This is a genomic window from Cohnella fermenti (genome assembly GCF_004801405.1).
GTDB lineage: Bacteria > Bacillota > Bacilli > Paenibacillales > Paenibacillaceae > Cohnella > Cohnella fermenti.
On record NZ_SSOB01000001.1, the window covers coordinates 115343 to 346028 of the forward strand.

Annotated in this window: 182 protein-coding genes and 2 pseudogenes (1 of these 184 only partly in view); 146 read left to right on the forward strand and 38 right to left on the reverse strand. The window is 58.3% G+C overall.

What is annotated here, in order from left to right; translation table 11 throughout:
• Positions 1–48: 48 nt before the first annotated feature.
• The 6 genes from E6C55_RS00395 to E6C55_RS00420 all read left to right on the forward strand — a co-directional run bounded on the left by E6C55_RS00395 (position 49) and on the right by E6C55_RS00420 (position 11929).
• Positions 49–354: a hypothetical protein gene (locus E6C55_RS00395; protein ID WP_136367794.1), complete on the forward strand. Its 306-nt coding sequence runs from the start codon at positions 49–51 to the stop codon at positions 352–354.
• Positions 355–374: 20 nt separating this feature from the next.
• Positions 375–608: an S-layer homology domain-containing protein gene (locus tag E6C55_RS00400; protein WP_230986465.1), complete on the forward strand. Its 234-nt coding sequence runs from the start codon at positions 375–377 to the stop codon at positions 606–608.
• Between the two features lie 210 nt (positions 609–818).
• A complete protein-coding gene (locus E6C55_RS00405; RefSeq protein WP_136367796.1) occupies positions 819–1586 on the forward strand; it encodes a DeoR/GlpR family DNA-binding transcription regulator in 768 nt (255 codons plus the stop codon).
• Positions 1587–1775: 189 nt separating this feature from the next.
• Positions 1776–2609 (forward strand): EamA family transporter, encoded by an 834-nt coding sequence (locus E6C55_RS00410; protein WP_456318715.1) that lies wholly within the window; start codon positions 1776–1778, stop codon positions 2607–2609.
• A gap of 41 nt (positions 2610–2650) precedes the next feature.
• Positions 2651–3712, forward strand: coding sequence for a metallophosphoesterase family protein (locus tag E6C55_RS00415; protein ID WP_136367798.1), 1062 nt, complete (start codon positions 2651–2653; stop codon positions 3710–3712).
• A gap of 312 nt (positions 3713–4024) precedes the next feature.
• A complete protein-coding gene (locus tag E6C55_RS00420) occupies positions 4025–11929 on the forward strand; it encodes a right-handed parallel beta-helix repeat-containing protein (RefSeq protein WP_136367799.1) in 7905 nt (2634 codons plus the stop codon).
• A gap of 106 nt (positions 11930–12035) precedes the next feature.
• Here the strand turns inward: E6C55_RS00420 and E6C55_RS00425 are convergent, their stop codons facing one another.
• The 5 genes from E6C55_RS00425 to E6C55_RS00445 all read right to left on the reverse strand — a co-directional run bounded on the left by E6C55_RS00425 (position 12036) and on the right by E6C55_RS00445 (position 18959).
• The gene (locus tag E6C55_RS00425) at positions 12036–13373 is read right to left on the reverse strand and encodes a DegT/DnrJ/EryC1/StrS family aminotransferase (protein ID WP_136367800.1); all 1338 of its coding nucleotides are present in this window, start codon (positions 13371–13373) and stop codon (positions 12036–12038) included.
• Positions 13374–13420: 47 nt separating this feature from the next.
• Entirely contained in the window at positions 13421–14341 is a 921-nt protein-coding gene (locus E6C55_RS00430; RefSeq protein WP_136367801.1) for a Gfo/Idh/MocA family protein, read from the reverse strand.
• A 2-nt stretch (positions 14342–14343) separates the two neighbouring features.
• Positions 14344–15588 (reverse strand): DegT/DnrJ/EryC1/StrS family aminotransferase, encoded by a 1245-nt coding sequence (locus E6C55_RS00435; RefSeq protein WP_136367802.1) that lies wholly within the window; start codon positions 15586–15588, stop codon positions 14344–14346.
• The gene (locus E6C55_RS00440) at positions 15585–17390 is read right to left on the reverse strand and encodes an NHL repeat-containing protein (protein WP_136367803.1); all 1806 of its coding nucleotides are present in this window, start codon (positions 17388–17390) and stop codon (positions 15585–15587) included. The genes E6C55_RS00435 and E6C55_RS00440 overlap by 4 nt, the downstream gene beginning before the upstream one ends.
• Positions 17391–17504: 114 nt before the next feature.
• On the reverse strand, positions 17505–18959 hold the full coding sequence (locus E6C55_RS00445) for an extracellular solute-binding protein (RefSeq protein WP_168735372.1): 1455 nt from the start codon (positions 18957–18959) through the stop codon (positions 17505–17507).
• Here E6C55_RS00445 and E6C55_RS33540 point away from each other — a divergent pair.
• Positions 18946–19158 carry a hypothetical protein gene (locus tag E6C55_RS33540; protein WP_168735373.1) on the forward strand — a complete coding sequence of 71 codons (213 nt, stop codon included), beginning with the start codon at positions 18946–18948 and terminating at the stop codon, positions 19156–19158. The genes E6C55_RS00445 and E6C55_RS33540 overlap by 14 nt on opposite strands.
• 53 nt (positions 19159–19211) lie before the next feature.
• Here the strand turns inward: E6C55_RS33540 and E6C55_RS00450 are convergent, their stop codons facing one another.
• The 4 genes from E6C55_RS00450 to E6C55_RS00465 form a co-directional block, all read right to left on the reverse strand.
• Entirely contained in the window at positions 19212–20081 is an 870-nt protein-coding gene (locus E6C55_RS00450; protein WP_136367805.1) for a carbohydrate ABC transporter permease, read from the reverse strand.
• 35 nt (positions 20082–20116) lie between these two features.
• On the reverse strand, positions 20117–21070 hold the full coding sequence (locus E6C55_RS00455; RefSeq protein WP_230986447.1) for an ABC transporter permease: 954 nt from the start codon (positions 21068–21070) through the stop codon (positions 20117–20119).
• Positions 21067–22827 carry a polysaccharide deacetylase family protein gene (locus E6C55_RS00460; protein WP_136367806.1) on the reverse strand — a complete coding sequence of 587 codons (1761 nt, stop codon included), beginning with the start codon at positions 22825–22827 and terminating at the stop codon, positions 21067–21069. The genes E6C55_RS00455 and E6C55_RS00460 overlap by 4 nt, the downstream gene beginning before the upstream one ends.
• Positions 22828–22988: 161 nt before the next feature.
• Positions 22989–24401 (reverse strand): extracellular solute-binding protein, encoded by a 1413-nt coding sequence (locus E6C55_RS00465; protein ID WP_136367807.1) that lies wholly within the window; start codon positions 24399–24401, stop codon positions 22989–22991.
• 186 nt (positions 24402–24587) lie between these two features.
• Here E6C55_RS00465 and E6C55_RS00470 point away from each other — a divergent pair, with 186 nt between their 5' ends.
• Together E6C55_RS00470 and E6C55_RS00475 are read left to right on the forward strand one after the other, a co-directional pair.
• A complete protein-coding gene (locus E6C55_RS00470) occupies positions 24588–25442 on the forward strand; it encodes a dihydrodipicolinate synthase family protein (protein ID WP_168735374.1) in 855 nt (284 codons plus the stop codon).
• A complete protein-coding gene (locus E6C55_RS00475; RefSeq protein ID WP_136367809.1) occupies positions 25439–26095 on the forward strand; it encodes a cyclase family protein in 657 nt (218 codons plus the stop codon). Before E6C55_RS00470 ends, E6C55_RS00475 begins: the two co-directional genes overlap by 4 nt.
• An 8-nt stretch (positions 26096–26103) precedes the next feature.
• Here E6C55_RS00475 and E6C55_RS00480 read toward each other — a convergent pair whose 3' ends face one another.
• On the reverse strand, positions 26104–26874 hold the full coding sequence (locus E6C55_RS00480) for an IclR family transcriptional regulator (protein WP_136367810.1): 771 nt from the start codon (positions 26872–26874) through the stop codon (positions 26104–26106).
• An 89-nt stretch (positions 26875–26963) separates the two neighbouring features.
• Between E6C55_RS00480 and E6C55_RS00485 the strand changes: the two genes are divergently transcribed.
• The 14 genes from E6C55_RS00485 (at position 26964) to E6C55_RS00550 (ending at position 44575) form a co-directional block, all read left to right on the forward strand.
• Positions 26964–28844, forward strand: a complete 1881-nt coding sequence (locus E6C55_RS00485; RefSeq protein ID WP_136367811.1) for a beta-N-acetylhexosaminidase — start codon at positions 26964–26966, stop codon at positions 28842–28844.
• A gap of 29 nt (positions 28845–28873) precedes the next feature.
• The gene (locus E6C55_RS00490; RefSeq protein ID WP_136367812.1) at positions 28874–30187 is read left to right on the forward strand and encodes a M20 family metallopeptidase; all 1314 of its coding nucleotides are present in this window, start codon (positions 28874–28876) and stop codon (positions 30185–30187) included.
• A 19-nt stretch (positions 30188–30206) separates the two neighbouring features.
• Complete coding sequence (locus E6C55_RS00495; RefSeq protein WP_136367813.1) at positions 30207–30581, forward strand: Rid family detoxifying hydrolase; 375 nt, start codon at positions 30207–30209, stop codon at positions 30579–30581.
• Positions 30582–30600: 19 nt separating this feature from the next.
• On the forward strand, positions 30601–31353 hold the full coding sequence (locus tag E6C55_RS00500; protein ID WP_168735375.1) for an SDR family NAD(P)-dependent oxidoreductase: 753 nt from the start codon (positions 30601–30603) through the stop codon (positions 31351–31353).
• Between the two features lie 14 nt (positions 31354–31367).
• The gene (locus tag E6C55_RS00505) at positions 31368–32468 is read left to right on the forward strand and encodes an alanine racemase (protein WP_168735376.1); all 1101 of its coding nucleotides are present in this window, start codon (positions 31368–31370) and stop codon (positions 32466–32468) included.
• 3 nt (positions 32469–32471) lie between these two features.
• Positions 32472–33374 carry an SMP-30/gluconolactonase/LRE family protein gene (locus E6C55_RS00510; RefSeq protein ID WP_136367816.1) on the forward strand — a complete coding sequence of 301 codons (903 nt, stop codon included), beginning with the start codon at positions 32472–32474 and terminating at the stop codon, positions 33372–33374.
• Positions 33375–33394: 20 nt separating this feature from the next.
• Complete coding sequence (locus tag E6C55_RS00515; protein WP_136367817.1) at positions 33395–34288, forward strand: fumarylacetoacetate hydrolase family protein; 894 nt, start codon at positions 33395–33397, stop codon at positions 34286–34288.
• 12 nt (positions 34289–34300) lie between these two features.
• Positions 34301–35332 (forward strand): zinc-dependent alcohol dehydrogenase, encoded by a 1032-nt coding sequence (locus E6C55_RS00520; protein WP_136367818.1) that lies wholly within the window; start codon positions 34301–34303, stop codon positions 35330–35332.
• Positions 35333–35360: 28 nt separating this feature from the next.
• Complete coding sequence (locus E6C55_RS00525) at positions 35361–36494, forward strand: mandelate racemase/muconate lactonizing enzyme family protein (protein ID WP_230986448.1); 1134 nt, start codon at positions 35361–35363, stop codon at positions 36492–36494.
• Positions 36495–36549: 55 nt separating this feature from the next.
• The gene (locus tag E6C55_RS00530) at positions 36550–38340 is read left to right on the forward strand and encodes a glycoside hydrolase family 35 protein (protein WP_136367819.1); all 1791 of its coding nucleotides are present in this window, start codon (positions 36550–36552) and stop codon (positions 38338–38340) included.
• Positions 38341–38508: 168 nt separating this feature from the next.
• Positions 38509–41649, forward strand: coding sequence for an ATP-binding response regulator (locus E6C55_RS00535; RefSeq protein WP_136368026.1), 3141 nt, complete (start codon positions 38509–38511; stop codon positions 41647–41649).
• A 76-nt stretch (positions 41650–41725) separates the two neighbouring features.
• On the forward strand, positions 41726–42727 hold the full coding sequence (locus tag E6C55_RS00540; protein WP_136367820.1) for a macro domain-containing protein: 1002 nt from the start codon (positions 41726–41728) through the stop codon (positions 42725–42727).
• Between the two features lie 115 nt (positions 42728–42842).
• On the forward strand, positions 42843–43502 hold the full coding sequence (locus tag E6C55_RS00545; RefSeq protein WP_136367821.1) for a vWA domain-containing protein: 660 nt from the start codon (positions 42843–42845) through the stop codon (positions 43500–43502).
• A gap of 815 nt (positions 43503–44317) precedes the next feature.
• On the forward strand, positions 44318–44575 hold the full coding sequence (locus tag E6C55_RS00550) for a hypothetical protein (RefSeq protein WP_136367822.1): 258 nt from the start codon (positions 44318–44320) through the stop codon (positions 44573–44575).
• 164 nt (positions 44576–44739) lie between these two features.
• On the opposite strand, the gene E6C55_RS00555 is transcribed toward E6C55_RS00550, so the two are convergent.
• The gene (locus E6C55_RS00555; protein ID WP_136367823.1) at positions 44740–45564 is read right to left on the reverse strand and encodes a copper amine oxidase N-terminal domain-containing protein; all 825 of its coding nucleotides are present in this window, start codon (positions 45562–45564) and stop codon (positions 44740–44742) included.
• Positions 45565–45969: 405 nt separating this feature from the next.
• Here E6C55_RS00555 and serC point away from each other — a divergent pair, with 405 nt between their 5' ends.
• Both serC and E6C55_RS00565 read left to right on the forward strand, forming a co-directional pair.
• Positions 45970–47055 (forward strand): 3-phosphoserine/phosphohydroxythreonine transaminase, encoded by a 1086-nt coding sequence (gene serC / locus E6C55_RS00560; protein ID WP_136367824.1) that lies wholly within the window; start codon positions 45970–45972, stop codon positions 47053–47055.
• 152 nt (positions 47056–47207) lie between these two features.
• Positions 47208–48875, forward strand: a complete 1668-nt coding sequence (locus tag E6C55_RS00565) for a glycoside hydrolase family 3 protein (RefSeq protein ID WP_136367825.1) — start codon at positions 47208–47210, stop codon at positions 48873–48875.
• A 322-nt stretch (positions 48876–49197) separates the two neighbouring features.
• Here the strand turns inward: E6C55_RS00565 and E6C55_RS00570 are convergent, their stop codons facing one another.
• A complete protein-coding gene (locus E6C55_RS00570; protein WP_136367826.1) occupies positions 49198–52134 on the reverse strand; it encodes a family 78 glycoside hydrolase catalytic domain in 2937 nt (978 codons plus the stop codon).
• A 124-nt stretch (positions 52135–52258) separates the two neighbouring features.
• Here E6C55_RS00570 and E6C55_RS00575 point away from each other — a divergent pair, with 124 nt between their 5' ends.
• The 12 genes from E6C55_RS00575 to E6C55_RS00630 all read left to right on the forward strand — a co-directional run bounded on the left by E6C55_RS00575 (position 52259) and on the right by E6C55_RS00630 (position 67111).
• Positions 52259–53137, forward strand: a complete 879-nt coding sequence (locus E6C55_RS00575; protein WP_136367827.1) for a helix-turn-helix domain-containing protein — start codon at positions 52259–52261, stop codon at positions 53135–53137.
• Positions 53138–53166: 29 nt separating this feature from the next.
• Positions 53167–54186 (forward strand): helix-turn-helix domain-containing protein, encoded by a 1020-nt coding sequence (locus E6C55_RS00580; RefSeq protein WP_136367828.1) that lies wholly within the window; start codon positions 53167–53169, stop codon positions 54184–54186.
• A complete protein-coding gene (locus E6C55_RS00585; protein ID WP_136367829.1) occupies positions 54183–56003 on the forward strand; it encodes a cache domain-containing sensor histidine kinase in 1821 nt (606 codons plus the stop codon). Before E6C55_RS00580 ends, E6C55_RS00585 begins: the two co-directional genes overlap by 4 nt.
• A gap of 87 nt (positions 56004–56090) precedes the next feature.
• Complete coding sequence (locus E6C55_RS00590) at positions 56091–57644, forward strand: extracellular solute-binding protein (protein WP_230986449.1); 1554 nt, start codon at positions 56091–56093, stop codon at positions 57642–57644.
• Between the two features lie 55 nt (positions 57645–57699).
• Positions 57700–58611: an ABC transporter permease gene (locus E6C55_RS00595; RefSeq protein ID WP_136367831.1), complete on the forward strand. Its 912-nt coding sequence runs from the start codon at positions 57700–57702 to the stop codon at positions 58609–58611.
• Positions 58608–59474, forward strand: coding sequence for a carbohydrate ABC transporter permease (locus E6C55_RS00600; protein WP_230986450.1), 867 nt, complete (start codon positions 58608–58610; stop codon positions 59472–59474). Before E6C55_RS00595 ends, E6C55_RS00600 begins: the two co-directional genes overlap by 4 nt.
• A gap of 7 nt (positions 59475–59481) precedes the next feature.
• The gene (locus E6C55_RS00605) at positions 59482–60927 is read left to right on the forward strand and encodes a sulfatase-like hydrolase/transferase (protein WP_136367832.1); all 1446 of its coding nucleotides are present in this window, start codon (positions 59482–59484) and stop codon (positions 60925–60927) included.
• The gene (locus E6C55_RS00610; RefSeq protein ID WP_136367833.1) at positions 60914–62194 is read left to right on the forward strand and encodes a glycoside hydrolase family 125 protein; all 1281 of its coding nucleotides are present in this window, start codon (positions 60914–60916) and stop codon (positions 62192–62194) included. The genes E6C55_RS00605 and E6C55_RS00610 overlap by 14 nt, the downstream gene beginning before the upstream one ends.
• A gap of 60 nt (positions 62195–62254) precedes the next feature.
• Positions 62255–63799, forward strand: a complete 1545-nt coding sequence (locus E6C55_RS00615) for a sulfatase-like hydrolase/transferase (RefSeq protein ID WP_230986451.1) — start codon at positions 62255–62257, stop codon at positions 63797–63799.
• Between the two features lie 168 nt (positions 63800–63967).
• Positions 63968–64783, forward strand: coding sequence for a ribose-phosphate diphosphokinase (locus tag E6C55_RS00620; protein WP_136367834.1), 816 nt, complete (start codon positions 63968–63970; stop codon positions 64781–64783).
• 2 nt (positions 64784–64785) lie between these two features.
• Positions 64786–66276, forward strand: coding sequence for a nicotinate phosphoribosyltransferase (locus E6C55_RS00625; protein ID WP_136367835.1), 1491 nt, complete (start codon positions 64786–64788; stop codon positions 66274–66276).
• A gap of 67 nt (positions 66277–66343) precedes the next feature.
• Positions 66344–67111 carry an NUDIX hydrolase gene (locus tag E6C55_RS00630; protein WP_136367836.1) on the forward strand — a complete coding sequence of 256 codons (768 nt, stop codon included), beginning with the start codon at positions 66344–66346 and terminating at the stop codon, positions 67109–67111.
• Positions 67112–67340: 229 nt separating this feature from the next.
• Here E6C55_RS00630 and E6C55_RS00635 read toward each other — a convergent pair whose 3' ends face one another.
• The gene (locus tag E6C55_RS00635; RefSeq protein ID WP_136367837.1) at positions 67341–67991 is read right to left on the reverse strand and encodes a DsbA family oxidoreductase; all 651 of its coding nucleotides are present in this window, start codon (positions 67989–67991) and stop codon (positions 67341–67343) included.
• A gap of 152 nt (positions 67992–68143) precedes the next feature.
• On the opposite strand from E6C55_RS00635, the gene E6C55_RS00640 reads away from it, so the two are divergent.
• The 17 genes from E6C55_RS00640 (at position 68144) to E6C55_RS00720 (ending at position 85456) form a co-directional block, all read left to right on the forward strand.
• The gene (locus tag E6C55_RS00640; protein WP_136367838.1) at positions 68144–69883 is read left to right on the forward strand and encodes a hypothetical protein; all 1740 of its coding nucleotides are present in this window, start codon (positions 68144–68146) and stop codon (positions 69881–69883) included.
• 161 nt (positions 69884–70044) lie between these two features.
• The gene (locus E6C55_RS00645) at positions 70045–71778 is read left to right on the forward strand and encodes a methyl-accepting chemotaxis protein (RefSeq protein ID WP_136367839.1); all 1734 of its coding nucleotides are present in this window, start codon (positions 70045–70047) and stop codon (positions 71776–71778) included.
• A gap of 35 nt (positions 71779–71813) precedes the next feature.
• Positions 71814–72422 (forward strand): class I SAM-dependent methyltransferase, encoded by a 609-nt coding sequence (locus E6C55_RS00650; protein WP_211093498.1) that lies wholly within the window; start codon positions 71814–71816, stop codon positions 72420–72422.
• 462 nt (positions 72423–72884) lie between these two features.
• Complete coding sequence (locus tag E6C55_RS00655) at positions 72885–73340, forward strand: tellurite resistance TerB family protein (protein WP_136367841.1); 456 nt, start codon at positions 72885–72887, stop codon at positions 73338–73340.
• A gap of 35 nt (positions 73341–73375) precedes the next feature.
• Positions 73376–73975 (forward strand): TerD family protein, encoded by a 600-nt coding sequence (locus tag E6C55_RS00660; protein ID WP_136367842.1) that lies wholly within the window; start codon positions 73376–73378, stop codon positions 73973–73975.
• A 21-nt stretch (positions 73976–73996) separates the two neighbouring features.
• Complete coding sequence (locus tag E6C55_RS00665) at positions 73997–74578, forward strand: TerD family protein (protein ID WP_136367843.1); 582 nt, start codon at positions 73997–73999, stop codon at positions 74576–74578.
• 14 nt (positions 74579–74592) lie between these two features.
• The gene (locus E6C55_RS00670; RefSeq protein WP_136367844.1) at positions 74593–75171 is read left to right on the forward strand and encodes a TerD family protein; all 579 of its coding nucleotides are present in this window, start codon (positions 74593–74595) and stop codon (positions 75169–75171) included.
• A gap of 32 nt (positions 75172–75203) precedes the next feature.
• Positions 75204–75779 carry a TerD family protein gene (locus tag E6C55_RS00675; protein ID WP_136367845.1) on the forward strand — a complete coding sequence of 192 codons (576 nt, stop codon included), beginning with the start codon at positions 75204–75206 and terminating at the stop codon, positions 75777–75779.
• A 69-nt stretch (positions 75780–75848) separates the two neighbouring features.
• On the forward strand, positions 75849–77135 hold the full coding sequence (locus E6C55_RS00680; protein WP_136367846.1) for a TerD family protein: 1287 nt from the start codon (positions 75849–75851) through the stop codon (positions 77133–77135).
• Positions 77136–77153: 18 nt separating this feature from the next.
• Positions 77154–77975: a TerC family protein gene (locus E6C55_RS00685; RefSeq protein ID WP_136367847.1), complete on the forward strand. Its 822-nt coding sequence runs from the start codon at positions 77154–77156 to the stop codon at positions 77973–77975.
• A gap of 78 nt (positions 77976–78053) precedes the next feature.
• Complete coding sequence (locus E6C55_RS00690) at positions 78054–79256, forward strand: HpcH/HpaI aldolase/citrate lyase family protein (protein ID WP_136367848.1); 1203 nt, start codon at positions 78054–78056, stop codon at positions 79254–79256.
• The gene (locus E6C55_RS00695; protein WP_168735377.1) at positions 79198–80574 is read left to right on the forward strand and encodes a phosphoribosyltransferase family protein; all 1377 of its coding nucleotides are present in this window, start codon (positions 79198–79200) and stop codon (positions 80572–80574) included. Before E6C55_RS00690 ends, E6C55_RS00695 begins: the two co-directional genes overlap by 59 nt.
• Positions 80571–81710 (forward strand): cysteine protease StiP family protein, encoded by a 1140-nt coding sequence (locus E6C55_RS00700; protein ID WP_136367850.1) that lies wholly within the window; start codon positions 80571–80573, stop codon positions 81708–81710. Before E6C55_RS00695 ends, E6C55_RS00700 begins: the two co-directional genes overlap by 4 nt.
• On the forward strand, positions 81707–82531 hold the full coding sequence (locus tag E6C55_RS00705) for an HAD family hydrolase (protein WP_136367851.1): 825 nt from the start codon (positions 81707–81709) through the stop codon (positions 82529–82531). Before E6C55_RS00700 ends, E6C55_RS00705 begins: the two co-directional genes overlap by 4 nt.
• 26 nt (positions 82532–82557) lie before the next feature.
• The gene (locus E6C55_RS00710; RefSeq protein WP_136367852.1) at positions 82558–83571 is read left to right on the forward strand and encodes an ATP-grasp domain-containing protein; all 1014 of its coding nucleotides are present in this window, start codon (positions 82558–82560) and stop codon (positions 83569–83571) included.
• Positions 83572–83608: 37 nt separating this feature from the next.
• Positions 83609–84319 (forward strand): hypothetical protein, encoded by a 711-nt coding sequence (locus tag E6C55_RS00715; RefSeq protein ID WP_136367853.1) that lies wholly within the window; start codon positions 83609–83611, stop codon positions 84317–84319.
• 18 nt (positions 84320–84337) lie between these two features.
• The gene (locus tag E6C55_RS00720; protein WP_136367854.1) at positions 84338–85456 is read left to right on the forward strand and encodes a toxic anion resistance protein; all 1119 of its coding nucleotides are present in this window, start codon (positions 84338–84340) and stop codon (positions 85454–85456) included.
• 584 nt (positions 85457–86040) lie between these two features.
• On the opposite strand, the gene E6C55_RS00725 is transcribed toward E6C55_RS00720, so the two are convergent.
• Positions 86041–86250 (reverse strand): hypothetical protein, encoded by a 210-nt coding sequence (locus tag E6C55_RS00725; RefSeq protein ID WP_136367855.1) that lies wholly within the window; start codon positions 86248–86250, stop codon positions 86041–86043.
• Between the two features lie 778 nt (positions 86251–87028).
• Positions 87029–87988 (reverse strand): ABC transporter substrate-binding protein, encoded by a 960-nt coding sequence (locus E6C55_RS00730; protein ID WP_136367856.1) that lies wholly within the window; start codon positions 87986–87988, stop codon positions 87029–87031.
• 501 nt (positions 87989–88489) lie between these two features.
• Here E6C55_RS00730 and E6C55_RS00735 point away from each other — a divergent pair.
• From E6C55_RS00735 to E6C55_RS00775, 9 genes are all read left to right on the forward strand, one after another.
• Complete coding sequence (locus tag E6C55_RS00735) at positions 88490–90157, forward strand: AraC family transcriptional regulator (RefSeq protein ID WP_136367857.1); 1668 nt, start codon at positions 88490–88492, stop codon at positions 90155–90157.
• A 99-nt stretch (positions 90158–90256) separates the two neighbouring features.
• Entirely contained in the window at positions 90257–91294 is a 1038-nt protein-coding gene (locus E6C55_RS00740) for an ABC transporter substrate-binding protein (protein ID WP_136367858.1), read from the forward strand.
• A 50-nt stretch (positions 91295–91344) separates the two neighbouring features.
• Positions 91345–92355 carry a FecCD family ABC transporter permease gene (locus E6C55_RS00745; protein ID WP_136367859.1) on the forward strand — a complete coding sequence of 337 codons (1011 nt, stop codon included), beginning with the start codon at positions 91345–91347 and terminating at the stop codon, positions 92353–92355.
• Positions 92348–93370 (forward strand): FecCD family ABC transporter permease, encoded by a 1023-nt coding sequence (locus E6C55_RS00750; protein ID WP_136367860.1) that lies wholly within the window; start codon positions 92348–92350, stop codon positions 93368–93370. The genes E6C55_RS00745 and E6C55_RS00750 overlap by 8 nt, the downstream gene beginning before the upstream one ends.
• A gap of 36 nt (positions 93371–93406) precedes the next feature.
• Complete coding sequence (locus E6C55_RS00755; RefSeq protein ID WP_136367861.1) at positions 93407–94987, forward strand: alpha/beta hydrolase; 1581 nt, start codon at positions 93407–93409, stop codon at positions 94985–94987.
• Between the two features lie 492 nt (positions 94988–95479).
• A complete protein-coding gene (locus E6C55_RS00760) occupies positions 95480–96400 on the forward strand; it encodes an ABC transporter ATP-binding protein (protein WP_136367862.1) in 921 nt (306 codons plus the stop codon).
• Positions 96384–97349: an ABC transporter permease gene (locus E6C55_RS00765; protein WP_230986452.1), complete on the forward strand. Its 966-nt coding sequence runs from the start codon at positions 96384–96386 to the stop codon at positions 97347–97349. The genes E6C55_RS00760 and E6C55_RS00765 overlap by 17 nt, the downstream gene beginning before the upstream one ends.
• A 176-nt stretch (positions 97350–97525) precedes the next feature.
• Positions 97526–98446 carry a cell wall hydrolase gene (locus E6C55_RS00770; RefSeq protein ID WP_168735378.1) on the forward strand — a complete coding sequence of 307 codons (921 nt, stop codon included), beginning with the start codon at positions 97526–97528 and terminating at the stop codon, positions 98444–98446.
• Between the two features lie 161 nt (positions 98447–98607).
• The gene (locus tag E6C55_RS00775) at positions 98608–100026 is read left to right on the forward strand and encodes an MATE family efflux transporter (protein WP_407923680.1); all 1419 of its coding nucleotides are present in this window, start codon (positions 98608–98610) and stop codon (positions 100024–100026) included.
• Between the two features lie 219 nt (positions 100027–100245).
• Here the strand turns inward: E6C55_RS00775 and E6C55_RS00780 are convergent, their stop codons facing one another.
• Positions 100246–100902 carry a pentapeptide repeat-containing protein gene (locus tag E6C55_RS00780; protein ID WP_168735379.1) on the reverse strand — a complete coding sequence of 219 codons (657 nt, stop codon included), beginning with the start codon at positions 100900–100902 and terminating at the stop codon, positions 100246–100248.
• Between the two features lie 236 nt (positions 100903–101138).
• On the opposite strand from E6C55_RS00780, the gene E6C55_RS00785 reads away from it, so the two are divergent.
• Complete coding sequence (locus E6C55_RS00785; protein ID WP_136367867.1) at positions 101139–101558, forward strand: hypothetical protein; 420 nt, start codon at positions 101139–101141, stop codon at positions 101556–101558.
• 263 nt (positions 101559–101821) lie between these two features.
• Here the strand turns inward: E6C55_RS00785 and E6C55_RS35305 are convergent, their stop codons facing one another.
• The 3 genes from E6C55_RS35305 to E6C55_RS00805 all read right to left on the reverse strand — a co-directional run bounded on the left by E6C55_RS35305 (position 101822) and on the right by E6C55_RS00805 (position 105792).
• Positions 101822–102523 (reverse strand): helix-turn-helix domain-containing protein, encoded by a 702-nt coding sequence (locus E6C55_RS35305; protein ID WP_407923681.1) that lies wholly within the window; start codon positions 102521–102523, stop codon positions 101822–101824.
• A gap of 444 nt (positions 102524–102967) precedes the next feature.
• Positions 102968–105124, reverse strand: a complete 2157-nt coding sequence (locus E6C55_RS00800) for an ATP-binding protein (protein ID WP_136367869.1) — start codon at positions 105122–105124, stop codon at positions 102968–102970.
• A complete protein-coding gene (locus tag E6C55_RS00805; protein WP_136367870.1) occupies positions 105109–105792 on the reverse strand; it encodes a response regulator transcription factor in 684 nt (227 codons plus the stop codon). Before E6C55_RS00805 ends, E6C55_RS00800 begins: the two co-directional genes overlap by 16 nt.
• Positions 105793–105982: 190 nt before the next feature.
• On the opposite strand from E6C55_RS00805, the gene E6C55_RS00810 reads away from it, so the two are divergent.
• The gene (locus E6C55_RS00810) at positions 105983–106720 is read left to right on the forward strand and encodes a YceI family protein (protein WP_136367871.1); all 738 of its coding nucleotides are present in this window, start codon (positions 105983–105985) and stop codon (positions 106718–106720) included.
• Between the two features lie 103 nt (positions 106721–106823).
• On the opposite strand, the gene E6C55_RS00815 is transcribed toward E6C55_RS00810, so the two are convergent.
• The gene (locus E6C55_RS00815; RefSeq protein WP_136367872.1) at positions 106824–107483 is read right to left on the reverse strand and encodes a Crp/Fnr family transcriptional regulator; all 660 of its coding nucleotides are present in this window, start codon (positions 107481–107483) and stop codon (positions 106824–106826) included.
• Between the two features lie 298 nt (positions 107484–107781).
• On the opposite strand from E6C55_RS00815, the gene E6C55_RS00820 reads away from it, so the two are divergent.
• From E6C55_RS00820 to E6C55_RS00980, 33 genes are all read left to right on the forward strand, one after another.
• Entirely contained in the window at positions 107782–109506 is a 1725-nt protein-coding gene (locus tag E6C55_RS00820) for a peptide-binding protein (RefSeq protein ID WP_136367873.1), read from the forward strand.
• A gap of 97 nt (positions 109507–109603) precedes the next feature.
• Positions 109604–110944: a M20/M25/M40 family metallo-hydrolase gene (locus E6C55_RS00825; protein ID WP_136367874.1), complete on the forward strand. Its 1341-nt coding sequence runs from the start codon at positions 109604–109606 to the stop codon at positions 110942–110944.
• Complete coding sequence (locus E6C55_RS00830; RefSeq protein WP_136367875.1) at positions 110937–112127, forward strand: M24 family metallopeptidase; 1191 nt, start codon at positions 110937–110939, stop codon at positions 112125–112127. Before E6C55_RS00825 ends, E6C55_RS00830 begins: the two co-directional genes overlap by 8 nt.
• Before the next feature lie 18 nt (positions 112128–112145).
• Positions 112146–113447 (forward strand): M20/M25/M40 family metallo-hydrolase, encoded by a 1302-nt coding sequence (locus E6C55_RS00835; protein ID WP_136367876.1) that lies wholly within the window; start codon positions 112146–112148, stop codon positions 113445–113447.
• A gap of 12 nt (positions 113448–113459) precedes the next feature.
• Positions 113460–114632 carry a M24 family metallopeptidase gene (locus E6C55_RS00840; protein ID WP_136367877.1) on the forward strand — a complete coding sequence of 391 codons (1173 nt, stop codon included), beginning with the start codon at positions 113460–113462 and terminating at the stop codon, positions 114630–114632.
• 32 nt (positions 114633–114664) lie between these two features.
• Positions 114665–115630, forward strand: a complete 966-nt coding sequence (locus E6C55_RS00845; protein WP_136367878.1) for an ABC transporter permease — start codon at positions 114665–114667, stop codon at positions 115628–115630.
• A 29-nt stretch (positions 115631–115659) separates the two neighbouring features.
• The gene (opp4C, locus tag E6C55_RS00850; RefSeq protein ID WP_230986453.1) at positions 115660–116586 is read left to right on the forward strand and encodes an oligopeptide ABC transporter permease; all 927 of its coding nucleotides are present in this window, start codon (positions 115660–115662) and stop codon (positions 116584–116586) included.
• 30 nt (positions 116587–116616) lie between these two features.
• Positions 116617–117681, forward strand: coding sequence for a M24 family metallopeptidase (locus tag E6C55_RS00855; protein ID WP_136367879.1), 1065 nt, complete (start codon positions 116617–116619; stop codon positions 117679–117681).
• 33 nt (positions 117682–117714) lie between these two features.
• Positions 117715–118701 carry an ABC transporter ATP-binding protein gene (locus E6C55_RS00860; protein ID WP_136367880.1) on the forward strand — a complete coding sequence of 329 codons (987 nt, stop codon included), beginning with the start codon at positions 117715–117717 and terminating at the stop codon, positions 118699–118701.
• A complete protein-coding gene (locus tag E6C55_RS00865; RefSeq protein WP_136367881.1) occupies positions 118698–119666 on the forward strand; it encodes an ABC transporter ATP-binding protein in 969 nt (322 codons plus the stop codon). Before E6C55_RS00860 ends, E6C55_RS00865 begins: the two co-directional genes overlap by 4 nt.
• A gap of 33 nt (positions 119667–119699) precedes the next feature.
• Positions 119700–120884, forward strand: a complete 1185-nt coding sequence (locus E6C55_RS00870; RefSeq protein WP_136367882.1) for a pyridoxal phosphate-dependent aminotransferase — start codon at positions 119700–119702, stop codon at positions 120882–120884.
• A 125-nt stretch (positions 120885–121009) separates the two neighbouring features.
• Positions 121010–121972, forward strand: coding sequence for an alpha/beta hydrolase (locus tag E6C55_RS00875; protein WP_136367883.1), 963 nt, complete (start codon positions 121010–121012; stop codon positions 121970–121972).
• A 72-nt stretch (positions 121973–122044) separates the two neighbouring features.
• Positions 122045–122617, forward strand: a complete 573-nt coding sequence (locus tag E6C55_RS00880; protein ID WP_136367884.1) for a hypothetical protein — start codon at positions 122045–122047, stop codon at positions 122615–122617.
• Positions 122618–122893: 276 nt separating this feature from the next.
• Positions 122894–123505, forward strand: coding sequence for a flavin reductase family protein (locus E6C55_RS00885; RefSeq protein WP_136367885.1), 612 nt, complete (start codon positions 122894–122896; stop codon positions 123503–123505).
• Between the two features lie 36 nt (positions 123506–123541).
• Positions 123542–124396 carry a hypothetical protein gene (locus tag E6C55_RS00890; RefSeq protein WP_136367886.1) on the forward strand — a complete coding sequence of 285 codons (855 nt, stop codon included), beginning with the start codon at positions 123542–123544 and terminating at the stop codon, positions 124394–124396.
• Positions 124397–125034: 638 nt separating this feature from the next.
• A complete protein-coding gene (locus E6C55_RS00895) occupies positions 125035–126831 on the forward strand; it encodes a cache domain-containing sensor histidine kinase (protein WP_230986467.1) in 1797 nt (598 codons plus the stop codon).
• Positions 126828–127559: a response regulator transcription factor gene (locus E6C55_RS00900; protein WP_168735380.1), complete on the forward strand. Its 732-nt coding sequence runs from the start codon at positions 126828–126830 to the stop codon at positions 127557–127559. The genes E6C55_RS00895 and E6C55_RS00900 overlap by 4 nt, the downstream gene beginning before the upstream one ends.
• 248 nt (positions 127560–127807) lie before the next feature.
• Entirely contained in the window at positions 127808–132343 is a 4536-nt protein-coding gene (locus tag E6C55_RS00905; protein ID WP_230986468.1) for a fibronectin type III domain-containing protein, read from the forward strand.
• A gap of 140 nt (positions 132344–132483) precedes the next feature.
• Positions 132484–133545 carry a glycoside hydrolase family 88/105 protein gene (locus E6C55_RS00910; protein ID WP_168735382.1) on the forward strand — a complete coding sequence of 354 codons (1062 nt, stop codon included), beginning with the start codon at positions 132484–132486 and terminating at the stop codon, positions 133543–133545.
• Positions 133546–133569: 24 nt separating this feature from the next.
• Entirely contained in the window at positions 133570–135894 is a 2325-nt protein-coding gene (locus E6C55_RS00915; RefSeq protein ID WP_136367891.1) for a helix-turn-helix domain-containing protein, read from the forward strand.
• 153 nt (positions 135895–136047) lie between these two features.
• Positions 136048–137004, forward strand: coding sequence for an ABC transporter permease (locus E6C55_RS00920; protein ID WP_230986454.1), 957 nt, complete (start codon positions 136048–136050; stop codon positions 137002–137004).
• A 16-nt stretch (positions 137005–137020) separates the two neighbouring features.
• Complete coding sequence (locus E6C55_RS00925; RefSeq protein ID WP_136367892.1) at positions 137021–137896, forward strand: carbohydrate ABC transporter permease; 876 nt, start codon at positions 137021–137023, stop codon at positions 137894–137896.
• Between the two features lie 64 nt (positions 137897–137960).
• Positions 137961–139526 (forward strand): extracellular solute-binding protein, encoded by a 1566-nt coding sequence (locus E6C55_RS00930; protein ID WP_136367893.1) that lies wholly within the window; start codon positions 137961–137963, stop codon positions 139524–139526.
• A 115-nt stretch (positions 139527–139641) separates the two neighbouring features.
• Positions 139642–143466 (forward strand): fibronectin type III domain-containing protein, encoded by a 3825-nt coding sequence (locus E6C55_RS00935; RefSeq protein ID WP_136367894.1) that lies wholly within the window; start codon positions 139642–139644, stop codon positions 143464–143466.
• Between the two features lie 93 nt (positions 143467–143559).
• Positions 143560–144318: a sulfite exporter TauE/SafE family protein gene (locus E6C55_RS00940; RefSeq protein ID WP_211093499.1), complete on the forward strand. Its 759-nt coding sequence runs from the start codon at positions 143560–143562 to the stop codon at positions 144316–144318.
• Positions 144319–144385: 67 nt separating this feature from the next.
• Positions 144386–145084 carry an SGNH/GDSL hydrolase family protein gene (locus tag E6C55_RS00945; protein ID WP_230986469.1) on the forward strand — a complete coding sequence of 233 codons (699 nt, stop codon included), beginning with the start codon at positions 144386–144388 and terminating at the stop codon, positions 145082–145084.
• A gap of 56 nt (positions 145085–145140) precedes the next feature.
• Positions 145141–146007 carry an alpha/beta hydrolase gene (locus E6C55_RS00950; protein WP_136367897.1) on the forward strand — a complete coding sequence of 289 codons (867 nt, stop codon included), beginning with the start codon at positions 145141–145143 and terminating at the stop codon, positions 146005–146007.
• Between the two features lie 252 nt (positions 146008–146259).
• Entirely contained in the window at positions 146260–147573 is a 1314-nt protein-coding gene (locus E6C55_RS00955; RefSeq protein WP_136367898.1) for an ABC transporter substrate-binding protein, read from the forward strand.
• A 49-nt stretch (positions 147574–147622) separates the two neighbouring features.
• Positions 147623–148525 carry a carbohydrate ABC transporter permease gene (locus E6C55_RS00960; RefSeq protein WP_136367899.1) on the forward strand — a complete coding sequence of 301 codons (903 nt, stop codon included), beginning with the start codon at positions 147623–147625 and terminating at the stop codon, positions 148523–148525.
• Positions 148515–149357, forward strand: a complete 843-nt coding sequence (locus E6C55_RS00965; protein ID WP_136367900.1) for a carbohydrate ABC transporter permease — start codon at positions 148515–148517, stop codon at positions 149355–149357. The genes E6C55_RS00960 and E6C55_RS00965 overlap by 11 nt, the downstream gene beginning before the upstream one ends.
• A gap of 15 nt (positions 149358–149372) precedes the next feature.
• Positions 149373–150734 (forward strand): FAD-dependent oxidoreductase, encoded by a 1362-nt coding sequence (locus tag E6C55_RS00970; RefSeq protein ID WP_136367901.1) that lies wholly within the window; start codon positions 149373–149375, stop codon positions 150732–150734.
• 97 nt (positions 150735–150831) lie between these two features.
• Positions 150832–154080: a golvesin C-terminal-like domain-containing protein gene (locus tag E6C55_RS00975; protein ID WP_136367902.1), complete on the forward strand. Its 3249-nt coding sequence runs from the start codon at positions 150832–150834 to the stop codon at positions 154078–154080.
• A gap of 529 nt (positions 154081–154609) precedes the next feature.
• Positions 154610–154993 (forward strand): (deoxy)nucleoside triphosphate pyrophosphohydrolase, encoded by a 384-nt coding sequence (locus E6C55_RS00980; RefSeq protein WP_136367903.1) that lies wholly within the window; start codon positions 154610–154612, stop codon positions 154991–154993.
• Here the strand turns inward: E6C55_RS00980 and E6C55_RS00985 are convergent.
• The gene (locus E6C55_RS00985; protein WP_168735384.1) at positions 154990–156081 is read right to left on the reverse strand and encodes a lipocalin family protein; all 1092 of its coding nucleotides are present in this window, start codon (positions 156079–156081) and stop codon (positions 154990–154992) included. The genes E6C55_RS00980 and E6C55_RS00985 overlap by 4 nt on opposite strands.
• Before the next feature lie 272 nt (positions 156082–156353).
• On the opposite strand from E6C55_RS00985, the gene E6C55_RS00990 reads away from it, so the two are divergent.
• The 5 genes from E6C55_RS00990 (at position 156354) to E6C55_RS01010 (ending at position 160117) form a co-directional block, all read left to right on the forward strand.
• The gene (locus tag E6C55_RS00990; protein WP_136367905.1) at positions 156354–157454 is read left to right on the forward strand and encodes a glycosyltransferase; all 1101 of its coding nucleotides are present in this window, start codon (positions 156354–156356) and stop codon (positions 157452–157454) included.
• The gene (locus tag E6C55_RS00995; RefSeq protein ID WP_136367906.1) at positions 157451–158044 is read left to right on the forward strand and encodes a glycerol-3-phosphate acyltransferase; all 594 of its coding nucleotides are present in this window, start codon (positions 157451–157453) and stop codon (positions 158042–158044) included. Before E6C55_RS00990 ends, E6C55_RS00995 begins: the two co-directional genes overlap by 4 nt.
• A gap of 151 nt (positions 158045–158195) precedes the next feature.
• Entirely contained in the window at positions 158196–158570 is a 375-nt protein-coding gene (locus E6C55_RS01000) for a hypothetical protein (protein ID WP_136367907.1), read from the forward strand.
• A gap of 223 nt (positions 158571–158793) precedes the next feature.
• Positions 158794–159339, forward strand: a complete 546-nt coding sequence (locus tag E6C55_RS01005) for an RNA polymerase sigma factor (RefSeq protein WP_168735385.1) — start codon at positions 158794–158796, stop codon at positions 159337–159339.
• On the forward strand, positions 159320–160117 hold the full coding sequence (locus E6C55_RS01010) for a DUF4367 domain-containing protein (protein ID WP_136367909.1): 798 nt from the start codon (positions 159320–159322) through the stop codon (positions 160115–160117). The genes E6C55_RS01005 and E6C55_RS01010 overlap by 20 nt, the downstream gene beginning before the upstream one ends.
• Before the next feature lie 906 nt (positions 160118–161023).
• Here E6C55_RS01010 and E6C55_RS01015 read toward each other — a convergent pair.
• The 4 genes from E6C55_RS01015 to E6C55_RS01030 form a co-directional block, all read right to left on the reverse strand.
• A complete protein-coding gene (locus E6C55_RS01015) occupies positions 161024–161512 on the reverse strand; it encodes a hypothetical protein (RefSeq protein WP_136367910.1) in 489 nt (162 codons plus the stop codon).
• 209 nt (positions 161513–161721) lie between these two features.
• Entirely contained in the window at positions 161722–162729 is a 1008-nt protein-coding gene (locus tag E6C55_RS01020; protein ID WP_136367911.1) for an iron-hydroxamate ABC transporter substrate-binding protein, read from the reverse strand.
• A 209-nt stretch (positions 162730–162938) separates the two neighbouring features.
• The gene (locus E6C55_RS01025; protein WP_230986455.1) at positions 162939–163340 is read right to left on the reverse strand and encodes a collagen-like protein; all 402 of its coding nucleotides are present in this window, start codon (positions 163338–163340) and stop codon (positions 162939–162941) included.
• 77 nt (positions 163341–163417) lie between these two features.
• Positions 163418–163744, reverse strand: a complete 327-nt coding sequence (locus E6C55_RS01030; protein ID WP_136367912.1) for a hypothetical protein — start codon at positions 163742–163744, stop codon at positions 163418–163420.
• Between the two features lie 142 nt (positions 163745–163886).
• On the opposite strand from E6C55_RS01030, the gene E6C55_RS01035 reads away from it, so the two are divergent.
• Positions 163887–165254, forward strand: a complete 1368-nt coding sequence (locus E6C55_RS01035; RefSeq protein ID WP_136367913.1) for a dipeptidase — start codon at positions 163887–163889, stop codon at positions 165252–165254.
• Between the two features lie 868 nt (positions 165255–166122).
• Here the strand turns inward: E6C55_RS01035 and E6C55_RS01040 are convergent.
• Positions 166123–169170: a DEAD/DEAH box helicase gene (locus E6C55_RS01040; RefSeq protein ID WP_136367914.1), complete on the reverse strand. Its 3048-nt coding sequence runs from the start codon at positions 169168–169170 to the stop codon at positions 166123–166125.
• On the reverse strand, positions 169167–170798 hold the full coding sequence (locus E6C55_RS01045; protein WP_136367915.1) for an SWIM zinc finger family protein: 1632 nt from the start codon (positions 170796–170798) through the stop codon (positions 169167–169169). The genes E6C55_RS01040 and E6C55_RS01045 overlap by 4 nt, the downstream gene beginning before the upstream one ends.
• A gap of 187 nt (positions 170799–170985) precedes the next feature.
• On the opposite strand from E6C55_RS01045, the gene E6C55_RS01050 reads away from it, so the two are divergent.
• The 3 genes from E6C55_RS01050 to E6C55_RS01060 all read left to right on the forward strand — a co-directional run bounded on the left by E6C55_RS01050 (position 170986) and on the right by E6C55_RS01060 (position 172642).
• A complete protein-coding gene (locus tag E6C55_RS01050; protein ID WP_136367916.1) occupies positions 170986–171444 on the forward strand; it encodes a MerR family DNA-binding transcriptional regulator in 459 nt (152 codons plus the stop codon).
• Positions 171422–172024 carry a thioredoxin family protein gene (locus E6C55_RS35155; protein WP_330999581.1) on the forward strand — a complete coding sequence of 201 codons (603 nt, stop codon included), beginning with the start codon at positions 171422–171424 and terminating at the stop codon, positions 172022–172024. The genes E6C55_RS01050 and E6C55_RS35155 overlap by 23 nt, the downstream gene beginning before the upstream one ends.
• A gap of 324 nt (positions 172025–172348) precedes the next feature.
• Positions 172349–172642: a hypothetical protein gene (locus tag E6C55_RS01060; protein ID WP_136367917.1), complete on the forward strand. Its 294-nt coding sequence runs from the start codon at positions 172349–172351 to the stop codon at positions 172640–172642.
• Positions 172643–173352: 710 nt separating this feature from the next.
• Here E6C55_RS01060 and E6C55_RS35035 read toward each other — a convergent pair.
• Entirely contained in the window at positions 173353–174765 is a 1413-nt protein-coding gene (locus E6C55_RS35035) for a ParB/RepB/Spo0J family partition protein (protein ID WP_136367918.1), read from the reverse strand.
• A gap of 247 nt (positions 174766–175012) precedes the next feature.
• Here E6C55_RS35035 and E6C55_RS01070 point away from each other — a divergent pair, with 247 nt between their 5' ends.
• The 3 genes from E6C55_RS01070 to E6C55_RS01080 all read left to right on the forward strand — a co-directional run bounded on the left by E6C55_RS01070 (position 175013) and on the right by E6C55_RS01080 (position 179171).
• Positions 175013–176800, forward strand: a complete 1788-nt coding sequence (locus tag E6C55_RS01070) for a cache domain-containing sensor histidine kinase (RefSeq protein WP_136367919.1) — start codon at positions 175013–175015, stop codon at positions 176798–176800.
• A gap of 34 nt (positions 176801–176834) precedes the next feature.
• Positions 176835–177620 (forward strand): response regulator, encoded by a 786-nt coding sequence (locus E6C55_RS01075; protein WP_136367920.1) that lies wholly within the window; start codon positions 176835–176837, stop codon positions 177618–177620.
• A gap of 180 nt (positions 177621–177800) precedes the next feature.
• Positions 177801–179171 carry an ABC transporter substrate-binding protein gene (locus E6C55_RS01080; protein WP_230986456.1) on the forward strand — a complete coding sequence of 457 codons (1371 nt, stop codon included), beginning with the start codon at positions 177801–177803 and terminating at the stop codon, positions 179169–179171.
• 74 nt (positions 179172–179245) lie between these two features.
• On the opposite strand, the pseudogene E6C55_RS01085 reads toward E6C55_RS01080, so the two are convergent.
• The 5 genes and pseudogenes from E6C55_RS01085 to E6C55_RS01105 all read right to left on the reverse strand — a co-directional run.
• Positions 179246–179794, reverse strand: a pseudogene (locus E6C55_RS01085) (transposase); the annotation flags it as partial.
• Between the two features lie 106 nt (positions 179795–179900).
• Positions 179901–180680 (reverse strand): hypothetical protein, encoded by a 780-nt coding sequence (locus tag E6C55_RS01090; protein WP_136367921.1) that lies wholly within the window; start codon positions 180678–180680, stop codon positions 179901–179903.
• A complete protein-coding gene (locus E6C55_RS01095) occupies positions 180673–181284 on the reverse strand; it encodes a transglycosylase domain-containing protein (RefSeq protein ID WP_136367922.1) in 612 nt (203 codons plus the stop codon). Before E6C55_RS01095 ends, E6C55_RS01090 begins: the two co-directional genes overlap by 8 nt.
• Positions 181285–181357: 73 nt before the next feature.
• The gene (locus E6C55_RS01100; RefSeq protein ID WP_136367923.1) at positions 181358–181663 is read right to left on the reverse strand and encodes a hypothetical protein; all 306 of its coding nucleotides are present in this window, start codon (positions 181661–181663) and stop codon (positions 181358–181360) included.
• Between the two features lie 220 nt (positions 181664–181883).
• Positions 181884–183384, reverse strand: a pseudogene (locus E6C55_RS01105) (IS5 family transposase).
• A 371-nt stretch (positions 183385–183755) separates the two neighbouring features.
• Here E6C55_RS01105 and E6C55_RS01110 point away from each other — a divergent pair.
• From E6C55_RS01110 to E6C55_RS01130, 5 genes are all read left to right on the forward strand, one after another.
• Positions 183756–184637 (forward strand): carbohydrate ABC transporter permease, encoded by an 882-nt coding sequence (locus E6C55_RS01110; RefSeq protein ID WP_136367924.1) that lies wholly within the window; start codon positions 183756–183758, stop codon positions 184635–184637.
• A gap of 66 nt (positions 184638–184703) precedes the next feature.
• On the forward strand, positions 184704–185513 hold the full coding sequence (locus E6C55_RS01115; protein ID WP_407923683.1) for a carbohydrate ABC transporter permease: 810 nt from the start codon (positions 184704–184706) through the stop codon (positions 185511–185513).
• Between the two features lie 267 nt (positions 185514–185780).
• The gene (locus tag E6C55_RS01120) at positions 185781–186524 is read left to right on the forward strand and encodes a hypothetical protein (protein WP_211093500.1); all 744 of its coding nucleotides are present in this window, start codon (positions 185781–185783) and stop codon (positions 186522–186524) included.
• 225 nt (positions 186525–186749) lie between these two features.
• Complete coding sequence (locus tag E6C55_RS01125) at positions 186750–188063, forward strand: AAA family ATPase (RefSeq protein ID WP_136367925.1); 1314 nt, start codon at positions 186750–186752, stop codon at positions 188061–188063.
• Positions 188064–188065: 2 nt separating this feature from the next.
• Positions 188066–188722, forward strand: coding sequence for an RloB domain-containing protein (locus tag E6C55_RS01130; protein WP_211093501.1), 657 nt, complete (start codon positions 188066–188068; stop codon positions 188720–188722).
• Between the two features lie 126 nt (positions 188723–188848).
• Here the strand turns inward: E6C55_RS01130 and E6C55_RS01135 are convergent, their stop codons facing one another.
• Together E6C55_RS01135 and E6C55_RS01140 are read right to left on the reverse strand one after the other, a co-directional pair.
• Positions 188849–189877, reverse strand: coding sequence for an ABC transporter substrate-binding protein (locus E6C55_RS01135; protein WP_136367927.1), 1029 nt, complete (start codon positions 189875–189877; stop codon positions 188849–188851).
• A gap of 101 nt (positions 189878–189978) precedes the next feature.
• Entirely contained in the window at positions 189979–191871 is a 1893-nt protein-coding gene (locus E6C55_RS01140) for an AraC family transcriptional regulator (RefSeq protein WP_136367928.1), read from the reverse strand.
• 167 nt (positions 191872–192038) lie between these two features.
• Here E6C55_RS01140 and E6C55_RS01145 point away from each other — a divergent pair, with 167 nt between their 5' ends.
• The 13 genes from E6C55_RS01145 to ppdK all read left to right on the forward strand — a co-directional run bounded on the left by E6C55_RS01145 (position 192039) and on the right by ppdK (position 209551).
• Positions 192039–193133, forward strand: coding sequence for a stalk domain-containing protein (locus tag E6C55_RS01145; protein ID WP_168735386.1), 1095 nt, complete (start codon positions 192039–192041; stop codon positions 193131–193133).
• A 93-nt stretch (positions 193134–193226) separates the two neighbouring features.
• Positions 193227–193721, forward strand: coding sequence for a hypothetical protein (locus E6C55_RS01150; RefSeq protein WP_136367930.1), 495 nt, complete (start codon positions 193227–193229; stop codon positions 193719–193721).
• Positions 193722–193743: 22 nt separating this feature from the next.
• A complete protein-coding gene (locus E6C55_RS01155) occupies positions 193744–193980 on the forward strand; it encodes a DUF6953 family protein (protein ID WP_136367931.1) in 237 nt (78 codons plus the stop codon).
• Positions 193981–194598: 618 nt separating this feature from the next.
• Positions 194599–195819, forward strand: a complete 1221-nt coding sequence (locus tag E6C55_RS01165; RefSeq protein WP_136367932.1) for a TolB-like translocation protein — start codon at positions 194599–194601, stop codon at positions 195817–195819.
• Complete coding sequence (locus E6C55_RS01170) at positions 195820–196866, forward strand: M23 family metallopeptidase (protein ID WP_136367933.1); 1047 nt, start codon at positions 195820–195822, stop codon at positions 196864–196866.
• A 226-nt stretch (positions 196867–197092) separates the two neighbouring features.
• A complete protein-coding gene (locus tag E6C55_RS01175) occupies positions 197093–198457 on the forward strand; it encodes an LLM class flavin-dependent oxidoreductase (protein ID WP_136367934.1) in 1365 nt (454 codons plus the stop codon).
• Positions 198454–200178 (forward strand): ABC transporter substrate-binding protein, encoded by a 1725-nt coding sequence (locus E6C55_RS01180; RefSeq protein ID WP_136367935.1) that lies wholly within the window; start codon positions 198454–198456, stop codon positions 200176–200178. Before E6C55_RS01175 ends, E6C55_RS01180 begins: the two co-directional genes overlap by 4 nt.
• Before the next feature lie 22 nt (positions 200179–200200).
• A complete protein-coding gene (locus E6C55_RS01185; RefSeq protein WP_136367936.1) occupies positions 200201–201127 on the forward strand; it encodes an ABC transporter permease in 927 nt (308 codons plus the stop codon).
• Between the two features lie 29 nt (positions 201128–201156).
• Positions 201157–202053, forward strand: a complete 897-nt coding sequence (locus E6C55_RS01190) for an ABC transporter permease (RefSeq protein ID WP_136367937.1) — start codon at positions 201157–201159, stop codon at positions 202051–202053.
• Positions 202054–202087: 34 nt separating this feature from the next.
• Positions 202088–204121 (forward strand): ABC transporter ATP-binding protein, encoded by a 2034-nt coding sequence (locus E6C55_RS01195; RefSeq protein ID WP_136367938.1) that lies wholly within the window; start codon positions 202088–202090, stop codon positions 204119–204121.
• A 44-nt stretch (positions 204122–204165) separates the two neighbouring features.
• A complete protein-coding gene (locus E6C55_RS01200) occupies positions 204166–205359 on the forward strand; it encodes a M20 metallopeptidase family protein (RefSeq protein WP_136367939.1) in 1194 nt (397 codons plus the stop codon).
• Between the two features lie 1184 nt (positions 205360–206543).
• Positions 206544–206735 (forward strand): GapA-binding peptide SR1P, encoded by a 192-nt coding sequence (locus tag E6C55_RS01205; protein WP_136367940.1) that lies wholly within the window; start codon positions 206544–206546, stop codon positions 206733–206735.
• Positions 206732–209551, forward strand: coding sequence for a pyruvate, phosphate dikinase (gene ppdK, locus E6C55_RS01210; RefSeq protein ID WP_407923682.1), 2820 nt, complete (start codon positions 206732–206734; stop codon positions 209549–209551). The genes E6C55_RS01205 and ppdK overlap by 4 nt, the downstream gene beginning before the upstream one ends.
• Positions 209552–209918: 367 nt before the next feature.
• Here ppdK and E6C55_RS01215 read toward each other — a convergent pair whose 3' ends face one another.
• Complete coding sequence (locus tag E6C55_RS01215) at positions 209919–211154, reverse strand: IS4 family transposase (protein ID WP_168735387.1); 1236 nt, start codon at positions 211152–211154, stop codon at positions 209919–209921.
• A 548-nt stretch (positions 211155–211702) separates the two neighbouring features.
• Here E6C55_RS01215 and E6C55_RS01220 point away from each other — a divergent pair.
• Positions 211703–212389: a helix-turn-helix transcriptional regulator gene (locus tag E6C55_RS01220; RefSeq protein ID WP_168735399.1), complete on the forward strand. Its 687-nt coding sequence runs from the start codon at positions 211703–211705 to the stop codon at positions 212387–212389.
• Between the two features lie 44 nt (positions 212390–212433).
• A complete protein-coding gene (locus tag E6C55_RS01225) occupies positions 212434–213246 on the forward strand; it encodes a pyruvate, water dikinase regulatory protein (RefSeq protein ID WP_136367943.1) in 813 nt (270 codons plus the stop codon).
• Between the two features lie 234 nt (positions 213247–213480).
• Here E6C55_RS01225 and E6C55_RS01230 read toward each other — a convergent pair whose 3' ends face one another.
• Positions 213481–214260 carry an SDR family NAD(P)-dependent oxidoreductase gene (locus tag E6C55_RS01230; protein WP_136367944.1) on the reverse strand — a complete coding sequence of 260 codons (780 nt, stop codon included), beginning with the start codon at positions 214258–214260 and terminating at the stop codon, positions 213481–213483.
• A gap of 111 nt (positions 214261–214371) precedes the next feature.
• Here E6C55_RS01230 and E6C55_RS01235 point away from each other — a divergent pair, with 111 nt between their 5' ends.
• Both E6C55_RS01235 and E6C55_RS01240 read left to right on the forward strand, forming a co-directional pair.
• Positions 214372–215382: a C-terminal binding protein gene (locus E6C55_RS01235; protein WP_136367945.1), complete on the forward strand. Its 1011-nt coding sequence runs from the start codon at positions 214372–214374 to the stop codon at positions 215380–215382.
• Positions 215375–216439 carry an aldose 1-epimerase family protein gene (locus tag E6C55_RS01240; RefSeq protein ID WP_136367946.1) on the forward strand — a complete coding sequence of 355 codons (1065 nt, stop codon included), beginning with the start codon at positions 215375–215377 and terminating at the stop codon, positions 216437–216439. The genes E6C55_RS01235 and E6C55_RS01240 overlap by 8 nt, the downstream gene beginning before the upstream one ends.
• Positions 216440–216559: 120 nt before the next feature.
• On the opposite strand, the gene E6C55_RS01245 is transcribed toward E6C55_RS01240, so the two are convergent.
• On the reverse strand, positions 216560–217237 hold the full coding sequence (locus E6C55_RS01245; protein WP_136367947.1) for a GntR family transcriptional regulator: 678 nt from the start codon (positions 217235–217237) through the stop codon (positions 216560–216562).
• A 213-nt stretch (positions 217238–217450) separates the two neighbouring features.
• Here E6C55_RS01245 and E6C55_RS01250 point away from each other — a divergent pair, with 213 nt between their 5' ends.
• The 14 genes from E6C55_RS01250 to E6C55_RS01315 all read left to right on the forward strand — a co-directional run.
• Positions 217451–218272 (forward strand): SDR family NAD(P)-dependent oxidoreductase, encoded by an 822-nt coding sequence (locus tag E6C55_RS01250; RefSeq protein ID WP_136367948.1) that lies wholly within the window; start codon positions 217451–217453, stop codon positions 218270–218272.
• A gap of 27 nt (positions 218273–218299) precedes the next feature.
• On the forward strand, positions 218300–218725 hold the full coding sequence (locus tag E6C55_RS01255) for a cupin domain-containing protein (RefSeq protein WP_136367949.1): 426 nt from the start codon (positions 218300–218302) through the stop codon (positions 218723–218725).
• Positions 218726–218742: 17 nt separating this feature from the next.
• Positions 218743–219525, forward strand: coding sequence for an MBL fold metallo-hydrolase (locus E6C55_RS01260; protein WP_168735388.1), 783 nt, complete (start codon positions 218743–218745; stop codon positions 219523–219525).
• 10 nt (positions 219526–219535) lie between these two features.
• Complete coding sequence (locus E6C55_RS01265; RefSeq protein ID WP_136367951.1) at positions 219536–220297, forward strand: SDR family NAD(P)-dependent oxidoreductase; 762 nt, start codon at positions 219536–219538, stop codon at positions 220295–220297.
• A gap of 80 nt (positions 220298–220377) precedes the next feature.
• Positions 220378–221391, forward strand: coding sequence for a DUF6786 family protein (locus E6C55_RS01270; RefSeq protein WP_136367952.1), 1014 nt, complete (start codon positions 220378–220380; stop codon positions 221389–221391).
• Positions 221392–221396: 5 nt separating this feature from the next.
• Positions 221397–222404, forward strand: coding sequence for a 5-dehydro-2-deoxygluconokinase (gene iolC, locus E6C55_RS01275; protein WP_136367953.1), 1008 nt, complete (start codon positions 221397–221399; stop codon positions 222402–222404).
• On the forward strand, positions 222394–223239 hold the full coding sequence (locus E6C55_RS01280; protein WP_136367954.1) for a class II fructose-bisphosphate aldolase: 846 nt from the start codon (positions 222394–222396) through the stop codon (positions 223237–223239). The genes iolC and E6C55_RS01280 overlap by 11 nt, the downstream gene beginning before the upstream one ends.
• Complete coding sequence (locus tag E6C55_RS01285; protein WP_136367955.1) at positions 223236–224699, forward strand: CoA-acylating methylmalonate-semialdehyde dehydrogenase; 1464 nt, start codon at positions 223236–223238, stop codon at positions 224697–224699. Before E6C55_RS01280 ends, E6C55_RS01285 begins: the two co-directional genes overlap by 4 nt.
• Before the next feature lie 26 nt (positions 224700–224725).
• Positions 224726–225490, forward strand: a complete 765-nt coding sequence (locus E6C55_RS01290) for an SDR family oxidoreductase (RefSeq protein WP_330999582.1) — start codon at positions 224726–224728, stop codon at positions 225488–225490.
• A 129-nt stretch (positions 225491–225619) separates the two neighbouring features.
• Complete coding sequence (locus E6C55_RS01295; protein WP_230986458.1) at positions 225620–226591, forward strand: ABC transporter permease; 972 nt, start codon at positions 225620–225622, stop codon at positions 226589–226591.
• A 12-nt stretch (positions 226592–226603) separates the two neighbouring features.
• On the forward strand, positions 226604–227497 hold the full coding sequence (locus E6C55_RS01300) for a carbohydrate ABC transporter permease (protein WP_136367956.1): 894 nt from the start codon (positions 226604–226606) through the stop codon (positions 227495–227497).
• Between the two features lie 134 nt (positions 227498–227631).
• A complete protein-coding gene (locus tag E6C55_RS01305; protein ID WP_168735389.1) occupies positions 227632–229296 on the forward strand; it encodes an extracellular solute-binding protein in 1665 nt (554 codons plus the stop codon).
• A 61-nt stretch (positions 229297–229357) separates the two neighbouring features.
• Positions 229358–230230 carry an SMP-30/gluconolactonase/LRE family protein gene (locus E6C55_RS01310; RefSeq protein WP_168735390.1) on the forward strand — a complete coding sequence of 291 codons (873 nt, stop codon included), beginning with the start codon at positions 229358–229360 and terminating at the stop codon, positions 230228–230230.
• Between the two features lie 37 nt (positions 230231–230267).
• Positions 230268–230686 carry the beginning of an aldo/keto reductase gene (locus E6C55_RS01315; protein ID WP_168735391.1) on the forward strand. It continues 553 nt past the right edge of the window, so the window shows 419 of its 972 coding nt (coding positions 1–419); its start codon is at positions 230268–230270; its stop codon lies beyond the right edge, outside the window.

A 230686-nucleotide genomic window follows, 5' to 3' on the forward strand; every position in this document is an offset into this window, starting at 1 on the left:
AAGCGAAGCGACTCGGAAGCGGGACCGTTCGTCGCGATCGGCAACGCGGTGAAGGCGGCAGATCAGCCGATCGGCTGCACGGATCGGGGTGCGGAGGACGGTCATAGCTATGATTACAAGGTTACGACGTTGGTGTCCGACGGAGTCAAGTGGGGTTACGGAGACGAGAGCTCGGCTTCCTCCAATGTGATCGCCTACCCGGAGGAGACGGCGGAAGCTCCGGCTCCGGCGGCTTCGCTGACGGGGCCTTCCCAGACAACGGCGGGGCATCGCCGTCGCTCCCGATACCGGTGGCAATCCGATTATCCTCGCTCATACGTTGACGGGCAAGCGGGCGGCGCGGATAAGCGGTGACCCGAGAGGAATTGGCGTTGATGGCAAGCAGGGCGCTCGATCTGCTTCAGGCGGAGAGAACGCAAGAGTCGACCGGCCGGACATTCCCGGACTTCGAGCGCGTCAGCGCGTGGGCGAAGGAAGGGGTGCAGACTTCGGTCCAATTCGGCATTCTGCAGGGCAATCCTCGCGGGGAGCTTCACCCCGGAGCTTCGACTACCCGTGCCGAGGCGGCCGCTATGGTAAGAAGATTGCTCAACCTGGCGGCTGGTTGACGGGGGGCGTTCGAAACTGAGTTTAAGATCTTTACGAGAGCCATCCATAAAGGATGGCTCAGAGGGGGACCTCGAGCTTGCCGTAACAGACAGAGCGGGAATCGTATCATAGCAATATTGGCGGTATCGGCCCGGGCGTAAACTTCCTTCCGGCAAAGCGGATATGATAAACTGACATCATGGATACGAGAATATACGAGGAGGCTCGACATGCTGGCTCGCGAGAGGCATAACAAAATTATTCAAATGCTGCATCGTCAGCAATTCATCAAAGCAAACGATTTGATGAAGGCATTCGGCGTTTCCTTTGAGACGATAAGAAGAGACCTGGATCACTTGGAGAAAGAAAATTATCTAAGAAGGGTGCATGGCGGGGCAACTCTGCCGGAGAACGATTATCGAATCGAACTGCCGTTCACGATTCGCGAACATAAGCTGAAGGAGGAGAAGAGAGAATTGGCGCTGACGGCATCCCGTTTCGTTACGGAAGGCCAGTCCCTGATTCTCGATGTCAGCACGACCAACACAGAGTTCGCCAAGGTGCTGTGCGAGAAGTTCGAGCGGTTGACCGTCATGACCAACTCATTCGTCATTGCGAACCTGTTGATGAATAAACCGTTGTTTACAATTATCTTCGTAGGCGGAGTCGTACGAAATTCGGAGCAAAGCATCGTAGGGGATTTTGCGGAAGCCTTTGTTGCACAGTTCCATGCGGATACATTCTTCATGAGTACCAGCGGAATATCCTTGGAGGAAGGATTAACCGATTATGGCATAGGAGAAATCCAACTCAAGGTTAAAATGCTGCACCGTTCCAAAAGGGTCATCGCGCTTGCGGACAGCAGCAAATTCGAGGTCGTCTCTCTTCATCCGGTCTGCTCTCTTCGTGAAATAGACAAAATCGTCACGGATTCCAAGGTCTCGCCGGAAATCGTTCGATTGTACAAAGCAAGAGGCACCGAGATCGTCTGCTCCTGATTCCCGTTGGGGGAAGCCGCTGCGTTTATGCGTAGCGGTTTTTTTGTGCACGCAATAGTCGTTTGATGGAATAGTCGTTATTGACGCCGGCGTCAGCAGGTGATAATATTCAGAACGAAATGTGTGGATTATTGTGTTTATGAGTGAAAATGTGTGTTTGGTGGAGGTGATGTTCTGTCTATATTATTGGTGTTGGCCTCCGGGATCGCGCATGCGATCTGGAACATGCTCACCAAGCGCAGCGGCAATAAGCAAGCCTTCCTGCTGTTGATTCTTCTTCCGAGCATTATGCTATTACTGCCGGTCTTGATTGGCGAACTGATTCGCAATGGGATCTCCGGCCAAGGGGGCTTATTGCTGGCGCTTTCCCTGATGGTTCAGGCGGGGTATGGTTGTTTCCTGTCCAAATCGCTGGAGCAAGGAGACATGTCCCAGGTGTATCCGATGATGCGGGGGCTCAGCGCGTTTCTGCTTCCGTTCATCGGAATCGTTTTTTTACATGAGACCTTGACGGCGTGGGGATGGATCGGTCTGCTGTGTATTGCGGCCGGTTTTTTTATGACAAGCGGTATCGCTTCCCGGATGAATCGGCAAGCCGTTCCCTTTCGGGTCGTTCTGTACACGGCTGGAGTGGGCTTGTGTACGATGTCGTACGTATTGATCGACAAGCTCAACCTGCAATACTATACTCCGTTAATGCTGCTTGAAGTGTCCAATATCGGATTTGCGTTGGGGCTCATTCCGTTTGTCCGTATGGGTGAGCTTCGCAAGCTTTTTCGCGGCAAGGACGTCCTTGGCATAATGGCATTGGGCTCGGTGCTATCCCCGGGGTCCTACTTGTTGTTTCTGTTGGCCATGAATTTATCGTCGCTGGCTTATATAGCGCCTCTTCGGGAGTTCGGAACCGTGTTCGGAGCGTTCGCGGGCATCTATCTGCTGAACGAGCGGAAGGAAGCCGTACGTCTCGTTTCGGCCGGCGTCATTTTTGCAGGGATATTGCTGATTGGAATTTGGGGGCGTTAGTGTTTATAAATTCAATCGGACCATCAGGAAGGGGTTAGGTTATGGTTCCTATCGATGAGCAATACAAGAATGCGGTGGAAGAGACCATCCAAGCTTTGTCGGGCAAGCAACAAAGTTCGACACTGAATTTGATCTTCGTTACGGATTTGCACCACTCCTGCGGGGGGAATCAATTGAGGGCCGCTCGTGCTATACGAGAATTGACTTCGCGCCTGCCCTTGGATTTAGTTCTGAATGGAGGGGACAGTGCTGTCAATGCTCCCAAGGATTACGTATTGTCCGCGCAACGGGAGATTTACCAGGCGCTTCAAACTCCTGGAGTTCCGTTATTGAATGTCAAGGGCAACCATGACGACAATTCTATATACGGACACAATCAGCAAGGGCTCCGCGGGCTGAATGTCATTTATCCTTCCGAGACCAGACTTCTGATTCAAGAAGGGGTTCTCCATGCGGCTAGTTGGGATGATGCGCGTCCTGACAGCTTGTATTATTTTGTGGATGTGGAAGCCAAGAAGACAAGAGTAATCGTATTGGATACGACCGACATTCCGTATGCCGACTCAAAGGACGGCAACATAAAGTACTTTGGGCAGTGGGAGTACGCCTTCTCTTCCGGGCAATTGAACTGGCTCGCCCATAAAGCGCTGAACTTGACCGGTAAATCGGGGTGGCGGATATTGATCGTTTCTCATGTGGCGATTGTGCAGGAAGGAGTGCACGGAACGGATTACCCGGTCAAGAATGGGGAAGCGTTGTGGGAATTGGTCAAGGCTTTTCGAGAAGGCGGCTCATACTCCTCGGAAGGCGGGGCCGGAGAATTCGCTTATCGGGTGTCGGTGGACTTCAAACATCAAGGGAACGGGACCGTCGTCGGTTGCCTATTCGGGCATGTTCATTTCGATCAGACGGTTTATCGGAATGGGATCCCGATGATATCCAGTCTTAATGCTTGTACGAATCAGGATTTCCCTGAATCTCCAGAACGAACGCCTGAGACGATAAGCGAGACGGCCTTCGACATCATGACGGTGGACTTCGAACGCTCGTGCATTGACGCCTACCGATTCGGGGCCGGAGAGCTTCGAACGATTTCGTTCTGAATAATTTCGGTGAGATACGAATTTTTGTGATAATCCGTGAACCGTATCGTTATGTGAAGGAAGAGAACGATTGAAAAGGAAATAAAGGTCAGCTCGCATTGTAAGGTGTCGCTAAACGGTTATGAGAAATGGACCGCAGGATGATCAAATTACAGCCTATTATTTTCTGAATGTTAAGACAGCGTAATTGACAAGGTTGGTGTTTATCTTGTATAAATTACTAGAATAGGTTCCAAACCTGTACTATATAAAAGGGGGCTCCAAGGGCGAGCAGGGATTTTTGACGGAAAAACAAATTTAGGAGGATTAAAGATGAAGCAAACGTTCGACAAAGCCATTGCGGTTCTGTTAATGGCCATGATTGTATTTTCCCTTCTGCCGCAAGGCGTCGCGCTCGCGGATGGAACAGGAGGGAGAGCAACCTATTATGTGTCCAACGATGGCGACGACGCGAATTCGGGAGGCGCGGGCTCGCCGTTCCAATCGTTATCCAGAGGCGTCGCGCAGTTGCAGCCCGGCGACACGCTGGTTATTCAAGCCGGGGAGTACTCGGAAGCACTCGTTGTCGATGGCTTGTCCGGTACGGCGCAAGCTCCGATTACGATTCGCGGGGAGGATGGGGCGAACATCACGGCAAGCGCTTATGTGAACGCGCCATTCTGGAAGAACTTTACGCTAAGCGTGACGAACAGCGAATACGTGAATATCGTCAATCTGAACCTGACCTTCGGAGGGACGCCGACTACAGGCGATAGCTACACGGTAGGGATCAGCAACGCGAAGCATGTAAGTCTTCAGAACAATTATTTAAATGCCGGGAGCCCGGCTTATGCGGTATTCTACCTGAATACCAATAATGAGAATCTTGTTCTCGACGGCAACTATATTGAAGGTTCGGACAACGCCTTCTATGGCTACGGAATCAACAATACGACCGTTACGAACAATATTTTCACAGAATGGTGGGCGTTCCACTTTGAATCAAGCACCTCGACGAACAATGTGATTAGCAATAACGTATTCGCGGGTACGGGAGAACACTTCTACGGCGGAGCTTATGCGAACAGCACGATCACGAACAATATTTTCCTGGGGAATCCTACCCTGACGCAAGACTCCGGCAATACGATCAGCCATAACAGCGTCATAAGCGAGAGCTATAAAACCTCCGCTGAGGATGTGGTGGCTTCGGCAACGGAGTTGTTCGTCTCGGCCTCCGATTATCATCTGAAGGATGGAAGTCCGGCGATCGATGCGGGAACCTCAACGGGCATGCCGCAATATGACCGGGAGGGAAGCGTTCGTTACGGAACACCGGATATCGGCGCTTATACGTATGGCAAGGTGTATTATCTGGATGGCAGTGCCGCTCCCGGAGGGGACGGGCTGAGCGAGTCTACCGCATTCAGTCTGTTGACGGAAGCGAATACGGCGCTTGAGCCGGGGGCCACCCTCCTTATCAGGCCGGGAACCTATTCCGGCAATCTCTCGATCTCGGGTACAGGCACCTCGGATACGAAGCCGATTGCGATTCGCAAGATGGGCCAAGGTACGGTTCAAATCAATGGAGGCTCCAGCCCTGCGCTCTCTCTGGTCGACATCGCGAATGTCACCGTCGACGGCTTGTATCTAATGAGCTCCGGCAATTCCGCGTTATTGGCGGACGGACTGATCAACGGCGACATTACGAATTCGACGTTTACGACGGCGGTTCACGGTATCGAAATTACGGGCGGCACAAGCGGCTCCAAGATTCATAGCAACACCTTCAAGCAGGTCGATCAGAAGGGGATTCTGCTGAAGGACTCGGCAGGCAATCAGATCTATAACAACATCTTCGACAACTACAAGAATATCCTCAACGAAGGCGGCAGCTTCACGAATACGTTAATTATGAACAACGTCTTTATCTCCCATTACGGCGACGGCTCCAATATCATTCTGAAGGGAACCGATACCGGCAATACAATCGCGAATAATATTTTCCAAGCGGAAGGCGCTCTAGCCATCCAAGCTCCGGTTGCCTTCTACGAAGCGACAGCCGACAATATGGTTGACTACAACCTGTATGACAGCACCAGCTATGGTTTGTCGGGAGGAACGCCCGCGAACGAGATTAACAGCGTATACGGAAATCCGCTGTTCGCAAGCGCGGCCGATTATCACCTGCAGTCGGGCAGCGCCGCCATTAACAGAGGGACGAACGCAAACGCACCGGCGTTCGATAGAGACGGCAACGTCCGCTTCGGGACAACGGATATCGGCGCTTATGAGTATGCGGGCGACTCCTCGGCTTTCTATGTTGTCTCCCAGTCTCCGCAGGGAAGCGGGAACAGCGTTCAATCCAAGATTGACATTGTGCTATCCGAGCCGGCAACGAACGATAATGGGAATATTGCGAATAATCTGACCATAACGACGACAGTGGACGGCAATCAGGTATTGGTGCCCGGCGGCATTAGCGCGACGGCCGAAGGCGCAGGAATCAAGATCACGTTCACGCCCGCGAGCGCATTGAATTATGATGCGACGTACACTGTTCAGGTGAAGAAGGACTTGATGAGCACGAACGGCAATTATCTTCCGGCCGACGTCGTATGGAGCTTCAGCACGGAAGCTTTCATTATGAGTGAGTACTATATTTCTCCGAACGGCAGCGACGCCAACTTGGGGACAATCGACAGTCCGAAGAGGACCGTATCGTCCGGGCTGATCGCCAAGCTGAAGGCCGGAGATACGGTGTACTTCCGGGAGGGTACTTATAACGGAGTCATTGTGCTCCAGTCGTACTCCGGTACGGCGGACAAGCCGATCACATTCAGAAGCTATCCAAATGAGAAGGCCGTCTTGACGTCGGACCATTCGGACTATATCATCTATCTCGGTCACAGCCAGAATATCCGGATCGAAGGCTTGACGTTCGCTCCGAATGCCTCTCAGAACGGCTCCCGGGGGCCCGCGATTCGAATCGACAATCATACAGCAGGTGGGCAGCAGAGTGCAGGCCTCGTCGTTACCGGCAATCGCTTCGTTAATTGCGGAACGGCCATCGCGACGAGAGATCTGGTGAATGTCGGTTATGGAGACTTTGAATTCTCGAACAATGTCATTCTATCGAACGACAGTTGGGGGTTGTATTTCCAAGAGGTTAGAGTCAAGGAAGGCAGCTATGGGAAAATATTCGACAATGTGATCTACGGTGCTTCCCGCAGTCTTAATCTATGGGGGAAGAGCTCCAACCTGCTGTTCTACAACAATACGTTCGCCGATACGTACGATGCGGTAGGCGGGAGCGGCCGGTTCGATGTGTATCCGGTACAGGGGACATACGACGCCGCCGCAAATCCTATCAATATCTCGACGAATCTGGTGTTCAAGAACAACATCTTCACCAAGCCGATCCGCACGCAGCTTGAAGGCGGCAAATCCATTATTGACGCTTCACAGAACGTTGTGTTCGACAATAACGTTTACTCGATTAATGGCACTCAGCGCGTCACCTACAATTACGGCGGCGAAGGCCCGACTCTAACGCTGTCGGAATTGCAAAGCGGCACAAGCTGGGCCAATCAAGGGCGGCCATTGGAGACGAACGGCATATCCGGTGAAGTCACCTTCGTCGATACGGCGAGCGACGCCCGGATTATCTTCGGCACGAATCCTGCAATCGGTGCGGCTGATTCGACAATCATTCCCGGCGTTACCGCACCGGCAACGGATATTAACGGAAATTTGCGTACCCGGAACGAAGCGGGGGCCTTTGCTTTCGATCAGACCTTCGCGTTTGTAGGCGCTAATGACGGAGTGGCGGACGGCTCACCGCTGAGGCCATATCCTTCGATTGGCGCCGCGATAGATGCGGGAGCCAAGAGCATTCAAGTTATGGCGGGAAGCTACGAGGACGACGAGACCATTAATATGGCGACTTCGACCGGCGAAGGCGATGTCAAGATCGAGTCTTACAACGGTGAAGTCATTCTTAGAGGGGCTGTGCAAATCAATGGAACGGCGGGCAAGTCCGTTACTCTGCAAGGCTTGACTTTGATCGGCGATTTGACGTTAGCCGGCTCGAATATCAGACTGGACAGCAATCATATCCAGGGCTCCGTCACCTTGAATCAAGCCAATGGCGCAGAGGTTGTCAACAATATCTTCGCGCCTGCAGCCTCGGTTGCCATCGGGATCTCCAATACGGACGACAGTTCCATCGCCAATAACGTCATTACGGGGAGAACGACGGCTATTCAACTGTCGTCCGGCTCGCAGGACAACAAGATTTACAACAATACTCTGTACGGCAACACCAAGGACGTTGCGGTGAGCGGCAATTCCGCGAACAACGCGTTTAGGAACAACATTTTCTCCACGAAGATTGACAGCTATTCCGATAACGAGTTCGATTACAACCTGTACAATGCGGATACGATCGGGCAAGCCGATTTGAACGCTGTATCAGAGGCCCATGCCGTCAAGGCATCCGCCCAATTCATCAATGCCAAGGCGAACGATTTCCGGATTTACAAGCAAAGTCCTGCCATGGGCTCCGGCATCATGGATTCGAACACGCCTTCTAAGGACATCAACGGGAATGTGAGAAACACTCCTGTCGATATCGGGGCTTATGCGGTCGCTGCGATACAAGTGACGTATTATGTCGATGGCTTGATGGGCGACGATGCGAATTCAGGTACGCAAGATGCGCCGTTCGCAACGATTGCTGCTGCGCTGAACGCATTGCGGAATGGCGAGACGGTCATCGTCAATGCGGGTACCTACAATGAAGACATTACACTAATCAACCGCTCGGGACAGAATGCCGGCGAGTATGTTATCCAAGCGAACGGCAAGGTTGTGCTGAATGGCGTTATCGCGCTGAACAATGCGACCGGAGTGACGATTGAAGGCTTCACCGTTAATGCGGGAAGCGATGCTGATGCCGTTACGTTAAGCGCTTCTCCGAGAACGTCGTTGAATCAGCTTACAATCACTGGTGCCAAGAGCGGGATTCATTCGGTGAACAGCTCGGAGCTCTTCATCAACAAGGCAAGCATTCAGCAAGTAGATAAGGGGATAATTCTCGAAGGCACGGGCGCTTCGACGGCTTCGATAACGCAATCGGCTGTCGATCGGGCGAGCGTAAGAGCAATCGAAGCGGGCACTTCCGTCTCCCTGACAATGAATACGAGTGTAATCACCCGCTCGGCAGAGGGCGTGTCGGGGACGAATGCAGACGGGCTGTTTCTGTTCAACAACACGTTCTATGACAACACCGGGTACAGTATCTCTGCTGATGCGGCAACCGAACTCCGGCTTGCGAATAATATTTACTCCAGAAGCGGGAGCTGGCAAGGTTCGTACCTTCTCATCGGACAAGCCGGGCAGCTTGCTTCCGATTACAACTTATACGACGCTGGGGAGAACGAGAAGATCGTCAAGCTGAACGGCAACGATCTGACGCTTGCGGAATTCGCGGCCAACAGCGTAGAACAGCATGGTCAAATTGGAGATCCGGATTTCCAAGACGCGGTTAACGGAAATTATAAGCTGGCCAAGGGAAGCGCAGCGGCAAGAAACGGAGCGAAGGTGGTTGGCGGCCAAACGGCCCCCGATGTCGATTTGGAGGGGACGGCGTATAGCGAGCTTGGGCAGGACATCGGCGCGTACTATTCGCCCTACAGCATGAAGACCCTGCACTTGGCAGGCGACAACGTCGGTTCGCTGACCGGCGACGGTTCGGCGGAGCATCCGTTCCGAACGTTCGCCCAAGCGATCGACGCAGCGGATTCCGGAGACACGATTATCGTCCATAAAGGAATTTATTCCGGACGCTATGATATTGTCGACAAGCACGGGGTCGCCGACGCTCCGATCGTCATCAAGGCCAGCGCGGATCCGAACGATCCGCTGGATATGGCGAACGCATCGCTGCCGGGACCGATCTTCACAAGCAAGACGAACTATCAGGATCGTGACGAAGAAGCGTCGGCCGAAGTGATGACACAGATTGCGAACAGCTCTTACCTGACGATCGAAGGACTCGATATTACCGGATTCCGCGGCGCAGGGATTTGGACGATGAACAGCGATCATCTGACGTTGAGAAACCTGAATATCTGGGATATCGATACGCCGCAGGACATTACGTCCGGGGTGCAGGGCTTGCTGGTCAACTATACGACGAACTCATTATTCCAGGATATCCGAATCTGGGATATCGGTCAGACTCGCAAGAGCCAAGCAGACCATGGCGCGTATATTGGCCACAGTTCGGATCTCGTCTTCGACCGAATGAAGGTGTCGGATTCGCCTGGGGGAGGCATGCAGTTCTATTCTGGAGATAACTACGAGATTCAAGCTACAGATGTCGTTATCAAGAACAGCGTATTCTCCGAATCCAAGTATGGCTTGATTCTAGTCGGGATTCAGGGGTTCACGATTACGAACAACACGTTCTACAATAGCTGGTCCAACGATTTGTATTTAGATTGGAACGTACGCGACAATCTGTTCCAGAACAATATCTTCTATAACGACCGTACGGAGGAGTACGATTCGGTCGATGGCCAGGTGAAGCCGGTTATCGTCGGATACCAGTACAATGTCGTTCGAACGAATCCCGACCAATCGACAACCGACATGGTTGTGAACAATACGTTCCGAAATAACATGTACGACTATAAGACGTTCTCCGCGAGCGCGCAATTCCGCTTCGACGTCAAGCCGATTGCCGAATTTATGTTAGCCGAGAATGCGGCGGCAACGAACAACCGTTATAGCAAGATGTTCGCAGGAGAGGCAAGCTTCAAAGGCTCGCTCGTCGGTTCGGCGGATGACTATGAGGAGGCCGAGCGAATCTTCGATGGCATTCTGGACCTGAACGACGGCAGCGAAGCGATTGATCAAGGCGTGCTCGAATTCGCGCCGATCTCGGATATTCTCGGACGCAACAGGGTGGGCATGCCGGATCTGGGCGCGTATGAGAATCCGAATGGCGGCAGCGACAACGGTAGCAATAATGGCAATAACGGCAATAACAACAACGGCAATGGCGGATCGGCAGTTCCGTCGGCCGGGACGATTGCTGCTCCGTCGCTGAATGCCGATACGGGCGTTGCCAGCGCCAACATGAGCAGTCAAGAGATGGCAGAGGCGCTGAAGTCGGCTTCGGCTGGCGAGAATGGCGAGAAGTCGGTTCTTATCACGCTGCCATTCTTGCAAGGGGCGACCGCTTATTCGGTCGAGCTCCCGAATCCCGTCGAATTCACGGCGGATGCGGTAGAGGTTGTCGTGAGCACTGCGAAAGGCACGGTTGCCATTCCAAGCTCCATCTTGGGCAAGGCCGGTCAAGGCAGGTTGACGCTTAGCATCGGTTCTCCGGAATCCTCGGTGGATGGTTCGCCGGATGGGGTAACGGTCATTCTGATGCAAGGCGGCAGTCCCGTATCATTATCTGCAGGGAATTCCGTCAGCGATAAGGTCAAGGTCTGGGTGCCGTATACGCTGACGGCTGAACAGCTTAATCATCCGGAGAGCATCGCGGTATGGCGTTCCGACAGTAATGGCAACAAGCTCTACGTGCCGAGCGCCCATTACGATGCGGCAGCGGGAGCGGTAGTGTTTGAAGCAGAGGCTGCGGGCAGCTACTGGATCTCCGATGGATACAAGACCTTCAATGATATTGTGGGTATCAATTGGGCTAAGGGAGCTGTAGAAGCACTTGCTTCCAAGGGGATCATCAGCGGAGTGTCGGCGGACTCGTTCGCGCCTGCGGAGCCTATCCGCAGAGGGGATTTCGTAGCGCTTCTGGTTCGCGCGTTGGGCTTGCATTCCCAGGCGAACGACAACTTCATCGATGTGAAGCCGGGGGACTATTATTATGAGGAGATCGCGATCGCCAGGAGCCTCGGCATCGCGACGGGAGCCGGCAACTCCAGCTTTAACCCGAAAGACAGCATCAGCAGGCAGGACATGATGGTGCTTGCTTACAGGGCGATGCAGGCCGCGGGCATACAGATGGTCGACGAAGCAGACAACGTACTTGACCAGTTCGCGGACAAGTCCAAGGTATCGACCTACGCGATTGCCGGACTCTCCACTCTGGTCAACGAGGGACTTGTATCCGGAGCGAACGGCAAGCTGAACCCGCTCGGCAGATCCACCCGAGCAGAAGCGGCGGTGCTTCTGTACAATATTTACGGCAAGAGATATGAGAATTAACTGTGCAAGGTATTGATCCGAACAACTCTCAAACAACTCCCAAACAACACGAGAACGGCGGCGCAAGGAATTTCCTCGCGCCGCCGTTTGGCGTACAGCTTCTTCGTTACCTGCGTTTAAACATATTCCAGCCGCCCATCGTGGTTGGATTCCCGGTATCTCCCGCCAGGAGCTCCTTGTAGCTTAATGCTGCTTTGCGGAAGGCCAGCGCGTATTGCTCTATTGACTCGGGCCGGTAATGCTTGAACCACGGAATCGCGTATACGCGCGAGGAGATTCCGTTGCTCACGGGAAGGCTGTCATCCAACAGCCGAACGTCCCGGTTCGCGTTGGCGATTCGAGTCGGACGGCCATGGCCGTATACATCCGCTTGTTGGAACAATGGATGGGTATGGAGCGGCAGATTGCAGCCCGGAACACAATCGGCCACTCCTTCGGCTCTGACGGCTTCGCAGAATCGGGACACGGAGAGACCGCCGAGCTCCTCGGGGCGATAATGACCGTGAGCGGCGTACCAGCCGCCCATCAAACTGTCGGAGCCGGGAGGGGTACGGTGTGCTCGAAGGCCAGGGACGTCTTCGAGCAGATCCCAGAAGTAATTCATGGCGCGTCGAATCTCCGCCTGTCTGGCTTCATAATGCCGAAGTTGTACGCGTCCGACCGCGGAGCTGAGCTGATGCATGCGATGCTTGACGCCGCCAAGCGGCAGTCCGGCGAACGGTTTAAGCGCTTCGGATTTAACCTCTTCATTGAAGCGTTCATAATGGCCGAACGCAAGCGCGCGTTCGTAAATCTCTCGATCGTTTGTAACCAGCATGCCGGCTTCGCCGACGGCCAACGACTTGCCGGCCATCAGCGACATCGCACCGACATGACCGATGGTGCCCAGCTTCCGTCCCTTGTACAGGCCGCCTTGGGCATGGGAGACATCTTCGATAACCTTGATCTTGTGCTTCTTGGCGATGGCCATTATTGTGTCCATGTCGGCGGGATGCCCGAAGTAATGAACAACGACAATAGCTTTGGTCTTCTCTCCGATCCGGTGTTCGAGATCGAGCGGATCCAGACAGAGGCTATCCGGATCAATGTCCGCGAACACGACCGTCGCTCCCAGCGAATAAGCCGGGCCTCCCGTTGCCCAGTACGTGATACTGGGGCAGATGATCTCGTCGCCAACGCCAATGCCGCAGCCGTACATGGCCGCTTGAAGCGAAGCCGTCCCGTTGTTGAACCCAAGCGCGTAGTCGACCTCCAGCCATTGCCTGAAGTCTGCTTCGAATTGCTTGGTCACTTCCGTGCCGGACATGGCTCCCCGGCGAAGAACCTCCAGGGCCGCATCCTCGTCTTCCTTGGTGACGATCGGCCAGGTGAACAGGTCTCCAGGCGCCGCTGTTACCGCCTTCGAGCCTCCGAGCAAGGCTAATCGGCTCTTCGTATTAGACATAATGAATGACCTCCGATTGCGGAATCGTCTTATGATTATTTAACGAGCTAAAGTTCAGGTCGCAGCTCTACGCTGCGGCCCGTCTTGCGGCTCTCATTCGCGCACTCCATGAAACGAACGATCTCCAGCGTCTCGCGGATGTCGATATCGGCTTCTCCGGTATGGAGAAGGTGAATGACCTTCTCCAGCATCGAGGCGTAATACGGCTTCGGGTGGGAAGCGGCGTTCGCATAATAAGTAGCAGACTCGCCATGAATAAGAGCTCCGAACGACGAGTTCCCTTTACGATTGCCGCGAATGGTGCCGATCCGTCCGTCCGCCCAGGTGCCTACAATGAGATCGTAGTCGTTATTCGTCTCCGCCAGCACGCGAATGCAGCCCGTACCTAACACACGATATAGCATCTCGACCATGTGGATTCCGTACCAGAACAGTCCCGGCTGCGTGGGTTGAATAGCCATAGGCCCGTAGCAGTCCGCGCCGGCGATCGGTTCGTCGCCCATTCGGCGAAGCTGCTCGGAGAGCGCTTCCGAGTAGCGCAGCGACGAGCAGCTCATAAGAGGAACTTGATAGCGCTCCGCGAGCGCTATCATCTCCCGGGCATCCTGCGCGGTAAGCGCGAAAGGCTTGTCGATAAAGACGGGCTTGCCGTAAGGGACGATCTTGCGGAATTGCTCCGGATGAACTCGTCCGTCGACCGATTCGAGCAGAATGGCATCGCAGCATTCCGCAACGGCTTCCTCGGAGTCCAACAGATTGACGTCGAACTTGTTTGTCAATTCTTCCGTAAAGGGCTGCAGTCGGGCGCAGCTAAGCTCGAAGTCGGGCGAAGCGGTTCCTGGATACGCGGCCTGAATGCTCCCTCCCGGTATATGATAGGGATGGTTCGGATCGTTGAGCAACTCGGCGAACGCGACGACGTGAGAGGTGTCCAGGCCGATGACGCCCAGCTTTAACGGGCTGCCCATGCTTAGTTCCCCTCTTCCTTCTGATAGAAGGCGGCTACCTTGCGGATTGCGTCGATCATATCGCGGATATCGCCTTCCGTATAGAATTCGCTAATTCCGATTCGTACCGAGGTCTGCAGAATCTCTTCCGCGTTCGGGCATATGCCTTGCTCGTAAGAGACATCAGACAGGCTGAACGGATAGTTCGTACCCGGATAGGCTTCCTTCTTCTGGAACATGGGCTGCAAGTAAACCGGCTGCGGAATGTATCCGCGAATGCAGGGGATGCCTTCCGCATTGAGCGCGGAGACGAATTCATCCACGTTAGCGTTTAATAGATGCGTGTTCAACCGGAACAAGTAGAACCAATAAGTGCTTGTTGCCCCTTCCGTCACGGCAGGAGGGAAGAGGCAACGGAAGCCGGCAAGGCCTTCGGTCAGCATGGCGCCGTATTCCTTGCGCTTATTGCAGATGCCAGCCAGCTTGTCCAGCTGAGCGATGCCGACCGCTCCTTGAAGCTCGGTCATGCGGTAGTTGGGGGCCAGATGATGAATGTCGCGCGCGACCTTCGTGCCGATCCGCTGATAGTTTTTGTCGGCGAAGGCGTGCGCGATTACGTAGTCTTCCTCGTCTGCCGAATTGATCGTGACCATGCCGCCGTCTCCCGTCGAGATATGCTTGAAGTCATTCGTGCTGAAGCAGCCGTAATCGCCGATCGTCCCGACCAGCTTGCCTTTGTATTCGCTGAGATAACTTTGAGCGCAATCCTCGATGACCTTCAGGCTATGCTTGTGCGCGATCCCCATAATGGCGTCCATATCGCACGGATTGCCCGCCAGATGAACGACTACAATGGCCTTGGTCCTCTTCGTGATTCTTGCCTCGACAGAGACGGGATCAAGATTGTACGTATCGGGAAGAACATCGGCGAACACGGGAATGGCGTTCTGATAGAGAATGCCGATAACTGTCCCTTGATCGGTAATCGGGCTGGTAATGACTTCGTCTCCTGCGGTAATGCCGGCCGCTCCGAGCGCGACATGGATCGCAGCCGTCCCTGAACTGACCGCGACACTGTGGCGGACACCGTACATCCCGTTAAACTTCTTCAGGAAGCGCTTAACCTTCTCTCCGTAATGGTAGAAAAGGGTGTCTTGTTCCAGCGCCTCCCGCAACTGTTGGAGTTCCTCCTCTCCGAAGCGTTTGCCTGTTCCGAATGGAGTTTCCTTGGTCTTGGGGCCGCCGTGAATGGCTAACTTCTCTGTCATTGCAATCCCTCCGAGAAAGTTCGATTAAATACGTACAAATGAGTATCGACCGCGAAATACAGCTTCCCGTCTTGCATGACGGAGGCTCTCACTTCTCCGGGAACCTCGGTTATAAAATGGCCCGTTCCGGAAGAAACGTCAATCTCCCAGTATTGATTGTTACCGAAAGCGCCGGCTGTTCGTTCTCCCGTCTCGACCAGCCAATGGCATGAATGCCCGATCGGCACCTCATGCACGAATGAGAGGCGGATGGGATCGAAGATCATAATGTCATTGCCGACGCTGACCAGCACACGATCTCCGAGCGCAAGAATGCCGTTTCCTGCTTCCCGTCCCATCTCGAACGTCCTCTGATGGACGATTCCTCTTCCCGGCTTCCATACGTTGAAGCTGCAGGCTATTTCGCGATGCGCAAGTCCGCTGGCCCCGCCATTCGTCGTGAAGTATACGTACTTCCCATCGGCAGCCATGCCCGCAACCTGTTGACCGGGCACGGGGTCGATCCAGCTCTCGATAACCAATGTATCTGGGGAGATTCGCGACAAGCCCCCTCCATAATGGCCATATTCGGCTGACCATCCCGTCCAGATGCCGCCGTCGGGACCGATCACCGAACGACCTTCCGGTCGAATGAGCTCGGGGGCAACGGACTGCAGAGTGCGAGGATTGATATTGTTAATTTGATCCCAAGGGACTTCGGGGTCGTAGACGAGATGATCTCCCCCTACGTATGAGGTCAGGAACAGTCGGTCGCCGGAGAACTGCATGCCGTAGACTTCGCCCCCCGCATTGCATACCGAGGAAGAATTCCAACTGTCACCGGATGCAGGGTCGTAACGGAATATCGTTTGTCCGAACCCGCTGGATCCCCATAGCAGCCCCTTACGGTCTGTTTGCAGCGAGAAAATCGCCGTTGGAGGAGCAGAGACCGGAATTCGAAGAAGATCGACTTCGATCGGCTCTTCCGAATCGACGTCTCCGATCGGTTCCGGAAGGACGAAGTAGTCTTGTCCCCTTACGCCCGCCAGCTTGTTCCCTTGTAACCGAAGCACGGGAATTCGTTGGCCGTTGGTCAAAAGGACCGAAGTGCGGGGAAGCAGTTCCTTCCCGGGAGTGTCATCGAACGGAAGCAACGTCGCCGCGTCATAGTAACAGAGTGTCCCGTTCTTCTCCGTGCAGACGAATCGAGCCGTTACCCAACGGATTTGCTCGTCCGCTTCGCCGAATGGAAGGAATGCCCCGGCTTCCAGGTCATAGGCAATCATACCGATCGAATTATATCCGTAATTGCAGAGGATGTAGCCGGCCGCCTCCCCCCACACGGGTCTGCTGTAAAGATTGGCCGAATCGTTCGATATTTTGCCCAGACAGGTTAGCGAATGGTTATCCGGATTGTAGCGGATCAGAGAGCAACCGGGATAAGTGCCGCCATAGACGTTGCCATCCGATCCAAGCGTTAATTGCCAAAAGTAAGTTTCTCCTTCGGCAACGAGCGGGGGAGCCCAGAGCCTCGTTCGCAGATCCAGAACATGAAGGTAGGCCTGACCGACGCAGGTACCGACGACCAGTTTCTCGTTGTTCAAGTTTACAAGCCCCCAGGCCCCCGCCCCGGCAGGCAACTCCAAGGACGAGCCTTCGCCTGTCAGCGGATCGATCAGAATGAGGCTTCCCGTCGCCCCCATTGCATAGTTTGAGAGAACCAGCTTCTCCCGATCATCCAGAGGATCGGTTACGATGGCGCTCGCCAATATATTGAAGTTGCGGCAGGGCTGACCTAAGCGGGAGAACGGCATATGCGGCATTCGTTGATTTTCTCCCCTTTGCGTAATGCTGGTTTGGCGTTGCCGTCCTCCTCAGTGCTTGCAGAAGGACGGGATAAAAAAAGCCCAAGCAGCACTTGGGCCAGAATAGGAGCGTTATTGTCCCATTTTTTTGAAGCCTGTCAATGTTCTGCCCTGCAAGCTCTCATTCATTTCTTTAATAATGTCGGAGCCTCCGCTCTTCATGTAGTCGGATACGACATCATCCCATGAGGTCAAGGGCAACTCGCCCATGATCATCTTGACTTGCGCATCCGCTACTTTATTGATGGCTTCCGTTCCCTTGCTGCTATTATTGGTAGGGGAATATCCGATATAGCTCGGGTCGACATATTCGGGGAAGTCGACATATTCCTGTTCCAGTTGCGCAACGTAAGGCTTGAGCAGCGGATTGTTGGTCGTCTCGGAGTATTTGTTGTCCAGAACGGATGGCGCCCACATATTGGAATCCGGGAGATAGCTGAACGGAGTCAATCCTTGATCAGGCTGCGCGAATGTCGCTGCTCCGTTGTCGAAGGTGTATCCCGTCCCTTCCTGGCCCGAGCGGAAGTCGAACGTTTCATTATCCGGCGTGCGTTCATCAACCGGAACAAAGGTGCGGCCATAGTCGATCAGGGACAGGATGCGATCGATCTTGCCTTCGTCCCCGGCGAGCTTGGCGTTCAGAACAGTGATTCGGTAATACCCTCGTTGAGCAGTCAAGCCCTGGGAGCCGTCCGGCGCAACGAACGGCGGAATGGAGCTGAGCTTGGCGTCGGGAGCAACCGAGAGCAAGGAATTGGCCAGATTCTCATCCATGCCGCGAATGCCGCCCATGTAAATCCCGGCCTTATTGTTGTAGAAGTCCGACTGTCCGACCTCGAAGCTGGCATTGGCGCCGAAGCCCTTGGTAATCGCTCCCTGCTTGTACAAGTCGGCATAGAGAGCAACCTGTTCCTTTCTTGCGTCGCTGATATAGCCCGGAATCAGATTGCCGTCCGCGTCTTTGTGATACCAGGCATCGCGATCCCAATAGGCTCCCATGGCGTAGGACGGAGCGCCGCCCGGTCCCATGACAAGGCCATACGTATCGTTCTTGCCGTTCTGGTCCGGATCGTCGTTCGTGAAGGCGAGGGCGACCTGAGCCAGTTCTTCATAGGTCGTCGGCATCTGCAACCCGAGGTTGTCCAGCCAGTCCTGGCGGATGACCCAGTTCTGGGTTGGATTGTTGGGATAATAACGCGGAATGCCCCAGATTTGACCGTCTTTATTCGTAACCGCTGCCCAGATCTCGTCGGGCACCTCGGCCAGTGTCGGGTATTTGTCGATATAGTCGTTCAGTGGAAGGAACGCCCCCATATCAGCCCAGGTATGCAGAGCGCCACCGGCCAGATACTCCTCGATGCCCAGCACATCCGGCATGTCTCCGCCGGCGATCGTTGTTGACATCTTTTCCTGATAGCCGTCGTAAGGAACAATGGTCGGCTTGTAATCGATATTGAATTTCTCGTTGATTTGGCTGATGGCCGCCCCGTCCGTAGGAGGGATTTTGCCATACGTGAAGTCGAGCATCGAGATCGAATATTTCTTGCTCGCATCGGAGCTGGCGGATGCAGAAGCAGAAGAGCCTGATGGGGAAGCGGAGTTGCCGTTCGAGTTGCTGTCATTCGAAGAACAAGCCGCCAAAGAGAACATTAGAGAGAGCGAAAGTGCAGGTATTGCAGCATTTCTCATTTTGAACGTGGCCATAGTACATCCCCTTTTCCAATAATAGATGGTTTTAAGAGCTCCATGCGACATACCTCTGACGGGATTAACAAGCGATTATCCTTTTACCGATCCAAGCATCACCCCTTTGGCAAAGTGCTTTTGCAGGAACGGGTAAATAATGAGTATGGGCAGCGTGGCGACAAGAACGGCTGCCATTTGAACAGTTTGCGGCGGAGGCGGGTCCCGCAGCAGACTGGACAACAAGTTGTTGTCGGGCGGAGAAACGATGACCATCTGACGGAGAACCACTTGAATCGTCCATTTCGTCGTATCGTTAATGTAGAGAATAACGTTGAAGTAGGCATTCCAGGCATCGACCGCGTAAAATAACGCGAAGGCAGCCAAGGCCGGTTTCGACAAAGCAACTGCTATTTTGGTGAAAATCTGGAGCTCGTTGGCTCCGTCAATGCGGGCGGCTTCGAACACTTCCTTAGGGAGTCCCTGGAAAAATTGGCGGATGACAATGAGGTTGAACGTGCTGATCGCGCCGGGCAAAATAAGAGCCGCATAGCTGTCGATGAGATGCAAATTTTTGACCATAAGATAGCTGGGGATCAGCCCGGGAGAGAACAGCAGCGTAAATACGATCATTCTGATGACCAGCTTGTGACCGGCAAAGGGATGGATGGTGGCGAAGGCCATCGTACTGGTCATGAGAAGATTGAAGACCGTAATAACGACAGTGAGACAGGCACTGACAATCAAAGCCCGGCTGAAGGTTTCTGTACCGAATATATACTCGTAGGCTCCCAGATCCCACTTGGAAGGCCAGAGAACGATTGTCTTCTGAACGAAGTCGGAGGTAGTGGAGAAGGATACGGAGAAGATATAAAGCAAGGGGAAGATCATGCACAAGCTTATTACGGTCAATAACAAATAGTTGATTCCGTCAAACCATCTGTCCATTCTGGTTTTGAAATGCATAGCGGGCTCTCCTTTCTTCCGTAGATGTCGAATGCTTAGAACAATCCGTCATGTCCGAACCGTTTAACAATACGATTGGTCGTATACACGAGAATAAGTCCCACAACGCCTTTGAACAGGCCGACCGCCGCGCTGAAGCTGAAGTCGCTTTGCTTAAGTCCTTTCTCATAAACGAAGGTATCGAGAACTTCCCCGATGTCTCGGTTAAACGGGTTAAGCATAAGGAAGATTTGTTCGAAGCCTGTATCCAGCACGGTGCCGATACGAAGAATCAACAGAATGACAATGGTGGAGCCGATTGAGGGCAGGATAATGTAGAAGATTCGTTTCCATCGGTTGGCCCCGTCGACAATGGACGCCTCCAACAACTCGTGGTTCAAGGATGCAAGCGCGGCGAGGAAAATAATTGTGGACCATCCCGTTTCCTTCCAGATCAGCTCCGCAATAACCGTTGGCACAAACAGGCTTTCCTTGGTCATAAACGGTACCCAGTCGTAGCCCATGCCCATGAGCACCTGATTGATAATTCCTTCCGGCTTGAGGAAGATCGTCGCGATACTGATAATGACGACCCAGGAAAAGAAGTGAGGCAGATACACGACGGATTGAATGAACCGCTTGACTTTGTCGTTCGCGACTTCATTCAACATGATGGCCAAAATAATCGGAGCGGGAAAAACAAAGAGAATTTGCATCAAGGAAATAAATAGCGTATTGCGAATAACGCGGAGAACTTGTGTGTCTTCAAAGATCCTTGCGAAGTTGTCAAATCCGATGAATTCGCTCGCAAGGATCCCTTTGAACGGATTGTAGTTCTGAAACGCAATGATATTCCCGAGTATCGGAACAATCTTGAACGTCAGAAAGTAGATCAGCCCCGGCAACAACAACAGATAAATGAAGCGGTCTTTCCAAATTCGATGATATAGCTGCTTAAGGAAGGGAGTGCGAGCTTGAACCGACTTTGAACTTGTTTCTTTAGCCATCATGGATCGAGCCTCCTGCTGATGGTATGTTTTTTGCACGCGAATCCGAATCTGGTCTCAAGTTCATCGTCCAATAAGGCCGGGGATTCCGATACGGGAACATAAACGACAGCGTCTTGAGGAAGCGTTGCGGCATCAAGAACGGGATGACCGATATCGTCGATTCCAATAATGTTTATTTTCCGGCGTGCCCGCTCCCATTTATTCACTTCGTCGACCGTCCATATTGCGAAATTTCGTTGCCTGGCTTCCGCGACTACCTTACGAATCGCGTCTCTGACGGATTCGAACCGATGAATATGGGCCTGATGGAAAAGGAAGTGGGCTACGCCCCGAGCTTGTCCGATTGCTTCCAGGAAAGGTTCGACGGTGCTGTCATCGTAGAGCTCGGGATGATTGAGATCCTGGCTAAGGAACCCGATCTCCAGCACGTCGTAGAAGCGATTGCCTTCCGTAAAGTCGCTTATCGGATAATAAGGATGGCACGTTCCGAATAGAAGGCCGATATTTCCTCTTTTGCTGGGACCGCGCGTCTGATCGGATTCAATCCCGTTCTCTTCGCACCAGCGGAATAGTTCGCCCCAGCCTTCAAAGCGGGTATAATGATTTTTATTGGAAGAGATCCGTTCCAGGCCGGCAGACTGCTTCAGCCAATCGCTTTGATCCCGGAATGCCTCCCTGCCCCAGGAGCCGCCGTCCATGTCCAACGCATTATAATGAAGACATAGGTCATGGCCTGCCGCTTTGACTTCCTCGTATATGTCAATCGTGTAACCGGGTTCGATCATGCACCAGGTCGAACGAATGTTGACTTCGCGAAGCAATTGAAGTGTCGTTAATGCATGCTCGTCCTCATTGAGATCGCTGTCGTGGGAGATAACGGCCACAGAGGGAACACCCTCCGGCCAATAATCAAGGAAGGGAACGGTTTTGCCCTTCTTCAAGGCAAGGGAGATCAATTGTCGAATCACGGCCGTCTGCCACCAATCCGAGTACGGATAAGCGTAATAGTTCATGCCGGTGTCGGTCGTCAGACGATCATATTCCCAATCCATTCCGCAGCGGTCGTCCGCTTTCAGGATGTCGTCCTGCACCGGAATAGAACCGTCTGGCGCCGAGGGTCCGTCGTCATGCACGGGGCCAATTCCTTGTTGCATGGCGACTATCGAACCCATGATATCGACCGACCAGCGTTCGAACGTTCCGCTGCCCCAAGGGATAGAGAGCAGGGCCGGACCGTCTTCTCTCCCCGCTGGACTCCCGCTTCGCAAGCTTCCGTACGGAACAGCGTTCGAGGGGCGGCTGCCGTTAGGGATCCAACTTGTCGCCGAGAGGAATCGAATCGGCGAGGGCGAATCCGGAACAATCGCGTAGCCTGTTCCCATCGTTCGATCCTCGTAGTATCCTAGCTTGTCCGCCATTCCGCGAAGTCCGGCGTATGAGACAACCGTGCCTCCATTCTCGACGTAGGTTTGCAAGAGCTGTCTGTTAAGGGGGCTCTCCTCATACAGCGAAGGAATCAAGATGTCTGGCTGCCATTTGAGCGCTGCTTCCAAGGACATAAACACCCGGAATGGAATACGAACATGATGAAGGGTTTCTTCGACATAGCATTCGAAGGAGTTCACGCCATAGAGCGCTCGCCGTTGCTGGAGGGGACGCTCTTTGATAATCGCTATTCTTGCCAATTCCATATGGTGACACTCCCTTGTGAAAAAAACAGATGCATTACGCGTGAGGAAAACTGACAAACTAAACAATTTTCATTTCTTAAAATGGTATAGGTTTAGAACCGATTCCATTATATCACGATTACTTTCCGGTTCGTCAATATGGAGCGTCATAATTTTTTACACAAATAAAAAAGAAACCGCTTCATAAATGAGCGGTTTCTTTGCAAGCGCAATCAACTGACATGGACTTACGGTGAGATCTCAGACATGGCAACGTCCTGAGCGAGAGCGTTGTGCAGAATGGAGGTCATGCGATCGATAAACTCCCCGGAAGATTCGATCCCGGCCCAGAACTTGTTCATCTCCTGTTCAAGAATTTGTTCGAGAAGCGGGTTGGGCAGCATCTCGTTCATGAAGTAGAACGGCTCCGAGCTCGTCTCCGTCATTCCCAGCACGTTCCGTTCGCGTTCCGTCCACACTTCTTCGTTTACCTGGGAGTAAATCGACAGGAACTTGGCTTCACTTGCCATACGCCGCTGATAGTCGATTCGCAGCGTAAACTGGGCGAACTGCTTCGCGAGCTTCGCATTCGAGCTTGTCTTCGGAATCATCATGCCGTTTGAGATCGCCAGGTTTCCTTGATATGCTTGGGGACCGGTAGGCAAAGGGATGACGGTAACGGGGAACGATGCATTGGTCATGCTGGTGGTCAGCGTCGTAGTCAGAAACATCCCGAGACGACCTTCATCGAACAATTGCGCGAGAAGCTCCCAATCGTTCACCGCCAATATTGGACTGACCCCTTCCCGGTAAATGAGCGATTGGAGGATATCCAGCAATTCTTGCAGTCCTTCGGTATTGAGCATGCCGGACGGCTCCTGCCGCATCTGGTAGCTATGCTTGCGGGCGAGCACCGGCCAGCGATAGATGGAGGAGGAGAGACCGAAGCCGTAAATATCGTTTAAACCGTCGCCGTTCGAGTCCCTTGTCATCGCCTTGGCCGCTTCGACGAATTGCTCCCAGCTCCAGTTGGACTGCGGCAGCTCCAGTGAGTTCGAAGCAAACAAGAGCGGATTGCAGGCAAGGAACACAGGAGAATACGTAAGCGGAATGGCGTAAGGCACGGACGAATGACTAAATACCTGCAGGAGCTTATCTGTCACGATAGTCTGCTCGGGAACGATATCCTCCAGCGTCAAGAACTTGTCGAGCGGCAAGCGCTGCATGTCATGGTTGCTCATAATTACGATGTCGGCGTTCACGCCGAAGTTGGCCAGATCCTGCAAGAACTCCTCGTAGCTTGCCGCTGTTGCGAATTGACGGAATTCAACATTCGGATAATGCTCCTTGAACATATCGATGAGAATTGGCAGCGCTTTGAGCACGTAAGAGGAGTGCTGGGGACAGACGATGTTAATGACCGTGTTTCCATGCCTGCTGATGTCAAGCTCCTTGTTGACCATAGTGCCTCGTCCGACCATCTTGACAAGCAGGCCCTCGTTCGTCAGCAGTTCAAGCGCCTGGCGCAACGAGTTGCGGCTGATATCGTAAACCTGGCAGAGCTCCTTCTCGGGCAACAGGAACTGTCCCGGCTTTAAATATCCGGATAAAATATCCGTGCGAAGCTTCCCTGCCAACTCGATATATCGAAATTCTCTCATGTCTCCCAATTCCCTCCATAAAGTATAAACAGTGGTTCTGTCCTTATTATAATATTTCTAAGTTGTTTGGTATAGGTTTGGTACAAATGTCGTTGACACCGTTTTGAATCGGGTGCTATATTTAACTCGTTCAATCACCTAAATGATCTTTTTGTATGCAGAAAATGATTCCGGGAGGTACCGATCTTGAAGGGAAACATACCTGTAATTCCGACGCCGTTCGTTGATGGCAAGATTGATTATGAGAGCTTTGAGAGCTTAATCCGCCATACTTCCGATTATGTAGAAGGTTATGTCATCGGCGGAAGCACGGGAGAATCGCCAGCGTTGTCCGCGGAGGAACGCATTGAAATCGCCCAGTTCTTCTCGAAGAGCGTACCGAATTTGCACATCGTGATCGGTCTTGGCCACACAAATCTGGCGGAAGCGGTTCGCATCGGCAAGGCTGCGGCGGAAGCCGGCGTGCGCACCGCCCTCGTTCCAAGTCCTTATTATTTCCCGAATTCTCTGCAATCGGTTAAAGCTTATATGGCAAGTCTGGCCGAACAGACGGGACTGGAGATCGTCTTCTACGACAACCCGGTCACGACAAATACGAAGTACACGGCCCAGCAACTGATCGAATTGGCGGAAGCCGTACCGGCGATCAAGGCGATCAAGATGACGGATCATAACATGGATAAAATTCGGACGCTGAAGAGACTCACTTCTCTGGCTGTATTCGGAGGGGATGACATTATCTGCTTCCGGGCGTTCGAAGCGGGAGTTGACGGGAACATGATCATTGCGCCGATTATCTTCCCGAAGGAGTTCAAAGAGTGTTGGGAACTGTATCAGTCGGGTAAGCGTCAAGAAAGTTTCTCCGTCTTCAGCCGCCACATTCTTCCTTTTATCCACATGTTCGGTCCGGGCGACGAGATCCCGACGACCAAGATGCTCTACCACAAGATCGGTCTGTTCAAGAGCGCGGAGACGAGACTGCCGTTGCTGCCATCCGACGAAGATCGGACTCGTGAAACGCTGCTAGGCTATCCGCTATGAGCGCTTTGATCGATTTAACCGGGAAGCTGGAGAACGGCAGTTGGAATTATGGAGATCCGTTCCCGGATATCGTCATCGAGAAAGTCGCTACTGCCGAGAAATTCGGCTATGAAGGACATGCCTTTCGACTGCACTCCTTGGCAGGCACGTATCTGGAAACGGCCAACCATCTGTTTCCTGACCGAGAGACCCTCGGCAACGTCGCTCTTGAGCGTCTGAAGACGAGGGCTTGGGTAGCTCAATTGCCGGACAAGAAGCCGCTGGAGATCATCGAAGCCGTCGAACTGGAACAGGCAATAGGTTCCGTGATCGAGCCCGGCGATGCCCTGTTGATCGCGACCGGCTGGGACGCTTATTGGGGGAAGCCGGGCTTTACGGACAGCAGTCCTTATCTCTCGCCGAAGGCTATGGAGTGGATTATTGCCCGTGATGTCAGCTTGCTTGGGATGGACATTACCTCCATCGAGGATCCTCGCAAGCCCGGCGACGAGATGACGCTGCTTGCGCAATATTATGCCAAAGATCGGTTAATGGTCGCGCCTCTGGTCAATTTGCGGAAGGCGGGGAAGGGTCCGTGGACGCTTCTGACGCTCCCCCTTAACATATCCGATACATGCGCCGCGCCTTGTCGAGCCATCTTGCTAGAATCATGACCCGCCTCTCAAGGCTCGTGGCCGTACCCCAACTTGGCGGACACGGTCAGAGCCTTGGCGCGAACCTGATTGCCGCAGTCGTCAATATCATGGACAGGAAGCTCGCTGCGGAGGGCGGTAATTCCGAGCGCTCCCGCCACCTTCCCGGAATGGTCGAAGATTGGAGCGGCCAAGCATCGAATTCCGGCCTCACCTTCTTCATCTTCAACGGCGAAGCCTCTCTCCCTCACGCTGGTCAGGAAGGACTTGAATTCCTCGATCGTCGTCATCGTCTGCTTTGTCGACTTGGGCATGCCGTGTTTGGCGATCGCCTGTTCCAGTTGATTGTCTGTCATGTAAGCCGCCAGAGCTTTGCCGACGCCAGAATTGTGCAGCAACTGCGTCTGACCGATTTGAGTGGAGAATTGCACGAAGCCAGGTCCGTTCACTTTATCGATGTACAGCGCTTTGTCATTCTCCAGCTTGGCCAGATGGACAGTAAATCTCAGGTTCTCCGCCAACCACTCCAACTCGGGTCTGGCAGCCTTGCGGATATCCAGCCTGATCAGCCGTTCTAATCCGATACTGTAGAGTCTCAGAGTCAGTTCGTATTTACCTTCCTCCGTTCTGGCGACATAGCCAAGATGCTCCAATTCGCTCAGGATCGTAAAGATAGTCGACTTGGGCAAGCCGGTCCGATCGTACATTTCCGTAATGCCGAGCGCATCCTTTGAAGCGGCAAGCATCTCCATGATCAACATTCCTTTAACCAGAGCGGGAACGCTGTATTGTCTCTTCATCTTAACCTCTTTTTCAATATGCTGAAAATATTTCTGAAGTCATTAAAGCACATTCTCATGAATCTCGCAATCGTAAAGGAGCGATAGGCTTGAAGCTGCGTTTTGTTGGAGACGTAAAAGAAGTTGAAGCGGGGCTGGCTGAGATAGCGTTGGAAGCCGGGATCGAGCTTTCTGCCGATGGACGCGAAGTCAGAGTCGTACGACATGACGAGAACCGAATCATCGTGGAGGCGTCGACTGACGGCTTGTTCCTCTCCTATCACCACAATATTCACTTTTTCCGAGCTGTAAGCCTGCTGTCAGAGTCTCTCCGCGAAGGAGGTCGATTCCGGCTGGAGGAAGAACCGCAGTTCGACATGAACGGTCCGATGTTTGACGTCTCCCAAGGCGGCGCCGTCATCCGGGTTGAAGCCGTCAAGGCGATTCTGCGCAAGATGGCATTGATGGGACTCGATATGATCATGCTGTATGCCGAAGACAGCTTTGAGCTCAAGCAGCAGCCGTACTTCGGCTATATGAGAGGCCGATATTCCCAGGCAGAGATCAAGGAGATGGACGACTACGCGCATATGCTGGGCATTGAGATGATTCCTTGCATCCAGACGCTGAGTCATCTGGCCGACGTGCTCAAGTGGAGCGACTTCTATGATCTGCGCGACGATCATGAGACGTTGTTGGTCGGCTACGATCGGACCTACGAATTTGTGGAGCAGATGATCGTGGCGGCCTCCGAGCCTGTCCGTTCGAAGCGTATCCATATCGGAATGGACGAAGCCTGGAAGCTGGGGCTTGGCGAATATTTGGTTCGCAACGGCTTGCGTTCCAAATTCGATATTATGAACGACCACCTTCAGAGAGTCATGGAGATCGTGGAACGACATGGTCTTAGGCCGATGATGTGGAGCGACATGTACTTCCGCGCGGGCTCGCCTAAGGGCGATTACTACGATCCCGATTGCTCCATCTCCGATGAAGTCATCGCAGACATGCCGAAGAACATTCAATATGTCTACTGGGATTATTATCACTACGATGAGAATTTCTACAGCGAATGGATTCGACAGCACAAACGGTTCGGCTCCACCCCTATCTTCGCGGGGGGCATCTGGAATTGGAAGGGGTTCGTTCTGAATTACGGCGCCACCTTCGAATCAACTAATGTGGCGCTTAATGTCTGCAAGCGGGAAGGTGTCAGAGAAGTGATCGCTACACTATGGGGCGATGACGGCACCGAGTGCGACTGGTTCGCGGCTCTGCTGGGGCTGCAGTTGTTCGCAGAGCACGGTTACGCCGGGAAGCTTGACGAGGAGAAGCTGGCCCGGCGCTTCCATTCTTGTACGGGAGCTCGAATGGACGATTTCATGGCGATCAAGAACATTGATGAGCCGCCGGGCATCCGGCCGGGCAATCTGGAGACGTACAATCCTTCCCGTTACATGCTGTGGCAGAACGTTATGCAAGGACTGTTCGATGCCAACATCGCGGATCTGGACGTCGCTGGTCATTATGCCGGCCTCAAGAAAGAGATGGCCTTGTACAAAACGCGCAACGGGGAGTACGGCTTCGTGTTCGAGATTCTTGAGCGGCTGTGCGCGGTGCTGGAACTGAAGGCGGATGCCGGCATCCGGTTGACGAACGCCTATCTCGCCGGGGATAAGACAGCATTGTCCGTTATGGTCCGCGAGACGCTGCCGGAAGTCCGATCACGAGCCGAGAAGCTTCGGGCTTATCATCTCGAGCGGTGGTATGTTGTCAATAAGCCGTTCGGCTGGGACATTATCGACTTGCGCTATGGCGGACTGCTGGCCAGCTTGTCCACGGCGATTGAACGTATCGGGGCTTACGTTGAGGGGCGTATCGAGAGACTGGAGGAGCTGGAAGAGAAACGGCTGCTGTTCCAAGGCCAAGAAGGGCTTGTCGATTGCTATCTGTATAAGCATATGCCGACGCCGAGCAGAATCTCGCAATAATTCAGGGATCAGAGAGGAAGGCGACATCCATGAACGAGATCCAATCGCTGCAGCGTTCGGTGCGGCAATGGGTTGCATCCAACCGGGAACGAATGACGGAACTGCTATTCGATCTCATTCGCTTCGATACGGTCAATCGGATCGTCGACGGAACCGAGCGGAAGTGCCAAGAGGCGCTGTGTGCGAAGCTGCTTAAGCTTGGCATGGAAGCGAAGTTGTACAATCTCGAGGATGTTCCCGGATTCCGGGAGCATCCTGCCTACTACCCCGGCAAGGATTACCGGGACAGGCCGAACGTTATCGCTTCGTGGAGGGGAACGGGAGGCGGACGATCGCTTCTGTTCTCGGGACATATCGACACGGCCGCCATTGCTCCGGGCTGGACAACCGATCCGATCGAGCCGTTCGTTACGGGATCCAGACTATATGGCCTGGGCTCTTATGACATGAAGGGCGGGCTAGTCGCTGCGATTATGGCGGTCCGCTGTTTGATGGAGCTGGGGGTCAGGCTGCACGGGGAAGTAATGATCGAGTCCGTCGTCGACGAAGAATTCGGCGGAGCGAACGGCACCGTCGCAGGTCGGGCTCGGGGAGATCACGCGGACGCGGTCATCATCCCCGAACCGACGAATCTGGCGCTTTATCCCGCTACGCGGGGAGGGGCGCTGTGGCGAGTTGTTTTCGAAGGGACGACCGGGCTGTCGTTCAACGGAGAAACCGTCCGGAACCCGGCTGTCGATGCGGCTCGGTTTATCGTTTATTTGGAACAATTGGAGCAGGAGCGATCTCTGAAGTCCGGGCCGGCTCCTTGGTATTCGGATTCGCAGACCACGCTTCCGATTATCGTAACCCGGCTGGAAGCGGGAGATCTCGGCTCGCCGCTGTGCGACGTCGGTCCGGTCGAATGCCGTGTCGATATCTGGGTCGAATGCTATCCCGGCGTAGATGAAGAGGGGCTTCGCGAGGAATTGCTAAGCGGCTATGAACGCTTCTGTGGCCGCAGATACGAGGAAGGCTTGGCTCTGCCGTCGTTCTCCAGGATGATTCGCTTCTTGCCGGGCAGCGCAGTCGAGCCGGAATTCGCTCTTCTGCCGATTCTGGCGCATGAGATGGAAGAGGCCATGGGAAGGCCCGCGACAGTGGCAGGCTCTCCATTCGCATGCGACGCCTTCGTCTTTAACGAGTACAGTCCGTCCAAAGCGCTTGTTCTCGGTCCATCGGGCGGCAATGCCCACGCGCCGGGAGAGTTCGTCGATCTGGACAGTCTGGATACTTTGGTGGAGATCTATGCGATGACCATGGTCAATTGGTGCGGATGCTCTTCGGCCGATCGACATGGATAACGAACAGGGGGAAGAGGGAATGAGACGGGAAGTCAACGCGAAGGAAGCGTCAATTGGAAGCGGGCCTTACTCCCAAGCGATTAAAGCGGCCAACATGCTGTTTGTCTCCGGACAAGGTCCATTGGACGAGAGAGGGGCGATCGTTGCCGGGGATATCGAAGCGGAGGCAAGACTGACGATGGACAACATCAAGGCGATCGTCGAAGCGGGCGGGTTCGCGATGGATGACGTTGTTAAGGTAGGGGTCTATCTAGCCGACTTGGCGGACTTCGATCGCTTCAATGCCGTGTATACAACATACTTCAAAGGGCCTTATCCGGCACGCACTTGCGTCGAAGCGGGCTTGGACGGAATCAAGGTCGAGATCGACGCGATTGCGTGCAGAGACAACTAATGGGAGGGTGACGATGTACATGCGGCGGTTCGCTGGACTTACGGCATTGGTCACGGGAGCAGGGCAAGGCATCGGGCTGGCCATTGCCGAGAGGTTTGCGGCAGAGGGGGCCCACGTCCTTCTTGCGGATATTAACGAGTCGGCGATCGGAGAAGCGGAGAAGAAGCTGCGGAATGCAGGCTATTCGGCATCAGGATATCTTCTCGATGTATCGAATCCGGACGAGGTCGATGAGGTTGTCGACAGGATTATTCGCGAGCGCGAAGCCATCCACATTCTTGTCAACAATGCGGGCATTGCCTCGGAAGAGCCGTTCGTCGCAATCTCCGACGATCGTTGGCGCCGAATGATAGACGTCAACTTGAACGGAATGTTCTACGTAGCGCAGCGAGTCAGCCGGTGTATGGTCCGGCAAGGCAAGGGAACGATCGTCAATATGGCTTCGACCAATGGTTTGGTTGGCGAGGCCGGGTATGCCCATTACAACGCATCGAAGGGCGGCGTCGTGCTGCTGACGAAGACGATGGCGATCGAGCTCGGCCGATCCGGCATCCGGGTCAATGCGGTTTGTCCGGGTTATATCGTCACTCCGCTGTCCGCTTCGATCGACAACGATGAGATTGTCGGTCGATATGTCGAACGCTTTATTCCTCTCGGAAGAACAGGCAAGCCCGAGGATGTGGCGGGCGTGTTCGCCTTCCTCGCTTCGGACGATGCAGCCTTCATTACAGGCGAATGCATCGTGGTAGACGGCGGGCAGTTGGCATTCTAGAAAGGGGCTGCAGCATGTTCAAGCAGGAATTGGATACGCCATGCATCTTGGTCGATGAGGACAAGCTGAAGAACAATATCGTCAGAGTCCAACGGATTGCCGACGAGGCGGGAATCGCGCTTCGACCGCATGCCAAGACGCACAAGACGCCTCAGATCGCCAGGATGCAGTTGGACGCCGGAGCGGCAGGCATCACGGTGGCCAAGCTCGGGGAAGCGGAAGCGATGGCGGATGCGGGAATAAGCCCGATTCTGATCGCATACCCGATTATTGGGAGATTCAAGCTGGAGCGCTTGATGCGGCTTGCGGCCCGAGCCACAGTGACGGTTGCCGTGGACAGTCTGGAGGCGGCATTCGGCATCTCCGAGGCTGCCTTGAATGCGGGAATCGTGATGCCAATATGGGTGGAGATCGATCCGGGATATGGACGAGCGGGCGTTCAACCGGGTGAGGCTCTTATCCGGCTCGGGAACGAGTTGGGCAAGCTGTGTGGCGTTCGCGTAACCGGCGTTCTTGTCTTTGCGGGTCAGTCGTATGACGAGGACAACGACGAAGGGCGTATCCGGGTAGCGAAGCGCGAGGCGGCGATTGCCAAGGAAGCGGCCGATTCCTTGCTCGGGCTGGGCTTCCCGATCGAATCGGTGAGCGCGGGCTCGACGCCGGTCAGTCGGTTCGCATCCGTCATGGAGGGAGTCACGGAGATGAGGCCCGGCACTTACGTATTCGGCGATTTGACTCAGGTGAAGGCGAAGGCGATTGGCTTGGAGCAATGCGCGTTGACTGTGCTGGCAACCGTCGTTAGCCGTCCGGCACCGGACCGCGCCGTCATCGACGCCGGCACGAAGGTGTTCACATCGGACGGGGAGGATTCGCCGATCGGAACCGGTCGCGGGTTCGTCGTCGGGCATCCGGATATTGAGGTCTCTTGGTTCAATGAGGAACACGGTGTTCTGCACCTGCCTCCGGAGGAGCGGGGGTTGAAGGTCGGGGATAAGCTGGAGATTGTTCCCGTCCATTGCTGCGCGGTGATCAATATGCTCGATGAATTCAACCTAGTCGCCGGAGATGTCGTACAGGAAGCTGTACCGATTCCCGGGCGGGGGAAGGTGAGGTAAACGATGGACTTGAGAGAATGGACGCCGATCCCTTTAGCCGTGCCATCTTCCTTGCTGGGCGAGGGCCCATGTTGGGATGCGCGTTCCGCTGCCCTCCATTGGGTCGATATCGTCGGGGGGCTAATTCACCGTTTCGAACCGGAAGGCGGTCGGCATAAGGCTTACTCGGCGCCGGAGTGGATCAGCGCGATCGTGCCGGGCGGTGGCGGAGAATGGTTCGCGGCCGCCTACCACAGCTTGTATCGATGGGAGTCTGTGACGGAGAAATTCGAGGAAATCCTGCGTCTGGACGATCTGCCCGCGCACGTCCGCTTTAACGACGGCAAAGCGGGTCCGGACGGAAGGCTCTGGCTCGGGACAATGGACATGCGGGGGGAACAACCTCTCGGGGACCTGTATCGGATCGATCGCGATTTAAGCGTCTCGGCAGCCTTGCGGGGAGTGACTTGCTCCAACGGCTTGGATTGGAGCCTGGACGGTCGCGAGATGTATTATATCGATTCCGCCGTGCGAGAGGTTCGAGCCTTCGACTTCAACGTTAGTCGAGGTGAATTGGGAGCAGGTCGCACTGCAGTTCGTCTGGAGGAAGAGACGGACGGTGTACCGGACGGCATGACGATCGATTCCGAGGGGATGTTGTGGGTCGCCCAGTGGGGGGCCGCACGTATAGCCCGTTGGAATCCGGCGAATGGATCGCTGCTGGAAGAGAGGCGTCTTCCCGCTTTGCAGCCTACAAGCTGTTCGTTTGGAGGAGAGCGGCTTCAGACACTTTATATAACCAGCGCGTCAGACGGCTTGAAGACGCCGGAGTTGGCCGCCTATCCGCAATCCGGTGCGCTGTTTGCCATGGATATGGGCGTTGCGGGGTTGTCCGGCCGACAACCGTATCCATTCAATATTTCTTAATTTAGAAGGAGTAAAATATAATGAAGCTTTTGCACTTTCAAGAAGAAGGTCGGACCAAATTAGGAATCTCGACCGTTCATGGCGTGATCGACGTTGGAGCCGCTTTGGGAGCCAACGCGGCTCCGGAGCTGAAGGACGTCGATTCCGCGCTCAAGGCCGGCAATAAAGCGCTGGACGTTCTGAGAGCGCTGGATAGCCGAATCATAGAAGAGGGGGGGGCCGCGTTCGCGGGTGCCGTGCGGAACGAGGAGGAGCTTACGCTCGAGCCTTGCGTTCTGCAGCCGGGCAAATTGATTTGTGTCGGCCTGAATTATCGGAGGCATGCCGAGGAGACGAATTCTCCCATCCCAACGTACCCGATTCTGTTCAATAAATTCGAGAACGCCCTGTCCGCTCACGGCCGCGAGGTTACGATTCCGAAGACTTCAATCAAAACCGACTATGAAGCGGAGCTCGGCATCGTGATTGGGCGGACGGCCTTCGAGGTATCGCCCGAGGAAGCCCTGGACTATGTGGGCGGCTATTGCAACGTGAACGATGTGTCTGCCCGCGATCTGCAGATGAGAACCTCGCAGTGGCTGCTGGGCAAGAGCCTCGACGGGTTCTGTCCGATCGGCCCGTACCTCGTAACCGCGGATGCCGTTCCCGATCCGAATGCGTTGGGCATTCGATGCACGGTCAACGGCGAGGTTCGCCAGAACTCCAATACCGGCGATATGATCTTCGATTGCAGGACGATCATCAGCTACATTTCCCATCATATGACACTGCGGCCGGGCGACCTCATTATGACCGGTACTCCGGAAGGCGTCATGATGGGCTATCCCGAGGACAGACAGAAATACCTGAAGCACGGGGATATCGTTACGGTAGACATCGACGGTCTCGGTTCGCTTACGAACCGCTTCGTCTAAGGAGGGGGACACATGAAGGCGTTGGTCTATACCGCTCCCGAGGTGATGGAGCTGATGGAATGTCCGGTGCCCGAGCCGGGGGAGAACGAGGTGCTGATTCGGGTCGCTTATTCCGGCATTTGCGGATCGGAATTGAGCGGCTTCTTGGGGCATAACTCTCTGAGGAAGCCGCCGATGATCTTCGGGCACGAGTTGTCCGGATTTATCGAGAAGGTTGACGCCACCGGCGAGGCTCTTGGCTTACGCAAGGGAATGCGGGTAACGGCTAACCCGCTCGTGACCTGCGGACGTTGCAGCTACTGCCTTGCCGGTCAAGAGCCGCTGTGTCCGGAACGCAAGCTGCTCAGCGCCGCGCTTCCCGGCAGCAATGCCGAATTCGTCAAGCTTCCGGCATCGTTCGTTCACCCTCTGCCGGATCACGTATCGCTGATCCAAGGGGCATTGACGGAGCCGGTCGCTTGCGGAGCGCGCGTAGCGGAGCTTACGGCGGCAGGGCCCGACGACACGGTGCTTGTTGTCGGAATGGGGCCGATCGGCGTGTTCGCGCTTCAAGCCGTGCTGCTAAGCGGGGCCGGGCGGGTAATCGCTGTGGATTTGAGCCATGATCGCCTGTCGTTCGCTGCTTCGTTGGGGGCGATCACCGTAAATCCGCGAACGGAGGATCTTGCATTGCGCATCAAGGAACTGACGGACGGCCGAGGTGTCAGTGCGGCCATCGACGCCGTCGGAGCGGCCATCACTCGCCGCCAGTGCGCCGAATCGGTCATGGCAGGCGGGCGACTTGTCTTTACAGGGCTGCATCAGACGGAGACTTCGTTCGACTTCAACGACCTTGTGCGTCGGGAGCTCAAGATCTTCGGATCCTTCGCCTATTCCAAGGCGAACTTCAAGGTAGCGCTCGGTTGGATCTCCGAGGGGCGAATCGGGCTGGAGGACCGAATCGAGATCGCCCCCCTGTCGGATGGAGCCCAGTGGTTCGAGCGATTGATCAAGGCGCCGGGCCGAGAGATCAAAGTGCTGTTGAGAGTCTCGGAGGAGCAGTAGGCATCCGATAGGAAGGGAGATTCCCGTAGTGATTATTTCTTCTATAGAAGTATATCCGCTAAGGCTTCCGATGAAGTCCGACTTCGCCATCTCGGGAGGGGCGGTAGGCAATCAAGCCGAAGGAGCTCCTCATGTATACGTACGTATTGAATCCGATACGGGGGCGGTGGGCTGGGGAGAGGCTCGTCCGAGTCACCGTTGGAGCAGTGAGACGTTGGAATCGGTTGTATCCACGATCGAGAAGTATTTGAAGCCGACTTTGATCGGTCTGCCAGCCGGAGATTTGAGGCAGATCGAGCGGATACTGGCCAAACAGATCGCGCATGGCTATAATGCAGGGCAGCCGATCGCCAAGGCCGCTGTGGATATGGCATTGCACGATCTGCTTGCGGTTGCCGAAGGCAAGCGGCTGACCGAGTTGTGGCATGCTCCGTCCGCCGATCGCATCGATCTGTCTTATCTGATCAGCACTTCCGATCCGGAGGAGGCGCGAGCCAAGTCCGCATATGCCAAATCCCAGGGCTTCAAGGGAGTGGACGTGAAGATCGGACTTGATCCCAAGAGGGATGCGGAGATCGTACGCGCGGTCAAGGAAGCGGCTCCGGACTTGTTCTTCCGTGTCGACGCCAACCAAGCCTACAGCTTGCCGGAAGCCATCAGAATCGCCAAAGAACTGGAGGCAATCGGGATCGATGTGTTCGAACAGCCGATGCGGGCGAACATGCTGCAGGAACATGCCTTGCTCAGACGCAAGACAGATCTGCCGATCGCGTTGGACGAGAGTATCTGGACGCCCTCCGATTTGTTGCAGGCGATCCGCTTGGAAGCATGCGACTACGCGGTTGTTAAGCTCACCAAAATGGCAGGCTTCCGCGGGGCCAAACTCTGTGGGGAGATTGCGCATCATGCCTGTCTGGGGCTGCTTGGAGGCGGCTTGACCGAATCGGGCCTAGGACTCGCGGCCAGCGCCCAGTTGTTCTTAGCTTTGGATATCCGCTCGCCGGTTGACTTGAACGGTCCGTTCTTCCTGGCCGACGATCCGATACGGGAGAAGCCGGTACTGGCGCGGGGGACCGCATTCCTTCCGCAAGGGCTCGGAATCGGATGCGTTCCTGACGAGCGGCTGCTGGATCGTTATCGCTCGCCGGTATGTTGCGAATAGCTCGTAACCGGCAGATCCGGCGCTGACAGGGCTCGATAAATTAGGGGGGACCGATATGAAGTCGACATTCGGCGTGAACGCAGGGAAGTTTGTCTTCAATGGACAAGCCGTTCGCTTAATAAGCGGAGCGATGCATTATTTCCGAATCGTTCCCGCGTACTGGGAAGACAGGCTGTTGAAGCTGAAGGCATGCGGATTTAACGCCGTCGAGACCTATATCCCTTGGAATTTGCACGAGCCGAAGGAAGGAAGCTTTAACTTCGAGGGCATTGCAGATATTAAGCGTTTTATTGAGTTGGCACACAGGTTGGATTTATTCGTCATCGTGAGACCAAGTCCTTATATATGTGCGGAATGGGAATTCGGGGGCTTGCCCGCGTGGCTGCTTGCAGACGCCAATATGAAGCTTCGTTGCATGCATAAACCGTATCTGGACAAATTGGATGCCTATTACGACGTATTGATCCCTTTGCTAACGCCATTGCTCTGCACGAACGGCGGACCCATCATTGCCATGCAGATCGAGAATGAGTACGGCAGTTACGGCAACGATAAAGCTTACTTGGCGTACATAAAGGACGGCCTGGTTCGACGTGGCGTCGATGTGTTATTGTTTACATCCGATGGTGCGGAAGATTATATGCTCCAAGGAGGCATGTTGCTCCCCAAAGTGCTTGCGACGGTGAATTTTGGTTCCAAGCCGGAGCAATCTTTTGAGAAGTTGGGACAATATCAGCCTGATAAGCCGAAGATGTGCATGGAATATTGGAACGGATGGTTCGATCATTGGGGAGAGATTCATCACGTCAGGGAAAATGAAGATGTAGCGGTCGAATTGGACAGAATACTGAGCTCGGGCGCCTCGGTCAACTTCTATATGTTCCATGGAGGAACAAACTTCGGTTTCTATAATGGCGCCAATTATTTCAACCGTTACGAGCCGACAGTAACGAGCTACGATTACAATGCTCTGCTTAATGAAGCAGGAGACATAACGGAGAAGTATCTGGCGATCCGTGAAGTCATTGCCAAGCATGTCGGAATGCCCGAAGCCCTGATGCCGGAGCCGATAAAGAAGAAAAACTATGGTGTTGTTCGGTTAATCGAGCAAGCAAATTTGTTCGCACAATTAGACCTATTGTCCCAGCCGGTGTACAGCGTCTACCCCGAGACGATGGAGAGGCTCGGGCAGAGTTACGGATTCATCCACTATCGGACGATAGTATCGGGCCCAAGACCCGAGAGCAAGGTTGTCATCCAGGAAGTGCGAGACCGGGCATTGGTGTACCTGGACGGCGAATATCAAGGGGTCATCGACAGGAACGATCACGACATTGGCTTGGATATCAGAGAACACGACATTGTCGTGGCTACTCCTCCCGAAGGCTCAACGTTAGGAATTCTGGTTGAGAACATGGGGCGAGTCAATTATGGATGGATGCTCAAGGATCCCAAGGGGATTACCGAAGGGGTAAGGCTTGGAGGGCAGTTTTTGTTCGGATGGGACATCTTTACGCTTCCGATGGACAACTTGACCAATCTTGAATTCGAGCCCTTGGCCGCACAAGATGAACGCTCGGGCCCCCTCGCTTCTCCAACTTTCTTCAGAGGTTCGTTTGAAGTGGCGGAGCCGGCCGATACCTTCTTGAAGCTGGAGGGATGGAGCAAGGGAAGCGTCTTTATCAACGGATTCAACATTGGGCGCTATTGGAACATAGGTCCGCAGAAGACGCTTTATGTTCCAGGGCCGTTGCTTATAGAAGGAACAAACGAACTCATTGTGCTGGAGCTTCATGCCATGATTGAGCCTGCAGTTCGATTCCAGGACTTCATGGAACTGGGCTAGTTCATTCATCGGTTGGAGTCGAGGTGTGAATACAGCGTGTCTGGGGCTCCAGCCGATTCGGCTGGAGCTTCTGTTATGAATTGGGCAGTTGCGCTTCATTCAATTGCCCGCTCGAGCGGTTCTGCGATATAGTTACTAGAGATAATTGGAAGAAGATATTTGCGGAAAATGTCGAGCGGGGAGCTGGAGCGGTTGACGTCGAAGGTTGCGAAGCTGAGCGGTTGGAAGCTTGCCGTATGGGTGGGCCTCTTCTCGCTTGTTCTGATAGGCGCGCGTATGGCGTGGATCGCTTCCTTCCAGGCAGCGGATCAGCCGCACGCCGTGAATGGGGAACTGGATCTGAGGAATTGGGAATTCTCCTCGACCAGGGCATTGGTTCTGGACGGCGAGTGGGAATTTTACCCGCATATGCGATGGATGGAAGAGGAGCGGTCGGCAGAAGCTCCGGGAGATTCGCATGCGACCGTTCAAGTCCCGGGCCCCTGGAACGACGCCATGCAGCCGGACAATCCCACGCCTTACGGATACGGCTCCTATCGCTTGCGCATTTACGTCAATCCCGCTAACGAAGCCTCGTACAGCATACGCGTGCCTAGTGTGCGCAACGCCTCAATGCTCTATATTAACGGTCGACTGCATCGGACGATGGGCAAGCTCGCGGAGACGGAGAGCGAGTATGCGGCCTACAATGTTCCTTATACGGCCACGTTCCTCGCGGATGGACAAGGCGTTATCGAAGTGGTCGTGGAAGCGGCGAATTACAAGGACCCGCGAGGAGGAGGCATCGTGCGCTCCTTACGGTTCGGCACGGAAGAGGCGGTTGATCGGGAGACGAAGTTATCCACGTCCATGCAGCAACTGGTTACTGTAGTCTTGATGATGCATGCCGTCTACGCGTTCTTCCTGTATCTGCTCGGAAGGCGGGAACGAATTCTTCTGCTCGTGTCCCTCTTGGCGGTCAGCGTGATGCTGTTGTTTATGCTGAGCAGCGAAGAGAAGCCGTTGAGCTTCTGGTTCCTGATCAATTACGAGTGGGGCTTCAAGCTGGTCCATCTGTCGATGGTCGGGATCGCGTATGCCTTGATGAATTGCATCAAGAACTGGGCGCCCCGGCGCTGGCGAACCATCTATCCGGGGCTTGGATCGGTGTGCGCCATTGCGACCGCTCTGGCTCTGATTCTGCCCGCGCACCTCCTCATCCTTATTCAGCCGGGGTACTTCCTCCTGACGGGCGGGGCCCTCTTTACCGCTATCGTCTTCATGCTTCGGGCTTCCGTGAACAATTCCCGGGACAATGTATATCTTCTGTTGGCGGCCATTGCCTTGACCAACAACGCGGTGTGGACGTACGTCGGAATGAAGATCAAGGTGATGTACTATCCGTTCGATCTGATCGTTGCAACGCTGTGCTTCATGCTGGTCTGGTTCCGGGAATACTTCCGAGCTCATATGGAGGCCAAGAGGATGGCTGCCAAGCTGCAGGAGGCGGACATTCAGAAGGACCGATTCCTGGCGAACACCTCGCATGAGCTGAGGAATCCGCTTCACGGCATCCTCAACATGTCGCAGGCGGTGCTGGATCGGGAGCGGCAGTGGATGGACGAGAAGAGCGTCAAGGATCTGGGGGTTGTGCTCACCGTCGGGCGTCGAATGTCGCAGATGCTCGACGATCTGCTCGATGCGGTGAGTCTGAGGGAAGGGGCGCCGCGATTGCTTCCGCAACGGATCGCGCTGCAGGCGATCGTTGCCGGAGTGATGGACATGCTGCAATTCATGACGGAGAGGAAGCCGGTCCGGATGGACAATCGGATTCCGGAATCCTTCCCGCTCGTATGGGCGGACGAGAATCGGGTCGCTCAGATTCTGTTCAACCTGCTGCACAATGCACTGAAGTTTACGGAAGAGGGAGAGGTTGTCGTCATGGCGGAGGTTCGCGGCAAGCTGGCCTGCATCCGTGTCCGCGACACGGGCGTCGGTATGGACGAATCGACGCTGCAGCGTGTCTTCGAGCCTTACGAGCAGGGCCAATCCGGAAGCCGGGTGTTCGAGGGAGGATTCGGGCTTGGACTTGGCATCTCGAAGCAACTGGTGGAACTGCACGGCGGCAAGCTTCACGCGACATCGAGAGCGGGAGTCGGCTCGGAATTCGTCTTTACGCTTCCGTTGGCCGAGGACCAGACCTCAAGCTGCGCTTCCGAGAGGGAAGCCCACCGCCTCCCGGCAACAAGCCGGCCTCTTGCCGCTTCCGAGGCGGCTGCAGCGCGGGAGCCCGCCGCCATCGCCGAACCCGAGGATACGATCGGCCTGCGTCCCCGTATTCTGGTTGTGGACGACGATCCGGTCAATCTGAGCGTGATGGAATCGATCCTGTCGTCGGAGAACGCCGAGCTCTTCTTGGCGACCAACGGCAAGCAAGCTCTGGAAGCTCTAGAGCGTCAGGAGTGGGACTTGGTTATTGCGGATGTGATGATGCCCCGAATGTCCGGGTACGAGCTGGCGCGGGCGATTCGCGGCCGCTTCTCGGTGACGGAGCTCCCGATTCTGCTGCTGACGGCCCGCAGCCGGACCGAGGATATCGTTAACGGCTTCCTGTCCGGGGCGAACGATTATGTCACCAAGCCGATCGAGGTTCTGGAGTTTAAGGCGCGAGTAAGGGCGCTGACCGAAGTGAAGCTATCCGCACACGAACGCCTGCAGATGGAAGCCGCCTGGCTTCAAGCTCAGATTCAGCCGCACTTCCTGTTCAACACGTTGAATGCGGTCATCGCACTAAGCGATATCGATCCCGAGCGGATGCGGGGGCTGCTGGAGATTGTCGCCGAATTCCTCCGAAGCAAGTTCAGGCTGCGGCAGATGAATGCGCTCGCTCCGATCCAAGAGGAACTCCAGCTCGTTCGGACTTATCTGGACATTGAGCAGGTCCGGTTCGAAGAGCGGCTGCAAGTCGTCTGGGAGGTCGAAGAGTGCGGCGATCTGCAGATTCCTATGCTGACGATCCAGCCGCTGGTCGAGAATGCGATAAGACACGGCGTCATGCCCAAGCTCGGAGGAGGAACCGTCCGGATTCGGGTTGTTCGCCGAGATGCTCATGCGGAGATTACGGTGGAGGATGACGGCAACGGAATCGAGGAGGAGAAGCAGGCGAGAGTTCTGGACCCGCGGACGAAGCCGGAAGTCGGAGCCGGGGTGGGGCTGCTCAATACGGACCGCCGACTAAGACGCATCTACGGACAAGGATTGCATATCGACAGCAAGCCCGGCCAAGGCACGAAGGTGTCGTTCGTCGTAACGAAGGAGCTTGAAGAATGAATGACTCAGGACGGGCTCCTGTGGGGAAAAAGCAACAGCGGGAGCACAAGGCCAACTTTAGCGGGGGGAGTTAATCATGCCGTTCACCATCGTTCGGAACGATATTACCGCGATGCAGGTCGATGTTATCGTCAATGCCGCGAACACGTCTCTGCAGCAAGGGGGCGGCGTGTGCGGGGCCATCTTCGCGGCTGCCGGCGCCGGCGAGCTGCAGCGGGAATGCGATGCCATCGGCGGCTGCGAGGTCGGCCAGGCCGTGCTTACCAAGGGCTATCGGCTGCCGGCTCCCTATATCATTCATACGCCGGGGCCGGTGTGGCGGGGAGGCGGCCAGGGAGAGGCTTCCCTGCTGCGGGACTGCTACCGGAATTCGCTTCTGCTGGCTGAGCGGCACGGCTGCGAATCGATTGCCTTCCCGCTGATCTCCTCGGGGATCTTCGGTTACCCGAAGCAGGAAGCGCTGCAGGCGGCGACGGAGGCGATCCGTTCCTTCTTGCTCGGAAGCGATCTGGATGTCTACCTGGTCGTGTTCGACTGGGGGGCCGTCGAGGTCGGGGAGCAGTTGCTGGGCGGCGTCGAGGCGTTTATCGACGAGCACTATGTTCGGCAACATGCATCGCTTCGCCGGAGCAAACTTCCGGTGGAACGGCAAGCCCTGCAAGAAGATGCGCTCCTGCCGCCCCAATCTGCGCCCGAACCGGACATTCCTCATCTCGATGAATGGATCGGACGGCTCGACGCCTCCTTTTCCCAGCAATTATTGAGGCTTATCGACCGCAAGGGAAGAACGGATGTCGACGTCTACAAGCGCGCCAACCTCGACCGGAAGCTGTTCTCGAAGATTCGAAGCAATGCCTCTTACGTGCCGAGCAAGAGGACGGCGGTTGCCTTGGCGATTGCGCTGGAGCTGGACCTCGAAGAGGCGCAGGACCTGCTGGAGCGGGCCGGCTATGCGCTATCCCGGAGTCAGAAGTTCGACGTCATTATCGAATACTTCATCGGGCGGGGCAAGTACGATCTGTTCGAGATCAACGAGGTGCTGTTCCACTACGGCCAGCCGTCGCTTGGGCCCGGATGATCTCCGATTCTGGGAGGAATGTCCTCAAGGACGGAATGTCGCCTCGCAAGCGACCTCGCAGGGCTCGCCTTCGGTTAAGCTGGAGCCATACCGATTGCGAATGGAGGACTTCCTAATGAAGACGAACAGAACGGAACTGGTGTTTATTCTCGACAAGAGCGGCTCGATGGGCGGGCTGGAGGCCGATACGATCGGCGGCTACAACGCCATGCTCGCCAGGCAGCAGGCAGAGGAAGGCGAGGCGCGCATCACGACGGCGCTCTTCGACAACGATTATGAGCTGCTGCACGATCGGCTCGACATTCGGTCCGTAGCTCCGATCACCGAGAAGGAGTACGTCGTGGGAGGCTCGACGGCGCTGCTGGACGCGATAGGACGAACAATTCACAAAATCGCGAACGTGCAGAAGAACACATCCGAGGCTTACCGCGCGGACAAGGTGTTGTTCGTCATCACGACCGACGGGATGGAGAACGCCAGCCGCGAATACAGTTCCGCCCAGATCAAGGGCCTGATCGAACGGCAGCAGACAAAATTCGGCTGGGAGTTTATTTTCCTGGGAGCCAACATCGACTCGGTCCAGGTGGCCGGCCGCTTCGGAATCGCCGCCAGCCGGGTGCAGAACTACCATGCCGACCGCGAAGGAACGCGGTTGAACTACGAGGTCGTCGCCGATGCCGTCACGCACTTCCGCAAGAGCGGAGCCTTGGCCGACAACTGGGGCGAAGGCATCCGCCAGGATTACGAGAGCCGCGGCGGCCGGCGCGTGCGCTAAGCGGCCGCGTGCTGCCGGAAAGTCCGGGGACGAAGCAGAGCTTCTGACCGTCTTGTTTATCGAGACGGCGGAGGCTCTTTTTGCATGGAATATTCCCCGAACCCCGAACCCCGAACCCGAACCCGAACCCGAACCCGAACCCGAACCCGAACCCGAACCCGAACCCGAACCCGAACCCGAACCCGAACCCCCTCCTCGCATCCCGCCCCTTGTCCAACTCCTGTTCCCTGCCAGCATGAATGGAACCGACTCCCGTCGCGGGTCGCCTTCGACCAGGCCGCAGCGACTCGACCGGCTCGCCCGCCTAGCGGCTCGGCGCCAGTTCGGGCTCGCAGCATGATGCGCCGGTGACTGGGTGAGTGCGTGTGCGTGTGCGAGCGGAGTTGGCGATGCCGTCAGAGTCAGTGATGCCGCCAACTGCCCGGAGTTTATGTGAAATTTCACATTGGTACAGCTCGATAACGGGCAGTTTGACCATTTTTATATGAAAAACCACATACATAAGGGTCACTCCACCTCGAGTCCCCCGTATTTATGCTAAAAACCACATAAAACAGCACAATTCAGGCCAATCCGAAGGCGATGAATGTGAAATTTCATATAAAACGCGGAATCGCCGGAACAAGGGTGAGGTTACGATTGCAAGCCCGTCTCGTATAAGGCGGCGGTTGCCTTGGAAGATAAGTCGCGCGGGGGCATAAAGTATAGCGCTTTATAGCCTCCTCGGCGAAGTTAGCGGCCCGTTGCGGGTATGCTCTCTCTATTAGCGGCAATACTACTAGTAGTGATAGTCATAGGAGGAAGGGGAGAGCAGGATGACGAAGCCGTTTAACGTGCTGCTCACATTCAAGTCCGGCAAGCAGAGAATCGTGACGATTGTCGATTGCGATGGGTTCGTCGAGCTTCAGAGCCGCTGCTACAAGGAGAATTTTACGCTGTATCCGGCGCTGGGCTTCTCGTTCAAAGTATCGGAGATCGCGACGATGGAGCCGACCTCGGAGATGACCGACGCGCTGCAGGGGCAGTTGGAGCTGTATGAATGGTTGGGAATCGGCGAGGCGAAGGAAGGGTAAGAGGAACACGGAACAGGCCATTATTGTTATCGAATTCAGACAACCGCCAACGAGCGAGGGGCTCGAGGCGGTTTTTTTATGATTTTCTGCTCGTTCAAAGAGTCCATTATCGGAAAAACGACGACAGAGCGCTACAGATCCCATTGGAGTAAGCGAGCGGTTGGTCAGGGAACCGTGTTGCTGATCTCCTTCATGAAGCCGTTACGGCCAGCCAGTCCCACCTCTTGCCAGATCGCGTCTTTGGCATCGGTGCTGAATTCATGCCATTGGCTCTTGGTGGCATCATACAGCATAACATCCGAATTCTCGCCCAGTTGGAAGTAGAGAGCATAGCTCTGCAAGCTGGCCCCCTGGCCGTCGACGAAGTCGAGCCGCGAGCCTACATAGTAGCCTCCCGTATCGACCAGATGGAACGACCATGAATAGCTGGCGGGGGCTTCAACCTCCTGGCCTTTGTTCTCCTCCAGCAGTTGATAGAGCGCCGCAATATGGGCGTTCCCGCCGATCTGGTTAACGATGCTGCCCATCGTCGCATAGATTTCGTGCAGGGCGGCCTTCACCGGCACGCCTTCGATCGTCAGCGGTTCGGTGTCCACCGTCACCGTTCCGTCCCGGTAATCGATGGTGGAGCCGAACGTCTCCGCGATGAAGCGCAAGGGCACATAGATACGATTGTTCTTCAAGTACGGCTCGGCGTCGAGGGCGACCGGCTCGCCGTTCTTCGTCGCGGCGCTGCTGTTCGGCTTAAGCTTGATCGTGATGCCGTTGTACGTCAGCGTCGCTTCGGAATTCGCCCAATTCACCTTTGCGCCCAGATTCTCGCCGATGATCCGCAGGGGCACCATCGTCCGGCTGTGTTGAACTTCGGGTTGCACGTCGCTCTGGAGCGTAATGCCGTCAATAACCATAGCCGGTGCTGCCGCGTAAGCGGGCGACGAGAACAGGAGTACAGCAGATGCGACGACCAGCGAGATACTGCTTTTCTTCATGGATTATCCTCCGGAATTAGACAAACGTTCAAAAATTTCGCTATCGCTATAACGATAGACGCATGCCGCCTCGATTTGTTGCACGGCTTGATGTCCCAGCGGCAGGGGAGCGACAGTCTTGACACCTTCGCGCCCGAGGGCTACAATTAACCTCAATTAAACATCCGGATTATGCCGATGAAGAGATTCCAACTCGGAGGCGTTCTCGTCAAGAGCGGTTCGCGCGAACCGACTCCTAAGCTTACCGGCCCCGCCCGTTACCGCGGAACCAAGAGGATCGAATCCGCCCATCGGGCGCGGTTCGATCAAGTTGGGTGGCACCGCGAGCTGACGCTCCTCGTCCCAATTAGGGACTGGGGGCGTCTTTTTGTTTGCCGCACAACCAACGGGAGAGGATGAGGAGCTATGGGTCGAGTGTACAATTTCAACCCGGGACCGGCGGCACTGCCGCTTGAGGTGCTGGAGCAGGGACAGCGGGCGTTCGTCGAATACGAGGGCATGGGGATGTCGCTCATGGAGATGTCCCATCGAAGCAAGCCGGTTGAGAAAATAATCGGAGAAACGGAGGAGCTCCTGCTGAAGCTGATCGGCCTGGATACGGGGTACGAGGTTCTGTTCATGGGAGGCGGGGCGAGCGCACAGTTCGCTCTAGTCCCGATGAATTATCTCGCAGCGGACAAGGTTGGCCGTTACGTGCTGTCGGGAAGCTTCTCGGAGAAGGCGTACGAGGAAGCGGGCAAGCTTGGCCGGACGGAGATTGCGGCCAGCGGCAAGGCGGATCGCTGGGCGAAGCTGCCGGAGCTCGGCGGACTGTCGCTCCCCGCGGATACCGCCTACGTTCATCTGACGACCAACAACACCATCGAGGGCTCGCAGTGGACGGACATTCCCGATGCGGGAGACATTCCGCTGATCGGCGACATGACAAGCGACATTCTCAGCCGCCGCCTCGATTGGACGAAGTTCGCGATGTTCTATGCGGGCGCGCAGAAGAACCTCGGACCCGCCGGAGTGACGGCCGTCGTCATCCGAAGCGATCTGCTGCAGCGGGCGGACGAGGGGATTCCGACGATTTTCCAATATGCCGCCATGGCAAAGAACAAGTCGCTGTACAACACGCCGCCGGTCCATTCGATCTACATGATGAAGCTGATGCTCGAATGGACCGAGAGCCAAGGCGGCATCGCCGAGATGGAGAAGCGGAGCGAAGAGAAGGCTGCTCTGCTCTACGAGGCCGTCGACACAAGCGCAGGGTTCTATCGGGGAATCGTCGACGCGCCGGATCGGTCGCGGATGAACGTGACATGGCGGATGCAGGACGAAGCGCTGGAGAAGAAGTTCGCGCTGGAGTCGGCGCAGTACGGCTTGATCGGCCTGGCCGGCCACCGCAGCGTCGGGGGCATGCGCGCCTCGATCTACAACGGGGTGCCGGTCGAAGCTTGCCGGGCACTCGCCTCCTACATGCGCGACTTCGCCAATCGCCACGGGTAACGGGACAGGCGGAATTTGCTCCTGTGCCGTACAGCAATCTATCGATTGTACAGTAGACACTCCTTCGGCTCTCCCTCATAGTAGCAGCAGCGGCTCCTTCCCCTCGCGGGGAGGGGCCGTGATCGAGAGAGAAGAGAGGGAGCGAGTGAGCGATGAACAACAACCATACTCTTAAGCAAGCTGCGAATGTTCCTTCGGTGAAGCTGGCCGACTTGTCCGTGCGGGAGAAGATCGGGCAGACGGTTGTCCTGCTGTCCGGCCGGGCGAAGGAGATTGAGGCGCACGGCAGCCTTGAAGCTTTCCTCGAGAAGTATCCGGTCGGGGGCTTCTTCGTCGGTGCGGAGATCATCAAGGACGTCATGACGAGCAACGGCTTCGAGCAGGTGAAGGAAGCGACGGAGCAGTACAAGGCGGCGACGAAGATCCCGCTGATCTTCGCTTCGGATCTGGAGAACGGCTGCGGGAGCATGATTCCCGGCTTGACGAAGCTGCCGTTCCCGATGGCGCTCGGCGCGACGAAGAGCGAGCAGCTTGCCTACGATTACGGCAAGGCGACGGCGCTGGAAGCGCGGTTGGCCGGCGTGAACTGGACGTTCTCCCCGGTCGCCGACCTGAACGTCAACCGCTTCAACCCGATTACGTGCATTCGCGCGATCTCCGACAAGCCGGAATGGGCGATCCCGCTGCTGAAGGCGCTGATTCGAGGCATGCAGGACCACGGGCTGGCGGCAACGGCCAAGCACTTCCCCGGCGACGGCTGCGATTATCGCGATCAGCACCTGACGACAACGGTGAATTCGTTGTCCCGCGAGGACTGGCTGCGGCAGCACGGCGCCGTGTTCCAGGCTTTGATCGACGACGGCCTCGCTTCGATTATGACGGGGCATATCTCGCTGCCGTCGTTCCAGGCGGAGACGGTTCTCGGCGGGCGTTATCTTCCCGCGACGCTGTCCGCGGAGCTGTCGGATACGCTGCTTAAGCGTCAGATGGGCTTCCGGGGGGCCATCGTCAGCGACGCGCTTATTATGGGCGGCTACCTGAAGTGGTACGAGCGAAGCGAGGCGTACCTGCGGACGCTGAAGGCGGGCACCGACCTGATGCTGTGGCCGGAGCTGACGTACTTCGAGACCGTGGAACGGGCGCTGGAATCGGGCGAATTGACGATGGAGAGATTGGACGACGCGGTGGAGAGAGTGCTGCGGTTGAAGCGGCGCTTCGGCGTGCTCGCTTCGGAAGAAGAGACGGCGCCTATCCCGATCGAGGAGACGGAAGCCGAGGCGATTGAGGTGTTCGCGAATCGGACGGCACAGCAGGTGGCCGAGCGCAGCCTGACGCTTGTTCGCGACGAGCTTGGCCTTCTTCCTGCGGCTCCCGAAGCGGTGCGCAACGTTCTCGTCATCGGCATTACGCCGTCCGCCGCCGATTATGAGGAGCTGTCCACGCTGAAGGACGCGTTCGAGCGGCGCGGCATCCGGGCGGAGATGATTCGGGGCGTCTGGTACGAGGACCTGATCAAGCGCGAACCGGAGTTCGACCTCATCGTCTATGCGCCGATTGTCCGTCATCATCACCCGATGGGGCCGCTCGCCTTCAGTGCGGATGAAGCTTCCGCCTGCTGGAGCGCGCTGACCGCCGGCCGCTCCAAGTCGGTTGTCGTCTCCTTCGGCTCGCCGTACGTCATGGCCGACTACTTCGACATGGCACCGGTTGCCGTGAACGCATACAGCAACGTGCCGTCTTCGCACGAAGCATTCGTGCGCGCACTGCTGGGCGAGATTCCGTTCGCGGGAAGCGCTCCGGTCGATAATTTATACGCTTAAGGCCGTTAATTCTAAACGATGCGAAGAGAACTCCCCCCGGTTCCAAGGTGCCGTCGCACCTTGAGCCCGGGGGGAGTTTGATCTTATAGGCTAGGGATTACATCCGAACATCCTCGTACTGCGTCGAATGATCATTTTATGCTAAAAACCGCATCCAATTGCCCCACGACGGCACCGATCAGCCAATTGAATGCTAAAAACCACATAAAAGCAGCACAAACGAACCTCGAACGCTCTCATGAATGCTAAAAATCGCATAAAAGCGGCATAGACAAGCCTCGAACGCTCTCATGAATGCTAAAAACCGCATCCAATCGCCGTTTTAGTACACGACTTCCTCCAACTCGCCTTCCAACCCTTCGGGCCAGACGACGTTCACGCTCACCTCGCGCGGATGCTCGACCCTCAGCTTCATCCGTGCGTCGGACCGTGTCCACCGGACGCCGATATGGCCGCCCTGCGGCAGCGGGACGGAGCCGCTCGCCCACGCGAGATCGGAAGGCTGCGGCGCAATCTCGACCGTCTGCCATCCGGCATCCTTCCGGTTGACTCCGAGCGCGCTGGCGCCGAGGAAGTAGCCGGGGGCCGCGGACCAGGCGTGGCAGTGGCTGCGCGTCAATTGCTTCGGATTGGCGCGGTTCTCCGCGAAGTTCGGATACATCTCCCAGCAGGTCGTCGCCTCGTGCTCGATCATCGCGCCGTAGTTGCGGCGGATATCGGCCAGAATCTGCGCGTGGCGGCCGGATCGGACAAGCGCCTCGTAGTAGAAGAACGACATGAACGGGCTGCCGATCTGCACGAATTCGGCGGGGGGAGCCGCCAGATAGCCGTCGATCGTCGCTCTTCGTTCGCCCTCGGCGACCTCGCACAGGTATGCAACGACTTGCGTCTGCATGCTGAAGATGTCCGAGCGCCTGCCGTCCGGGTGAATGCAATCCAGATACGCGCGGCGGGTGTCGTCCCACAGCCGACCGTTGATGGCCTCTGCGAGAGAGTCCGAGCTGGCCGCGAAGCCGGCTTCCTCGGCTTCGTGCGCCAGTCCCGCCGCTTCGGCGATGGCGGCCGCCTTGCGAAGCGCCTTCACGAGGAACAGGTTCTGGTGCGTGACGATGCCGTCGTTCGGCTGGTCGATGGGCGCCCAGTCGAGCAGGTTCCAGCCCTTCATGTTCAAGAGACCGTCTTTGTCCAGATGGGTCAGGTAGTGAACGAGCGTATGGCGAACCGCCGGCCATATCCGCTGGGCGAACGCCCGGTCGCCGGTGTGGCCGATGAATTCCTCGCAGGCGATGACCCAGAAGAACGTCCAGTTCGGAATGACGCTGCTCCAGGCGCTCGGCACCTGGTCGACATACAGCGGAGTCATCTCCGAGGAGCCGGGTACGAGATTGAGGCATCGCTTGACGATGTCGGTCGCGCCGAACACATAGTAGTTGACGAGCGCTTCGTTGCGGGCGTCGCCGACCCAGAATACCTGCTCATAGGCCGGACAATCGACGAACGTGTCCTCCATGCACAGCCTTGTCGTATGGCGGCTGATCTCCCAGATGTCGTTCAACAGCGGGTCGGAGCAGCGGAAGGTGCCCTGATTGGCGACGGGATAGTTGCTCTGATGAATGTAAATCTCATGGAGCTTGACCGGCTCCCGCTTGCCCGAGGCATTGCCCGAGACATTGTTCGAGACATCGGCAGAGGGATCGCCGCCTGCGGCGCTTCGCACCGTCGCGATCAAGTACCTCAGTCCCCGGCGAACCGGAGACAGATAGCGCTGCCGGCCCTCGCGGCATACGTAGCGGAGCGTGTTGTCCAGGCCGTACGTGTGCTGCGTGTAGTCGTCCCGGCGATATTCGACGCCGTACAGATCGAGGATCGTGCCGGCCGGCGCTTCGATCTCGAAGCCGATGAAGCCGGACTGCTCCTTGCCGAGGTCGATGACGAGCTCGCAATCCCCGACGTCGAACCGGGGCAGCGCGGCGGGCTCGGGAACGGGCAGGACGGCCCGTACAAGCTCCGGCGCGACCGGCTTGCGTTCGACGCGGGTGCGCCACACGCTTAAGCCGAACACATCCGCTTCCGTATACATGCCGGGATCGAGCGGTCTGGCCCACTCCCGATAAGCTTCCAGCTCCGCAGCCGAGGAGACGGCTGCCAGCGCCAAATAATCCGCATGATCGCAGCTAAGCTCGCGAGCCCCCTGATGGTCGATATATTCCACATGATCGAACGGCCCGTATGTCGCGAACGGAGTGCCTGCGCCTGCTTCAAGCTCACCGAGCGGCGAGCGAAGGGAGAACGGCGCATCCGCGTCAAGGCCGAAGTGGAAGCTGCCGCCGTGGTTCGACGCCGTCGCGTCGAGCAGCAGCAGATGGTCGCCGGCCGGAAGCGCCAGCTCCGCATACTGCTCCGGCTGCTCTCCGCGCCATTCCTTCACGGCGACTCCGCCGACGTAGAAGCTGCCCGACGGCAAGCCTGTCGGAAGCCCGACGGTGACGGTTCCCGCCCGTTCAAGACGAAGGACGGTTGCGAGATAACCGCAGTACCGGATCGGATTCGCATGGTCCGCACTCTCCGGCACGAACTGGTTGCGCATATCGATCGCGGCCATGAAGGCAGGCGTCTCGACGCGGTTGACCTCCAGAATGGCTGCCGGGTACAGCTTCTCTTCCGTCAGGTAAGGGATATCGCGCGGCACCAGCTTCGTCCACGGAGCCGTTCCGACCGGCCCGATGACGACGGCGCGCTCCCAGGCCGAGTCGTCGTACCCTTCGCCGCTCCAATCGCCGTCTTCTTCCCTGGCGTCGATGATCTCGGAGAAGCCCTGCTGACAACTCATGCGCGGAGCCGCTCGCGAGAAGCCCGCGAGCGGGCGAGTTCTCCACTCGCCATCGGTTGCCGCCAGCGCAACATCGCCCGCCGCGACTTCCGCCAGCAGGCCGCCGCGCCCCCGAATGTAATAGAAGTTCGCAACCCCGAAGTGAAGCACAAGAATCGCGAGCGTATTGACCGCGCCGGGCCGGAGGAGGTGGCCGATCTCATACGTATCGTAGAACTGCTCGTGAGGCCACGAGCGAACCGGACCGCGGCCGACCCGCATGCCGTTCACATAGAGCACATAGCGCGAATCCGCGCACAGGCGAACCTGCGCCTGGCCGGCGAAGTCGGCGGGGCATTCGAACTGCTTGCGGAAGCAGCGCCATTCGTTGCGCGGGCTGCTCTCGCCGCCGCCCCAAATCCAGGATGCCGTCCAATCATGAGTGGTCATCGACCACACCGCCTTTGTCGAAGGAATAGGTGAATACCCTTCCATTCTACGATGCCAGCCCCGGTAAAAAAGAGTTGATCCTGCCATTAAAGAAGGGTAATCTGACAATGAAGGGGGCGGAGAGATGGTAACGAGAATTAGGGAAGTGACGCCGGCGAGCATCTTCTTCGCGGAATCTCTGCCCTATTACGTCAACCGGGTCGAGGAATCGTACGGGCTTCATTACCACGAGCACGAATTCACGGAAGTCTGTTATGTCGGGGAAGGACGAGGCTACCACCATATCGAGGAGGAGACGATCCCGGTGAGCAGAGGGGACTTGTTCATTCTGCCGCTCGGCACGTCGCATGTCTTCCGGCCGCATTCGCCCAGCAGAGGCGACCCCTTGGTCGTCTACAACTTTATCTTTGTCGCCGATCGGGTGGCCGAAGCTCTGCGCGGCTTCCCTGCGCTCTCCCCCTCCGAGGAGACGCTGCGGCTGCTGAATCTGCAGCCCGGTCCTGCGACGTGGAAGCCGATCCGGGATACATCCGGCTTTTTCCGCACTTTTTTCGCGAACGCTTATGAAGAGTTCCGGCAACGGAGGATCGGTTATATTCCGCGGCTGCACGCCTTGTTCGTCCTGCTCGTCACGGAGATCGACCGCCATCTCGAGCCGACGGGCGGCGGGACGGAACGACGCGGCACGGAGCGGTTGATCGGGGACGTTCTGGCTCATCTGCGGGACAAGGAGGCATTCCGCTTGTCCGCGGCGGAAGCGGCAGCCATTGTGCAGATGAGCGAGCGGCACTTCCACCGAATGTTCGCCAAGGAGACGGGGTATACGTTCAACCGTTACGTTCAGAACCTGCGGATCGAGCGGAGCTGCGAGCTGCTGCGAACGACGAGATGGACGGTGCCGGAGATTGCCGAAGCGGTAGGCTACCAGGATAAGGGCTACTTCCAGAAGCTGTTCAAGAAGGCGACCGGACAGACTCCTCGGGCCTATCGCAACGGAGAGTAAAGCCGATTCGAGCGAGAGGGGAACGAACGATGTACACCATTGTCATTGCAGAAGACGAGAATTGGCTGCGGAGCGAGCTGGTCGAGATGGTCGAACGGATCGGCGGGGAATTCTCCGTCGTCGGGGAGGCGATGGACGGGGAGGATGCTTGGCATATGATCCAGGATCAATGGCCCTCCATCCTGTTGACGGACATCCGAATGCCGCGCAAGGACGGCCTGGAGCTGATCCGGGGGATCGCGGACAACGGCATGCCGATCGTTCCGATCATCATCAGCGGATACGACGAATTCACTTACGCCCAGCAGGCGGTGCGCTATGGCGTGTCGGAGTACCTGACGAAGCCGGTTCTGCAAGAGGAGCTGGAGGAAGCCCTGCGGCGTTCGGTCACCCGAATGTCGATGCTCGGAGAGCTGAACGGATGCTTAAAGCGGATCAATTCGTTCCTGGAATCGCTCGCATCCCTCGACTCCGGCGGCAGACAGAGCGAGCTGGACGGCGTGCTTCGCTATGTCTGGAACGTGCCGGTCGCCCATCCGCGGAGCCGGCATTCCGTCCTTGCCATATTCGAACGCAAGTGGGCGGAGCTGATCCGGGACATGAACCCGGCCTATTCGCCCCCGGCCGCCGGAGATTGGGGCGACCGCGCCGCGACGGCGGCGCGCTTCCGCCGGCAACTGGAGGAATGGTCGTTCGCCGCGGTCTCCCTGGCCGGGCAGGATCATCGACCGACGATCGCAAGAGCCTGCGACTACATCGGACGCCACTACATGCAGCCGCTCACGCTCGGCAGAATGGCGCAGCAGGCGAGCCTGAGTCCTTCGTACTTCGGCCAGTTGTTTAAGCAATACGCGGGACAGTCCCTCGTCAATTACTTGAATGCGGTCCGGATCGACAAGGCGAAGATTCTGCTGCTTGAAGAGGACATCAAGATCTACGAGGCGGCCGAGATGGTCGGCTTCGTCTCGCTTCCGCACTTCAACCGGATGTTCAAGTCGCTCACGGGCCTGACCCCGAACGATTACCGCAAGGGGATGGGATTAAAGTGAAGCCGGCGATTCTTACTTCTTACCGAACGCGCATGATCGCGGGCTTCCTGGTCGTGAACATGCTGGCGCTCGCGATCGCGCTTGCGATCGCCGACCGTCAGATCGGCCGGGTCGTCAAGCAGGATGTGCTTCAGCAGTCCGGAGACGCGGCTGCGCGGTTCAATTACGATATGGATACCTACGTCGAAGAGCTCGTGGAAGCGGCCGCTCCTCTGGCGGCCGAGCAGCGGATTCAACAATTCCTCGTTCAGGATCGGACGAGCACGGCGGAGGAGACGGAGGCGATCGAGAAGGAGCTGCAGAACTTCGTGGCGGCGAATCGGCCGGAGATCGCGGGCATGTTCCTGATGTCCGACCAGAACCGGCTGATCTCCATCTTCAGCTATTACTTCTCGCAATCGGACTTCTATTCGGCCGAGCCTTGGTTCACGCTGCCGTTCGGCACGACGGTCGAGCTCTATCCGACTCATGTCACCCGCTATCCGAATCAGGCGCAATTCCCGGTGTTCTCGGTCGTCATTCCGATCTACGACATCGATACGGTCGAGGTGGCGGGCCGGTTCGTGCTGGACATTCAGCCGGAGCGGATCATCGAATCGTTCGGAGAGCGGGGCTTGGGGAGAACGGGGTACCACTTCGTCGTCTCCTCGGACGGCATCGTCGTCTACCATCCGAACAAGGAATGGATCGGGAAGTCGATCGAGGATACTCCGCTGTCCGACTTGCGGCAAGCCTATGCCGATTCTCCGGGTAAGGTCGACTGGCAAGGGGAACAATGGTACGTATCCGTCGACCGGTCCAACCGGATGAACTGGAACATCTATTCCATCGTTCCTTCGAGCGAGATGGAATCCGGCCTGCGCGCGGTGCGGATGTCGATCGTCTGGACGTTCGCCATCGTCTCGCTGCTGATTCTGATCGCCGTTCCGCTCCTGACCGATCGGTTCACGAAGCGGGTCATTGCGCTGAAGAACGTGATGGCCAAGGCTTCGACGGGCGATCTCGAGGTGCGAGCCGAGGAGGGCGGCAGCCCGGACGAGATCCATTATTTGTACCGGGGCTTCAACCAGATGATGGACCGGCTGCAGCAATTGGTCGGAGAGGTCTACGACCTCCAACTGAAGGAGATGCAACTGACGATCCGGCAGAAGGAGGCCGTTATCCGCTCGCTTCAGAACCAGATTAACCCGCATCTGCTCTACAATACGCTCGGAGTTATCAAGAGCATGGCCTACCTGGAGAATGTGCCGAAAATCGAGAGGATCTCGCGCAACCTCGCCGACGTCTATCGCTATACGGCGCAGTTCGAGTATGAGGAGGTTACCTTGCGGGACGAGTTGGACATTGTCGCCAAGTACTTGGATATCGTGCGCTTGCGGTTCCCGTCCAGCTTCACGAGCCTGCTGTCCGTGGCGGACAAGTTCCTCTCCGCCCGCTGCATGAAGCTGACGCTGCAGCCGATCGTCGAGAACGCGGTCAAGTATGCGATCGAGCCGGGAGGCGGCGACGGCGCGATTGTCGTGAGCGCATACGACGAGGGAGAGGACCTGTTCGTCGAGATTGCCGATAACGGCCGGGGAATCGCCGCGGAGAAGCTGAGGGAGCTGCGGGCGGCGCTGGAGGAAGTCGAAGCAGAACCGGGGGAGACGCCGGGCGAGCGCCGCTCCTTGGGACTCGCGAACGTGCACGCTCGGCTGATTCTGCGCTACGGGCCGTCGTACGGGCTGCGGATCGATTCCTTCTCCGGGCAAGGCACCGTTGTCACCGTTCGTGTTCCGCTGCGGAGCCCCGAGAGGCAAGTTCGAGAAAATGAGTAAGGAATCGAGAATTCGTATAAGGCGGCCGTCGGCCGCCTTATTTATACTTGGTCCATGAGTTATCCACTATCTCAAGGAGGGCTTGCAGTGAAGAAGATAGGCATGCTGCTTGCATCGGTATTGATTATGGGAACGGCGCTTGCGGGCTGCGGTTCCGACGGGAATTCCAATTCCGGCTCGGCCGGTTCCGGTTCGACCGGCGGGAGTCCGGCGGCGTCCGGCTCGGCCGCGAAGGACGACCATTCCAAGAAGCTGTCGCTGACGATGATGGTCAGCACGGCGGCGGGCGGGGGTTGGACGGACGATCACCCGATGGTGAAGTACCTGAACGACAAATTCAACGTCGACCTGAAGTTCCAATGGGTGCCGGGAGACAGCTACAACGAGAAGCTGAACGTGCTGGCCGCATCGAACGACTTCCCCGACGTCTTCCAGATCTGGGACGCTTCCACATACAGCAAGTGGATGAAGAAGGGAGTCTTCCTCGACCTGAAGCCGATTCTGAGCGATTACCCGAACATCGTCAACAACGTGACGGACGAAGCTCTCGCCATGATGAACCCGAAGGACAAGGTGTACGGGCTGCCGATGTACGCGCCGGCCTTCCGCAGCAACCTGTCGATCCGTCAGGATTGGCTGGACAAGCTCGGGCTGAAGACGCCGGAGACGGTGGACGAGTTCTATCAGGTCGCCAAGGCGTTCACGACCGAGGACCCGGACGGCAACGGCAAGCAGGATACGATCGGCTTCAGCATGTCCATCTCGACTGCGGGAGAGATCATCGGAATCGACTACCTGAAGGGTGCCTTCGGCTTGGCCAACGCATGGAAGCTGGAGGACGGCAAGCTCGTTCCGCAGCAGACGCAGACGGAGGAATGGAAGGCTCTCGCCACGTATCTGCGTCAAGCTTATGCGGACGGGGTGCTGGACAAGGACTTCGCGGTCAACAAGGAACGCGATCCGTGGAACAAGCTGGAGGGCAATACGAACGGCATCGCCGAGGTCAATCCGAACGAGGTGTACAAGCAATCGCTGCCGGTTCTGCAGAAGCTCGCGCCGGAAGCGGACATCGTGCAATTGGCTCCTCCGGCGGGACCGACCGGTATCCGGGCCGCGAACACGATCACAAGCACAACGAAGATCGTCCTGAACGCCAAGCTTAGCGAGGAGAAGCAGCAACGCATCCTTGAGATTATCGATTACATGTTCTCGGACGAAGGCTATCTGTGGTCGAAGAACGGCATCGAAGGCATTCATTATGAGAAGAACGGCGATACGTACGAGAAGCTGGATGCGTTCGACAGCGACCGTCCGCAGATTCTGTCGACGTGGTTCATCCGCCGCTTCGATCCGAGCATTCAGATCCGGCTGTGGGATGAACAGGAGTACGCCGACAAGGTCATGGCCTGGTTCGAGAATACCGAGCCTTACCGTTGGACGAATCCGGCGGCGGGCCTGATCTCGGAGACGTATTCCAAGAGCGGGATTCAGCTCGACCAGAAGTTCACGGCCGCCATCGTCAAGGTCATCACGGGCAGCGAGCCGGTCGAGTCGATCGACGCAGCCTCGAAGGCTTGGCTGGCCGGAGGCGGCGACAAGATCATCGAGGAGACGAACGCGCTCTACGCGGAATTGAATTAATGGTTTGGGGGGAGAGGGGCTGCCCTCTCCTCCGCTCTTTATAGGAGGTGTTCTCATGCCGTCTTCCGACATCCGCGGAAGATTGCGCCGCGGTCTTCCGCTTTACGCGCTGATCCTGCCCGGGGCGCTCTACTTCCTGTTATTCCGTTATCTGCCGATGGGCGGGATCGCCATCGCCTTCCAGAATTACGATCCGTTCGAAGGGTTCCTGCACAGCCCCTGGGTGGGGCTCGAGCATTTCCGTCGATTGTTCGGGGACAGCGACTTCTGGCTATTGCTTCGCAACACGCTTTTCCTCAGTATGCTTAATCTGTTCGTCTTCTTCCCGGCTCCGATCCTGCTCGCGCTGCTGTTGAACGAGGCTCGCATTCGCTTGTTCCGCCGCGCGGTTCAGACCGTCACCTACCTGCCTCACTTCCTGTCCTGGGTTGTCGTCGTCGGCATCTCGGTGCTGCTGTTCTCCACTCAGGACGGAGCGATCAACGAGTGGCTGGTCTCCCACGGGAAGGAACGCATCGGGCTGCTGACCGATCCGGCGTACTTCCGTCCCCTGTACGTGCTCTTGAACGTCTGGAAGGAATCCGGCTGGAGCGCGATCATCTTCCTGGCGGCTCTGGCTTCCGTCGACCCGACGCTGTATGAAGCGGCTGTCATGGACGGTGCAAACCGCTGGAAGTCGATGCTCCACGTGAGCCTGCCCGCGCTGCGCGGCGTCATCGTCGTGCTGTTCATCCTGCGGCTGGGACAGACGATGGAGACCGGGTTCGAGCAAGTGCTGCTCATGCAGAACACGATGAATCTGGACGTGTCCGACGTGTTCGATACGTATGTTTACCGCAATGGTATCCTGATCGGGGAATACAGCTATACGACAGCCGTCGGTCTGTTCAAGTCGGCGATCGGCCTCGTGCTGATCGTGGCTGCGAATACCTGGGCCAAGCGCAAGGGTGAGGAGGGAGTCTATTGAAGCGATTGTCCATATCCGACCGTCTGTTCGTCTGGATCGTCTACGCGATTCTGACGATCTCCACCTTGGCGGTTGCGCTGCCGTTCTTATACGTGGTCATGGTGTCGTTCTCGACCAAGGCGGAGGTGCTGTCCCGCGGCTTCTTCCTTCTGCCCAAGACGTGGTCGCTCGACGCCTATCAATACTTGTTCCGCGAGAAGAACTTCCTGCTCTCCTTCCGGAATTCGCTATGGATCACCCTGGTCGGCACCGTCGTCAACATCGCTCTGACGAGCATGATGGCTTACGGCCTCTCGAAGCCGTGGATCGTCGGGCGCAGGGCGCTCAACATTCTTGTCCTGTTCACCATGCTGTTCAATGGAGGCATCATTCCGACGTACCTGGTCGTCAACACCTTCGGGCTGCTGAACAGCTACTGGGCGATCTGGCTCACGGCCGCGATCGCACCCTTTAACCTGATCGTCATGCGGGGCTTCTTCCAGAGCTTCCCGCCCGAGCTGGAGGAGGCATCCCGCATCGACGGGTGCAGCGAGTTCTATCTGTTCCGCAAAATAGTCCTTCCGTTGTCCACTCCAGCGATCGCGACGTTCACGCTGTTCTACCTGGTGCAGAATTGGAACACCTACTTTAACGCCTTGATCTACCTGAACGATTCGACCAAGTGGCCGTTGCAGGTGTTCCTGCGCCAGATGCTGATCGAAGCGGCGGACTCTTCCATGACGCTGGAGATCGAAGGCTTCGAATTCGGGCCTCCGGTGAAGATGGCGACGGTTGTGGCGACCGCGCTGCCATTGCTCTTGATTTACCCGTTCTTCCAGAAGCACTTTAATCAAGGCATGATGCTCGGCTCGGTGAAGGGGTGAGGCTCGGATGAACGGAGGCACGTCGATCGTCTTCCTGATCGCGGACGACCATCGGTGCGAATCGCTCGGTTCATCGGGCAATCGGGACGTCCGCACCCCGGTGCTGGACGCGCTGGCCGAGAGCGGCGCCGCGATGCAGGGCACGCGCATCTTCGGCGGCATGACGGGGGCGGTGTGCGCACCGAGCCGCGCGTGCGTCATGACCGGGCAGTCGATCTTCCGTTCGATGATCGGCTGCGATCCGTCCGTGTGGGCGCATTCGACCGACATCCGGGAGGAGGCGCCGCTGTTGCCCGAACGGCTGCGGGCCGCCGGCTACCGGACGCACGCGGTCGGCAAGTGGCACAACGACAAGAGAAGCTTCGCGCGCAGCTTCGACGGCGGGGACAAGCTGTTCTTCTACGGGATGAGCGACCATTGGCGCGTTCCCGTGCAGCCGTTCGACCCTTCCGGCCTCTACGGGAAGGAGCGGGAGCGAATCGAGGAGCGGCATTCGACCGAGCTGTTCACCGATGCGGCGATCGAATTCCTGGAGAAGCAGGACGGAAGCTCTCCCTTCTTCCTGTATGTCGCTTATACGGCGCCGCACGATCCCCGCACCGCCCCGGAGCCGTACGCCTCGCTGTTCGACCCGGAGCGGCTGCGGCTTCCGCCCAATCTGCTGCCGGAGCATCCGTTCGACAACGGCGATATGGGCGTGCGGGACGAGCGGCTCGCGTCGCTGCCGCGGCAGGAAGCCGAGCTGCGTCGGCATCTGGCCGATTATTACGCCATGCTCGCGCATCTGGACGCGCAGGTCGGCCGGATCGTCGAATGCTTGAAGAGCAGGGGGATGTACGAGAGCACGCTGCTTGTCTATACGGCCGATCACGGCCTCTCCATCGGCCAGCACGGCCTCATGGGCAAGCAGAACGTGTACGAGCACAGCGTGCGCATCCCTCTTCTGCTTCGCGGCCCGGGAATCGTTCCGGGAAGGAAGCTGGAGGCGCTGCTGAGCAACATCGACATCGCGCCGACGGTCGCGGAGCTGGCCGGCTTGCCGGAATGGCCGGAGGCGGACGGGATCAGCTTCGCGTCCCTGCTGCGGGAACCTGCCGGCGGGGCTGTAAGCGAAGCCGAAGCCGCAACCAGAGCCGAAGCTGCGGGCCGCGACCACGTCTGCACCGCCTATCAGGACCTGCAGCGCATGGTCACGGACGGGCGCTGGAAGCTCATCCGTTATTATCGCCGCGAGTCGGACGGCGTCGGCACCGATCGTCTTCAACTGTTCGACTTGCAGGCCGACCCATGGGAGACTCGCGATGTCGGCTCCGATCCGGACCAACTTCCCGTTCTGCTGCGCCTGGCGCGAATGCTCGAGAGCTGGATGACCCGTCACGGCGACCCGCTGAGCCGGGTTCCGATACTGAATATTATTGCGCCGGGAGGCAACGAGAATCATGAAGACATCTGATGCGATAGACCGGCTGTTCGCCGAGGCCGATATGCGGCTCGCGTCGCGGCCGAAGCTGCTGGCGATGCTCAAGACCTGCTTCGCCAGCACGCTTGAGACGACGGCGAAGCTGCTGGAGGACGGCACATCCTTCGTGTTCACGGGGGACATTCCCGCGATGTGGCTGCGCGATTCGAGCGCGCAGGTCCGCCATTACGTGCCCTTGGCCAAGGACGATCCGACGCTGCAGCGGCTGATCGAGGGGCTGATTCGCCGCCAGATCGCCTGCATCGGCATCGACCCGTACGCCAACGCGTTTAACGAGGCGGCCAACGACCATCGTCTCGACTGGGACGAGACGGACCTGAACCCTTGGATCTGGGAGCGCAAGTACGAGGTCGACTCGCTGTGCTACCCTCTGCAGCTTGCGTATCTCTATTGGAAGGCGACGGGCAGAGCCGGCATCTTCGACGAAGCGTTCCGCCAGGCGGCAGGGCGCGTGATCGACCTGTGGACGACGGAGCAGCGTCATGCCGAGCAGTCGCCCTATCGCTTCGCCCGCCATACGGGGCCGAAGTCGGATACGCTGCGCAACAACCGAATGGGAATGCCGGTCAATTACACCGGAATGACCTGGTCCGGCTTCCGGCCGAGCGACGACGCTTGCAAGTTCGGCTACCTGATTCCGGCGAACATGTTCGCGGCCGTCGCGCTGGGGAACGTCGCGGAGATCGCCGCGGACGTGTACGCGGACGACGGACTGGCTGCGAGAGCCTTGACGCTTAAGGAAGAGCTCGAGTACGGCATCGAGACCTACGGAATCGTGAACCATCCGCAATTCGGCCGCATCTATGCCTACGAGACCGACGGCTTCGGCAACTATAACCTGATGGACGACGCCAACGTGCCGAGCCTGTTGTCCATTCCTTATCTGGGCTACAAGCCGAAGGACGACGAGGTGTATCGCAATACCCGCCGCTTCGTGCTCAGCGAAGCCAACCCCTACTTCTACAGCGGGAAGGCGGCCCAAGGAATCGGCAGTCCGCACACGCCGAACCGTTATATCTGGCCGATTGCGCTCAGCATGCAACTGTTGACGTCGGACGATATTGCGGAGCGGCAGCAGCTTCTCGAGCTGCTGGTGTCCACGGATGCCGGAACCGGCTTCATGCACGAGGGCTTCGATGCGGACGATCCGACTCGGTTCACGCGGCCGTGGTTCGCGTGGGCGAACAGCCTGTTCGCCGAGGCGGTCGCAAGCATGATGGAGAGCGGCGAGCTGGCATAATCGACATAACCGACATAGTCGGCCTGGAGAGCGACATACGGAAGAAGGGAGAGCGCGATCATGACTTCGACGGCTTCAATGACTTCAATGACTTCGACGGACAAGGCGGCAACGAGCCGCCCCAACATCCTGTTTATTCAGACGGACCAGCAGCGAACGGACACCCTGTCCGCATACGGAGGAAGCGTATGCCGGACGCCGTATCTTGACGAGCTGGCAGAAGAGAGCGTCATCTTCGACAACGCCTACACGAGCTGTCCGGTGTGCACGCCGGCGCGGGCGTCCATCCAGACGGGGCTGTACCCGTTTAAGCACGGCATGCAGACGAACGGCTACGGAATGGGGAGCATGGTGCAGGAGCTTCCCGATACGCCGCGGCTGCTCAGCCGAAGGCTGGAGGGGGAGGAGATCAGCCTCGGCTACACGGGCAAGTGGCATCTGGGCACCTCCGGGCCGGAGGAACGGTACTCCGCTAACAATCTCGCCTATATCCGCTTCCCTGAGCTTACGGCCGGCATTCGCTCCTTGCCGACCGATGTCGGCTACGAGGGAGACGACTTCGGAGGACACGGGCTTGGGGGCATGCACTATCCGGAGTTCCAGGCCTACTTGAAGGAGCGGGGGCTGGAATGGAGCCTGATCAACAAAGTATCGGGCCACTTCGAGAATCACTTCTCCGCCGAGCTGACGACTCCCGTCGAAGGGACAGTCGAATACTACCTCGTCGATCGCGCCATACAGCACATCGACCGGTTCCGGGAGCGCGGCAAACCGTTCTTCTTCTCCTTGAACTTCTGGGGACCGCATGAGCCGTATATCGCTCCGACGAAGCATCTTGACCAGTACCGCGATGTCGAGATTCCGCCGTGGCCGAACTTCGGCGACGACGGGATCGGCAAGCCGTCCATCCATCGGGTGAAGCAGGGGAGCTCCCAATGGGAGGACTTCGTTCCGCACATTCGGCACTATTACGCGTTCATGAGCAGCATCGACGAGCAGATCGGCCGGCTCCTGGACTTCTTGAAGGCCCGAGGGCTGTACGACAATACGATTATTGTGTTCACGGCGGATCACGGCGAATCGCTCGGCATCCACGGAGGGCTGTGCGACAAGTCGTTCTACATGTACGAGGAGACGTGCCGGATTCCGCTGCTCGTCAAGCCGGCTGCCGGCATGGGAAGCCCGCGCCGGGAAGCGCGGTTCGTCGGAACCTGCGACATCCACGCGACGCTGCTCGACCTGGCGGGAGCCGGGGAGCCGTCCGCGGGAAGCGACGGGCGCTCGTTCGCCCCGATGCTGCAGGGAGAGGCGCCGTCCGATTGGCCGGATTGCATCGTCACGGAAGGGGCGGGGCTGGAGAATCTGATGTACACCCAGCGGATGCTCCGCCGAGGCAGGTTCAAGTATGTGTTCAACTGCGGAGATACGGACGAACTGTACGACCTGGAGAGCGACCCGCACGAGCTGGTCAACTTGATCGACGACCCGGGCAGCCGCGACGATGCGAACGAGATGAAGCGAGCGCTGGCGGAATGGATGGTGCGGCACGAGGACGGGCTGCTGAAGCAGTTCAGCCGTCTGCGGCTTGTTAACGGCATGAAGTAATACGAGTACCCGACACGTCAGGGCGTTCCTGGCGTGTCTTTGTGCACGATTGACCCGTGAGATCGAGCCTTCAGAACTATTTTCCGCAATGCCTCTTGACGAATATTAATATTGTCATTATGATAGTATCAACAAGACGAAATAAAACGATCAAGAGGAGTGACGACGATGATCTGGCTGAACGGCGAACCTTTAACCTTCACGACGTTCCCGAACGGGGAGACGCTGGTCGACGGGGAACGAATCCGCACGCTGGCGGGAGAACGCAACGAGGTCACCTTCAAGTACGAGCAGGACGGCGATCTTCTGAAGCTGTATTTTGTGAGAAGCCATCTCGACGATCTGAGGCACTCCGCTTCTCTAACCGTTCAATATATGCCGTACAGCCGAATGGACCGGACGTCCGGCGGCTCCGTCTTCACGCTGAAGCACGTTGCCAAGCTCCTTAATGCCATGAACTTCGACGAGGTGACGATTCTCGAGCCTCACTCCGACGTCACTCCCGCGCTGGTCGATCGGAGCCGTGTCCGTCCCGTAACGCTTGAGCTGCTGGGTCCCGTCCTTAAAGATATCGGCTTCGATGCGGAGAAGGATTACTTGTTCTTCCCGGATGCGGGCGCGCAGAAGCGATACGGCCACATCCCGGGCTACAAGCAACTTGTCGGCTTCAAGAGAAGGGACTTCCAGACGGGCCGAATCGAAGGGCTTGAGGTGGTCGGCCGCGCGGAGGCGGAGGGATTCAAAGCCGTCATCCTCGACGATCTGTGCTCCTACGGCGGGACGTTCCTGCTGAGCGCGGAGCGGCTGAGAGAATTGGGCGCTTCGAACGTCTATCTGGTCGTCGCCCACTGCGAGAACTCCATCCATGAAGGCAAGCTCCCGACCTCGCCGCTGATCGATCGGGTGTACACGACGGACACTCTCTTAAGCGACACAGGCGCTCACTCGGACCGAATCCGGATTTTCCCCCAAGGAGGCTATTGATCATGACAACCCCATTCGTATACCCGGCTACGCTGCTGTGCGACTTCTACAAGGTGAGCCATCGGAATCAGTACCCGCAAGGAACGGAGCTCGTCTACTCGACGTGGACGGCCCGCACGAGCCGCATCGGGGCCATCGACCGCACGGTCGCGTTCGGCTTCCAGGCGTTCATCAAGGAATTCCTGATCGACTACTTCGACAACAACTTCTTCGGCCGCGCCAAGGCGGACGTCGTGAACGAATACAAGAGAGTGCTTCAGTACGCTCTCGGGGCTAACGACCCGGACGCCTCGCACATCGAGCAACTGCACGATCTCGGCTATCTGCCGATCCGGATCAAGGCCGTCAAGGAAGGCACGCTTGTGCCGATCAAGGTGCCGATGCTGACGATCGAGAACACGCTCCCGGCGTTCTTCTGGCTGACGAACTACCTTGAGACGCTTATGTCGTGCCAGCTCTGGATGCCGACAACGAGTGCGACGCTCGCCTTCGAATACCGCAAGATTCTTGAGGACTTCGCCCGCCGCACGAACGGCGACGTCTCGGGGGTGCCGTTCCAGGGGCACGACTTCTCGATGCGGGGCATGGGCTCGCTCGAAGCGGCGAAGGCCAGCGGGGCGGGGCACCTGCTCTCGTTCACGGGCACGGACACGATTCCGGCCATTCTGTACCTCGAGGACCACTACAACGCGAATATGGAAAAGGAACTGGTAGGAACGTCGATTCCCGCCACGGAGCATAGCGTCATGTGCGCGCACGGGCGAGACGAGATGGCGTCGTACCGTTACCTGATCAATGAAGTGTATCCGAGCGGCTTCGTCTCGATCGTGTCGGATACGTGGGATCTGTGGAGTGTGCTCGACGTCGTTATCCGCGGCCTGAAGGACGACATTCTGAGCCGGGACGGCCGGGTTGTCATTCGCCCGGACAGCGGCGATCCCGTCTTGATTCTGTGCGGCGACCCGGACGCGGAGAGCGAATTCGCCCGCAAGGGAGTGATCGAGGTGCTGTGGGACATCTTCGGCGGCACGGTGACGGAGCGCGGCTACAAGCAGCTCGACCCGCACATCGGCGCGATCTACGGCGACGCGATCACGATCGACCGCTGCCGCGAGATCTGCGAGAAGCTGGCGGCGAAGGGCTTCGCTTCGACGAACATGGTGTACGGCATCGGCTCGTTCACGTACCAGTACAACACGCGGGATACGTTCGGCTTCGCGCTCAAGTCGACGTTCGCCGTCGTGGACGGCGTGGAACGGAAGATCTACAAGGACCCAGCGACGGACCCGAACAAGATGAAGAAGTCGCAGACCGGACTCGTGCGCGTGGTGGAGCGGGACGGGGAGCGGACGTATGTTGACAACCTCGGCCGGGAGCAATACGATGGGTTTGATGAGGCCGATCGGCTGGAGGACGTGTTCGTCGACGGACGGTTGGTCCGCGAGCAGACGCTGGGCGAGATCCGCGGGGCGCTGCTTGGGAACTTGGGATAATCGGAACTTGGGGCGGCAGACGGAACTTGAACAATAAATATAGAAGCAAGGGGAACGAACGGGGACGATGAATGAGCACGCGAACGGCCACTACTCGGCAAGCTCTTATCGCACGCCCGACGGGGCTCCGTCGGATATCGTGATTTTCACCATTACCTCAAGCGAGAGAGCGGGCGCCAAGAAGGCATTGCCGACGCGCCGTCTCGAGGTGCTGCTGATCAAGCGGCAGAAGTGGCCGTTCGAAGGGCTCTGGGCGCTGCCCGGCGGGTTCACGAAGGAGACGGAGACGGTCGAGGAATGCGCGCGGCGGGAGCTGGAGGAGGAGACGGGCGTGTCCGACGTCCACCTCGAGTACTTCAATGTGTACAGCAAGCCGGGCCGGGACCCGCGCGGGTGGATGCTGTCCCATGCGTTCGTGGCGCTCGTTCGCGAATCGTTCCTGGCGGGGCGGCGGACATCGGACGAAGCGGCGGACGTGGCGCTGATGCCGGTCGAGGACGCGGTCGGGCTGGAGCTGGCCTTCGACCACCGGAGCATTCTCGAGGACGCGCTGGAACGCATAAGGGTGCGAATGCTGACGACAACGATAGCGAAGGAGTTCCTGCCGGAGGAGTTCACGCTGAGCGAGCTGTATCAGGTCATTCGTGCGGTCATTCCGTCGTTCGAGGAGAGGAACTTCATTCGGAAGGTGACGTCCACGCAGAGCCGCAAGGGCATCCTGGAGGAAGCGCGGGACGCAAGCGGCGAGCCGAAGACGTCGAACCGGTACTCGCAGCGCCCGGCGCAGTTGTACCGATTCACGGATTATTCTCCGATGCTGTCGATTTATGGGTGAGGACAAACTCCGGCCCGGCGACTGGAGTTTTGGCCGTCGCCATCCCCCCGTTCGAGCGCCGATGTGCGGGAAACCCGCCTAACGGCTTGCTCACCGGGCCATTTTAAGAGGTAGCCAAGGGGACTGGCGAGATCGGCAAAGGGCTATTGAAGCAACCGAATGCCAAGGGCTGAGGCCGAAGAGGGGAATTCCCCAGCTTCGGCCTCAGCCCTTGGCCCTTCTTGCCGTCTTACTCCGCCTCCGCCGCACTCTCCGAATACGCCTTCTCGAGAGCCTGCAGGAACACCTCGGTCGGCTGGGCGCCGGATACGGCGTACTTGCGGTCGAGCACGAAGAACGGCACGCCGCGCACGCCGATCTGGGCGGCGAGCTGCTCGTCCTCGCGCACCTGTTCCGCGAAGTCGCGGCCTGCGAGCGCAGCCAGCGCGCCTTCGCGGTCAAGGCCGATCTCCGCGGCCAGGCTCGCAAGCGTCTCGTGGTCGCCGATGTGCAGGCCGTCGGTGAAGTACGCCTTGAACAGCCGCTCCGCCATCTCGTTGCGCTTGCCGAACTGCGACGCATAGTGCGTCAAGCGGTGGGCGTCGAACGAGTTGGTGAGAATCGACTTATCCATATGGTAGTCGAGTCCGAGCGTCGCGGCTTGCGCGGTCAGGTTGCGGTTGTTCGCCGCAGCCTGCTCCACGGTCATGCCGTACTTGTTCGCCAGCATCTCGTTCACATTGTAATCCACGTCGCGCTTCGCGTTCGGATCGAGCTCGAAGCTGCGGAATTCCACCTCGATCTCTTCGCCGTGGGCGAATTGCTCCAGGGCGCCTTCCAATCTCCGCTTGCCGATATAACAGAACGGACAGGCGAAGTCGGACCATACTTCCACTTTCATCGTTGTTCCTCCCTTTGCGGTTTGTGGCTATTATTAAATGTAACACACTTTATTTTCGGAAGAAACAGTAGAACCGAAGTCCACATCTTGCCAGTATGCGCTATAATAGGCCTTAAGAATCAGGTGACAAATAGCGCAGGGGAGGGTACTCATTGACGGAGAATGCGTTGACGGAACGTCTGTCGAAGCTGCGACAGTTGTACGAGCGGCAGCGGGCTGCATCCCGATTGGCGGCTCATCGCGAGAAGTCGCTGCTCGAGTTGGGGCATGTTGCTCACGCGAAGCTTCAAGCCGGAGACATCTCCGATCCCGAGCTGGGCCGGATCTCGCAGGCAGTCGGCAATTGGGACCGTATGCTGCAAGAGCTTCACGGGGCCGAAGGCCGGGCATCGGGGACGGAAGCGCCGGCTTCGGATTCGGTAGGATCGGACCGGGGAAGGAAGGGGGCGGCATCGCTTCCGGACAAGCTGTGGACAGCGGCTCGCCCGGTATGGAAGCATGGAGGCTTCGGTGCGCTGCTCTCGGTTGTGCTGCTTCTGGCACTTTGCCTGGCAATCGTTACGGTCGGGAATCGAGCGTTGAACCAGGGAGCCGATATCGGAAGAACGGCGATTGCCGAGCAGGTTCAAGGCGCTGTCGGGCAGGTGCAGGAGAAGCTTGGAGAGACGGGGCAAGAGAGGCTGAACGGGCCGCTGGGCGAGCGAATCTCGGGGGGCATCCGCGATGCGCTGGAGAGCAAGCTGTCGGCAGTGACCGACCTGAGAAGCGGAATCGACTTCAATCTGCTGAAGGTGCCGACGACCTACCTGCTCGTTCACAACGTGGAATCCAAAGCGGAATTGAACACGGGAGGAGGGCTTGTCGCCAGCGAACTGAGGGTTCAGTCCGGTGTCTATGCCTTCCTTCTTGTTCCGCTGCTTGCGTTCCTTATCGGAGGCTATGTAGCGGCGAGGCGCATGCGGGTGCAGACGGCGAAGCAAGCGGCGGGGTTGGCGCTCGTGATCGGGGCCGTCAACGCAATCGTTCTTGCGCTGATGACAACCCTGTCGGGATTCTCCGCAGAGGCCGACCTGCCCGGAAGGGTCGGAAGCATTGGCATCGATTACAGCTTCTCCTTCTTCGGCGCCCTGCGCAACGGCTTCCTGCTGGGGGCTCTGTTCGGCTTCGCCGGGGCGATGCTCCGACTGTCTTCCTTCCGTTGGGCAAGGCACCTTCATGGAGGCATAATCCCTTATGGAGAGCCGATTCGACGAGCGGCGGCGACCGTAGCATACGGCCTGGGCATTAGCTTGCTCTACTCTCTTGCTGTGCTGTGGGGGACGGGGGCGCCGTCTCCTCTGCTGGTTTGGCTTCTTCCTCAAGTGGCCTTCTATGTATGGGGAATCGCGAACGGGAACGTGTTCCACATGACGAATCTGTTGGCAGGCCAGGGGCGGCAATTGGAGGTATCCGTGTTCGCCGGTATTCAAGGGACGGGAACGGGGGAGGCTGCGGCGGCATGGAACGGGTTCATCGCGGCTTCCGTCCTGATTCCGATCGTTCTGCTGCTGCTGGCGGGAATGAGGATGAAGATGAATAGCGGCCGTTCGTCACAAACGGCGGCGGTATTCGGCCTCGTCTATGCCGGTCTCCTGTCCGTTCTTGCCATGCTGCTGAGGATCGGCGTAACCGCGACGGGAAGCAGCGCCTTGTTCAACACGAAGTCGATCGCGATGACGGCGGGCTTCACTGTTCCGGGCGTGTTCATGACCAGCTTCGTTGCAGCTTACGTGCTCGTCTCGATCGGCTTGAGATGGAGCTTCGGAAGACGGAGCAAGCTCAATTCGAAGGGAACTTCCCCGCTGCAAGAGCTATCCGGCGATCGGCCTCCGATGCAGCCTCCGATACAGTAGAATAATTGAACTTGCACTAGAATCTGGCGTTCCTGGCGGTCTGCTGCAAGCGCGCAACGACGATTCTTCCATTCAAACGGCCAAGCTTTGACTATCTGCCGCAGAGGGATTATCTTATAGGGATAACGGCCTACTGTGGCAGGAAAGGCGTGCAGCTATCGATGAGAATGAACATAAGAGCCAAGCTGACTTTAATCACGTTGATTTTGCTTATCCTCCCCGTCTCCGTCTTGGGGTACGTGACCTATCGGGTCACCGATCAGGAGACGAACTCGATGATCGAGGATTCCTTGAGGAACAGCGTCCATCTCGCCGCTCAGATGATCAAGGCGCTGGACGATTCCGTCACGAGCGGCAATCTGACGGAGGAAGAGGCGCAGGAGAAATTCCGCGAGCTGATTCTCGGCGTTAAATCGGCGGACGGCACACGTCCGATCAACTCCTCGATCGACCTTGGGAAGAACGGCTACTTCTTCGCCTTGGACGAACAGGGGCTGCTGCTGGCCCATCCGACCAAGGAAGGAAGCAATCTATGGGACAGCTCGAACAGCGACGGGTTCTATTATATTCAGAATATGGTCAAGCTGGCCGGCGAAGGCGGCGGCTTCACGAAGTACGACTTCCCTCTCCCCGGCTCCGATAAGGAAGCGCTTAAAATTACATATAGCGAAGAAGCGCCGGCCTGGGGATGGATTCTGGCGGCAGGCTCCTACTACCGGGATTACGATTCCGCCCAGAGGCATATCTCCAGCGCCATTCTGGTCACCCTCTTCTCTTGCGTAGTTGCCGGCATCATCGTTCTCGCGTTCTTCTCGCTCCGCATGTCCCGTTCGATCCGCCAGGTCACCGCGAGGGCGGAGGAGATCGCGGCGGGGGATCTGCGCGGCGCTCCGCTTGCGATCCGGCGCAGCGACGAGATCGGCCGCCTTGGGCTGTCGATCAACCACCTGACGGGCAATCTGCGCGAGCTGGCCGGTACCCAGAACCTGAGTGCGGGCGCCATTGCGGCGTCGGCGCTCAAGCTTAGGACGATTACGGCGGAGACGAAGGCGGCCGCGAATCAGACGTCGATTGCGGTCGGCGAAGTGGCGAGCGGCAACGATGCGCAGGCGGAGAGCATCCGGGCGACGACCCGGGCGATGGAGGAGATGGCCGGAGGCGTTCAGAGAGTGGCGACGACGGCGTCGAACTCCTACGAAGCGACGCTGCAGACGCTTGAGCAGGCCGAGTTCGGCGAGAAGCAGATCGAGCGGTCGACGGAGCAGATGGTGCAGGTCAGCGGGACGGTGGAGCATCTGGGCGGACTGGTCGATCAGCTCGGAACCCGGTCGCAGCAGATCGGGCTGATCGCCGAAGCGATCAAGGAGATCTCGTCGCAGACGAACCTGCTTGCGCTTAACGCCTCTATCGAAGCGGCGCGGGCCGGCGAGCAGGGCAAGGGCTTCGCGGTCGTGGCGACGGAGATCAAGAAGCTGGCCGAGCGATCGACGGATTCGGTCGGCCAGGTCGCGGATCTGATCGAAGGCATCCGGGAGGATATCGAATTGTCCGTCGTCTCCATGAGGAAGGGAGAAGAGGAGGTCAGTCTCGGCGTCAGCGCGATTCGCCAGACGGGCGAGGCGTTCCTCCGCATCCTCGAGTCGGCGCGGGCCGTTGTCGACCAGGCCGAGGAGACGACGGCGGCAGCTCAGCAGATGGCGGCCAGCGCCGAGCAGATCACCGCATCGCTGGAGGAGATGGAACGCCAGTCGGAGCTTGCCGCGGAGGCTTCCCAGTCGGTATCCGCCGCCACGGAGCAGCAGCTTGCCGCCTTCGAAGAGGTCGCTGCCTCGGCGCAGCAGCTTAGCGAGATGTCGGACCGGATGAAGCAGCTCGCGGAGCGATTCAAGGTTTAATGCTGCTATCCGGCAGCAGAGCGGGAGGGACGGGCGTGAGCGAGGAGAAGTCGAGCTTGAAGCGGGCGTACAACAACTTCGCGGAGCAGCGCGAACGGACGGAGCTCGAGTCGTGGAAGCGCGAGGAGCGAGAGAGCTTCCTGGTCCGCCTGAAGGAGGCGAACGCGCGCACGCTGCTGGAGATCGGCGCGGGCACGGGGCGGGACAGCCTGTATTTCGGCGACCGTGGCCTGGACGTGACGGCGATCGATCTGTCGGAGGAGATGGTGCGGCTGTGCACGGAGAAGGGCATTCGCGCTCGTCTGATGGATTTTTACAAGCTTGATGTGCCCGATGGGGCGTTCGATGCGGTGTATGCCCTGAATTGCCTGCTTCACGTTCCGAAGAGCAAGCTGGACGGCGTGCTGCTGGAGATCAAGCGGGTGCTGAAGCCGGGCGGACTGTTCTTCTGCGGGCTGTACGGCGGAGCGGACTCCGAGGGCACCTGGGAAAATGACGTTTACGAGCCGAAGCGCTTCTTCGCGATGTATTCGGATGGGAGAGTAATAGAGGCGTACGGCCGCCAATTCGAGCTGCTGGACTTCCATACGGTGGAGATGGGGCAGGGGAGCCCGCACTTCCAGTCTCTGCTGCTTCGGAAGTAACACAAAGACAAGCACCATGTTCCCGGAGGCGTACTCTAGGGCGTGGTGCTTGTACTATTTTAACTCCTGTTCCATGCCCGTGGCGGCGTCTAGAAGTCTTCCGAAGAATACATAGCGAGCAGAATGATTGCGTTTAAGAGAAGGAGCGTCCAGAGGATTAAACCGGTTTTGTATTTTCTAAAAAAATGCATGGCAACACCAGCTCTCTCAAAGTCGTTTTGCGGGGTCGGCGCAAGCTAGCGGGTTAAATATATTTAATCTAAAGTTTAACAGGAAGTTGTTGTTTTTTGAAGGATAAACAGAGAAAATAAGGGAGTAGGACTAAAGTAGTTGATTGGAGCTGTCGTTTCTTCCGGTATTATTAGGAAATGATTCAAATTTTGTTGGATTCTGAAACCTTCCGTCGATTGTCTTCGTAATATTCCCTAAATCGCTCAATCATCTCTCAAAGGAGGAATCGCGGTGAGCGCATTAAACAAATTCCAGTCCTGGATATCCTCGACACGATCGAACTTGCAGGACCAAGTCAAACGGTTCAAGAACAAAGATTTATTGGAGGCGATCGTTGCCGGCTGCGCGGTGGTATCGGTAGCCGACGGCACGATCTCGCCCGAGGAGAAGCAGAAGATGGCGGGGTATCTGGGCAGAAGCGAGGATCTGAAGGTCTTCAACATGTCCGAGGTCATCGAGAGATTCAACCACTTCGCCGGCAACATGGAATTCGACGTGATGATCGGCAAGCAGGAAGCGCTGCGCGTGATAGCCAAGCTGAAGGGCAAAACGGAGATCGGACGGGTTGTCATCGGGGTCTGCTGTGCCGTGGCTGCCGCCGACAACGACTTTGACGAGTCGGAGAAAAACGCGGTGCGCGATATTTGTCAGGTATTAGGATTGAGTCCGGGCGAGTTCGGGCTTTAATTCATAGACCATTTTGCAGAAAGTGAGGGCGCTGCATGTCCATATCTCTCGTAAAAGGCCAAAAGGTAGATTTGACGAAGGGGAACGCGGGGCTCGGCAAGATCGTGGTCGGTCTTGGATGGGATCCTGCCGAAACCGAGAAACGCGGGCTCTTCGGTATAAAGAAGGCGGCGCCGAACATCGATTGCGATGCTTCCGCGCTGTTGCTTAACTCGGCAGGCAAGCTTGCCAAGGAGAAGAACCTCGTATGCTTCCATAACAAGAAGAGCGGGGACGGTTCGGTGGTGCACTCCGGCGACAACCTGACCGGAGAAGGCGAAGGGGACGACGAACAAATCTTCGTGGAGCTCTCCAAGGTTCCCGCAGATGTCGATAAGATTTTGTTTGTCGTCAACATCTATGACTGCGTGAATCGCAAGCAGGATTTCGGCATGATTCGTTCCGCTTACATACGGATTGTGAATCCGGCCAACGACCAAGAGCTGCTTCGCTACAACTTGTCGGACAACTATGCGGGCCGTACGGCTCTTATTGTCGGAGAAGTGTATCGCCATTCGGGCGAGTGGAAGTTCAACGCCATCGGCGAAGGCAGCCATGCCGCCCATATTGACCATCTGGCACGACAATACCAATAAAAAAAAGCGAGGTAATCATTCATGGCAATCAGCTTATCCAAAGGACAAAAGATCGATCTGACGAAAACAAACCCGGGCTTGACGAAGGTTGTTGTAGGACTCGGCTGGGACACCAACAAGTACGACGGAGGCAAGGATTTCGACCTGGACGCATCCGTGTTCTGTTTGAACGATCAAGGCAAGACGGGCTCCGACACCGACTTTATTTTCTACAACAACCCGAAGAACGCCAACGGCTCGATCGAGCATACGGGCGATAACCGAACGGGCGAAGGAGAAGGAGACGACGAGCAAGTCAAGGTCGATCTGGCTGCCGTCCCTGCCGAGGTTCAGAAGATCGCCTTCTGCATTACGATTCATGAGGCGCAAGAGCGCTCCCAGAACTTCGGTCAGGTGTCCAACGCTTTCGTCCGCATCGTGGACGAGCAGAGCGGCGCCGAACTGATCCGTTACGACCTGGGCGAAGACTTCTCCGTCGAGACGGCTGTTGTCGTAGGCGAGCTGTACCGTCATTCCGGCGAGTGGAAGTTTAGCGCGATCGGAAGCGGCTACCGCGACGGCCTTGCGGGCCTGGCTCGCGATTACGGCCTCTCTGTATCCTAAGGGAGCCGAGCTGAATGGCGGTCAATTTATCCAAGGGACAGAAGGTTGATCTAACCAAGACCAACCCCGGCCTCTCCAAGGTTGTCGTGGGACTCGGCTGGGACGTCAACAAGTATGACGGGGGCTCCGAGTTCGATCTGGACGCTTCGGCATTCTGCTTGCGGGATACCGGCAAGGCGGGAAGCGAGGCCGACTTTATCTTCTACAACAACAAGACGAACGCCAACGGGGCGATCGAGCTGTCCGGGGATAACCGCAGCGGAGAAGGCGCCGGGGACGACGAGACGATCAAGATCAACCTGGGGGCCGTCCCAGCCGAGGTTCAGAAGATCTCGTTCTGCATCACGATTCACGATGCCGAGGAGAGACGCCAGAACTTCGGACAAGTTGCCAACGCCTATGTTCGGATAGTGAATCCCGACAACGGCCAGGAATTGATTCGATACGACCTGGGAGAGGACTTCTCCGTCGAGACGGCTGTTGTTGCAGGGGAATTGTACAAGCATGGCGGCGAATGGAAGTTCAATGCGGTCGGCAGCGGCTATCGCGAAGGACTGGCGGGGCTCTGTCGGGACTTCGGCATCAACACCTGACTTCGATCACTCAGTTGACGGGAGGCAATGGCATGTCCATTAATCTGTCCAAGGGACAGCGTATCGACCTGACGAAGACGAATCCCGGCCTTACCAAGGTTGTGCTGGGGCTGGGCTGGGATACGAACAAGTATAGCGGCGGCGCCGAATTCGACCTTGATGCCAGCGCCTTCCTGCTCTATGAGGACGGCAAAGCCAAGAGCGAGGAAGACTTCGTCTTCTACAATCATCTGAAGGCTTACAACGGTGCCGTCGAGCATACGGGAGACAACCGGACAGGGGAAGGCGACGGGGATGACGAGCAGATCAAAATCGATTTCTCCCGAATTCCTTCCCACATTCACCGAATCGGAATTACCGTTACCATTCATGAGGCGGAATCGCGCAGTCAGAACTTCGGCCAAGTATCGAACGCCTTCGTCCGCCTGGTGGATGAAGCGAGCGGGCGCGAAGTGCTGAGATACGATCTGGGAGAAGACTTCTCGGTCGAGACCGCTATCGTCTTCTGCGAGGTCTATCGGCAAGGTGCCGATTGGAAGTTCCAGGCCATCGGTTCCGGATTCTCGGGCGGCCTCGCAGCGCTTGTTCGCAATTACGGCTTGTCATAAGTATCGAGTGCGGGTATCGGGGCCTTTCTCCTAATGCCCGCATTCTTTCTCTCAAGGAGGGGAGTCTGGTTGTCCGTAAAGATCATTAAAGGGCAGAAAGCCGACGTAACGAAGAATAATCCCGGTTTAACATCCGTCGTATGCGGAATCGGGTGGCAAGGCAGCGCCGGCATCGATATTGACTTCTCGGCATTCCTGCTGGGCGGCGGAGGCAAGGTATCCGGCGATGAAGATCTGATCTTCTACGGGAATCCCTCCGGCGCGGCGGGTGCCGTCCAATTGGTTCAATCCGCCAAGACGAGCTATCTGGGGCTAACGGATAAAGAGCAAGTGCGCCTCAAGCTAAGCGATGTTCCCGCCAAGGTGGAGCGAATCGCGTTCGCGTTGACCATCTATGAAGGGGAGAACAGAAGACAAAGCTTCAAGGATTTGAACGGCCTCTATATCCGGCTTATTGCGAACGACGGGGATAACGAATTGATACGCTTTGATCTGGACAATTCGTTCTCGGTCGAGACGGCGATCGTCGTCGGAGAGCTCTATCGATATAACGGAGATTGGAAGTTCAATGCGATCGCTTCGGGCTACTCGGGCGGACTGGGCGCTCTGTGCGGCAGCTTCGGCATCGAAGTCAAGGAGCCGGAAGCCGCGCCTCCACCTCCCAAGCAGGACACTCCTCCTGTCCCTGTACAATCGGCACCTGCGAACCCTCAACCTGCTCCGCCCGCTTCGCCTCCTCCTTCACCTCCCGTAAATCTGAGCAAGATTTCCCTCAAGAAACGCGGAGACACGATCAACCTGCAGAAAAAAGCAGGGAAATTGGAAGAAATTCTGATTAACCTGAATTGGAATCAGCAGAAGAAGAAGGCTGGGCTGTTCGGTTCATCCGGCAAAGGGGTGGACCTCGACCTGGGCTGTTTATTCGAGCTCAAGGACGGGTACAAGGGAGTTGTCCAAGCGCTCGGCAATTCGTTCGGAAGCTTGAAGGACGAGCCTTATATCGCGTTGGATGGGGACGATCGCACCGGCGCCGTGCTGACAGGCGAGAATTTAAGAATCAACGGGAACAAGATCGCCGAGATCAAACGAATTCTTGTCTTCGCCTTCATTTACGAGGGAGTCGCGAACTGGGCCCAGGCGGACGGAGTGGCGACGATCAAGCACGCCGGAGGACCCGACATCGAGGTTCGGATGGACGAGCACAACAACCGCAAGGGAATGTGTGCGATCGCGATGATCGAGAATGTCAACGACGAGACCTTCAGTATTAAACGCTTGGTCGAGTACTTCGACGGGCACCGCAAATTGGACGAGGCTTACCGCTGGGGAATGAGATGGACGGCGGGGAGCAAATAACGGAGGGAAGAGACCTGAATGGATTTCATTCATAATGTTATCGATAATTTCTCCAGTTTCTTCAACTGGGATAATTTCTCGCAAGTCATAACCGATCCCGTGAATTGGGGGATCATTCTCACCCTCGTCTTGCTGGAAGGGTTGTTGTCGGCCGACAACGCCCTGGTGCTCGCGGTTATGGTTCGGCATCTTCCCAAGGAGCAGCAGCGCAAGGCGCTGTTCTACGGGATCATCGGAGCCTACGTCTTCCGGTTTATTGCCATCGGCGTCGGTACGTATCTGGTCAAGATTACTTGGGTCAAAGTGGCCGGGGGCGTGTATCTCCTCTGGATTGCACTGAGCAATCTGTTCTCTCTGGAATTCAGGATGTACCGTGTCGGCGGCATTCCTCTTCTTCCGTATATCGCCAGGAAGTCCGATGAAGAAGGGGAAGTCCAGAACAAGGGACTTGGCTTCTGGCGGACGGTTCTGGCCGTCGAAGTGATGGATATCGCCTTCAGTATCGACAGCGTCCTCGCAGCCTTCGGCGTGAGCGAGCAGGTATGGGTTCTGTTCCTCGGCGGAATCATCGGGGTGCTGATGATGCGTGGCGTGGCGCAGATCTTCCTTAAGCTGCTGGAGCGTATTCCCGAATTGGAGAAAACAGCCTTCGTGCTGATTCTGATCATTGGGGCGAAGATGATCGCCGCCGCATTCGGCGCTCACATCTCGCACGCTCTGTTCTTCGGAGTGTTGATCGCGATCTTCGGCGGGACGATCGTATGGAGCTTGGTGAAGAATCGCAACCGGCTGCCCGACGTTCAAGGAACGGATGCGGAGACAGACAAGAGACTGCATTAACGACAGGGATCTGAGGCATTCATCGGCCTGCCTGGCTTCGTCGGCTATAGCAGTAATGGCGAGAGAGGAGCGAAGACATTGAGGTACTTTAACTATTTATCCTCGGAAGAAGCCCATTCGATCTTCCACATTCGGCCCGAGGAATTCGATTCTTCTTCAGATAAGGATACTCTTGCCTACGCCGTTGGAGCGGCGCTTTACATGCCGGCCACCAGGGCGACGATAGCTGACGATTTGATCTCTGAGAAGCAAGAAGGTCTCGTGTCCGCCGTCATTGATCTGGAGGATGCCGTCGGGGACAATCAGGTGTCTCAAGCCGAGGAGACGCTGCTTATTCATCTGGATAAGCTGGCGCTCGCCTTGAGGGACGGCTCGCTTCCTCGGGAGAAGCTGCCGCTGCTCTTCGTGAGAGTCCGTTCTCCGGAGCAGCTCTCCCGGCTGCTTCAGGCGCTCGGCGACACGGACAGGGTATTAACGGGCTTCGTGTTCCCCAAGTTCAACGAGAGCACGGGCGTCGCTTACTTCGAGACGCTGGCGGCATACAACGACGCCAGGATGGGCTCCCCTCCGCTCTATGGCATGCCGATTCTCGAGACGCCGGAAGTGATTTACCGGGAGACCCGGAGCGAGAAGCTGTTCGTGCTGTCCGAGCTGCTCTCCGGCTACCGTCCGTACGTTCTGAACGTGCGAATCGGGGCGACCGACTTCTCCAGCCTGTTCGGCCTGCGTCGCAGTCCGGATAATACCATCTACGATATCGGGGTTATCCGCGATTGCATTGCGGACATCGTTAATGTCTTCGGGCGCAGGGATGGGGGCTATGTCATCTCCGGCCCGGTGTGGGAGTACTTCAAGAGCGATCGTCTGTTCAAGCCGCAGTTGCGGCAGACGCCCTTCGAAGAGAGCATGGGGCGAAGCGGCCGCATGCTGCGGATGTCCTATCTCAACCGTTATGAAGACGGCCTGATGCGAGAAGTGGCCTTGGACAAGGAGAACGGGATATCGGGCAAGACGATTATTCACCCCTCGCATATTAAACCCGTACAAGCCATGTATGCCGTGACGCACGAGGAGTACATGGACGCCTTCCATATTCATGAGAATGACAAAGGCGACCTCGGCGTCATGGGCAGCCTGTACGCCAACAAGATGAACGAGATCAAGCCTCATCGCTCCTGGGCCAACCGGATTCTGATGAGAGCGAGAATTTATGGGGTGCTGCATGACTACCAGAACTACACCTGCCTTCTTGCCTCCAACCGAGAGAAAGCGAAGGTATGACATCCTGGGGAACCTGGCCGTCGAAGCGGAGATAAGCGACAATCCGCTTCAGCTTCCGCTCGATGCCTTGTTCGCCATGGCCGCACGCAAGAACAAGAAGAGAGGATTCCTCTTCGTCAGCAAGCTGCTTGGCAAACACATTCCGGTTGAGCCGCAGCTTGCTCTTCTTGCGGGCAGGGCGTTAGCCGAGCTGCTTGCCGCCGGGAACCCGGAACAGCCGAGCGCCGAGCTGGCGGAGATTGCCGATGCCATGAGGCATCCGGAAGCGGCCGCCTCCCTGTATGACAGATTGGCTTCCCGCAGGCTGGCTGTTGCAGACGACACGTTGTTCATCGGCTTCGCCGAGACGGCTACCGCCCTGGGACATGGCATGTTCGCAGCCTTCGAAGGGGCGGTCTCCTATCTTCACACGACCCGGGAGACGATTCCGGGCCGCAGCGTATGCGTCACGTTCGAAGAGGAGCATTCCCATGCCACTTCCCACCGCTGCTACATGGACGAGCCGGAGCGATTTAAGCTTGCGCGCACGATTGTGCTGGTCGACGACGAGCTGACGACCGGAAGAACGGCGCTTAACATCATCGACGATCTGCATCGCAAGTATGGAAGCGATCGCTTCGTCATCGCCAGCCTGCTCGATTGGAGATCGGACGAGGATCGCGCGCGCTTCGCGGAATTCGAGGAAGAACGCGGCATCTCGATTGCGGTCGTTGCGCTCTTGTCCGGACGGCTGACGCTGGAGGGGAGCCCGCTGGAAGGGGAGCAAGGAATCCGAGTTCTCAAGCCGACAAGCGGGACAGCGATACCGCTCCGACGGATCGATCTGTCGGAGTGCTTCAAGCGGGCTCGTTCTTCGGAGGGGGAGCTTGCTTATTTGCGTCTCAGCGGCCGATTCGGCCTCGACCATGCAGGACAGTTGGAGCTGGACGAAGAGATTGGCCGCGCAGCGTCCGTCTGCAAGAGCGCCCGAACGGGTGCGCGGGTTCTCTGCATGGGGACGGGCGAATTCATGTATGTTCCGATGCGCATTGCGGCGGGGATGGGCGAAGGGGTATTCTATCAATCGACTACCCGCAGTCCCATTCATCCGGTGGATCAAGCCGATTACGCGGTTCGGAACGGATGGTCGTTCGAAGCTCCGGACCACCCCGATCTGCTGAATTACATGTACAACATTCCCGAAGGAAGATATGACGAGTTGTTCTTCTTCATGGAACGCCCGGTCCCCCTGACGGAGGAGCTTATCAAAGTGCTTCAGGATCTAAATATTCCGAGCATTCATCTGGTTGCTTGCGGGAAGGAGGAGACGACGGAATGAACAGCTTGGGAACGATCCGCATTCCAGAACCGATGCCTATGGGGAGCTATCCTCCGGGCGATGTAACCTTCCTCTTAAAGGATCTGAGCGACGTCCGGCTCGAGCGCGAGTCGGCGGAGCGGGAGCGCGTGATTCAAGGCGGCGGGCATTATTCGGAATCGCTGCCGATCGAATACAGGCCTACTGCCGAGTATGTGGAATTGTTCCATAAGACGCTGCGGGATAACGCGGAGGCTCTGGCGCTGGCGACGGGAACGGTAGCCGAGTTGATCTTGAGCAAAAGAGGGCAGGGCGTCGTGCTCGCATCGCTGGCGCGTGCGGGAACTCCGATTGGCGTGCTGATTAAACGTTACGTCAAGGCGATTCATGGGTACGATTGGCCGCATTACAGCCTATCGATCATCCGGGGGAAGGGCATCGACGAGAATGCGCTGCTCTATATCCATCAGCGGCACGGGCTAAGCGCCGTGCAATTCGTGGACGGATGGACGGGCAAGGGCGCGATTCGCAAGGTGCTGAGCGAGGCTTGCCGCGACTTCGGGCATAAATACGGCATCGCGATGAACGACGATCTGGCCGTTCTTGCCGATCCGGGGCAATGTGCCGAGACGTTCGGTACGCGGGACGATTATTTAATCCCAAGCGCTTGCCTGAACGCCACGGTATCCGGACTGATGAGCCGAACCGTGCTTAGAGGCGATCTTATCGGTGCCGGGGATTTCCATGGAGCCAAGTTTTATCGGGAATGGCTCGAAGAGGACCTCTCCAACCTGTTCGTCGACGAAGTATCGAAGCACTTCGAAGCCGTGCAAGCCGAAGCGCGGAGCAGGGCGGACAGGCTGCTTGCCGATCCGGCGGCTGCGGAGACCACTTGGCAGGGCTTGAAGGATATTGAGCGCATACAGAGAGACTTCGGGATCGAGGACGTTAACTTGGTGAAGCCGGGAGTGGGGGAGACGACCCGCGTGCTGCTTCGTCGGGTCCCTTGGCGAATACTCGTGAACAAGCTGGACAATCCGGAGCTCAGGCATATTATGCTGCTGGCGAAGGATCGCGGAGTTCCGGTCGAGGTCTATCCCGAGCTGACCTACTCCTGCTGTGGAATCATCAAGCCGGTGAGAGGGGAATCCGAATGATCTTCGCCAGCGACCTGGATTTGACGCTTATCTATTCGGAGCGCTCGATGGGCAGCGTCCCGCCGGAGGAGCTTGTGCCGGTCGAATTGTACGAGGGGCGCTACATCTCTTACATGACCAAGACGGCCATGGATCGCTTGGAAGAAGTAGCGGGGATGGCTGCCTTCGTGCCCGTGACGACGCGCACTCCGGAGCAATACAACCGCATCTTCGCCATCCTGGAGCGCTACCGGCCGGTCTATGCCATTGTCAGCAACGGCGGTACGGTGCTGCAGAACGGACAACCGGACTTGGAGTGGCGGGAAGAGGTGCAGAGAGCCTTGCAGCATGGCTGCGCTTCGCATGAAGAGATCCTGGCGCGCTTCGGCCGTATCTCGAATGAGGATTGGGTGAGGTCGTCGCGGCTCTGCGACGGCTTGTTCTTCTCGATCGTCGTTGAACGAGATCGCCTGCCGGTCGATGCGATTGAGGCCTTCCGAGGAGAATTGTCATCGCTGGGATGGACGTATTCGCTTCAAGGCAGGAAAATTTATTTGGTGCCGAACGCCATCACCAAAGGAGCGGCTCTCGCTTATGTGAAGGAGCGGCTCGCTTCCGCGTTCGTCATAGGCGCCGGCGACAGCTTGCTTGACGAGAGCTTGCTGCTGGCGTCGGATGCGGCATTCGCGCCGGTTCACGGGGAGCTCGGCGTACGGTATTCCGAGCATCCCCACATTCGCTTCACCGGCAGCACGGGAATACGGGCCTCCGAGGAGATCCTGAATGCCGCGGTGGAACGGATAAGAAGCGAACGTGCCCGGTTAGGTGCCATTTCTATCTGAATTTTGGAAAAGAGGAAGCGTCGACGATGACAAAAATCTACATGAATCGGTGGTTCTCAACCGCTTACCACTACATCAATATGATTCGCGGCAATGCGGACGGGCAGGCGTTCGAGTTCTACGGAACGCACCCGGACATCGATCATCTGTCGCTCCTGGCGGCAGACCACCGAGCGACCGAGCCGGCTCTTCTAGGCGAGGAATACGCGAGGTTCTGCGCGGAGCATTGCCGCCGCAACGAGATCGACCTGTTCCTCCCCAGGCTCCACATGGAAGAGATCGCGAGGCATATTCACCTGTTCGACGAGATCGGCACCAAGGTGATGGTGTGCAGGGACTTGGCGCTGCTCGATTCGATGATGGAGAAGGATAAATTTTACGACAAGGTCAGGGCTGCCGGCACCATTGCCATTCCGGACTACGAGGTTGTCCATACGGCGGAGCAGTTTAAGCAAGCCTGCGAGAGGTTAACCGCCGACGGTCATGTCGTCTGCTTCAAGCCGACCAAGGCGGAGGGCGGGATGGGCTTCCGGATTATCGACAATAACCGAGATCCCTTAACGGAGCTGTACGGCTATGTGACGTTGTCGACGACGTTCGAGGCAGCCTATGCCACTCTCTCCAGCGTAGAACAGTTTGACGATTTGATGGTTATGGAGTGGCTTGAAGGGCCGGAGTACAGCATTGACTGCCTGGCTACCGCCGAAGGCTCGCTCCTCGCTGCCATTCCCCGCCGCAAGGCCGAAGGGCGCAAGTATATCTTGGAAGATAGTCCGGAATTGCTCGAAATCTCTCAAAAAATCGCTGACGATTTTAGAATCCCCTATGCCTTTAATATTCAAGTTCGTTATAATAAAGGTATTCCGAAGCTGTTAGAGATTAACCCCAGAATGTCCGGGGGCTTGTATATCTCTTGCTTGGCCGGGGTAAATATGCCTTATCTGGCTGTGCAGACCCTGATGGGGCTGCCGATCGCTCCGCCGGAGCTCCGGTTCGGAATGACGGCCAGCTTCATCGAACAACCGTTGCTGCTGGGTTAGTGGATTTATACAAGATTACCGGAAGGAAGGAGATTCCTTGCATACATTTAAGAGAAACGCCCTCCTGGCGCTTGGAAGCTTCGTCGCCGGTATCGTTGTGTTCCATTGGTACTCCGTTTACGCGGCGCTGGCGGTTCCGACCGTTGTGATGCTCATTGCCGCTTCGCTTCCCTTAAGGAAGGCTGAAGCCGATTCGCGAGCAGGGAATATCGAATCTCCGCAAGCGGCTCCGCCCGCACCTCCACTCGAAGGCTCTCGGAGTCGGCCGGGGAGGCAGGAACCGGCGGCAAGCCCGGCCGGTCAAGCGGCTGCGGCAGCTCCCGAATCTTCCGAGCAGAGGCCGATCGCGGACCCGGAACTTGCTTCGGCCAGCGAGTACATCGGAGTCATCCAGGATATGATCCTTCTGGAAGGCGAGAAGGCGAGCCTGGACGACGAGATCGTGCAGAAGACGCTGCTGCTGCTGTCCCGAATCAATCGGCTGATTCCGGATCTGGACGTGTTGGGAGACAGCAATATGAATTATAATATCGTCCGGCTCGTAAGGAGAGACCTGAATTCGACAATCAACCCATTCCTGCGGCTCAGCGGCGAGGCCAAACGGCAGAACCGGCGTTTGCTTCTGGATGGGATTAAGGATATAAACTCCAAGCTGACTTCTTATACGCAGACCATCGAGCAGAAGGATCTGCTCGAGCTTCGCACCAAGGCGGAATTGATCCAACAACGCTATCGGTACAACGATTAGCCCAGAGGAGGCAGGAAGATGTCCACGACCGCGCAAGCTTTGCAAGTTCAAGTGAAGCCCGACGATATCAACCGATTGGAACAGGAAGCCCGGCTTACCATGCAGCGGGTTGCCACAACGGATGTCGCTCAGCTCGATACACTGATGGACGAGATCTCCAGAAGGGGCCAGAAGACGCTTGATCGCTCCACCCAAACGCTGGGGATGCTGGAGCGGCCATTGAACGACTTGGCTTCGGGCAAGCGTTCGGAGATCACGGCCAACATGCTCAAGCTGCGCACCGAGGTCGAAGAGCTGAGTCGGAGCAAGCAGTTGAACATCTTCCAGCGACTTCTGCGCAAGACTTCGCTTCAGCAATACGTGTACAAGTATCAGTCGGTTAAGACCAACGTTACCGCCATTGTGACTTCCTTGCGCCACGGCCGCGAGAATCTGGAAGAGAATATCGTTCTGATGCGCAACTTGAAGCGGAGCAGCTTGGAGAACGTCTACGATCTGCAGATGCTTATCGAGTACGGCAACCGCTTAAAGGTTCTGTTCGAGCAGGAATTGACCAAGCCCGAGAACGAACCCCGCAAGGTTCAACTTGAGCGGGGCTTGCGCAAGGTCGTTACCCGCATACAGACCTATACGGAGATGATCATGCTCTACCAGCAAGCGATTGCGGGCACGGATATTATTAATGACACGAATGACAAACTAATCGACGCGGTTGACGGCGCCATCGACAAGACGCAGCATCTTCTGTCCGTGTCGGTGCTGATCGCCCAGGCGATCGACGATCAGTTCAAGGTCATCGAAGCCGTTAACTCCACGAACGAGATGCTCGGCAACCAGTTCGCGGAGAATGCGCGGTTGTTGAATGAATCCAGCGACAAGGCGACGCAAGCGCTGGTCAAGCCGGCCATGAGCCTCGAGCTTGTCGAACGCGCGATGGCGGATCTGTTCCAGGCTATGGACAAGTACGAGAATTCCAACCGTCAGATCATTCAGACCGTCTCGGAGCAGACCGTGAAGATGACCGAGATCAACCAGAAGGTCGGCGAGCGGATCGGCCTCCAGCCGGGCAACCAGACGAAGGCAAGCACTCCGCCGGCAGCATTCCCCGAACCCACGGCCAAGGGATTCCTCGAATAATAGAGGAAGGCGGAGCGGGATCGCACACTGCAAGGGTGCAGGGCTGCAAACTGCAAGGGCGCAGGGCTGCAATTCGGTGAACCCGCAGGACGGCAAGACCGTGAAACTGCGGACCGCGAGACTGCAGACTGCAAGACTGCAAGACCGTGAAATCGCAAACCGCGAGACTGCAAGACTGCAAGACTGCAAGACCATGGAACCGCAAACCGCGAGACGAGCAAACGGGCTAATGGCCCGTTTTTTGCTGCCCTATTGCGCTGAAAGGACGAACCGGTATCCCACCAATCAACCTCACCAACCTCGTCAAACTCGCCAACTTCACCAACCTCATCAAACTCGCCGAACTCAACAAACTCACTGAATCTCCGCTGAGCCCGCCGAAGCCGCCGAACTCACCAGACCCGATGGCCGCCGGATTTATGTGAAAAATCACATTGGTGCTGCCCGATAACGGGTGAGTTGCCCGATTTTATGCGAAAAACCACATTCATGGAGAAAAATCCGGCCCGAGGTGCTGGATATATGCTAAAAACCGCATAAAACGCCGCAGTTCCCCTCCATTCCAGGCCAACGAATGTGAAATTTCATATAAAATCGCAGAATCCAACGGGCGAGGATAGGGAGCTGCCCCAAACCTCATCAACCTCATCAAACCCGCCGAACTCGCAGAAGCTGCCGAGCCCGCCAACCCCACCAACCCCACCAAGCCTACCAAACTCCTCATAATGCTCCCAATCTGCCGAAGCTACCACCTCCATCCCCACCAATTTATCGTAGCACTCCATCTCCACCATTCCTAGCAAACTCGCCAGACTAACCAAACTAACCAGACTCACCGAACTCGCCAGAACTCAACTCCGCTGAGCCCGCCGAAGCCGCCGAACTCACCAGACCCGATGGCCGTCGGATTTATGTGAAAAATCACATTGGTGCTGTCCGATAACGGGTGAGTTGCCCGATTTTATGCGAAAAACCACATTCATGGAGAAAAACCCGGTCCGAGTTGCTGGATATATGCTAAAAATCACATAAAACGCTGCAATTCCCCTCCATTCCAGGCCAACGAATGTGAAAATTCATATAAAATCACCGAATTTACCGGACGAGGGGGGGCGTGCAGCACGAGGGAATGCGGGAGCGAGAGGGAGGAGAGAGAGCACGCGGAGTACGAGTGTGAGTACGAGTGGAGTTGTGAGTGTGAGAGCGAATGAAAGTTAGTTTGTTAGACGGAATGAGCAGGTGCGTGCGGTGGACGAGTGTGTAGGCGATCTTCGAAACTTCCCTGACGGTTTTTTATTTTCTAGATGAATAAATTACGGACGAGTTATCCAGAATTATTCATATGAAGACTAGGAGGCGCATAGAGTCTAATAGGATGATCGCTAGGGAGCGTGCAATGTATGATCGAATTTGGCATTATGGCGGCTATTGTTGTTTTCTTGATAGTCGCGGCGGCCTCGGAACGTACCGAGGATATTATGGAGACGCTTGAGCGCCCTTAACCGGGAACGGCCTCGAGACAAGAACAGCGCACCCCTTAGGAGTGCGCTGTTCTGATTGTGGTTGGTCGCATTATTTGCCCGTATACAGCTTGCTCTTCACGAGAGCTTCGACGAACGAGATCTTGCTGTAGGCCGTACCGCCTTGCAGGAGAGGATCGACGATGTTCACGAAGGCGTCGCCGTTCTTGACGGCCTTCAGGTTCTTGTAGATCGCGTTCTTCTGCAGATCCTTAAGCGCGGACGTGTTCTTCGGGTTCTCGTCTTCCGTGAATTGGACGAACAGGTAGTCCGGGTTGATCGCGGCGAGCCCTTCCATCGAGATCAACTGCTGGGCCTTGGCATCCTTGACTTCATCCGGGAAGGAAGCTCCGAGATCGGAATAGAGCGTCGGGTTGAAGAAAACGTCCTTCGGGTAGATGTACAGGTTGCCGGCGCGAATCCGGACGGCCAGGACGGTCTTGCCCTTGAACTTCGGAGCGAGCTTCGCCTTGGCGGTATTCATCGTGTCGATGTACTTCAGGATGATCTGGGTCGCTTCGGCCTTCTTGCCGGTAAGGGTAGCCAACAGCTTCAGGTTAGGCAGCCAATCCGACGAGATGTGGGAGACCGGGATCGTCGTAGCGATCTTCGCCAGCTTCTCGTTCGTCTCAGCCGGGAACTTCGTGCTGCTGAGGATGATGTCCGGCTTCAGCTTAAGGATAGCTTCGAGGTCCGGCTCGCTCTTCTCGCCGATCGGCGTTACGCCCGACAGAATCTTGGAGAACAGCTTCGGGAACTCCCCGCCGACCGTAAGCGAGCCTTGAGGAGTGAAGTTGAGCAGCAGCGCATCCTCCAGCGATTCGACGGAGCCGGTGATGACGATCTTGGCCGTCTTGGTCGGAACGGTGTACGTTTTGCCTTTATAGGTGATCGTCTGGGTCGTTGTCGCCGCTTCCGCGACGTTGCCGGTCGCAGGGACGACACCCAGAATAGGTCCCAACCCGATAGCCAGCACTCCTGCCAGCAACAGAGCCTTCATGCTTTTTCTCATAATGCTTGTAACACCCCTTCATAATAATGAGAATCATTATCATAATAGTAATGGAGATTCTCCCCTCTGAACATGGACAAAATACGCAAAATAACTGGACGATTTCCGGATTGGCTGCGTATCCGAACGGTGGGCCCTCCAAGGATGCGGTTGGGACCCCCACCCGACTAGGCTCATCCACGATCCGGCAGGGAACTCGCGCCATGCCTCATCGCCATCCCCCGCCGCGTGCCCCACCACTATGCCCACCGTCGTATCCCTCGCCATCCCTCGCCATGCCCCACCACCGTCACCCACCGCCTCACCATCGCCGTCCCCCGCTGCCGCCCCGTCGTCATCACCCGCCACCATCACCCGCCACCATCACCCGCCGTAACTCGGCACCCGCCGGCCATTAACAGCGTGCTTGGCAGCTTTAGGTCGGTTCCCAATATCGTGCAGATTTGATACACTCATTATAGTACTGAGAATCAATATCAGCGATGCTGAGGGGGATTCAGCATGTCTTCAAGATTGCTGTCCGAGGAGCATGATCGCTCGCGGGCGGAATTCCGATTGGATCAATTGACGCCCAAGCTGTGGGACATCGATATTCTCAAAGGCGGACCGTCGTGGAGGATCGAGCCGCAGTTGACGGATGACCATACGATGATTGTTCTTCTCGGCGGGGGAGGGACGCTTGTTCGGGATTCGTCCTCCTGTACGATGAACCCGGAGACCGTCTATCTGGCTCCTGCGGCAAGCACGTATTCCTTCGAGGGGGGAGAGGGAGAGAGCGTTATTGCGGTTGTCCGCTTCGGGCTGTTCCGAGAGAGCGACTCCGGCCGGGAGAGGCTGCTTGCCGACCCGGTGAAGTGCCTCCTGCAGCGAATCGACGGCTTGCCTCTCGCTCCGCAAGGTCGTCTGGCAGGACTGTGCCGGTCGATCAAGGAACAACACGGGAGCGAGGACCCGCTCTTGCGCTGGAAATCCCAGGCGACTCTGCTGGAGCTTCTCGCCCTACTGTTCGGGGCCGCCCGCCGGGGGCGGAGAATGGATAGCCGGAACGCCCTGGAGCTGGCGAAGTCGCATATGGACGAGCACTACGGCGAGGAACTGACAATCGAACGGCTGGCGGGCATCGCGGATCTCAGCCCGAAGTACTTCGTCGATCTGTTCAAGAAGCAGTACGGCATCAGCGCTGTGGACTATCTGACGCAGATTCGCATCAAGAAGGCGAAGAAGCTCATGATCAGCTCGGAGATGAGGCTGAAGGACATCGCGCACGAGGTTGGCTACGAGGATGAGTTCTACTTTAGCCGCAAGTTCCGCAAGGCGGTCGGGATCTCTCCTTCCTCGTTCGTCAAGAAGCGGCGGAACCGGCTCGCCGTGTACGGCTCCGCTTCCCTGCTCGGGTATCTGATGCCGGTTCAGGTCATTCCGCACGCCGCACCGCTGCATTCGAAGTGGGCGGGCTTCTATTCCAGCGCCATCGGATCGGATATCGCCGTCCATCTGGACGCTTACCGGCACAATCAGAACAAAAAGTCGAATCTCGGGCTGTTGGCGGAATCGAAGCCCGATCTTATTCTGTGTCCTTCGACGATCGATGCGATGGAGAGGGAGGCCCTCTCCGGAATTGCCGAGCTGTTCGTGATGCCGCCGGAGCGCGAAGGCTGGCGGTCAAGCCTGCTCGCGCTGGCCGATCGCCTGGACGAGAGGGCGGAGGCGGAGCGGTGGATCGGCGAATTCGAGGGCAAGCTGGGCCGCGCGCGCGACAAGCTGGGCTTCGGCAGCCTTGCGCCTGCCCCGCGGGTGCTTCCCGTTCGTCTGATCCACGAGCGCTTCTATATTCATTGCAACCAGGGCATGACCGATGTGCTGTTCGACGGCCTCGGCGCCTCGTTCGCCTATGAGGGGACGCCGCTGCCCTACGATCGGGAGATCGAGATGGAGGAGCTGGACGAGTCCGACGCGGATCTCATCCTGCTGCTCATCCGCAAGGAGACGGAGACGCTGGGGGGATGGAAGGCATTGCAACGATCGCCTCGCTGGCTCTCCTTGAGAGCGGTGCGGGACAACAAGGTTCATCTGATCTCGTCCGAGCCTTGGAGAGAGTATTCGCCGATTGCGGTTGAGCGGATTCTGGATATCTCGATGGAGGTTCTGTCCGGAAATCGTCCATTCTAATTCTGGATTTTGTCCATGGTCCCTGCGCCGGCGATCGTTTACTCTGTTAAATGATATTCATTCTCAATGCTGCGGCATAAGAAAGGTGAGACACCCCTCATGAGAAAAGCAGGATTGACGATAGGACTGGTCCTAATTCTGGCCATGCTGGCGGCGGCGTGCGGCAACGGCAATTCGAATTCAAATTCGGAGTCCGCGTCCGGCGGCTCATCTCCAAGCTCATCCGCGAGCGAATCCCCAAGCGCATCATCCGCAGCAAGCCCGTCCGCAGCTTCCGCAGCGGAAGAAGCAGGCGCAACGAGGACGATCGGCTATCTGGATAAACAATATGTCGTGCCTGCGGACGCCAGCCGCATTGTTATTGTAGGCGCTGTGGAAGCGATGGAGGATTCGATCGTTCTGGACGTTCACCCGGTCGGCGCGATTACGTTCTCGGGCGTCTTCCCCGAGATGTTCCAATCGATTACGGACGGAGCGGAGTCGATCGGCGAGAAGATGGAGCCGGACTTGGAGAAGGTGCTCGAGCTGAAGCCGGACGTCATCCTCGGCTCGTCGAAGTTCCCGGAAGAGACGATGAAGAAGCTGGAGAAAATCGCGACAACGATTCCGTACTCCCACATTGCGACGAATTGGGAAGCGAATCTCGAGCTGCTCGGGGAGCTGAGCGGCAAGCAGGAGCAGGCCGCGAAGGCGATCGAAGACTACAAGGCGGATCTAGCGGCAGCGCAAGCGCAGCTCGGAGAGAAGCTGGCTGGCAAGAAGGTCGTCGCGCTTCGCATTCGCGGAGGAGAGGTCTACGTGTATCCGGAATCCGTCTTCTTCAATCCGGTGCTCTACGGCGATCTCGGGCTGGAGGTGCCGACTGAAGTGCAGGCGGCGAAGGCGCAAGAATCCATCTCGATCGAGAAGCTGGCCGAGATGAACCCGGACTACTTGTTCCTCCAGTTCCTGGACAGCGAGAACGCGGACGCACCGAACGCGCTGGCCGATCTTCAGAACAACCCGATCATCAAGAACATTAATGCCTTTAAGAACGGCAAGGCGTTCGTCAACGTCGTCGACCCGCTTGCGCAAGGCGGAACGGCGTACAGCAAGATCGAATTCCTGAAGGCGGCGGTGGCGAAGCTCTCGGAATAGCCAACCGCCATGAACATGACGTGAACAAGACATGACTAAGGTGTGTTCCCATGCGACTTAAATCCGCGCTGCCGGCGACAATTCTCGTGATCTCCCCGGCGGCGGCTCTGCTTCTTATCGTCCTCTCCGTCCTGTTCGGAGCGAAGAGCATCTCCGCTTCGGAGATCTGGGACGCGATCGTCCGCTTCGACGAGAACAACATCGACCACCAGATCATTCTGACCTCCCGGCTGCCGAGGGTTCTCGGCGCTCTCTTGATCGGCGCCTTCCTGGCGGTATCGGGGGCGCTGATGCAGGGGATCACCCGCAACTACCTCGCATCCCCATCCATCATGGGCGTATCGGACGGCTCGGTGTTTATGGTGACGCTGTGCATGATTTTCCTCCCGGATATGAATTCCATCGGTCTGATCACGATGTCCATGATCGGGTCGGCGGTCGGGGCGGGGCTTGTGTTCGGCATCGCATGGCTGCTTCCGAATGGAATGTCGCCGGTTCGGCTCGCCATTCTGGGCACGATCATCGGCACCTTCCTGGGCGGCATCTCGCAGGCGGCGGCGACCTATTACCAGATCTCGCAAGGAATCGGCTTCTGGTACAACGCGCGTCTCCATCAGATGGACCCGGCGCTGATCAAGCTGTCGCTTCCGTTCGCGGCTGTCGGGCTCGTGCTTGCGCTTGCCCTGTCGAATTCGGTGAGCGCGCTGTCGCTCGGGGATGAGGTGGCGTCGAACCTCGGCGTTCGCGTCCGGCTGATCAAGGGGCTGACGATGCTGGCGGTCGTGATTCTGACGGGAGTTGCCGTTGCGCTCGCTGGGAAAATCGCCTTCATAGGCCTGATCATCCCGCATATCGCGAGGATGCTGTCCCGGACGGTGGATTACAGGTGGCTGGTTCCGGTGTCCGGGGTGCTTGGCGGGTTGTTCCTGGCGCTGTGCGATCTGCTCGCCCGATTCGTGAATTATCCGTTCGAGACGCCGATCGGCATCGTCACCGCTTTGTTCGGAGTGCCGTTCTTCCTCTACCTCATCAAGAAGAGGGGAGGCGGACAGCATGCCTAGAGGGACCGCGTCAAGATTCTCCGTCGTGGCGGTCGCCCTGCTTGCCGTAAGCGCGTTGGCGTTCTACCTCAGCCTGACGAACGGAACGTTCGACATCTCCGTCGCCGAAGTGTTCAAGACCTTGCTGCGCATCGACGCCAATCCGGACTTCGAGCTTGTCGTCTTCGAATTCCGTCTGCCCCGAATCGTGCTTGGCGCACTGGTCGGCTTCGCGCTTGGCATTGCGGGTTCCGTCATCCAGGGAGTCACGCGCAACGCGCTCGCCGATCCCGGCATTCTCGGCATCAACGCGGGAGCGGGGATGGCCGTTGTGCTCTACATGCTCGTGTTCCAAGGGAGCACCGACATGACCGACTGGCTCGGCATCTACGCGATGCCGCTGTTCGGCCTGGCGGGCGGCTTGACGGCCACGGCGCTTATTTACATGCTGGCCAGAAGCGAGGGGAGGATCGACCCGCAGCGGCTGATCCTGGTCGGCATCGCCCTCGCCTCCGGCTTCGGAGCCGTCTCGACCTTCCTGTCGCTCAAGATGAATGCGAACGACTACGAGATGGCGGCGGTGTGGCTGGCGGGGAGCATCTACAGTGCGAACTGGCCTTTTGTGAAAATGGTGCTGCCCTGGCTGCTCGTCTTCGTTCCGCTTCTCTGGTGGCGCGCTCGCGTTCTGGATCTGTTCCAGTTGGAGGAGTCGAGTACGCGGGGGCTCGGCGTAAGGATCGAACGGGAGCGCAACTGGCTGCTGCTCGGCAGCATCGGGCTCGTCAGCGCAAGCGTCGCCGTCTCCGGGAGCATTGCCTTCGTCGGCTTGATCGCACCGCATATGGCCAGGCGGATGGTCGGCCTGCAGCATCGGCTCAGCCTCCCGGCCAGCGGCCTGGCCGGAATGGCGATGGTGCTGGTCGGGGACTTCATCGGCAAGACGGTGTTCGCTCCGGCACAACTGGCGGTCGGCATCGTCATCTCGATTATCGGCGTTCCTTACTTCGTCTATTTGCTGTTCAAGACGACTCGATAACGAGGGTCGGACTTTTATGGAGGTGGCCCGTCGATCATGATTAGAAGTCGCAAGCATACGGCAGCGGGCAGAGAACTCCTCGTCTATGTGCCCCCTTCCTATGAGAACTCCGCCGAAGCGCGGTACCCGGTCGTCTATGTGCACGACGGCGGCGAGCTGTTCCACGCCTGCTTTAACCAGATCGAGCATCGCTTCCGTCAAGGATCGCTGCCCGAGCTGATCGTGGTCGGCGTCGTCTCGCCGAATCGCAACCGCGACTATACGCCATGGCCGGCGGAGTCGCTTGTGCCGGGCTATCCGCCCTTCCTCGGGGAAGGGCGCGCCTATGTGGACGAGCTTGCGGACGTCGTTAAGCCGTTCATCGATGCGAGCTATCGGACGAAGCCGGAAGCGGAGCAGACGGCGGCCATCGGCGGCTCGTTCGGCGGGCTCATCTCGCTGTTCGCCGGTTATTGGCGTTCGGACGCGTTCGGGAGGCTCGGCCTGCTGTCCGCTTCCTTCTGGTATGAAGGCGTGCTGGATTATGTGCGAGAGCACCCGCCGCTGGACGAGAAGCTGAAGGTTTACATGTCCGTGGGCGATTGCGAGGGCATCTACAAGGCGAATGCGCAGCTTAACATGGTCCCGTATACGCGACAGGCCTACAAGGCCTGGACCGGCAAGACGGGGAGCGGCTCCGAACGGCTGCGGTTCGAAGTGACGCCGGGCGGCACGCATGATCTTCATTGCATGGCCCAGCACTTCCCGGAGGCGCTCGAGTGGTTGTTCGGGGAACGGCCGGTCGAGCGGAAGAGCGAATCGCCATCCGAGCATCCCTTCACGCTGCCGGGCACGACAACTTGGGAGATGCATTCGCGGCGAACGGGGCGGCCGTACCGCATCTTCCTGTATGCCCCGACTTCCGGCGAAGCGCCGGAACGGGGCTACCCGGTGCTGGTCTCGCTCGACGCGAACGCATCGTTCGCCACTCTCGCCGAAGCGATGCGGCTGCAAGGGCGTCCGCCGCGCGGCTTCTCGCAGGGAGTGATCGTCGGCATCGGCTACCCGTCGGACGAACCGCTTGTGACGAGTCGGCGGTTCTACGACTATACGACGAAGGCCGATCCCGCGAAGCTGCCGGCTCGGCCCGACCGCTCGGAGTGGCCGGAGACGGGAGGGGTGAACGAATTCCTCGCCTTCCTCGAAGAGGAGCTGCTGCCGGCCGTCGAACGGGCCTTCCCGATCGACCGCGAGCGCCGGGCGCTGTTCGGCCATTCCCTTGGCGGCTGGTTCGCGCTGCACGCGCTGGCCGAGCGGCCGGAGCTGTTCTCCGGCTACATCGCGGGAAGTCCGTCCGTCTGGTGGGACGGCTCGGAGATCCAGGAGCGGCTGCCCGCCGCTCTGGAGAAGCTGGACCTGGCGCAACGGCCGATCTCCCTGCTGATCGGAGTCGGAGCGGACGAGAAGCCGTCGATGGTGGCGGAGGCGGAACGGCTCGCCCGGCAGCTTGAGCCGCTTCGCGAGCGCGGCCTGCGGCTGGAGTTCCGCCGCTTCGAAGGAGCGGGTCACGTGTCGGTCGTTCCGGCTCTGGCGGGAGTGATCTTCCGGTTCCTGTTCGAGCATAGGGAACGGATTTGAAGATCAGGTCATGGAAGCATCGCGTTTGGCGAAACGTTAACCCGAGGAGCAAGAGCTCCTCGGGTTTGTTGCTTTCTCTCCCGGTTGCCGTTGTCGCACCGCACCGCTGCGAAGCTGTCGAAGTCGAGGGCAGCCGGATTTTATGCGAAAAACCGCATTGGCGCAGCTCGATGACAGGGAGTTTGGACGATTCTATGTGAAAAATAGCATAAATGGAGAAAAATTCGGTTCGAGCTGCCGCATGTATGCTAAAAACCACATAAAACATCGAGATTGCCTCCTTTTCCAAGCCGACGAATGTGAGAAATCATATAAAATGGCGGCATGAATAACGCATGTTGGATATCTATCCTCCGGCAAGAGCAACAGCCGTTCGGTCCAAGTCCGACCTGGACTTAAGGAGGGGGCTTCTCCTCACCCGCGGACGGTTCTTCGCTCGGCCCGCATTCCGATATACTTCAGACATTGCAGAAAAATCAGGAGGTTGGCGTCATGACGGAAGCGGTGCTGGAACTTCGCAACTTAACGAAGAGAATAGGAACTCGGAAGATTGTCGACAATCTCACCTTCGACATCCCCGCAGGGGAAGTATTCGGGTTCCTCGGCCCGAATGGCGCGGGCAAGACGACGACGATCCGGATGATCGTGGGACTCATCTCGATGACGAAGGGAGAGGCGCGGATCAAGGGAGTGTCGGTGAAGGAGCAGTTCGAGCTGGCGATGACGCATGTCGGCGCAATCGTCGAGAACCCGGAGATGTACAAGTTCTTGACGGGCTACCAGAACCTCGTTCACTTCGCAAGGCGCCACAGCGGCGTCACGAAGCAGCGGATCGACGAGGTCGTGAACATGCTCGGCTTGCAGAACCGGATTCATGAGAAAGTAAAGCGCTACTCGCTCGGCATGAGGCAGCGGCTTGGCGTCGCGCAGGCGATTCTGCATCGGCCGTCCCTGCTCATTCTGGACGAGCCGACGAACGGGCTTGACCCGGCGGGAATTCGCGAGCTCCGCGATTATTTGCGGAAGCTGACGAGGGAGGAGGGCATCTCCGTCATCGTCTCCTCGCACCTGCTGTCCGAGATGGAGCTTATGTGCGACCGGGTTGCGATCATCCAGGCGGGCAAGCTCGTCGACATCCGCTCGATGCAGGACGCGCGCGAACAGTCGCAGTCGAAGATCGTGCTTGAGGCCGGCGATCCCGTCGCGGCGCAGCACCTGCTCGCTCAATTGTTCGATGCGGCGCAGCTTGCCGTAGACGGTACCCGTATCGAGATCGCCGCCGACAAGTCGGCAATTCCGAATATCGCACGCGTGCTGGTCGCCGCGGATATCGAAGTGCTCGGCATTCATGCCGTGCAGAAGACGCTCGAAGAGCAATTCCTGGAGATTACCGGAGGTGAGATGGTTGTCTAGTCTATCGCAATTGATTCGCAACGAGAACATGAAGATTTACCGCCGTCCCCGCACGTGGCTGATGATCCTCTTCCTGATCGGCACCGTCGCGCTGATGAGCGGACTGATGAAGTGGGACGAGAGCAAGCATGACGCCGGCGATTGGCGGGCGGCCGTAACCGAGCGGAACGCGGAGCTGAGCCACGTGGTTCAGAACAACGCCGAGCTCGGCGAGCAGTCGCGGTCCGATCTTCAGAACCAGATCAAGCTGAACGAGTATTATCTGTCGCAGAACATCGATCCGGACCGACTGTCGGTATGGAGCTACGTGAACAGCTCGGCCTCGCTGATCATTCTCGTAACGCTGCTCACCGTTGTCGTCGCCGCGGACATGATCGCGGGAGAATTCACCTGGGGCACGATCAAGCTGCTGCTCGTCGGCCCGGCTTCCCGGACGAAGCTTATGCTGGCCAAGTACGTCTCGACGATGGCGTTCGCGCTGCTTCTGCTCGTGCTCTGCTTCGCCGCCGCTCTCGTCGCGGGGGGCGTGCTGGCCGGCTTCGACGGGCTGAGCCTGCCGGACATCTCGATCGATGCGAGCGGAATGATCCATGAAGGCAATATGCTGTTCCATGCGCTTGAGAAGTACGGCTACAGCGTCGTTATGCTTGTCATGTACGTCACGATGGCATTCATGATCTCGGCCGCATTCCGCAGCTCTTCGATGGCGATCGCGTTCTCGCTTCTATGCATGCTGGTCGGCAACACGCTTTCGGCTCTCTTAAGCGGGTACGACTGGGTCAAATACTTGATTTTCCCGAACATCGACCTGACGCAGTACATGGACGGAGCGACGCCGCTGCGGCCGGAGATGACGCTCGGCTTCTCGGTCTCGATGCTGATCGCCTATTATATCGCCTTCCAGCTTATCGCCTGGTTCCTGTTCACGAAGCGGGACGTTGCCGGATAATCCGAGATACAGCAACGTTCAGACCACACGCGATATGCTTGCGGTCTGTTCGCTCTGGATGAGAATTCATTAATTTTCGCCACCTCCGCTTTGGAAACGCTGTATAATAACGAGCAGTGTAGTCCAATTGGTCTATTATGGCAAAGGAGCTGGCACACATTAATTGGTTATCCAGATTGGCCGTATTAAGCCTGGCGCTGCTTCTGACCGTAGGCACCGGGTCGGCATTCGCAGCATCGAGTAGTACTTTATTCATAGAAGACGAGAAGGTAAGCCTGAACCAGAGCCTCCGACTGGTGGACGGGGTGACGTTCGCTCCGGTGAAGGAGTTGGCGGCGCTTATGGACTGGCACGTCGCATACGACGCGGACGCGGGTTATGTCGTCGTCATGAACGGGGAAGGCGACAAGCTCGCGTTCCGCAGCGGCGAGTCCGAGGTTCGCTACAACGGCAAGACATACGACATCCCCCAGACGGCGCGGATGATCAACGATACCTCGTACCTTCCGCTCCGCGTCCTGACGGAAGCGATGCACGCGCAGGTCGGCTGGCAGGCGGAGGATAAGCTCTCGTCCGTGACGGATGTCGAGCCGTATGTCGTCCAGAGCGGCGATACGCTCGCGAGCATCGCCGAGGCGAACGGAACGACGGCTGCCGCGCTGAAGGTTCGCAACGGACTGACGAGCGATGCCTTGAATGCCGGCGATTCGCTGAAGATGATCGTGCCGGAGTTCATGGACCCAGCGACTGCCGACGTGGCGCTCCTCTCCAAGCTCATCCAGGTGGAAGCGGGCTACGAGCCGTACGAAGGGAAGATTGCGATCGCGAACGTCGTGCTAAACCGGGTGAAGAGCGGACGGTTCCCGGATACGGTCAGCGGCGTCATCTACGCGGCGGGGCAATTCCCTCCGGCGAGGAACGGCAATCTCCAGACGCTGTCGGCGTCGAGCGAGAGCGTTCAGGCGGCGAAGGCCGCGCTCTCCGGCGAGAATGTCGTGCCCGGCGCGCTGTACTTCTTCAATCCGAAGCTGGAGCCGGCCAAGGCGAAGAAATCCAGCGTCGTCAAGACCATCGGCCATCATATGTTTATCCGATAAACGATTAAGGCAGTTAATGAACGGCGTTTCGGGGAGGAGCCTCCCTGAGCGCCGTTTTCGGCTGATTTGGCCCGCTCAGGGCCGATCCGTTGCGTTGACAGACCGTTCCTCCGATGATAGTATCAAGCCGACTTTTGAATCCAAGCAAAGAATGTGATGAAGTGTCTCAGAACGGAATTCCCTCCGCAGGCCGCTCGGATCCCCGGGTCGGAAGAAGAGAAGCGTTCCTGAATAAGCATCTGTCCGGAGCGGCGTTCGATTATCGCCAGTTGATCGCGCTCTATATCCCTATCCTGATCGACCAGGCGTTCATTATCGGTCTTAACCTGCTCAATACGGCGATGATCTCGTCCGCGGGCGTCGATTCGGTGAGTGCGGTGAACATGGTCGACTCGCTGAACATGTTCCTGCTCAGCCTCATCGTTGCGCTGTCGACGGGCGGGACGGTTATCGTCGCGCAGTTCAAGGGCAGCGGCAACACGGCCATGGTGCCGAAGGCGGCAGCCGGGTCCATCTCGACGGTCTCTTTGTTCTCGCTGGCTGTCGGTCTTGTTATGATGATATGCCACAATTCGATTCTGGAGCTGCTGTTCGGCTCGGCGAGCGAAGAGGTGATGGGTCTTGCCCGGACGTACTTCCTCGGAAGCTGCGCGTCCTACTTCGGCCTGGCCATCGTGGAGGCGGTGTGCGGGGCGCTGCGGGGAATCGGCCGCTCGAAGGCATCGCTTGCGCTGTCGCTGATCATGAACCTGGCGTACGTGCTGCTGAACGTTCTCTTCATCAACATCCTGAAGATGGACGTGGCCGGCATGGCGATTGCCGTCAATATCGCCCGTTATCTCGGAGCCGTCTGCGCGATCGTCTTCCTCTTCCGCATCGATACGGAGCTGAGGGTTCGTCTGGCGAATCTGGTGAATATCAACATCGGCACGGCGCGCAAAATCCTCTCGATAGGGATGCCGTTCGCCGCCGAGCAAATGTTCTTTAATGGGGGGAAGCTGCTCACGCAGACTTTTATCGTCGGCATGGGCACCTACGCCATCGCGACGAATGCCATCAGCAACTCGATCGCCGCCGCGCTGCAGATTCCGTCCAGCGCCTTGTCGATCGCGCTCGTGACGGTTGTCGGCCAGAGCATCGGCGCCCGGAACGTGGGGGACGCCCGCAAGTTCATCCGGTCGTTCCTCTGGCTATCCTCCGGCTTCCTTACGCTTATGATGCTGATCGCGCTGCCGCTGTTCCATCCGATCATCGATGGCTTGTTCCATGCGCCGGATGCGATCCGGGGCGATCTGTTCGTGATCTTCCTGGTCAACGCGCTTGCGCAGATTCCGCTGTGGTCGATGAGCTTTATTCTGCCTTCCGCGCTGCGGGCCGCCGGAGACTCGAAGTTCACTTCGACGGTCTCGCTGCTCTCGATGTGGCTGTTCCGCATCGTGCTCGGCTACACGCTCGGCGTCGTGCTGGACTACGGAATCGTTGGCGTCTGGCTGGCGATGAACCTCGAATGGGGAGTGCGCGGCCTTGTGTTCTGGTTGCGGTATCGCGGCGAGAAGTGGTATCGGAGGAAGCTGGTGTGAAGTATGAAGTATGAAGTATGAAGTATGAAGTATGAAGTATGAAGTATGAAGTATGAAGTATGAAGTGTGAAGGTGGTGCGAGGCTATTCGTGTTCTGGCGCGGAGACGTCGGCGGCTGGCGGCTGGCCGATTCTCCCGCTGGCGTCGGCGGTCCATTCAAGCGATCGGACGGCTTGGCGATTCGCGGCCGGACCCGTGAAGGGGTCCGGCTGTTTGCGTTCAGTCCTTCACGACGAGCCCGAACAGGTTCGCGAAGATGTACGCTTGCTCGCGCGAGATGATGCAGCCCCTCAAACTCTCGGCGTCGACGCTCAGCCCGTCGAATTCGTTGTCGCTCAGGTCGATGCCGGACAGATCGGTCGCGGAGAACTGGGCGTGATCCATGCGGTTGCGATGGAGCTCGAAGCTTTTGAACTTGGAGTAGCTGAAGTCGGAATGGTTCAGCGAGCAGTCCCGGAATTCGACCTGCTTCAGGTCGGCGAACCGGATCGCGGCGTAGTCGGCGAGACAGCCTTCGAACACAACATTGCGGATCGTGGCGTCGGAGAGGTTGACGCCGAGCATCTTGCAACGGCTGAACTCGACCCGGTGAAGGATGGCGCCGCTCAGGTCCATATTGGACAGATCGCACTTCTCGAACCTTACGTCCGTCAGCTCCAGCCCCGTCAATGAGGCTTCGGCGAACGTCACGCTGCGAAGAACCGTCTTCTCGAAGCTGACTCGAGTCGCATGGATCTCATCGAGTGTACAGTCGCGAATCAGCGCCTTGGCGTAGCGGTCGTCGGACCGAATCTGCAGAAGCTCCACCTCGGCAAGCAGGCTGTCGTCCGGAATAACGGGCTCCTCTAGCTTCGGAGGTTGTTTACGTGTGCTCATATGGGGATATCGCTCCTCGTTGGCTGTAGTTGTGCGGGAATAATGGGAGAGCTTGTGCGAGAATAACGGGAGAGCATTGCGAGAATAACGCGAGAGCTTGTGCGAGAACATTTGTTCTCTCATTATATCGCGAGGATGTGCCGGGAAGCAAAGGCCATCGTACAAGCAAGGCCATCGTACAAGCATCTGTCTCCCGATCGCATTTACTGTAGAGTAAACGAAGGGAGAGAGGATGAATGAGGGAAGCGAGAGCGACATACTCGACGGGTATTTTGCGCAAGGCCCCCAAGACGAACTACGCCTTGGTGGATGTGGTGAACTTGAGCGCGCACGCCGCCCGATCGGTTACGGTGCAAGTGTTCGACTGGTCCAGCGGGTCGCCGGTCGCCTTGAAGGTGAGTCCGTGCGACGCGAGAATCTGCACGGTTCGGGTCGGGCCGAGGCGGTCGGTGTTCCTGTTCGCGAACGTCTCGCGCGTGCAATTCAAGTATGAAGTCCGCGTGACCCAATCGCCGGATCGCCGCCTCATCACGAACGTAACCGGCGTGACCGGTTCCCCGTTCGCACCCCAAGTCGGCGAGACGGTCCTGCAGCTTCAGTTGGTCAAGCTGGGAAGCACCCGCAGAGGGAAAGGCGGAGTTAGCCGGCAGAGGTAGCGGTATAGGGTGGGGGGCACTCGCTAAGCCTGGCGAATGTCGGAAAAACCGACATTCAGACCAGCTTGAAGGTGCGCGCCTCCGTCAAATGTCGGAAAAACCGACATTCAGACCTGAACGAGGGTTCACCGCCCCGCTGAATGTCGGAAAAACCGACATTCAGACCAGCTTGGAGGTGCGCGCCCCCGTCAAATGTCGGAAAAACCGACATTCAGACCTGAACGAGGGTGCGCCGCCCCGCTGAATGTCGGAAAAACCGACATTCACTTCTTTAACAAGTAACCATGGACACGTTTAGCGTCAGAGCGAGTCGGTTCCAGAAATCCTTTGGTTACGAGCAGGCGCAAATACTGTTGAGCGGTCCCGCGATGGATTCCTAACTCTTCAGCCACGCTCTTCACCCGAAGAGGCTCTGCGTGCTGCTCGGCTAGAAGCAGGATCGCGCGTTCCGTGGCGCCAAGCTTCGGTTGGGAGGCGGATTCAGAGGAAGCTGCGGCGCTCCACTTGCCGAGCAACTGTTGAAGGAGTTGCTGGCAAGTGCGGGGTTTGTCCACAATGTCGTCGAGCGAGAAGCGCAGCACGAGCCAACCGTCGATGACGAGGTGATTCTGCCGCATCAGGTTGTCCGAGTATTGCTTCCGGTCGATGTTCCGCCAGTGCGTGCCGAACGGGTCGATCTCGATGCACACCTTCATTCCGCGGGTGATGAAGGCGAAGTCAAGGTACCGCCAGCCATCGCGGAAGTCGCGCACCTCGAACTCCGGCTGCAGTCCCTCCAGGCGCCCGAACGCCGGCCACCATACGTTGATGACAAACAGTGTCTCCGCATACCGCTCCCCTTCGATCCTTCTGCGCCGCTCTCCCGTGCAGCTCGCAATCTCCTTCTTGAGCCACTTGGCATGGGGCTCTCTGAGTTCTGCCGGCAGTTCCGCCGTCTTGCGATTGTCCCGATCATCCGTACGCATTGGCTTCATCCTCCAGAGTAACAAAAAACGCGCTAACAGCCCCGGTGTCTACCGGAGGAGTTAGCGCGTTCTTCGCGACTAATATTTGTAAAAATAGTAACAGGTTATGATTCGCGGCGCAAGGGGAACGTGATGCGAACGCAAAGGTTCTACGCGACTCCTCGTCAAGAGCTTCAGCAAGAACTTCGGCAAGCGATCCAACGAGAACCGCAGCAACAACTTCGACGTGTCTCGAAGGAATCGCCGACAGAGGGGGACGGGCGAGTTCCGCGGGACAAGATGGATAAAGCAAGTTACTTGTCTGATGAGCGACTGCGGCGGGGTTGGAGGTCATCAGGCGGCAGCCGTCGTGAGTGAGCGATGGGTGAGTACAGGGATGGAGTCTTTCTCGCATATTGAGTCGTAGGTTGTGGAGGAGAGACGGATATTCCCGCCGCAACCGTCTCATCTTGGAAGCTCCCCCGGAAGCTCCAGCACGAATGTGCTCCCGCTCGGGGAGCTCTCCTCCAGCCGAAGCTCGCCGCCGAGCGCGGTTGCCAGCAGGCTGCTGTAGGTGAGCCCGAGGCCGAGCCCGCGCATGTGCCGCTTTTTCCATTCGCCGCGGTAGAAGCGCTCGAAGATGTATGGGCGCTCCTCCGTCGGGATGCCGCAGCCGTTATCGGCGATCTCAATTCGCACACGACCGGCGGGGACGGCCACGGAAGGGAGGGCGTTTGAATGCGAGGAGACATTCGATGGTTGCGGTCCAACATCCGAACCCGCCCGAACGCCCGCCTTCGCCCCCGATCCCGTCCGAACTCCCGCTTCGGCCTCCGACCTCGCTCGAACCTCTGCCTCCGCCCCCGACCTCGCCCGAACTCCCGCTTCGGCCTCCGACCTCGCTCGAACCTCTGCCTCCGCCCCCGACCTCGCCCGAACCCCCGCTTCGGCCTCCGACCTCGCTCGAACCTCTGCCTCCGCCCCCGACCTCGCCCGAACTCCCGCTTCGGCCTCCGACCTCGCTCTAACCTCTGCCTCCGCCCCCGACCTCGCCCGAACTCCCGCTTCGGCCCCCGAACCCGCCCGAACTCCCGCTTCGGCCTCCGGCCTCGCTCGAACCTCTGCCTCCGCCCCCGACCTCGCCCGAACTCCCGCTTTGGCCCCCGAACCCGCCCGACCTCGTGCTTCCGCCCCCGACCTCGCGCCAACCTCCGCTTCGGCCTCCGAACCCGCCCGAACTCCAGCCTCCGCCCCCGACCTCGCCCGAACGCCCGCCTCCGGCCCCGACCTCGCTCGAACCTCTGCCTCCGCCTCCGACCTCGCCCGAACCCCCGCTTCCGCCCCCGACCTCGCGCCAACCTCTGCTTCGGCCCCCGAACCCGCCCGAACTCCAGCCCCCGTTCCCATGCCCGCTCTCGTCCGCGAATCAACCTGCGGATCAACCCCGCCCCCCGCCAGAAGCCGGACCGTCAACCGGGCCGGCCGAGCCGGCGAGGCGGCCTGCAGGCCGTTGTTCAGCAGATTGACGACGATCTGCTGGATGCGGAGGGCGTCGCCGACGACATACACGGGGCTGTCCGGCAGCTCCGTCTCCACGGCAGCGCCTTCCCCCGCGTTCGGCAGCCCCCATTGGAAAACAATCTCGCCAAGAAAGCCCCCCAACTCCAGCCGATCCCGACGGACCTCGACGTGACCGGCGGCGAATGCGTTGTAGTCGAGCAGGTCGGTCACCATCCGCTCCATCCGGTCCGATTCCTTGAGCGCCAGCCCGAGGAACTCCTTGGCCTCGTCCTCGGTGACGACCTCGTCCCGCACGGCCATCATCAGCCCCTTGATCGAGGTGACGGGGGTCTTCAACTCGTGCGTCACCCCTGCCAGCGACAGCGCCCGCCAGTCCTCGAGCTGCTTCAGCCGGCTCGCCATCTCCTTGAACGAGTCGACCAGTTCGTCCAGCTCCCGCTCCTTCGTCTCCACGTCCAGGCTGACGTCGTACTGTCCGGAGCGAATTCGCCGCGCCCCCTCCGCCACCCGCCGAATCGGCAGCGACAGCTTGCGCGACAGCAGGTAGATCGTCAGCCAGCCGCACAGGATCATCGTCCCGAGCAGCACGCCGATCAGCGCGAGCTCGTTCGGGCTGTAGGCGAGCGACTTCTTGGAGAGCAGCAGCGCGACCTGGCCGAGCGGCTTCCCGTCCGCCTCGATCGGGGTGATGACCGCCTGCTGGTTCGGTTTGCCGGAGGCGCTCAGATCGTCCGTCAAGTAGCTTCGGGCCATCTCTTCGTTCATGGGCGGCCTCGAATATTCGACGCGGCCCGCTTCGTCGGTGATGATCAGGCACAGATCTCCCTTGAAGTTGAACACCTTCAGCCGGCTGTCGAGCAATTGGTCCATCTGCGGGGGAATCGCCAGCGTCCCGTCCTCCGACGACACCCGATCCGCGATCTCCTGGCCGAGCAGCCCCGCCGTCTTGAGCCGATTGTCCTTGGCCGTATCCCGAATCCAGTACAGGGCGCACAGCGCGATAATGGTGAAGCCGACGCACAGAATGACGATATAACGCAGCGTCCAATACGAGAGAATGGACGTCTTGCGCGGCCGCCGCCGAACTATTCTCCAATCCATAGCTGATACCCCGTTCCCCGCAGCGTTCGAATCTCGCCCGCCTCGGCGGGCCAGTTCGCGAGCGCTTGCCGCAGTCTTTTGACCGCGAGATCGACCGCCCGCTCGCTCCCGTCGTAGTCGTTGCCCCACACATGCTCGATAAGCTGCTCTCTCGTGAAGATCCGGTTAGGGGACTCCGCGAGGAAAAGAAGCAGGGCCAATTCCCGAGGGTTGAGCGACACCTCTGCGGCATTCAGGAACACGCTTTTGGAGGCGAAGTCGAGCATCAGATTGCCGAAGTGGCGTTTGCTCTCCCCGTCGGTCCAATGCGGTCTTCGGCGCAGCGCCGCTCTGACCCGGGCGACGACCTCGTCCGGCACGAACGGCTTGGTCATGTAATCGTCCGCCCCGTCGTTCAGGCCGGCGAGCCGGTCCTGGAGATCTCCCTTGGCGGTCAGCATGATGACCGGACACGGGCTGCGGTCGCGGATCGCCCGAAGCACCTCCCAGCCGTCCATGCCGGGCAGCATGACGTCGAGCAGAACAAGCGAGAAGTCCCAAGCGGCGAAGACGGACAGCGCCTCGCTTCCGTCGGAGACGATCTGCGGCCGGTAGCCGGCGCGGCGAAGATAGGCGGCGAGCACGCGCGCAATCGCGTCTTCGTCCTCGACGATCAGGATCGATTGCATGGCGCGAATCACCCTCTCCCAGTGTCGTATATCCGCTACTTTTACATAGGAAGAAGGTCTTCGCAAGGGGGCAGCCGAATTTTCCAACTTTATTTCCTCCGGACACGCGCCGGACTTATTGATCGGCTAGAATGGTCATCAAGCTATAAGGACATAGCCGAGCTTCAGAGAGACAAGGGAGGAACCATACATGAGGATAAAAAAGAAAGGTTGGCTCATTGGCGGGGCGCTGGCGGTCGTCATCCTGGGGACGGGGGCGTATACATGGTCGAACGATTATCTGGGCAATAACGTCGACATCGAGGGAGTCATCCCCGCCGACGCGAGTCCGGCTCCTTCTTCCTCCGGTTCCTCGGCGGAGTCGGCGTCGGGATCGTCCGCGGCTTCCGGGGCGGCGGTCGCGGGAGAGCAGCTTAACGGCAACTGGACGATCTCGGACGGCTCCAAGCTCTATCTCTCCGTAACGACCTCGCGGGAGACGGTCAACTTCGAGGACGAGGCGGTCAGCGGCAGTTGGACGCTCAATGTGGACGATGCCTCGCAGACGACGGCGGAGGGCAAGATGATCATGGACTCGCTCGGCTCCGGCAACAGCATGCGCGACGGGCATGTCAAGGGAACCGAGTACCTGAACGTATCGGAGTTCCCGGAGGCGACGTTCCAGGCGACCTCGTTCGAGGGAATCCCGGCGGAATGGACGGAGGGCGTCGCTTCCGACATCAAGATAACGGGCACGCTGACGGTTAAGGATATCGCGAAGGAAGTGACCTTCGACGCCAAGACGATGTACCGGGCAGGACAAGTTCTTCTGTCGGCAGCAACCGTCGTAACGTTCGCCGACTTCGGCATGGAGAACCCGCACAGCGTGGTGCTCGATACGCAGAACGATCTGACGGTGCAGCTTGAGCTGGTGCTGGAGAAGGCGTAAGCTTCCTTGGAAGAACAACGAATAGAGAAGGGTCGTCCCGGGCGGGGCGGCCTGTTCTGGCTTGCGGCGCCTTGGCGCTCGTTCCCCTCATTCCTCTCGGCCCCTACAGGAGATTCAGCATTCGCTTCAGCTCGTCCATATCGGTGATATAGATGTAGCCGTCCTCCTTCATGATGACGTTCTTCTTGATCAGGATGCTCATGATCTTCGAGACGGTAATGCGGGAGCAGCCCATCAGATCGGCGAACAACTGGTGGGTCATCTTCGTGTTGATCTTGATTCCCTTGTCCGTCTGCACGCCGTAATTGAAGCTCAGGCGGTAAATATACTTGACGATAATCTGCTCCTTGTCGAGGAATACCAGCTCTGTCACATGGTCGACGAGGAATTCCATCAGCTCCGACAGATTGCCCATCCAGTTCTCCACGAGCGTCGGATCGCTCAGCAGCACCTTGACGAACGCCTTCGGCTCCATGACGCGGAACGTGCACTTCGTGATCGTCGTCGCGGACATGAAGTACGGCCGATGGGTCGAAGACCACAGATCCCCGATCAGCTCTCCTTTGTTCACGATATACATGATCTTCTCGTTGCCTTCCGGCGTCGTGATCGAGAACTTCACCCTGCCCGATTCAACATAATAAATCTGATTAAGGTAAGTCCCTTCCTCCGCCACGATCCGGTTCTTGTTCATCGTAACGGCGGGGCAGTCCGCGAAGCGGTCCTTCCACAGATCGTTCTGAATATAATGTGTCTTCGACATTCGGGAGGCCTCCGATCCCTTTGTTCGTGTTAGGTAAAGTGACGTATGAGAGGGCGTTCGGCGGACGAACGGCAGATTTTCCTGTGGCAGAACGAGCCGATCGCTTTGTATTTTATGTACTTAATCATAGCATAATTTGCGCGGAAGATAGATTTCTGAAAATTAAAAACGTTTACATACCCGGGATGTGTAGCGTGCGCTACAGTTTTTGTTCGTCTGTCTGAGTAGAATGTAAATTAATTATCACGGCGATAAGACATGTGATAATAACTAACATAATCAAGGGGTGGGCTTATCGATGACAAAAGGCATGACAGCTTTATTCGCTTCGATCCTAAGCTTAAGCTTGATGCTCGCGGGCTGCAGTTCGAACAACTCGAATGGTGCGAACAGCTCGGGAAGCGCGACTCCGTCCTCGTCCGCATCCTCGTCGGCAACGGCGTCCGCTTCCTCCGAAGGCAAGTCCGGCGGCACGGTAACGGTCGCGCAGGAATCCGAGCCCGGCAACCTGAACCCTCTTATCTACGCGACGACAAGCGACACCAACGTCACTCATATGATTTACGACTCGCTGGTCGAGCCGGACGAAGAATTGAACATGGTCGGCGATCTGGCGAAGAGCTGGGACATCTCGGAGGACGGCCTGACGTATACGTTCCATCTGAACGAAGGCGTCAAGTGGCATGACGGCGAGCCGTTCACGGCCGGCGACGTCGCCTTCACGTTCACCTCGCTCGCCGATCCTCGTTACGACGGCGGCGCCTACAGCCGCGTGCAGCCGGTCGTCGGGGCGGAGGACTTCCATGCCGGCAAGGCGGACGGCGTCTCCGGCATCAAGGTGATCGACGACAATACGGTGAGCTTCACCCTCGCCTCGGCCAACGCCTCCTTCCTGGCCAGCTTGTTCATCGGCATCGTGCCGGAGCACATCCTGAAGGACGTGTCGCCGGCGGATTGGGCGAAGCACGATTCCAATCGCAACCCGATCGGCACCGGTCCCTTCAAGTTTGTGAAGTGGGAGACGGGACAATACATCGAAGTGGATGCGAATCCGGATTATTTCGGCGGCGCGCCGAAGCTGGACAAGGTGATTACGCGCTTCGGCGATTCGAACACGATGCTGGCGGCGTTCATGAATCAGGAGATCGACATCGTGCCGGTGCCGGCCGACCAGGTCGAATCGGTCCGCACGCTCGACTTCGCGGACGTCAAGGCGGCGAACGACCTGTCCGTCTACTACGTCGGCTTTAACCTCAAGAACGAATTTTTCTCCGATCTTAAAGTCAGACAAGCTCTCGCTTACGGGACGGACAAGGAATTGATCGTCTCAAGCGTCATCGGCGAATTCGGCGAAGTGAGCGACGATCTGTTCCCGAACGCGCACTGGTCGCACAACCCGGACGTGACGAAGTATCCGTACGACAAGGATAAGGCGAAGCAACTGCTCGAGGAAGCGGGCTTCACACTGAATAGCGGCGGAATCTACGAGAAGAACGGCAAGGAGCTCAAGTTCACGTTAAGCGTTCCGACCGGCAAGACCGAACGAGAGAAGACGGCCGTGCTGCTGAAGCAGCAATGGGGAGAGATCGGCGTGAAGATCGAGATCGCCTCGATGGACTTCTCGACGCTGGTCACGAAGCTGCTTCCGACCGGAAGCGACGGCAAGCAGAGAGCGGTCGAGGCGAACGATTACGACGCCTACATTCTGGGCTTCGGCGTCGAGGCCGACCCCGACGAGTACCGCTCGTACTTCGATTCCGCGTTCATGCCGCCGAACGGCTACAACTTCGTCAGCTACAGCAATCCGGCGATCGACGAACTGTTCGACAAGGAGCTGACGCAGACGGATCAGACGGAGAGAACCGCAACGTTCCACGAGATCGGCAAGGTGCTGTCCGACGACGTGCCGTGGATTCCGATCTACGGGCAGAAGACGGTGTTCGCCGCGAACAAGAAGATCGCGAACTTCAATCCCGACTTCCGCGGCGTCAGCTTCAACGCCAAGGACTGGAGCCTGAACTGATCGTCGTACCCGCGGCTCGTCCGCACGGGAGATATGGGAATCCGCCGGGATTCCCGTATTTCCCTTTATTCCCCTCTTGCAGAAGGAGCATGACGCGATGAACAAGGCAGACGACATTCAGCAGGAAGCGCTGGCGATGCTCCGCGAGCTTGTCCGCATCGATACGACCAATCCGCCCGGACGCGAGCTGGCAGCGGCGAGGTATATCGCGGGGATCGCCGAGGCCGAGGGGATTCCGTTCGAGCTTGTCGAGACGGCGGAGGGCCGAGGCAATGTAATTGTGACGCTTAAGGGACGGGAGCCGGGGCCGCCGCTGATTCTCTTGTCGCATCTCGACGTGGTGGGGGCCAAGGCGGAGGAATGGAAGCATCCGCCGTTCGCGGGAGAGATTGCGGACGGTTATCTGTGGGGCCGAGGGACGATCGACACGAAGCAATTGACCGCCATGGAGCTGATGACGATGCTCCTGATTGCCCGCAGGAAGCTTGTTCCGCGCCGCGACATCGTCTTGATCGCGACGGCGGACGAGGAGAGCGGCAGCGAATTCGGATTGAAGTCGCTGCTTAAGACGCACGGGGAGCTGTTCCGGAATGCGGACGTCGTCAGCGAAGGGGGCGGGTTCCCGATCCGCGTGAACGGGAAGACGTTCTACCTGTGCGAGGTCGGTCAGAAGGGACTGTGCCAGGTCAAGTTCACGTACAAGCGGGTGCCGAACGCCAATCCGTTCTATCCGGAGAACGCCGGCATGCGCAGCTTCGCGGAGCTGCTTCGGCGCATCGCCGCCGCGAACTGGGAAGGAGAAGTGCCGAAGACGACGGAGCGGCTGCTCGCCGAGCTGCTGGCCGCGTGCGGGCAGCGTGCGGACGGAATGGCGTTGGACGTTCGGATCGATTACTTGAGGGAGAAGGTCAGTCCCTTGTTCGGAAGAATGATCAAGGCGATGACCGAGAGCACGATTGCGCTTACGATGTGGAACGGCGGCCGCAGCCGCAGGGAGCTGATCGGGGAATACGAGGCGACGGCGGATATCCGCCTGCTGCCGGGCGTCTCCCGGCAGGAGGTCGAGAGCAGGCTGAACGCGCTCTGCGAAGGGCTCGGCATCGACTTCGAGATCCTCGTCTGCCAATCCGGCTACGATTCCGGAGCGGAAGGCGAGCTGTACGAGGCGATTCGCGCCGCGATTGCCGTTCACGCGGAAGGGGCGAAGGTCGTCCCCTTCATCGCGACGGGAACGAGCGACGGCAGATATCTCAGGGAATACAACAGCAGGGTGTTCGGGTTCTCGCCGGTGCTCGCGGAGGACATGACCTTCGAGCAGGCCGTCACGATGGTGCACGGCGTCAACGAGAGAATCTCCTGCGATTCGATAGGCTTCGGAACGGCGACACTGCACGAGGCCGTTCTCCATTATGGCTTGGGAGGCGAGCGTCATGATTAAAGAAGAATATCGCGTGGCCGGCGAGAAGCTGGAGGCCGCGTCCAGGCTGCTTCGCGAGAAGGACATCGATGCCTGGCTGATTCTGAATCGCGAGGCGAGCGACCCTTCGCTGCCTCTGCTTATCGGCACGACGTCCATCCATGAAGCGGCCGTTGTCCTGAAGCCGGACGGCGAGCACCTGATTCTGGCTTCCGAGAGCGACCGGGGCAACTTCGAGAACGGCGGGCTATTCGCGGAGGTGATCCCGTACGGGCAGAGCTTCGAGGAGGAACTGACCGCGCTGATCGATCGGCTGGCCCCGAGGAAGCTGGCGCTCAACTTCTCGCTGCACGATCACTTGTGCGACGGCCTGACGGTCGGTCAATATCAGGTGCTCGAGAAGGCGGTCGGGAGGGAGCGGCTGCTTGGCATCGAGGTGTCGAGCGAGGAGCTGCTCAAGGAGATCCGCAGCGTGAAGACGCCGGCGGAGCTGGAGCGGATTCGCCGGGCGATCGCCTTCGCCGAGGAGATCTTCGCGGAGGTTGCCGCGAAGGCGAGCGTCGGCATGACCGAGAAGGAGCTTGGCGCGATGTATGTGGAGGGAATGAAGGCTCGCGGCGTGACGAACGGCCACGAGCGCCCGTTCGATCCGCCGATGGTCAACATCGTGCGCGCGGGCATGTCCCATCGGAAGCCGGGGGACACGAGGATTGTGCCGGGCGATATCGTCATTATGGACATGTGCGTCCGTTACCGCGATTATTGCTCGGACGTTGCCCGCACGATGTACTTCCTGAAGCCGGACGAGACGAGCGCTCCGGCCGACGTGCAGCACGCGTTCGACACCGCGATTCTGGCGATTGACGCCTCGATCGAATGCATCGCCGCCGGCAAGCGGGGCTATGAGGTGGATGCCGCAGGGCGGCAAGCGATCGAAGCGGGGGGCTACCCGACGATCCGCCACTCGGTCGGCCATCAGGTCGGCCGCCAATGCCACGACGGCGGCACCCGGCTCGGACCGCCGAGCAAGCCCGACTCGGGCGGCATCGTCAAGGTCGGCGAGGTATACGCGATCGAGCCGACGGTGCTTCAGGACGACGGACTTCCGTGCATTCTCGTCGAGGAGAACGTCTTCATTACGGAGGCCGGTCCGGAGCTGCTGAGCCGGCGACAGTTGGAGCTGATTACGATCCCATTCCGTTAAATCGCAAAGGAGAGGCTTATGAGCGGCAACATCTGGACCCCCGAATGGGAGCAACACGCGCTGGATATTTTCACAAGCCTTCTCCGCATCGATACGTCGAATCCGCCAGGCCGGGAGCTCGAGGCCGTCCAGTACCTGCTCGGGAAGCTGGCAGAGAGCGGCATCGACGGCACGGTATTCGAGCCGGAGCCCGGGCGGGCGAGCCTGATCGCGAAGCTGGGAACCGGGGAAGAGGCCGGGGCCAATCCCCCTGTCATTCTGCTCTCGCACCTTGATGTCGTTCCTGCGGATGCCGCCGAATGGACCCATCCTCCGTTCGAGGCGCGGGAGGAGAACGGGGTCATCTACGGTCGCGGAGCGCTGGACACGAAGCAGCTCACGGCCATGCAGCTGGCGGCGTTCCTTCTATTGAAGCGGCGGGAGAGCGAGCTCGATCGGACGGTGTACTTCGTGGCCGCTGCGGACGAGGAAGCGGGCAGCCGCCTGGGCATGGCCAAGGTGATCGGGCAATTCCCCGAGCTTCAGAGCGAGGGCTATGTCATCAGCGAAGGAGGGGGCTTCCCGCTGCTGCTCAAGGGCAGAAGCCTGATCCTGTGCGCGGCGGGCGAGAAGGGGGTATGCCGAATCCGGATGAGGACGACCGGGGATTCCGGCCATGCCTCGTGCCCGCCTTCGGAGCAGGCGGTGTTCAAGCTGGCCGAGGCGCTCGGAAGGCTGGCGAGCTACAAGTTCCCGAAGAAGTACACCGAGTTGTCCCGCAATTTTATTCTGGAGACGGGACTAAGCCCGGACAGCAAGCAGGTCGTCGAGTCGACCTACAACAACCTGATGCAGTACATGCTGTACGACGGGCTAATGATCAACGACGTCCGCGTCGGGGAGCGCATCAACGTTATTCCCGGCTCCGCCGAGGCGGAGTTCGAGTTCCGGATGCTGCCGGGCACAACCGTTCGGGATATCGAGAGGCTGATGCGGCGATTGCTCAAGGACGTCGACGCGCAGTGGAGCATCGTCGCCTTCGAGGACGGCTACGAGAGCGGCATCGACAACGAGCTGCTGAAGCTGTTCGAGAGCAATTGCCGGACGTTCGGGCTGGACGCGAAGCTCGTTCCGTTCCTGGCGCTCGGGCGCACCGACGGAAGATTCCTGGGCCCTTATTCGGACCGGATCTACGGCTTCTCCCCGACGCTGCTGGACGATCACTTCGCGGCCGTGCTCGAGAGGGTGCATCAGAACGACGAACGAATAGCGAGAGATTCCTATCTCTTCGGAGCGAAGGTGATCTCGAAGACGCTGCTCGACCTGTGCGTCGATTCCTAACGGAGGTGCAAGATGGATTATTCGGTCAACCGGGAGAAAATGGAGCAGGCATCCGAAGCACTGCGCAAGAGGAATATCGAGCTGTGGCTCATTCTGACGAGCGAGGGCAGCGATCCATGCCTGCCGCTCGTAACGGGAGTGCGGACGGTCGGTCCCGGAGCGTTCCTGATCGCGGCCGGCGGCGAGAGAATCGCCGTCTGCAGCTCGATCGACGCGCAGGATATCGAAGAGAGCGGTCTGTTCCATCGGGTCGTGAAGTACAAGCTGAGTCTGGACGAAGCGTTGCGGGACACCGTGCTCGCGCTGAAGCCGAAGACGATCGCGCTGAACTACTCGGCGGACGAGCATCTGTGCGACGGCCTGACGCTTGGCCGCTATCGCTGGCTTATGAAGACGATGGAAGGCTTCGAAGGCGAATACGTCTCGTCGGAGCCGTTCCTGACCGAGCTGCGCAGCATCAAGACGCCGGAGGAGATTCGCCGCACGAAGAAGGCGGTCGACCTGACCCTCGAGATCTATGATGCGGTGTTCGCGAAGCTGAGGGTCGGCCTCACCGAGAAGCAGGCCGGGGAGCTGTTCCTGGACGAGATGCGGGAGCGCGGCGTCTTGAACGGGCTCGACCGTACGCTGTCGATGCCGATGGTGCTCAAGGAGAACATCTCCCACCGGCAGCCGTCGGATCGGGTGATCGAATACGGCGACCTCGTCATCTTCGATTACAGCGTCGATTACGAGGGCTATGTGTCCGACATCGCGCGGACGGCGTACTTCCTTCGGCCGGACGAGGACGATGCGCCGGAGGCGTTCAGGTTTGCCTTCCGGGCGGCATACGACGCCATAAGCGCGGCGCGGGAAGCGCTGAAGCCGGGGGCGATCGGCCACGAGGTCGACGGCGTGGCGAGAAGGCTTCTGCTGGACCGCGGAATGCCCGAGATCTCCCACGCCACCGGCCATCAGATCGGCCGACAGACGCACGATGGGGGAACGCTGCTCGGTCCGCGCTGGGAACGGTACGGAAGAGCTCCGTACGGGACCGTCTCGGCCAATATGATTTTCACCCTGGAACCGACCATTCTCCCCGGCAGGATGCCCTACATTCTGCTTGAGGAGAACCTGGTCGTCACGGAGAGCGGCTCCGAATACTTGAGCGAGCGGCAAGAGAGCCTTGCGCTGATCCGGTCATAGCCCGCGAGCCCCGCTAGAAGGAGGGAAGTCTCATGCAACGTTATATTGTCAAGCGGCTTCTGACGACGCTGCCGCTGCTGGTCGGGATTACGCTGCTGACGTTCCTGATCATGCAGATCACGCCGGGCAACCCGATGCAGACGATGATCGATCCGCGCATCTCGACGGCCGACCTCGCGCGGGCGCAGGAGAACATGGGGCTGAACGACCCGATGATTGTCCAGTACTTCCGCTGGCTCGGCGAGATTGTTAGCGGCAATCTCGGCTATACGATCAAGACGGGGCAGTCGGTCGCGCAGATGATTCTCGACCGTCTCCCGGCAACGCTGCTGCTGACGGTAACCGCGTTCGTGTTCAGCTTCGTCGTCGGCGTGCCGCTCGGCGTCTACTCGGCCACCCGGAAGTACACGAAGCGCGACTACGGGCTGACCGTGTTCTCCTTCATCGGAATATCGGTTCCCTCGTTCTTCTTCGGGGTCGCGCTGATCTACCTGTTCGCGGTCAAGCTGAACTGGTTCCCGACATCGGGGCTCGCCACGATCAACCTTCAGGGCAGCGGCTGGGACATCCTCGTCGACAAGGCGAAGCATCTCGTGCTCCCGGCGCTCGTCATGGCGCTGCCGAACCTGGCCGTCATCATGCGCTTCACGCGCTCGAGCATGATCGAGGTGCTGACGAACGATTATATCCGGACGGCGAAGGCGAAGGGGCTCAGCGAGCGGGCGGTCAAGTATCGGCATGCGTTGCGCAACGCCATTATCCCGGTCATCACGCTGTTCGGGCTGTCGATTCCGACGCTGTTCGGCGGCGCCTACATCACGGAGACGATCTTCAACTGGCCCGGCATGGGCAGCCTCGGCATCCAGTCGATCACCTCCCGCGAGTACCCGGTCATCATGGGACTGAACCTGTTTACCTCGCTGCTTGTGCTGTTCGGGAACCTGATCGCCGACATCCTCTACGCCGTCGCCGATCCGAAGATCCGGCTGTCCAAATAATCCGTCAGGAGAAGAGGAGGGAAGCTTCCATGGGATGGACAACGACCCCGGAGGGCGCAGCACCGAAGTCGAGCCGGAGCGGCGGCGAAGGGAGCATGGTCTTCCAGGCCTGGCGCCGCTACAAGAAGAACAAGCTGGCCGTGTTCGGCCTCGGCTTCATGGTTCTGCTGGTGCTCATCTCCATTCTCGCCCCGCTGCTCGCGCCGCACGATCCGTTCAGCTCGATCAAGAACGAGGCGGGCACGCTGGATATTATGGCGAAGCCGTCGCAGGAATACCTTCTCGGCACGGACAGCCTCGGGCGGGACGTGCTGTCGAGGCTCATGTACGCGGGGCGCGTCTCGCTGAGCGTCGGTCTCGTCTCCGTGACGATCTCGACCGTGCTCGGCGTGCTGCTCGGAGCGTTGGCCGGCTATTACGGCAAGTGGACCGATTCCGTCATCATGCGCGTCGTCGACGTCGTCTACTGCTTCCCCGTCATGTTCCTGATCATTACGGTGTCGGCGCTGCTGAAGCCGAGCATGTTCAACGTGATGATCATTATCGGCCTCGTCAGTTGGGTCGGTACGGCGCGGCTCGTCCGCGGCGAGATTCTGCGGGTTCGGGAGCTCGAGTATGTGCAGGCGTCCAAGGCGCTCGGCGTGCGAAGCTTCACGATTATCGTCCGGCATATTCTGCCGAACATCATGGCGCCGATTCTTGTCCAGGCGACGCTGATGACGGCCGACGCGATTCTGACCGAAGCCGCGCTCAGCTTCCTGGGCGTGGGCGTGCAGCAGCCGACCCCCAGTTGGGGAAACATGCTGAACGAAGCGATGTCGATCATGGTTCTCCGCTTCAAGTATTGGATCTGGCTCTACCCGGGGCTCGCCATCCTGCTGACCGTGCTCAGCATCAACTTCATCGGCGATGGGCTGCGGGATGCGCTGGACCCGAAGCTGAAGGGGCGCAAGTAGGGAGCGGGCAGGGGAAGGAGAGGAGAGCGAATGAGCCGGCTGGCGAGAATCAGGGAGGTTCTGCGAGCGAAGGAGCTGGGCGCCGTATACGTGTCCTCGTACGAGAATCGCCGGTACTATTCCGGCTTCTCGGGCAGCAACGGGCATCTGTTCGTTACCGAGGAGGAGGCTTGTCTGATTACCGATCCCCGCTACACGGAGCAGGCGGAGAAGGAAGCGCCGCAGTGGCGGATTGCGACGCACGGCCTGGACGCGATGGAGACGATCCGGGAGGAGCTTCGCCGGCTCGGGGCGGCAACCATAGGCTACGAGTCGACGAAGCTGACCGATGCGGAGGTGTCCCGGCTTCGGGCGGAGCTGCCAGAGATCAGTTGGGTGCCGCTTGAGGATTACGGAGTCCGGCATCGCGCGATCAAGGACGAGGAGGAGCTGCGGACGATCCGGGAAGCGGCCGCCATCGCCGACCGGGCGATGCTGAAGCTGGTCGACCGGATTCGCTCCGGAATGACGGAGCGGGATATTCAGATCGAGCTGGAATACCTGATGGCGAAGGAAGGAAGCGAGGCGCCCGCATTCGGAACGATCGTCGCGTCGGGGACGAGAGCCTCGCTGCCGCACGGAACGGCGACGGACAAGCCGATCGCCCGGGGCGAGCTGGTCGTGATCGACTTCGGCGCGAAGGTTCGGGGCTATCATTCGGACCTCACGAGAACGCTGTGGGTCGGCGCTCCGGAGCCGGAGGCGCTTCGGCTGTTCCTGATCGTGCAGAAGGCGCGGAAGGCGGCGATTCGGGCGATCCGCCCCGGACGGACGTGCGGAGAGATCGACAAGGCGCACCGCGACGTATTCGTCCGCGAAGGCGTGGAGGAGTACAGCCTGCGCGGTCTCGGCCATGGCGTCGGGCTGCACATTCACGAGCTGCCGAGGGTCGTAATCGGCGCGAAGGAGCCGCTTGAGCCGGGGATGGTGTTCACGGTGGAGCCGGGGCTGTACGTCCCCGGCATCGGGGGCGTTCGGATTGAGGATATCGTAAGGGTGACGGAGGACGGCTGCGAAGTATTGACCCGCTGTCCGCATGTGCTTCAGGTGCACTAGACGGAAGACCTGACGAAGGAGGGCGACCGGAAGATGGACCAGGTGTTGGAGGTTAGAGGACTCAAGACGTACTTCTATACGGAGAGCGGCGTGGCGAAGTCGGTGGACGGGGTCGACTTCGCTCTCGGGAGAGGAAGGACGCTCGGCATCGTCGGCGAGTCCGGGTCCGGCAAGAGCGTCACCTCGCTCTCCGTCATGCGGCTCGTCGAGGAATCGGTGGGGCGCATCGTCGGCGGAGAGATCCGCTTCGAGGGCGAGAGCCTGCTGGACAAGTCGGAGAAGGAGATGCGGGCGATTCGCGGCAACCGCATCTCGATGATCTTCCAGGAGCCGATGACGTCGCTCAACCCGGTATTCACGATCGGCATGCAGATCGGCGAGGTGCTGAAGCTGCATCAGGGGATGTCGTCCGCGGAGGCGGCGAGGAAGTGCGTCGAGCTGTTGAAGCTCGTCGGCATTCCGCTGCCGGAGCAGCGGGTGCGCGAGTATCCCCATCAGCTCAGCGGAGGGATGCGGCAGCGGGTCATGATCGCGATGGCGCTCGCCTGCAACCCCGCGCTGCTCATCGCCGACGAGCCGACGACGGCGCTGGACGTAACGATTCAGGCGCAGATTCTCGAGCTGATGAAGGAGCTGAAGGAGCGTCTGGGCACCGCAATCATGCTCATCACGCACGATCTGGGCGTCGTGGCCGAGGTGGCGGACGAGGTGATGGTGCTGTACGCGGGCAAGGTGGTGGAGCACGGAGCGGTGGAGGACATCTTCCGCAGCCCGATGCATCCTTACACCCGAGGCCTGCTCGCCTCGATTCCCGACATCGACGCGGAGGTCGAGACGCTCGAGACGATCGAAGGGCTCGTCCCGAGCGTCTACGACATGCCGCCCGGCTGCCGCTTCGCTCCGCGCTGCAAGCATGCGATGGAGCGCTGCCTGCGCAGCCAGCCGGCTCTCGTCGAGACCGCCGGACACAAGACGCGTTGCTTCCTGTACGGCGACGCCAGCGAGGAGGAAGCCGGATGAGCGAGCACTTGCTTGAGATCAAGGGCTTGAAGGTGCACTTCCCGACAGGGGACGGAGGATGGTTCGGCCGCGGGCGCCAATATGTGAAGGCCGTCGACGGGCTCGACTTCTCCATTCGCAGGGGAGAGACGCTCGGCATCGTCGGAGAATCCGGCTGCGGCAAGTCGACGACCGGGCGGGCGCTGCTGCGGCTCGTGCCGGCGACCGAAGGGCAGGTGCTCTTCGAGGGGAGGAACATTCTGCGGGCAAGCTCCGGCGACATGCGGGGATTGCGGCGGGAGATGCAGATCATCTTCCAGGACCCGTACGCGTCGCTCGACCCCCGCATGACCGTCGGCGGCATCATCGGCGAGGCGTTCAAGGCGCACGAACGGCTGAGCTCGCGCGAGCGGGAGGAGCAGGTGCAGGAGCTCCTCTCCTTCGTCGGCCTGCGGCCGGAGCATATTCGCCGCTATCCGCACGAGTTCAGCGGCGGGCAGCGGCAGCGGATCGGCATCGCCCGGGCGCTCGCGCTGCGGCCGAAGTTCGTCGTCTGCGACGAGCCGGTGTCGGCGCTCGACGTGTCCATTCAGGCGCAGGTCGTTAACCTCATGAAGGAGCTTCAGCAGAAGCTGGAGCTGACGTACCTGTTCATCTCGCACGACCTGCGCGTCGTCAAGCACATCAGCGACCGGGTCGGCGTCATGTACCTGGGGGCGATGGTCGAGATCGCGGACAAGCGGGAGCTGTACGCGAATCCACAGCATCCGTACACGCGAGCGCTGCTGTCGGCCATCCCGCAGGCGAATCCGTCGCGCCGGCGCGAGCGGATCATCCTGCAGGGAGACGTGCCGAGCCCGGTCAACCCGCCGAGCGGCTGCCGCTTCCGCACCCGCTGCCCGGAGGCGACGGAGCGCTGCGCGCTGGAGACGCCCGCCTTCAAGGACCTCGGCGGCGGCCATCGCGTCGCTTGCCATTACCGATAAATTCACCGCACCGGAGAGGCAGGTTGGATAAGCATGAAGATCGACGAGAACTGGTTGAAGCTGAAGTCCCCGGACTTCTCGGCTTATGACGGAATGGACCCGGAGAAGAAGCTGATGCTGGTCGGAGCGGACCCGTTCTTCCCGGACCGCTGTATTCCGGAGCACATCATCGAGGCGACGAAGAAGGCGCTCGACGAGGGCAAAACCCACTACGCGCTCGACAACAGCTACGCGGTGCCGGAGCTGAAGCGGGTGCTTGTGAAGAAGCTGAAGGAGTTCAACGGTCTGGACGTCGACCCGGAGAACGAGCTCATCGTCGTGCCGAGCTCCGCATTCGGCCTGTTCGTCGGCATCCGGGTATGCATCCGGCCGCATCACGGCGACGAGGTGCTCAACATTGACCCCGGCTTCGCCGAGAACTTCAACGACGTGTATCAGATGGGGGCGATCAGCGTCAGCGTCCCCACCTATATGGAGGACGGCTTCCAGCTCCGGATCGAGGAGCTGGAGAAGCGAGTGACGCCGCACACCCGCTGCCTCGTGCTGACGCACCCGAACAATCCGACCACGACCGTATACAAGCGCGAGGTTCTGGAGCGGCTGGCCGATTTTCTGAAGAAGCACGATCTGATGGTTGTGGTCGACCAGAGCTTCGAGCGCAATATCTATGAGGGCAACGAGTATATCACCTTCGCCGCGCTTCCGGGAATGCGCGAGCGCACGATCTCCGTGTTCGGCACGTCGAAGGACCTCGGCCTCACGGGCTTCCGCGTCGCCTATATGGTCGCGCCGAAGCCGGTTATCGACATCCTGAAGGTGGCGACGTTCAATTATGTCGGGCCGACGAATACGTTCGCCCAGTACGGCGTAGCCGCGGCGTATACCGATCCTTCTTATGTCGACGAATGGATGACGATCTTCGCCGAGCGGCGCCGGTTCGGCTACGAGCAATTGAACGCGATTCCCGGCGTCGAGGTGCTTCTGCCGGAGGGAGGCTTCTTCTTCTGGGTCAACGTCTCGAGGCTCGGCACGTCGGTCGGCATCCGCGATTATCTTGCGAAGGACGCGAACGTCGGCGTGTCCCCGGGGACGTGGTTCGGCGAGAACGGCGAAGGCTTCCTGCGCATCATGTACGGCACGATGCGGGATACCGGCAAGTACAAGGAAGCGATTCTGCGCATCAAGGATTCGCTGAGCAAGCTTCCGGTCAAAGCTTGAACGGCAGACGACAGACGGCAGGCGGGCGGGTCTCCTCTCGAAGGGGGGCCTGCCCGTTTGTTATCGGGGGAACGGGGTAATAAAGGGCTCAAGGCCGGTCAATCAGACGAAGGAGAGTGATGAGCATGATACGTACGATCCAACTTGAGCCGGAAGCCCGGAAGCTTGCCGAAGAGACGTCGAAGCCGCCTTACTTGTTCCAGCTCGGCCCCGAGAAGGGGAGGGAAGCCGTGGACGAGACGCAGTCGGTTCCGGCAGCGACTCCCGTTCCCCAGCCGATCGCCCAGGTGGAGGAGTTTATTCTGGACACCGGAGAGAACGGACGAGTCGGGCTGCGGATCGTTCGGCCGAAGGAAGCGAAGGGAACGCTTCCCGTTGTCCTGTACCTCCACGGTGCCGGGTGGGTATTCGGCAACGCGCATACGCACGACCGTCTCGTTCGCGAGCTGGCTAACGGTTCCGGGGCTGCGGTTGTTTTTCCCAGCTATAGTCTGTCCCCCGAGGCGCGCTATCCCAAGGCTCTCGAAGAGATCTACTCCGTGCTCGAATGGATCGAGCGGGCGGGAGAGACGCGCGGGTTCGACTCCTCTCGCATCGCGGTGGCGGGGGACAGCGTCGGCGGCAACATGACGGCGGCGCTCGCCCTCATGGCGAAGGAGCGGGGCGGGCCGGCCATCGCCGGGCAACTGATGTTCTACCCGGTGACGGACGCTTCGTTCGATACGGAGTCGTATCGCGAATTCGCGGAGGGCTACTACCTGCGCAGGGATGCGATGATGTGGTTCTGGGATCAGTACTTGCCGGACCGCGAGCGGCGCGGGGAGATTACGGCGTCCCCCTTGCGCGCGACAACCGGGCAGCTTCGCGGCTTGCCGCCCGCTCTCGTCATCACGGCGGAAGCCGACGTTCTGTGCGACGAGGGCGAAGCCTACGCGGAGAAGCTGAAGCAGGCCGGCGTGGAGACGGCGTCCGTTCGTTACCCGGCCATTATCCACGACTTCGTGATGTTGAACTCGCTGTCGGGCACGCAGGCGGCGCGCAGCGCCATCGAGCTTGCCGGTTCGTGGCTGAGGGAGAAGCTGGGCTGAGGAAGATTAAGGATGCGCCGATTCGGTTAATGAGGATCAGATGAGCTCATCTCAACCGAATGGGGGATCGCGATGATGACCGAATGGCCGAGGGAAGCCGCGGAAGCTTGTCTTGCCGAGTTCAGGAAGTCCGCCCGCCAGTCTGCCGATGCCGCCAGCTTCTTCGTCCTCTACAAATTGTATTTAAGCAAGCTCAAGGAGACGCCCTGCCTCGACCGCTTCCTGGTTGCCGCGGAGGCGGCGATCCGCGAGAACGTGCGGTGCCCCCATTGTCGCGGCGAGTATGCCTTCCGCTATTGGACAAGCCTGGCGGGGGATGAACTGGAGCATACGATCGAGCTGATCTGCCGGCCGTGCGGGGACTTCCTGACGCTGGCGGAGAGCAGGGACGCCGTCGCTTCCTTCAACAGCCGTGTCGTTCGCCGGGTGTATCATTTGGAACGGCGGGGGGCGGAGCTTCTGATCGAGGCCGGTTACGGAGACCTGCCCGCCAAGGCGAGCCTCATGTGGGATGCGGCGCGCAAGGCTCCGAAGCTGTGGATCAATCTGAACCGGGTTCGCGATGCCGACGAGGTCAGCCTGTTCTGGAATCGTGCCCGGAAGGAGTTGCGCAGGCGGCGGCAGTTGGCCGAGCGGCTCCGGTGAGCGCGATATGCGAAGGATTGGCGAACAGGGCGCGGGGAGTAGAGCAGAGCATAGGGAGTAGAGCAGAGCGTAGGGAGTAGAGCATAGAGCATAGAGCATAGAGCATAGAGCATAGAGCAGAGATAAATGCAGAGATATAATAAAGGTTGGATACGGAGGCTCTTCCCGTGCGGGAGAGTCTCTTGCGTATGCGGGAGCTCCAAAGTCCATTAGGCGATGAGGCCCAAACCATGTACAATAGAAGCTAGAAAAATCGAAGGGAAGAGATGCGGCGTTATGGCGGTTATCGATCCATCGAGTCAGAGCGAACGGGACAACTATAAGCTTCTTATCGGGAGCATTCTGCCCAGGCCCATTGCGCTCGTGACGACGTTGTCCGAAGATGGTGTCGTGAATGCGGCTCCGTTCAGCTACTTCAACATCGTCTGCTCGAACCCGCCGCTCGTCTCGGTGTCGGTGCAGCGCCGGGGCGGCGTCCCGAAGGACACCGCGCGCAACGCGCAGGCGTCGGGCCACTTCGTCGTGCACATTGTGGACGAGGCGAACGTCGAGGCGGCGAACGCGGCCGCGGCATCGTTGCCGGCTGACGTCAGCGAGCTTGAGACGGCCGGGCTTACGGAAGTGCCGAGCGTCAAGGTGGCGGCGCCGGGCATTGCGGAGGCGAAGATGCGCATGGAGTGCGTGCTGGAGCACAGCTTCCCGCTCGGAGGAACAGAGGGCGCGCCGCACTGCGACCTGCTGATCGGCCGCGTCGTCTGCTTCCACGTGGCGGACGAGCTGCTGCACGAGGGGCGCATCGATGTGCGGAAGCTGAGCCCGGTCAGCCGGCTCGCCGGCAGCCATTATTCGAAGCTGGGCGAGATTTTTGCGTTGGCTCGGCCGGAGTAAGCGATAGAAAATGAAAAGAGGAAGGGCGGAAGAGCGATGAGCCATGCGTTCGTTATCGAGCCTCTGCTGTTCTTCGAGTTCGACTCGGAGGACGAGCAGCTCGAGAAGTGCAGGGAATGGGGGCTGCTGTCCGACAAGGCAACCCGTACGAAAAATTACGTCTACAAGGGCAACGGCCTGAATGAGACGGTAAGCATTGTCGGCTTCGTCGACAAGATGACCGCCGTCATCGAGTTCGAGAACAAGCAGCGCCACTGCATTCACCCTTCGTTCCTGAAGGAGATGCAGGCGGCCAGCTACGGCTTGAAGAGCGCCGCGAGAGCCGAGAACGACGACGACCCGGCAGCTTCGGCGGACGAAGCGGCGGTCTTGGCGGACGAAGCTGCGGTCCTAATGGACGAGCCATCGTCGACCGAGGGGGCGGAGGCGCCCGAAGCGGCATCGTCGATCGAGGTCTCCGAAGCCGCGGCGTCGATCGCAGACTCCCAGGCCGCGGCGTCCTCCTCCGCAGTCTCAAGCCCTTCCGCCGCAGAGGCCGCAGAGGCCGCGGAACCTGCCAAGCCGAAGGCGAAGAAGGGCAAGGCGAAGCTGGAGCTTCCCGAGGAGAAGGTCAAGATGGTCGCTACGGTCCAGGAGTTCACGACCGTGCCGAACCACTTCTCCGATACCGACGACGAGGTCGTCATCTACGAAGCGGTCCGCATCGAGGGACCGGAGGAGCTCGAGCTCGGCACCGCCTGGTCCAGCCACAGCAACACGCTGAAGAAGCTGGAGCTGGCGATCGGAGACACGATCTCCTTCGAAGCCAAGGTCGCGGCCAAGAAGCTGACCAAGCACCCGGTGCCGTACAAGATCAACAACCCGTCGAAGCTCCAGAAGCTGGAGTCGTAAGGGAAAGTTACTGGGCGGTGGAGCGACCGGAGCAACATAGGCGGGCGAGTGGCGGAAGCCGGAATCTGCGAAGTTGCCGCGTCCCGGAGGCTGTCCCCTGTTCGTTGGGGCGGTCGCGGTGCCGGCCTTCGTCGATTTTATGCTAAATTTCACATTCATTTTGCCGATAACCGCCCGAAAATCCGATTTTATACGAAATTTCACATAAAATGCGGATGCGCCACCAAGTTGTCCTCGATTATATGCTAAATTTCACATTCATCCCACATTTCGGCGGGTTTTACGGCAATTCTATGTGAAAAATCATATAAAATGCCGCGCCCATCCCGCCGAACCGCCGCCATCCGGCTCTCTTCCTACCATCCCCCGCCATCTTCCTGCCATCCATCGCCGCTTCCCGCCACGTCACTCCATCGCCGCCGCCTCACTACCCCGCCACCGCACCATTCCATCGCCGCCGCCTCGCCAACCAACCATCCCCCGCCCGCCGCTCCATCGCCCCGCCGCCGCCGGTCCATCAATTCACACTATCCCTAATCGCGATTTCGCTATAATATGGGTTAAAAGCGCTGTCATCTCCGAGAGGAGCCGCCGACTTCCGCCTTCGTTCGATAGAGGGGGTGATCTGTCCCGTGTCCATGCCGCCATCGTCCATGCGTCCATCCCGGCTGTCCCCGGCCTTCGTGTCGCTGCGAACGAAGATGCTTGTCCTGTTCTGCCTGATGATCACGGTGCCGTTCCTGCTCAGCGGCGCGATTACGTATTCGAAGTATTCGTCCCGAGCCGCGAAGGACGCGCAGGCGTACTCCGACCAGCTCGCCGAGCAGGTCGCGATCAACCTGGAGCGGTACGTGCGGGAGCTGGAGCGGATTACGCTGTCCCTCTACTACGACGACAACGCGCTGAATATTCTGACCCGGCACAGCGGCGCCTTCCGCACGGGCAACTACCTCACCTCCGACGAATCGTCCAAAATGAACCAGCTCATCTCATCGGCGATCTACGAGAGAACGGAGGTGGCGGGCGTGTTTATTTTTGCGCTTGACGGGAGTCTGTTCAGCAATCTGCAGGAGACGGGCAGGAGCAACTGGCTGCCGCCGGAGAACGAGTGGATGCGGCAGGCCGAGGCCGACGACGGAGGGCTGACCATCCTTCCTCCCGCCGCCAGTCCGAACTACCTGACCGATCCTCCGCAGGTGGCCTCGATTGCGAGACTGATCAAGAACCCGTATACGAACGCCAAGCTTGGCTTCGTGAAGGTCGATCTGACCAGCTCCGGCTTCGAACGAATTCTCTCTTCCGTCCAGATTACCGAGAACAGCACGCTGTATATTTTCAACAGGAATGGGGATGTCATCTATCCCTTCGAATCCGGAGGCGGGACGGGCGCCCTCCCCGTCAACGACAGCCGGACGCTCGTCTCCGAGCGGGAGACCGACTACGGCGGCCTTCGCATCGTGGGCATCATCCCCCGCAGCGACCTGCAGAAGAACGCGCGCGAGCTGATCTCCTTCATTCTCTGGATCTCGCTGGCCTCGCTGCTGGCGGCGTACCTGATCTCCGTCCTCGCCTCCAACCAGTTGGTCAAGCCCATTCGCAGCCTCTATATGAAAATGAAACGAGTGCAGAACGGCGAGCTGAGCGAACGGGCACCCATCCTGACGAACGACGAGATCGGGCTGCTGACCGCGGGCTTCAACGGCATGGTCTCCCAGCTCGACAAGAACATCAAGGAGATCTACGAGCTCGGCATTCGGGAGAAGCAGGCGGAGCTGTCGGCTCTGCAGAGCCAGATCAACCCGCACTTTCTGTACAATACGCTCGAATCGATCAGCATGGCGGCGGGCCGCGACCGTCACGACGAGCTTAGCCGCGTCATCTCCAGCCTGGGCAAGCTGCTGCGCTACACGGTGAACCGGCAGGAGAGCAAGGTGACGCTGCGGGAGGAGCTGGACTTCGTCGAGAACTACCTCAGCATCCAGTCGTTCCGCCTGGAGGATCGTCTGCGCACGGACATCCGGGTGGACTTCTCCCACGAGTCGGTGCTCGTGCCGAAGCTGCTGCTTCAGCCGCTCGTCGAGAACGCAATCGAGCACGGGATGGACAGCCGGCCGCTGACGCTTACCCTGACGACCAAGGCCGACGACCAAGACCTGCTCATCCGCATCGAGGACGACGGGCGCGGCATCGCTCCCGAGCGCCTGCGCCGGATCGAGTCGATGCTCGCCGAAGCGGAGCCGATCCGGGCGCCATCCGCCGAAGACGCGGCCGCCCCCTCGGGCAAGAAGGAGAAGGGCTTTGCCCTTCGCAACATCCACCGCAGACTCCAGATTTTGTACGGAGACGCCTACGGGCTAAGCCTGGACAAGTCCAGAACGCAAGGAGCGGCGATGCACGTGCGCATCCCGTTCCAATGGGAGGAATCGCAGCAATGAACATTCTGCTGGTCGAAGACGAGCCGAAGATCCGCCAAGGGCTGAGGGCGATCATCGAAGATGTGATCAAGAGCGAGCTGAGAATTATGGAGGCGGACAACGGGAGGGCGGCGTTCGAGCTGTTCCGGACGGCCGAGCGAACGGACCTCGTCATTACCGACATCCGGATGAAGGAGATGGACGGCCTGGAGCTGCTGCGAAGGATCAAGCAGGAGCAGAAGGAGACGCCCATCGTCGTCGTCAGCGGCCACGACGAGTTCGAATATGCCCGCGAGGCGCTGCGATACGGAGTGGTGGACTATCTGCTCAAGCCGATCGAGCGCGTGGAGCTGGCGAAGGTGATCGCGCGCATTCAGGCGGAGGGCAAGGAGGCCGCCCCCGCCGGGGACGAGTCCGCCGAGCCGGACAAGGAGAGGCTTGTCATCCGCAAGGTGAAGGAACTGATCCAGCAGTCGCTCGGGTTGGACATCTCCCTCCAATTCCTCGCGGAGAGAGTGTACCTGCACCCGAAGTACCTGTCCGAGACGTTCAAGCGGGAGACCGGGCAGAACCTGTCCGACTACGTGACGGAGAGGCGGATCGCCAAGGCGAAGCAACTGCTGACCGGCACGACGCTCAAGGTGGCGGAGGTCGCCGCCATGTGCGGCATTCCGAACCACAAGTACTTCGCGTCGCTGTTCAAGCAGCACACGGGAGCGACGCCGACGGAGTATCGGGAGCGGGGGTAATGGTTATTTCCTTGCGCTGGCAGCGTTCGCTGCCAGCCGAATTTTTGATGATATATTTGCGACAGGCCTCTGCCGTAGAATAGTCTTGCCTATCGTTAGTTGGATAAATACAACAAGGCGAAAGGGGGATAAACGGACTTTGCCCCAACAAGCAGACGAATACATGCGTGCAGTTTCCAAGGAGGAGTGTGGCGATCATGGCTTTGACTCGGAGAAAGAATAAGTGGAGTTGGTTTGTTTATTTGATAATGCTATCACTTGTCTTTAACGGGATGACGCTCGTGCCGCAGGCGGCACGCGCATCCGCCGCTTCATTTGTGGGCACGGATACGTCTACGAAAGGCAACTGGGTAGGGGCATACGGCAGTGAAGGCTATTTGCTTCCTTATTATGCCACGACCGTTACGAGCGGCAGGGACAATCCGCTCGCTGCCGATGTTGTGCAGCTGCCTTCTTATGTGAGCGCTTACTCCAAATCGGGCACCGGGTATTATGTATCCGGCAATCAAGCCGATCCGCGCGGTCTGCAATCTCCGGACGGCAGCATGCGCAAGCGCTTTACGGTATATTCGTACAGCTCCATGTCCTTTAACTTCACATTAACAGATAATGAACCGCATCAATTCTCCGTGTACACAACCGATTTTGCAGCGACGGAGTCCATTCAGATGGGATTTGAATTGCGCGACGCGGGCGGAGCGGTCCTCGACTCCCGAACGGTTGCGACAATCAATGGCGGCAAATATGTGACGTATCGTGTACAGGGCAGCTTCAAGCTGATCGTTTCCTTGCAGGCGGGTTTGCAGGCGATTGCGCAAGGCTTTTTCTTCGATGCGCCTGGGCCGGTTTGGCCCGAAGGAGGAGCAGCTTCGTCATCGAATATAAGCGCTACCGGTTTGACGCTTAATTGGCCTGCGGCCATTGACGGAGACGGCGTAACAGCTTATCGCATCTACCGGGACAACACATTGCTGGATTCGGTCAGTGGATCGGTATATTCCTACAATGCGACAGGGTTGTCGCCGGATACCTCCTATACGTTCGCAGTGGAGTCCGGCAATGGCAGCGGTCACTGGAGCCGAAAGCTGACGGTGCCGGTGACAACAACGATGACCACATCTGCCCCGACTTACTATCTGGGACAGGATGCCGCAACTAAGGGCAATTGGATCGGCACCTACGGCGGTGACGGCTACATTCTGCCGTTCCTTGCAGCCACGTCCTCTTCGGGAAGAGACGCAACGACACCCGCTTCCATTGTCAGCCTCCCTTCTTATGTGAGTGCATACTCACTCGGCAGCGCCGGTTACTATATCATGCAGAATCCATCGTCTGACGTGCGTGCGCTCCGGGTGCCGGATGGCAGCATCCGCAAGATGCTGTCTGTTTATACGTACGGGACGATGACATATTCGTTTACGCTGACGGACAACAGCTCTCATCAGGTAAGCTTCTATACGACGGACTTTGCCTCGGCGGAAGTGAATGTTGAGAGCTTCGAGCTTCAGGACGGCAACGGGAATATGCTGAATGCGCAGACAGTCGACACGATCAATGGCGGCAAATATGTCTCGTATCTCGTACAGGGCAGCTTCAAGCTGCGGATCACGAAACTTGCCGGATCGCAAGCTTTTGTACAGGGAATCTTTTTCGATACGCCGCTTGCACCGTCCGTGTCCGACTTGCAGGCGATAAACGCCGGCACTCGTCAGGTGGAGTTGTCGTGGGCGGGTGCGGGAAGTGACGATACGGCCATTCTTCGTAAAAAGCAGGGCGACACTGAGTTGGCCCAGATCGCAGTCGTAACCGCTGGCGTGAATGGGTACGAAGATTCCAACTTGGAACCTGGCGTCGAATACGAGTACGGACTTCGCAACATCCGTCAATTCCTCTATTCGGACATTGCGACGCGCTCGTCGATTGCTATTCCCGCTTATCTGGCGACAAGCTTGACAGCCGAAGACACATCAATCGCTGTCGACCGCCCGAACGAAACGGTACAGCTTCGAGCTGATCTTAAGGACAGCGCGGGCGCTCCGCTGGCGGGGCAGGAAGTCAAGTTTGAGCTGGAAGGCGAGTATGTCGGCACACATATTGACCCCGGCGTCGGTTCCGGGGTAACGGACGAGGACGGCGTGGTCACCGTCGATTATACGCCGATGTACGCGGGCTCATTTACAATCAAGGCTGCATTCGCTATTAATGATGTCCTTTCGCTGAATGCCAGCACGGACACGATCTCGCTGATCGTCCAGGTGGAAGCCTGGGAGCGCCCCCCTGTTGTGCTGCGCCTCTCTGACGCCGTGGCTCCCGGCGTGCTGTTCACCGCTTCGGGCTACGGCATGACGTCATCCGCCATCGAGGTCGCTATCGACGACTACGCACTGCTCGGCGCCTCCGCTCCGTCCGCCGGTGCCCGCACGCTGGATGTCGTGCAGACCGACGATCAGGGCACATATGTCGTGTCGCGCTTGCCGGCGGATATGAGCCCGGGCGCATATGCGGTATGGATTCGCAATGAATACGGCTGGAGCGAAGCAATGCCGCTTAACGATCCTCGGCCGCATTTTATTTCAGAGCGTGAAGCGTTTGAAGGGCAGCAGATCAAGCTGGTCGGCCGCAATTTTGACGCGCGGGAATTCGGCGGTGCGGCCGCCGATACGGCGATCAGGTTGAAGAGCGTTACCGGCAGTGTGTATGAGATGCCGATCGTTGACCTGAATCCTTACGCGGTCACCTTCGCCATCGATCAAGCCCCGACGCAAGCGTATTGGGTCGAGGTGCGCAATCATACAGACGGCAATTGGGTGCGGCTGGATAACGGACAGCTCTTGACCGTGACGGAGACGGGCGACGATCCACTGGGTCTTGGCGTCGCCTGGGCGAAAGATTTCCGTTGGAGCCACGTATACGATGTGACGGATTACGGTGCGACGGCTGATGGCACGACCGATGACACCGCTTCGGTGCAAAGCGCTGTCGATCAGGCACATGAAGATGGCGGCGGTGTCGTGTGGTTCCCGGACGGTACCTACCGAATCTCGACCATTCTGCTGCCAGCCGGTGTCGTGCTGCAGGGAGAAAGCGAAGAGAACACGGTGCTCGCTTATTCCGGCACTAGCACCGGCATGCTGATCGTTTCATCCGGCGACGGTCAGACTGTCGGTCAGGCAGGAGTGGCGCGCATGAAGCTGGGCGTCTACAATCCGTCTGTGTATCCCGATTTCTTCATCTGGCTCGGGCATGCATGGGGATCTGCTGTCGCGGACAACTCCCTTCGCACCGCGAGCGAGCTGTTCGTCGCGGAAGTCACGATCGATGCTCCCCTGGGGCAGCAGACGGGGCGGGCAAACGGAATCGGATTTATCGCCAAGGAACGCACACTGTTTATCGGCAACTCCTTCAAAGGCAAAGCTGCGACCATTGCATCAGGCTACGTCAATGCTTACAGTCAGGTGCGCAACAACATTCTCGAATATTCGGGCGGAGCGACCCATGTGGAGGCTCGATACGCGATTATCGAAGGCAACAGGCTCATCGGGCATCCGGAGCAAGACTTCGAACTGCACGGGTTCAGCGTCCGATCGGAGTACTATCTGGCGGACAATGAGATGGAAGGCATCGGCACAATGGACCATGCGCACAATGATGGCGAGATGGTGCTGAACGAAGTGCCATCCGGCACCTTCAATTATGGAGAAGTCCTGGCCGCTTCCGGCACGGACCTGAAGGTGGCGACTGTCGTTCCGCTTAGTACAGGGGCAACCGTAACAGGCGACGATTACAGCTTCCCGCATCGCTTCAGCCGCTTGGCGGTCGTCATCATGGAGGGTCGGGGAATCGGGCAAGTACGGGACGTAGCACAAATCAGCGGCAGCACGATTTCCGTCACCGCTCCCTGGGATATCCTGCCCGATCGCACGAGCAAATTTTCAATCCTCTTGCCGAACGACAAGGGGACGGTTTACCGCAATACGGGGATGGACAGCGGAGGGCCGATATCGATGTACGGCAACCTCTATGACAGTGTTGTAGCCGACAATATGTTGACCAATACGGGCGGAGCGGTTATGTTCGCCTTCAACTCGCTTGCGCAGCATCGATTGAACAACGCTTATTTTGTCCGCTTTGATAACAATACGATTGTCGATCCTCATTCCGGCGCGGTTTACGGGCTTGGCCTGCGTGCCGATAACACCGGTTATGCGGTGCAAGCATACGGCACAGAATTCCGTAATAATCGAGTCATTGCCGATCTGAACGTCGACGCTTCAGGATTGTTTATCCGAGCCGTTCAAGGTTCTGTCTTTGATGTACCGGTCGTCAGAAATACGCTGATTGAGAATAACCGGTTCGTCGATCTGCAAACCGGCATTACACTGACGCAGGCCATCTATGGGCAGGTGTTGAGCGGCAACAGCTTCGCAAACGTCACAACGCCGATCGCGGATGCCGGCTCGCTTAACACAGTGACAACCTCCACCGCGTACGCGGATGTGAGGGCGCCTTATTGGCCGGCCGGCAGCGGCAGGCTGTCCGTTACCGATGTGACATCCACGGATGCGTATTTGTCTTGGCCGTCGGCTGTCGATACGTCGGGGGCGGCGATCTCCTACCGAATCTATGTAAACGGCGCGCTCCATGAGACGGTATCGAATGTTACCGTCTATGCGTTTGACGACTTGCTGCCGGGCACGGCTTATTCGTTCCGGGTGGAAGCCGTTGACTTGGCAGGCAACGCAGCTCGAGACGCATTGACAGGTTCAGCGGTTACGCTTGCTTAGATCTCAAGACAGCATCCCCCGGACTTCAGTTCGGGGGATGCTGTTTGCGACGTTCCAAAAAAATGATCATTGAGATGAGATCGGGATTGGCTTACGATGGGGGCCTGACAACTGACAAAAGACAGGAGGAGAGCAGAAGGATGTCACGCAATCTGGCTAAAATCATGGACCGGGTTTCGCAAGCGACGAGGCGAATGCCGATGGCGGAATGGAACTGGAGCGAAGGTGTGGCGCTGTACGGTTTGGTGTCGTTATGGAAGACGACGCAAGACGATGCGCTGCTGCACTATTTGAAATCGTGGATTGACGATCAATTGACGCAAGGGCGCGTATTCGAAACGGTCAATGCGACGGCGCCGTGTTTCTCGCTGATTGAGCTGTATGTCGCTTCGGGCGAGCCGCGTTATGCGGATATTATCAAATCGAGAACCGAGTTCCTGATGCAGCGGGCGGAGCGGCTTGCCAACGGCGCGTTCGAGCATACGCTCGTGGAGACGAACTTCGGCGGGCAGATGTGGGTGGATACCTTGTTCATGGCCGGTCTGTTTCTGGTCAAGGCGGGGCTGCTGTTCGAAGATCAAGCGGCGGTCGAGGAAGGAATCAACCAATATTTCCTGCATGTGCGTCACTTGCAGCAGGAGGACGGGCTGTATTATCACGGCTGGGATGAGCACAAGAACGGACCGATCGGCTGCTTGTGGGCGCGGGGCAACGCATGGGCGGCCATTGTGTCGACGGAGCTGCTCGTGCTGCTTCCGGAAACGGAGCCGGCGCGTCAAGCGATCAGGGACACCTTGGCCCGACAATTGTCAGGCTTGTCCCGTTATCAGGATATTTCCGGTTTATGGACGACTGTGATCGATGATTCGAATACCTATTTGGAAACATCCGCAGCCGCCGGCATTGCGTATGCCGTGAAGCGGGCGCTGCGGTTCGGCAACGCGGATGAAGCCCATGCGGCGATGGCCGACCGCGCCGCGCGTGCTGCGCTTGCGCACGTGGACTGGGAAGGCGTGTTCCGAGGCGTATCCGCGGGAACCGGGGTGCAGAAGCACGCCGGAGAGTACCACGTTATCGCGCAGCATCGGACGGAAGGTTACGGTCAAGGCCTGCTGCTGATGCTGCTGTCGGCGATGTGGGTCGAAAGCGGCAGCTCATCGGCAACCGATCTTTGCTATAATAAAGCCGCAAAACCATCCTGATGGACAAAGAGCGGTGATCGGCCAATGAACCTTGTTCACAAACTGCTTCGGCAACGACAAATCGCCCTGCTTTTGTTCCTGTCAATCGTGCCGGTGATCGGTTTCGGGACGTTCAATTATTATACAAGCCTTCGCTTGGTCGAAGCTGAAGTGAAGCGGACGTCCGAGGTGGCGATCGTCCAGATGAAGGAGCAGGTGGACCAACTGCTTAGGCAAATTGAAGAAGTGACGGGACAGCTATCGTTGCAGGCGGGAATGCTTCAGATCGTCAAAGTCCGGGAAACGCCGCTGCTCGGTTCGATGCAGGCGGCCAACGACATTAGACGCGATCTGTTGAATTTCTCTTCTTCGATTCAAACGGTTGACTCGGTTTATCTTTATCACCGTCGGCAGAAGCTCGTGCTGACGTCGAATTTGCTGTTCGACCTGGACCGGTTTGCAGATACGTCGTGGCTGCCGAATTTGCAACAAGCGGCGACCGAGCGCAAATCGAAGCTGTGGATTACGCCCAGAACCATGGGCAGCGACGCGGTGAAAGGCGATGAGGTGCTTACCTACATGCTCCCGCTGCCTTTCTTCTATGAGGAACCCGATGCGGCGCTCATTGTTAACGTCAGGACTAGCGTTATAGCCGACATGATCCGCTCCTTCCCGTTTGTCAGCCGGGGCTGCCTGCTCGTTATTTCCCCGACGGGGCAGACGATTGTGCAGGCTGGCCCGTTGCATCTGGAGACGCCCGACGCCATTGGCGCCAGGCTGACAGATGGCATTGCGGCGGAAGGCAACGGCCCCATCAAGCTGAACACGGAAGCCGGAGCCATGTATGTGACGACCGAACGCTCGGCGTCGTACGGCTTCCTCTTCGCCATGCTGATCCCTGCGGATGCGGCTTCTCACCATGCGCATTTGCTTAAAATATGGATTATTGCCGCGACTGCGGCGCTATCGCTGCTGTCGCTGTTTGTCGCCTACTTCAATGTGCGGCGATTTCAGCGATTCCAGAGCGGGTTGCGGAATTTGTTCTTGACCCTGCGCGGCAAAGGAGAAGCGGAAGGCGAGGATGAGCTTGAGCCGTTCGGTGCCGATTATGCCGAGGGCTTTGCCCGGATCGAGAATGGCATTGCCGCGCTGCTTGAGGAGATGAGCGTCGTACGTTCGCAATGGAACAGCCAATTGCCGGTGCTGCGCGATCATTTTCTGCTGTCCGCATTGCTTGGCAACAACGCAGGCATGGACCCGTGGCTGCGTCAGAAGCCTGCCGAGGCGGAGCTTTTTCCGAACCCGATGTTTTGCGTGCTCGTGGCGGAGATGGATGCGACAGGCGAGAGCGCCCGTTTCCGCAGCGGCGAGGATACGCGGCTGTTTCTCTTCGCCGCGGCGAATATCAGCCAGGAATTGATGCGAGGCAAGTTCGCGACGGAAACGGTCATTTCCCGCCAGCACGTGGCCGTTATTCTGAACCTGCCTCAGCATGAGGCAGATCGCGTGGCGGTCCGGGCGGCGGAGTCGATTCGCTATGCGGTATCGTTGTACTTGAAGCAGACGGTGACGATCGCTGTCGGCAGACCGATTGCCGATTTCCGCGAGCTGTCGATATCGTATCAGGATGCACTTCATGCGCTGCAGGAAAATTGGCCGAAGGCGGGCAATGAGGTGGTGCGAGGAAGTCAGGAGATGGAGAAGCAAGTCCTGGTCCCGTATCCGGTCGAATGCGAGAGCGCGCTGCTTGCGGCCATTCGCGAAGGGGATCGCGGGCAGGTCGCTCGAGAACTGAACGCCTTTTTCGATGGGCTCAGCGGCAGTCGCCTGCCCTTTGCGCTGATCAAGACGTATGCGATGCAACTGCTCGTATCCGTCATCCGGCTGCTGCAGGAATACGATCCCGACCTGACGCAGACGTTCCCCCGGCGGAGTCTGTATGCCGAATTCGCCCAATTGAACGCTGCACCTCCCATGTGCGACTGGTTCGGCGACACCGTTATTACACAGGCGATCGAATTCCTGAACGGGCTGAAGCAATTGCGAATGGAGACCATTATGGAACGGACCCGCAAGCTGATCGAGGAGCGGTACGCGCAGGACTTGTCGCTGCAGCTCGCCGCCGATCAACTGGGCATCTCCCCTTCATACTTGAGCGAGCTGATCAAGCAGCACTGGGGAGAGACGTTCATCGCGTACGTGACTCGCTACCGGATCGACAAAGCGAAAAGCCTGTTGTTCAAAACAGAGCTGAACATCGCCGACATCGCCACCGAGATCGGTTACGGCAATGCGACGCATCTCATTCGGGTATTCAAAAAATCGGAAGGAATGACACCGGGCGCCTATCGCCTGCGGAGCCGTTCCTGATTGCGCCATTTGCGCCGCAAGCCCCAAGGCTGCGGCGCATTTTCCGTTTTATCGGCCGCGAAAATGTGACGATTGCGTTGATATCGGAAGCAGCGATAAGCTGATGACATCGCAAAAGACACGCAAGTCAAACATAAAGGAGGATCGAACAAGATGGAAATACGGCGCGCGATGCCGAGGACCGGCGACTCGGTCAGGACAACCAGATGGCAGGGGCAATGGCGCGTTTACAAGCAGCACCGCGCATTGATTATGATGCTGCTGCCCGGTTTGGCATTATTTCTGTTGTTCAGCTATGTGCCGATGTACGGCATCATCATCGCTTTCAAGCATTTTCAGATTACAGAGGGCATTCTCGGCAGCCCTTGGGCCGGTTGGGACAATTTCGAACGATTGTTCCAGGGGAAAGGCTTTGAGCAAGCGTTGCGCCATTCGGTGCTGATTGCTTTTCTGAAAATGGTGTTTGTGTTTCCGGCGCCGATTGTGCTTGCGCTGCTTCTCAACGAAGTCCGATTAACCTGGTTCCGGCGGACGATTCAGACGGTGACTTATCTGCCTCACTTTTTCTCGTGGGTTGTGCTCGCCGGCATCCTGTTCCCGTTTCTCGGCAGCGATGGCGGCTTCAACAAGCTGCTGAGCCTGTTCGGCATTTCGAATCAGCTGTGGCTGCTGGAGCCTGACTATTTTTACGGCACCATCGTACTGACGGACATCTGGCAATCCGCAGGCTGGGGGTCCATTGTCTACTTTGCGGTACTGGCCTCGATTGATCCAACCCTATACGAGGCTGCGATTGCCGACGGGGCAAGCCGCTGGCGGCGCATCTGGCATATCAGCCTGCCGTCGCTCGCTCCAACCGTCATCATTATGTACTTGCTGTCAATCGGTCACTTCTTGTCGGTGGGCTTCGATCAAATTTACAATCTGATGACGCCGCCCACCTCGGAAGTAGGGGAAATTCTCGATACGTATGTGCTGCGCCGCTTGTTGACGATGGATTACGAGTTGGGCACCGCAGCGGGGCTGTTCAATTCGACCATTGGACTGACGCTGGTGCTTGTCGCCAATGCACTTGTCAAGCTGTACGACAAGGATCGGGGACTATGGTAGCGAGGAGGGGAAGAGGATGAAAACAACTTGGGGCGAGCGAATTTTCGACGGGGGCAATATCGCTTTCTTGACGATTTTCGGACTTACGACGCTGTATCCGCTGCTTTATATCATCACGCTTTCGTTCAGCACGCCGGCGGATGCGATGGCCATGAAGTTTTACTGGTTTCCGCTGCATCCGACGCTGATGTCGTACGAAAAGGTGCTGGCGCACCCCGATTTGGTGTCGTCTTACGTCAATACGCTCATCCGGACCGGCGTCGGCATCGCGATATCATTGACCATGACGGCGATTATTGCTTATCCGTTGTCCAGGCGAACCTTTCCGCACCGGAAGCTGATCATGAAGTTGTTCGTCTTCAGCATGCTGTTCAGCGGCGGTACGATTCCGATGTTCCTGCTTGTCAAAAATCTTGGCATGCTCAATACCCTGTGGGCGCTCGTCCTGCCCGGCGCGGTGTCGGCTTTCAATATGATTGTGATGCGCAACTTCTTCGAGGGAATCCCGACCGAGATCATCGAGTCGGCGCGCATCGACGGCGCATCGGAGATGCGGGTGCTGATGCGCATCGTGCTGCCGCTATCGGTGCCGGTGATCGCCGTCATGGCGCTTTGGGTCGGCGTCGCGCACTGGAATCAATGGTTCGATGCGCTGATCTATACGCAGGACAATCGGTGGCAGGTGCTGCAACTGTTCTTGCGAAGAACCGTCGTCGATGCGACGGTATCGCTGACACCGGGCGAGGACATGAACCGAATTCGCGAGGAATATACGCCGGAGTCGCTCAAGGCGGCTACGATCGTGGCTGTGACGCTGCCGATTCTGTTTCTTTACCCGTTCATTCAGCGGTATTTTGTCAAAGGCATCATGCTCGGTTCCGTCAAAGGCTAAGCGTTGGTCGGAACGGACATGCCGATTATAGAAGCTTAACGACATTCATACAGGAGGCTGCAAGATGCTTGTAAAAAGAGGGGTAAAAGCTTGGGCGACGATGGTTGCTGTCTGTTCACTGATGCTTGCCGGATGTTCGAATGGAGAGGGGACAGGCGCATCCACGGCTTCGTCGAGCGCGTCAACCGCAACGCAGGATGAACCGATAAAGATCAAATGGATGGTGCCATCGGCGGACTTGACGCCCGATTCCCGAACGATTCAGGTGCTGCAGGAGAAATTTAATGTCCAAATCGATTACTATTCGATTCCGCAGGCCGACTATGTGCAGAAGCAGCAAATCCTGCTTACTTCGGGTGACGTGCCTGACGTCATGTTCGTCTTCGACCCGAATCAATTGTTCAAATACGCCAGCCAGGGCCTGATTGCCGAGCTGCCGATCGAGACGATCGAGCAATATGCGCCCAAAACAAAAGAAGTGCTGGACAGCTTTGCCAAGCAAGGCTGGTACTATACCAACCTGAACGGCAAAAATTACGGCTTGCCGACCACGTACTACACGGGTCAGTTCAACGCGAAGCAAGGCTGGCGGGTGGATCTGCTGAAGAAGGCGGGCGTAGATAAAATTCCGGAAACGATTGACGAAATGACGGATGCGTTCGCCAAGCTGAAGGACATCGGCGTCTATGGCATGACGACCAACGGCAACTCGTATTACTTCCAGTTCTGGTCCATATTCGGCGCTTACGGCGTCATGCCAACCCAATGGATGCTGAAGGACGGCAAGGTGGTCAACGGCGCGGTGGTGCCGGAAGCGAAGGAAGCGTTGACCTTGCTGGCGGACTGGTATGCGAAGGGCTACATCGATCCGGAATTCGTTACCGGCAAAGACATGGACAAGAAGCTGATCGAAGGGAAGATCGCTTACACACACGCGACCACGGTGTCTTCGTTTGATTTGAGCAATCCGCAATCCACGATCTCCTCGATGAAGAATATAAATGCGGACGCCGATTTCCAAATGGCGCCGCTGCCCAAAGGGCCGGACGGCCAGCAGGGGGGCTGGGCATGGGGAACCGCAGGCAGCATCTTCGCGTTCGGCAAGCAGATGGAGCAGCAGCCGGAGAAGGTCAAGAAAGTGCTCGAGATCATGGAAGCGATGCGTAATGACGAGCAGGTATTCCTGGATGCAGGGGTCGGCATCAAGGGAACGCATTGGGACTATAACACGCCTTCCGATCCACAGAGCGGCATCAAGTTCCTGCCTCCATACGACGACACCGCCAAGCTTGCGACAGAAGGGCTGAAGAGCAACTTCGACACGCTGTTTGCCGGCGGCCCGGCTCCCGCCATTTTTGCGAAGGCCCTCGGCCAAACGAACGTTGAGCAATCCCTCCTTTACAACAAGCCGATATGGGACATTTTCGGCAAATCCGACGTGCTGCCATTATCGGGCAAATACTGGGCCGACTTGACGAAGCTGAAGCTGGACGCCTACGCTCAGATCGTGCGCGGCGACAAGCCAATCTCGTATTTCGACGACTTCGTCAAGCAGTGGAACGATATGGGCGGCGCAGAACTGGAGAAGGAAGCGAACGAACTCTATCAATCGGTGCAAGGCAACAACTAAGGAACAGCAATAACGGCGGCGCGAGGCGGTGCGTCGCTGTTTTTGTTCCGCCCAAACAAAGCGGTGCGTATTGCTTGGTGCAATATTGCCTGGTGCCATTGAGAGGATGAATGTGATGGAAAAAAAGCAAATCCTCATTGAGGATCAATTGCAGATGGTTGGATACGCCTGGCCGCGTACCCTGCTCGGCTTCGACCGGCCGGACGAAGAAGCGGCGGCGGAAGAGGCATGGCTCGCCGACGCGGACGGTGAAGCCGTGCCGTTCCAATGGCGGCGGACGGATAACGCAACGCGGTTATGCATGGTTGCCGATCTGCCGACGGGAGCCAAGCGGCGATTCGAATGGCGCAGCGGAGCGGCGCCCGCGCCGGGAACGAGCTACGATCGGATGACGGTCGCGCGGGAGAACGATCGCGTGCAGGTGAATAACGGTCGGCTGATCGTCATGTTCGCAGAGCACCCATTCGAGGATGGCGAGCTGTTTGCGCTACGCTTGGCCGGCTGTGCGGCAGAGGGTGTTGCCCGCATTGACGGAGGCGGCCGCAAGCTCGTTGCTGCGGAAGGGACGGTAACAGAGTCAGGACCCGTATTTACGGAATGCGAGTTTGTCTGCCGTTTCGAAGGGGAAGCCGAGTACCGTGCGACCGTAACGGTTGCCGCCGGCATGGACTATATGGAGCTGCGCGAGCGTATGTCCGGTTTTGCCGCCGGCGAGAGCGCAGTGCTTGCGATCGAGTGGCGTTCGTTTGCGCCGAAGCGGAGGTATACGAAACCACGCAGCGTGGAGCCGATCGACCGCTATTTGGAGGGAAACGGCGATTTGCCGTTTCGGGTAACGCCTTACGATAACGCGATATGCTGGCATCAGGCGAAAGCGGCGGCCTTTGCCGACGACGAGGTTGCGGCCGCTGTATTTGTCAAAGATAGCGGCTTCTGGGACGACGGCGAATATGCGCTCTGGGGCTCGCCGCCGTCGCTGGCGCTCCGCTTCCGTTGGTCGCGGCGCCGTCAGGCGCTTCGCTGGGCGTACCCGCTGGCTTCGGGAACCCGCTGTACGGCGATTGCGCTGTATCCGGCGCAAGAGGAAGCTGCCGCGCCTGGCGAATCTTATGTCGAGGAACTGTGGCTGTGGCACGAGTTTCTATCGCTCGATAAAGTGAAGAACTGGAAGCTGGCCTGGGAGGAACGGCAGTCGGAGTATCCGCGTCTATTCCGCGAGGAGTGGCTCCCGCGGCGGATGCATGACTGGTTCGGCGACAGCACGGCCAAGCCGACGCCGGGCGACATGGATGCGATTGTCGATCGTTTGTCCTTTTGTCTGCACCAGCCGGGCAATCTGAGTCCGGTAGCCGCGCGGGAATTTTATGCGTGGGCCTCCACATTTGATCTGGCTGCGCCGGCGATGTCGCCGGGCCAGTTCGACCGGCTGAAGGCAGCTTGGGCGTTCATGGCTTACGCACACAATGAGGAGTGCTTCATGCCCGTAACGAATATGCTCGCCGGGCACCCTAACTTCCTCGTCGATGTAAGAAGTGTCCCTGCGCTCATGGCTGCACTGTTCCCCGCTCATCCCGATGCGCGCCGGTGGAAGGAGGATTTCGAGCGCTCCATGGCGCTGAACGTGAAGTATCACGTCCGGCCCGACGTGTCTTTCTGGGGAACCAGAGGAGGAAGACATACGGAGAACTTGGCGTGCTACACGCTCTATAACCTGCAAGCGATGTTGAATCCGGTCATGGCGATCACACGGGTATGGGGAGAGCATCCTGTCGCTTATCCGAATTATGCCAAATGGTTGTCCTGGCTGCTGAATACGCTGACTGCGCCGGTCGAAGGCGCGCGACATATCCCGTCGCAAGGCGCTCACGCCGGCGGACACATCGATGATTATGCCGCCCCGCTGACGCTGCGCACAGCCGCGTTCGGCTTGCGCGCCATCGAGCCGTTGCTGGCCGAGTATCTGCTCCGTGCAAGTCCAGCCGATGCCAGGGGCTACGCGGAGCGAGAGCCGAATACGGACATCTGGCGCGCTGCGGACCCGGCGCCGCACGACGGCAACACAGGCACGCTCCCGCCGCTCCGCACGGCGGCCTACACCGGGTATGGCTTCGTCCTGCGGTCTGCGGTGGGCGAGCGGGCGGAAGCTTCGGTGCACTTGCAACAGATCGACGAAGGACCCAATTACCGCTGGGGTCGCGCCGGGCGAGGCGGCTGCGGCGTTATTACTTACTTTGCGGATGGCAAGCGGCTCAGCTTCAACCGCAAGGAGGATGTCGGCGACGATAATATGGGCGACGTTCAGGCATGCTGCAACTTCGGCGTTCTGTACGGTCACGAGTTCCGCAGCGTCGGACGTCGCGAACTGACTGAGCCGCTGCTCGATCTCGGCTTCGCGCAGTTTGCACGCGTGCTGGCGGGACCGTACGCCAGTCCGGCCTATCATTCGCGCAGTGTGCTGATGTCCGGGAGCGATTATATTATCGTTTACGATCAGGTCGGCGACATGCGGGTCAGGGGCAGGTTCTCCTGGTTTGTGCATGAGCGCGATCCGTTCCCGACGATCTGCCAACTGAAGCCGGGCGTATCCGGTTACGACGCAGCGCCCGGCATTCCGGTCGAGGTCGGGCCTGGCGCTTACCGCAACGTCAATGACGAGTCGAAGGGAAAATATTACGACGGGCACGGCCACTTCCTGACGCTCGTATCTCCTCACGGCAAGGGCGACTACGGCTACTTGCTCGGCGTTCAAGCGATGGGGTACGGGGCCATGGTGACGCTGAACGACCGGCGCGACTTTGTGTTCCGGGACGAAGCCGCCATTGCGTTCGATGAAGGCGGAATTGTATTCGACGGTCATGCCGGCATTGTCCGACAGTACAGCGCGAAGAAAGCGGAGGCGGCCCTGTTCATTGGCTCGCGCATCGGCGTTGCGGGCGTTGTCGCGGAATTAATCGCCGCAGATACGGAGGATGAGGCGGACGTTGAGGCAGGCGGCGAAGCGCTGCCGGCGGGCTTCTCCTTCGTCCGCAACGGCGACGAGCTCAGCGGCAGTTATGCCGGTCGCGGCGGCGCCGTCGTGACCTTGACACTGCCGGAACCGCTGCGCGGCTTGGCGTATCGGCTGTACGTTGCCGGTATTGCGCTCGAGCCGCTGGAGGATCGCGGGCATCGTATCTCGTTCCGCTTGCCGGCGGGGGGCGGCCAGTGGGAATGGACGGACCGGTTGCCAACTCCGGCTAGGGTGCAGATCGCGGGGTACCTGGCTTCGTCCGGCCTTGCCGAGTTGGTCTGGGAGCCTGCCGCAGGGGCGGAGAGCTACGAGATCGCCGTCAGCGACGATGGCGGGGCAACCTGGACGGCAGCGGCGTCCGGTATTGCCGGCGAGACGATGGACGCGTCGCGGCAATTGCGCACTCGGCTTGCCGGGACGAACGGCACGAAGCGTCATGTACGGATCATGGCCGTCAATCGTGACAGAAGAGGTCCGTGGAGCATGGATTATCCCGTCTACTTCACAGGGGAGCCTCCGGAACGGGCCGACGGGCTGCGAGTTGCGCGGACGGGGCGCGGGTTCCGGTTAACGTGGGGCTGGCAGCTAGGGGCGACGAGCTACCGACTGTACCGGAGGGAGCGCGGCGAGAGTGAATTTGCCCTTGTTTACGAAGGCATCCAGCATATGCACGAAGATGATTCCGCCGATCCGGCGCGTGTCTATGAATACGGTGTCGCCGCCTGCAACGGCAACGGCGAGGGCCTTGTTACACCGCCCCGCGACACCGCTCCCGGCGGTCTGGTCGACTGGGACCCGCGGCCGGACGAGCATTACCGCCGTTACACTCGCAGCCACGAATACGGCTACAACGGGTTCGATCACTGGGCGAACGATGCAGCGCCTGTGCTTGCTTATCCGGCGGTCGATCGTGCGGAGCAGGTCGATTGACAGCGAGCGCCGGAGGCACTGTCCCGGCTACCTTGTTGTTCGACGCTGCAGCATCACAGTCGGAGGATGAATACGAAGGAGAGGAGACGGCACTTGGTTATTGAACTGGTTGTGACAATGGCTACTGTAGGCTTGCTATTGGGATTTGTCGGTGCGGGAGGCTCCGGCTTCATCATTTCGCTCTTGACGGTGGTGTTCGGCTATCCGATCCACACGTCCCTCGGCACAGCACTAGCAGCCATGATTTTTTCTTCGCTGGCCGGTGCCGTCAGCCATTACCGCGAGGGCAATATTGCGCTTGGCACGGGCGCCGTCGTCGGCGGCGCCGGCATGCTCGGCGCCTGGCTCGGCTCGCTTGGTTCAAACGGAATTTCCGGTGAGGAGCTGAAATGGATGACGGCAGGGATGCTTTTGCTGTCGGGCCTGGCGATGTGGCTCCGCATGTGGCTCGTCGCGCGACGCCAAGATCGGGAAGCGTCCGCGACTCGTTCGCGTATTCCGTCCTATTGGGCCGCGGCCTGTTTGGTCGGTCTTGTCACCGGCGTTTTGTCGGGCATATTCGGTATCGGTGCCACGCCTTTTATCCAGATCGGTCTCATGGCTGTCCTTGGTCTATCGATCAGACAAGCGGCCGGGACGACGATGATGGTCATTATCCCTATCGCTATCGGCGGAGGGGCGGGTTATTACCAACTCGGACATCTGGATGTGCGGCTGCTGCTGGAAGTGGCTGGCGGCGTGATGCTTGGTTCCTATATCGGGGCGAAGTTTACGCGGCGCGTCCGGACGGTCGTCTTGCAGACGGCGATGGTGTTACTTCCGATGGTTGGTGCCGCCATTCTTATGCTTTAAGCGATATTCGAATTCATGATGCTACGAATGGAGAATGAGGCTATTGGAGAATGAGGCTATGGAATTCATGCTGCAATGGAAGGAAGATAGGAGCCGATCCCATCGCATTATCGCGTTCGGCTCCAGCAACACGGAATCGACGTGGTCCAGCGGCGGCAGGCACAATTGGGTCGAATGGTTAAATATAAACGTCAGAGATCATATCGGACGGCATGTATGCGTGATCAATCAAGGAATTGGAGGAGAGACAACAGAGGATCTGCTCGGCAGGCTGGAACGGGATGTGCTCTCCTTCAAGCCTGGCGTGGCAATCATCACGATTGGAGGCAACGATGCGATTCAGAGTCTTCCGCTCGAACGGTATGCGGACAATTTACGGACCATTTGTGCCCGCATTCGGCAAGAGAACGCTGAGGTCGTGCTGCAAACCTATTACTGTCCCATGTATCATCTGCGGGAAGTTGGCTTCCGAACCGAGTTTGAACGCTACATGGAGACCGTTCGCATCATCTCTCGGGAAATGGAGGTTCATCTTGTCGATCAGTATAGCCGATTTGAACCGTTCTATCGCCGACAACCGGAGCAGTATGCAAGGCTGATGCGAGATACGATTCATGTGAATCATTTGGGCAATTTGATCATGGGGATTCATCTATCCCAAGCTCTGCAATTGCCTGATCTGCAGCTCCCCCCGGATATCATGCAGGAGGCATTGGAACTGAGGGAGCTAATGGATCGCTGTTTGGATCAGGACTCGGAGGATTGAATACCGGCCTATGGAATGGTTGAGAACCCACAGCGGAGAAGGAGACGGCCCAAGTCATGAACACGAGCTTTCTATATGACACGGTTGTTTATAAAGAAGCGGCCGGCCGTAGGCTGCGACTGTTGATCTGCCGTCCGGAAGGCTGGAGCGCGGCTGACATGAGGCCGGTCGTCGTCTGGATTCACGGTGGCGGTTGGCGGGGCGGGCAGCCAGAAATGCTGCTGCGTCATTGCAGTCTGTTCGCGGAGCGAGGCGCAGTGTCATTAAGCGTCGAATACCGGCTCATGCCGAACGAGGGGCACGAGGCGGAGCCGGGTCAGGCACGCGGCATAGAAACGTGCATCGAAGATTGCCGCTCGGCTGTGCGCTACATACGTCGTCATGCGGCCGAGCTTGGCATCGATTCGCAGCGTATTGCGGTTATCGGAGATTCCGCCGGCGGCCATCTGGCGGTGAGCCTGGCCACAATGGACAACCACGACGCCCCCGGTGAAGACGCATCCGTATCGGCAATGGCGAACGCCGTCGTCAACTGCAATGGCATCGTTGATTTTACGGGGCGTTGGAAAGCGGCGATCCCTGTTGTCGACGCGGAGAACCACGATGAAGATCCGGTGCGCGCCTGGCTGATGCGACACGAGCATGCCAAAGCTCTGTCGCCGCTGCATCACGTGTGCGCGGGTCAGCCGCCGATACTGATCATGCATGGATTGTTGGATGCAACAGTCGTGCCCGAGCAAGCGATGCGCTTTTATGAAGCGTATTCGGCGGCGGGCAACGAGGTCGAGCTTGTGCTTTATCCGCATTTGGCCCATGCGTTCGTCCTATTCGATTACAAGACGGAAGAGTCGGAAGTGTTGAAGGTTATCGAGCGCATTTACCAGTATTTATTATCACATCGCTATTTTCCAGTATTCTCTTAGAATGTGTCTGCAAACGGGCTATAGCTTAAAAATCGTGGTAGATACAAAGGTTAAGGTAATCGCCATGATCCAATAAATATTGGTAATAAGTTCAATTGTTCATATCAGAATAACAGACCCTCGGCCTATGCGGTGAAACCCCTTACGATTTTGAACCATTTCTGGAACCCGTGTCGTTCTCGGAGATGCGGGTTTTTCTTTATAATCACTCATGTAAGCGCTTATCACACAACGGTGAATAGGGGATGCCATATGAACAACCGAATGAACAAAGGATTGGGGATCGGGCTTGCAACGGTGTTGCTGACGGGGGCGCTCGCGGGCTGCGGCTCCGATTCGGGCAGCAAGGAGAGCGGGGCTTCCGGCTCGGGAGCGCCGGCCAAGGAGATCAAGCTGAAGTTCAGCATCTGGGGCAATGACACGCACAAGGCGATGTACGAGACGATGATCGAGAACTATCGCAAGGATCATCCGAACGTGAGTGTCGAGATCATGACGATTCCGTCGGCGGATTACCAGCAGAAGCTGTCGGTGCTGATGGCGTCGAAGACGGCGCCGGACATCGTCTGGCTGATGGAGCGGTCGATTCCGCAATTCCTCGGGGCGGGCCAGCTCGCCGACATCTCGGGGATCAAGGACGACCCGAACTACAAGTTCGAGGACCTTATTCCTTCGACGCTCGAGCTGCTGACGAAGGACGGCAAGACGTACGGCATTCCGTTCTCGACTCCGCCGAACATGATTTATTACAACAAGACCTTGTTCGCGGAGAAGGGGTTAAAAACACCGACCGAGCTGTATGAGGAAGGGAACTGGACGTACGACGAGATGGCGAAGGCGGCGGCTGCCCTTACGGACAAGAGCAAAGGCGTGTACGGCGTCAACCTGATCCGCCCGAACGGCTGGACGACGAGCTGGACGGAATCGCTGCAGACGCTCGTATGGGCGTTCGGGGCCGACTACTTCAGCGCCGACGGCAAGCAGTTCGCGCTGAACACGCCGGCAGGGATCGACGCGCTCCAGTTCTACAGCGATGCGATGTTCAAGTCGGAGATTCATCCGAAGCCGGGCGACCAGACGACGTTCGAGACGGGCAAAATCGCCATGCAGCAAGACCTGTTCAGCTACATGGGCAAGGCGAAGGCGATTGCCGACTTCGAGTGGGACATCGCGCCGATGCCGTCCGGAGCGGGCGGCCAGGGAACGACGCTCGGCTATGCCGGCTACGCCGTGACGAAGGACAGCGAACACGTCGCCGAGGCGACCGACTTCGTGAAGTACCTGACCAGCCCGGAGAACATGGCGGTCACCTCCCAGTTCTTCGTGCCGAGCCGCAAGTCCGTGCTGGAATCGCAGGACTTCCTGAACCAGGGGCCTTCGCCGGAGAGCGTGAAGACGGCCGTGCTCGATCAGATGGCGGGCGCAAGGGTGCGCCCGGCGTTCCAGAACTTCCAGCAGATCGACGAGAAGATGAAGATCGGCTTCGATTCCATCTACACGAAGTCCAAGCCGATTGAAGACATCGTGAAGGATCTGGAGAAGGAAGTCTCGCCGCTGCTTAAGTAAGTGAGACGGCTAAGAGAGACAGCATGGCAAGGAAGGAGTGGACCTCAACATGAGCAAGGCCGCGGCACCCTCGAAGCTGCGAAGGCGCAACGCGTGGTACGGATACCTGTTCATCTCTCCGATGATGCTGGGCTTCCTGATTTTCCTCGCGGCGCCGATCGTCTACGCCTTCGGACTCAGCTTCACCGACTACTCGCTGCTGCACCCGTCCTCCTTCATCGGAGGAGACAACTACGTGCGGCTCGTCTCCGGAGACAAGCAGTTCTGGCATACCCTCGGCAACACGCTGTATTTCTCGGCGGGCCTCATTCCGCTTAACCTGGGGCTGGCGCTCGCACTCGCTCTTCTTCTCAATCAGAAGCTTCCCGGCACGGGGGTGTTCCGCACTGTTATCTTCACCCCCGTCGTCACCTCCATCGTCGTCTGGGCGATCGTCTGGAAGTACGTGTTCGCGACCGATGCGGGGCTGCTGAACCAGATTCTCGCCGCGCTGGGCATCGAGGGACCGGCCTGGCTGTACGACACCGCGCTCGTCATGCCCGTCGTCATCGTCGTCAGCGTGCTGAAGAAGGTCGGGATGAACATGGTTATTTTCCTCGCGGCGCTTCAGGACGTACCCAAGATGTACTACGAGGCCGCAACCATCGACGGAGCTTCGAGGTGGCGACAGTTCCGCAGCATCACGCTGCCGATGATTACCCCTTCGCTGTTCCTGACGCTGATCATCACGCTGATCGGGTCCCTGAAGGTGTTCTCGCAGATCGCGGTCATGACCGACGGCGGGCCGGGCACCTCGACCTATGTGCTCGTCTACTACATCTATCAATTGGCGTACAAGGTGTTCGACTTCGGCTACGCTTCGGCGGTCGCGTTCGTGCTGTTCTTCCTTGTCCTGCTGCTTACCGTCGTGCAATGGAACCTGAGAACAAGGTGGGTGCATCATGAGCAATAAGAGGCAGAGAGCGGTATCCGCCGCCATCCGTTACGTGCTGCTGATCGCGGTGTCCGCCGTTATCCTTGTTCCGTTCTACTGGATGATCACAACATCGCTGAAAAATCAGACGAAGGTGTTCGAGTTCCCGATGCAGCTCTTCCCGTCGCCGGTCGTCTGGGGCAACTATGCCGAAGTGTTCAAGGCGCAGCCGGACTTCCTGCTTCATTACTGGAACAGCTTCTACATCGCCGTCGTCGTCACGGTCGGCACATGCCTGTTCGCCGCCATCGCGGGCTTCGCGTTCGCCAAGATCAAGTTCCCGCTGCGCAACGTCTGGTTCCTCGTGCTCCTGAGCGGCATGATGATCCCGGCCGAGGTGACGACGATTCCGAACTTCATCTGGTTCTCGAAGCTGCACCTGGCGGATACGCACTTTCCGCTGATCGTGCCGCCGATGCTCGGAGCGGGAGGCATCTTCGGCGTCTTCCTGCTGCGGCAGTTCTTCATCACCGTCCCGAGCGAGCTGGACGAGGCGGCGGAGATCGACGGCTGCACGCCGTGGACGACGTTCTGGCGGATCATGGCGCCGCTCGCGGCTCCGGCGTTCGCCACGCTGTCGATCTTCACCTTCCTGAACAGTTGGGAGGACTTCCTTGATCCGATGATCTACATCAGCTCGTCGCGCCTGTTCACCCTCCCGATTGCGATGAAGCTGTTCACGGACACGGCGGGCACGGCCTGGCATCTCTTGATGGCGGCTTCGGTGATGGCGACGTTGCCGCTGTTGCTCGTCTTCTTCTTCGCGCAGCGCCGATTCATCGACGGCATTGCGACTACAGGGCTTAAATAGGAGGCACGGGGGAAAATGACGCAACGAGAAAAGGCAAAACAGCCGATTGAGGCGGACGTGGTTGTTGTGGGCGGAGGCCCGGCGGGCATCAACGCGGCGATTGCGGCAGGGCGCCTTGGCGCGCGGACGGTGCTGATCGAGAGGTACGGCTTCGTCGGCGGCATGTCGACGGCCGCACTTGTGTACCCGTGGATGACGTTCCACACGGTGGAGGGCAAGCAGGTGATCGGAGGCATCGCGGACGAGCTCGTGCGCAGGCTGCAAGCGATCGGGGCTTCGCCGGGCCATGTCCGGGACACGGTCGGGTTCGTCAACACGATCACCCCTTACCATCCCGAAGTATACAAGACGCTGGCGGTCGATATGCTGCACGAGGCCGGGGTCAAGCTGATCGCCCACAGCTTCGTGGATAGCGTCGCCATGGAAGGGGACCGCATTGCGGCGGTCCGGCTGACGTCGAAGTCCGGCAGGCTGGAGGTCCGGGGGAAGGTGTTCGTCGACACGTCGGGCGACGCGGATCTCGCGTACCTGTCCGGCGCGCCGACCCTCCAGGGACGGGACGAGGACGGGCGCACGCAGCCGATGACGATGAAGTTCCGGATGCGCGGCGTCGACCTGGCGAAGGTCAAGCAATACATGCTGGACAACCCGGACGAATTCTATCGCAAGACGCCGATCGACGAGCTGGAGAGTCTGCCGCTGAGCGGGGTCATGGGCTTCTTCAAGCAGTGGAATGCCGCGCAGCTTCCGATCAACCGCGACCAGGTGCTGTTCTTCACCGGGCCGGAGCCGGACGAGGTGCTCGTCAACACGACAAGGGTGCAGGGGCTCGACGGCACGGACGTCGAGGATCTGACGGAGGCGGAGCATCTGGGCCGCAAGCAGGCGCAGCAGGTCGCGGACTTCATGATCCGGGAGCTGCCGGGCTTCGAGCGGGCGTCGCTCTCGCAGGTCGGCGCGCAGATCGGCATTCGCGAGACGCGCCGCATCGTCGGCCGGTACACGCTGGAGGCGGCGGATGTCGTGGAGGGGCGACGCTTCGACGACGTGATCGCCCGCAGCGGTTATCCGATCGACATCCATGATCCGTCCGGCAAGGGAGTGGCCGCCTCCTGGGTGAAGGGCGACGGCGCGTACGACATTCCGTACCGTTGCCTGCTGCCGCAGCGGGTGAACAATCTGCTGGTCGGCGGCCGCTGCATCTCGACGAGCCACGAGGCGCTTGCCACGACGCGGCTGACGCCGAGCTGCATGGCAACCGGCCAGGCGGCCGGAGCGGCGGCGGCTCTGGCCGCGGAGCAGGGGCTTGCGCCGGGCGAGCTGGATGTTCGGCTGCTGCAGGAGGCGCTTCGGGCGGAGGGGGCTCTGTTGGTGTAGCCGGAGAGGAGGTGGGGATGCGAGCGGGCGGACGGGAAGGGGGAGCAAACAGCATGGCAAGCACGCAACTTTATAATGGAAGGGGAACAATGAAGCGATGAAGCATTCCGGCAAGCTGCCAAGAGCGATTGCGGCCGTTCTGGTCGCCGCCATCCTGTTGACGTTCTGGGGAGGCGTCGCCCCGAAGCGCGCCTTCGCCACCGACGAGTTCGACACGATGAGGGACAAGTGGAGCACGATGCTCACCGGAGGCTCCGGCCTCAGCACAACCGATCCGGATATCGCGGCCCGCACGGCGGCATTGGCGACGGAAGCCCAGTCCTACTGGAGCACGATGGACCTGTCGGCGACCCGCACGTATATCTGGTACGCGCTGCGGGCGACGAAGACCTCGGATCAGGTGAACGAGGTATACAGCCGGCTCCGCACGATGGCGCTCGCCGCGACGACGGTCGGCTCCTCGCTCTACGGCAATGCGACGCTGAAGCAGGACATTATCGATGCGCTCGACTGGCTCGGCGCGAACAGCTACAACTCGTCGATCGCCCGGTCGGCCTACAATTGGTGGCATTGGCAGATCGGCATTCCGCTCAGCCTGAACGATATCGTCGTCCTGTTGTACGACGACCTCTCGGCAACCCAGCGTGCGGCCTATATGGACACGGTCGACTACTTCACCCCGGCCGTCAACCTGTCCGGAGCGAACCGGGCGTGGCAAGCGGTCGTGATCGGCGTGCGCGCCGTCCTCGTGAAGGATTCGACGAAGGCGGCCGCGGCCCGCGACGGCTTGTCCGGCGCAGGCATCTTCCCTTACGTGACGAGCGGAGACGGGTTCTATGCCGACGGCTCTTTTATCCAGCACAGCAAGATCGCCTACAACGGCGGATACGGCCTCTCCCTGCTGCAGATGACGTCCGACCTGATGTATCTGCTGGCCGGCTCGTCCGCACAGGTGACCGACTCGAATCAGTCCCACGTCTGGCAGTGGGTGTACGATTCGTTCCAGCCGCTTCTCTACAAGGGAGCGATGATGGACATGACGCGGGGCCGGGAGATCTCCCGCAATTACGCCCAGGATCACGCGATCGGGCACAGCGTCATCGCCGCGATCGTTCGGCTCTCGCAGTTCGCGCCGGAGCCTCACGCCTCCGCCTTCAAGAGCATGGTCAAGGGCTGGATTCAGGACGACACGTTCAGCAGCTTCTACTCGGACGCGACTCCGGAGATGATCGCCCTGGCCAAGGGGATCGTCGCGGATTCCGCGATCTCGCCGCCCGCACCGCTGAACAAGGTTCAGCAATTCGCCGGGATGGACCGCTCGCTGCTGCTTCGTCCCGGCTTCGCCTTCGGCATCGCGATGTTCTCAACCCGAACGAACAGCTTCGAGGCGATCAACAGCGAGAACGGCAAGGGCTGGTACACGGGAGCGGGAGCGACCTACCTATACAACGCGGACCTGGCGCAGTACAGCGAGGACTATTGGCCGACCGTGGACGCCTATCGGCTGCCGGGCACGACTGTCGTCTCCCAGACGGCGAACGCCGCGCAGACGGGGACGACGAGCTGGGCGGGCGGCTCCGTTCTGGGCGGGATGTACGGAGCGACTGGCATGGATCTCTCCTACGCCTCCTACAACCTGACGGGACACAAATCCTGGTTCCTGTTCGACGACGAGATCGTCGCTCTCGGCGCGGGCATCGCAAGCACGGAGGCTTCGCCCGTGGAGACGATCGTCGAGAATCGCAAGCTGAATGCGGCGGGCGACAACGCCTGGGCGATCGACGGAATTGCCCAGGCGACCTCCCTCGGCACGAGCCAATCGCTGACGAACGTTCACTCGCTGCATCTGAGCGGCAACGCGGCGAGCGGCTCCGACATCGGCTACTACTTCCCGGACGGGGCGACGCTGCAGACGCTGCGCGAGGCGCGCACCGGCAACTGGAAGCAGATCAACAACCGCAGCGTGACACCGTCGACGAGCATTACCCGCAACTACCAGACGGTATGGATCGATCACGGACCGGCTCCGACCGCCTCCTCTTACGCGTATACCGTGCTGCCGAATGCAACCGCGGCGGCAACCGGCGATTACGCCTCCAGTCCCGAGACGACCGTCCTCGCCAACACGAGCGCCGTCCAGGCGGTCAAGGAGACGACGCTGGACGTGATCGGCGCGAACTTCTGGACGGACTCCTCGCAGACCGTCGATCTTATCACTTCCAATAAGAAGGCTTCCGTCATGACCCGCGAGACGCCGGATACGAGCCTTGCCGTGTCCGTCTCCGATCCGACGCAGGCGAATACGGGCACGATCCAGATCGAGCTGGCCCGCTCCGCAAGCTCCTATACGGCCGATCCCGGCATTACCGTCACCCAGCTCAGCCCGACGATCAAGTTCGCGGTGAACGTGAACGGGGCGAAGGGCAAGTCGTTCCAGGCCAGCTTCGCGCTCGGAACCGACCCGGGCGGCGGCGATCCCGATCCGGAAGATCCGGAGGAGCCCGAGCTCGTCTCGGTCATCGTCGATAACGCCGATTCGACCGGCGTGACGAAGGTCGGCGCCTGGACGACGGCGAGCACGCAGACCGACCGTTACGGCGCGAACTACCTGCACGACGCCAATACGGGCAAGGGAACGAAGAGCGTCGTGTTCACGCCGACCTTGCCTTCCTCCGGCTATTACCGGGTATCGATGATGTGGCCGCAGCACGCGAACCGCGAGGACGCGGTGCAGGTCGACATCGCCCATGACGGGACGACGAGCACGACGGCCGTCGACCAGCGCTCGAACGGAGGCGTCTGGAACGCGCTCGGGACGTACTACTTCCAGGCCGGCACCGGCGGCAGCGTGACGATTCGCAACGACGCGCTGGCTTCTCCGGACGGGTACGTCGTGGCCGACGCAGTCAAGTTCGAGCGGCTGCCCGATCCGATCATCGTCGACAACGCCGACTCGTCCGGCGTGACGAAGATCGGGACGTGGACGACGGCGAGCACGCAGACCGACCGTTACGGCGCGAACTACCTGCACGACGCCAATACGGGCAAGGGGACGAAGAGCGTCACATTCACGCCCGAGCTGCCGATATCGGGAACGTACGAGGTGTACATGATGTGGCCGGAGCACTTCAACCGGGAGGATGCGGTGCAGGTCGACATCGCTTATAGCGGCGCGACAAGCACGGTCCCGGTCGACCAGCGGTCGAACGGGGGCGTCTGGAACCTGCTTGGCACGTATGCGTTCCAGGCGGGAACAAGCGGCAGCGTAACGATTCGCAACGATGCCTTGGCAACTCCCGACGGCTATGTCGTCGCCGACGCGGTGAAGTTCGTTCCTGTCGGCTGAGCCTTCCCCCCTCATATTCGAAGAGAAAACCTGCCGCTGCCGCAGGTTTTCTCTCGTTTTATGGAGAAGTGGACATTCTGGCGATCGAATTGAGGGATGTTCGAATCGCTGTCGAATTTTATGTGAGAAACCACATTGGAAAGGCTCGATGGCAGGCAGTTTGGGCGATTCTATGTGAAAAATAGCATAAATAGAGGGGGGGATGGTCGGAGTTGGCCGGATGTATGCTATAAATCGCATAAAACGCCGCAATTGCCCCCTACTCCCAGCCGACGAATGTGAAAAAACACATAAAATCGTATGGGGGCGTCGGATCAAGGGGCGAACGGGCGGAGGAGAGAGGGATTCGAATCGGACAGGGGGCGTCTGCCGGTTTTTCTTAAGGCGGATATGTGCGAATTGGAAGAATAAGTTCGATTTATCGTATACAATGGGGGGAGCGGGCAAACTCATCGAAGAGCAGCTCAGATGCCTCTCGGATATGGACCCGCATAGAGTCATGCATAGAGTCATAGAGGAGAGAACGTTTATGCTGGCAGTAGCGGCAGCGATTATCGAGGACGGCGAGGGGCGGGTGCTTGTCGCCAGGCGCAAGGAAGGCAAGTCGCAGGCGGGCCTGTGGGAATTCCCCGGCGGCAAGCTCGAGCCTGGGGAGTCGCCGGCAGACTGCCTCGTGCGCGAGCTGAAGGAAGAGATGGGGATCGACATCGCTCCGTACGAGCCGTTCGGCGAGAACGAGCACGAGTACGGCAGCGTCGCGATCCGTCTGATCGCGTGGCGGGCGACGTGGAGGCCGGGGCCGATCCGGCTGGCGGACCACGACGATTATCGTTGGGCGCGGCCGGACGAGCTGGCGGCGCTCGCCTGGGCGCCCGCGGACATTCCGTTCGTCCGCAGGCTGGCGGGCGGCTAGGCGCGGGCATAGCCGACCAGTTCCATGAAGCCGAAGCCTTCTACGGCTTCGGTTTTTCCCGCGAAGGTGCGCGCGGTTCCGCTTGCGGCGCAGGCTCCTTCCCAGATCGCCTGCAGCGGGCCGAGGATCGGCATCTCCTGACGGTTCGTCAGCGGGGAGACGCGAAGGGAGACGGCGAATTCCGGCAGCTCGATGGACCATTCGACCGGGTATTCCGCCTTCGTCCATTCGCCGCTCCAGACGCGTTCCGGGCGCAGCGTAACCCGCTCCGTCGTCGCGACGGAGCCGTCCGGTCGGATCAGCTTGGCGACGGAGTACGGCTTCTCGCGCGGATTCGCCGGGCGAAGGCGGCTGATCAGCAGCTCCCGGCCGCCGCGAAGCTGCAGGCCGAACCAGTCCCAGCCTTCTCCGCGCAGCAGGCCGTAATGGCGGCCCCATTGGTGGTCGAACCAGCCTTCCCCGCGGACGGTCTCGAAGCGGCCTTCGCGGTACAGCTCGCCCGCGACTTCGTTGCGGGTGGCGGAGTAATACTTCAGGCCGTTAACCTTCCCGACCTCGTCGATAAGAGCGACCGGCTTCGCCGGCTCGAAGCGCAGCCGCAGCCTGGCAGTCTCCGAAGCGAGTTCCAGCCGCAGGCGGGCGCTGGCGTCGTCCTCGAACGAGAGGCTGTTCTCGCCGTAGACGATGCGGGTAGGCTTCCCGGCCACGGAGGCGCCGCCCGGCAGAAGCCGATGGGGAGCGGGCACGGAAGCGCCAAGAAGCTGCTTGTATAGTCCCCACGTGTGGCCGTCGAGCGGATTCGCCGTCAGGTAGACCGGAAGATAGACGGTCGCCATCTGGTAGGCGAGCATTCGGTCGAGAAGCGAGTGGGGTTCGGAGCGCCCGCGGTCCAGATCGATGAACGAATGGATCGCGTAATGGCCCTTGGGGAGGAGCAGCTCCCCCACTCGGAAGAAGGAAGCCATGACCGCATAGCGGCGGCCGCGGCTTCCGGTCAGCAAGGCATAAGCGTACCACCACTCCACGTTCGAGAAGGGATGGCCGGAGGCATCCTCCGGCAAGGAGATCGAAGCAGGCAGGCGAGGCATCGGCGTTCCTCCCATTCGAAGCTACATCCACAGTATGTAGGCGCGTGCGGAGGGGTGAACGGATTGCGGTCATAAGGGGGAAGTCGCCATCGAACCGCCGAGCCCTCGCCGAATCGCTGGGTTGCCGCCGAACCGCCGAGCCCTCGCCGAACTGGCGCCGCTTCGTCCCGTTCGGACAATCCTCTCCAAGGCTGGACAGCTTGGTCTCGCATTTTGTAACAATAATCGCAGTCTCTTTAGAATACAATGTAGCATTCGGGAGGCGATCGTTCATGGTGCTAATGATCCTGCTTATCCTGACCTGCGCGTCGGGTATGGTCCTGTTCCGTCGGAATACCGTTCCCGCTCCTTCATCGCCTCTCCCCGGGGCATCCGTCCCCAAGCTGTCCGTCCTCATTCCGGCGAGGAACGAGGAAGGCAATCTTCCTTATCTGCTCTCTTCGCTTAAGCGGCAGACGCTCCAACCGTACGAGATTATCGTAATCGACGACTTCTCCGAAGACAGAACACGGGCCATCGCCGAGAGCTATGGAGCGACGGTCGTCAGTCCCCCGCCGCTGCCCGCGGGCTGGACGGGCAAAAACTGGGCCGTCTGGAACGGCTACCGGCAAGCGACGGGAGACGTCCTTCTGTTCCTCGATGCCGACGTTCGGCTGGCTCCCGATGCGATTCATTCGCTGCTCGCAGCTCAGGCAACGAGGGGCGGCGCGCTGTCGGTCGTGCCGTTCCACGAGACGGAGCGAGGCTACGAGAGGCTGGCGCTGCTGATCAACATCCTCGGAATCTTCGCGTTCACCTCGCCGTTCGAGAACCGCAACGCGAGGCAAGGGCTGTACGGCTCCTGCATCCTGGCCACGCGAGCCGATTACGAGAAGGCGAAGGGGCACGAAGCGGTGCGGTCGGAGTTGCTCGACGACTTGACGCTGGGAGGCCGGTTCAAGCAAGCGGGAGTTCGTGTCTCCAACTTCATCGGCGCCGGTCTCGTCTCGTTCCGGATGTATCCCGGAGGCATTCGCAGCGCGATTCAAGGCTGGGGGAAGGGGGCGGTTCTGAGCACGGCGCTGCTGAAGCCGCAGACAACCGTCCTGACGGCCGTCTGGCTGATTGGCTTGCTTGCGGCGGAGGCGGCTCCCTTCCTTCCGGCCTTCTCCTGGTCCTGGGCGCTCGGGGTCGGCTATGCGTTGTACACGCTGCAAATTTTCTACTTCGTCCGCTATACCGGCCGCTTCGGCTGGATGGTTCCTCTGGTTCATCTGCTCAGCTCGGCCTTCTTCTTGTTCATCATGCTGTATTCCTTGTTCCGGGTGCTCTTCGTCGGCAATGTTGCTTGGAAGGGAAGAAACATCGAGATAGGAGGCAGGCGGCAACGATGATCATTGTGTGGGTACTGATCGCCTTTCTGGCCGGGTCCCTCATGTTCTCTTATTGGCTCGGCTTGCTCGCGAACGTTAATCTCAGACGGGTAGGGGACGGCAACCCGGGCGCCGCGAACCTATGGGGCTCGGCGGGGTATGCCTACGGACTGGCCGGCGTCGCGCTCGACTTCCTCAAGGGGTATCTCCCCGTGCTTCTGCTGCAGCAGACGACGTCGATCTCCGGCTTCAAGCTGTTCCTGGTCGCCTTGGCACCGATCGTCGGCCATTGCTTCTCTCCGTTCCTCGGCGGCAAGGGGGGCAAAGGGATTGCGGTGACGTTCGGGGTGTGGAGTGCGCTCACGGCTTTCTCCGCCTCCTTGGCCTACGCGGTCATTCTGGCGCTGCTGTGGCTGCTGTTCCGCTGGATGCATCGAGGCCGCCCGATGACCTCCGAGGTGAACGCCCTCCAGGTCGTGATCGGCATGGTTCTCCTCGTTATTTTTCTGTTCCGGGGATCTTATGAAGCGACCATTCTGTGGATCTGGCTCGGCAATCTTGCACTGCTGCTGTTCGCTCATCGAAGGGAACTGGCAGGCTGGCTGTCCTGACGGAAGGAAAAAGAAAAAAATAAAGTGCAACCTAACGCCCCGAATCGATGTTAACTAGGTAGACCGATCGACAAGGAGCAGAGGCATGCCGATGGAGAGGAATTATGCGGAATTTAAGCATGGTGCGGCACGGGACAGGAAGCAGGGGAGCATGGGGCGACTCTTGGCGCCGACTGGCGGACACACGGTCAAGGGGTTCCCGTTCAAGATCGAGGACGTAAGCGGGCCCACCCAACGAACGCTTGTCTACAGAAGCGTCGACCTGTCCATCGAATTGCATATCCGGATCTCCTACAGCGATTTCGATCTGGGGGAGGAGGAGCTGTGCTGGAACTCTCCCAATACGGGGAGCAGGTCCTCTTCTCCGTTCGCGACGAATGTGGATCTGGGCATCTACAGCTTCCGCAACTATATCGTGACGATTGTCCAGAAGGCGGGGACGGAGGCGGACCCCGAGATTACGAGGTTGGCGGCGGTCTCTGTTATCGAGAAGCTTAAAGGGGAATATAACGCTATAAATTCCTGAATATTACTGTGATAAACAAGTCTGTTTTTATCCTTCAATTGTCCCAATATGCAGGCCTGACCTCCTGTCCGCTTACGATAAATTTTCCCAACATTCGACAATAAGATCATGTATAATCTAGAAAAGCAAGCATGATCAACGGGAACGGCGGACGGGCGGAAGGGAGCAGCCAGAGGATATGTCGAGTCCACTTAAGCTCCTTATGGCAGGCGATTTCGAGGGGATGACATCATCTGCTCAGAGGGAGATCTTCAGAGAGTATTACGGATTGGTATATGGAATTATTTACTATATGGTGAAGGATCACGCAACGACGGAGGATCTGATTCAAGAGAGCTTCCTGCACATTCTGAGGCGCATGCCGGTTATCGACGATGAGGCCAAGCTGAAGGGATGGATTCGCACCGTCGTCAAGAATCGGGTCTATACGTACTTGAAGAAGAATCGGAGGCTCCGGGAGGAGATCGCCGACGACAGCATCTTCGTTCAGGACGAGCTCCTCGCCAGCGGGACGGAATCGATCGAAGCGGAGGTTGCGACGAAGCTGATGTCCGAGACGATCGGACAATGCCTGCAGCAATTGAAGCCGGAGTACCGGGCGCTCATCGAGCTGAGATGGCAGCAGGAGCTCAGCTACAAGGAGATGGCCGACATCCTCGAGACGAGCGAGGAATCGATCAAGTACAAGCTGCACAGGGCGAGGGAAGCCGTGCGGAAGAGATTCATTAAATTATGGGGGGAGCGGGAGGATGCAAGACGAATTCGATAAGCTGTTCGACGCGGCATTCGACGAGGCGGTCAAGAAGCATACTGCGGCTCCCTCCCCCGACCGGTTATGGGAGAAGACGGAGCAGCTTCTTCACCGGAAGAGCAAGCGGCGCCGCAGGCTTCGCAGCCTGCCTCTGATCGCCTGCTCGTTCGCGCTCGGAGCCTTCGCGTTCGGGGCTCCGAAGGCGTCGGAGGCGTTCGACCCGTTCTTCCAGAAGGTCAAGCAGTTCCCGGAAGGGATCGTGAACGTCATCTTCGGCACGGCCGGGAACAGCGACGGGGCGAAGACGGCTCCTCCTCCGGAGTTCGAGACGGCAGCTCCGGCGAGAGAAGAAGGAGCTGTTGCAGACGGAACGGAAGTAGGAGCCTCCGACAGGCAGGATCAGTTCACTTCCTGGGAGGAGGTCCGGAAGCTGCATGACTGGCTGGCCCCGGCCGACTCGGCAATTCCAGCCGGCTACAAGAGGATTCGGGTCACCGCCATTTATGAATCGGGAAGCGGCCGCTTGGGGACGGTTATTGGCCAATACGAATCTTCGGACGGGAAGGAGCTGACCATTCATATCCACAAGCTCGTGGAGAAGGAAGGGGGAGGCATGGCGTACGACACGTCGAGCGGAACGCTGGAGAAGGTCGTCATCAAGGGGGAGGAAGCCTACCTGTTCCTTCCTGCTGACGGTTATTCCACGCTTGATTGGATAAGCGGGAAGTGGAGAGTGTCGATCGTGGGGCACTTGGAGCGCGAAGCGCTCATCGCCCTGGCGAACGGGATCGGATAAGTGGGAGAATCCAAGCGACAGCCGCTCTCCGGACGGGACGTGAAGTCTTCGGCCGGGAGCGGTTTTTTTGGCTGCGCCGCGCGCGGCGTGCCATTCGAGCCTATCCAAGAGAGCTGGGGGCCGTCGATAAAGATTGAAGTTACAGAATGTGGAGAAGTTGCCTCAGTCACCGAAGTCGTCGCAGTCACCGCAGCCACTCTACAGTTACCGCAGTCACTCTACAGTTACCGCAGTCACTCTACAGTTACCGCAGTCACTCTACAGTTACCACAATCACTCTACAGTCACCGCAGTCACTCTACAGTCACCGCAGTCACTCTACAGTTACCACATTTACCTCTTACAGTTACCGCAGCGAATCTACAGTTACCGCAGCGAATCTACAGTTACCGCAGCGACTCTACAGTTGCCGCAGTTGCTTTCAGTTGCTAAAGCTCCGAGGTTGCCGAAGTCGCCGAATCCGTCCGAATCCGTTCGAAGTCTGGAATTTATGTGAAATTTCACATTGGTACAGCTAGATAACGGGCACTTTGGCCAATTATATGTGAAAAATAGCATACATAGAGAAAATTCCGGGCCGAGGTGCTGGATATATGCTAAAAATCACATAAAACGTCTCGATTGCCTCCAATCCGCGCCGACGAATGTGAAAAACCACATAAAATCGTAAAAGCAAACGGCCCAGGGAGCGAACAGCAGGTTGGGGGAGATTATGAGGGGAGCAGCGTGCGGAAGATTGAGCGATCGAGAGATTGAGAGGGAGCCGGGGAGACGGGGAAACAGAGAAACAGAGAGAAAGCGAGACGGAGAAACAGCGAGTAAGTAAGCAAGTAAGCGAGTAAGCGAGTAAGAAAGTAACAACCGTCAGGGTGGGCTTCCCTGACGGTTGTTCTTAAACCGCTTGGATCAGGTGGAGAGTACGGAGCTTGTGTAGGCGATTGCGGATTCGGTTACCGTTCCTTGCTTCGCGTAGTGGGTCAGCTTTCCGCGGTAGTAGTAGCCGGAAGAGGTCGTCAGCGTCTTGGTTCCCGAGTACAAAGAAGAATTCGTCGAGCTGGCCGAGAGGGAGGAACCGACATCGATCCATTCCGTGCCTGTCCAGCGCTGCAATTGGTAGATGGCGCCGACCTCCGAGACGCTGGACTTCGTCTGGGTTGTGGCCGATATCGTGACCGTAAGATTGCTGTTGTAGGCGATAGACGCATCGGAATACAAGAGATACGTGTAGCCCGAATAGGTCGTATACGGCACAATCAATGGCGGGGGCGGCGACGTTAGCGCACCTGTCTCGGCGCGCGCGGAGGGCGACGTCAGGGCGAAGGCAATAATGGCGGTGAGGCAGACCAGAAGCAGCGAGCGGAGCGTGGGACGGAGCTTGGGAAGGGAAGCGGACATAGGAATCCTCCTTATAATATAGTTGCTTCACCTATATAACTACTTAAGTAGGGCTCAGGTTGCAGAAAATGTAGGAAAAAAGTGAGAAAAGTCGATCGGGAGCAAATTTGGGCGGATTTGCGAGGATTCTATCGGATTGGAGCTGCGATTGGACCAAAAGAGCCGGAGCCGCGATGCGCGCGGTTCCGGCTCTTCCAAGGATGGTGCTCTTACTTCGCGAGGCTGTCGAGCACGTTGTCGATGATCTGGCCGTTGGCGATCGGGCCGGAGTAGAGCCAGCTCGTGTTCGCGGCGAATTCGTACACGTGGCCGTTCTTTACGGCCGGGAGGTTCTGCCAGATGGCGCTCTTCAGCTCTTCGCTGGCTTCGCCGTCGCTGTTGATCAGGAACAGATGGTCGGCGTCCAGCGTCGCCAGCTTCTCAAGCGAGACGGCATTCCAGCTCGCCGCCGAGGAAGAGAGCTCTGCCACGAGGGACGGAGGCGTCAAGCCGAGGTCGCCGTACAGGACCGCGCCTGCGGACAGGTCCTGGCCCACCAGGAAGAAGCTCTTGCCGACGAGCCAGAGCGCTGCGGCGGATTGTCCGCCGACCGCTGCCTGGAGCTTCTCCTTCGCGTCCTTCGCCTTGGCGTCGTAATCGTCAAGCGCCTTCTGGGCTTCCGCATCCTTGCCGAGAACCTTGCCGACGGCCAGGAGCGAATCTCTCCAGTTGTTGTTCGCTTCGTCGCCTACGACATAAGTCGGGGCGATCTTGCTGTAGGAGTCGTACTTGTCGCCTTCGACCGTCGTGGCGGAACCGACGATGATCAGGTCGGGAGTGAAGCTTGCGACTTCTTCGTAAGGCAGGTCGTACGAGATCGTCGGCACGTCCTTGAGGCTGCCTTGCAGGTAATCTTGAATACCGTTCGAGACGGACCATTGCGCTACCGGAGTGACGCCCAGCGCGACGAGGTTGTCCTCGAGATAAGAAGCGATAACGCGCTGCGGGTTGGCCGGAACCGTCACTTCGTGACCGAGTCCGTCCGTTACCGTGCGGTCGGCCGCCGCAGCCGGAGCCGAAGCGGAAGGAGCGGCGGAAGTGGAAGCTGCCGGAGCGCTCGCCGACGGCGAGGAAGCGGCGTTGTTGTTATTGTCGTTGCCGCAGGCGCCGAGGATTGTGGAGATGGCAAGGATTCCGACCGCTGCGAGTGCGATTTTCTTCGATTTCTGTTGTTTCATTGTGTAGTTTCCCCCTTGTTCTATGTGTGATAAAAAGCGTGTTCGCGTTCATGATTGGACGGTGTATATGATAACAATTATCATTATCGTTTTCAACCGTTTGCTTCGGATTGTTCTTTTTTGTTCAAATTCGTTCCCTGACGGAGAGGACGCATGACACGAAGAAGGGCCCCGCCCACCGCGCAAGGCGGCAGGGGGAGCCCTTCCGATTAGAAGCAACTGAACGAGGAGATCCGGCCGAGGTCGAACCCCGAGAATATCCAGTTCCGCCCGGTCCAGCGGAAGCCGGCGACGGAGGTTCGCCCGACGAAGATCGGGTAGAACCAGAAGCCCGGGCCGAAGTCCGGCCAGATATAGGTGTTGCGGAACAAGCAGCCGACGATTGCGCCGGGGTCGATCGCCAGCGCGGAGGCAAGCGGCTTCGGCGGCGGGGCCAGCGGCGGCGGAGCAGTCGGAGGCTGCTGGGAGCCTCCACCGCCGAATGGCGGGGGCGGCGTTCCTCCTCCGCCTCCGAACGGAGACGTTCCCCCTCCTCCTCCGCCGAATGGCGGCGTTGAAGGCGGTGCAGGAATCTGCGGGCCGGAAGGCCCGAATGGCGGCGTAAACACCATGAATCGTCACTCCTTGTGAGCATCTGTACGGATGGGTTCTCGTCTCTGTCGGCGACTTCGTTGGCAACCTTTTTTTTCTACAGCAGGGAGATGGTCAACAGGTTGAACAGCACAAGCGGCAGCACGAAGTTGCTGTAAGGGTTGGGGAAGGGAGTCGGCCCCGGGAAAAAACCGCGTTCCCCCGCGTCCGTCGACAGGTGCAGATACAGAACTCCCTTGTCGCAATGGACGATGCGGCCCTCGAACACGTCCCCGTCCATCATCTCTACCTTCACAAGCTTATGCGTATGCGGTGCGCACACGGCATGGACATGATCCTGGACAGCCTTCAGATGCTGGACCAGCGCGGGGTCGGGCTTATAGATCACTTGCGGCTCCGCGCGCTTGACGACATATGGGTTCATGGGGAGACCTCCGTTCGTTATTCGGAATCGGAATCAGTGTATGCGAATGCCTATCCGGAGGTGCCCGCCGGGCTTGTCGCATCGAATGCGCAACAGTGGTAAAATCGGAGGAAGAATCAGCAAGCGGAAAGGGGCAAGTTCCATGAGCAATTACGAGGCGTACTTCCAAGGCAACCGGGATGAGCACTTGAAGGAATTGAAGGAATGGCTGGCTATTCCGAGCATCTCGGCTCTGTCCGAACATAAGCAGGACATTCAGGCGGCGGCGGGCTGGCTGGCGGATGCGCTGACGCGCGCCGGCATGGACAAGGTGGAGGTTCACGAGACGAAGGGACATCCGATCGTGTACGCGGAGCGCCTGCGGGCACCCGGCAAGCCGACGGTTCTGATCTACGGCCATTATGACGTGCAGCCGGTCGATCCGCTCAATCTGTGGACGACGCCTCCGTTCGAGCCGGCCATTCGGGACGGCAAGCTGTATGCCCGCGGAGCGACGGACGACAAGGGACAACTGTTCCTGCACGTGAAGGCGGTCGAAGCGATTCTCCGCGAGGAGGGAGAGCTGCCGGTCAACGTCAAGTTCTGCATCGAAGGGGAAGAGGAGATCTCGGGGGAGAGCCTGCCGGAGTTCCTGAAGGCGAACAAGGAGAAGCTGGCGGCGGACGCGGTCGTCATCTCGGACTCGTCGCTGCTTGAGCCGGGCAAGCCGTCGATCTGTACGGGGCTGCGCGGTCTGTGCTCGCTGGAGGTGACGGTGTCCACGGCGAAGACCGATCTTCACTCCGGGCTCTACGGCGGGGCGGTGCCGAATGCGCTGCACGCGCTCGTCTCGCTGCTCGATTCCCTTCACGACGAGAAGGGGCGCGTGACGGTCGAGGGCTTCTACGAAGGCGTGCCGGTGCTATCGGAGCTGGAGAAGGCGGATCTGGCCAGCTACAATCCGGACGAGCGGAAGCTGGCGGCCGATCTCGGCCTGGATTCGCTGTACGGAGAAGAAGGCTTCTCGTTCACCGAGCGCACGGGGGCAAGACCGACGCTGGAGCTGAACGGCGTATGGGGAGGGTTCCAGGGCGAAGGCACGAAGACGGTCATCCCGAAGGAGGCCCATGCGAAAATCACCTGTCGGCTCGTCGGCAGCCAGGACCCGCAGAAGACGCTGGACCGGGTGGAGCGGCACCTTAAGGCGAATATCCAGAAGGGGGCGAAGGTGAGCATCGTTCCGGGCGAGCGGGCTTTCGCGTTCACCTGCGACCCGTCCGATGCGATGCTGCAACTGGCCGCGGACGCTTATGAGGAAGTGTACGGCGCTCGCGCGGTATTTACGAAGGATGGCGGCTCGATTCCGGTCGTCGCCACGTTCTCGAACGTGCTGAAGGCTCCCGTCGTCATGATGGGCTTCGGCTTGCCGGACGAGAACCTGCATGCTCCGGACGAGCATCTGAACCTGGACAACTTCGACAAGGGACTGCTGACCCTCGTGAAGTATCTGCACAAGGCGGCGCAGGCGTAAGCGAAGGAAGCGCGCGCTCAGGAGAAACGGTCGATCGGCCGGGGGATGGGGACCGGAGCCCAAGCCCAAGCCCAGGCCCAGGCCCTATCCTCTCCGCCGGCATTAAGCCTCTTCTCCCGTTCGCTCAGAACAGGCAACTTATATTTGCTGACATCGAGGGAACACCCGGCTGCGGTTGGGGTACGGCGATTTATCCTGGATTCTGTAAAAAGAGGTTGGCGCACAAAGGCTCAGCATCCGAATGATCCGTAGAGGGAGCGCAGAGGGAGGTTCCTGAGCCGGGGGGAGAAGAGGCATAAGCGTCCGGCAGTCCGGCAGGCAGGGGAGATAGCGTTCGGTGGGATCACAACATTGGCGCTGCCTCTGCCTCTTCCTTCGCCGGGTCTGTGCGTTGGAGCAGGCGTGGGGGAGGAGCCGCAAACGCGAACGCGAGCATGAATATATGTGAAAAATGATATAAAATTTCTCTTGAGCGCCTCGAAATGGGCAATTAATGTGAAAAATGATATAAAATCGCCCTTCGGAGTGTCGGAGGGGAGCCATAAATGTGAAAAATCACATAAAACCCGTCAGAAGGCGGCCAAACCACAGAGGCGAATGTGAAAAATCACATAAAACAGCGTCAAACATGGTGAACAAGGCACGCAAGTGGGGGAGGGGCGCCAGGAGATAGGTCTGCGGCGGTACTCGAAGTTACTCCAGGCGCACGCAACCGCACGACTTCGCAGCGGGGGCGGAACGTACGAACAGGCCGTGCCCGCTCCGGGACACGGCCTGTTCTCCTGCCTACGCCGGATCTCCTGCACACGTCTGATCTCCAGCACACGACCCGATTCCGCGCTGTCCGCTTGATCGCACGAACCGCCGCTTAGCTCCTCCTGAGAGTAAACAGGTCCTTCAGCTCCTCCGTGGACAGCTCCGTAATCCATCCCTCGGACGCGGAGATGACGTTGTCGCTGAGCTGCTGCTTGCTCTCGAGCATCTCGTCGATCCGCTCCTCGAGCGTGCCGAGGGCGATGAACTTGTGCACCTGCACGTCGCGCGTCTGGCCCATGCGGTAGGCGCGGTCGGTCGCCTGGTTCTCGACGGCGGGGTTCCACCAACGGTCGAAGTGGAACACGTGGTTCGCCGCGGTCAGGTTGAGGCCGACGCCGCCCGCCTTGAGCGAGAGGATGAACACGTTCGGCTGCTCCTCCGGAGGCAGCTCCCGCGATTGGAAGCGGTCGATCATCCGGTCCCGCGCGGTCTTCGAGGTGCTGCCGTTCAGGTACAGCACCGGCTCCCCAAGCTCCTGCGAGAGCACCCTCCGCAGCATCTCGCCCATCCCGATATACTGGGTGAAAATAATACAGCGCTCCTCCAAATCCCGAATCTCCCGGACCATCGCCAGCAGACGCTCCAGCTTGGAGGAGCGGGAGGCGAGCAGCTCGACATCCAGCGGCGGTTCGGCGGAGGCAGAGGCGGGATCGTTCGGTTCGGAAGGGGAGCCGGCGCCCGGTCCGCTGCCGGAACCGGCGACGCCTGCCGTCTCCAGAACCGGCAGATTCTCCTTCAGCAGCAGCGCCGGATGGTCGCACAACTGCTTCAAGCGGGTGAGCGCCGACAGGATCGCGCCCTTGCGTTCGATTCCCTCGAGCTGCTTCATCCGTTCCATCAGCTCGTTCACGGTCTGCTCGTACAACGCGCTCTGCTCGGCGGTCAGGTTGACGTAGCTCTTCATCTCGTTCTTCTCCGGCAGGTCGAGCTGGATGGCCGGGTCCTTCTTCTTGCGTCGCAGCATGAAGGGCTTGACCAGCTTCTGCAGGTCGGTTGTCCGCTTCGGGTCCCGGTCCTTCTCGATCGGGGTGGCGAACCGCTCCTGGAACCCCCGGGCCGTTCCCAAGAAGCCGGGGTTCATATAGTCGTAAATCGACCAGAGCTCGGACAGCCGATTCTCGATCGGCGTGCCGGTCAGCGCGATCCGGTGCTTCGCCGGGAAGCTGCGGACGGCGGCGGATTGCTTCGTCTGCGCGTTCTTGATGTTCTGCGCCTCGTCGAGGCAGACGGCCGACCAGCCGAAGCCGGAGAGCAGTTCCTGGTCGAGCGCCGCCGTCGCGAAGGACGTGAGCACGACGTCGGCCTCGGAAGCCTCTGCGACGAACTCCTCGCCGGTCAGCCTTCGGCCGCCGTAGTGCAGCATGACGCGAAGCGACGGGGCGAACTTGCCGATCTCCTTCTGCCAGTTGCCGAGGACGGACGTCGGGCAGACGATGAGCGACGTCCCCGCGGCCGCTTCCGCATTCTCCTTCCGCCAGAGCAGGTAGGAGATGAGCTGCACCGTCTTCCCGAGGCCCATGTCGTCGGCCAGGCAGCAGCCGAGGCCGAAGCCGCCGAGGAAGACGAGCCAGGAGAAGCCGTCGCGCTGGTAGCCGCGAAGCTCGGCGCGGAGGCCGGCCGGCGGCGCCAGCTTCGGCCATTCCGCCTGCTGGGTAAGCTGCCGGAACAGGCCGAGCAATTGCTCGTTCAGCACGACCTCCAGCTCCAGCCGCAAGGCCCTCTCTTCGGCCGCACCGCCATCCGCGCCGCCGTTCCCGCTGCCCGCTTCTCCCGCCGCGCCGTCCTGCGCCGCCTCCTGCGACAGCAGATGAAGCTGCAGCACGTCCTGGAAGCTCAGCCCCTCCGAGCGGTCCATGCCTTCCATCGCGCGGCTGATCTGGGCGAGCAGCGCCGGGTCGAGCGGCACCCAGCGGTCGCGGAAGCGGACAAGCCGCTCGCCTCTGGCGACGAGCTCCTTGAACTCGGCCTCGCTCAGCTCGGTATCGCCGATCGACACGCGCCAGTCGAAGTCGATGATGGCGTCGAGGCCGAACAGCGAGCGGCCGGCGCGCTTGCCTTCGCCGCGCTCGCGAACCTGCGCGCGCAGACGCGGCTTCTTCCGGCTGGCGGCTTCCCACCACGCCGGCAGCAGCACAACCCAACCGGCCTCGAGCAGCTTCTTGCTGTCGGCCGTCAGGAACTGCCAGGCCGCCTTGTCGTCGAGCGGGGCGGCCAGCACGTCGTCGCCGCGCGCCGACACCCGCGGCAGCGGCAGCGTCGCCCGCAGGCGCTCGAGCCAGCCGGCCGAGCGCTCGCGGACGAACGGCGTCCACGCCTCGGGCCAGGAGCCGAGCGCTTCTCCCGTCTCCGCCAGCTTGGCGCGGAAGACGGAGGCCGTCTGCTGCTTATCCTGCAGCACGAACCGCAGGCGCCACGCGGTCTTGCCTTCCCACGGCTCGATGAGCTGGAGCGCGGGGCGGAACGGAGCCGAGTCGGCTCGCCAGCCGATGGAGAGCAGCCACGCCTCCGAGTCCATTCCCTGGGCGGAGGCGGCGCGGTTCGCGGCGAACAGCGCGGGGAACTCCCGGCGCAGATCGGCTTCTTCCGCTTCCGTTCCGTAGTGCCGCCGGTTAACCGCCGCGGAGAAAACCGCAACGATCCCCTTGAGGAACTCCGGGTCGAGAAGCCGATCCGCAAGCAGCGCTTGCTCTTCGAGCTCGAGCGCGGATTCGTCCCAGATCCACTCGAGCTTGCCGCCCCCGAACGCCTTCAGGCTCGGGGCGAACTTCTTCCGCTCCAGGCACTCCGCGAGCAGCGGCGCCAGCTCGATCAGATCCGCCGCGCGCTCCTCCCACGCCCAGGAGATGTGCTTCGCGGCCTGGCTGCGGTCGGCGAAGAACGGAATGACCTCCTCGGCCGGAAGCAGCACCATCTCGATCTCTCCGGCGGTCTGGACCGCCAGCTCGGTTCCGTACAGCGACGGCTCATGCCAGGCGAACAACCGATGCTTAAGCACAAGGCCGGGCACATGGCTGAAGCTGTCGCTCGAAGCGAACAGCAGGGCGTCGCCGAACTCGGTCAGCATCAGATTGACTTGTATCGTATCCATCAGTTTGGTCATGGAATCAGTTTTCCTCTCCGGAGCTCCTCCTGCAGCGCGCGAAGGCGGCTGTGCCGGAACGTGAAGGAGGCGAGGAACAGCTCCCAGCGTTCTTCGCGCTTCAGCCTCTTGTACAGCTTGGAGGTGCGCTTGAGCAGCTTCACCGCCTGCTTGTAGCCGTGGCGGTTCTTCTGCAGAATATATCTCTCAATGGCTTGATGATAGAAGGGCAGCAGCAATTCCGGAGCTTCCTTCTCGATCGGCTGCAGCTCGCTCACCCGGAACTCAAGAGGATCGCTTCCCATGCTCAGTTGACAGTCCATCCACTCTTGCCATTTTCCATACTCGATGAGCTTCTGTTCGTACATCCGGCGCGTGCCGGGCAGCATGCCGATCAGAATGTCCCACATCTGCTCCTCGGCCTCGGGGAGCTGCTTCGCGGCGCTCTCCCAGAAGCCGAAGTAGTTGTCGAAGACGCCCTGCGTCCGGCTGCCGAGGAGGGGGCCGATGACCTTCAGCCAGCCGACCATCCGCTCCCACTCCTCGTGATGCTCCAGCTCGGCCGGGTAATAAAGCAGCTCGTACGTCAAGTAACCGTCCAGGGCGGACACTTGCCGCAGCAGCACCCACGCCTCCCGGTCTTCGCCGAGGTAGAAGTGCATCCTTGCCCGCGCGAGCAGCCAAGGGGTGCGCTGGAGCGTCTCGCCCAAGTCGTCCTGCGCCTGCGCAAGCAGTTCGAGCTCCTCCCGAAGCAGGGAGAAGTCATCGTCCAGATGCGGGCTGATCCAGCTCGCCCAGAGCTCGTAATAGCACGGCCCGAAGCAGAGCCGATCCTTCGGCCTCTCCTTCAGCATTCCGATGCGAAGACAGTCGAGCGACTGCTTCACGCGTTCCCACTCCTCCGGCTCCTTGTCCAGGGGAAGCGGATGGTCGAAGTAGTCGATGATCGACTTCTGCAATTCCGATGCCGCGAGATCTGTGTTATAAGGTAGATAAGAGCCGAAGTGGTGATCGGTCGAACGGTAAGGGTTCATCAGCTTCGAGAGCACGAACAGCCGCGCATGCATCTGGTAGAGCATCTCCGTCACGGGAGACAGCGCGGGCTTCGGGTCGAGAACGGCGCTCAGGCTGCTGGACGCATACTGCGGATTGCGGTGCATGCTCTCGTACGGCTGAACCGCGCGCTGGAACCAATTCTGCCACTCCTGCACGGTCATCGTCGGAATCCGCAGGGCCTCCTGCTCGATCGCCTGCTGCTCCTCGCTCTTGCGGACGAGGGACAGCTTGGCGGAGGTCCGGTTCTTCATCTTCATCATGGACCGGGCGTTCACGAGCTCGTGCAGCGGCGCGTTGTACTGGTCGGCGATGTCGATAAGCAGCGCGGCCATGTGCATGCAGGGGCCGGGCACCGGACAGGAGCAACTGCTCTTGTGCAGCGCATCGAGCCGGATCTCGACGGAATAATCCTCGTTGCCGTGGACGATCGCGCGGATCTGGGCGCCCTCTCCCGGAGCGTATTCTCGTTGTACTTTGCCTTGCTTGAAGTATTGGAAGCCGCGCTTCAGCGCCAGATCGTCGTACTGCTCCGCGGCCGCTTGGACGATGCTGTTCCACAATTGTTCGGTCATGTAATCGTAAGAAGAGTCCATTCGTGCTTTCTCCTGGTTTTAAGGTGTTCCTATTATAACACGTATTGGCAGAATTCTAGGAAGTCCGATAGGTGGGAAAATCGCGTCATTCAGCAGAAAAAGTTAGGGCGGCGAAGAGAGGCGAGGTACAGCGCTTGACTCTGCCATTGATGTCAGGGTGTATAGTAGGGCTGTCGGAGAGGAAGGGGTGACGCATACGAGAATCGGCGAACTGTCCAAGGCCACGGGAGTGAGCATTCGTTCGCTTCGCTATTACGAAGAGAAGGGGCTGCTCACGGCTTCGCGCCAGGTCGGCAGCGGGTACCGCGAGTACCACGCGCTGGCGGTCGAGCAGGTGAACACGATCCGCCTGTACCTGTCGCTCGGACTCGGCACCGAGCAGATCGCAGGCTTCCTTCACTGCGTGATGAAGAGCAAGGAAGCGTTCTGCGCGGAGGTGATGCCCGTCTACGAGCGGAAGCTGGCCGAGATCGAGGAGCAGATCGCCCAGCTCGGCGCCATCCGCTCCAACCTGATCGATCGAATCGCGTCCATTCGCGAGGAACGGCTCGAGGTACGGTGCGAGGAACAGCGCGAGGAACAGCGCGAGGAACAGCGCGAGGAACAGAAGGAGGGGAACATTCATGGCATTAACTCTGCTGAATGAAGTGGAAGATTTGCGCAAGCTGACGGGCGAGGCGAGCAAGGTGGGCGAGGCGAGCGTGGCGAAAGTGGTGAGCGAGGCGGACAAGGTGGGCCAGGTGAATGGATCGAATGCGGTGGGCCAGGTGAACGGGACGGATGTGGTGAGCGGGGAGGACAAGGTGGCCGGGATGAACGGGGCGAATGTGGTGAGCCAGGTGAGCGAAGTGGATGCGGCGAAAGTGGCGAACCAGTCGAGCGGAAGAGTCGCCGGGAATGCCGGCCTCGCGAGTGACGCTCGGACTCCGGTTGCCGCCGCTGCTCCCGTCGCCCACCACGTCGCGGTCGTGGAGTTCGGGGCCGTGTGGTGCCCGCCGTGCCGCGTGCTGCTGCCGTTGCTGGATGAGCTGTCCGACGAGTACGGGGGCGCGGTGAAGTTCGCGAAGGTCGACTGCGACGAGTCGCCGGACCTGGCGTCGAGCTTCGGCGTCATGAGCATGCCGACCGTTGTTTTCTTCCGGGACGGTGTGCCGGAGAACAAGCTCGTCGGCCTCCGCCCTAAGCAGGCTTACCGTGAGATCATCGACCGACTGGCCCGGGCGTAGACTCCAGCTTGCAGGGCGCGCGGGACTTCCGAATGTCGGAAAAACCGACATTCGCCACGTCGTATGGGCGCGTTTCGCTCCCGAATGTCGGAAAAGCCGACATTTGCCGCGTCGTATGGGCGCGTTGCGCTCCCGAATGTCGGAAAAACCGACATTCGCTACGTCGTATGGGCGGAGGGGCTCCCAAATGTCGGAGAAACCGACATTCGCGGGCCTTGAGTAGAGCTGAATGCTGAAAAAATCAGCATTCAGGAGCCGCAGAGATGCTGCATCGTGCTGAATGCTGAAAAAATCAGCATTCAAGTGTCACGGAGGTGCTGCATCGTGCTGAATGCTGAAAAAATCAGCATTCAGGAGGCGCGAAGGTGCTACATCGAGCTGAATGCTGAAAAAATCAGCATTCAGGAGGCGCAGAGATGCTGCATCGTGCTGAATGCTGAAAAATCAGCATTCAGGAGGCGCGAAGGTGTCTGCATCGGGCTGAATGCTGAAAAAATCAGCATTCAAGTGTCACGGAGGTGCTGCATCGTGCTGAATGCTGAAAAAATCAGCATTCAATCCCAGGGGACGCGAGGGAGACGGGGACCTCGGCGTCGTAATTGCCACGCGAGGCGATAGGCGTCATCTATGCCGCATCTCGCAAGCCTTTCGCATCCCGTCGCAGGTACCTTCCGTGCTGGCAGCCATTCGCCGCGCGTTGAACTGCGCCAACAGCAAAGGCCCAGCAGATTCCCTCTGCTGAGCCTTTGCCCGCGTCTTGGCGTTGTCCGCCTTCCGCTACAACCAATTCCGCGCCACTCGCGATTGCCCCGCCAGTCGCCCGCTGTTCGCGCCACGCTACGAGTAACTAGCTCAACTCCATTCGACTCTGCCCGGACAGTCCGCCGCCACTCGCGATTGCCCCGCCAGTCGCCCGCTGTTCGCGCCTCACTATGACTAGCTAGCTCGACTCCATTCGAATCCGTCCGGCCAGTCTGACGCCACTCGCGATTGCCTCGCTAGCCGCCCGCCGTTCGCGTCCCGCTACGACTAACTAGCTCGACTCCATTCGACTCCGCCCGGCCAGCCTGACGCCACTCGCGATTGCCACGCTAGCCGCCCGCCGTTCGCGTCCCGCTACGACTAACTAGCTCAACTCCATTCGACTCCGCCCGGCCAGTCTGACGCCACTCGCGATTGCCCCGCCAGTCGCCCGCTGTTCGCGCCCCACTATGACTAACTAGCTCGGCTCCATTCGACTCCGCCCGGCCAGCCCCGCCGTTTCACGCCTCGGCAGTTTCGCAGCGCGGCCCGTCACGGCAGCCACAAGCTGTGCGAGCCGAGGGAGGCTATGACAGCCGCGTGTTGATTGCGGAGCGGATTCTGCGCCACTCGGCGGCTTGCCGCTCGAACTCGGCGAGCAGGCGGTCGACGTCGTCGCCGAGGTTCGCGAGCTGATCGTACCGCAGGCTGTCCAGGGCCGGCAGATCGGCGCCGTCCTCGAGAGCGGCTGCGGTCGGGATCGCCGCAAGCAGGCGGGCGATTTCTTGCTCGACGACGGCGACCGGGGAGACGCCGCGTCTGGTCGCGACCGCTCCAATTCCGCCGCCCGCCGCTGCCTCCGCTGCACCATCGTCGCTTCCAGCCCCGCCGCCCACTCCGCCGTTCCCGCCAGTACCGCCGCCCGCCCCAGCATTCCAGCCGCCACCGCTCCCAGCACCGCCGTCAACTCCACCGCCGCCAACGCCAACTCCGCCACCGCCGAGCGAGCCGCTGGCAATGCCCGCGCCTGGCCCGCCGTAAGCTCCGCCGGCCATCCCGGCCCCGAGCCCCGAGCCACCCGCCGCCCCGAACCCGCCCGCGCCACTCGCCGCCGCACCAAGCCCGCCCGAGCCGAGCCCCGCGCCACCTGCCGCACCGAGCCCTGCCGCACTCCCCGCCTGAGCCGCACTCCCCGTCTGAGCCGCCGCCTCCGCCCGAGCCCGCTCCTCGGCTTCCAGCCGGGCCGCTTCCTCCGCCTCGGCGCGCTCCTTCTCCCGCTTCGCGCGTTCCTTGCGGTTGTGCTCGAACGTCGACCACGTCTCCAGCAGCTCGTAGCCCGACTTGTAGAGCAGCTTGCCCTTCAGGCCGTCCGACACGCTCTCATCCTTGAAAAGCTTCGCAATCCGCTTGATATCCGGAACCGGAGTCTCGTCCCGCGCGAACGTGAGCGCAAGCGTGTCGCGGTACTCCATCGGCAGGTCCTTCAGCGGCAGGACCTGGTCCTCGGTCAGCCTGTCCTTGCGGATCTCGGAGCCGGCGACGATCAGCTTCTTGACGGCGCTGCCGAACTTCAGCAGCTCCAGCTTGTTCTTGATGTAGTTCTCCGGCTTGCCGAGCTTGCCCGAGAGGAACTTGGTCGAACAACTGAACCTTGAATCGTTCAGCATTTTGTGGAAGGCTTCGGCTTCCTCGATCGGCGAGAAGCCCTCGCGCGTCAGGTTCTCCGCGATCTGCTCCAGGTAGATCTCCGTCTCGTCGGTGACGGCGGAGACGATGCAGGGCACCGTCGGCAGGCCGAGCATCGAGCACGCCTTGTAGCGGCGATTCCCGTAAATAATCTTGTAGCGCCCGTTCGGCAAGGTGCGCACCTTGATCGGCGACAGCAGCCCGAGCTCCCCGATGCTGTTCATCAGTTCCTGCAGCGCCTCGTCGTCGAATTGATAACGCGGCTGGTCGGTATCTTCGTCGATCAGGTCGATGCGTAGGTTATGGATGTCCATCGGTTAACAATCTCCTATTCTCAATATAAATAAATTATAGCGTAGACTTTAACACGTGGAAATATGAACGCGCTTAATCGTCGCCAAACTCCCACAATATGGAACAATAGAACGATTTGATGCTGCGCCCTCCTCCAAGCTCTACATTTTGATGCAAATACGGCCATTCGACTTCCCCGCGCAACCGGGATGCTATAATGGGAGCATTCCAGGCCGAACGCCGAATGCCGAAGGAGATGCGAGAACGATGCGGAACGTCCTGTCGCACCTGGTGCCCCATACGCTCAAGTACCGGATCTTCGCCGTGTTCGCGCTGATCATTCTGATTCCCTTCAGCGTGCTTAACCTCTACAATTACCAGAAGATCGAATCCCTCGTGCAGAAGAAGATCAGCGAGCAGAGCCACGAGCAGCTCGACAACCTGCACCGTTCCCTGGACGACCAGCTCAGCATCGCGTTCAAAACACTGATCTTCCTCGAGCAGGACTCCGACGTGCGCTCGATCCTCCAGAGCCCGGAGAACAACACCGTGCTGGCGAACAAAGAGCTGATCGAGGACAAGTTCAAGGGGCTGAACAACAGCTTCTTCCTCTATAATCCTTCCGTCTATTACACGCTGCTCGACCTCGGCGGGAACGTCTATACGTCCTACCAGCCGAGGGTGCGGCTCGATTACGACCGGATTCTGGCGAACCCGCGCTTCGCGGAGCTGAAGGAGACCGGCTCCTCCTACGTCTGGGTGACCGACGACGAGAACTACGTGTCCCGCGACATCACGAAGAGCCCGACGCTGCTGTCCCTCTACTCGGAGCTTCGCGACAACCGCAACCGTCCCTACGGCCTTGCCCGCGTCAGCATCGACTTCTCGTTCTGGTTCCAGTCCAACCTGCAGAAGTCGGTCAGCGAGCAGGCTTACTTCATCCTGACGAGCAAGGGAGAGCGGATCGCCCGCTCCGATGCCGATGCCGAGCTGTCCGCCCAAGCGATCGCCCAGGTGTCCGCTTCCGCGCAGAACGGCTACTGGATCGACAAGGAGCGCAAGGAGCTCGTGAACTACAGCTACCTCTCGTCGCTCGATTGGTACATGGTCAACAGCATTCCGCTCAGCATTCTGTTTAATGAGATTGAGACGCTTAAGAAGCAGTATTTTGCCACCTTCTATGGAATTACGGCCGCCTTCATCGTCGTTGCGTTCATGATCGCCCATGCGTTCACCCGTCCGCTCGCGCACATGATGAGGAAGATGAAGGAAGCGGTCCGCAAGGATCTGCGCATCCGCCTGCCGGAGAAGAAGTACAAGGGCGAGATTCTGGAACTGACGAGGACGTTCAACGCGATGATGGTGGACATGAACGGGCTGATCCAGCGCTTGAAGGCCGAGGAGCGGCAGAAGGACGCCGTTCACTTCCAGATGCTGCTCGCCCAGATGAATCCCCACTTCCTGCTGAACACGCTCAATACGATGAAGTGGATCGGCATGAGGGGCAACAACGAAGAGATCGTGGAGATCTGCCTGTCGCTGGGCAAGCTGCTCGAGACGAGCCTCAACTCGGACGTGGACCTCATTCATCTTCACGAAGAGATCGAGCTGACGAAGGCGTTCGTCTACATCCAGCAGACGCGCTACGGCAACCGGTTCGCGGTGGAATTCAGCTATGACGAGAGCGCCCTGTACGCGCTCGTTCCGAAGCTGAGCCTGCAGCCGCTCGTCGACAACGCCATCCGCCACGGCATCGGCAACATGGCCGAAGGAGGCCGCATCCGCATTCGCGTTACGCTTGGAGAGGAGCGGAAGGAGCAGCTTGTGCTGGAGGTCGAGGACAACGGCGTCGGCATCGAGCGGTCGAGGCAAGCCCAGCAAGGGCGCAAGCGGCCGGGCATCGGGCTGTCGAACGTCCGCGAGCGGCTTCGCCTGCTGTTCAAGGACAAGGGAGAGCTGGAGATCGTCTCCCTGGAGCAAGGCACGCTGTCCCGCATGGTGCTGCCGTTGCTCCTGTCCGAGCCTTATGAGGGGAACCGCGAGAACATCTCTTGATTATTTTCCAACGGGGGCAAAAGGGGGCTTCAGCATGTGGAAAGTTCTGCTTGTGGAGGATGAGACGTTCGTGCGGGAGTCGGTTCGCGAGAGTATTCGTTGGGAGGACATGGGCTTCACCCTGACGGGGGAGGCGAGCAACGGCGAAGAGGCGCTCGGGATGATCAAGCGCGACCCGCCCGACCTCGTGCTGTGCGACATCGTCATGCCGCAGATGGACGGGCTCGCCTTGCTGAAGGAGACGAGGAAGGCGGGCATCGCGTCGAAGTTCGTCATGCTCACCTGCATGGGAGACTTCGAGTCGATGCGGCAGGCGATGGAGTTCGGCGCGTCCAACTACATCCTCAAGCTGTCGATGAGCGTGAAGGACCTGCGGGAGACGCTCGGGAAGATTGACGCGGAGCTGAAGAGCGCCGCGGCCGGCTCGGGTTATTCCACCGGCTCCGACTCCCGTTCCGCTTCCGCGCCCGGGGGCGCCGCCGCATCGCTGCAGGACAGAATCACCCATCCCGAAGTGAACAAAATCATCCACTATATAGAACAAAACTACGACCGGGACATCACGCTGAAGTCGCTCGCGCGGTACGTCATGATGGGGGAGAACTACGTCAGCGCCCTGTTCAAGAAGAAGACGGGGGAAACGCTGATCCATTACCTGCACCGGGTGAGGGTGGAGAAGGCGATCGAGTATCTGAAGCACACGGAGCTGCCGGTGAACCGGATCGGCCAGAACGTCGGGTTTATGAACGACAATTATTTTATTAAGATTTTTAAGCGGATGACGGGCACGACGCCGAGCCAGTACCGCCTGACGAGATAGGGCGGAGCGCCGTCAGCTTGATAGAACGATTATTCGCTGAGGATGGGCGTCGCCGGGTGCGCAATTGCACAGTTCTGTTCCATATTCCGCATGATTCTGTTCCTTCCGGCACGGCCTCCCGCCTTGCTATGCTTGAGCTGCACCACCACAATCCAAGTTCGATCAGGGAGGTCATTACTCGTGACAAAGACAAGATTGGCCATGGGAATGTCGGCAATCGTTCTTGCGTCAAGCGTCCTCGCGGGATGCGGCGGCAATAACAATAACGGCGGCAACGGCGGCGCGAATGTGGAAGCGTCTTCATCTTCAGGTGCATCCTCGACCGCCTCGGCTTCCGCCCCGGCGAAGTCCGGCGAAGTCGTCAAGCTGAAGATGTGGGGCGGCGTGCCGGCGGAATCCGGTCCGCAAGCGGTCGTCGACAACTGGAACAAGGAGCATCCGGACATTCAGGTCGAGTACGTGCGGTACGTCAACGACGACGAAGGCAACCTGAAGCTGGACACGGCGCTCATGACGGGGCAGGACGTCGACATCTACGTGAGCTACACGATGAGCCAGGCGCAGAAACGCATGGAATCCGGCTTCATGGCGGATCTGGGCGCATACGGGGACTACAACATCGATGAGAAAATGGGCGCGGACGCCGCCAATTGGAAGATTGACGGCAAGTACTACGGCATGCCGACGACGATGAGCTCGTACTTCGTCGCGCTGAACAAGGATGCGCTGGATGCGGCCGGTCTGGACGTTCCGAAGGAGTGGACATGGGACCAGCTTCGCGACTACGCGAAGGCGCTGAAGCAGGGAGACGGCTACGGCTTCATTCAGAACACGGAGCCTTACGCCGACCCGCTCGATTCCGCGCTGACGAAGGACGGCTACACGAAGGCGGACGGCACGTCCAACCTCGACGACCCGCTCGTCAGCAAGTGGCTCGAGACGCTGAACGCGATGATGTACGACGACAAGACAACCCCGCCGCTCGGCGAGCAGCTCACGAGCAAGATGCCGGTCGAGCAGATGTTCCTCAGCGGCGAGGTGCCGATGCTGAACATCGGCGCGTGGCTGCTGCGCAGCGCGAACAACTTCACGGATTACCCCCGCGACTTCAAGATCGCGTTCGCGCCGGTGCCGCGCTTGATGGACAGCGCGGGCGACTACATCACCCGCGGCGGCCTCGGCGACTTCATCTCCGTCAACGCGAAGTCCAAGAACACGGCTGCGGCGTGGGAATTCCTGAAGTGGTACGCGGACGGCGGCATGGCTCCGATGGCGGAAGGCGGGCGCATCCCGGCCTCCAAGGACGCCGACCGCGACGCCGCGCTTGCGAGCATGCTCGGCTCGAAGCCGGAGACGTACGACAGGGATTCGCTCATGTACGTGACGTTCGAGGATACGACGCCGAAGTTCGTCCGCTCCGTGCCGCAGGAGGTCGTGGACCTTCGTTCGCAGGAGTACGAGAAGTACTTCCTCGGCGCGCAGTCGCTCGAAGACACGCTGAAGGCGATGGTCGCTCGCCACAACGATTATTTGAAGCAGAACGCGAAGTAGGGAGCGGGAAGTTCCGCCAAGCAATTATGGAATGCAAGCGGTTAGCTGACAGGGCGGCGAACATGTCCGCCCTATTTGTCGATGGATTCGCTCATGCCGTTTGCCGACTTGCAAGAGCTTAGCAGCACAAAGTCTACGGGCAAGAATGTATGGCCATCCGACCACCCTATCGTCAGCATTCGGAATCCTTTGTAATACGTACCTGTAGCATGATCTTTGAACCTGGCGAGCAACTCAACGGCTTTGCTGCAATTACGTTCAAACATTTAATCGTCGATGATGAAGACGACATCCCGATCCGCGGACGTCAGCGCATCTACCTTCTTCACGGTAGTCGCGCTAAGCGAAGTCAGAAAACGGCGCCATGCAAAGCCGGCATGATTGAGAAAGCGATGAACCGCATCTTTGCCGGGCATGGAATCGTCTTTGCTGCTCTCAAGCAGGCAAAACCAGTTTTTCCGATGGAACAATAATACGAAGACAAGTTTGAATAGCCGGGCGCAGCTAAAGCCAAAGCGTTTACGAAATCCAGCTTGTTGCAGATGCTGCATGACTTTCAATTCTTGGAATACTGGCTTTAGTTCGTTAGGCAGTTGATTCAATTCGGATGGTTGGGCTATCATTAGGATAGACACTTCTTCGGTTGAAGTGATTGCTCGACATTCTCACTTTAGCAAACGAAGTGGTGTTTTTCTATTTACAAGCCTAATCACTGATTGCCTTTAAAGACTACAACGACATGCTCTCAAGATGTTTTTGCTCTGCGAAAGTTGAGTTACTTACACCTACTTCTGATAGGTATTTCTCTGAGTGAATCGTGTCTCTATTGACAGACTGCAGCATGAATTCAATGTTTATCATCAATTGTCTTATGAATGAATCCCAGTTTTTATATATTCTGATTGATGCCTTCTTAGTGAACGGAGCATTTTTAGTCAGTCTTATTCTTTCATTTAATAGATACATTGTCTGACCTAGATTCTGAGCTGTTGGATAGGTATTCTTATAAGGGATCTTATTATGGTCGATAAATCCCCTTTTAATTTGATTGGGCACTCCATTCTTATTAAGTTTCCAATATTTTTCTTCCTCATCATTTTTTGGATTTACCTTGTCATTAGAATAATCTGAAATCCAACAATTAAAGTCTCCTGTCAACTTTTCAAACAGATCCATAGATATTATCGAGAAATCTAGATCGGAGCCACTGTTATATTCTGCTCCGTAGTTTGGAAATGAAGAAAGCGAATATCCTGTTCTTGCGCTACCGATGATTGTAATTTCCTTCTCATTGATGCCAAGTTGTGCTGATAGCCAAGTCCGTACTTGTTCATATATCATTGGGTTGTTTCGAAAGACATATGGAATTCCTTCTGTGATCCATAATCGTACTATTGATTTTTTCTCACTATCAGTGCTGTTTAATAACGAATGTAAAAGTGTATCTGGGCTTAAATATTGACCATGTATAGTGGAAATTTGTTCGGACAATTCAAATGGTTTAACCATGGTTGCTCTCCTTCCATGTTTTCAATTGACGAATTAAATAGCTCTCTCTTTGATTTATTTTCTTCTCCTGCTCGTCAGATAAAAATCTGGGTTCTGGATATTTTAATCTAGCAATTAGTGCTATGGATTGCTCTAAATTTAAATCCCAAATGTTATAGTTTTTTCTTAAACATGCCTCTTGAATTCCATTCATTTTCCAACCGAAATAAGCTTCATATAAATAAAGTTCAGAGATTATTGTCTTTGAAAGTTTAACTTCCAGAAGCACAGACAGGAAAATCTCTCTCACCTTCCTTTTTATAGTGATTTCTTTATCGTTTAATAAGGTCCTGACCAACTGCTGAGTTATTGTGCTTGCACCTTCTAATTTTTTGTAAAATATTATCCTCTGTAGCGCTCGAACAATTGCGATAGGATCAAATCCATAATGCTTGTAAAAACGCTTGTCCTCAGCAATGATTAGGGTTTCAATTAATAAATATGGAAACATTCGTTTGTTCCCATCGAGATTTTTTGAATACTTTCTTCGAGCCCTTATATAAAGGATTTCCCATTGCTCCTTATAAAAAAACAATGCAATCAATGTAATTAACTTTACAAACATATAAGATATCACCTTATTATCCCTAGCGTATTAGATTCAAAATTAATTCTATATGTAAGTAGGATTAGTTATGTTACTCTGTTTCAGTTCCTGATTCTACAAGCTTATAAAATTTATTTTCCAAAACATTATGAATTATTATTAAATAATTGAAAATATGACCTTCTTCAAATCGGACAGCATATACGTTATTCGGTAACTTATAACATTCAATAACAAACCAAGAAGATGCGCCCAATTGTTTAGGACATGTGATTAGATGTTCTTGTTCCTTTTCGATTTGTTGAATAACAGATCGTTCCGCTTTCCCAGTAGCAGAAATTATTATTTGATCCCACAAATCAATTACATTATTGTTTGTTACTATCGTTAAGTCCATCACTACCATCCTTATTTCAGCAATTGTCTCTTGTTAAACTTTCTATTCTTTCAAACTATACCATGTTATATTAAATTTCAACAATTCAGATTACAAATTTCCACATTTACTGGTCACTACCTCAACTTTCGCAGAGCAAAAACATCTTGAGAGTATGTCGTTGTAGTCTTTAAAGGCAATCAGGGATTGGGCTTGTAAATAGGGTTTGCTGAACGATACTTTACCCGAAATACAGGCTGAGGCGACGGCGGAGCAGGACGGAAAATAGGAAGCCCAAAAGAACGCGCAGCCTGCGTTCCAGGTTCATCACCAGCAGTTGCAGCGTGATGGCGGACAGACTCGTCTGCGCGAGAAGCGAACGGCCAAGCCCATATTGCGCTTGCCTTCTCCAAATTTACCTTCGATGGCGTTGCGTTCGCCGGCATCCCGTTTGTCCTGGTTCCGTTGCCCGTTCGTCGAACTGGCCTTCCGCGGCCGTCCTAAAGCTGGACCGCTGAGCCGAATGCCATGCTGCTTGCAGAAGTTCCGGTTCTCGCGTGTGCGATAGATTTGATCCGCCTGCACGACGGCCGGATACGATGAACGTGGTACTCTCGTTGAAATTGTTCCAGGACGCTCGTTCCATGAACGCGTAGCCCTTCGTCATGCTGACGGCGAGCTTCGCGCCGAACTCTACCCGCGCCTTCGCTTTCCCGCGTACGATCAGCCTTACATGCGGATGATGGATGCTCACGATCCGGTCATCGATCTGGTGCGAGCGTGTCTGGTACATGTGAAGCTGCTGACGGTACAGTGAATCACCAGCAGATCGCGATACGCTTTGCGAGTCAGCCGCGTGAGCGGCTGCGTCTTCACTTGCTCGGCGATGATCGCGAGATTCCGTCCCACAAACCCCAGTTGACGGCGGATCGCTTTGCAGATCACCTTCGGCCCCGGCCGGCGCTGCTTGGATACCGCCAGAACCTGCTTTCGCGCTTTCTCCCGGTAGGTGCGCGGTTTTGCCTTTTGTCCGACCACCGGTTCATGCAACGTATTGATGATCGCTTCGAGCTTCTCCCGCGCTTCGTTCAACAGATTCAGATCGGTCGGATACGCCACATCCGCCGGCGCGCAGGTGGCGTCCGCCAGCATCGCTCTTTGATTCGGTTGCTCCGGCGCTTCAGACACGGCGGTCGATTCCATCGACGTGTCTTCGAACAGCACTTGTTGCCCGATCTCGGATGTTTCCGTCGTTGGACGAGACGCCCTTCGCTTGCGTTCCCCGCCGCCGCTTGTGCCGAGACTATCGTCGTCATCGTCTTTCGTTTCTTTCGCGCCTTCGATGGCGACGATCTCGTTCATCTCGGCCAGCACGTCTGTCAGACGCTTACGGAAATGCGTCATCATTGAATGATGAAACGGCGGCTTCATCGTGAAGCCGGACAGACCGATGAAGTATTGCATGTAGGGATTTTCGCTGATCGACTCCAGCGTCTCCCGGTCCGTCAGTTGCATACGCTCCTGAATGAGGAGCGCGCAGAGCCCTGTTCGCAGGCTAATCGTTTGTTGGCCACGAAAGGTGTTTTTGAAAAAGGAACCATACTTCTGCTCCGCTCCGCCCACGGCACCAATCGCGCCAACCGGACCCAGCGATTCTCTTCGCCCAGCCTGCCGCCGAAGGGCAGAAAGAAATCGCCGGGCAGGAGCAATTGGTTTTCGAGGTGTGCGGTCGGCTTGAACATTTTCGTCACTCCATCTGCAAGGGTTTTGGGCTGCTTTCGAGCATTTCCTTTGCATATGATTTCGACAAATGGGCCTCAAAATCCTTGTTGTTATGCGGTTTTTGTCGGTTTTTCAAGCATTCAGCAAGCCCTACCTATGATCACGATCTCTTATTCGTCCGTTTCCTGGAGCATCGGGAGGCTATCACCGAACTTTATCGCGATTGGGAATAGAACGATTTGATGCATTCCGCCCTCAGGCTGCCGATCCGGCGGCTTTTTTTACATGGATTTGTCGCATGAATCCGATGGTTTTGTTCCTTATGGGGACGCGCCGCGCTTGGTAGACTTGACGTATCCAATCCCAAGCAGAAGCGAGGATGACGACACTAATGAGAACCAATTGGATGAGGAGACAGCGGCTGCTGGGCTACGTGTTCATCGGACCGAGCATGCTCGGCATTCTGGTCTTCTTCTTGATCCCGGCGGCGTATTCGTTCTACCTGATGTTCACGAATTACAAGTTCATGAGCCCGAACGTAGACTTCACGGGTCTCGATAACATCAACCGGCTGCTGCACGACGACCTGTTCTACAAGTCGCTGAAGAACACGATTATTTTCCTGCTTGCCGTTCCCGTCTCGGTCGGGCTCGGCTTCCTCGTCGCGGTTGTTCTGAACGAGAAGCTCTATCTGAAGAAGCTGCTTCGAGGCCTCTACTTCATGCCCTACATCACGAGCGGCGTCGCGGTCGCCTTCGTCTGGATGCTGCTGTTCCAGCCGAAGCAGGGGCCGATCAACGGCCTGCTCCGCAGCATCGGCATCGACCACCCGCCGGGCTGGCTGTCGACGACGACGTCCTCGATGTACGCGATCGACATCATCTGGGTGTGGTTCATGCTCGGCTACAACATGATCATTTACCTGGCGGCCCTTCAGGAGGTATCCCCCGAATTGATGGAAGCGGCGAAGATCGACGGCGCCCGCAAGAGCCAGGTGCTGCGCAAGATCATCTGGCCGCTCGTCAGCCCGACGACGTTCCTGCTGCTCGTCACCGGCCTGATCATGTCGATCAAGACGTTCGGCATCATCCAGGCGATCACCCAGGGCGGGCCGGGCAACAGCACGACCATCCTGTCCCTGTACGTTTACCAGAATGCTTTCCGCTACTATGACATGGGTTACGCCTCGACGATCTCCTGGGCGCTGTTCGTCATCATCCTGCTGATCACGGCGGTGCAATGGATCGGGCAGAAAAAATGGGTTCACTACTAAAAACCGACAACGAGGAAGGAGGAACCCTGCATGGAGCTTAAACGACGAATGAACGGGGACGTGCCTATGCGTTTGCTGCTGACGGTGGTCATGCTTTTAGGCGCCATAATTATGATTATCCCCTTCATCTGGATGCTGACAACGTCGCTCAAGACGCCGACCGAGGTGTTCGAATATCCGATCAAGTGGCTTCCCGCGCACCCGACCTGGGACCACCACATCAAGGTGTGGAGCGGCACGAAGAGCTTCGGAACGTACTACCTCAACTCGCTTAAGATCGCCATTATCGGCACGGTGGGAGCGACGTTCATCTCGGCCTTCGCCGCGTACGGGTTCTCACGGATCGAATTCAAGGGGCGCAACGCTCTCTTCATGGTCTACCTGTCGATGATGATGATCCCGCCGCAGGTGCTGTTCGTGCCGAAGTTCATCATGTTCGAATGGGCGGGCATCTACAACACGCATTGGGCGCTTATCCTGCCCGGCTTCTTCACGATCTTCGGCGTGTTCATGATCCGGCAGTTCTTCCTGTCGGTCCCGCACGAGATCTCCGAATCGGCGTTCATCGACGGAGCGGGCCACTTCCGCATCTTCCTGCGGCTCATTCTGCCCCTGGCGAAGCCGGCGCTGGCAACGCTCGCGATCATCGATTTCTCCTGGCAGTGGAACGACTACGAGAACGCGCTTGTTTTCCTGATTGATGAGAAGCTGTACACGGTGCCGCTCGGCCTGCAGAACTTCATTCTCGAGAACATGATCGACTACAACGGCATGATGGCGGCCGCTTCGGCGGGCATCGTTCCGATGATTCTTGTGTTCATTATCGGCCAGCGCTTCATCATCCAAGGCTTGACCAATTCCGCTGTTAAAGGGTGAGAGCGAAGGGGAGGGACCACATGCGAAGCGAGACGATTCAATCCGAATTGGTGGATCGAGTGGGGCGGCGAGCTCGATACGGTTCGCGACAATGTGCGCATTCGCGACGAGCTCTGGTCGGTCATCGCGGAGCTGTTGGAGGTTCGGGTTTACTCATAGTAGCGTGAGAAGGGTCCGGAACCGGTTGGTTTCCGGATTTTTCTATTTTCCTCAGAAGGGGGAACCTTCCAGGGAGCAGGCGCGTCTATAACGGCGGGGGGATGAATCATGAGAGGGAATAACCGCCGGATTCGGATCGCATTCGTCATGGCGCTGCTTGTACTGACGATCGCATTCGGTACTTCGGGTCCTAATAGGCCTGGGTCGTCGATAGGAGAAGGCTCCTGCAAGGCCATTCTGGAGTGGGTCGACTTCCTGATGATTAACGGCATTACCTATCATTACAATGACGAAGGAACGGTCCCTGTCGATGCGGATCAGCTTGGGGAGCAGGTAGGCGTCATTACGTACATGCTTAACAATCATGCTTGCACGGATCACGTGACCAAGAACGGAGATGCTGCATTCCTGCCCATTGGGACCGCTGTTTACGAGTGGAAGGGCTACAAGCCGGAGTTCCGGGTGGTAGCTGGGAATAAGGTGTACCAGGTTAACCGCAATCCGAATGCCTCGATGATGGGAGATCTCCTCGACATTGAAGGCAAGACAGCGAGAGTCAGCCTTGAGAGCGGCATCGACGGCAGTCCGATCGGCGACTTCCGTCCGGAGGCGTCCGAGGAATTCATTCGCGAGCTGCTGCCGCTGGCTTATGTCGGCTTCGACGCAGTGTATGAGAAGGCCAAGCACGAATCGGGCGTGTTCCTGCGCATCCACTTGACGGACGGCACCTCGTTCCGGATGGTGTACTACCCGCAGGCGAACGGGTTCACTGCCGGGGCCTTCGGCACCGAGGCGCTCCGGCAGCTCATCATGACCCAGCGAGCGGCGATCAAGGCGGCGGCGGGCTTGTAGACGCAGGCGAAGTTATGTGCAAGGGCTAACGAATTGTGTAGTAATACTTCTCACGGTAGTTGCCTGGCTTGCGTCAATTGCAAAGAAATTTGCCATAGAACTGCGGAATTTATCGGATTTTGAACGATTATTTCAAAACGGAATAGAAGAATTGACTTTTGGGCATTATCATTCATATAATTATTTTGTGTTTTGCAGTATTTCAGCAAAATGGAGGTGTTTGATTTGCTTCTGGAATTTAGGACAAAAAATTATAAATCCTTTAAAGATGAGCTTGTATTCTCACTGATTCCTGCCCCAAAGCAAAAGGGTCTTGACTATAGTATTTTGCATGAGAAAATTGCTTCTAAAAAGTATAAGGCTCTTTGTTCGGCAGTCATTTACGGTCCTAACGCAGCGGGTAAATCCAATATCATTGGAGCGATGGAAGTTCTTCAGTCCATAGTTTTACGCGGAAATATTCGTGACGGTGAAAGAAGGTCAATACCCAATGCTGCAGTAAACAGTTTGGAGTTAATTCCAAATCGCTCCTATCACCTCGCGGAGCCAGTTCATTTTTCCATAAAGTTTATTGAAGACGGTCTTTTGTTGGAGTATCAACTAGTTCTTGATCTAGGCTTGTTTTTGGAGGATGACTATAAGAGAACGGTATTATCCGAGAAGTTATTTGTAAATGAACGCATGATTTTTTCACGGGAGAATGGCCTTAACTTTGAAGACCTAAAAGTAATTGGGCCTTATTTAAATAATGAGTTTGAAAACAATGCAAATGGTGCTATTTCTTTGGCTAGAGGCAATCTAAATGGCGAAGAGTTGTTTCTTATGAATGGCTTCAAGACCATGTTTAGCTCCAAACTTGTTAGCATCGTGAGCAATTGGTTGGAACACAAATTTATGGCCATCTATAGAGCAGACGCCGTTCAGCTAATCAGACGGTTTTCAGATCCGAAGAAGAAGACGGTTTATGTTGAGAAAACTACCAATGAAGCAGCTCAGTTGTTTGGAATAAATTCAAATGCTTTGGGCTATGTGGTGCATGATGAGGAATCAGAAGCTAGGCTGTATTCTCTTTTTGAGGGGCGGCAATCTTTGCCTGCAGAAATATTTGAGTCACATGGGACTGTTCGGTTTGTTAATATATTTCCGTTGATTATCAATGCTCTGCTAAACGGAGGGACGTTGATTGTCGATGAGTTTGAATCAGCACTTCATCCGATGGCTCTGATGAGTATTGTTAACCTATTTCATAATAATGACCTGAATAAGAAGAATGCCCAACTCATTTTCAATACACATAATCCCATCTTTCTTAATGCCAACCTCTTTAGGCGTGATGAAATCAAATTTGTAGAGCGTGACGAGAATACACATAATAGTATCCATTATTCATTATCGGATTTTGGAACATCAGGAGATAATGCTGTTCGCATCCATGGAGACTATATGAAGAATTATTTCATTGGTCGGTACGGTGCAATTACGGATATTGACTTCACCTCTATTTTTGAAGATGTATTGAAGGAAAGAGAAGAGGTGTAATTATGCAAAGAAAGCCTATTCAAAAGTATTATTATTCAGTGGAAGGAGAAACTGAAGAGTGGTACTTAAGATGGTTGGAGCAGCTCATCAATGATGATTCTAACTCTATTTTTAAAGTCTCAATTCAATCCAAAATCGAGAAAGATCCATTGAAATATGCCAAAAAGCTAAATATGATATCTAGGACTATTGTGACACATTTGTGCGACTATGAAAGTAATGACACGGAACATACAACTCAATTTAGAGGAACGTTGAATTCTTTAAAAGAGACTTCTAGGCAAGGGAAGAAAATTGATTATCGCCTGGGTTACAGCAATTTTACGTTTGAGTTATGGATTACTCTTCATAAGGCTGACTGCAATACTTCATACAACCATAGGCGTCAATACCTAGACCCCATTAACAGAGGGTTTAATGAGAAATTTACAGAACTGGCGCAGTACAAGCGTGAGTCTGATTTCAAGAGAATACTTAGGAAGATATCTTTGTCCGACGTAAAAGATGCTGTTAAACGAGCTAAAATCATTATGCAGAGAAATAAACAAAATGGTCTAGTGCCACATGAATACAAAGGGTTTCATTATTATGCAGATAACCCATCTCTCACAATTGGTGATTCAATTGAAAGTATTCTGAAGGATTGCAAGTTGCTATGAGTTGAGAGATTACAAAATTCATATATCAATCAGATGAAAATTTAAACATATCGAAGCTTGAGGGGGAGATAGCGATGTCCGACAAGTAGGAGGCCGTCCCATACAGGGGCGGCCTCCTTAATCCACTTACGCCTTGCTGCGCTCGACGATCATGTCGGCAAGCGTGTCGATCTGACCGGCGACGGACACCGGGTCGAAGTACAGGAAGGTGTTGTAGTCCAGCACGTATGCCTGGTTGTTCTTGACGGCCGGGAGGCCCTTCCAGATGGCGCTGTTCAGGATGGAGTCCATCTCTTCCTGGGAAGTGCCTTCGTTGAAGCAGATGAAGACGTGATCGGCGCTGGCGAAGTCGGGCAGCGCCTCGAGCGAGATCTCCTTGATGCCGGCGCCCGGATCGATGACTTCCTTCTGCACGATCTCCGGAATCTTGAGCTTAAGCGCATCGTAGAGGGCATAGCCGCCGCGGCCGTAGTTGTCGCCGAGGATGGAGACGGTCTTGCCGCGAACGTTGACGATGACGGCCGAATCGTTCTCGCCGACGATGCCTTGCAGCTTCGCGCGGCCTTCTTCGGCCTTCTTCTCGTAATCGGCCAGCCAGGCGTCGGCTTCGGCGGTCTTGCCGAACAGATCGCCGAACAGCTTGATCTCTTCCTTCACGTTCTTATACTGCGAGTAAGCGACGTGAACCGTCGGAGCGATCTTCGACAGCGCGTCGTAGTTCTCGACGTCGAAGTCCCCGATGACGATCAGATCGGGCTGCAGGGCGGCAACCTGTTCCAGATTGACGGGTGCGCCGACATCCTCGATGCCTTGCTCCTGCTCGGTCAGGTAAGGGCTGCCCATCCACCATTCCTTGTTGGCGCCGATCGGCTTGATGCCGAGGGCAAGCAGCGTTCCGTGGAAGTAGCCGGCGACGACGCGCTGCGGGTCGGCCGGAATCTCGACGTCGCCCTTGTCGGTCGTGACGATGCGGGTTCCGGATTCCGCCGCAGCGGATTCCGAAGGAGCAGCGGATTCCGAAGGCGCGGCGGACGGGCTTGCCGAAGGCGAAGCGGAGCTGCCCCCATTGTTGTTGTTCCCGCAAGCGGCAAGCAGGCCAACGATCAAGGTCAAGCAAGCGATGAGTGCAAACTGTCTAAGACGTGCGAACTGCATGTTTCTGGGTCCCCCTAGGCTAAATGGAATTAAGAATCATTCTCACCCAAGCATCGTACCAACGTTGCCGCATATCGTCCATGCACTTACATGATTAGTTTTCATGACGAATGTGACGGGGACCGGCGCTCCGGCGAACGAGTCGACGATGAATGAGCCGGAGATGAACGGGTCGAGAACCAGCGCAGCGTCTCCTCCAACTGGAGCGACATAGAGAGCGGATCGAAGCCGTAGAAGACGTCGGGATTCGCTTCATACACTTGTCCCTTGCGAACCGCACGCAGTTGCCTCCATTCCGGGGTCCGATAGAGCGTTGTGGACTCGTCTACCCAGTGGGAGCTGTACGGCAGCAGGAAAATATGGTCCGCATCGTATTGCGACAGTTCCTCCAAGGGAACCAGACGATTCAGCAGGCGGCGATCGATGATGTCCGTCTTCACCTTCGGCGGAGGGGAGAGGCGCAGCCATTGGTACATCAGCGGCCCGCTCATGCTCCTCAGATCGCCGTAGACGTAGATTTTGCCGGAGACGAGCTTGTAGATGGCGACCGTGTCGCCCGGGTCCAGAAGCGTTCGCAATCGTTCCCGCGCGTTCGCCGTACTCTCGTCGAATTCGGCCAACCAGCGCTCGGCGCGGCTTCTCCGCCCTGCAATGTCGGCGATGAGCAGGAACTGCTCGCGCCAGCCCAGGTCCTCCAGCGAGACGGGCAGCACCGGAGCTATTCTCTTCAGCAGCGGCAACGGCTCGAAGATCGAACTGCAAGCGATAAGGTCGGGAGCCAGCCCGGCGATTCTCGCTTCCGTTCCTTCGTTCCAGCCGGCGATCCGCTCCATGCCCGAGAGATCGAGCCCGGACCCGGCGTAATGCTCGGCCATCCACGGCTCGATGATGGCGAGCCTGGGGACGATGCCGAGCGTCAGCAGGACCGAGGTCAACTGATGCTGGAAGCTTGCGTACACCTTCGGCTTGGCGGCGTAGGCTGCCGGCGGGACGCCGACCTTCTCCTTGAACTTGCGGCTGAAGTAGAACTCGTTCTTCAGGCCGACGCTCTGGGCGATATCCTTGACGCCGAGCCCCGATGTCTGCAGCAGCTCCTGGGCTCTCGTCAGCCGCAGCCGCAACAGGTACTTGACGAAGCTCGTTCCCGTCTTGTCCTTGAACAACCGGGAGAAGTGCTCCGGACTGATCCCGGCCATGGAAGCGAGCTGCTCCCGCGTCACGTCTTCGCTGTAGTTGTCGTCGATATAAGCGACTGCCCGCTCGATTGCGGGCAGCAGCCGATCCTCCTCGCTCGGGGGACGGGCGGAGGTGAGCGAGTGCAGAAGCTCGCAGAGCAAGGACTGGAACCGCAGGAGCGACTTCGTTCCGCGGTCCGTCATCTCTTCGAACAGCTCCTGGGCGAGATGGAGCGAATGATAAGGGGAGGACAGCCGGATCTCCCCGGCGTCGGCCCAGCCGGCGGGGCGGCGCCGGTAGGCGATCTCCTCGCCGGAGTGCGGCGCGGCGGGCTCGATCGCGTCGAAGGAGACGCGGTCGACGATCAGCTTCCGGTCGCCCGTGTTGAAGATGTGCATGCCGACTCCGGGCGGGCAGAAGAGGGCGGTCTCCCGGTTCAGCGAGAACTTGCGGCCGAGCAGGTAGAGCTCGCCTTCGCCTTCCCGCGCAAGAATAAGCAGGTCGGAATCCGCTACGTTCCACTCCTTCTGGGTAAAGGGAGAATAGACCAGCCGCTGAATGCCGCGCGGGAGAACCGCGGCCGCCGCCAACGGACCAAGCGGCTCGGGGGACGCGGGCGCCTCGGAATAAGCCGCCCGGAGCTTCTTCTGTTCCCGCAGCGACTTCCGCACCTCCTCCGCGGCGGCCTCGTCGAGGGCCCCGAGGTGCTTCACGAGGCGGTGCTTGCTTCGCCCATTCTCGTCCTTGTAGGAGGTGACGATCTTATAGTAGCAATAAGGCTTGCCATTCTTGGTGACGACGCTCTTCTTCAGGAACATGACAGGCACACCTCGGAGTTGGGGTTGGAGTTGGGGACTACTTTCGGGACTTTCTTATATGGACAGTTTAACAGAAACAAGCTTCGTCCGCCTCCGGGAAATGTTGAACCGCATCCCGTTGTCCTTCGTCTAATAGGAAAACAGCTCATTAAGGGAGATGAATGCCAATGCGCATTAATCATAACAACAGATCATCGACTAAGAAACGTACGGCTACACGGGCGGTATCGTTCGCGACGGCTCTGGCTCTCTCGGCCTCCATCTGGGTGGGCGCGATGGGACAGGCCTCGGCGGAGGCCGGCACCTCTTATAAAATCCTGAACCAGTCGTTCGTCATTAACGGAGCTTCTTCTTCCGTCTCCGTCCTGAATTCGTATGATACGACCTACGTCGGCTTGCGGATGCTGAGCGATAAGCTCGGGCTCAAGACGAATTGGAATCAAGCGCAGAAGACCGTCACGGTCGAGGGCAACGGCAGAACGCTTGTCCTTGGCATCGAGTCGGGAGCCATTACGCTGAACGATCAGACCCTCTACGGACTTCCGCCTATCGTCGACAAGAACACCACGTATCTCCCTCTGCGTTTTCTGCTGGAGCGTATGGGGTACGAGATCGTATATAATACTTCGACCAAGGGAATCGAGATCTCGAAGCTTGCGGAGAATGCCTTCGCGATCGGCACGGAGAAGATCGAATACAGCGACGCGAAGAAGAAGCTTGAGCTTGTCGTGAACTATCCGCAGCTATCCGGCCTCAAGGATGCGGACGTGCAGGCGAAGATCAACGACTATCTGAAGCAAGAAGCCGAGACCCAGGCGGCGGAGGGCAAGCAGCAGTTGCTTGAAGCGGCAAGCGACACCGGCGAGTGGGCGACCGAGTTCGACGGAACCTATACGGTAACCTATAACGAGCAAGGACTGCTCAGCCTCTACGTGGATTATTACATCTACATGGGCGGGGCTCATGGCGGCACGGTGCGGGTCCCCTACACGTTCGATCTGGCGACCGGCAGCCTGCTCACCCTCAAGGATGCGGCCAAGCAGAACGCGGACTACGTGTCGATCATCAACAAGGCGATCAAGGCGCAACTGAAGGCAAGGGACCTCGAAGACGGCATGCTGACTCCGTTCGAGACGATCGAGCCGGACCGCGACTTCTACTTGAACCACAACGGCCTCGTCATCGCATTCGGCCAATACGAATACCTCCCATACGCCTACGGCATTCAGGAATTCGTTATTCCCCTGAAGTCGTTCGAATAAGATTTTTGACGAAGAGAGCGGACAGCCTGACGGTTGCCCGTTCTCTTTGTGTTATAATGACGGCAACGACCAATCGGATATTGGAGGACTGGCATGCTAAGTTTCGAGGAGAAGCTCGCCATTGCGAATTCGTTCGCGGAGCTCGAGCGCAGGGACGTGTCGATGGGACGCGTGAATTACCATTATGAAGGAAGCGCATTTGAGAAAAAAACCGTGGTGTACCGGCTTCATCCGAACGGCAACGGGTATGTGTACGCGGGGAGACTGCGGGAATATGACGATGCTGCCGACGAGAAGGGCATGGTCAGCATCCGGGACTTCGGAGCGGAGGAGCTCCGCGAGATCATCGCGAAGGCGATCGCGTCCTTGACGCAGGGCGGAGCGGCGGCGGTCGGAGCGAAGGCGCCGTCCACGGAAGAGCGCTGGGTCAACGCCGAGAAGATGACGCTGGAGCTGAAGCTCGAGGACGAGGAAGAGGGGCTGGGCGGCATGTGGTACGTGTACGCGGGGCTGAACCTCGACGGCGTGTTCGAGACGTACCAGGAAGCGGTGCAGTACCTGGAGGAAGAAGGCTTCGCCCGGGCGTGAGGCCGCAAGGAGGAATCGGGGCATGGAGACGACCGCGCAGCAGGTAGCGGAGTGGATGGTGAACGAGATTCGCGAACGGGGAATGCTCCGGCAGGAGGAGGCGATCGCATACGTGAAGGCCAACTTCGGAGAGCAATTCGTGTTCGTGAACGAAGCGGGCAACGCCTCCCTCGAGAAGGAAGTGAAGAAGGCGTTCCGCAAGCTGCACCGGGGCCGGGTCGCCTGGGACCGGGACGGCTTCTTCTGGGGCTGGACGTAGGGCGGCTGGCCAGCTCGGCAAGGGCAAGGAGCGCCGCTTGCCGCCGGAAGGGGGCTGCGGATCAACCGGGCTGGTCGATGTCGGACATGCCGTCGGATAAGCCCATATGCTCCCAAGCAAGCTCCTTCATCGCAATGTCGGATGAGGGAGCTTTTTTTTGTCATATCGGAGCAAGGGAGGAAGCCGCCGACGAAGTAGATGAAGTTGTTGCAACCACCGAAACCACCGTAATCGTCGCAACCGCCCCCCCTACCGCAACCAACACAATCGCCGCAACCGCTGCCGCCTTTTCCCAGTGGCGGAAGGGAGTATGGACTCTGTTTCAGGAACCGTAATAGTCCGGCAAGTCACGCCACTGCGCTCCAGAACGGATTACTTTGAGTGTGGCATTCAGCATCTTTCGGTTGAATGGAATCGTTCAACAGTAGAATGGGGCGAAATGTCGAAAATGGATGTAAAATGTATTTTTAATGGGATAAATGCACTATTTCTAATAAATGTTTTTTTTGGGACAATTGTTACATGATGTTGGCCAACATCGATAAGCAACTTCACTGCATTAATTTTGATCTAACGGCAACACAAGAGTGCTAAAGTAAAAACGAGGAGGTCAAAAAAATGAAATATCGGAAACTCGCCATTAGTACGGCAGTCGCTTTGGCTATAATGGGTGGTGGAGTCATATCGGCAAATTACTCCCTATTTAAGGTGAGTGATGACAACTATAAGGTGATTAATGTAAATGGCGAGCCTGTTCTTGTTCCCGAGATATCCCAGCAAGAACTCCAGGAAATCGCTGGTAATGCTCTGGACGTAAGTGAGCTTATCGAGGATCCAAACAAAATAAAAAACTACCTGAAAGCTAGCGTTCTAGCTAAAGTCAATGATAATGGCGAAATAGCACAAGCGTATTCGGAGTCGCTTACACTTCCTTATGAAGAAGGCAGTCTCACTTTAAATAAAATGGAGGTAGGAGATACCGTTTTATTTGCAACCGAGAAGGGGGTTCCCAATCCTGAATTGATTAATTCAAGCAATTTTGGTCTTTATGCCTTTTCGAGTGAATCAGGCAATATCTATTTACTTAATCCCTCATCATCCCGAATAACCAAAATATCCAAGGACAGCGTCGGAGAGTTTGATAAAACGGATATAAACAACGCTCCTCACGCTGATGTTGCGCTCCAGTGGGCCTACTCGCCGTTAATTAGTGAAGACAACCAAATCGTTTCCTATATGAGCAACCGCCGTGCTATTCAAAACGGAGATAACTTTGATGATATCTGGACCATTAATCTAAAGTCGGGAGAAGAATCCTTATTGATTAAAAACTCCCGTTCACTATTCTGGAAAGGGAGATCATTATACTTCTTAGATAATTCGACTAATAATATCAAATCCTATAATTTAGATACCGAGCAGGTTGAAGATATTGTATCCAATGCGGAACAATATCAATCGCTTGACAATAAAATTCTTGCATTCAGTCATCCTAATAATGCCACGGTCTACTTTAAGGACCTGCGTGCCACTAAGCAATTTGAATTAGCGGTAGATCAAGCCAGTCGCCTTACCTTCAACTTCCGATTGTCTCCGGATGCGGAAAAATTGTTAGGAACCGTATTTGTTGATCGGAAGGCAGCCTCTTCAAGAAAAATTATCGTGTATAACCTTGAATCCAAATCGCTTAAGTTATTTAATATTCCAAGCGAGAAGCCTGAACTGGCGGAAATCCAAGGATGGATTAACAACGAACAATTCATTGTCACAGTTTATAATGCTGATGGAACATCTTCGAACTCTGTCATTATGAACACTAATGATGAGGAGGTAAAATAAATGAAGCAAAGAAATAGGGCAATTGTTTATTCTCTCGTATTCCTATTATTTTTGAGCGTAAATGGCACCGCAACAGCCAACTCGTTCTCTTATAATAGTGGTTATATTGATTCGAAAGCGGAATGGGACTTATCTTGGATCCAACTTAAAAGTCCAGCGAGATCTTCGACATCCGCAACTACCAGTATTTACCCTGCCGTTAATTCCAAAAACAACTCCCCGCGATCGATCGGTTCTCGTCCCCACCAAGGAACGGACCTAGCCATGAGTGTTAACACTCCCGTCTATACTATTTATAGCGGGACGGTCAGCGCAAAACAAACATGGAAGTTTTCAGTGCTTATTTTCACCAATCAACATGCCAGTTTCCTCCATTTAACTCCTCTTTCTACCTTGGCCGTGAATGATGCGCTTGCAGTGGACGATCAAATTGGTACAATAGCCAGCACAGCCAACAATGGTGGCTATGCGGTGCATTTACATTTTGGAATAACAAATAATAAAATTGACGCATCCACTGTTGATTATGAAACGCTGGGACCGCGTTATGTATCAATTAGCAACTGGAACTACGGGATGGATTTGGATACAATTGCTAAACCGTATTACAATACTTCGTCACATGAATTGTTTATCTCCTCGTACACTTGGAACGACGGCCACTTACAAGAGCATTCGAAAGTTGAATTATGGTATAAGGTAGGAACAGCTAGTACGTGGAGCGTTGCCCAAATGTCAAAGTCGCATTATATGTCAGACCCGATGTCCCCCTATGCCAGCCAAGCCTATAGATGGTCAATTGATCTGGATACCATTGCGACTTCCGGCCAAACAATAAAATGGTATGTTGTCGGATATCGTAATGTTGACAGTCCGACGTATGATACGTATTGCGAAACAGGGGAAAGTAGTAATGCCGGAGGCGCTTGCTCAGTCACGGAAGCGCATAACTGGGCGTTATTCCCGGCAAAATACGATCATCCAGATGCGAATGGGAATAATTTCCCTTCAGCAACTCCAGTAAAATATGAAACTTTAACTGTATAAAAGGATGTTGTTGCAAATAATCGAAAGCCGCCTCTCCTGAACTGGGATTGGCGGTTTTTTCATTCGAGTCTGCCGTATAGGTTTGCATGTGGGCGTTGTGGGCTCTGCTCGTGGAATCGGACTTTTGAATCGTTGAATTGAAGTTATCTATAACACAAAAGCAGGAGCATCTCTTATTATTACATATAAATCCTAGTTGAATACAAGGTATTGGAGGGCGAGGAACATGACAGAGAAAAGAAAGCTGAGATTGGGAGCGGTCATTCACGGTGTCGGGTCCAGCGTATCGGCTTGGAGGCATCCCGACATTCAGTCGGATGCCAGCATCAACATCTCCTATTATCAAGGGCAGGCGCGCAAGGCGGAGGAGGGCAAGTTCGACTTCGTCTTCATCGCCGACGGTCTGTTTATCAACGAGAAGGCGATTCCGCACTTCCTGAATCGCTTCGAGCCGCTGACGCTGCTGTCGTCGCTGGCGGCGGTCACGAGCCGCATCGGGCTGGTCGGCACGCTGTCCACCTCGTATAGCGAGCCGTTCACGGTGGCCCGGCAATTCGCTTCGCTGGATCACATCAGCGGAGGCCGCGCCGGATGGAACGTCGTGACGTCGCCGGGCGAAGGGGCCGCTTCCAACTTCAATAAGGGAACCCATCCCGATCATTCGACGCGCTACGAGATCGCCGAAGAGTACATCGAAGTCGCGAAGGGGCTGTGGGATTCGTGGGAGGACGACGCGTTCGTGCGCAACAAGGAGAGCGGCGTGTTCTTCGATCCGGAGAAGCTTCACCGGCTGAACCACAAGGGCAAGCACTTCTCCGTGGCGGGGCCGCTCAACATCGCCCGCTCCAAGCAAGGGCAGCCGATCGTGTTCCAGGCCGGCTCCTCGGATTCCGGGCGCAACCTGGCGGCGAAGACGGCGGATGCGGTGTTCACCGGACACGAGACGCTGGAGGAGGCGCGGCAATTCTACGCCGACGTGAAGCGTCGGGCGGCGGAGTACGGCCGCTCCCCGGACGACGTGCTGATCTTCCCGGGAATCGGCCCGATCGTCGGGCGCACTGCGGAAGAGGCGGAGCGCAAGTACGAGGAGACGGCGAACCTCGGGTCCATCGAGGATGCGCTGCAATACTTGGGCCGCTTCTTCGACCATCACGACTTCTCGCAATATCCGCTCGACGAGCCGTTCCCGGAGCTCGGCGAGCTCGGCTCCAACGGCTTCCGCAGCACGACGGACCGGATCAAAGCCAAGGCGAAGGAGCTTAATCTGACGCTCCGCCAGGTTGCGATCCGTTCCACGACGCCGCGGGGCGACTTCATCGGCACGCCCGAGCAGGTGGCCGACCGGATTCAGGAATGGTTCGAGGCGGGAGCGGCGGACGGCTTCATCATCGGCTCGAACGCTCCGAACGGCCTGAACGACTTCGTCGAGCTCGTCGTTCCGATCCTGCAGCAACGCGGCATCTACCGCGACGACTACGAATCCGACACGCTGCGCGGCAACCTGGGGCTGGGCTTCCCGGTTAACCGTTATGTCAAGCAGCCTGCCGCGACGATTGAATCGGACCCCGAATTGGAGAGTGTGAAGCAATGAGAACAACGCATAGACAGCAAGGTCGGACTCATCGAAGTGCCTATTGGAGCACGGCAAGCTTGTTCCTGGCCATAGCGCTGGTCCTGTCGGCATGCGCCGGAGGCAACGGCGGCAACAAGAGCAGCGGAGCAAGCGGAGGCAACGGAGCCGCGGGAGAAGCCCAGTCGTCGTCGGCCGCTCCGTCCGCCGAGCAGGCCGCGGCGGAGACGCCGGTTCAAGGGGGCGAGCTGACCTATGCGCTCGCTACCTCCCCGGACACGCTCGACCCTGCCCGGAGCGGGCTCGCGGTCGCCTCGCGCGTCTATCGGTCGATCTTCGACAACCTGGTCGTCAAGGATGCGAACAACGAGATCAAGCCTTGGCTGGCGACGGAGTGGAGCGTGTCCGACGACGGCCTGACCTACACGTTCAAGCTTCGCCAGGACGTGAAGTTCCAGGACGGCACGCCGTTCAATGCGGAAGCGGTCAAGTTCACCTTCGACCGCATTCTGGACCCGAACACGAAGGCGAGCAACTCGGCGTCGGCGCTGAAGCCGTACGCGTCCTCCGAGGTGATCGACGACTATACGATCAAGCTGGTCCTGTCGACGCCGTCCCGGGCTTTCCTCGTCAACCTGACGCAGACGACCCTGGGCATCGTCTCGCCGACTGCGGTGGAGAAGTATGGCGACCAATTCGGCAAAAACCCGGTAGGAACCGGTCCGTTCAAGTTCGTCGGCTGGCAGGAGAACGCCGACATTACGCTGGAGCGCAATCCCGACTACAATTGGGGGCCGGAGACGGCAAGCAACCAGGGGGCGGCCTACCTGGATAAGCTCGTCTTCAAGATCGTCCCGGAAGAAGCGACCCGGATCGGAAGCGTGCAGAGCAAGCAGGTGCTGGCCGCGGAGACCGTTCCTCCGCAGAATATCGCCGCTCTGAAGGCGGACTCCAACTTCCAGGTGCTGCAGGTCGAGACGGGCGGGCTGCCGTATACGCTGTTCATCAATCAGAACAAGGAGCCCTGGAACGAGCTTAAAGCGCGTCAGGCGCTGCAATACGGAGTCGACATCGGCTCCATCGTCAAGACGCTGTACCTGGGCACGTACGAGCAGGCCTGGTCCGCGCTGACGCCAAGCATGTTCGGCTACGACGCATCGCTGGAGAATTCGGTTCAGCCGGACGCGGACAAGGCGAACCAACTGCTCGACGAGCTCGGCTGGACCGTCGGCTCGGACGGCATTCGCGAGAAGGACGGCAAGAAGCTGACGCTGCATTACGTGGACGGGTCCCCGAATCGCGAGAAGCGCAACGACATCGCCGTCATGATCCAGCAGCAGCTCAAGAAGATCGGCATCCAGGTCGACGTCGAGATTACGAAGGACGTGGCCACGAAGGTATTCCAGAACGACGACTACGATATTTACGGCAACAGCCAGGTGAACGTCGACCCGAATGCGCTGAGCCAGTTCTATCACACCGCCGCTCCGGGCGTGCTCGGCAATATCGCCCACGTCTCCGATTCGCAGCTTGACCAGTGGCTCGAGCAGGCGGCGGTCGAGAAGGACGACACGAAGCGCGCCGAGCTGTACAAGAACGTTCAGCAGTTCATCAAGGACAATGCGGTCATCCTTCCGATCTACGTGTTCCCTTATACGGTTGCCGCTTCGAACAAGGTGAAGGGCCTTGCGTTCGACTCCGTCGGGTATCCGCAGTTCGGCGGCGTGTACATTCAGAAATAAGCGTGGAAAAGAGGTAGCGGCCATGGTTCGGACAATTATCGGGAGAGTGCTGTCATCGCTTCTCGTCATCGCGGGTTCCTCCGTGCTTGTCTTCGTCATCATGTACTTGCTTCCCGGCGATCCGGTCGATTCCTTGATCGACCCCGCCTCCGCCACTCCCGAACAGATCGCGACCCTTCGCCATCAGCTCGGCGTCGATCAGCCCCTCTACGCGCAGCTCGCCGATTACTTCGGCAAGCTGCTGCGGGGAGACTTCGGCAAGTCGCTGCTCAATTCCGAACCGGTGCTTCCGAAGATCATCGAGCATTTTCCGGCCACGTTGGCCCTTGCCGCCGCCAGCGCCCTCCTGTCCGTCATCGTCGGGGTGCTGCTTGGCGTTCTGTCCGCGATCCACCGGAATCGCCCGATTGACGTCATCGCCCGAATCGTGGGCTTGCTGGGCATCTCGATGCCGACGTTCTGGTCGGGTATTCTGCTGCTGCTCGTCTTCTCGATCCATCTCGGCTGGCTGCCGGCGATGGGCTCGGACGGCTGGAAGACGCTCGTGCTTCCCGCTGCGACGCTCGGGCTGATCGGAGGCGGCTTCATCGTCCGGATGGTGCGCAACAGCATGCTGGAAGTGGTGAACGAGCACTTCATCGTGACGCTTCGCTCCAAGGGGCTGTCCGAGCGCGCGATCATGTATCGCCATGCGTTGCGCAACGCGCTCATTCCGTCCGTGACGATGATCGGGATGCTGGTCGGGGAGATGCTCGCGGGAGCGGTTGTCATCGAGACGGTGTTCTCGCGCCAAGGGATCGGCCGCATCGTCGCCGACGCCATTATGGCGAAGGACCTGCCGGTCGTGCAGGGCGTCATTGTGTTCTCGGCCATCGTCTACGTTCTGGTTAATCTGCTCGTCGATATCTCGTATTCGTACATCGATCCGCGCGTCAGACGCGCCGCTTAATGCCGTTTAATAATTGAGGAGGAATATTGATGAGGGAATCGGCAACGGCCAAAGCCTTGCTGCAGAAGCGGAAGTGGGAGCTGCCCGCTCTTCGCTCGTCCGGTCGACGGTTCGACTTATCCCGGCTGTTCGCAGCGGGAGCCGTTGCCGTTATCGCGTTTATCGTGCTGTGCGCCATCGTTCCGCAGTGGATCGCGCCTTATCCGCCCACGGAGATGATGACGGACAGCATCATGCAGGCGCCCAGCGCCGCCCACCCGTTCGGCACCGATTACTTCGGCCGGGACGTGTTCAGTCTCGTCGTCTATGGCAGCCGCGATTCGCTGTTCATCGGCCTGATGTCGGTCGTGGTAGGAGGGCTTGTCGGCGGGACGCTCGGCGCTCTGTCGGGCTACATCGGCGGTCGGCTCGACTCGGTTGCGATGAGGCTTGTCGATACCTTGATGACGATTCCGGGCATTCTGCTCGCGCTCGCCATCGCCGCCGCCATGGGGCCGAGCCTGACGAACATCGTCCTGGCCGTCGCCGCGGCAGCCATACCGGGCTATGCGAGAGTCATGCGCGGGCAGACGATGAGCATCAACGGAAGGCCCTACATTACGGCGGCCCGTTCGATCGGGGTGACTCGCTTCGGGATTTTCTGGCGGCATGTGCTTCCCAATTCGTTGTCCCCTCTGCTCGTGATGTCCACGCTTGGCATCGGCAGCTCCATTCTGGCCGGCTCGGGACTCAGCTTCCTCGGCCTCGGCCTGCTCAAGGAGATCCCGGACTGGGGCACCCTTCTCTCCCAGGGGAGGGGCTACCTGACCGTTGCTTGGTGGATCTGCACATTCCCGGGGCTCGCGATTACGCTGCTGGTGCTGGCCGTCAACATCGTCGGCGATTGGCTGAGAGATTACCTGGACCCGAAGAAGAAGGAAGCTTAACTGCCATTTGGGGTAGAAAAAGGGGGATCGCAACGTGGAACCACTTCTGGAGATCAACCGCCTGTCCGTCGACTTTCACACGAGGAGAGGTCCGCTGCAAGCGCTAAGCGAGGTGAGCCTGACGATTCGCCAGGGGGAGACCGTCTGTCTCGTCGGCGAATCGGGAAGCGGCAAGACCGTCGCCTCGAAGTCGGTCATGAGGCTGATCGATTACGAGAACGGCCGCATTGCCGGCGGCCGGATTCGGCTGGGCGGCCTCGACCTGGCCTCCCTGTCCCAGAACGAGCTTCGTTCCCTCCGCGGCAAGAAGATGGCGATGGTATTCCAGGAGCCGATGGCCGCCTTCGATCCCGTGTACACGATCGGGTACCAGATCGTGGAGACGATCCGCCGCCACGATTCCAAGTCGAAGGAAGATGCTTGGGAGCACGCGGTATCGCTGCTGGACCGGGTCGGCATCCCGGAGCCGCGCATCCGCATGAAGCAGTATCCGGGCGAGTTGTCCGGCGGGATGCTTCAGCGCGCGATGATCGCGCTTGCCCTGTCGTGCGGGCCCGAGCTGCTTATCGCGGACGAGCCGACGACCGCGCTTGACGTCACGATTCAGGCGCAGATTCTGCAGCTTCTTCAGGAGCTGAAGGAAGAGTTCGGGATGTCGATTCTGCTCATCACGCACGATCTGGGCATCGCCGCGGAGATCGCGGACCGGGTTGTCGTCCTGTACGCGGGACGGGTGGCGGAGCAGGCGCCCACGGCGGAGCTGTTCGCGAGGCCGCACCATCCCTATACGCGGGGACTGCTGGATTCCATTGCGACGCTGGATACGGAGAAGGGAGAGAAGCTGCATTCCATCGCAGGTTCGATTCCGAGCCTGACGGCGCTGCCGAACGGCTGCCTGTTCCATCCGAGGTGCCCGCTCGCCACGGACAAGTGCCGAAGCGAGGCGCCTCCGCTCGTCGCCAGAGGCGAACGGGAGTGGGCGTGCTGGCATACAGAAGAGCTGCTGAAGACGACGAAGGGGAACAAGCGGTCCGGCGGACTCGACGCGGCATCGACTGCGGTTCCGCCTGACGGAGCGCTAACGGCAACGTCTCCGTCCTCCTCGCAGGAGCTTCTCCAAGTGGAAGGGGTGCGCAAGTATTATCCGGTCAAGGGCAGCCTGCCCGGACGGAAGCGCGCTTACATTCGAGCCGTGGACGACGTCAGCTTCTCCATTCGCCAGGGAGAGACCTTCGGTCTTGTGGGCGAATCGGGAAGCGGCAAGTCGACCTTGGGCCGGGTGCTGCTGCAGCTTGAGAAGGCGACGGCGGGGCGCATCCGCTTCGACGGCCGAGAGCTCACCGACATGGGGGGGACCTCTCTTCGCTCGGCTCGCAAGGATATTCAGATGATTTTCCAAGATCCGTACGGCTCGCTTGATCCGCGCTGGAACGTCGGCGACATCGTCGGGGAGCCGCTTCGCGTGCATGAACGCTTGAACGCCTCCGAGAAGAAGGAGCGAGTCGCCCGGCTGCTCGAATCCGTCGGTCTGGACGCCTCCTACGCAAGCCGCTATCCGCACGAATTCTCGGGAGGGCAGCGGCAGCGCATCGGCATCGCCCGGGCGATCGCGCTGAATCCGAAGTTCGTGCTCGCGGACGAAGCGGTATCGGCGCTCGACGTCTCGGTGCAGGCGCAGGTCGTCAATCTGCTGCAGGAGCTGCAGGAGAAACTGGGGCTGACCTATCTGTTCATCGCCCACGGCTTGCAGATCGTTCGGCATCTGTCCGATCGAATCGGCGTCATGTACCTGGGCAAGCTGGTCGAGATCGCGCCGAGCCATGAATTGTTCCTGCGCCCGGCGCATCCGTACACGAAGGCGCTGATCGCCTCCGTCCCGAGCGCGGATCTCGGAGCGAAGAGAGAGAGAATTACGCTGCAAGGAGAGATTCCTTCGCCGGCCCGACCGCCTTCCGGCTGCCGCTTCCATACGCGCTGCCCGCTGGCCACGGCTCGCTGCCGGGAGGAGGAGCCGGCGCTGCGGGCGGTCGATCCCGAACATGTCGTTGCGTGCCATTACCCGCTATAATAAGAGATAGGACAGACAGATGAGCATGCAAGGAGGAACAGGGAATGTCGGAACGTTGGTTGGATACGCTGTTCGGGGAACTGGAGAAGGCCGAGGGCGAATTGATTAATGTCAGAAGATATTTGCATCAGCATCCGGAGCTGTCGTTCGAGGAAGAGCAGACGGCGGCGTTCGTCGCGGATCGCCTTCGCGCTCTGGAAGGGATCGAGGTGAGAACGAACGTGGGAGGCCGGGGCGTCCTTGGCGTTCTGAAGGGAGGAAGGCCGGGGCCGACTCTGGCCTTCCGCGCCGACTTCGACGCGCTTCCGATCCAGGACGAGAAGGAGACGCCGTACAAGTCGACGGTGCCCGGCGTCATGCACGCCTGCGGGCACGACGGCCATACCTCGACGCTGCTCGGCGTCGCGGGAGTGCTCAGCCGTTACCGGCACGAGCTGAAGGGCAGCATCGTCTTCATCTTCCAGCATGCGGAAGAGAAGCCGCCGGGCGGGGCCAAGTTCATGATCGAGGACGGCGCCCTGGACGGCGTCGACGAGGTGTACGGTGTCCACGTCTCGTCCGACATTCCTTACGGCCGGGCCGGCCTGAAGGAAGGACACGCGATGGCGGCCGTCGACGCCTTCACGATCACGATCCGCGGCAAGGGCGGCCACGGAGCGCGTCCGCACGACGCGGTCGACTCCGTCGTCATCGGCAGCCAGGTGGTCGGAGCCCTGCAGCAGATCGTCAGCCGCCGGGTCAATCCTCTTCAGCCCGTCGTGATTAGCGTGGGGGTTTTCCAGGCGGGGACGGCGTTTAACGTGATCGCCGGAACGGCCAAGCTCGAAGGAACGGTCCGGACCTTCGACAAGCAGGTGAGAAGCCAGGTCGAGGAGGAGATCCGGCGCGTCGTCCGGGGAATCTGCGAGTCCGCCCACGCGACGGCCGACATCGAATACTTGAACGGCTACCCGTCGCTTGTGAACCCGAAGGCCGGCTTCGAGCGCGCCCGGGATACGGTCAAGCGGGTGCTCGGGGAGGACTCGTTCATCGAGCTGCCCGCCGTCATGGGAGCGGAGGACTTCGCGTATTACCTGGAGCATCGGCCGGGCGCGTTCATCCACGTCGGCGCCCGCAATGATGAGGAGCGCACACACTACCCGCACCACCACCCCCGCTTCGACTTCGACGAGAGGGCGCTGCTCGCCGCCGGCAAAGTGTTCCTGACGCTTGCGGCGGAATCGCTGCTTGGCGAATAAAGAGGGGAACGGGGCGCGCGAGTCGGCGCCTGCCTAATGGATCATGCCCGCAGTTGAGTCGTGGTGACTCAACTGGGCCGGGCAACCGCTGGATCATGCCCGCAGATGAGTCGTGGTGACTCAACTGGGCCGGCCGATCGCCGTATGGTGCCCTCAGTTGAGTCGTGGTGACTCAACTGGGCCGGGCAACCGCTGGATGGCGCCCTCAGTTGAGTCGTGGTGACTCAACTGGGCCTATTGCTCGCTTGCTTGCACGTCGTTTTGCCCTTCCATCGGGGCTGGAAGCCGCCGAAGAAGCTGGCAATGCCGACGAAGCCGGTGTGTTGCCGAGGACTGTCCGAATTTATGTGAAAATTCACATTGGCGTCTCACGCTAGAGGGCGAATTGGCCGATTATATGCGAAAAATCACATATATGGCGCCAACTCCGGCTCGAAATTCCGTATATATGCGAAAAATCATATAAAATGCCTCGACTCCCCCGGAATCCGCGCCAACGAATGTGAAAAACCACATAAAATCGTGATGGTGGTCGGAGCAAGGAGGATGAACGGCGCTCCAACCCCCTTCAAAGCGCCGAATAGTGGAGACCCGCCAAGTAACCTCGCTCCTCCCAAGCTTCTCCGACGAACGAGATAGCGGAGATGCGTGAGCACCCCACCCTACCGCCTCAGCCCCTTCAAAGCGCCGAATAGTCGAGACCCGCCAAGTAACCTCGCTCCTCCTAAGCTACTCCGCCCTAGCTCCCCCGATGTACTACGAGACAGCGTAGATGCGCCAGCCCCTCGCCGCACCATTCCCGCACCATTCCGCGCCGCCCCCGCCCGCAGACGCTAGAGTTAGCGGGGGCAACTCATTCATTGAGACTCGAACAAGAAGACTCGCACCGCACGGACACGGAGATAAGGCGCCGCACCCCATTTTCCCAGCGTAAGGATCTGTCCTCTCTCGAGAGGGGCCTCCGAACAGGATCTGAGCAGGGGGGATATGCCACGCCTATTTGTACGCCTATTGTGACGATCTCTTATTTATATGACTCACAAAATAATTTATATTAAACATATTGCATTATATATGAGTCATTATTATAATTAGTACATCACAATGACGAGGCGCATCATGAGCAAAAGCATTCGGAGGTGTCGGCAGGAGAGGCAGTTTATCAACCGAGAGGAGGAGAACACATGCGTGAAGATAGCAGCGCCAGCGCAGTGCAGGATTCCAGCCAGGAGAACGAACTCGGGGTTGTGATCTGCAAAAGCTGCAATGAGGTCATCTATACGCTCCCGACTAACGGGTTCACGAAGATCGCCGGAGTGTGCGGCAAGGCGGAATGCCAGGAAACCAGCAGCAGAAGCGGAGGACGGCCAGTTTGACGAACCAATACGTATACGCGTTCCATGAAGGGAATGCCCGAATGAAGCAACTGCTTGGCGGCAAGGGAGCGAACCTGGCGGAGATGACCCGAGCGGGGCTGCCGGTGCCGCCGGGCTTCACGGTAACGACGGAAGCTTGCCACGCCTACTTCAAGTCCGGCAATCAATTGACGGAGGAGACGATCCGCCAGATTTTTGACGCGCTCGCGCGGTTGGAGAGCGAGACAGGGCAAGCGTTCGGCGACGCTCGCAATCCGCTGCTCGTCTCGGTGCGCTCGGGCTCCGTCACCTCGATGCCGGGAATGATGGACACGATTCTGAACCTGGGGCTGAACGACGAGACGGTTGAGGGACTGGCTGCCGCGACGGGCAATCCCCGGTTCGCTTACGATTGCTACCGCCGCCTGATCCAGATGTTCGGGAGTGTTGTGCTCGGCATCGAAGGGATGCACTTCGAACGACTGCTGCATCGATTGAAGGCGAAGCGGGGGGCGGAAGCGGATCAGGACGTTGCGGCGGAAGGCTGGCGGGAGCTGATCGAGAACTACAAAACGTGCGTGAGGTCCCAATCCGGGCGAGAGTTCCCGCAGAATGTCCGTGAGCAGCTTGGGCTGGCGACGGAGGCCGTATTTCGTTCGTGGAATAATCAGCGTGCGCAGGTGTATCGCCGGATCAACCGGATTCCGGACGATCAGGGCACCGCGGTCAACGTTCAGAGCATGGTATTCGGCAACAAGGGTGACGATTGCGGCACCGGTGTCGTGTTCACGCGCAATCCTTCCTCCGGCGAGGCGAATCTGTTCGGGGAATATCTGATCAATGCCCAGGGCGAGGACGTTGTGGCGGGAGTCCGCACTCCGCAGACAATCGGAACGCTGCGAAGCGAGATGCCGGATATGTATGCGGAGCTGTCCCAGGTGTGCGCCCTGCTGGAGCGCCGTTATCAGGACATGCAGGATATCGAGTTCACGGTGGAGAGCGGCAAGCTGTACGTTCTGCAGACGAGAAGCGGGAAGCGGAACGCCCAGGCGGCGATGAAGATCGCGGTCGATCTGGTGCAGGAAGGCGTCTTAACGATGGAAAAAGCGCTGCTGCGGATCGAAGCGTCCCACCTGGACCAACTGCTTCACCGGGGGATCGACGAGTCGGCGGCGGCCGATGTGCTTGCTGTGGGATTGCCCGCTTCGCCGGGCGCGGCGATCGGCAGGATCGCCTTCGATCCCGACGTCGCTTCCGAGTGGAAGCAGGCCGGCAAGCCGGTCATTCTTGTGCGGCCCGAGACGACGCCCGAGGACATTCACGGCGTGCTGGCGGCGGAGGGCGTCCTGACGAGCCGCGGCGGCATGACGAGCCATGCCGCCGTCGTCGCGAGGGGCATGGGCAAGCCGTGCGTATGCGGCTGCGAGGATATTCGCATCGACGAGGAGCGGAAGCGGCTGGTCGTCGGCGGCCGCGAATTCGCCGAAGGAGAATGGATAACGCTTGACGGAGCCAGCGGCCGGGTTATCGCCGGAGCCGTTCCGCTGAAGGAGGCGACGGCTTCGCCCGAATTGCTGCAGATGCTTGCCTGGGCCGACGAGGTTCGTTCGCTCCGCGTCTACGCGAACGCGGACACGCCGGAGGATGCGCGGATCGCCCGCGAGTTCGGGGCGGAGGGCATCGGGCTTTGCCGGACGGAGCATATGTTTTTTGCTCCCTCTCGGCTGGAGATCATGCAGCGGATGATCGTGGCGGATACGCCGGAGGAGCGCAAGGAAGCGCTGGACGGGCTTCTTCCGATCCAGCAATCTGACTTCGAGGGGATTTTTGCCGCGATGGATGGCCTGCCCGTTACGGTTCGCCTGCTCGATCCTCCTCTTCACGAATTCCTGCCGAAGGCGGGCGAGCTTCAGACAAGCCTTGCAGAGGCAAAGTCGGAGGCGGAGCGAACGGAGATCAAGCAACTGATCCGCAAGGTCCAATCGCTGCACGAGGCGAATCCGATGCTCGGCCAGCGCGGCTGCCGGCTCGGCATCGTCTACCCCGAGATCTACGACATGCAGATCGAGGCGCTGTTCAAGGCGGCCGCCGCCCGGATCGAACAGCAGGCGGACGTGCGGCTCGAGATCATGATCCCGCTCGTCGGAGACGCGAGCGAGCTCAAGCTGCTTCGCGGGCGAATCGACGAGATCGCCGGGCAGATTCTGACGGAAGAAGAGAGGCGGAATTGCCGCTATACGGTCGGCACGATGATCGAGGTGCCGCGTGCGGCGCTCACTGCGGGCCGAATTGCGGAATACGCGGACTTCTTCTCGTTCGGCACGAACGATCTGACGCAGATGACGTTCGGCTACAGCCGCGACGACGCGGAGGGCAAGTTCCTGACCCATTATCTGGATCGGAAGCTGCTGCCGCACAACCCGTTCCAGGTGCTGGACGCGGAGGGTGTCGGCCAGTTGATCGACTTGGCGGTAACATCGGGCCGAGCGGTGAAGCCTGCGCTGAAGACGGGCATCTGCGGCGAGCACGGCGGAGACAAGGATTCGATCGCTTTCTGCCATCGCGCCGGCTTGAACTATGTCAGTTGCTCTCCGTACCGGATTCCGTTGGCCCGGATCGCCGCCGCCCAGGCCGCGGTGGAGCAGGGGGCGATGGTTGCGGAGCGGGGTACGGAGACTGGGGCGGGGATCGTCGAGATTGCACCGGAGACCGGGATGGAGCACGAGACTGCGAACGGAACGGGGAATGAGACGGGGAATGAGACGGCGACCAGGATCGAGACCGAGATAGCGACCGGGGGCGAGATGGGAGCGGACCAAGCCGCGAAAGCTATTTGAATTTAACCTAGCAAGCTACAATCGCACAGAACGGCGAACCGGAAACTCCTGACCCGCGGCCCGAACGAGCAAATAAGCCTGAAATTTCGAGTACACTTCGCGGTCTGAGGCATGAACGAGCAAATAAGCTTGAAAATTCGACTATATTTCGCGACTTGAGGCCCGAACGAGCAAATAAGCCTGAAATTTCGACTACATTTCCACTAGCTTTGCAAAGAAGTTAACATCAATTGGAACAAAAAAATAAAGTTTCATTTTAAGTGAATAGGATACTTATATTTCCATCTATTGCTTTCGGTGAATGGGCTAAAAAGTCGACACCTCATAAAAAATGAGAGCAGTTACCATTTTCAGTTAATATTCCTTTTTATAGGTTGAATTCGTTCGCCAACACGATTTTTTGGGACTTCTGCTTCTTCGGGTGTATCCGGGGTCGGCCTCGTTTGGGTTTCTTCTGACGCCCTTTTGACGTTTTCGTCGGTTTCCGGAACAAGGTGTCAAGCAGTTTCTCCCAACTCTTGGCCATGTATTGACGAATCCGTTTCAATACGGTGCACAGGCCGTGCTTCGTTCCCGTATAAAGCTTTACCAAGATACACAAGGCGTGGGCGATCAGGGACATGTAAATCTGATTCCATACCGCTTGCGGCTTATGGCTGTACAGTTTCGCCAGCCGTAAGTATTGCTTCATCCATTTGAAGAATAACTCGATGTCCCAGCGGGCGTGGTAGATATCCGCGATTTCCCTTGCCGATAGGTCCCAGCGGCTTGTGACCAGTCGGTATATCCGGCCTTTGTCGTCCTTGAACGCCACCAAACGCAGCCTCATGGTTTGATCCGGCTGCTTCGGAACGACCATCAGAACATCCGCATCCAGCAGCAAATCCGTTTCTTCTGACGGGAGCTCGCGCTTCTCCAGGATCTCGGTTCTACTGCGCTGCTGAATACGGGCGACAAAGAAGAGGCCCGCTTTAAGCCACTTCCTGAAGTGCGCATAGTTGATATACCCACGATCCATGACGTAGGTAGTGCCCTGCTCAGTGACCAGTTCAACCGCAACTTCCGTATCGGCAACGGCTCCCGTCGACAACACAACTTTACTCGGGATCGCCAGATCCGGCCACTGCGTGCTCAGTCGCATATGCAGCTTGACCTGATTCTTTCCTTTGCTGGTATACGCCCATTTGCCATGATAATCAGGGAGCGTGATCAAGGAAGAATCGATAAGGGATAAGGGAATCAGTTCCTTTTTCAGTTCGCTGTTTTCCCGTGTTTGCGCAAGCGTATCCTGAATGCGCCGCGTGATGGTCTCGAACTGGTACTGCAGCAGCCACGTTGGCAGCTCGTACAACCTGCGAGAAAACTGGGAAGCGCTCAGTGACTCTATTCCCGTGAGCGCTTGTAGTTCCAAGCTATCGCGAAGGTTTTCTACAATGCAATCGGGGTCTTTTCGATCGGACAACTGGGCTTCGACGAACAAACGGATGAAAGCAACGAGCGTAAGCTTCTGCTTGCGATAATCGAGGTAATCGCAAACAAACTCGGGAATATCCAACCATTCAAGGCATTGACTGATGACGGTTTTTGAAGTATTGTTACCCATGTCTGGTCTCCTTTGTAATGGAGTGGGTAACATGCCCTCTACATTCACAATAGGAGATTTTTTTATTTTCCTCCAGATATAAATCATCAAGAAAATACATTTTTAGGTACATTTTGAAACACAATTTCATGTCAGGTTTGATGCAAAGCTAGTGCTACATTTCGTGATTTGAGGCCCGAACGAGCGAATAAGCCTGAAACTTCGAGTATATTTCGCGGTCTGAGGCCTGAACGGGCAAATAAGCTTGAAAATTCGACTACACTTCGCGGTCTGAGGCCTTAACGAGCAAATAAGCCTGAAACTTCGACTATATTTCGCGACTTGAGGCCTGAACGAGTAAATAAGCCTGAAATTTCGACTACATTTCGCGACTTGAGGCCCGAACGAGCGAATAAGCCTGAAATTACGACTATGTTCCGCGGTCCGCGGCCAAACCGGCCAGCTTCCAGCTCAATCGTAATAGCACCTCATACCATGCGAGAAGTATCGAAACGGGCGAGAAGGCTGTGTGATTGAAGTTCCGATTCGGTTACAATGAAGAAGCAGGAATGCCGTATCGGGAGGGAATCGAGATCGAACTGTCACCCCGTCAATTGGAGATTGTCGAACTGATCAGGATACATGCCCCGATTACCGGGGAACAGATCGCGGAGCGGCTTGGCGCTACCCGGCCGACGATCCGCTCCGACCTCGGCTTGCTCGTTATGCTGGGTTACATCGACGCCAAGCCGAAGGTCGGGTACTTCCCGGGCCGCAACTCCATGAAGGAGCGGTCGGAGGCGGAGTCCATCGCCGGACTCAAGGTGCGCGACGTCATGGGGCTTCCGGTCGTGCTGCGCGAGACGGCTTCCGTCAGCGATGCGGTAGTCGCTCTGTTCCTGGAGAACGTCGGCAGCCTTGTCGTCGTCGATTCCGCCAATATGCTGGCGGGCATTGTCTCCCGCAAGGACTTGCTTAAGGTGACGCTCGGCAATGCGCAGGCGGCGAGCGTGCTTCTCGGCATGGTCATGACGAGGTATCCGAACGTCGTCACGGTGTCTCCCGACGACACGGTCCGCGAAGCCCTGCGCAAAATGATCGCGCACGAGGTGGACGGCCTGCCCGTCGTTCAGCCCGCGAATGCGGGAGAAGAGAGCGGCGCTTCCGAGGCTTCGGCGTCCAAGCTGGAAGTCGTCGGGCGGATGACGAAGACAACGCTGGCCAAGTTGGTATTCGACCGGATGGAGCCGCAATAACGTCGGCGGCGAACGTCGGCCGGCAATCACGAGGAGAGAATAGGTTGAACGAGACAGCGCGCACCATATTTGTCTGCTCCGATTCCGTGGGCGAGACGGCCGAGACCGTCGTTCAGGCGACGATTCGGCAATTCGACGCGGATGGAACGGGGCTGCGGCGATTCTCGCACATCAAGTCGGAGGATGAGATCCGCAATCTGATGGAAGAAGCGGCCCGAAGCGGGAGCTTCGTCGTCTATACGCTTGTGCTGCCCGAGCTAAGGGAGATGATCCGCCAGGAGTCGATCCGGCTGAACGTGTTCGCCGTCGATATCATGGGGCCGGTCATCGAAGCGTTCGTGCGGACGTTCAATACGCCGCCGCCCAAGCAGAAGCCCGGCCTTCTTCATGTCATGGATCGGGACTACTTCCGCAGGGTCGAAGCGGTCGAGTACACGGTGAAGGGAGACGACGGACAGAATTCGAACTCCTGGGCGCAGGCGGACCTCATTCTTCTCGGAATCTCCCGAACCTCCAAGACTCCGCTTAGTATTTTCCTCGCTCATAAGGGGTATAAGGTGGCGAACTATCCGCTCGTGCCGGAGGTGAAGCCGCCGAATGCGCTGTCCGAGCTGCGGGGAGGCCGGTTCGTGGGCTTGACGATGAAACCAGAGAAGCTGATTCAGATTCGCGCGGAACGGCTCAAGGCGATGGGTCTTCCGTTCGGGGCCGCCTATGCTTCGCTGGAGCGCGTTGCCGAGGAATTGGAGTACGCCCACTCGGTCTTCCGGCGGTTGGGCTGCCTGGTTGTGGATGTAACGGACCGCGCAATCGAAGAGACGGCCGGGGTCATCTTGGAGAGCCTGTCGTTGAAGTAACCTATCGAATCCTAACCTATCGAACCTAGCGGAACGGTTGCCGCAGGGTTGCGTCGAGACGGAATGGAATGCAGAGACTGCTTCATTGGGCTTGGGATTCGGTTTGGATTCGGGATGCTTGTCCGGAATTCGTTCCGTTGCGTGAGAGAGGCATGGCCCGTCGGGCCATGCCTCTTCATTGCGAGCCTATCGTTACTGCCGGTCGTCCCCCGCGCTCCGCGATTGCGAAGCCTCTTAGGCATTCTTGCCGAAGGTGGCCCCGCCGTCGATGTACAGGGGAGCGCCCATCATGAACTTCGATTCGTCCGAGGCCAGGTAGAGGGCGGCGTACGCGACATCCTCCGGACGGCCGAGCTCCCCGCCCAACTGCCGCGTCTTGATGGCGGCGATTGCGGCTTCGGGGTCCTCATAGGAAGTCTTTAGGTAATTCTCCACGAACGGCGTCATGATCGTGCCCGGCACAAGAGCGTTTACGCGAATGCCGTAAGCCGCGTAGTCGACCTGCATCGCCTTGGTCAGCGCAAGCACAGCTCCCTTGGTCGCTCCATAAGCCGCTCTGCGGGCCAAGCCGATCTCGGCGACGCAGGAAGACATATTGATGACAGTCCCCGATCTTCTCTCCATCATGTGGGGCAGAATGTACTTGCTGGGCAGGAAGACGCCCTTGACATTCACATTCATGATAGCGTCCCATTGCTCCGCTTCGACCTCGTGAATCGCCCCGACATGGCTGATTCCGGCGTTGTTGAACAGAACGTCGATTCTTCCGAAGTGTTGAATCGCCTGCCGCACCATGTCTTGGACGGATTCGGGATTGCACACGTCCGCATGGATGAACAAGGCTTGATGCCCTTCCTCTTCAATGAGCCTCTCCGTCTCCCGGCCTCTCGACTCATTCACATCGTTCACGACGACGGAGGCTCCTTCTCTCGCGAACAGCTGCGCCGAGCACCTGCCGATTCCCGAACCCGCGCCCGTAATAACGACAATTTTCCCTTCCAATCTGCCGGACATAGCGTCCCAACCTTTCTTAAGATGATTAACAAATTCAACCTAACATATTGAGTACAATAAAACAATATTGTATACTAAAATAAAAATACGTATTTCATTTGGAGGCGGAATATGAGCTATCGTATTGCCATTGCCGTTACGGAACCTGGGTTCCCGGATTATCGTCAGGAGAGAAGCATTCTGGAACCGCTCCCTGCCCGCCTCGAGGCGCGCACCTGCTGCACGGCGACGGAGCTTGTCGATCTATGTCGCGATGCCGATGCCATCCTGGTTCATCACGCGTCTTTTACCAAGGAAGTAATCGATCAGTTGACCAGGTGCAAGGTTATCGTCCGTTACGGGATCGGCTACGATACGATCGATATCGAAGCTGCGGCGGCAAGAGGCATTCCGGTGGTCAATGTTCCCGACTACGGGGTTCAGGAGGTAGCCGATCACACGTGGGCTCTTCTGCTGGGCACGGTCCGGAGAGTGCCGGCGATGGACAGGAACGTGCGCGCGGGAGACTGGCGAATGGCATCCGTCGGCCCCATTATGGGTCTTCGGGACAAGGTGCTGGGGCTGGCGGGGTTCGGGAACATCGCCCGAGAAGTCGCCCGGAGGGCGCAAGGCTTCGGGCTGAAGATAACGGCATACGACCCCTTTGTGCCGGATGAGGTTTTCGGGGAGATGGGCGTGCGCAGGGTCGATCTTCACACGTTGCTCGGAGAGAGCGACATTATCACCTCGCATCTTCCTCTTACTCCGGACACGAAGCATCTGTTCAACCGGGAAGCGTTCGGGCGAATGAAGAATACGGCTTATCTGATCAACACGTCAAGAGGCGGGGTCGTCCATACGGACGATCTCGTATGGGCTCTGGACAACGGCGTCATTGCGGGAGCGGGGCTCGACGTGTTCGACCTGGAGCCTCTGCCGGAGGGACATCCCTTGCTGAAGGTTGACGGGTGCGTGCTGAGTCCGCATGCGGCATGGTACTCGGAGGATTCTGTCGATCGGCTGCAGCGCTATGCGGCGCTCGAGGTGGAGCGGGTGCTGAAGGGACAGCAGCCCAAGCATGTCGTGAACGGAATTCGAATCGGCGGGCGAGAGGAGCGAGAGGAGAGGAAGAGCGATGCCTAGGGTGTATGGACAATTCCTGGACAAGGCAAGTCTGTTGAAGCGGGTAGGCAGCATGGAACAGCTCGCTTATGTTCGCCCGTTCGTCTATGGGGAAGGCGCAGCCGAAGGGGTGAAGGCGTTCGAGGTGTCGAACGGGACGGGGCTGGAATATACCGTGCTCGAGAGCAAGGGAATGGATCTGATCGGGATGCGGTATAAAGGAATGAATTTGCATTACGCGCCGAAGTCCGGTGTCGTCTCTCCGGCCTTGGCGGACATGAACGGAACGGAGTTCATGCGCTCCATCTCGGGAGGGATGCTGTACACGTGCGGGCTGTCCAATGTAGGGACGGCCTGCGTGGACGAGGGCTTCGACCACCCCTTCCACGGCCGAATGAAGACGACCCCGGCCGAGATGCTGTCGGCGGACTGCCATTGGGAAGGAGACGAATACGTGCTGAGTTTATCCGGTCAGATGCGGGAAGCGGCGATATTCGAGGAGAATCTGACGCTCCGCAGGACGCTGAGCACCTCGGTTGGCAGCAAGTCGGTGCGTATTCGGGATACGCTGGAGAATCAGGGCTTCGAGGAGCGGCAGTTGATGCTGTTATACCATATCAATATCGGGTTTCCCGTTCTGGACGAAGGGGCCGAGCTGATTCTCCCGAGCCGGGAGAAGCTTGCCCGGGATGAGGAATCGGAGCGGCACGCCTCGCGATTCGACGAATTGTCCGGCCCGATTGTCGGGTTCAGAGAGCATGTCTATCGTCATCGATTGTCCGCCGGCCGATCCGGATGGACCGGGGCGGCCGTCATCAACCGGCGGCTGGGGCTGGGCGTTTATGTCAAGTACGATCCGCTCAGACTGCCCTATCTGGTTCAGTGGAAGTCGCTAAGAGCCGGGGATTACGCGACCGGACTCATGCCTGCGACCTGCTTCGTCAACGGCCGGTCGTTCGAGCGGGAGAACGGAACGCTGCAGCCGATCGCGCCTCTTCAGCAGTTGACCTACGAGCTGGAGATCGGTGTGCTCGAAGGGGAGGAAGAATTCGGGGAGTTCATGGACTTCTTGTCCTGACAGTTCATGAGGAGCAACAAGGGAGCGCCCGCTTCATTCCGAGTCGGAATCAGAGCGGGCGCTCCCTTGTCGTCTTGTTCCTTTCTGGTTGTCCCAACTCAACAGAGAGAGGAGTGGAGATTAAAGCCGGGTCTCCAGACGTTCGATGATAATATTCTTGGCCCGGGTAATATGGGCCACCAGCTCGTCGATGCTGCTTCGGTTGCGTTGAATGATAAGATCGGCGAGCTTGCGGTGGTCCTCGAAGAAGTGGCGATAGGATGAACTGGTCATGTTCGTAATCTCCAGCAGCTCCTGGAAGATGTTCGTCATCGTATTCCATGCGACGAGCAGAGGCGTGCTGTCTGCCATCATGACAAGGCTGCGGTGGAACAGAATATCGAGGCGGGACGTCTCGGAGCTGGGAATCTCCGCGGCTTCCGCCTGCGGCAAATACTGCTCCAACTGCTCCATGCTCTCGAACAACGGCCGGAAGACGAAGGAATCGCTGTCCAGAATCAGTTCAAGCGCCCGCTTCTCAAGCAGGAGCCGCAGATCGAACAGGTCCATCGCTTGCTTGATGGAGAAGCCGACCACTTCGGTTCCGCCGTTGGCGAGATTGATTACCAATCCCTCCTGGGCAAGCAATTGGAAGGCGGTGCGGACGGGAGCGCGGCTGGCTCCAAGCGTGTCGGCAATCTTGGATTCGATAAGCCGGGTGCCCTTGGCATACTTGCCGAGAATAATGTCGGTGCGCAAGCTCTTGACGACTTCCCTCGTATGTTGGGCTCGGGCGAGAGGATCATCGATTTTGGTCATGGGAACTCCTCATTCTTCCTTTTTATTTATATGTTATCAATTTAAAAAGAAAATTGTCAACATAAATGAGTCATGGTAGACAAAATGAATGAATTTTATTGACTACAAAATTATAAAATTGTATACTAAAAATGCGAATTGAAGTAAAATGAGCATGCCGGGCTGCAACGGGATGAAGCGTCCGGACTGTGACAAGCGGAGGGATGAAGGTTCATGGAATTTGCCAACAAGGTCGTCCTTGTGACCGGTTCCGGCAACGGGATCGGGCGCAGCATTGCTTCGTCGTTCGCCAGGGAAGGGGCCGTTGTTGTCATTGCCGATATCGACAGACATGCGGCGGAAGCGACATGCGAAGAGATCATCCGGGCGGGAGGGAAGGCCAGGTGGCATGAGTCGGACGTATCCGCTTCCGAGCAGGTGGTTCGGCTGTTCGACAAGGTGATTGGCGAATTCGGCGTTCTTGATGTGCTCGTCAACAATGTCGGCTCGACGATTCGCAAGCCGATTGTGGAGTTCTCGGAAGCGGAGTGGGACTTTGTCTTCGATACCAATGTCAAGTCGATGTTCCTGTGCGCGAAGGAGGCCGGGCGTCTGATGCTCAAGCGGAGAACGGGCGCGGTCGTCAATATCTCGTCGGTGCACGGGCTTGGAGGCATCAGCAGAAGACTTCCGTATTCGACCTCCAAGTCCGCCGTGGAGAGCTTCACGAAGACGCTTGCCTGCGAATGGGCGCTGGACGGCGTTCGCGTGAATTGCGTAGCGCCGGGTTACATCCTGACGGAAGGCATGCGGGGCGCATTCGCAAGCGGCGCGCTGAATCAGGACGATATGATCCGCAGAACGCCGCAAGCGCGGCTGGGAACCCCGGAGGACATTGCCGAAGCGGTGCTCTATCTGAGCTCGAAGCGTGCCGCGTTCGTCACGGGAGCCATCTTGCACGTAGACGGCGGGTACGCGGCTTATCACGGACCGGAGCCGGTCCCTTCCTTCAATCACGTGTTTGAAGACGGGCCGGCCGTATCGCATCAAGCATAATCGATAACGAAGAGGAGCGTTGCCGACATGGGGAAGGGAACGGTCGTACATGCTGCCAAGGTAGCGACCTTATACGTCGATGAGACCTATTCGTCCAAGATGCTGGTCGACCAGACGAATTCCGAGACGAAGAACGTTCAGATCAATATGGGCATTATCGCTCCGGGGGCGAAGCATGCCGACCACAAGCACGATTCCTCCTACGACGAGGTCTACTTGATCCAGCAAGGCCGGGCTTCGGTGCGTCTGGACGGAGTCGAGCATGAGCTGGAGGCCGGAGATGTCGTATTCATTCCCGGCGGCTCCATGCATGCCATCGCCAACCGCAGCGACACGGAAGAACTGGTAATCTTCACTGTGTGGTCGAGATTGCCCGAGCCGGGCGCCAATCCGGTGTACGACTTGAGATTGCAGGAATGGGGCAGGTCGTACAAGACAGTGGACGAGAAGTAGAGAGGGGATCGCTCTCGATGAATTCATTGCTGTGCGAAATACAAGGTTTGACGGTGGACCCCGGCCGCTTGGCCGTGTGGTCGCTGGGGCAGGCCGGCTACGCCTGCAAGCTTCCGACGGGGAGGGTTGTGCTGATCGATCCTTACGTTACCGACTACTGCGGCCGTCAGTTGGGTTCCGCGTTCAAGCGGCTCTATCCTTCGCCGATAGGTCCCGGGGAGCTGGCCCGATTGCCGATAGCGGCATACTTGATGACGCATCATCATGAGGATCATCTCGATGCGGATTGCATCCGGGAGTTGCTGGAGGAGGACTTCCCGTTCTACGGGCCTCCGGAGACGGTTCGCCGATTAAGAGAGTTGGGCGTTGACGAGAAGAGATGCCATTCGCTTGCGGAAGGCGGAGGCGCGACGCTTCGGGATTGCGCGATCCGTGCAGTCCATGCCGATCATGGCGAGCTGGCGCCGGATGCGATAGGCATTATCATTCAATCCGAGCGGAAAATCGTCTACCATATGGGAGACACCTGCTTGAGGGAAGAGCGGCTTCGGGACAGCGTTGCCGATACGAGGGTGGACTTGCTGATTGCCCCGATCAACGGCAAGTACGGCAATATGAATGAAGTGGAGGCGGCGCGGGCGGTACAGATCGCGAATCCCGCCTTCGCGGCGCCGTGCCACTTCTGGCTGCTTCCGGGCAACTCCGGAGGAGACCCGCTGCGCTTCATGGAGGCCGTAACCGAATGGGCTCCGCGCACGACGCCGTTCCTGTTCCGTCAGGGGGAAATGCTGCTTCTATAGGAGGAATCGTATGTTGTCGTTGGAAGGCAAGACGGCGCTTGTCACGGGAGCCGGCGTCGGAATCGGAAGAGGCATCGCTCTGCAATTGGCTGCCGAGGGAGCGAATGTGATCGTGAATTATCGGAGCAGCGCCGCCCAGGCTGCGGAGGTGGCCGAGCGAATCTCGGCAGCGGGCCGCAAGGCGCTGGCTATCCGGGCCGACGTGTCGAAGGTGGGCGACATCCGCGACATGGTCGACCGAATCGAAGCCGAGTTCGGCGGCATCGACATTCTTGTGAACAATTCGGCGATTGACCCGACGGTCGATTTCTTCGAAGTGACGGAGGAGTTGTGGGATCGGGTCATCGACACGAACCTGAAGGGAACGTTCTTCTGCACACAGGCTTGCGCGAAGCGCATGGCCGAGAGGGGACAAGGCAAGATCGTCAACATCAGCTCCGTTCACGGCAATCTGACCATGCCGCTTTATTCCGCGTATGCCGCCTCCAAGGGCGGGATGAACGCGCTGACGCGCCAACTGGCTCTCGATCTCGCTCCGTTCAACATTCAGGTGAATGCAGTCGCTCCGGGAGCGACGGAGGTCGAGAAGTTCACGGTCAATCCCTTGCATGACAAAGAAGCGATCGGGCAGCAGATCCCGATGGGACGTATCGGATACCCGGAGGACGTGGCCAAGGTCGTCTCCTTCTTCGCTTCCCCCGGCTCCGACTTCGTCACGGGACAGGTTGTGACCGTGGACGGCGGATCAAGCACCCGGTTCTTCTTAAGGTGAGAGGCTGACGGAGGCGATGGACGATGAGGCGGTCTGAACTATGCAAGCGCTTGCGGGACAGCTGTTGGAGGTACGAGATCTTGCAGGAGGACGACGGAGGGATCGTCGTTGCCCTGGAGCGGGGAGGAAGGATCATCGGAGTGTACCCGGACCCGGACGGCGACAACCTTCTGTGGGTGTCCCCCTCGCTTGGGGCGGCGGAATCGGAATTGTCGCCGTCGTGGAATGTCGGCGGGGAGCGAACCTGGCTCAGCCCGGAGCTCGAATTCAATCTTCGCGATCTGAACAAGCCGGACAGCTACATCGTCCAGCCGGACATCGATCCCGGCCGTTATCGGCAGTCCGTCCCGGAATCCGGAAGGCGCTCTGTTCGCTGGACGAACGAAGGCGCTGCGAACGCCTACAGGTCGGGAGACAGACGGGATTTCCGCCTGACGAAGCGGTGCAGACTGGTGAGCGACCCGCTCGCAGCGGCCGGATTATCGTCGGACATTCCCGGTTATTCGTTCGTCGGATACGAGATGGAGACGAGCATTCGGCACCTGAGCCGGTCGGCGGGAGGGGTGGTGTCTCTCTGGACCATTGTTCAAGTCCCGGACGGAGGAGTGGCATTGGCTCCGACCTATGGAGCGGTCAGGCCGAAGGACTTCTTCGCGGACACCGGGGAGCATCGTCTCTCGGTCGAGCCGGGGGGCGTTCGGTTCCGAATCGTTGCCGACGAAGCGCACAAGATCTCGCTTAAATTCGCGCAGACGACCGGACGATTCGGTTATTGCAGGAGAGGGAGCGACGGGCTCAGCCGCTTGCTGATTCGGCAGATTGCCGTGCGGCCGTCCTTCGCTTATCTTGACGCGCCGCTCCGGGAGCCCGAGGATACCGGCCATTGCGTTCAATTGTACAGCGACGACGGCGCCCTCGGGGCGTTCGGCGAGCTGGAGCACCATTCTCATGCTTACGGGAGCGCTTCGGATGGGGAGCAAGCGCCGGATGTGTGCCAGATGTGGGGATACAGCGGCCCGGAAGCCGCAATGGAACGGATTGCGGCTCGTCTGCTCGGCATGTCGATTGAACAACTACCCGGAGAGGAGGCGTAATGACCATGAGCAACAGTTGGTTCCCCGATCGGCGTACGCTCGATTGCATCGGCCTTGGCCGGCTGTGCATCGACTTCAATGCCAACGAGATTCATCGGCCGATCGAGAAGACCCTGACGTTTACCAAGTATGTCGGAGGCTCTCCGGCGAATATCACGATTGCGATGGCTCGTCTCGGCCTTCGCACCGGCTTCCTCGGGCGAGTGTCCGACGACGGGTTCGGGCGCTACATTCGCGAATATATGAACAGCGAGGGCATCGACACCTCCCGTTTGGCGACGGACGACAAGGGGGGTGTCACGGGGCTGGCGTTCACCGAGATTTTGTCCCCCGAACAATGCAGCATTCTGATGTACAGGGATAATGCCGCGGATTTGAATCTCGAGCCGGGAGATATTCCCGAGGAGTACATTCGCAGCTCCTCGGCGCTGCTCGTCTCCGGCACGGCGCTGTCGCGCAGCCCTTCGCGCGAGGCCGTCTTCCGGGCGATCGAAGATGCGAAGCGCAACGGCACCGTCGTCGTTATGGATATCGATTATCGGCCCTACTCCTGGAGAAGCCGGGAGGAGACCCGCACGTACTGCCGACTGGCAGCCGCCCAAGCCGATATTGTGTTCGGGGGTCGAGAAGAGTTTGATCTGTTGGACCGCAACGGGGAGGCGGGAGAAGACGACGAAGCGACGGCGAGGGAATGGCTCGACCAAGGCGCCAAGCTCGTCGTGGTCAAGCGGGGCGAAGGCGGGTCGGCCGCGTTCGATCGAGCGGGCAACCGTTATCGGGCGGGCGTATACCCGGCGCAGGTCGTCAAGACGTTCGGCGCAGGCGATTCCTTCGCCGGAGCGTTCCTGTTCGGGCTGTTCCGGAATTGGCCGATCGATCGCTGCTTGGCATGGGGGAGCGCCGCAGCGTCCATCGTCGTCTCCAGCCACAGCTGCTCGGACGCGATGCCTTCCCGGGAGCAGATCGAGAGCGTAGTGGACAGATACGGGGAGGCGAGAATCGATGCTGGCTGATTTGCAGTCCATCGCAGGGAGGGCGGCGGAGAGAAATTACGCCGTGGCGGCCTTCAACGTATTCGGATTCGAGGATGCTTCCGCCGTCGTTCGGGCTGCCGAGCTCTTGGAAGCTCCGGTTATTCTGGCGGCCAATGTGCCTGCCATCCGGCATATGCCCGTGCATCTTATGGGACCGCTGCTGCGGGGAATCGCCGAGCGTTCAAGCGTTCCCGTGTGCGTGCATCTCGATCATGGAGGAGATTTCCACACCGTTATGCAGGCCGTTCGTCACGGCTTCTCCTCCGTGATGTACGACGGCTCGCAATTGCCATTCGAGGAGAACGTTCGCCGGACGAGAGAGATCGCGAAGGCCGCGCATGCCTTCGGCGTATCCGTCGAGGCGGAGATCGGTTCGGTCGGCTACAGCGACCCGGCCTTGAACATGAAGCACGAGCTGTCCGATCCGGAGGAGACGGCGCGCTTCGTGGACGAGACCGGCATCGATGCGGTGGCCGTCTCGGTCGGAACGGTTCACCGGATGGAACGGCAAGGAGCGGCGATCGACTTCGCCCGGCTCGAAGCCATCCAAGAGAAGGTAAGCGTTCCGCTCGTCATTCACGGGGCTTCGGGCGTGCCGGATGAGATCTTCGAACGGCTCGTCTCGACGCGAGTAGGGAAGATCAACATCGGCACGGCGCTTAGAATGTCGTTCGGCGAAGCGCTCCGGGAGGAGCTGAGACGACAGCCGGAGGAGTACGACAGGGTCCGATTGTTCGCGGGACCGATGGCGGCCGTTCAGGAGACGGCTGCCCGCAAGATACGTCTATTGGGATGCGGAGGTCGAGGTCGATGACCATTGAAGCCGGAACAGAGAGACTGAACAATTATATCGGCGGCCGTTGGGTGCCGTCGTCATCGGACAACGAGGATATCGTTCCGAACCCGGCAACGGGAGAACAACTGGCGCGGGTTCCGTTCTCGGAAGCGAAGGAAGCGGCCGAGGCGGTTGCGGCGGCTGCGGCGGCCTTCCCCGAATGGAGCCGCACGCCGGTTCCGAAGCGCGCGCGCCTGCTGTTCAAGTACCAGCAACTGCTGGTGGAGCATTGGGACGAGCTGGCGCGCCTGATTACGCTTGAGAACGGCAAGAGCTATACGGAAGCGCACGGGGAGGTTCTTCGCGGCATCGAGTGCGTCGAATTCGCCGCCGGAGCGCCGTCCCTGATGATGGGGAGCCACCTGCCCGATATCGCCACGGGCATCGAATCGGGCATGTATCGTTATCCGCTCGGCGTTGTCGCCGGAATCGCTCCGTTTAATTTTCCCATGATGGTGCCCTGCTGGATGTTCCCGCTCGCTATCGCATGCGGCAATACGTTCGTGCTGAAGCCGTCCGAGCGTACGCCGCTTCTGGCGAACAGACTGGCCGAGCTGCTGGAACGGGCGGGAGTTCCGGGGGGAGTGTTCAACGTTGTGCACGGCTCCCGCGATGTCGTGAACGAGTTGATCGGCAACAAGGAGGTCAAGGCGATATCGTTCGTCGGGTCCCAGCCCGTTGCGGAGTACGTCTACCGGGAAGCGGCGGCGAACGGCAAGCGGGTTCAGGCGCTTGGGGGCGCGAAGAATCATACGATCGTACTGCCCGACGCCGACCTGGATCTGGCCGTGAAGGAGATCGTCAACGCGGCATTCGGCTCCGCCGGCGAACGCTGCATGGCCTGCTCTGTCGTCGTTGCCGTCGGAGAGACGGGAGAACGGCTGGCTGAGAGGCTGAGGGACGTTGCTGCAGGGCTGACAATCGGCAACGGACTTGAGGAGGGCGTCTTCCTGGGACCGGTCATCCGCCGCGCTCACAAGGAACGAACGCACGATTACATTCGCAGCGGCGTGGAAGAAGGCTGCAAGCTTCTGCTGGACGGAAGGGAGACGGAAGCGGGAGAGGGGAGAGGCTTCTTCGTCGCTCCGACGATATTCGATCATGTGACGCCCGAAGCGACAATCTGGAAGGAGGAGATCTTCGCTCCGGTTCTGTCCATCGCCCGCGCGGCGACGCTTGAGGAAGCGATTGCGTTAGCGAACCGATCGGAATTCGCGAATGGCGCTTGCCTGTTCACGAACGACGCGAAGGCCGTTCGCCGGTTCCGCGAGACCATCGACGCGGGCATGCTGGGCATTAATGTGGGCGTTCCGGCCCCCATGGCGTTCTTCCCGTTCTGCGGCTACAAGAAGTCGTTCTACGGCGATCTGCACGCGAACGGACGCGACGGCGTCGAATTCTATACCCGCAAGAAAATGGTTGTCGCCAGGTATTCTTGAAGAAACTTCCGGACGAGGTGAAGCGTGTGATCGATTCATTATTCGGATTGACCGGCAGGAAAGCGATTGTCACCGGCGGAGGGCGGAACCTCGGCAGGGGAATCGCCGAGGGGCTGCTTCAAGCGGGGGCCGAGGTCGTGCTGCTCGATGTCAGCTCCGACATTGCGGAGACGGCAAGACGGATGGGAGAAGGCGGAGCCAAGGTCCACGGCGTTCAGGCGGATCTGTCGGACCGCGAGCAGCTTCGCCGCGCCTTCGGGCAAGCGTTGGAGCTGCTGGGCGGCCGCGTGGATATTCTCTTCAACAACGCGGGCATTCATGACCGGCGGGCATGTCTGGAGCTTCCCGTCGAGAGCTGGGACCGGGTGCTCGAGCTGAACCTGAACGCCGTCTACCAGCTTTGCCAACTGGCGGGCCGGAAGATGGTCGCGCAGGGAAGCGGCAAAATTGTCAATACGGGGTCCATGCTTAGTTTTATCGGCGGCTACAACGCGACGGCCTACGCGGCAAGCAAAGGGGCGATCGCCCAATTGACCAAGTCCTTGTCGAACGAGTGGGCGGTGCACGGCGTTCAGGTCAATGCCATCGCTCCGGGGTACATGGATACGGCCATGAATGCGGATCTGAAGAACGATCCGGTCCGCTACCCGCAGGTATCGGCGCGCATCCCCGCCGGACGCTGGGGAACGCTGGAGGACCTTCACGGCATTGCCGTGTTCCTCTCTTCCAGGGCGTCGGATTATGTGACGGGAACGATCATTCCGGTAGACGGAGGATATTTGGCGCGCTAAGCGAGGCAGCGCGGGACTAGGCAATAGTTTGACAACACATTTTAAATATTGTATACTAAATTTATAAAATGGATTCATAAAATGAAATATGGTGACGACATTACTTCCGAAGCAAGGAAGGTGAACCCTGTGGCCCAATCAACCGCCGACTCTCCATTGTCGCCGGAGAACGCTTCGTCCCCCTTGCGAACCTTCTTCCAGGTGCGCTTCAAGAAGATGAGGCCGAACCTTTCGTTGTACCTTCTCATCCTGTTTCCGCTTTCGTATTTTCTTATTTTCTGCTACTGGCCCATGTACGGCGTCCAGATCGCGTTCAAGGATTTTTACGCCATTAAGGGAATAACCGGCAGTCCGTGGGCGGGCTTCAAGCACTTCGAGACGTTCTTCCATTCGATCTTCTTCGATCGCGTGGTCTGGAACACGGTGAAGATCAGCTTCTACTCGATTCTGTTCGGGTTCCCCGCGCCGATTCTGCTGGCGCTCCTGATGAACGAGCTGAAGAGCCGCTTCTTCCGGAAGGTCGTTCAGAACATCTCTTACGCCCCCTACTTCATCTCGCAGGTTGTCATGGTAGGAATCCTGCTCGTATTCCTCTCCCCCACGAACGGCTTGATCAACAAAATCGTCGAATTTCTCGGCGGCAATCCGATCGCTTTTATGATGGAGCCCGGTTGGTTCCAGAGCATCTTCGTCTCCTCCGGCATCTGGCAGGGGACGGGATGGGGGACGGTGATCTACATGGCGGTGCTCGCGGGCGTCGATCATCAACAGATTGAGGCGGCGATTCTGGACGGAGCGAACAAGTGGCAGCGAATCTGGCATATCTCTCTGCCTTGCATCATGCCGACGGCGGTCATTCTGCTTATTCTGTCCTCGGGCAGCATTATGAACGTGGGCTTCGAGAAAGTGTTCCTCATGCAGAATTCCTCCAATATGGAAGCTTCCGACGTTATTGCCACCTATGTTTATCGCAAGGGGCTGCTGAACATTGAATACAGCTTTGCAACAGCCGTCGGGTTGTTTAACTCGGTCATCAACTTCGTGATTCTGGTCGTTGTCAATGCGTTCGCGCGGCGGGCCGGATCGACGAGTCTGTGGTAGGAGGAGGAGCCGATGAATTCGATTGCGGAGAGTCGGGCGGACCGGATATTTAACCGAATCAATGTTTTCCTGATGGTGATCGTCACCCTTGTCTTCCTCTACCCGTTGCTCTTCATTGTAAGCGCTTCAATAAGCGATCCCGATGCCGTTCTGCGAGGCGAGGTATGGCTCTGGCCGAAGGGGTTCACGCTGGTCCCTTATGTGAAGGTATTCCAGAACAGCGAGTTCTTCCTTAGCTATTGGAATACGATCGCTTACACGGTCGTAGGCACGCTGGTCAACGTTGCGCTTACGATCATGGCAGCTTACCCGCTGTCCAGGAAGGATTTCTACGGACGCAACGTGTTGACGGTATTGTTCACATTCACGATGTTCTTCAGCGGGGGCTTAATCCCCTTGTACATCGTGATTCAGAAGCTGCATCTGCTTAACAACTTCTGGGTTATGATTCTTCCCTCCGCCGTGTCCATCTTCAATATCATCGTGACCAGAACGTACTTCCAGACTTCCATACCGGAAGAGGTGTATCAGGCGGCGGAGATTGACGGCTGCAGCCGGATCGGAGTGTTGACGCGAATCGTGCTTCCATTATCCGGGCCAATCCTTGCTGTTATGGTGCTTTTCTACGGGGTCGGGCACTGGAATTCCTATTTTAACGCTTTGATCTTCCTGAATGAGCGCGACATGTTCCCTCTGCAGTTGATCCTAAGAGAGATTCTTGTCCAGAACGACACGCAGAATCTGATGAGCAGCAGCTCGGCCAATTATATTATCGATTCGACTCAATACGGAACGAGCATCAAATACGCGGTCATTATCATCTCAAGTCTGCCGGTTCTGGTCTTGTATCCGTTCGTGCAGAGGTACTTCGTTAAAGGTGTCATGATCGGAGCCATTAAGGGGTAGGAAGCGAGCTGGATCTTGGTGCGGCAACCATGGAGCCGCTTAAGATAGTCGTCGGCGAGCCGGGAAGGGGGGCGGTCGACGATTGCAACAAGGAAGCCCTTCATCATTTATTCAATCCGGGGGAGGCAACACAATTGATACGGAGAAGGAATTGGCAACGCGGCGTTCTTGCCGGAGCGGCAGTCGTTGCGCTTATGCTGCAAGTAGCCTGCAATTCATCCGGGAACGGCAACGCGACGAACGGAGGCGCTTCCGGCAGCGCCGGCAAGCCGGCGGAATCGGGGGCCGGCGCTTCGACCGATGCCGGACAGGCGGCGGAGCCCGTTACCTTGAACGGGCTTGCTTCCAAGCACGTCTTCCAGGCGGACTGGAACGATATGCTGGTGTTCCAAGAGAGGGAGAAGGAGACAGGCACTCATATCGAATGGGAGAATGTGCCGGACGACGGCTGGGTTGAGAAGCGCAATCTGCGCATGGCGACCAACGACCTGCCGGACTTCATCTCCAGATCCGGCTTCTCGGACGCGGACCTTGCGAATTACGCGGCTCAAGGCATGATCATCCCGCTGAACGATCTGATCGAACAATATGCGCCGAACCTGAAGGCGATTCTCGACGCGAATCCCACGATCAAGAAGGCTATCTCGGATGTGAACGGCAATATTTATGCGCTTCCGGCCATTAACGGCTGGATGGGGGACAACGCTTCGAAGCTGTGGATCAACAAGGCGTGGCTCGACAAGCTCGGGATTCCGATGCCGACGACGCTGGACGAATACTACGACGCGTTGGTCGCCTTCCGGGATCAGAATCCGGGCGGGGTCAGCAAGGTTATTCCGCTTACCGACTTCTCCAGCGGCTTCGACCGCGACATGATCTACTTCGCGGGATCGTTCGGATTGGGCAACAAGGGGCCGAGCTTCTTCGGCGACGGCGTCGACCTCGGTCCCGACGGCAAGATGCGCTTCATCAAGACGGACGAACGCTACAAGGCTCTGCTGGAGTTCATGAACAAGCTCTGGACCGCCAAGCTGCTGGACCCCGAGCTGCTGACGCACAAGTCGGAAGCCTGGACGGCGAATTCGAAGGCGGGTCTTCACGGATCGTTCGTTCTGGCGGCCCCGGAATCGAACAAGGCTTCGGATTACGAGGCGCTCCCGGTGCTGAAGAGCGAATACGGGGATGAAGTGCTGAGCTTCGTCAGCTCGGGCTTGCGGAAGAACAACACCGTCATTACAAGCGCCAACAAGCATCCGGAAGAGACGATGAAGTGGTTCGACTATTGGTATTCGGATGAAGGCTGGGTCCGGCTCCAATATGGTATCGAGGGAGAGACCTACACCGTCGATCAGGATGGCGGTTATTGGTGGACGGAGAAGTACGATCCGAATATTGCTCCGATCGAGAAGAGCCGCGGCCTGTTCTCGCCGATGTTCGGGGACGGCATTCCTTACAATATGGCGGCGGACGAATTCTCCAAGCGCCCGTGGATCGCGGAGCAGATGGAAGCTTCGGCGATCAACAAGATCGCGGCGGCGGCCGACATGCTGAAGCCTTACTATGATCCGGTTCTGAGCAACGGAACGGAGCCGTTCCTCTTCACGGAAGAGGAGCAGGCGGTCAAGAAGCAATTCAGCGACGAAGCGATGCAGTATATCTCCGAGATGGAGACCAAGTTCATCACGGGCAAGGAGCCGTTCAGCAACTGGGACAGCTATGTGAAGAAGGTAAACAGCCTTGGCTTGGACAAGTACATGGAAGTTTACAACGCGGCGCTCGACCGTTACAACAATCTGTAAGACGAGATTCGAGGAAGGGGGATGGGCTGTCTCCCTTCCTCTTCGAATGGGGGAGAAGGCAATGGATGCTGACCGCAAGGCACTGGTCGGTCCCGAGCAGTGGGAGGTCGTTGTCGACGGAACGCTTGCGGAGCCGCAACTGAATCATCCCGAAGGCATCTGCAGCGACGGGGAAGGGAACCTGTGGTGCGGCGGCGAGCGAGGGGAGATCTACCGAATCGATCTGAAGGAACGCCGATTCGAACAGGTCGGTTCCACGAACGGCTTCGCGCTCGGAATGAACTTCGACGACCGGGGGCGGCTGTATATATGCGATTCCAAGCATCGGGCCGTATTCCGCTTTACCCCGTCCAGCGGAGAGCTGGCGAAGATCAGCGGAGGCTCGGCGAACATTCCGATGAGGTTCCCCAACTATCCGGCGTTCGATAGCCGCCGTCGGGTGCTCTATGTATCGGACAGCTACGGATTCGGTCAAGCGGGCCCGGGCATCTGGCGGATCGATGTCGAGACGCTGGAGACGGAGCTGTGGTGCAGCCGATCGTTCGACTTCGCTAACGGTCTGGCCCTGTCGCCGGACGGCTGTTCGCTGTATGTCGCGGAGAGCCGGGGAGAGCGCAACATCTATCGCATCCCGATAGGCAACCGCGGGGAAGCGCTGGAAGCGGAGATACTCGTCTCCGTTCCCGGAGTCATTCTCGACGGGCTGGTCATGTCTTCCGGCGGAAGGCTCTACGCAACCTGCTACGAGCCGAGCCGGATTTATCGAATCGATACCTTCCGTCCCGAGGAGGGACTGGAGCTTGTCGCGGAGGACCCGACGGCTCATGAGCTGTGCCATCCGACGAACGGGGTGCTGGTCGGGGAGGATTTGTACGTGTGCAACCTCGGACGATGGCACATTACCCGAATTCCGTTGGCGGAGGTCGGAGTTTAGCCGTTCGCCCATGCGGCACTTGTCTGCGGAGGAGAGGATGGAATTGGAGCGAAGCCGGTTGCCGGGAACGAACTTGGAAGTATCCCCCTTATGCTACGGGGTGATGAGGTTCGGTTCGCTGGTTCGGGGCAAAGAAATGTACGAGCTGTATCGTCAATATTGCGAGGCGGGAGGCAACTTCTTCGACACGGCGCACAGCTACGCGTGCTGGATACCGGGAGGAGACGGGGCAAGCGAACGGGGGCTTGGCGAATGCTTGCGCCGATTCGGCAATCGCCATGAGGTTGTTGTTGCTACCAAGGGAGGACATCCGCATCAAGGCCGATTCTATCCGCGGCCGGACGATTGCATGACGGCGCAAGTCATCGCTTCGGACATTACGGACAGTCTGGAACGATTGCAGATCGACTATATTGATCTCTTCGTGCTGCATCGGGACGATCCCCGGCATCCGGT

Excerpts from the sequence above, each read along its gene's own strand:
- E6C55_RS00400 (WP_230986465.1), top strand. The coding sequence starts at position 375 with ATGGCAAGCAGGGCGCTCGATCTGCTTCAGGCGGAGAGAACGCAAGAG.
- E6C55_RS00405 (WP_136367796.1), top strand. The coding sequence starts at position 819 with ATGCTGGCTCGCGAGAGGCATAACAAAATTATTCAAATGCTGCATCGT.
- E6C55_RS00415 (WP_136367798.1), top strand. The coding sequence starts at position 2,651 with ATGGTTCCTATCGATGAGCAATACAAGAATGCGGTGGAAGAGACCATC.
- E6C55_RS00420 (WP_136367799.1), top strand. The coding sequence starts at position 4,025 with ATGAAGCAAACGTTCGACAAAGCCATTGCGGTTCTGTTAATGGCCATG.
- E6C55_RS00425 (WP_136367800.1), bottom strand. The coding sequence starts at position 13,373 with ATGTCTAATACGAAGAGCCGATTAGCCTTGCTCGGAGGCTCGAAGGCG.
- E6C55_RS00430 (WP_136367801.1), bottom strand. The coding sequence starts at position 14,341 with ATGGGCAGCCCGTTAAAGCTGGGCGTCATCGGCCTGGACACCTCTCAC.
- E6C55_RS00435 (WP_136367802.1), bottom strand. The coding sequence starts at position 15,588 with ATGACAGAGAAGTTAGCCATTCACGGCGGCCCCAAGACCAAGGAAACT.
- E6C55_RS00440 (WP_136367803.1), bottom strand. The coding sequence starts at position 17,390 with ATGCCGCATATGCCGTTCTCCCGCTTAGGTCAGCCCTGCCGCAACTTC.
- E6C55_RS00445 (WP_168735372.1), bottom strand. The coding sequence starts at position 18,959 with ATGCTCGACTTCACGTATGGCAAAATCCCTCCTACGGACGGGGCGGCC.
- E6C55_RS00450 (WP_136367805.1), bottom strand. The coding sequence starts at position 20,081 with ATGCATTTCAAAACCAGAATGGACAGATGGTTTGACGGAATCAACTAT.
- E6C55_RS00455 (WP_230986447.1), bottom strand. The coding sequence starts at position 21,070 with ATGATGGCTAAAGAAACAAGTTCAAAGTCGGTTCAAGCTCGCACTCCC.
- E6C55_RS00465 (WP_136367807.1), bottom strand. The coding sequence starts at position 24,401 with ATGAGAGAATTTCGATATATCGAGTTGGCAGGGAAGCTTCGCACGGAT.
- E6C55_RS00475 (WP_136367809.1), top strand. The coding sequence starts at position 25,439 with ATGAGCGCTTTGATCGATTTAACCGGGAAGCTGGAGAACGGCAGTTGG.
- E6C55_RS00480 (WP_136367810.1), bottom strand. The coding sequence starts at position 26,874 with ATGAAGAGACAATACAGCGTTCCCGCTCTGGTTAAAGGAATGTTGATC.
- E6C55_RS00490 (WP_136367812.1), top strand. The coding sequence starts at position 28,874 with ATGAACGAGATCCAATCGCTGCAGCGTTCGGTGCGGCAATGGGTTGCA.
- E6C55_RS00495 (WP_136367813.1), top strand. The coding sequence starts at position 30,207 with ATGAGACGGGAAGTCAACGCGAAGGAAGCGTCAATTGGAAGCGGGCCT.
- E6C55_RS00500 (WP_168735375.1), top strand. The coding sequence starts at position 30,601 with ATGCGGCGGTTCGCTGGACTTACGGCATTGGTCACGGGAGCAGGGCAA.
- E6C55_RS00505 (WP_168735376.1), top strand. The coding sequence starts at position 31,368 with ATGTTCAAGCAGGAATTGGATACGCCATGCATCTTGGTCGATGAGGAC.
- E6C55_RS00510 (WP_136367816.1), top strand. The coding sequence starts at position 32,472 with ATGGACTTGAGAGAATGGACGCCGATCCCTTTAGCCGTGCCATCTTCC.
- E6C55_RS00515 (WP_136367817.1), top strand. The coding sequence starts at position 33,395 with ATGAAGCTTTTGCACTTTCAAGAAGAAGGTCGGACCAAATTAGGAATC.
- E6C55_RS00520 (WP_136367818.1), top strand. The coding sequence starts at position 34,301 with ATGAAGGCGTTGGTCTATACCGCTCCCGAGGTGATGGAGCTGATGGAA.
- E6C55_RS00530 (WP_136367819.1), top strand. The coding sequence starts at position 36,550 with ATGAAGTCGACATTCGGCGTGAACGCAGGGAAGTTTGTCTTCAATGGA.
- E6C55_RS00535 (WP_136368026.1), top strand. The coding sequence starts at position 38,509 with ATGTCGAGCGGGGAGCTGGAGCGGTTGACGTCGAAGGTTGCGAAGCTG.
- E6C55_RS00540 (WP_136367820.1), top strand. The coding sequence starts at position 41,726 with ATGCCGTTCACCATCGTTCGGAACGATATTACCGCGATGCAGGTCGAT.
- E6C55_RS00545 (WP_136367821.1), top strand. The coding sequence starts at position 42,843 with ATGAAGACGAACAGAACGGAACTGGTGTTTATTCTCGACAAGAGCGGC.
- E6C55_RS00550 (WP_136367822.1), top strand. The coding sequence starts at position 44,318 with ATGACGAAGCCGTTTAACGTGCTGCTCACATTCAAGTCCGGCAAGCAG.
- E6C55_RS00555 (WP_136367823.1), bottom strand. The coding sequence starts at position 45,564 with ATGAAGAAAAGCAGTATCTCGCTGGTCGTCGCATCTGCTGTACTCCTG.
- serC (WP_136367824.1), top strand. The coding sequence starts at position 45,970 with ATGGGTCGAGTGTACAATTTCAACCCGGGACCGGCGGCACTGCCGCTT.
- E6C55_RS00565 (WP_136367825.1), top strand. The coding sequence starts at position 47,208 with ATGAACAACAACCATACTCTTAAGCAAGCTGCGAATGTTCCTTCGGTG.
- E6C55_RS00570 (WP_136367826.1), bottom strand. The coding sequence starts at position 52,134 with ATGACCACTCATGATTGGACGGCATCCTGGATTTGGGGCGGCGGCGAG.
- E6C55_RS00575 (WP_136367827.1), top strand. The coding sequence starts at position 52,259 with ATGGTAACGAGAATTAGGGAAGTGACGCCGGCGAGCATCTTCTTCGCG.
- E6C55_RS00580 (WP_136367828.1), top strand. The coding sequence starts at position 53,167 with ATGTACACCATTGTCATTGCAGAAGACGAGAATTGGCTGCGGAGCGAG.
- E6C55_RS00595 (WP_136367831.1), top strand. The coding sequence starts at position 57,700 with ATGCCGTCTTCCGACATCCGCGGAAGATTGCGCCGCGGTCTTCCGCTT.
- E6C55_RS00605 (WP_136367832.1), top strand. The coding sequence starts at position 59,482 with ATGAACGGAGGCACGTCGATCGTCTTCCTGATCGCGGACGACCATCGG.
- E6C55_RS00610 (WP_136367833.1), top strand. The coding sequence starts at position 60,914 with ATGAAGACATCTGATGCGATAGACCGGCTGTTCGCCGAGGCCGATATG.
- E6C55_RS00615 (WP_230986451.1), top strand. The coding sequence starts at position 62,255 with ATGACTTCGACGGCTTCAATGACTTCAATGACTTCGACGGACAAGGCG.
- E6C55_RS00620 (WP_136367834.1), top strand. The coding sequence starts at position 63,968 with ATGATCTGGCTGAACGGCGAACCTTTAACCTTCACGACGTTCCCGAAC.
- E6C55_RS00625 (WP_136367835.1), top strand. The coding sequence starts at position 64,786 with ATGACAACCCCATTCGTATACCCGGCTACGCTGCTGTGCGACTTCTAC.
- E6C55_RS00630 (WP_136367836.1), top strand. The coding sequence starts at position 66,344 with ATGAATGAGCACGCGAACGGCCACTACTCGGCAAGCTCTTATCGCACG.
- E6C55_RS00635 (WP_136367837.1), bottom strand. The coding sequence starts at position 67,991 with ATGAAAGTGGAAGTATGGTCCGACTTCGCCTGTCCGTTCTGTTATATC.
- E6C55_RS00645 (WP_136367839.1), top strand. The coding sequence starts at position 70,045 with ATGAGAATGAACATAAGAGCCAAGCTGACTTTAATCACGTTGATTTTG.
- E6C55_RS00660 (WP_136367842.1), top strand. The coding sequence starts at position 73,376 with ATGTCCATATCTCTCGTAAAAGGCCAAAAGGTAGATTTGACGAAGGGG.
- E6C55_RS00665 (WP_136367843.1), top strand. The coding sequence starts at position 73,997 with ATGGCAATCAGCTTATCCAAAGGACAAAAGATCGATCTGACGAAAACA.
- E6C55_RS00670 (WP_136367844.1), top strand. The coding sequence starts at position 74,593 with ATGGCGGTCAATTTATCCAAGGGACAGAAGGTTGATCTAACCAAGACC.
- E6C55_RS00675 (WP_136367845.1), top strand. The coding sequence starts at position 75,204 with ATGTCCATTAATCTGTCCAAGGGACAGCGTATCGACCTGACGAAGACG.
- E6C55_RS00685 (WP_136367847.1), top strand. The coding sequence starts at position 77,154 with ATGGATTTCATTCATAATGTTATCGATAATTTCTCCAGTTTCTTCAAC.
- E6C55_RS00695 (WP_168735377.1), top strand. The coding sequence starts at position 79,198 with ATGACTACCAGAACTACACCTGCCTTCTTGCCTCCAACCGAGAGAAAG.
- E6C55_RS00700 (WP_136367850.1), top strand. The coding sequence starts at position 80,571 with ATGAACAGCTTGGGAACGATCCGCATTCCAGAACCGATGCCTATGGGG.
- E6C55_RS00705 (WP_136367851.1), top strand. The coding sequence starts at position 81,707 with ATGATCTTCGCCAGCGACCTGGATTTGACGCTTATCTATTCGGAGCGC.
- E6C55_RS00710 (WP_136367852.1), top strand. The coding sequence starts at position 82,558 with ATGACAAAAATCTACATGAATCGGTGGTTCTCAACCGCTTACCACTAC.
- E6C55_RS00720 (WP_136367854.1), top strand. The coding sequence starts at position 84,338 with ATGTCCACGACCGCGCAAGCTTTGCAAGTTCAAGTGAAGCCCGACGAT.
- E6C55_RS00725 (WP_136367855.1), bottom strand. The coding sequence starts at position 86,250 with ATGGTGGAGATGGAGTGCTACGATAAATTGGTGGGGATGGAGGTGGTA.
- E6C55_RS00730 (WP_136367856.1), bottom strand. The coding sequence starts at position 87,988 with ATGAGAAAAAGCATGAAGGCTCTGTTGCTGGCAGGAGTGCTGGCTATC.
- E6C55_RS00735 (WP_136367857.1), top strand. The coding sequence starts at position 88,490 with ATGTCTTCAAGATTGCTGTCCGAGGAGCATGATCGCTCGCGGGCGGAA.
- E6C55_RS00740 (WP_136367858.1), top strand. The coding sequence starts at position 90,257 with ATGAGAAAAGCAGGATTGACGATAGGACTGGTCCTAATTCTGGCCATG.
- E6C55_RS00745 (WP_136367859.1), top strand. The coding sequence starts at position 91,345 with ATGCGACTTAAATCCGCGCTGCCGGCGACAATTCTCGTGATCTCCCCG.
- E6C55_RS00750 (WP_136367860.1), top strand. The coding sequence starts at position 92,348 with ATGCCTAGAGGGACCGCGTCAAGATTCTCCGTCGTGGCGGTCGCCCTG.
- E6C55_RS00755 (WP_136367861.1), top strand. The coding sequence starts at position 93,407 with ATGATTAGAAGTCGCAAGCATACGGCAGCGGGCAGAGAACTCCTCGTC.
- E6C55_RS00760 (WP_136367862.1), top strand. The coding sequence starts at position 95,480 with ATGACGGAAGCGGTGCTGGAACTTCGCAACTTAACGAAGAGAATAGGA.
- E6C55_RS00780 (WP_168735379.1), bottom strand. The coding sequence starts at position 100,902 with ATGAGCACACGTAAACAACCTCCGAAGCTAGAGGAGCCCGTTATTCCG.
- E6C55_RS00785 (WP_136367867.1), top strand. The coding sequence starts at position 101,139 with ATGAGGGAAGCGAGAGCGACATACTCGACGGGTATTTTGCGCAAGGCC.
- E6C55_RS35305 (WP_407923681.1), bottom strand. The coding sequence starts at position 102,523 with ATGCGTACGGATGATCGGGACAATCGCAAGACGGCGGAACTGCCGGCA.
- E6C55_RS00800 (WP_136367869.1), bottom strand. The coding sequence starts at position 105,124 with ATGGATTGGAGAATAGTTCGGCGGCGGCCGCGCAAGACGTCCATTCTC.
- E6C55_RS00805 (WP_136367870.1), bottom strand. The coding sequence starts at position 105,792 with ATGCAATCGATCCTGATCGTCGAGGACGAAGACGCGATTGCGCGCGTG.
- E6C55_RS00810 (WP_136367871.1), top strand. The coding sequence starts at position 105,983 with ATGAGGATAAAAAAGAAAGGTTGGCTCATTGGCGGGGCGCTGGCGGTC.
- E6C55_RS00815 (WP_136367872.1), bottom strand. The coding sequence starts at position 107,483 with ATGTCGAAGACACATTATATTCAGAACGATCTGTGGAAGGACCGCTTC.
- E6C55_RS00820 (WP_136367873.1), top strand. The coding sequence starts at position 107,782 with ATGACAAAAGGCATGACAGCTTTATTCGCTTCGATCCTAAGCTTAAGC.
- E6C55_RS00825 (WP_136367874.1), top strand. The coding sequence starts at position 109,604 with ATGAACAAGGCAGACGACATTCAGCAGGAAGCGCTGGCGATGCTCCGC.
- E6C55_RS00830 (WP_136367875.1), top strand. The coding sequence starts at position 110,937 with ATGATTAAAGAAGAATATCGCGTGGCCGGCGAGAAGCTGGAGGCCGCG.
- E6C55_RS00835 (WP_136367876.1), top strand. The coding sequence starts at position 112,146 with ATGAGCGGCAACATCTGGACCCCCGAATGGGAGCAACACGCGCTGGAT.
- E6C55_RS00840 (WP_136367877.1), top strand. The coding sequence starts at position 113,460 with ATGGATTATTCGGTCAACCGGGAGAAAATGGAGCAGGCATCCGAAGCA.
- E6C55_RS00845 (WP_136367878.1), top strand. The coding sequence starts at position 114,665 with ATGCAACGTTATATTGTCAAGCGGCTTCTGACGACGCTGCCGCTGCTG.
- opp4C (WP_230986453.1), top strand. The coding sequence starts at position 115,660 with ATGGGATGGACAACGACCCCGGAGGGCGCAGCACCGAAGTCGAGCCGG.
- E6C55_RS00855 (WP_136367879.1), top strand. The coding sequence starts at position 116,617 with ATGAGCCGGCTGGCGAGAATCAGGGAGGTTCTGCGAGCGAAGGAGCTG.
- E6C55_RS00860 (WP_136367880.1), top strand. The coding sequence starts at position 117,715 with ATGGACCAGGTGTTGGAGGTTAGAGGACTCAAGACGTACTTCTATACG.
- E6C55_RS00865 (WP_136367881.1), top strand. The coding sequence starts at position 118,698 with ATGAGCGAGCACTTGCTTGAGATCAAGGGCTTGAAGGTGCACTTCCCG.
- E6C55_RS00870 (WP_136367882.1), top strand. The coding sequence starts at position 119,700 with ATGAAGATCGACGAGAACTGGTTGAAGCTGAAGTCCCCGGACTTCTCG.
- E6C55_RS00875 (WP_136367883.1), top strand. The coding sequence starts at position 121,010 with ATGATACGTACGATCCAACTTGAGCCGGAAGCCCGGAAGCTTGCCGAA.
- E6C55_RS00880 (WP_136367884.1), top strand. The coding sequence starts at position 122,045 with ATGATGACCGAATGGCCGAGGGAAGCCGCGGAAGCTTGTCTTGCCGAG.
- E6C55_RS00885 (WP_136367885.1), top strand. The coding sequence starts at position 122,894 with ATGGCGGTTATCGATCCATCGAGTCAGAGCGAACGGGACAACTATAAG.
- E6C55_RS00890 (WP_136367886.1), top strand. The coding sequence starts at position 123,542 with ATGAGCCATGCGTTCGTTATCGAGCCTCTGCTGTTCTTCGAGTTCGAC.
- E6C55_RS00895 (WP_230986467.1), top strand. The coding sequence starts at position 125,035 with ATGCCGCCATCGTCCATGCGTCCATCCCGGCTGTCCCCGGCCTTCGTG.
- E6C55_RS00900 (WP_168735380.1), top strand. The coding sequence starts at position 126,828 with ATGAACATTCTGCTGGTCGAAGACGAGCCGAAGATCCGCCAAGGGCTG.
- E6C55_RS00905 (WP_230986468.1), top strand. The coding sequence starts at position 127,808 with ATGCTATCACTTGTCTTTAACGGGATGACGCTCGTGCCGCAGGCGGCA.
- E6C55_RS00910 (WP_168735382.1), top strand. The coding sequence starts at position 132,484 with ATGTCACGCAATCTGGCTAAAATCATGGACCGGGTTTCGCAAGCGACG.
- E6C55_RS00915 (WP_136367891.1), top strand. The coding sequence starts at position 133,570 with ATGAACCTTGTTCACAAACTGCTTCGGCAACGACAAATCGCCCTGCTT.
- E6C55_RS00920 (WP_230986454.1), top strand. The coding sequence starts at position 136,048 with ATGGAAATACGGCGCGCGATGCCGAGGACCGGCGACTCGGTCAGGACA.
- E6C55_RS00925 (WP_136367892.1), top strand. The coding sequence starts at position 137,021 with ATGAAAACAACTTGGGGCGAGCGAATTTTCGACGGGGGCAATATCGCT.
- E6C55_RS00930 (WP_136367893.1), top strand. The coding sequence starts at position 137,961 with ATGCTTGTAAAAAGAGGGGTAAAAGCTTGGGCGACGATGGTTGCTGTC.
- E6C55_RS00935 (WP_136367894.1), top strand. The coding sequence starts at position 139,642 with ATGGAAAAAAAGCAAATCCTCATTGAGGATCAATTGCAGATGGTTGGA.
- E6C55_RS00945 (WP_230986469.1), top strand. The coding sequence starts at position 144,386 with ATGCTGCAATGGAAGGAAGATAGGAGCCGATCCCATCGCATTATCGCG.
- E6C55_RS00950 (WP_136367897.1), top strand. The coding sequence starts at position 145,141 with ATGAACACGAGCTTTCTATATGACACGGTTGTTTATAAAGAAGCGGCC.
- E6C55_RS00955 (WP_136367898.1), top strand. The coding sequence starts at position 146,260 with ATGAACAACCGAATGAACAAAGGATTGGGGATCGGGCTTGCAACGGTG.
- E6C55_RS00960 (WP_136367899.1), top strand. The coding sequence starts at position 147,623 with ATGAGCAAGGCCGCGGCACCCTCGAAGCTGCGAAGGCGCAACGCGTGG.
- E6C55_RS00965 (WP_136367900.1), top strand. The coding sequence starts at position 148,515 with ATGAGCAATAAGAGGCAGAGAGCGGTATCCGCCGCCATCCGTTACGTG.
- E6C55_RS00970 (WP_136367901.1), top strand. The coding sequence starts at position 149,373 with ATGACGCAACGAGAAAAGGCAAAACAGCCGATTGAGGCGGACGTGGTT.
- E6C55_RS00975 (WP_136367902.1), top strand. The coding sequence starts at position 150,832 with ATGAAGCATTCCGGCAAGCTGCCAAGAGCGATTGCGGCCGTTCTGGTC.
- E6C55_RS00980 (WP_136367903.1), top strand. The coding sequence starts at position 154,610 with ATGCTGGCAGTAGCGGCAGCGATTATCGAGGACGGCGAGGGGCGGGTG.
- E6C55_RS00985 (WP_168735384.1), bottom strand. The coding sequence starts at position 156,081 with ATGCCTCGCCTGCCTGCTTCGATCTCCTTGCCGGAGGATGCCTCCGGC.
- E6C55_RS00990 (WP_136367905.1), top strand. The coding sequence starts at position 156,354 with ATGGTGCTAATGATCCTGCTTATCCTGACCTGCGCGTCGGGTATGGTC.
- E6C55_RS00995 (WP_136367906.1), top strand. The coding sequence starts at position 157,451 with ATGATCATTGTGTGGGTACTGATCGCCTTTCTGGCCGGGTCCCTCATG.
- E6C55_RS01000 (WP_136367907.1), top strand. The coding sequence starts at position 158,196 with ATGGGGCGACTCTTGGCGCCGACTGGCGGACACACGGTCAAGGGGTTC.
- E6C55_RS01005 (WP_168735385.1), top strand. The coding sequence starts at position 158,794 with ATGACATCATCTGCTCAGAGGGAGATCTTCAGAGAGTATTACGGATTG.
- E6C55_RS01010 (WP_136367909.1), top strand. The coding sequence starts at position 159,320 with ATGCAAGACGAATTCGATAAGCTGTTCGACGCGGCATTCGACGAGGCG.
- E6C55_RS01015 (WP_136367910.1), bottom strand. The coding sequence starts at position 161,512 with ATGTCCGCTTCCCTTCCCAAGCTCCGTCCCACGCTCCGCTCGCTGCTT.
- E6C55_RS01020 (WP_136367911.1), bottom strand. The coding sequence starts at position 162,729 with ATGAAACAACAGAAATCGAAGAAAATCGCACTCGCAGCGGTCGGAATC.
- E6C55_RS01025 (WP_230986455.1), bottom strand. The coding sequence starts at position 163,340 with ATGGTGTTTACGCCGCCATTCGGGCCTTCCGGCCCGCAGATTCCTGCA.
- E6C55_RS01030 (WP_136367912.1), bottom strand. The coding sequence starts at position 163,744 with ATGAACCCATATGTCGTCAAGCGCGCGGAGCCGCAAGTGATCTATAAG.
- E6C55_RS01035 (WP_136367913.1), top strand. The coding sequence starts at position 163,887 with ATGAGCAATTACGAGGCGTACTTCCAAGGCAACCGGGATGAGCACTTG.
- E6C55_RS01040 (WP_136367914.1), bottom strand. The coding sequence starts at position 169,170 with ATGACCAAACTGATGGATACGATACAAGTCAATCTGATGCTGACCGAG.
- E6C55_RS01045 (WP_136367915.1), bottom strand. The coding sequence starts at position 170,798 with ATGGACTCTTCTTACGATTACATGACCGAACAATTGTGGAACAGCATC.
- E6C55_RS35155 (WP_330999581.1), top strand. The coding sequence starts at position 171,422 with ATGGCATTAACTCTGCTGAATGAAGTGGAAGATTTGCGCAAGCTGACG.
- E6C55_RS35035 (WP_136367918.1), bottom strand. The coding sequence starts at position 174,765 with ATGGACATCCATAACCTACGCATCGACCTGATCGACGAAGATACCGAC.
- E6C55_RS01070 (WP_136367919.1), top strand. The coding sequence starts at position 175,013 with ATGCGGAACGTCCTGTCGCACCTGGTGCCCCATACGCTCAAGTACCGG.
- E6C55_RS01075 (WP_136367920.1), top strand. The coding sequence starts at position 176,835 with ATGTGGAAAGTTCTGCTTGTGGAGGATGAGACGTTCGTGCGGGAGTCG.
- E6C55_RS01090 (WP_136367921.1), bottom strand. The coding sequence starts at position 180,680 with ATGGTTAAACCATTTGAATTGTCCGAACAAATTTCCACTATACATGGT.
- E6C55_RS01095 (WP_136367922.1), bottom strand. The coding sequence starts at position 181,284 with ATGTTTGTAAAGTTAATTACATTGATTGCATTGTTTTTTTATAAGGAG.
- E6C55_RS01100 (WP_136367923.1), bottom strand. The coding sequence starts at position 181,663 with ATGGACTTAACGATAGTAACAAACAATAATGTAATTGATTTGTGGGAT.
- E6C55_RS01110 (WP_136367924.1), top strand. The coding sequence starts at position 183,756 with ATGAGAACCAATTGGATGAGGAGACAGCGGCTGCTGGGCTACGTGTTC.
- E6C55_RS01115 (WP_407923683.1), top strand. The coding sequence starts at position 184,704 with ATGCGTTTGCTGCTGACGGTGGTCATGCTTTTAGGCGCCATAATTATG.
- E6C55_RS01120 (WP_211093500.1), top strand. The coding sequence starts at position 185,781 with ATGAGAGGGAATAACCGCCGGATTCGGATCGCATTCGTCATGGCGCTG.
- E6C55_RS01130 (WP_211093501.1), top strand. The coding sequence starts at position 188,066 with ATGCAAAGAAAGCCTATTCAAAAGTATTATTATTCAGTGGAAGGAGAA.
- E6C55_RS01135 (WP_136367927.1), bottom strand. The coding sequence starts at position 189,877 with ATGCAGTTCGCACGTCTTAGACAGTTTGCACTCATCGCTTGCTTGACC.
- E6C55_RS01140 (WP_136367928.1), bottom strand. The coding sequence starts at position 191,871 with ATGTTCCTGAAGAAGAGCGTCGTCACCAAGAATGGCAAGCCTTATTGC.
- E6C55_RS01145 (WP_168735386.1), top strand. The coding sequence starts at position 192,039 with ATGCGCATTAATCATAACAACAGATCATCGACTAAGAAACGTACGGCT.
- E6C55_RS01150 (WP_136367930.1), top strand. The coding sequence starts at position 193,227 with ATGCTAAGTTTCGAGGAGAAGCTCGCCATTGCGAATTCGTTCGCGGAG.
- E6C55_RS01155 (WP_136367931.1), top strand. The coding sequence starts at position 193,744 with ATGGAGACGACCGCGCAGCAGGTAGCGGAGTGGATGGTGAACGAGATT.
- E6C55_RS01165 (WP_136367932.1), top strand. The coding sequence starts at position 194,599 with ATGAAATATCGGAAACTCGCCATTAGTACGGCAGTCGCTTTGGCTATA.
- E6C55_RS01170 (WP_136367933.1), top strand. The coding sequence starts at position 195,820 with ATGAAGCAAAGAAATAGGGCAATTGTTTATTCTCTCGTATTCCTATTA.
- E6C55_RS01175 (WP_136367934.1), top strand. The coding sequence starts at position 197,093 with ATGACAGAGAAAAGAAAGCTGAGATTGGGAGCGGTCATTCACGGTGTC.
- E6C55_RS01180 (WP_136367935.1), top strand. The coding sequence starts at position 198,454 with ATGAGAACAACGCATAGACAGCAAGGTCGGACTCATCGAAGTGCCTAT.
- E6C55_RS01185 (WP_136367936.1), top strand. The coding sequence starts at position 200,201 with ATGGTTCGGACAATTATCGGGAGAGTGCTGTCATCGCTTCTCGTCATC.
- E6C55_RS01190 (WP_136367937.1), top strand. The coding sequence starts at position 201,157 with ATGAGGGAATCGGCAACGGCCAAAGCCTTGCTGCAGAAGCGGAAGTGG.
- E6C55_RS01200 (WP_136367939.1), top strand. The coding sequence starts at position 204,166 with ATGTCGGAACGTTGGTTGGATACGCTGTTCGGGGAACTGGAGAAGGCC.
- E6C55_RS01205 (WP_136367940.1), top strand. The coding sequence starts at position 206,544 with ATGCGTGAAGATAGCAGCGCCAGCGCAGTGCAGGATTCCAGCCAGGAG.
- E6C55_RS01215 (WP_168735387.1), bottom strand. The coding sequence starts at position 211,154 with ATGGGTAACAATACTTCAAAAACCGTCATCAGTCAATGCCTTGAATGG.
- E6C55_RS01220 (WP_168735399.1), top strand. The coding sequence starts at position 211,703 with ATGCCGTATCGGGAGGGAATCGAGATCGAACTGTCACCCCGTCAATTG.
- E6C55_RS01230 (WP_136367944.1), bottom strand. The coding sequence starts at position 214,260 with ATGTCCGGCAGATTGGAAGGGAAAATTGTCGTTATTACGGGCGCGGGT.
- E6C55_RS01235 (WP_136367945.1), top strand. The coding sequence starts at position 214,372 with ATGAGCTATCGTATTGCCATTGCCGTTACGGAACCTGGGTTCCCGGAT.
- E6C55_RS01240 (WP_136367946.1), top strand. The coding sequence starts at position 215,375 with ATGCCTAGGGTGTATGGACAATTCCTGGACAAGGCAAGTCTGTTGAAG.
- E6C55_RS01245 (WP_136367947.1), bottom strand. The coding sequence starts at position 217,237 with ATGACCAAAATCGATGATCCTCTCGCCCGAGCCCAACATACGAGGGAA.
- E6C55_RS01250 (WP_136367948.1), top strand. The coding sequence starts at position 217,451 with ATGGAATTTGCCAACAAGGTCGTCCTTGTGACCGGTTCCGGCAACGGG.
- E6C55_RS01255 (WP_136367949.1), top strand. The coding sequence starts at position 218,300 with ATGGGGAAGGGAACGGTCGTACATGCTGCCAAGGTAGCGACCTTATAC.
- E6C55_RS01260 (WP_168735388.1), top strand. The coding sequence starts at position 218,743 with ATGAATTCATTGCTGTGCGAAATACAAGGTTTGACGGTGGACCCCGGC.
- E6C55_RS01265 (WP_136367951.1), top strand. The coding sequence starts at position 219,536 with ATGTTGTCGTTGGAAGGCAAGACGGCGCTTGTCACGGGAGCCGGCGTC.
- iolC (WP_136367953.1), top strand. The coding sequence starts at position 221,397 with ATGAGCAACAGTTGGTTCCCCGATCGGCGTACGCTCGATTGCATCGGC.
- E6C55_RS01280 (WP_136367954.1), top strand. The coding sequence starts at position 222,394 with ATGCTGGCTGATTTGCAGTCCATCGCAGGGAGGGCGGCGGAGAGAAAT.
- E6C55_RS01285 (WP_136367955.1), top strand. The coding sequence starts at position 223,236 with ATGACCATTGAAGCCGGAACAGAGAGACTGAACAATTATATCGGCGGC.
- E6C55_RS01300 (WP_136367956.1), top strand. The coding sequence starts at position 226,604 with ATGAATTCGATTGCGGAGAGTCGGGCGGACCGGATATTTAACCGAATC.
- E6C55_RS01310 (WP_168735390.1), top strand. The coding sequence starts at position 229,358 with ATGGATGCTGACCGCAAGGCACTGGTCGGTCCCGAGCAGTGGGAGGTC.